Annotated in this window: 203 protein-coding genes, 1 tRNA gene, 1 other RNA gene and 2 pseudogenes (2 of these 207 cut by a window edge); 97 read left to right on the forward strand and 110 right to left on the reverse strand. The window is 70.1% G+C overall.

Annotated elements, in window-relative coordinates; genetic code table 11:
- The 7 genes from ACFO6Q_RS02890 to recQ all read right to left on the reverse strand — a co-directional run.
- On the reverse strand, window positions 1–19 hold the beginning of the coding sequence (locus tag ACFO6Q_RS02890) for a hypothetical protein (protein WP_380019006.1). The gene continues 644 nt to the left of window position 1, outside the view; 19 of the gene's 663 nt are visible here — the first part of the coding sequence; it begins with the start codon at window positions 17–19; its stop codon lies beyond the left edge, outside the window.
- Between the two features lie 59 nt (window positions 20–78).
- Complete coding sequence (locus ACFO6Q_RS02895) at window positions 79–1533, reverse strand: pectin acetylesterase-family hydrolase (RefSeq protein ID WP_380019007.1); 1455 nt, start codon at window positions 1531–1533, stop codon at window positions 79–81.
- A gap of 217 nt (window positions 1534–1750) precedes the next feature.
- Window positions 1751–2551 carry an efflux RND transporter periplasmic adaptor subunit gene (locus tag ACFO6Q_RS02900; protein WP_380019008.1) on the reverse strand — a complete coding sequence of 267 codons (801 nt, stop codon included), beginning with the start codon at window positions 2549–2551 and terminating at the stop codon, window positions 1751–1753.
- 197 nt (window positions 2552–2748) lie between these two features.
- Window positions 2749–3453: an ABC transporter ATP-binding protein gene (locus ACFO6Q_RS02905; protein ID WP_380019009.1), complete on the reverse strand. Its 705-nt coding sequence runs from the start codon at window positions 3451–3453 to the stop codon at window positions 2749–2751.
- 10 nt (window positions 3454–3463) lie between these two features.
- Window positions 3464–4591: an ABC transporter permease gene (locus ACFO6Q_RS02910; protein WP_380019010.1), complete on the reverse strand. Its 1128-nt coding sequence runs from the start codon at window positions 4589–4591 to the stop codon at window positions 3464–3466.
- Window positions 4591–6048, reverse strand: coding sequence for a TolC family protein (locus ACFO6Q_RS02915; protein WP_380019011.1), 1458 nt, complete (start codon window positions 6046–6048; stop codon window positions 4591–4593). Before ACFO6Q_RS02915 ends, ACFO6Q_RS02910 begins: the two co-directional genes overlap by 1 nt.
- An 89-nt stretch (window positions 6049–6137) precedes the next feature.
- The gene (gene recQ / locus ACFO6Q_RS02920) at window positions 6138–7958 is read right to left on the reverse strand and encodes a DNA helicase RecQ (protein ID WP_380019012.1); all 1821 of its coding nucleotides are present in this window, start codon (window positions 7956–7958) and stop codon (window positions 6138–6140) included.
- 146 nt (window positions 7959–8104) lie between these two features.
- On the opposite strand from recQ, the gene ACFO6Q_RS02925 reads away from it, so the two are divergent.
- Window positions 8105–8626 carry a GNAT family N-acetyltransferase gene (locus ACFO6Q_RS02925; protein ID WP_380019013.1) on the forward strand — a complete coding sequence of 174 codons (522 nt, stop codon included), beginning with the start codon at window positions 8105–8107 and terminating at the stop codon, window positions 8624–8626.
- Window positions 8627–8631: 5 nt separating this feature from the next.
- Here the strand turns inward: ACFO6Q_RS02925 and ACFO6Q_RS02930 are convergent, their stop codons facing one another.
- On the reverse strand, window positions 8632–8925 hold the full coding sequence (locus ACFO6Q_RS02930; protein WP_380019014.1) for a hypothetical protein: 294 nt from the start codon (window positions 8923–8925) through the stop codon (window positions 8632–8634).
- Between ACFO6Q_RS02930 and ACFO6Q_RS02935 the strand changes: the two genes are divergently transcribed.
- The 6 genes from ACFO6Q_RS02935 to ACFO6Q_RS02960 all read left to right on the forward strand — a co-directional run bounded on the left by ACFO6Q_RS02935 (window position 8903) and on the right by ACFO6Q_RS02960 (window position 15650).
- Window positions 8903–10126 (forward strand): alpha-hydroxy acid oxidase, encoded by a 1224-nt coding sequence (locus ACFO6Q_RS02935; protein WP_380019015.1) that lies wholly within the window; start codon window positions 8903–8905, stop codon window positions 10124–10126. The genes ACFO6Q_RS02930 and ACFO6Q_RS02935 overlap by 23 nt on opposite strands.
- A gap of 75 nt (window positions 10127–10201) precedes the next feature.
- Complete coding sequence (locus ACFO6Q_RS02940; protein ID WP_380019016.1) at window positions 10202–11101, forward strand: transporter; 900 nt, start codon at window positions 10202–10204, stop codon at window positions 11099–11101.
- 50 nt (window positions 11102–11151) lie between these two features.
- A complete protein-coding gene (gene aldA, locus ACFO6Q_RS02945) occupies window positions 11152–12591 on the forward strand; it encodes an aldehyde dehydrogenase (protein ID WP_380019017.1) in 1440 nt (479 codons plus the stop codon).
- Window positions 12592–12604: 13 nt separating this feature from the next.
- Entirely contained in the window at window positions 12605–13234 is a 630-nt protein-coding gene (locus ACFO6Q_RS02950; protein WP_380019019.1) for a QcrA and Rieske domain-containing protein, read from the forward strand.
- Window positions 13235–13290: 56 nt separating this feature from the next.
- A complete protein-coding gene (locus ACFO6Q_RS02955; RefSeq protein WP_380019020.1) occupies window positions 13291–15018 on the forward strand; it encodes a PQQ-dependent dehydrogenase, methanol/ethanol family in 1728 nt (575 codons plus the stop codon).
- A 128-nt stretch (window positions 15019–15146) separates the two neighbouring features.
- Window positions 15147–15650 carry a GlcG/HbpS family heme-binding protein gene (locus ACFO6Q_RS02960; RefSeq protein ID WP_380019021.1) on the forward strand — a complete coding sequence of 168 codons (504 nt, stop codon included), beginning with the start codon at window positions 15147–15149 and terminating at the stop codon, window positions 15648–15650.
- Here ACFO6Q_RS02960 and ACFO6Q_RS02965 read toward each other — a convergent pair.
- The 5 genes from ACFO6Q_RS02965 to ACFO6Q_RS02985 form a co-directional block, all read right to left on the reverse strand.
- On the reverse strand, window positions 15631–16596 hold the full coding sequence (locus ACFO6Q_RS02965; RefSeq protein ID WP_380019022.1) for a LysR substrate-binding domain-containing protein: 966 nt from the start codon (window positions 16594–16596) through the stop codon (window positions 15631–15633). The genes ACFO6Q_RS02960 and ACFO6Q_RS02965 overlap by 20 nt on opposite strands.
- Window positions 16597–16674: 78 nt before the next feature.
- Window positions 16675–17865 carry an OprO/OprP family phosphate-selective porin gene (locus ACFO6Q_RS02970; RefSeq protein WP_380019023.1) on the reverse strand — a complete coding sequence of 397 codons (1191 nt, stop codon included), beginning with the start codon at window positions 17863–17865 and terminating at the stop codon, window positions 16675–16677.
- A 127-nt stretch (window positions 17866–17992) separates the two neighbouring features.
- Complete coding sequence (locus tag ACFO6Q_RS02975) at window positions 17993–18346, reverse strand: winged helix-turn-helix domain-containing protein (protein ID WP_380019024.1); 354 nt, start codon at window positions 18344–18346, stop codon at window positions 17993–17995.
- 198 nt (window positions 18347–18544) lie between these two features.
- Window positions 18545–19060, reverse strand: coding sequence for a molybdopterin-dependent oxidoreductase (locus ACFO6Q_RS02980; RefSeq protein ID WP_380019025.1), 516 nt, complete (start codon window positions 19058–19060; stop codon window positions 18545–18547).
- A gap of 9 nt (window positions 19061–19069) precedes the next feature.
- Window positions 19070–21094 (reverse strand): TonB-dependent receptor plug domain-containing protein, encoded by a 2025-nt coding sequence (locus tag ACFO6Q_RS02985; RefSeq protein WP_380019026.1) that lies wholly within the window; start codon window positions 21092–21094, stop codon window positions 19070–19072.
- A gap of 142 nt (window positions 21095–21236) precedes the next feature.
- On the opposite strand from ACFO6Q_RS02985, the gene modA reads away from it, so the two are divergent.
- The 3 genes from modA to ACFO6Q_RS03000 are packed head-to-tail and all read left to right on the forward strand — an operon-like array spanning window position 21237 to window position 23445.
- A complete protein-coding gene (gene modA / locus ACFO6Q_RS02990) occupies window positions 21237–22031 on the forward strand; it encodes a molybdate ABC transporter substrate-binding protein (protein ID WP_380019027.1) in 795 nt (264 codons plus the stop codon).
- 36 nt (window positions 22032–22067) lie between these two features.
- Window positions 22068–22763 carry a molybdate ABC transporter permease subunit gene (gene modB / locus ACFO6Q_RS02995; protein ID WP_380019028.1) on the forward strand — a complete coding sequence of 232 codons (696 nt, stop codon included), beginning with the start codon at window positions 22068–22070 and terminating at the stop codon, window positions 22761–22763.
- A complete protein-coding gene (locus ACFO6Q_RS03000; RefSeq protein ID WP_380019029.1) occupies window positions 22756–23445 on the forward strand; it encodes an ATP-binding cassette domain-containing protein in 690 nt (229 codons plus the stop codon). The genes modB and ACFO6Q_RS03000 overlap by 8 nt, the downstream gene beginning before the upstream one ends.
- A gap of 12 nt (window positions 23446–23457) precedes the next feature.
- Here ACFO6Q_RS03000 and ACFO6Q_RS03005 read toward each other — a convergent pair whose 3' ends face one another.
- Window positions 23458–24000 (reverse strand): HdeD family acid-resistance protein, encoded by a 543-nt coding sequence (locus ACFO6Q_RS03005; RefSeq protein ID WP_380019030.1) that lies wholly within the window; start codon window positions 23998–24000, stop codon window positions 23458–23460.
- A 229-nt stretch (window positions 24001–24229) separates the two neighbouring features.
- On the opposite strand from ACFO6Q_RS03005, the gene ACFO6Q_RS03010 reads away from it, so the two are divergent.
- From ACFO6Q_RS03010 to dxs, 9 genes are all read left to right on the forward strand, one after another.
- On the forward strand, window positions 24230–24670 hold the full coding sequence (locus ACFO6Q_RS03010) for a hypothetical protein (protein WP_380019031.1): 441 nt from the start codon (window positions 24230–24232) through the stop codon (window positions 24668–24670).
- Between the two features lie 58 nt (window positions 24671–24728).
- Complete coding sequence (locus tag ACFO6Q_RS03015; RefSeq protein ID WP_380019032.1) at window positions 24729–26519, forward strand: acyl-CoA dehydrogenase C-terminal domain-containing protein; 1791 nt, start codon at window positions 24729–24731, stop codon at window positions 26517–26519.
- 170 nt (window positions 26520–26689) lie between these two features.
- Entirely contained in the window at window positions 26690–26983 is a 294-nt protein-coding gene (locus tag ACFO6Q_RS03020; protein ID WP_380019033.1) for a hypothetical protein, read from the forward strand.
- Window positions 26984–27041: 58 nt separating this feature from the next.
- Window positions 27042–27518 carry a GNAT family N-acetyltransferase gene (locus ACFO6Q_RS03025; RefSeq protein WP_380019034.1) on the forward strand — a complete coding sequence of 159 codons (477 nt, stop codon included), beginning with the start codon at window positions 27042–27044 and terminating at the stop codon, window positions 27516–27518.
- A gap of 205 nt (window positions 27519–27723) precedes the next feature.
- Window positions 27724–28317 carry an HNH endonuclease gene (locus ACFO6Q_RS03030; protein WP_380019035.1) on the forward strand — a complete coding sequence of 198 codons (594 nt, stop codon included), beginning with the start codon at window positions 27724–27726 and terminating at the stop codon, window positions 28315–28317.
- 15 nt (window positions 28318–28332) lie between these two features.
- Window positions 28333–29046 carry an ion channel gene (locus tag ACFO6Q_RS03035; protein ID WP_380019036.1) on the forward strand — a complete coding sequence of 238 codons (714 nt, stop codon included), beginning with the start codon at window positions 28333–28335 and terminating at the stop codon, window positions 29044–29046.
- Window positions 29047–29216: 170 nt separating this feature from the next.
- Entirely contained in the window at window positions 29217–30614 is a 1398-nt protein-coding gene (locus tag ACFO6Q_RS03040; protein WP_380019037.1) for a DNA/RNA non-specific endonuclease, read from the forward strand.
- A 13-nt stretch (window positions 30615–30627) separates the two neighbouring features.
- Window positions 30628–31059, forward strand: a complete 432-nt coding sequence (locus ACFO6Q_RS03045; RefSeq protein ID WP_380019038.1) for a hypothetical protein — start codon at window positions 30628–30630, stop codon at window positions 31057–31059.
- A gap of 80 nt (window positions 31060–31139) precedes the next feature.
- A complete protein-coding gene (gene dxs / locus ACFO6Q_RS03050; RefSeq protein WP_380019039.1) occupies window positions 31140–33047 on the forward strand; it encodes a 1-deoxy-D-xylulose-5-phosphate synthase in 1908 nt (635 codons plus the stop codon).
- Window positions 33048–33079: 32 nt separating this feature from the next.
- On the opposite strand, the gene prmC is transcribed toward dxs, so the two are convergent.
- Window positions 33080–33913 (reverse strand): peptide chain release factor N(5)-glutamine methyltransferase, encoded by an 834-nt coding sequence (gene prmC / locus ACFO6Q_RS03055; RefSeq protein WP_380019040.1) that lies wholly within the window; start codon window positions 33911–33913, stop codon window positions 33080–33082.
- Entirely contained in the window at window positions 33910–38058 is a 4149-nt protein-coding gene (locus ACFO6Q_RS03060; protein ID WP_380019041.1) for a hypothetical protein, read from the reverse strand. The genes prmC and ACFO6Q_RS03060 overlap by 4 nt, the downstream gene beginning before the upstream one ends.
- A gap of 469 nt (window positions 38059–38527) precedes the next feature.
- Here ACFO6Q_RS03060 and ahpC point away from each other — a divergent pair, with 469 nt between their 5' ends.
- The 6 genes from ahpC (at window position 38528) to ACFO6Q_RS03090 (ending at window position 46708) form a co-directional block, all read left to right on the forward strand.
- A complete protein-coding gene (gene ahpC, locus ACFO6Q_RS03065) occupies window positions 38528–39091 on the forward strand; it encodes an alkyl hydroperoxide reductase subunit C (RefSeq protein WP_380019042.1) in 564 nt (187 codons plus the stop codon).
- Window positions 39092–39301: 210 nt separating this feature from the next.
- On the forward strand, window positions 39302–40891 hold the full coding sequence (ahpF, locus tag ACFO6Q_RS03070) for an alkyl hydroperoxide reductase subunit F (RefSeq protein WP_380019043.1): 1590 nt from the start codon (window positions 39302–39304) through the stop codon (window positions 40889–40891).
- 136 nt (window positions 40892–41027) lie between these two features.
- On the forward strand, window positions 41028–41978 hold the full coding sequence (gene oxyR / locus ACFO6Q_RS03075; RefSeq protein ID WP_380019044.1) for a DNA-binding transcriptional regulator OxyR: 951 nt from the start codon (window positions 41028–41030) through the stop codon (window positions 41976–41978).
- 253 nt (window positions 41979–42231) lie between these two features.
- Entirely contained in the window at window positions 42232–42648 is a 417-nt protein-coding gene (gene rnk, locus ACFO6Q_RS03080; RefSeq protein ID WP_380019045.1) for a nucleoside diphosphate kinase regulator, read from the forward strand.
- An 86-nt stretch (window positions 42649–42734) separates the two neighbouring features.
- Complete coding sequence (locus ACFO6Q_RS03085) at window positions 42735–45143, forward strand: winged helix-turn-helix domain-containing protein (protein ID WP_380019046.1); 2409 nt, start codon at window positions 42735–42737, stop codon at window positions 45141–45143.
- Window positions 45144–45289: 146 nt separating this feature from the next.
- Window positions 45290–46708, forward strand: a complete 1419-nt coding sequence (locus ACFO6Q_RS03090; protein WP_380019047.1) for a hypothetical protein — start codon at window positions 45290–45292, stop codon at window positions 46706–46708.
- Window positions 46709–46902: 194 nt separating this feature from the next.
- On the opposite strand, the gene ACFO6Q_RS03095 is transcribed toward ACFO6Q_RS03090, so the two are convergent.
- Window positions 46903–49242 (reverse strand): hypothetical protein, encoded by a 2340-nt coding sequence (locus ACFO6Q_RS03095; protein WP_380019048.1) that lies wholly within the window; start codon window positions 49240–49242, stop codon window positions 46903–46905.
- Window positions 49243–49523: 281 nt separating this feature from the next.
- On the opposite strand from ACFO6Q_RS03095, the gene ACFO6Q_RS03100 reads away from it, so the two are divergent.
- On the forward strand, window positions 49524–50042 hold the full coding sequence (locus ACFO6Q_RS03100) for a hypothetical protein (protein WP_380019049.1): 519 nt from the start codon (window positions 49524–49526) through the stop codon (window positions 50040–50042).
- Window positions 50043–50078: 36 nt separating this feature from the next.
- Here the strand turns inward: ACFO6Q_RS03100 and ACFO6Q_RS03105 are convergent, their stop codons facing one another.
- Window positions 50079–52169 (reverse strand): tetratricopeptide repeat protein, encoded by a 2091-nt coding sequence (locus ACFO6Q_RS03105; protein ID WP_380019051.1) that lies wholly within the window; start codon window positions 52167–52169, stop codon window positions 50079–50081.
- Window positions 52170–52475: 306 nt separating this feature from the next.
- Here ACFO6Q_RS03105 and ACFO6Q_RS03110 point away from each other — a divergent pair, with 306 nt between their 5' ends.
- From ACFO6Q_RS03110 to hisIE, 9 genes and pseudogenes are all read left to right on the forward strand, one after another.
- Window positions 52476–52841: a YerC/YecD family TrpR-related protein gene (locus ACFO6Q_RS03110; protein WP_380019053.1), complete on the forward strand. Its 366-nt coding sequence runs from the start codon at window positions 52476–52478 to the stop codon at window positions 52839–52841.
- A complete protein-coding gene (hisG, locus tag ACFO6Q_RS03115; RefSeq protein ID WP_380019293.1) occupies window positions 52835–53731 on the forward strand; it encodes an ATP phosphoribosyltransferase in 897 nt (298 codons plus the stop codon). The genes ACFO6Q_RS03110 and hisG overlap by 7 nt, the downstream gene beginning before the upstream one ends.
- Window positions 53728–55053, forward strand: a pseudogene (gene hisD, locus ACFO6Q_RS03120) (histidinol dehydrogenase); the annotation flags it as partial. The gene hisG and the pseudogene hisD, both read left to right, overlap by 4 nt.
- A 117-nt stretch (window positions 55054–55170) precedes the next feature.
- A pseudogene (hisC, locus tag ACFO6Q_RS03125) lies at window positions 55171–56232 on the forward strand (histidinol-phosphate transaminase); the annotation flags it as partial.
- Window positions 56229–57299: a bifunctional histidinol-phosphatase/imidazoleglycerol-phosphate dehydratase HisB gene (hisB, locus tag ACFO6Q_RS03130; protein WP_380019054.1), complete on the forward strand. Its 1071-nt coding sequence runs from the start codon at window positions 56229–56231 to the stop codon at window positions 57297–57299. The pseudogene hisC and the gene hisB, both read left to right, overlap by 4 nt.
- The gene (gene hisH, locus ACFO6Q_RS03135) at window positions 57296–57919 is read left to right on the forward strand and encodes an imidazole glycerol phosphate synthase subunit HisH (RefSeq protein WP_380019055.1); all 624 of its coding nucleotides are present in this window, start codon (window positions 57296–57298) and stop codon (window positions 57917–57919) included. The genes hisB and hisH overlap by 4 nt, the downstream gene beginning before the upstream one ends.
- Window positions 57916–58653 (forward strand): 1-(5-phosphoribosyl)-5-[(5-phosphoribosylamino)methylideneamino]imidazole-4-carboxamide isomerase, encoded by a 738-nt coding sequence (locus tag ACFO6Q_RS03140; protein ID WP_380019056.1) that lies wholly within the window; start codon window positions 57916–57918, stop codon window positions 58651–58653. The genes hisH and ACFO6Q_RS03140 overlap by 4 nt, the downstream gene beginning before the upstream one ends.
- Window positions 58635–59411, forward strand: coding sequence for an imidazole glycerol phosphate synthase subunit HisF (gene hisF / locus ACFO6Q_RS03145; protein WP_380019057.1), 777 nt, complete (start codon window positions 58635–58637; stop codon window positions 59409–59411). The genes ACFO6Q_RS03140 and hisF overlap by 19 nt, the downstream gene beginning before the upstream one ends.
- On the forward strand, window positions 59408–60040 hold the full coding sequence (gene hisIE, locus ACFO6Q_RS03150; protein ID WP_380019058.1) for a bifunctional phosphoribosyl-AMP cyclohydrolase/phosphoribosyl-ATP diphosphatase HisIE: 633 nt from the start codon (window positions 59408–59410) through the stop codon (window positions 60038–60040). The genes hisF and hisIE overlap by 4 nt, the downstream gene beginning before the upstream one ends.
- 236 nt (window positions 60041–60276) lie before the next feature.
- On the opposite strand, the gene ACFO6Q_RS03155 is transcribed toward hisIE, so the two are convergent.
- Window positions 60277–62061 (reverse strand): CocE/NonD family hydrolase, encoded by a 1785-nt coding sequence (locus ACFO6Q_RS03155; RefSeq protein WP_380019059.1) that lies wholly within the window; start codon window positions 62059–62061, stop codon window positions 60277–60279.
- 74 nt (window positions 62062–62135) lie between these two features.
- The gene (locus tag ACFO6Q_RS03160) at window positions 62136–63059 is read right to left on the reverse strand and encodes a DMT family transporter (RefSeq protein ID WP_380019061.1); all 924 of its coding nucleotides are present in this window, start codon (window positions 63057–63059) and stop codon (window positions 62136–62138) included.
- A gap of 677 nt (window positions 63060–63736) precedes the next feature.
- Here ACFO6Q_RS03160 and ACFO6Q_RS03165 point away from each other — a divergent pair.
- Window positions 63737–68662, forward strand: coding sequence for a DUF5979 domain-containing protein (locus ACFO6Q_RS03165; RefSeq protein WP_380019062.1), 4926 nt, complete (start codon window positions 63737–63739; stop codon window positions 68660–68662).
- 69 nt (window positions 68663–68731) lie between these two features.
- On the opposite strand, the gene ACFO6Q_RS03170 is transcribed toward ACFO6Q_RS03165, so the two are convergent.
- Complete coding sequence (locus ACFO6Q_RS03170) at window positions 68732–69394, reverse strand: hypothetical protein (protein ID WP_380019063.1); 663 nt, start codon at window positions 69392–69394, stop codon at window positions 68732–68734.
- 61 nt (window positions 69395–69455) lie between these two features.
- Window positions 69456–69719 carry a putative signal transducing protein gene (locus ACFO6Q_RS03175; protein ID WP_380019064.1) on the reverse strand — a complete coding sequence of 88 codons (264 nt, stop codon included), beginning with the start codon at window positions 69717–69719 and terminating at the stop codon, window positions 69456–69458.
- A 266-nt stretch (window positions 69720–69985) separates the two neighbouring features.
- Here ACFO6Q_RS03175 and ACFO6Q_RS03180 point away from each other — a divergent pair, with 266 nt between their 5' ends.
- Both ACFO6Q_RS03180 and ACFO6Q_RS03185 read left to right on the forward strand, forming a co-directional pair.
- Window positions 69986–70294, forward strand: coding sequence for a DUF3253 domain-containing protein (locus ACFO6Q_RS03180; RefSeq protein ID WP_380019065.1), 309 nt, complete (start codon window positions 69986–69988; stop codon window positions 70292–70294).
- A gap of 106 nt (window positions 70295–70400) precedes the next feature.
- Entirely contained in the window at window positions 70401–72140 is a 1740-nt protein-coding gene (locus ACFO6Q_RS03185) for a glutamine--tRNA ligase/YqeY domain fusion protein (RefSeq protein WP_380019066.1), read from the forward strand.
- Window positions 72141–72359: 219 nt separating this feature from the next.
- On the opposite strand, the gene ACFO6Q_RS03190 is transcribed toward ACFO6Q_RS03185, so the two are convergent.
- Window positions 72360–73205 (reverse strand): SDR family oxidoreductase, encoded by an 846-nt coding sequence (locus ACFO6Q_RS03190; RefSeq protein ID WP_380019068.1) that lies wholly within the window; start codon window positions 73203–73205, stop codon window positions 72360–72362.
- Window positions 73206–73340: 135 nt separating this feature from the next.
- Here ACFO6Q_RS03190 and ACFO6Q_RS03195 point away from each other — a divergent pair, with 135 nt between their 5' ends.
- Complete coding sequence (locus ACFO6Q_RS03195) at window positions 73341–73997, forward strand: DsbA family oxidoreductase (RefSeq protein ID WP_380019069.1); 657 nt, start codon at window positions 73341–73343, stop codon at window positions 73995–73997.
- A 171-nt stretch (window positions 73998–74168) separates the two neighbouring features.
- Here ACFO6Q_RS03195 and ACFO6Q_RS03200 read toward each other — a convergent pair whose 3' ends face one another.
- Window positions 74169–75356 (reverse strand): acyltransferase family protein, encoded by a 1188-nt coding sequence (locus tag ACFO6Q_RS03200; RefSeq protein ID WP_380019070.1) that lies wholly within the window; start codon window positions 75354–75356, stop codon window positions 74169–74171.
- 145 nt (window positions 75357–75501) lie between these two features.
- On the opposite strand from ACFO6Q_RS03200, the gene ACFO6Q_RS03205 reads away from it, so the two are divergent.
- Window positions 75502–76062 carry a nucleoside deaminase gene (locus ACFO6Q_RS03205; protein WP_380019071.1) on the forward strand — a complete coding sequence of 187 codons (561 nt, stop codon included), beginning with the start codon at window positions 75502–75504 and terminating at the stop codon, window positions 76060–76062.
- Here the strand turns inward: ACFO6Q_RS03205 and ACFO6Q_RS03210 are convergent.
- Complete coding sequence (locus ACFO6Q_RS03210) at window positions 76056–77747, reverse strand: glycoside hydrolase family 44 protein (protein ID WP_380019072.1); 1692 nt, start codon at window positions 77745–77747, stop codon at window positions 76056–76058. The two genes, ACFO6Q_RS03205 and ACFO6Q_RS03210, sit on opposite strands and share 7 nt — an antisense overlap.
- Before the next feature lie 76 nt (window positions 77748–77823).
- On the opposite strand from ACFO6Q_RS03210, the gene rlmM reads away from it, so the two are divergent.
- From rlmM to ACFO6Q_RS03230, 4 genes are all read left to right on the forward strand, one after another.
- Window positions 77824–78894, forward strand: a complete 1071-nt coding sequence (gene rlmM, locus ACFO6Q_RS03215; protein WP_380019073.1) for a 23S rRNA (cytidine(2498)-2'-O)-methyltransferase RlmM — start codon at window positions 77824–77826, stop codon at window positions 78892–78894.
- 243 nt (window positions 78895–79137) lie between these two features.
- Window positions 79138–79830, forward strand: coding sequence for a TVP38/TMEM64 family protein (locus ACFO6Q_RS03220; RefSeq protein WP_380019074.1), 693 nt, complete (start codon window positions 79138–79140; stop codon window positions 79828–79830).
- 102 nt (window positions 79831–79932) lie between these two features.
- On the forward strand, window positions 79933–82536 hold the full coding sequence (locus tag ACFO6Q_RS03225) for a glycosyltransferase (RefSeq protein ID WP_380019075.1): 2604 nt from the start codon (window positions 79933–79935) through the stop codon (window positions 82534–82536).
- 166 nt (window positions 82537–82702) lie between these two features.
- A complete protein-coding gene (locus ACFO6Q_RS03230; RefSeq protein ID WP_380019076.1) occupies window positions 82703–83770 on the forward strand; it encodes a M35 family metalloendopeptidase in 1068 nt (355 codons plus the stop codon).
- Window positions 83771–83833: 63 nt separating this feature from the next.
- Here the strand turns inward: ACFO6Q_RS03230 and ACFO6Q_RS03235 are convergent, their stop codons facing one another.
- Window positions 83834–84352: a tetratricopeptide repeat protein gene (locus tag ACFO6Q_RS03235; protein ID WP_380019077.1), complete on the reverse strand. Its 519-nt coding sequence runs from the start codon at window positions 84350–84352 to the stop codon at window positions 83834–83836.
- Window positions 84353–84425: 73 nt separating this feature from the next.
- A complete protein-coding gene (locus tag ACFO6Q_RS03240) occupies window positions 84426–84947 on the reverse strand; it encodes an SET domain-containing protein (RefSeq protein ID WP_380019078.1) in 522 nt (173 codons plus the stop codon).
- Between the two features lie 150 nt (window positions 84948–85097).
- Here ACFO6Q_RS03240 and ACFO6Q_RS03245 point away from each other — a divergent pair, with 150 nt between their 5' ends.
- Genes ACFO6Q_RS03245 through ACFO6Q_RS03255 form a run of 3 tightly spaced genes read left to right on the forward strand, consistent with a single transcriptional unit; the run spans window position 85098 to window position 87896 of the window.
- Window positions 85098–85781: a ribonuclease T2 family protein gene (locus ACFO6Q_RS03245; protein WP_380019079.1), complete on the forward strand. Its 684-nt coding sequence runs from the start codon at window positions 85098–85100 to the stop codon at window positions 85779–85781.
- Window positions 85782–85794: 13 nt separating this feature from the next.
- Complete coding sequence (locus tag ACFO6Q_RS03250) at window positions 85795–87243, forward strand: sensor histidine kinase (protein WP_380019080.1); 1449 nt, start codon at window positions 85795–85797, stop codon at window positions 87241–87243.
- On the forward strand, window positions 87240–87896 hold the full coding sequence (locus tag ACFO6Q_RS03255; RefSeq protein ID WP_380019081.1) for a response regulator: 657 nt from the start codon (window positions 87240–87242) through the stop codon (window positions 87894–87896). The genes ACFO6Q_RS03250 and ACFO6Q_RS03255 overlap by 4 nt, the downstream gene beginning before the upstream one ends.
- A 3-nt stretch (window positions 87897–87899) precedes the next feature.
- On the opposite strand, the gene ACFO6Q_RS03260 is transcribed toward ACFO6Q_RS03255, so the two are convergent.
- From ACFO6Q_RS03260 to ACFO6Q_RS03275, 4 genes are all read right to left on the reverse strand, one after another.
- A complete protein-coding gene (locus ACFO6Q_RS03260; protein WP_380019082.1) occupies window positions 87900–89234 on the reverse strand; it encodes a hypothetical protein in 1335 nt (444 codons plus the stop codon).
- A gap of 75 nt (window positions 89235–89309) precedes the next feature.
- The gene (locus ACFO6Q_RS03265; protein ID WP_380019083.1) at window positions 89310–90626 is read right to left on the reverse strand and encodes a hypothetical protein; all 1317 of its coding nucleotides are present in this window, start codon (window positions 90624–90626) and stop codon (window positions 89310–89312) included.
- A 56-nt stretch (window positions 90627–90682) separates the two neighbouring features.
- The gene (locus ACFO6Q_RS03270; protein ID WP_380019084.1) at window positions 90683–91123 is read right to left on the reverse strand and encodes a GNAT family N-acetyltransferase; all 441 of its coding nucleotides are present in this window, start codon (window positions 91121–91123) and stop codon (window positions 90683–90685) included.
- 752 nt (window positions 91124–91875) lie between these two features.
- Window positions 91876–93357 carry a M20 family metallopeptidase gene (locus ACFO6Q_RS03275; protein ID WP_380019085.1) on the reverse strand — a complete coding sequence of 494 codons (1482 nt, stop codon included), beginning with the start codon at window positions 93355–93357 and terminating at the stop codon, window positions 91876–91878.
- Window positions 93358–93640: 283 nt separating this feature from the next.
- On the opposite strand from ACFO6Q_RS03275, the gene ACFO6Q_RS03280 reads away from it, so the two are divergent.
- From ACFO6Q_RS03280 to ACFO6Q_RS03305, 6 genes are all read left to right on the forward strand, one after another.
- On the forward strand, window positions 93641–93982 hold the full coding sequence (locus ACFO6Q_RS03280) for a ComEA family DNA-binding protein (RefSeq protein ID WP_380019086.1): 342 nt from the start codon (window positions 93641–93643) through the stop codon (window positions 93980–93982).
- A gap of 93 nt (window positions 93983–94075) precedes the next feature.
- Entirely contained in the window at window positions 94076–94534 is a 459-nt protein-coding gene (locus ACFO6Q_RS03285; RefSeq protein ID WP_380019087.1) for an SET domain-containing protein, read from the forward strand.
- An 8-nt stretch (window positions 94535–94542) separates the two neighbouring features.
- A complete protein-coding gene (locus tag ACFO6Q_RS03290) occupies window positions 94543–95067 on the forward strand; it encodes a GNAT family N-acetyltransferase (protein ID WP_380019089.1) in 525 nt (174 codons plus the stop codon).
- Entirely contained in the window at window positions 95067–95651 is a 585-nt protein-coding gene (locus ACFO6Q_RS03295; RefSeq protein ID WP_380019090.1) for a HutD/Ves family protein, read from the forward strand. Before ACFO6Q_RS03290 ends, ACFO6Q_RS03295 begins: the two co-directional genes overlap by 1 nt.
- Window positions 95652–95990: 339 nt before the next feature.
- Window positions 95991–98336 carry a catecholate siderophore receptor Fiu gene (locus tag ACFO6Q_RS03300; protein WP_380019091.1) on the forward strand — a complete coding sequence of 782 codons (2346 nt, stop codon included), beginning with the start codon at window positions 95991–95993 and terminating at the stop codon, window positions 98334–98336.
- A gap of 136 nt (window positions 98337–98472) precedes the next feature.
- On the forward strand, window positions 98473–99150 hold the full coding sequence (locus ACFO6Q_RS03305; RefSeq protein WP_380019092.1) for a Fe2+-dependent dioxygenase: 678 nt from the start codon (window positions 98473–98475) through the stop codon (window positions 99148–99150).
- 37 nt (window positions 99151–99187) lie between these two features.
- On the opposite strand, the gene ACFO6Q_RS03310 is transcribed toward ACFO6Q_RS03305, so the two are convergent.
- The 6 genes from ACFO6Q_RS03310 to ACFO6Q_RS03335 form a co-directional block, all read right to left on the reverse strand.
- The gene (locus ACFO6Q_RS03310) at window positions 99188–100819 is read right to left on the reverse strand and encodes a sulfite reductase subunit alpha (RefSeq protein WP_380019093.1); all 1632 of its coding nucleotides are present in this window, start codon (window positions 100817–100819) and stop codon (window positions 99188–99190) included.
- Window positions 100816–101796 (reverse strand): FAD:protein FMN transferase, encoded by a 981-nt coding sequence (locus tag ACFO6Q_RS03315; protein WP_380019094.1) that lies wholly within the window; start codon window positions 101794–101796, stop codon window positions 100816–100818. The genes ACFO6Q_RS03310 and ACFO6Q_RS03315 overlap by 4 nt, the downstream gene beginning before the upstream one ends.
- 208 nt (window positions 101797–102004) lie before the next feature.
- Window positions 102005–102808: a DUF4198 domain-containing protein gene (locus ACFO6Q_RS03320; protein WP_380019294.1), complete on the reverse strand. Its 804-nt coding sequence runs from the start codon at window positions 102806–102808 to the stop codon at window positions 102005–102007.
- A gap of 23 nt (window positions 102809–102831) precedes the next feature.
- Window positions 102832–103365: a DUF2271 domain-containing protein gene (locus tag ACFO6Q_RS03325; protein ID WP_380019095.1), complete on the reverse strand. Its 534-nt coding sequence runs from the start codon at window positions 103363–103365 to the stop codon at window positions 102832–102834.
- A gap of 11 nt (window positions 103366–103376) precedes the next feature.
- Window positions 103377–104036 (reverse strand): PepSY-associated TM helix domain-containing protein, encoded by a 660-nt coding sequence (locus ACFO6Q_RS03330; protein ID WP_380019097.1) that lies wholly within the window; start codon window positions 104034–104036, stop codon window positions 103377–103379.
- 142 nt (window positions 104037–104178) lie between these two features.
- On the reverse strand, window positions 104179–104571 hold the full coding sequence (locus tag ACFO6Q_RS03335) for a YciI family protein (RefSeq protein ID WP_380019098.1): 393 nt from the start codon (window positions 104569–104571) through the stop codon (window positions 104179–104181).
- A 97-nt stretch (window positions 104572–104668) separates the two neighbouring features.
- On the opposite strand from ACFO6Q_RS03335, the gene ACFO6Q_RS03340 reads away from it, so the two are divergent.
- Together ACFO6Q_RS03340 and ACFO6Q_RS03345 are read left to right on the forward strand one after the other, a co-directional pair.
- Window positions 104669–105343: a response regulator gene (locus ACFO6Q_RS03340; RefSeq protein WP_380019099.1), complete on the forward strand. Its 675-nt coding sequence runs from the start codon at window positions 104669–104671 to the stop codon at window positions 105341–105343.
- 26 nt (window positions 105344–105369) lie between these two features.
- Complete coding sequence (locus ACFO6Q_RS03345) at window positions 105370–106749, forward strand: sensor histidine kinase (RefSeq protein ID WP_380019100.1); 1380 nt, start codon at window positions 105370–105372, stop codon at window positions 106747–106749.
- A gap of 9 nt (window positions 106750–106758) precedes the next feature.
- Here the strand turns inward: ACFO6Q_RS03345 and ACFO6Q_RS03350 are convergent, their stop codons facing one another.
- The 11 genes from ACFO6Q_RS03350 to ACFO6Q_RS03400 all read right to left on the reverse strand — a co-directional run bounded on the left by ACFO6Q_RS03350 (window position 106759) and on the right by ACFO6Q_RS03400 (window position 115574).
- Window positions 106759–107238 carry a hypothetical protein gene (locus ACFO6Q_RS03350; RefSeq protein ID WP_380019101.1) on the reverse strand — a complete coding sequence of 160 codons (480 nt, stop codon included), beginning with the start codon at window positions 107236–107238 and terminating at the stop codon, window positions 106759–106761.
- A 186-nt stretch (window positions 107239–107424) separates the two neighbouring features.
- Window positions 107425–107745, reverse strand: coding sequence for a non-heme iron oxygenase ferredoxin subunit (locus tag ACFO6Q_RS03355; protein ID WP_380019102.1), 321 nt, complete (start codon window positions 107743–107745; stop codon window positions 107425–107427).
- The gene (locus tag ACFO6Q_RS03360) at window positions 107742–108293 is read right to left on the reverse strand and encodes a GNAT family N-acetyltransferase (protein ID WP_380019103.1); all 552 of its coding nucleotides are present in this window, start codon (window positions 108291–108293) and stop codon (window positions 107742–107744) included. Before ACFO6Q_RS03360 ends, ACFO6Q_RS03355 begins: the two co-directional genes overlap by 4 nt.
- Window positions 108290–108730, reverse strand: coding sequence for a Fe-S cluster assembly sulfur transfer protein SufU (gene sufU / locus ACFO6Q_RS03365; protein ID WP_380019104.1), 441 nt, complete (start codon window positions 108728–108730; stop codon window positions 108290–108292). Before sufU ends, ACFO6Q_RS03360 begins: the two co-directional genes overlap by 4 nt.
- A 62-nt stretch (window positions 108731–108792) precedes the next feature.
- Window positions 108793–110013 carry an aminotransferase class V-fold PLP-dependent enzyme gene (locus ACFO6Q_RS03370; protein ID WP_380019105.1) on the reverse strand — a complete coding sequence of 407 codons (1221 nt, stop codon included), beginning with the start codon at window positions 110011–110013 and terminating at the stop codon, window positions 108793–108795.
- Window positions 110014–110044: 31 nt separating this feature from the next.
- On the reverse strand, window positions 110045–111181 hold the full coding sequence (gene sufD / locus ACFO6Q_RS03375; protein ID WP_380019106.1) for a Fe-S cluster assembly protein SufD: 1137 nt from the start codon (window positions 111179–111181) through the stop codon (window positions 110045–110047).
- Window positions 111181–111957 carry a Fe-S cluster assembly ATPase SufC gene (sufC, locus tag ACFO6Q_RS03380; RefSeq protein WP_380019107.1) on the reverse strand — a complete coding sequence of 259 codons (777 nt, stop codon included), beginning with the start codon at window positions 111955–111957 and terminating at the stop codon, window positions 111181–111183. Before sufC ends, sufD begins: the two co-directional genes overlap by 1 nt.
- Before the next feature lie 60 nt (window positions 111958–112017).
- A complete protein-coding gene (locus ACFO6Q_RS03385; RefSeq protein ID WP_380019108.1) occupies window positions 112018–112512 on the reverse strand; it encodes a GNAT family N-acetyltransferase in 495 nt (164 codons plus the stop codon).
- A 2-nt stretch (window positions 112513–112514) separates the two neighbouring features.
- Window positions 112515–113984, reverse strand: a complete 1470-nt coding sequence (gene sufB / locus ACFO6Q_RS03390) for a Fe-S cluster assembly protein SufB (RefSeq protein ID WP_380019295.1) — start codon at window positions 113982–113984, stop codon at window positions 112515–112517.
- A 99-nt stretch (window positions 113985–114083) separates the two neighbouring features.
- Entirely contained in the window at window positions 114084–114530 is a 447-nt protein-coding gene (locus ACFO6Q_RS03395; protein ID WP_380019109.1) for an SUF system Fe-S cluster assembly regulator, read from the reverse strand.
- A 99-nt stretch (window positions 114531–114629) separates the two neighbouring features.
- Window positions 114630–115574 (reverse strand): transporter, encoded by a 945-nt coding sequence (locus ACFO6Q_RS03400; protein WP_380019110.1) that lies wholly within the window; start codon window positions 115572–115574, stop codon window positions 114630–114632.
- Window positions 115575–115763: 189 nt separating this feature from the next.
- On the opposite strand from ACFO6Q_RS03400, the gene ACFO6Q_RS03405 reads away from it, so the two are divergent.
- Window positions 115764–116843 carry an aminoglycoside phosphotransferase family protein gene (locus ACFO6Q_RS03405; protein WP_380019111.1) on the forward strand — a complete coding sequence of 360 codons (1080 nt, stop codon included), beginning with the start codon at window positions 115764–115766 and terminating at the stop codon, window positions 116841–116843.
- Between the two features lie 2 nt (window positions 116844–116845).
- Window positions 116846–117517 (forward strand): N-acetylmuramate alpha-1-phosphate uridylyltransferase MurU, encoded by a 672-nt coding sequence (gene murU, locus ACFO6Q_RS03410; RefSeq protein WP_380019296.1) that lies wholly within the window; start codon window positions 116846–116848, stop codon window positions 117515–117517.
- Window positions 117518–117541: 24 nt separating this feature from the next.
- Here murU and hda read toward each other — a convergent pair whose 3' ends face one another.
- Genes hda through ACFO6Q_RS03430 form a run of 4 tightly spaced genes read right to left on the reverse strand, consistent with a single transcriptional unit; the run spans window position 117542 to window position 120625 of the window.
- The gene (gene hda, locus ACFO6Q_RS03415; protein ID WP_380019112.1) at window positions 117542–118255 is read right to left on the reverse strand and encodes a DnaA regulatory inactivator Hda; all 714 of its coding nucleotides are present in this window, start codon (window positions 118253–118255) and stop codon (window positions 117542–117544) included.
- Window positions 118252–119427, reverse strand: coding sequence for an AI-2E family transporter (locus ACFO6Q_RS03420; protein ID WP_380019113.1), 1176 nt, complete (start codon window positions 119425–119427; stop codon window positions 118252–118254). The genes hda and ACFO6Q_RS03420 overlap by 4 nt, the downstream gene beginning before the upstream one ends.
- Window positions 119420–119986, reverse strand: coding sequence for a CDP-alcohol phosphatidyltransferase family protein (locus ACFO6Q_RS03425; protein WP_380019114.1), 567 nt, complete (start codon window positions 119984–119986; stop codon window positions 119420–119422). The genes ACFO6Q_RS03420 and ACFO6Q_RS03425 overlap by 8 nt, the downstream gene beginning before the upstream one ends.
- A 12-nt stretch (window positions 119987–119998) precedes the next feature.
- Window positions 119999–120625 carry a DUF2066 domain-containing protein gene (locus tag ACFO6Q_RS03430; protein ID WP_380019115.1) on the reverse strand — a complete coding sequence of 209 codons (627 nt, stop codon included), beginning with the start codon at window positions 120623–120625 and terminating at the stop codon, window positions 119999–120001.
- A gap of 153 nt (window positions 120626–120778) precedes the next feature.
- Between ACFO6Q_RS03430 and purM the strand changes: the two genes are divergently transcribed.
- From purM to ACFO6Q_RS03450, 4 genes are all read left to right on the forward strand, one after another.
- On the forward strand, window positions 120779–121816 hold the full coding sequence (gene purM / locus ACFO6Q_RS03435) for a phosphoribosylformylglycinamidine cyclo-ligase (protein WP_380019116.1): 1038 nt from the start codon (window positions 120779–120781) through the stop codon (window positions 121814–121816).
- 80 nt (window positions 121817–121896) lie between these two features.
- Window positions 121897–122607 (forward strand): phosphoribosylglycinamide formyltransferase, encoded by a 711-nt coding sequence (gene purN, locus ACFO6Q_RS03440; RefSeq protein ID WP_380019117.1) that lies wholly within the window; start codon window positions 121897–121899, stop codon window positions 122605–122607.
- Window positions 122608–122663: 56 nt separating this feature from the next.
- A complete protein-coding gene (locus ACFO6Q_RS03445) occupies window positions 122664–123380 on the forward strand; it encodes a DUF3108 domain-containing protein (protein ID WP_380019118.1) in 717 nt (238 codons plus the stop codon).
- Window positions 123377–123565 (forward strand): LuxR C-terminal-related transcriptional regulator, encoded by a 189-nt coding sequence (locus ACFO6Q_RS03450; protein WP_380019119.1) that lies wholly within the window; start codon window positions 123377–123379, stop codon window positions 123563–123565. The genes ACFO6Q_RS03445 and ACFO6Q_RS03450 overlap by 4 nt, the downstream gene beginning before the upstream one ends.
- A 50-nt stretch (window positions 123566–123615) precedes the next feature.
- Here the strand turns inward: ACFO6Q_RS03450 and murA are convergent, their stop codons facing one another.
- Both murA and ACFO6Q_RS03460 read right to left on the reverse strand, forming a co-directional pair.
- Window positions 123616–124875, reverse strand: a complete 1260-nt coding sequence (gene murA, locus ACFO6Q_RS03455) for a UDP-N-acetylglucosamine 1-carboxyvinyltransferase (protein WP_380019120.1) — start codon at window positions 124873–124875, stop codon at window positions 123616–123618.
- Window positions 124876–124969: 94 nt separating this feature from the next.
- The gene (locus ACFO6Q_RS03460) at window positions 124970–125215 is read right to left on the reverse strand and encodes a BolA family protein (RefSeq protein WP_380019121.1); all 246 of its coding nucleotides are present in this window, start codon (window positions 125213–125215) and stop codon (window positions 124970–124972) included.
- Window positions 125216–125482: 267 nt separating this feature from the next.
- Between ACFO6Q_RS03460 and ACFO6Q_RS03465 the strand changes: the two genes are divergently transcribed.
- The 14 genes from ACFO6Q_RS03465 to ACFO6Q_RS03530 all read left to right on the forward strand — a co-directional run bounded on the left by ACFO6Q_RS03465 (window position 125483) and on the right by ACFO6Q_RS03530 (window position 137611).
- Window positions 125483–126505, forward strand: coding sequence for a KpsF/GutQ family sugar-phosphate isomerase (locus ACFO6Q_RS03465; protein ID WP_380019122.1), 1023 nt, complete (start codon window positions 125483–125485; stop codon window positions 126503–126505).
- Between the two features lie 106 nt (window positions 126506–126611).
- Complete coding sequence (locus ACFO6Q_RS03470) at window positions 126612–127154, forward strand: KdsC family phosphatase (protein ID WP_380019123.1); 543 nt, start codon at window positions 126612–126614, stop codon at window positions 127152–127154.
- A gap of 10 nt (window positions 127155–127164) precedes the next feature.
- Window positions 127165–127740 carry an LPS export ABC transporter periplasmic protein LptC gene (lptC, locus tag ACFO6Q_RS03475; RefSeq protein WP_380019124.1) on the forward strand — a complete coding sequence of 192 codons (576 nt, stop codon included), beginning with the start codon at window positions 127165–127167 and terminating at the stop codon, window positions 127738–127740.
- Window positions 127700–128398 (forward strand): lipopolysaccharide transport periplasmic protein LptA, encoded by a 699-nt coding sequence (gene lptA / locus ACFO6Q_RS03480; RefSeq protein ID WP_380019125.1) that lies wholly within the window; start codon window positions 127700–127702, stop codon window positions 128396–128398. The genes lptC and lptA overlap by 41 nt, the downstream gene beginning before the upstream one ends.
- Window positions 128398–129117: an LPS export ABC transporter ATP-binding protein gene (gene lptB, locus ACFO6Q_RS03485; protein WP_380019126.1), complete on the forward strand. Its 720-nt coding sequence runs from the start codon at window positions 128398–128400 to the stop codon at window positions 129115–129117. The genes lptA and lptB overlap by 1 nt, the downstream gene beginning before the upstream one ends.
- 226 nt (window positions 129118–129343) lie before the next feature.
- Entirely contained in the window at window positions 129344–130765 is a 1422-nt protein-coding gene (locus tag ACFO6Q_RS03490; RefSeq protein WP_380019127.1) for an RNA polymerase factor sigma-54, read from the forward strand.
- Between the two features lie 167 nt (window positions 130766–130932).
- Complete coding sequence (gene hpf / locus ACFO6Q_RS03495; RefSeq protein ID WP_380019128.1) at window positions 130933–131253, forward strand: ribosome hibernation-promoting factor, HPF/YfiA family; 321 nt, start codon at window positions 130933–130935, stop codon at window positions 131251–131253.
- A 33-nt stretch (window positions 131254–131286) separates the two neighbouring features.
- Complete coding sequence (locus ACFO6Q_RS03500) at window positions 131287–131745, forward strand: PTS sugar transporter subunit IIA (protein WP_380019129.1); 459 nt, start codon at window positions 131287–131289, stop codon at window positions 131743–131745.
- A gap of 201 nt (window positions 131746–131946) precedes the next feature.
- The gene (gene hprK, locus ACFO6Q_RS03505; RefSeq protein ID WP_380019130.1) at window positions 131947–132897 is read left to right on the forward strand and encodes an HPr(Ser) kinase/phosphatase; all 951 of its coding nucleotides are present in this window, start codon (window positions 131947–131949) and stop codon (window positions 132895–132897) included.
- The gene (gene rapZ / locus ACFO6Q_RS03510; RefSeq protein ID WP_380019131.1) at window positions 132891–133778 is read left to right on the forward strand and encodes an RNase adapter RapZ; all 888 of its coding nucleotides are present in this window, start codon (window positions 132891–132893) and stop codon (window positions 133776–133778) included. The genes hprK and rapZ overlap by 7 nt, the downstream gene beginning before the upstream one ends.
- Window positions 133779–133917: 139 nt before the next feature.
- The gene (locus ACFO6Q_RS03515; protein ID WP_380019132.1) at window positions 133918–134310 is read left to right on the forward strand and encodes a PTS sugar transporter subunit IIA; all 393 of its coding nucleotides are present in this window, start codon (window positions 133918–133920) and stop codon (window positions 134308–134310) included.
- Window positions 134311–134594: 284 nt separating this feature from the next.
- Window positions 134595–134864 carry an HPr family phosphocarrier protein gene (locus tag ACFO6Q_RS03520; protein ID WP_380019133.1) on the forward strand — a complete coding sequence of 90 codons (270 nt, stop codon included), beginning with the start codon at window positions 134595–134597 and terminating at the stop codon, window positions 134862–134864.
- Window positions 134861–136594 carry a phosphoenolpyruvate--protein phosphotransferase gene (gene ptsP, locus ACFO6Q_RS03525; RefSeq protein WP_380019134.1) on the forward strand — a complete coding sequence of 578 codons (1734 nt, stop codon included), beginning with the start codon at window positions 134861–134863 and terminating at the stop codon, window positions 136592–136594. Before ACFO6Q_RS03520 ends, ptsP begins: the two co-directional genes overlap by 4 nt.
- Window positions 136595–136663: 69 nt before the next feature.
- Window positions 136664–137611, forward strand: a complete 948-nt coding sequence (locus tag ACFO6Q_RS03530) for a 2OG-Fe(II) oxygenase (RefSeq protein ID WP_380019135.1) — start codon at window positions 136664–136666, stop codon at window positions 137609–137611.
- A 10-nt stretch (window positions 137612–137621) separates the two neighbouring features.
- Here ACFO6Q_RS03530 and ACFO6Q_RS03535 read toward each other — a convergent pair whose 3' ends face one another.
- On the reverse strand, window positions 137622–139640 hold the full coding sequence (locus tag ACFO6Q_RS03535; RefSeq protein WP_380019136.1) for a hypothetical protein: 2019 nt from the start codon (window positions 139638–139640) through the stop codon (window positions 137622–137624).
- 287 nt (window positions 139641–139927) lie between these two features.
- Between ACFO6Q_RS03535 and ACFO6Q_RS03540 the strand changes: the two genes are divergently transcribed.
- Window positions 139928–141841: a DUF6311 domain-containing protein gene (locus ACFO6Q_RS03540; RefSeq protein ID WP_380019137.1), complete on the forward strand. Its 1914-nt coding sequence runs from the start codon at window positions 139928–139930 to the stop codon at window positions 141839–141841.
- Window positions 141842–141863: 22 nt separating this feature from the next.
- On the opposite strand, the gene tsaB is transcribed toward ACFO6Q_RS03540, so the two are convergent.
- Together tsaB and creD are read right to left on the reverse strand one after the other, a co-directional pair.
- Window positions 141864–142553, reverse strand: a complete 690-nt coding sequence (gene tsaB / locus ACFO6Q_RS03545) for a tRNA (adenosine(37)-N6)-threonylcarbamoyltransferase complex dimerization subunit type 1 TsaB (protein ID WP_380019139.1) — start codon at window positions 142551–142553, stop codon at window positions 141864–141866.
- Between the two features lie 26 nt (window positions 142554–142579).
- Window positions 142580–143899: a cell envelope integrity protein CreD gene (creD, locus tag ACFO6Q_RS03550; RefSeq protein ID WP_380019140.1), complete on the reverse strand. Its 1320-nt coding sequence runs from the start codon at window positions 143897–143899 to the stop codon at window positions 142580–142582.
- 191 nt (window positions 143900–144090) lie between these two features.
- Between creD and ACFO6Q_RS03555 the strand changes: the two genes are divergently transcribed.
- Both ACFO6Q_RS03555 and ACFO6Q_RS03560 read left to right on the forward strand, forming a co-directional pair.
- Window positions 144091–144594 carry a hypothetical protein gene (locus ACFO6Q_RS03555; protein ID WP_380019141.1) on the forward strand — a complete coding sequence of 168 codons (504 nt, stop codon included), beginning with the start codon at window positions 144091–144093 and terminating at the stop codon, window positions 144592–144594.
- Window positions 144595–145204: 610 nt separating this feature from the next.
- Entirely contained in the window at window positions 145205–147559 is a 2355-nt protein-coding gene (locus tag ACFO6Q_RS03560) for a hypothetical protein (protein WP_380019142.1), read from the forward strand.
- A 377-nt stretch (window positions 147560–147936) separates the two neighbouring features.
- On the opposite strand, the gene ACFO6Q_RS03565 is transcribed toward ACFO6Q_RS03560, so the two are convergent.
- From ACFO6Q_RS03565 to ACFO6Q_RS03650, 18 genes are all read right to left on the reverse strand, one after another.
- Window positions 147937–148011, reverse strand: a tRNA-Lys gene (locus tag ACFO6Q_RS03565).
- Window positions 148012–148069: 58 nt separating this feature from the next.
- The gene (queC, locus tag ACFO6Q_RS03570) at window positions 148070–148744 is read right to left on the reverse strand and encodes a 7-cyano-7-deazaguanine synthase QueC (protein WP_380019143.1); all 675 of its coding nucleotides are present in this window, start codon (window positions 148742–148744) and stop codon (window positions 148070–148072) included.
- A gap of 25 nt (window positions 148745–148769) precedes the next feature.
- Window positions 148770–149474 (reverse strand): 7-carboxy-7-deazaguanine synthase QueE, encoded by a 705-nt coding sequence (queE, locus tag ACFO6Q_RS03575; RefSeq protein WP_380019144.1) that lies wholly within the window; start codon window positions 149472–149474, stop codon window positions 148770–148772.
- Window positions 149475–149484: 10 nt separating this feature from the next.
- Window positions 149485–150366: a tol-pal system protein YbgF gene (ybgF, locus tag ACFO6Q_RS03580; RefSeq protein ID WP_380019145.1), complete on the reverse strand. Its 882-nt coding sequence runs from the start codon at window positions 150364–150366 to the stop codon at window positions 149485–149487.
- A gap of 60 nt (window positions 150367–150426) precedes the next feature.
- Entirely contained in the window at window positions 150427–150942 is a 516-nt protein-coding gene (pal, locus tag ACFO6Q_RS03585) for a peptidoglycan-associated lipoprotein Pal (protein WP_380019146.1), read from the reverse strand.
- Between the two features lie 111 nt (window positions 150943–151053).
- Window positions 151054–152379 carry a Tol-Pal system beta propeller repeat protein TolB gene (gene tolB / locus ACFO6Q_RS03590; RefSeq protein WP_380019148.1) on the reverse strand — a complete coding sequence of 442 codons (1326 nt, stop codon included), beginning with the start codon at window positions 152377–152379 and terminating at the stop codon, window positions 151054–151056.
- A gap of 5 nt (window positions 152380–152384) precedes the next feature.
- The gene (gene tolA / locus ACFO6Q_RS03595) at window positions 152385–153320 is read right to left on the reverse strand and encodes a cell envelope integrity protein TolA (RefSeq protein ID WP_380019149.1); all 936 of its coding nucleotides are present in this window, start codon (window positions 153318–153320) and stop codon (window positions 152385–152387) included.
- A gap of 4 nt (window positions 153321–153324) precedes the next feature.
- Window positions 153325–153768: a protein TolR gene (tolR, locus tag ACFO6Q_RS03600; RefSeq protein WP_380019150.1), complete on the reverse strand. Its 444-nt coding sequence runs from the start codon at window positions 153766–153768 to the stop codon at window positions 153325–153327.
- Between the two features lie 38 nt (window positions 153769–153806).
- The gene (gene tolQ, locus ACFO6Q_RS03605) at window positions 153807–154493 is read right to left on the reverse strand and encodes a protein TolQ (RefSeq protein WP_380019151.1); all 687 of its coding nucleotides are present in this window, start codon (window positions 154491–154493) and stop codon (window positions 153807–153809) included.
- Window positions 154490–154927, reverse strand: coding sequence for a tol-pal system-associated acyl-CoA thioesterase (gene ybgC, locus ACFO6Q_RS03610; RefSeq protein WP_380019152.1), 438 nt, complete (start codon window positions 154925–154927; stop codon window positions 154490–154492). The genes tolQ and ybgC overlap by 4 nt, the downstream gene beginning before the upstream one ends.
- A gap of 3 nt (window positions 154928–154930) precedes the next feature.
- Window positions 154931–155971 carry a Holliday junction branch migration DNA helicase RuvB gene (gene ruvB / locus ACFO6Q_RS03615; RefSeq protein ID WP_380019153.1) on the reverse strand — a complete coding sequence of 347 codons (1041 nt, stop codon included), beginning with the start codon at window positions 155969–155971 and terminating at the stop codon, window positions 154931–154933.
- A 152-nt stretch (window positions 155972–156123) separates the two neighbouring features.
- The gene (locus tag ACFO6Q_RS03620) at window positions 156124–158010 is read right to left on the reverse strand and encodes a potassium transporter Kup (RefSeq protein ID WP_380019154.1); all 1887 of its coding nucleotides are present in this window, start codon (window positions 158008–158010) and stop codon (window positions 156124–156126) included.
- Between the two features lie 22 nt (window positions 158011–158032).
- Window positions 158033–158623 (reverse strand): Holliday junction branch migration protein RuvA, encoded by a 591-nt coding sequence (gene ruvA, locus ACFO6Q_RS03625; RefSeq protein ID WP_380019155.1) that lies wholly within the window; start codon window positions 158621–158623, stop codon window positions 158033–158035.
- Window positions 158623–159198, reverse strand: a complete 576-nt coding sequence (ruvC, locus tag ACFO6Q_RS03630; protein ID WP_380019156.1) for a crossover junction endodeoxyribonuclease RuvC — start codon at window positions 159196–159198, stop codon at window positions 158623–158625. Before ruvC ends, ruvA begins: the two co-directional genes overlap by 1 nt.
- A complete protein-coding gene (locus ACFO6Q_RS03635; protein ID WP_380019157.1) occupies window positions 159195–159908 on the reverse strand; it encodes an esterase/lipase family protein in 714 nt (237 codons plus the stop codon). Before ACFO6Q_RS03635 ends, ruvC begins: the two co-directional genes overlap by 4 nt.
- Complete coding sequence (gene aspS, locus ACFO6Q_RS03640) at window positions 159905–161671, reverse strand: aspartate--tRNA ligase (RefSeq protein WP_380019158.1); 1767 nt, start codon at window positions 161669–161671, stop codon at window positions 159905–159907. Before aspS ends, ACFO6Q_RS03635 begins: the two co-directional genes overlap by 4 nt.
- 195 nt (window positions 161672–161866) lie before the next feature.
- Complete coding sequence (locus tag ACFO6Q_RS03645) at window positions 161867–162478, reverse strand: DUF3011 domain-containing protein (protein WP_380019159.1); 612 nt, start codon at window positions 162476–162478, stop codon at window positions 161867–161869.
- Between the two features lie 81 nt (window positions 162479–162559).
- Entirely contained in the window at window positions 162560–162877 is a 318-nt protein-coding gene (locus tag ACFO6Q_RS03650) for an FmdB family zinc ribbon protein (RefSeq protein WP_380019160.1), read from the reverse strand.
- 291 nt (window positions 162878–163168) lie between these two features.
- On the opposite strand from ACFO6Q_RS03650, the gene ACFO6Q_RS03655 reads away from it, so the two are divergent.
- Together ACFO6Q_RS03655 and ACFO6Q_RS03660 are read left to right on the forward strand one after the other, a co-directional pair.
- Window positions 163169–164680 (forward strand): DUF7453 family protein, encoded by a 1512-nt coding sequence (locus ACFO6Q_RS03655; RefSeq protein WP_380019161.1) that lies wholly within the window; start codon window positions 163169–163171, stop codon window positions 164678–164680.
- A 253-nt stretch (window positions 164681–164933) separates the two neighbouring features.
- Window positions 164934–167033: a choice-of-anchor Q domain-containing protein gene (locus ACFO6Q_RS03660; RefSeq protein WP_380019162.1), complete on the forward strand. Its 2100-nt coding sequence runs from the start codon at window positions 164934–164936 to the stop codon at window positions 167031–167033.
- Window positions 167034–167423: 390 nt separating this feature from the next.
- On the opposite strand, the gene clpB is transcribed toward ACFO6Q_RS03660, so the two are convergent.
- On the reverse strand, window positions 167424–170024 hold the full coding sequence (gene clpB / locus ACFO6Q_RS03665) for an ATP-dependent chaperone ClpB (protein ID WP_380019163.1): 2601 nt from the start codon (window positions 170022–170024) through the stop codon (window positions 167424–167426).
- Between the two features lie 298 nt (window positions 170025–170322).
- Here clpB and ACFO6Q_RS03670 point away from each other — a divergent pair, with 298 nt between their 5' ends.
- Complete coding sequence (locus tag ACFO6Q_RS03670; RefSeq protein WP_380019164.1) at window positions 170323–171396, forward strand: YidB family protein; 1074 nt, start codon at window positions 170323–170325, stop codon at window positions 171394–171396.
- Window positions 171397–171420: 24 nt separating this feature from the next.
- On the opposite strand, the gene pgeF is transcribed toward ACFO6Q_RS03670, so the two are convergent.
- Both pgeF and rluD read right to left on the reverse strand, forming a co-directional pair.
- Window positions 171421–172197: a peptidoglycan editing factor PgeF gene (pgeF, locus tag ACFO6Q_RS03675; RefSeq protein ID WP_380019165.1), complete on the reverse strand. Its 777-nt coding sequence runs from the start codon at window positions 172195–172197 to the stop codon at window positions 171421–171423.
- Window positions 172198–172211: 14 nt separating this feature from the next.
- Window positions 172212–173177, reverse strand: coding sequence for a 23S rRNA pseudouridine(1911/1915/1917) synthase RluD (gene rluD, locus ACFO6Q_RS03680; protein WP_380019166.1), 966 nt, complete (start codon window positions 173175–173177; stop codon window positions 172212–172214).
- Between the two features lie 181 nt (window positions 173178–173358).
- Here rluD and ACFO6Q_RS03685 point away from each other — a divergent pair, with 181 nt between their 5' ends.
- Window positions 173359–174201, forward strand: a complete 843-nt coding sequence (locus ACFO6Q_RS03685; RefSeq protein WP_380019167.1) for an outer membrane protein assembly factor BamD — start codon at window positions 173359–173361, stop codon at window positions 174199–174201.
- A gap of 162 nt (window positions 174202–174363) precedes the next feature.
- On the opposite strand, the gene ACFO6Q_RS03690 is transcribed toward ACFO6Q_RS03685, so the two are convergent.
- The 3 genes from ACFO6Q_RS03690 to sucC form a co-directional block, all read right to left on the reverse strand.
- Window positions 174364–175995 (reverse strand): NAD+ synthase, encoded by a 1632-nt coding sequence (locus tag ACFO6Q_RS03690; protein ID WP_380019169.1) that lies wholly within the window; start codon window positions 175993–175995, stop codon window positions 174364–174366.
- 140 nt (window positions 175996–176135) lie between these two features.
- On the reverse strand, window positions 176136–177008 hold the full coding sequence (gene sucD, locus ACFO6Q_RS03695) for a succinate--CoA ligase subunit alpha (protein WP_380019170.1): 873 nt from the start codon (window positions 177006–177008) through the stop codon (window positions 176136–176138).
- A gap of 121 nt (window positions 177009–177129) precedes the next feature.
- Window positions 177130–178299, reverse strand: coding sequence for an ADP-forming succinate--CoA ligase subunit beta (sucC, locus tag ACFO6Q_RS03700; protein WP_380019171.1), 1170 nt, complete (start codon window positions 178297–178299; stop codon window positions 177130–177132).
- 254 nt (window positions 178300–178553) lie between these two features.
- Between sucC and ACFO6Q_RS03705 the strand changes: the two genes are divergently transcribed.
- The 8 genes from ACFO6Q_RS03705 to coaE all read left to right on the forward strand — a co-directional run bounded on the left by ACFO6Q_RS03705 (window position 178554) and on the right by coaE (window position 188031).
- Window positions 178554–180146 carry a sensor histidine kinase gene (locus tag ACFO6Q_RS03705; RefSeq protein WP_380019172.1) on the forward strand — a complete coding sequence of 531 codons (1593 nt, stop codon included), beginning with the start codon at window positions 178554–178556 and terminating at the stop codon, window positions 180144–180146.
- A 98-nt stretch (window positions 180147–180244) separates the two neighbouring features.
- On the forward strand, window positions 180245–181690 hold the full coding sequence (locus ACFO6Q_RS03710; protein ID WP_380019173.1) for a sigma-54-dependent transcriptional regulator: 1446 nt from the start codon (window positions 180245–180247) through the stop codon (window positions 181688–181690).
- Window positions 181691–181808: 118 nt separating this feature from the next.
- Window positions 181809–182552, forward strand: coding sequence for a TfpX/TfpZ family type IV pilin accessory protein (gene tfpZ / locus ACFO6Q_RS03715; protein WP_380019174.1), 744 nt, complete (start codon window positions 181809–181811; stop codon window positions 182550–182552).
- A gap of 293 nt (window positions 182553–182845) precedes the next feature.
- Complete coding sequence (locus ACFO6Q_RS03720; protein WP_380019175.1) at window positions 182846–183331, forward strand: pilin; 486 nt, start codon at window positions 182846–182848, stop codon at window positions 183329–183331.
- A gap of 160 nt (window positions 183332–183491) precedes the next feature.
- Window positions 183492–185207, forward strand: coding sequence for a type IV-A pilus assembly ATPase PilB (gene pilB / locus ACFO6Q_RS03725; protein ID WP_417323379.1), 1716 nt, complete (start codon window positions 183492–183494; stop codon window positions 185205–185207).
- A 3-nt stretch (window positions 185208–185210) separates the two neighbouring features.
- On the forward strand, window positions 185211–186488 hold the full coding sequence (locus ACFO6Q_RS03730) for a type II secretion system F family protein (protein ID WP_380019177.1): 1278 nt from the start codon (window positions 185211–185213) through the stop codon (window positions 186486–186488).
- 9 nt (window positions 186489–186497) lie between these two features.
- Window positions 186498–187367, forward strand: a complete 870-nt coding sequence (locus ACFO6Q_RS03735; protein ID WP_380019178.1) for a prepilin peptidase — start codon at window positions 186498–186500, stop codon at window positions 187365–187367.
- 43 nt (window positions 187368–187410) lie between these two features.
- Window positions 187411–188031, forward strand: coding sequence for a dephospho-CoA kinase (coaE, locus tag ACFO6Q_RS03740; protein WP_380019179.1), 621 nt, complete (start codon window positions 187411–187413; stop codon window positions 188029–188031).
- Between the two features lie 10 nt (window positions 188032–188041).
- On the opposite strand, the gene ACFO6Q_RS03745 is transcribed toward coaE, so the two are convergent.
- The 6 genes from ACFO6Q_RS03745 to ACFO6Q_RS03770 all read right to left on the reverse strand — a co-directional run bounded on the left by ACFO6Q_RS03745 (window position 188042) and on the right by ACFO6Q_RS03770 (window position 195669).
- Window positions 188042–188959 (reverse strand): hypothetical protein, encoded by a 918-nt coding sequence (locus tag ACFO6Q_RS03745; protein WP_380019180.1) that lies wholly within the window; start codon window positions 188957–188959, stop codon window positions 188042–188044.
- Window positions 188929–189540, reverse strand: a complete 612-nt coding sequence (locus ACFO6Q_RS03750; RefSeq protein WP_380019181.1) for a class I SAM-dependent methyltransferase — start codon at window positions 189538–189540, stop codon at window positions 188929–188931. The genes ACFO6Q_RS03745 and ACFO6Q_RS03750 overlap by 31 nt, the downstream gene beginning before the upstream one ends.
- On the reverse strand, window positions 189537–190526 hold the full coding sequence (locus ACFO6Q_RS03755; protein WP_380019182.1) for a glycosyltransferase family 2 protein: 990 nt from the start codon (window positions 190524–190526) through the stop codon (window positions 189537–189539). The genes ACFO6Q_RS03750 and ACFO6Q_RS03755 overlap by 4 nt, the downstream gene beginning before the upstream one ends.
- Before the next feature lie 127 nt (window positions 190527–190653).
- Window positions 190654–191634 carry a Nudix family hydrolase gene (locus ACFO6Q_RS03760; RefSeq protein WP_380019183.1) on the reverse strand — a complete coding sequence of 327 codons (981 nt, stop codon included), beginning with the start codon at window positions 191632–191634 and terminating at the stop codon, window positions 190654–190656.
- Between the two features lie 30 nt (window positions 191635–191664).
- A complete protein-coding gene (secA, locus tag ACFO6Q_RS03765; RefSeq protein ID WP_380019184.1) occupies window positions 191665–194427 on the reverse strand; it encodes a preprotein translocase subunit SecA in 2763 nt (920 codons plus the stop codon).
- Window positions 194428–194727: 300 nt separating this feature from the next.
- Window positions 194728–195669, reverse strand: coding sequence for a M23 family metallopeptidase (locus ACFO6Q_RS03770; RefSeq protein WP_380019185.1), 942 nt, complete (start codon window positions 195667–195669; stop codon window positions 194728–194730).
- On the opposite strand from ACFO6Q_RS03770, the gene ACFO6Q_RS03775 reads away from it, so the two are divergent.
- Window positions 195640–196161: a DciA family protein gene (locus tag ACFO6Q_RS03775; protein ID WP_380019186.1), complete on the forward strand. Its 522-nt coding sequence runs from the start codon at window positions 195640–195642 to the stop codon at window positions 196159–196161. The two genes, ACFO6Q_RS03770 and ACFO6Q_RS03775, sit on opposite strands and share 30 nt — an antisense overlap.
- 186 nt (window positions 196162–196347) lie before the next feature.
- Here ACFO6Q_RS03775 and lpxC read toward each other — a convergent pair whose 3' ends face one another.
- The 18 genes from lpxC to rsmI all read right to left on the reverse strand — a co-directional run bounded on the left by lpxC (window position 196348) and on the right by rsmI (window position 215689).
- Window positions 196348–197259 (reverse strand): UDP-3-O-acyl-N-acetylglucosamine deacetylase, encoded by a 912-nt coding sequence (lpxC, locus tag ACFO6Q_RS03780; protein ID WP_380019187.1) that lies wholly within the window; start codon window positions 197257–197259, stop codon window positions 196348–196350.
- Between the two features lie 309 nt (window positions 197260–197568).
- The gene (gene ftsZ, locus ACFO6Q_RS03785; RefSeq protein ID WP_380019188.1) at window positions 197569–198756 is read right to left on the reverse strand and encodes a cell division protein FtsZ; all 1188 of its coding nucleotides are present in this window, start codon (window positions 198754–198756) and stop codon (window positions 197569–197571) included.
- 283 nt (window positions 198757–199039) lie between these two features.
- Entirely contained in the window at window positions 199040–200272 is a 1233-nt protein-coding gene (ftsA, locus tag ACFO6Q_RS03790; protein WP_380019189.1) for a cell division protein FtsA, read from the reverse strand.
- Window positions 200269–201168 (reverse strand): cell division protein FtsQ/DivIB, encoded by a 900-nt coding sequence (locus tag ACFO6Q_RS03795; RefSeq protein ID WP_380019190.1) that lies wholly within the window; start codon window positions 201166–201168, stop codon window positions 200269–200271. Before ACFO6Q_RS03795 ends, ftsA begins: the two co-directional genes overlap by 4 nt.
- Window positions 201165–202214 carry a D-alanine--D-alanine ligase gene (locus ACFO6Q_RS03800; protein WP_380019191.1) on the reverse strand — a complete coding sequence of 350 codons (1050 nt, stop codon included), beginning with the start codon at window positions 202212–202214 and terminating at the stop codon, window positions 201165–201167. Before ACFO6Q_RS03800 ends, ACFO6Q_RS03795 begins: the two co-directional genes overlap by 4 nt.
- A complete protein-coding gene (gene murC, locus ACFO6Q_RS03805; RefSeq protein ID WP_380019192.1) occupies window positions 202214–203653 on the reverse strand; it encodes a UDP-N-acetylmuramate--L-alanine ligase in 1440 nt (479 codons plus the stop codon). The genes ACFO6Q_RS03800 and murC overlap by 1 nt, the downstream gene beginning before the upstream one ends.
- Window positions 203650–204735, reverse strand: coding sequence for an undecaprenyldiphospho-muramoylpentapeptide beta-N-acetylglucosaminyltransferase (gene murG, locus ACFO6Q_RS03810; RefSeq protein WP_380019193.1), 1086 nt, complete (start codon window positions 204733–204735; stop codon window positions 203650–203652). The genes murC and murG overlap by 4 nt, the downstream gene beginning before the upstream one ends.
- A complete protein-coding gene (gene ftsW, locus ACFO6Q_RS03815) occupies window positions 204732–205958 on the reverse strand; it encodes a putative lipid II flippase FtsW (protein ID WP_380019195.1) in 1227 nt (408 codons plus the stop codon). Before ftsW ends, murG begins: the two co-directional genes overlap by 4 nt.
- Window positions 205958–207040 (reverse strand): phospho-N-acetylmuramoyl-pentapeptide-transferase, encoded by a 1083-nt coding sequence (gene mraY, locus ACFO6Q_RS03820; RefSeq protein ID WP_380019196.1) that lies wholly within the window; start codon window positions 207038–207040, stop codon window positions 205958–205960. The genes ftsW and mraY overlap by 1 nt, the downstream gene beginning before the upstream one ends.
- Window positions 207030–208406 carry a UDP-N-acetylmuramoyl-tripeptide--D-alanyl-D-alanine ligase gene (locus tag ACFO6Q_RS03825; RefSeq protein ID WP_380019197.1) on the reverse strand — a complete coding sequence of 459 codons (1377 nt, stop codon included), beginning with the start codon at window positions 208404–208406 and terminating at the stop codon, window positions 207030–207032. Before ACFO6Q_RS03825 ends, mraY begins: the two co-directional genes overlap by 11 nt.
- A complete protein-coding gene (locus ACFO6Q_RS03830; RefSeq protein WP_380019199.1) occupies window positions 208400–209896 on the reverse strand; it encodes a UDP-N-acetylmuramoyl-L-alanyl-D-glutamate--2,6-diaminopimelate ligase in 1497 nt (498 codons plus the stop codon). The genes ACFO6Q_RS03825 and ACFO6Q_RS03830 overlap by 7 nt, the downstream gene beginning before the upstream one ends.
- Window positions 209893–211650 (reverse strand): peptidoglycan D,D-transpeptidase FtsI family protein, encoded by a 1758-nt coding sequence (locus ACFO6Q_RS03835; RefSeq protein ID WP_465251705.1) that lies wholly within the window; start codon window positions 211648–211650, stop codon window positions 209893–209895. Before ACFO6Q_RS03835 ends, ACFO6Q_RS03830 begins: the two co-directional genes overlap by 4 nt.
- Before the next feature lie 17 nt (window positions 211651–211667).
- Entirely contained in the window at window positions 211668–211940 is a 273-nt protein-coding gene (gene ftsL, locus ACFO6Q_RS03840; protein WP_380019201.1) for a cell division protein FtsL, read from the reverse strand.
- Window positions 211937–212827 carry a 16S rRNA (cytosine(1402)-N(4))-methyltransferase RsmH gene (rsmH, locus tag ACFO6Q_RS03845; RefSeq protein ID WP_380019297.1) on the reverse strand — a complete coding sequence of 297 codons (891 nt, stop codon included), beginning with the start codon at window positions 212825–212827 and terminating at the stop codon, window positions 211937–211939. The genes ftsL and rsmH overlap by 4 nt, the downstream gene beginning before the upstream one ends.
- Before the next feature lie 44 nt (window positions 212828–212871).
- Window positions 212872–213318, reverse strand: a complete 447-nt coding sequence (gene mraZ / locus ACFO6Q_RS03850) for a division/cell wall cluster transcriptional repressor MraZ (RefSeq protein ID WP_380019202.1) — start codon at window positions 213316–213318, stop codon at window positions 212872–212874.
- A gap of 664 nt (window positions 213319–213982) precedes the next feature.
- Window positions 213983–214330: RNase P RNA component class A (rnpB, locus tag ACFO6Q_RS03855), an RNA gene on the reverse strand.
- Window positions 214331–214358: 28 nt separating this feature from the next.
- On the reverse strand, window positions 214359–214601 hold the full coding sequence (locus ACFO6Q_RS03860) for a hypothetical protein (RefSeq protein WP_380019203.1): 243 nt from the start codon (window positions 214599–214601) through the stop codon (window positions 214359–214361).
- Window positions 214602–214867: 266 nt separating this feature from the next.
- Window positions 214868–215689 (reverse strand): 16S rRNA (cytidine(1402)-2'-O)-methyltransferase, encoded by an 822-nt coding sequence (gene rsmI / locus ACFO6Q_RS03865; protein WP_380019204.1) that lies wholly within the window; start codon window positions 215687–215689, stop codon window positions 214868–214870.
- 82 nt (window positions 215690–215771) lie between these two features.
- Between rsmI and ACFO6Q_RS03870 the strand changes: the two genes are divergently transcribed.
- The 6 genes from ACFO6Q_RS03870 to ACFO6Q_RS03895 all read left to right on the forward strand — a co-directional run bounded on the left by ACFO6Q_RS03870 (window position 215772) and on the right by ACFO6Q_RS03895 (window position 223273).
- On the forward strand, window positions 215772–217562 hold the full coding sequence (locus ACFO6Q_RS03870) for a penicillin-binding protein activator (protein WP_380019205.1): 1791 nt from the start codon (window positions 215772–215774) through the stop codon (window positions 217560–217562).
- Window positions 217559–217954: a YraN family protein gene (locus ACFO6Q_RS03875; protein WP_380019206.1), complete on the forward strand. Its 396-nt coding sequence runs from the start codon at window positions 217559–217561 to the stop codon at window positions 217952–217954. The genes ACFO6Q_RS03870 and ACFO6Q_RS03875 overlap by 4 nt, the downstream gene beginning before the upstream one ends.
- Window positions 217955–218019: 65 nt before the next feature.
- Window positions 218020–218622, forward strand: coding sequence for a BON domain-containing protein (locus ACFO6Q_RS03880; protein ID WP_380019207.1), 603 nt, complete (start codon window positions 218020–218022; stop codon window positions 218620–218622).
- 34 nt (window positions 218623–218656) lie between these two features.
- Entirely contained in the window at window positions 218657–220027 is a 1371-nt protein-coding gene (locus ACFO6Q_RS03885; protein ID WP_380019208.1) for an FAD-binding oxidoreductase, read from the forward strand.
- Between the two features lie 160 nt (window positions 220028–220187).
- On the forward strand, window positions 220188–221666 hold the full coding sequence (locus tag ACFO6Q_RS03890) for a hypothetical protein (RefSeq protein WP_380019209.1): 1479 nt from the start codon (window positions 220188–220190) through the stop codon (window positions 221664–221666).
- Between the two features lie 140 nt (window positions 221667–221806).
- Window positions 221807–223273, forward strand: coding sequence for a hypothetical protein (locus ACFO6Q_RS03895; RefSeq protein WP_380019210.1), 1467 nt, complete (start codon window positions 221807–221809; stop codon window positions 223271–223273).
- A gap of 60 nt (window positions 223274–223333) precedes the next feature.
- On the opposite strand, the gene ACFO6Q_RS03900 is transcribed toward ACFO6Q_RS03895, so the two are convergent.
- The 5 genes from ACFO6Q_RS03900 to ribB form a co-directional block, all read right to left on the reverse strand.
- Window positions 223334–223825 (reverse strand): phosphatidylglycerophosphatase A family protein, encoded by a 492-nt coding sequence (locus ACFO6Q_RS03900; RefSeq protein WP_380019211.1) that lies wholly within the window; start codon window positions 223823–223825, stop codon window positions 223334–223336.
- The gene (gene thiL / locus ACFO6Q_RS03905) at window positions 223822–224796 is read right to left on the reverse strand and encodes a thiamine-phosphate kinase (RefSeq protein WP_380019212.1); all 975 of its coding nucleotides are present in this window, start codon (window positions 224794–224796) and stop codon (window positions 223822–223824) included. The genes ACFO6Q_RS03900 and thiL overlap by 4 nt, the downstream gene beginning before the upstream one ends.
- Before the next feature lie 22 nt (window positions 224797–224818).
- A complete protein-coding gene (gene nusB / locus ACFO6Q_RS03910) occupies window positions 224819–225280 on the reverse strand; it encodes a transcription antitermination factor NusB (protein WP_380019213.1) in 462 nt (153 codons plus the stop codon).
- Complete coding sequence (gene ribH, locus ACFO6Q_RS03915; RefSeq protein WP_380019214.1) at window positions 225277–225741, reverse strand: 6,7-dimethyl-8-ribityllumazine synthase; 465 nt, start codon at window positions 225739–225741, stop codon at window positions 225277–225279. The genes nusB and ribH overlap by 4 nt, the downstream gene beginning before the upstream one ends.
- Before the next feature lie 78 nt (window positions 225742–225819).
- On the reverse strand, window positions 225820–226313 hold the 3' end of the coding sequence (gene ribB, locus ACFO6Q_RS03920; RefSeq protein ID WP_380019215.1) for a 3,4-dihydroxy-2-butanone-4-phosphate synthase. The gene runs 613 nt beyond the window's last position; the window shows 494 of its 1107 coding nt (coding positions 614–1107); its start codon lies beyond the right edge, outside the window; the stop codon is at window positions 225820–225822.

The raw sequence follows: 226313 nt of genomic DNA on the forward strand, positions 1-226313 counted from the left end.
CAGGACGGTTCGTGGTCATCGTGTCGATGCGCCCGGGCGAGGCGGCGGAGACGGTGCCCGCCGCCTCGCCCCGCGCCCTCAGCCGCTGGTGCCGAGGACGAGATTGACGAGCTGGTACAGCAGATTCGGCGGCTTGGCGCGATCGGCCGCGTCGCTGCTTTCCGAGGCGTGCATCACCGGCCCCTGTCCGTCGAGCACGCTGTCGATGAAGTCCTTCAGTTCCAGCTCCTGCTCCTGGATGTCGGAATTCTTCAGGTCCACGATCAGGTTGCAGTGGCTCTCGTTGAGCGCGCGGTACTGCGGGAAATAGCCGCCGAAGTTCGGCAACCCGCTCAATGTCGCGCTCAGCCGCTGCGTGTCGATGCGCCAGCGCTCCAGGTTCAGCGCATCGCGCACCTCGCCGGTGGCGCCGGCGCTGTCGGCGTAGAAGCGGCCGTAGGAGTAGTCGGAGAAGTCGCGGTCGTGCCAGAAGTGCGAGGTGCCCATGCGGTCGCCGGGCAGCTTGTTCGCCAGCGCGGCGTAGGCCGAGCCGTAGTCGTCGGCGTCGAGACCGGGCACTTCCGCGGCGAGGTAGCCGAACAGGGCGTCGGTGTTCCAGGTCTGGCGGATCTGCTCGTGCAGCAGCACCGACGGATACTGCGCCGGGTCGGCGCCGGTCGGCGCGCTCATCAGCGGGCCGGAGTCCGACAGCAGGAAGCCCCGGTTCGGCGCCATGTCGCGCCGCAGCGGGTAGTAGTGGATCAGGCTGCCGACGCCGCCGGCGCTGCTGCCGGAAAGCACCAGCTGCGCCGGACGCTGCAGGTGGTTCTTGAGCCAGGCCGCTACCGCGCGCGTGTTGCGCACGCCGTTGTGGTGGACGACGGTCGGATTGCCGCCGTCCGCGTCGGTGTAGACCGCCACCTTGTCGCCGCCGCTGACGTCGCCGGTGCAGTACGGCACGTAGACCAGGGTCCAGGACTGCGTCTTGACGAAGTCGAGGAACGGCGGCACGCGCTCGACCAGCGGCGTGATCAGGTTGTGGGTCAGGCTGGTGACCAGCGCGTTGCCGAGCGCGGAGAGATCCACGTCCGAGTACGCCAGGCTCATGTAGTAGTCGGGAATGCCGTGCATGTTGATCGCGCTGCGCACGCCGTCGCCGCCGATCACGCACGAATCGTAGTCCCAGCACGCGCCGCCCGGCTCCATGTAGAGCAGCATGTTGCTGGTGTTCGGCGCGCGGTTGACGAAGAACTTGTACGGCGAACCGTCGGCGCAGGCCGCGCCGGTGCTCGGGTCGACCTGCACGGTCTGCCACACGCCGTAGGCGCCGGGCGAGAAGCCGTCGTCGAAGCCGGAAGGATGGTCGAGCAGCGGGTACTGCGCGGCATCGTGCTGCGCCGGCGTGACGGGATTGTCCGCCCGCGGCGGAAACAGCAGGTTGAGGCTCGTGCGCCAGGCGTCGTAATCGCCCTCCTCGGCGTGCGCGCCGGCGAACGGCACGGCGAGCCCCAGCACGGCGAACGCACAGAAACGCTTGCACCGGTCTTTCATCATGGCGGAATCCTCCAGGATGGACGATGGACGTGTTCGAACAAGATTGGATTACCTAATTTAATCTTCCGTTTGAAACCATCGTAGGCTGACGCAGCCCGGCCCCGCCTTCTGAGACGGAATTCAAGAATCCGGGCATGCGCGAGCGAAGCCGCGCGATGCGGCGGCGCGGGAAGCGTTGGGGATTCGAGGCGGCCGCGCCGCGAACGCGGCGGGCGGATCAGCGCTTGAAGCGCACCAGCACGCGCTGGCCGATGCGGAACTCGCCGCCGTCGAGCTGCAGCACGCATTCGACGTCGTGCGCGCCGGCGCGCTCGACCGGATCGTCGGCCAGCCGGCTCGGGCCGAACACCTCGCCCACGCGCAGCACGCGCGCGGGGATGGCCTCGCCCTGGTCGGAATCGCGCACGATCTCGGCCTGCATGCCCGGTTTGACCAGGTCGACGTAGGCTTCGTTGAGCTCCGCGCGCACGATGCGCGGGCGGTTCGGCAGCAGCTGGAACAGCTCGGTCGCCAGCTGCGTCGACACCGCGTCGCCGACGTGCGCCGAGCGGCGCACGATGCGTCCGGCCGCCGGCGCCTTGATGCTGCGCGCGTCGAGTTCGGTGTGCGCTTCCTCGACCTGCTGGTGGGCGAGCTTCACCGCCGCTTCGGCGACGGAGGTTTCGGCCTTCAGCACGGCCAGCGCGGTGGCCGCGTCGTCGGCCGACTGGCCGGTCGCGGCGCCGGCCCCGGCGGCTTCGCCGAGCCGCTGCGCCTGCTGCTGCGCCTGCGGCAGCTTCGCCTTCAGCACGCCGACCTGCGCCTCGGCCTGGGCCAGCCGCGCCTGCGCGGCGCCGAGCGCGATCTTCGCCTGGCGCGGATCGATCGTCGCCAGCACCTGTCCCGCCTCGACGGCATCGCCGTCCTCGACGCGGATGTCCTCCAGCCGTCCGTCGCGCGGAGCGACGATGCGGATCAGCCCGCCCTCGACGTCGACCTGGCCGCGCGCCATCGCCAGGTACGGTCCCGGCGCGGGCACCGCGGCTGACTTCTCGCGCCGGCCGTCCGAACACGCGGCGAGCGCCGACGCGAGCACGACCGCGGCGAAGCGGCGACCGTACGCGCCGAACCGATTCTTCCCGAATGCTTTCGCTGGAGCCGCCGACACAGGTTCCCTCCGCAAGCCAGACAGCATAGCAAACCCCGGTGTCACGCTTCGCAGCGTCGTTTCGGTCGTCATGCCGGCGCCTGCGCGGTGATGCGGCGGTCGGACAGGATGCGTCCGTCTTCCATCGCCAGCACGCGATCGGCGTGCGAGATCAGGCGCTGGTCGTGGCTCACGCACAGCACGGTCGCGCCGTGGGTGCGCGCGATGCGGTGCAGCGTGTCGATGACGATCTGGCCGTTGGCGGCGTCGAGCGCACTGGTCGGTTCGTCGGCGAACAGCAGCTGCGGCTCCTTCGCCAGCGCGCGCGCGATCGCCACGCGCTGCTTCTCGCCGCCGGACAGCTCGGCCGGCCGCAGCCGCATGCGGCTGGCCAGGCCCACTTCCTCCAGCGCGGCCGTCGCGCGCCGGCGCGCGGTGGCGTCGTCGAGGCCGAGATAGCCGAGCGGCAAGGCGACCTGCTCGATCGCGTCGAGCGCCGGAAAAAGATTGAAGCCCTGGAACACGAAGCCGGTGTGGCGCAGGCGGAAGCGCTCGCGTTCGCGCGGCGACAGGCGCGCCAGGTCCTGGCCGAGCGCGAACGCGCGTCCGCCGTCCGGGCGCAGCAGCGCACTGAGGATCGCCAGCAGCGTGCTCTTGCCGCAGCCCGACGGCCCGGAGACCAGGGTCAGCTCGCCGGCCTGCACCTCGACCGACAGCCCGCGCAGCACCTCGGTGCGCACCGCGCCGGTGACGAAGGACTTGCTGAGGTGGTCGGCGATCAGCGCGGCGCTCATGCGAAGCCCGTCAGCGCAGCAGCAGGGCCGGATCGGCGTGGCGCAGCGCGCGCACCGCCATCAGGCCGGAAACGAGGGCGATGCCCATCACGGCGATCGCGCAGACCGCGACGGTGAGCGCGTCGAGCTGCACCGGCACGTCGCGCCGGTTGGCGAGCCAGACGATCAGCGCGGTGACCAGTCCGCCGACGACCAGGCCGAACGCGCCGACCCAGGCCGACTGCTTCACGACCACGCCGCGCAGCGCCGAGAAGCCGACGCCGAGCGCGTGCAGGGTCGCGTATTCGCGGATGGAACCGGCCACCGCACCCATCAGGGTCTGGCTGGTGATCACCGCGCCGACCAGGAACACCACCGCGGCGAGGAAGATCACGCCGAGGCCGGCGCCGGTCTCGAACATCCAGTAGGTGACCGCGCGGTGCGCGAAGGCGCGCTGGGTCCAGATCTCGTAGCGGCGCGTGCCGCCGGGCTGCAGACGCTTGCGCACTTCCTCGGCGCGCTGCGGATCGCGCAGCTTGACCACATAGTAGGCGACGTCGCCGCTTTCGTTGTCGGCTTCGAGCCGGCGCGCGGTCGCCAGGGAGGTGACGATGTTGACGCCGCCGAGCGCGCGCAGGCCGTTGCCGACGCCGACGATGCGCACGCGCTTGCCGTTGACCACGGCCTGCGCTCCGACGTCGATGCCGAGCTTGGCCAGGTCCGCGCGATCGATGATGACGCTGTCCGGCTCGTCGAGCTGCGCGCGCAGTTCCGGCGCGAGCACGTCGGCGAACATCATCGCGTCGGGCCGCGTGTCGATGCCGGAGATGAACACCGACACGCCGCCCTTGTCGGCCGGTCCGCGCCAGTCGCCGTCGATCCAGCGGAACGGCTCGACGCGCTCGACTTCCGGATCCATCAGCAGCTTGATCTGCGCGTCGTGCGGAATCGGCCGACCCAGCTCGATGCTCTGCGTGCCGGGATAGCCGGCCCACAGGTCGCCGCCGGATTTCTTGATGTAGACCGCCGCGCTGTTGAAGATGCCGAGCACCAGCGCGGCCTGCACCAGCAGCAGCAGGCCGCAGAACGCGACCGCCAGCGCGGAGGGCAGGAAGCGGCGCCACTCGTGGACGAGGGTCTTGCGCGCGAGCGGCACCATCAGGACGCGCCCTTGCCCGTTTCGGCGGCCGGTTCCGGCGGCGGCAGCGGCGCGCCGCCGAGCGACTTGTACAGCGCGATGAAGGCGATGCTGCGCGCCTGTTCCGCCTGCGCGGCTTCCAGCCTCGCCTGCAGCAGGGCGTTGTCCGCGGCGGTGCGGTCCAGCCCGTCGGCAAGGCCGAGGCGGCCGAGCGTCACGGTGGCGGCGGCGCTGCTCGCCAGCCCGTCGATGCCGCGCGCCAGCGCGGCGGCGCGCTCGCTCTGCTGCTGCAGCGTGGCCAGCGCGGTCTCCGCCTCGGCGACGCCTTCCAGCACCGCCTGCCGGTAGGCCAGCACGCTGGCCGAGAGTGCCGCGTCGCGCGCGTCGACCACGGCCTGTCGCGCGCCCCAGTCGAGCAGCGGAATGTCGATCGCGGGGCCGATCGTGACGATGCCGTCGGCGTCGGACAGGCGCGTGTGGCCGATCACGCGCGCCGCGTAGGTCAGCGAACCGCCGATGCCCAGGCGCGGATACAGGTCGGCCTGCGCCAGGCCCAGCTCGCCGGCCGCCTTCAGCACCTCGTTCTCGGCGCGGCGGATCTCCGGACGCGTGCGCAGCAGGTCGGCCGGTGCGCTGGCGATGCGCAGGCTGCCCAGCCGCGGCGGCGCGCCGGCGGCGACGAGGTCGGTGCCGGCATGATCGAGCCCGAGCAGCACGGCAAGCTGCTGCCGGCAGCGCTCGATCTCCAGCCGCGGCTCGTACAGCGCGGCCTCGGCGGACGCCTGCCCGGCCTGTGTCTGCGCCAGCTCGTTCGCCGAGGCCAGGCGCAGGCGCTGCCGCGTGGCGGTCAGCTCGGCCTTGTCCTGCGCGAGCTTGCGCGCCTGTTCGAGCAGGCCCAGGCGCTGTTCGGCGCCGCGCAATTCGACGTAGGTGCGCGCGACCTCGGCGACCACGCTCACGCGCGCGGCCTGCGCCTCGCTGCGCGCGACGCCGAGTTCTCCCGCGGTCACGCGCGCGTGGCTCTGCGCCCGGCCGAACAGGCCGAACTCCCACTTCGCGTCGAAGCCCATCTGGAAATAGCTGGCGCTGTTGTCCGGCACCGGCTCGGCGAAGGTGCGGATGCCGGCCTCGGGCAGGTATTCGGCGTAGGTGCGGCTGTCCAGCGAGCGCGCCGCGCCGATGCGCAGCGCCGCCTGCTGGAGGGTCAGGTTGCCGGCCAGCGCGCGCTCGACCAGCCGGTCGAGTTCGGTGTCGTTGAACGCCTTCCACCAGCCGTGCAGGTCGGGCGCCGGGCCGAGCGCCGCGTCGTCGGCCGGCGCGTGCTGCCATCCGGGCGGCGTCTCGCGCGGCAGCTGCGGCAGATGCGGCGTCGCGCAGCCGGCGAGCGCGGCGCCGAGGACGAGCGGCAGCAGCCGCCGGAGCCGGCCCGGCCGATCGAGGCCGTGCGGCAGCTGCGGATGTGCGGGGCGTCGATCCATGCGCGGTGTCGAAAGCTGGAAAACTGCGCTGGACGCGCGGCGCAAGTCTAGCCGGTTCGCGTCCGCTTGCGCGTGAAAGCGCGGTTCTCTCAGGAGGTCAGCTCCGCCAGGAACGATTCGCCGTAGCGCTCCAGCTTGCGCTCGCCAACCCCGCTGATCGCGCCGAGCGCGGACAGCGTCTGCGGCCGTTCGCGCAGCATCGCCAGCAGGGTCGCGTCGTGGAAGATCACGTACGCCGGCACGCCCTGCTCCTTCGCCAGCCGCGCGCGCAGCTCGCGCAACGCGTCCCAGCGCGGGGCTTCGTGCGGCGCGATGTCGAGCACGGCGCGCGCGCGTTCGCCGCGCGCCGTCTGGCGCTTCGCGCGGCGGCCGGCGCGATCGGCCTGGCGGCGCAGGTGCACCGCCTGTTCGCCGCGCAGCACCGCGCGGCTGGCCTGCGTCAGGCGCAGCGTGCCGTAGCCCTCCTCGTCCGGCGTCAGCAGGCCGGTGGCGACGAGCTGGCGGAACACGCCGCGCCACTGCTGCTTGTCGAGGTCGGCGCCGATGCCGAACGTGCTCAGCTGGTGATGGCCGAGCGACTGGATGCGCTCGTCCGTCTCGCCGCGCAGCACCGCGGTCAGATGCGCCACGCCGTAGCGCTGGCCGGTGCGGTAGACGCACGACAGCGCCTTCTGCGCGGTCACGGTGGCGTCCCAGGTCTCCGGCGGATCGAGGCAGTTGTCGCAGTTGCCGCAGGGCTCGGCCAGCGTCTCGCCGAAATAGGCGAGCAGGCGCTGGCGCCGGCACGCGGTCGTTTCGGCATAACCGAGCAGTTCGTCGAGCTTGCGCCGCTCCACGCGCTTGCGCTCCTCGCCGGCCTCCGACTGCGCGATGAACTGCGCCAGCGTGACCACGTCGCCGAGGCCGTAGCAGAGCCAGGCGTCCGAAGGCAGGCCGTCGCGGCCGGCGCGGCCGGTCTCCTGGTAGTAGCCCTCCATGCTCTTGGGCAGGTCCAGGTGCGCGACGAAGCGCACGTCCGGCTTGTCGATGCCCATGCCGAAGGCGATCGTGGCGACCATCACCAGGCCGTCCTCGCGCAGGAAGCGCTGCTGGTTGCGCGCGCGCAGCACCGCTTCCATGCCGGCGTGGTACGGCAGCGCGTCGAAGCCCTCGCCGGCCAGCCACTCGGCCGTGTCCTCCACCTTGCGCCGCGACAGGCAGTAGACGATGCCGGACTCGCCGCGGTGCGCGGCGAGGAAATCCTTCAGCTGGCGCCGCGCGTCGTCCTTCTCGACCACGCGGTAGCGGATGTTGGGCCGATCGAAGCTGGCGACGAACTGGTGCGCCGATTCGAGCGCCAGCCGCTCGACGATCTCGCGCCGGGTCGGCGCGTCGGCGGTGGCGGTCAGCGCGATGCGCGGAATCTGCGGGAAGCGCTCGTGCAGCAGGGTCAGCTCGCGGTACTCGCGGCGGAAGTCGTGCCCCCACTGCGACACGCAGTGCGCCTCGTCGATGGCGAACAGGGCCACCGGCGTGCGTTCGATCAGGTCGAGGCAGCGCTCGGTCAGCAGGCGCTCGGGCGCGACGTAGAGCAGCTTCAGCTCGCCGCGCGCGAAGCGCTTCTCCACCTCGCGCTGCTCCAGCGCGTCGAGGCTGGAGTTCAGGAACGCCGCCTCCACGCCGAGCTGGCGCAGCGCGTCGACCTGGTCCTGCATCAGCGCGATCAGCGGCGATACCACCACCGCGCAACCGTCGCGCAGCAGCGCCGGAATCTGGTAGCACAGCGACTTGCCGCCGCCGGTCGGCATCAGCACCAGGGCGTCGCCGCCGCCGGCGACGTGTTCGACGATCGCCTGCTGCTCGCCGCGGAACGCGGGGTAGCCGAAGACGGAATGCAGGATCTGCTCGGCGCGGGAAGACGAAGAAGACATCCTGCGATGCTAGCAAAGCGCATCGGCTCGCCGTCGGATTCCGTGGCCGCCGCCGTAGAATCGCCGCCGCGACGGAACCCGTTGCGACCGTGGAATCCTCGACCTTGTCCACCGATGCCCGCGCGCGATCCGGCCGACCGCTCGATTTGCGTGTCGTCTCGAGCGAGGCGATCCGCGGCGCGCTGCGCGAAGAGCTGCTGTCGCTGTGCTCGCGCGCGTACGAGGAGGACTTCTCGCCGTTCCTCGACCTGCTGTCGCCGGCGACGCACGTGCTGGCGCGGCTCGACGGCGAGCTGGTCAGCCACGCGGCCTGGATCGGGCGCGAGCTGCGCGCGGCGAACCTCGCGCCGCTTCGGACTGCCTACGTCGAGGCCGTGGCGACCGCGCCGGAGCACCAGGGCCGCGGATACGCCAGCGCGGTCCTGTCGCGCCTTCCCGCTCTCCTCGGCGATTTCGCGCTGGCCGCCCTGTCGCCGTCGGACGACGGCTACTACCGGCGCCTGGACTGGGAGCTTTGGCGCGGCCCGCTGTCGTACCTCGATCCCGGCGGCGCCGAGATCGCGACGCCGGAGGAACAGGTGATGATCCTGCGGCTGCCGCTGACCCCGCCGGCGCTCGATCTGCACGCTCCGCTGTCGACCGACTGGCGCGCTGGAGAGGTGTGGTAGCCGGGCTATCCGACTCCGCCGGCGCCGTCCGCAAAAAATTCCTGCGCCTCGCCGCTCGCATCGAGCACCGCGATTGCCGCAATGCAATAGTCGGCACGCCGCGCATTGCAGCGCCGTCGTTCGCGCGAGCGCTGCCGCAATCGCGGCCTCGCGCATCGCACTGCAGCAAGCGACACCGGAATTTCCTTCGTGGCTGCGCAGAAATTTATTCGGACACGCGCCGAAAAAGCGTCTCTAGTATCCAGGCCCGTCGCAGCAAGGAACACCGACGCGGGCATGGGCGAGACGATCACCAACATCAGGGATTTGCGCGAACGCGCCGAACGCCGCGTGCCACGCGCGTTCTTCGACTACGACGACCGCGGCTCCTACGACGAGATCACGCTGCGCGACAACGTGCAGGCGCTGGAGGCGATCCGCCTGCGCCAGCGCGTGATGATCGACGTGGACCGGCGCTCGCTGGCGACGGACATCGTCGGCGAAGCAGCCGCGCTGCCGCTGGCGCTGGCGCCGACCGGCCTGACCGGCCTGACGCGCGGCAGCGGCGAGATCCTCGCCGCACGCGCCGCCGCCGCCGCCGGGATTCCTTTCTGCCTCAGCACGATGTCGATCTGCTCGATCGAGCAGGTGCGCGCGGCAGTGCAGACGCCGTTCTGGTTCCAGATCTACGTGATGCGCGACCGCGGCTTCACGCGCTCGCTGATCCAGCGCGCACGCGAGGCGCAGTGCAGCGCGCTGATGCTGACGGTGGACCTGCAGATCCAGGGCCAGCGTCATCGCGAGATCAAGAACGGCATGACCGTGCCGCCGCGCCTGCGCCTGGCCAACCTGTTCGACATCCTCGGCAAGCCGGCGTGGATCTGGCGCGTGCTGACCGCGCCGAGCCGCTCGTTCGGCAATCTCGACGGCCGCGTCGCCGGCGCCGACGGCCTGACCACGCTGGCGCAGTGGATCGCCAACCAGTTCGACCCGACGCTGACCTGGGACGACATCGGCTGGATCCGCGAGCTGTGGCCCGGGAAGCTGATCCTCAAGGGCGTGCTCGACGCCGACGACGCGCGCCAGGCGGCGCAGGCCGGCGTCGACGCGATCGTCGTGTCCAACCACGGCGGCCGCCAGCTCGACGGCGCGATCGCCTCGGTGACGGCGCTGCCGCGCATCGTCGACGCGGTCGGCGACCGCCTCGAGGTGCTGTTCGACGGCGGCATCCAGAGCGGCCAGAGCCTGCTCAAGGCGCTCGCGCTCGGCGCACGTGCGGGGCTGATCGGCAAGGCCTTCCTGTACGGCCTCGGCGCCGACGGCGAGGCCGGCGTGGCGCAGGCGATCGCGATCATCCGGCGCGAACTCGACGTCAGCCTCGCGCTGACCGGCCGCACCGACGTGCGCCGCGTCGACCGCTCGATCCTGCTGCACGCCGACGGCAGCCCTTACGCGCCGGCGCCCGCACCGGCCCCGCTCGCCTGCGCGAGCGAGACATCACCACGGATCGCGCACGGATAGCGCGCGATCCACACACCGCTTCGGGCAGCGCGACCGGACGAAGTCCCGCGCCCGGCCATTGGGGAGGAAACGAAGATGCGCAACGACCACCGGATCACCCGCTGCCGTACACCGCTGTTCGCTGCCACCGCCGCGCTCGCGCTGGCGGCCACCATCGCGCCGCGGACGGCGCCGGCGCAGGTCACGTTCGACGTGATCGGTCCGCACGAGTACGACCTGCCGGTCGGCTACGAGCCGTGGAACGTGTTCGTCCAGTACGTCACCGTGCAGGACAACGACAAGGCCTTCGACGGCTCGGGCGACCGCTTCAAGCTGGACCCCGGCTCGCGCGCGATCACCGGCCTGTCGAAGTGGGTGCACTTCTTCACCGTCGACTCGCTGCCGAACGTCGGCATGGGCTTCGAGGTGATCCAGCCCGAGGTCAACCTGCGCACGGACGCGACCTCCACGGTGCGCGCCAACACCAACAGCGGCTTCGGCGACACCATGATCGGCTACGCGATCTGGTACAAGCCCACGCCCGGCACGACCCTCGGCCTGCAGACCTTCCTGCAGATGCCGATCGGCTCGAACGAGGTCAGCGACACCAACTGGAAGAACCTGACCAGCGCGTTCTGGTACGTGCCGTTCGGCGACGGCCGCTGGGGCTGGACCGGCGACTTCGGCTTCGTCGTGCAGAGCCCGCGCGACGACGGCGTGCATCCGGGCGTGACGGTGCACACCAACAACCGCCTCGGCTTCAAGGCCACCGGCCTGCTCGAACCGTTCGTCGCGGTCGACTACGAGCGCACCGGCAAGGGCTCCGTGCGCGGCGGCGGCAAGACACCGTCCTCGCATGCGCTCGACCTCGGCGCCGGCCTGATGTTCCACCTGCATCCCAAGCATTCGCTCGCGCTGCGCTACTCGCGCAGCACCGAGGGCGAGAACCACAGTTCCAATGACTCGATGAACATCAAGTACGTGTACGTATTCTAGTCGCGGCAATGCGCGGCGCCGCCGCGCCCGATCCACCAGGAGTACTTCAGATGCAACCGACCTACCAGAACTACATCGCGGGCGCCTTCGTCGGCACGCCGGACGAGCCCACGATCGACGTCACCAACCCCGCCACGCAGGAGCTGATCGCGCGCGTACCGGACGCTTCGGCGGCGACGGTCGACGCCGCCGTGGCGGCGGCGCGCCGCGCGCAGCCGGCGTGGGAGAAGCTGCCGCCGATCCAGCGCGCCGGTCATCTGCGCGCGATCGCGGCCAAGCTGCGCGAGCACCGCACGGAGCTGGCGCGCGTGATCGTGCGCGAGCAGGGCAAGGTGCAGGGACTGGCCCAGGTCGAGGTCGATTTCACCGCCGACTACATCGACTACATGGCCGAGTGGGCGCGCCGCCTGGAAGGCGAGGTGCTGACCAGCGACCGCCCGAACGAGAGCATCTTCCTGCTGCGCAAGCCGGTCGGCGTGGTCGCCGGCATCCTGCCGTGGAACTTCCCGTTCTTCCTGATCGCGCGCAAGCTCGCGCCGGCGCTGGTCACCGGCAACACGATCGTGATCAAGCCGAGCGAGGAGACGCCGATCAACGCGTTCGAGTTCGCGCGTCTGGTCGCCGAGACGGACCTGCCCGCGGGCGTGTTCAACCTCGTCGGCGGCCGCGGTGCGACGGCCGGCGAGGCGCTGGTGTCGCATCCGGGCGTGGACCTGATCACCTTCACCGGCAGCGTCGCCACCGGCAGCCGCATCATGCAGACGGCCGGACGCAACCTCACGCGCGTGAACCTGGAACTGGGCGGCAAGGCGCCGGCGATCGTGCTCGCCGACGCCGACCTCGACCTCGCCGCGAAGGCGATCTACGACTCGCGCGTGATCAACACCGGGCAGGTGTGCAACTGCGCCGAGCGCGTCTACGTCGAGCGCGGCGTACACGACGCCCTGGTCGATCGCCTGGCGAAACTGTTCGCCGCCACCCGCTACGGCGATCCGTCGGTCGAGGCGGACCTGCACATGGGCCCGCTGGTCAACCAGGCCGGGCTGGACAAGGTCGCGGCGATGGTCGAGCAGGCGCGCAGCGACGGCGCGCGCATCGTCGTCGGTGGCAAGCGCGCCGACCTCGGCCGCGGCTTCCACTACGAACCGACGCTGATCACCGGCACGCGCGCCGACATGGACATCATGCGCAAGGAAATCTTCGGTCCGGTACTGCCGGTGCAGGCGGTGGACGACCTCGACGAGGCGATCGCGCTGGCCAACGACTCCGAATACGGCCTGACCTCGTCGATCTTCACGCGCAGCCTCGATTCGGCGATGCGCGCGGCGCGCGAGCTGCGCTTCGGCGAGACCTACATCAACCGCGAGCACTTCGAAGCGATGCAGGGCTTCCACGCCGGCCGCCGCAAGTCCGGCATCGGCGGCGCCGACGGCAAGCACGGTCTGTACGAGTTCACCGAGACCCACGTGGTCTACCTGCAGACGTCCTGAGGGAGCGGGCACGATGAGCAAGACTAACGCACACGACGGCTGCGGCTGCGCCTGCGCCTGCCGCGCGCCGGACAACGCGCGCCGCAGCCTGCTGACCGGCGCGCTGGCGCTGGTCGCGCTGGCGCCGGCGACGGCCACCCGTCTGGCCGTGGCGCAGGAGCAGCCCACGGCGGCGAAATCCACCCGCAAGCCGGAACCGGGCGACAAGCTCGCCTTCATGCTCGGCCCCAAGGAGGGCCAGCAGATCCAGCCGGGCGACATCGAGGCCGGCAAGGAGCCGACCCTGGCCTACCCGATGGATCCGCAGACCGGCAAGGCGCTGGTCGCCAAGGCCAACCTGCTCACCGTGGTGCGCCTGAAGCCGGAGGAACTGCAGCCGGCCAGCGCGAAGAACGCCGCCGACGGCATCGTCGCGTTCTCCTCGCTGTGCACGCACTACGGCTGTCCGATCACGACGCTGCATCCGAGCAAGACGCAGATCGTCTGCAACTGCCACGGCTCGATCTTCGACGCGGCCAACCGTGGCGCCGTTACCCAGGGGCCGGCCACGCGGCGGCTCGCGATGTTGCCGCTGGCCATTCAGGACGGCGCGCTGGTGGTGGCAGGCAAGTTCGACGGCCCGCTCGGGCCGCCGACCTCCTGACATCGCTCGGCTACGCCGCGCACTTCACCACTCGAACGCACTACCGGGAGGAACGCATGAAACTGCAGCTGATCACGGCCGCGCTCGTCGCGACCATCGCCTCGGCCCCGCTCGCCGCGGCCGACTACAAACCCGTCACCGACGCACGCCTGGCCAACCCCGAGCCGGAGAACTGGCTGCTGACCAAGGGCAACTACGCCGGCTGGAGCTACAGCCCGCTCGAGCAGATCACCACCGCCAACGTCGCCAAGCTGCGGCCGGTGTGGTCGGCCGCGACGGGCGTGCTGTCCGGCCACGAGGCGCCGGCGATCGTCAACGGCGAATACATGTTCGTCGCCACGCCGCACAACCACGTGTTCGCCTACAACGCCAGGACCGGCAAGCCGCTGTGGCACTTCCAGCGCGAAGTGCCCGAAGGCATCGGCGCCCTGCACCGCACCAACCGCGGCGTGTCGCTGTACGGCGACAAGGTCTACGTCGGCAGCGTCGACTGCATGCTCAGCGCACTCGACGCCAAGACCGGCAAGCTGCTGTGGGACGCGCAGGTATGCGACTGGGAGACCGAGAGCGCCTACATCACCTCCGCTCCGCTCGTCGTCAAGGGCAAGGTGATCATCGGCCCGTCCGGCGGCGAGTTCGGCGTGCGCGGCTTCCTCAAGGCCTTTGATGCCGAGACCGGCAAACTGGCATGGACGCGCTACAGCGTGCCCGCTCCCGGCGAGAAGGGTTCGGACACCTGGCCGCAGGACGGCAAGTGGAAGGACGCCTGGAAGCACGGCGGCGGCACCATGTGGATGCCGGGCAACTACGACGTGAAGAACGAAGTCATCTACTGGGGCGTGGGCAACGGCGGTCCGTGGATGGGCGACCAGCGTCCGGGCGACAACCTGTACCTGGCCTCGGTGCTCGCGCTCGATCCGGCTACCGGCGACATCATCAGCCACTTCCAGTACCACTGGAACGATTCCTGGGACTGGGCCGGCATGAACGCGCCGACGCTGGTGGAGTACACCAAGAACGGCAAGAAGGTCAGCGGCATGATCAGCGCGCAGCGCAACGGCCGGCTGTACTGGCTGGACCGCGACGCCAAGGGCAAGATCACCTACAACAAGTCCGAGCCGTACGTCACCAATACGGTCTTCACCAGCGTCGATCCGAAGACCGGCCGTCCGACCTACAACATGGACGCCAAGCCGCACACCGGCGAGACCCACACCTACTGCCCGAGCCTGTGGGGCGGCAAGGACTGGCCGTACGAGGCGTACAACCCGAAGACCGGGATGCTGTACGTCCCCTACAACGACAACCACTGCCTGACGCTGACCGGCATCATCCAGCCGATCATTCCCGGCCAGTGGTCGGCGGGCGCGGACATCAACAAGCTCGACCTGTCGGTGAAGGAAGGCTTCGACCACATCGGCGGCATCCAGGCCTGGGGCGTGGACAGCGGCAAGCTGGTCTGGCGCGAGAAGTACCCCAAGTCGTGGAACTTCGGCTCGATCCTGACCACCGCCGGCGGCGTGCTGTTCGCCGGCGGCACCAACGACCGCATGTTCCGCGCCTACGACGCGCAAACCGGCAAGCTGCTGTGGGAGTTCCCGACCCCGTCCGGCATCATCTCGCCGCCGTCGAGCTTCTCCATCGACGGCAAGCAGTACGTCGCGGTGGTGTCCGGCTGGGGCGTGGACGCGCAGTGGATCCAGGGCAAGATGCACACGCTCGCGGGCTGGGACGAGAAGGTTCCCGAAGGCGGCAGCGTGTGGGTGTTCGCGCTCGGCGACTGAGAGTCTCGTCGCCAGGAACGTCCGCGCCGGACCGGCGCGGACGTTGCGTTCCGCGGCGCACGCGCCGCCCTCCCCTTCACGATCGCGGCCGCCGCCCGCACGGCGACGGCGCGCCGCCGGAGAACCCGATGAAGATCCGCAACGATGCCGCCGGCGCGCTGCTCGCGCTCGGCCTGCTGTTCGCATTGCCGGTTCACGCGCTCGAACGCGTGCCGGTGCTCTCGCTCGACGTCGCGCAGAAGATCGCCGATGCGGTCAAGGCCAAGGCGGTCGAGAAAGGCTGGAAGATGAACGTCTCGATCGTCGACGGCGGCGCCAACACGGTGCTGTTCGAGCGCATGGACGGCGCCGCGCTCGGCTCGATCGAGCACGCGCAGCTGAAGGCCGAGCAGTCCGCGCGCATGGGCGCGGCGACGCGCCAGTTCGGCGAGCTGGCGTTCGGCAAGGACGCCAAGGGTGGACCGCTGCCCGGCGTGGCGCACCTGCCCGGTTTCGTGACCTTTCCCGGCGGCCTGCCGATCAAGGTCGGCGAGGTGACGATCGGCGCCGTGGGCGTCAGCGGCAGCATGCCCGACAACGACGAGATCTGCGCCCAGGCCGGGCTCGACGCGGTCAGGGAGCTGCTGAAGTAGGCGCCGCCGCGCGTGCGCAGATGGCCTTCAGCCAGTCGATGAAGTGGCCCTTCGCCTCGTCGATGCCGTGCTTGCGGTGCCAGCACACGAAGTAGGAGAACTTCGGCCGCGCCTGGATCGCGAACAGCTGCACGAGCTGGCCTTCCTTCAGTGCGCGCCGCGCCAGGCTGCGGCGCGCCAGCGCGATGCCCTGATGGGTGATGGCCGCCTCGAGCATCATGCCGAGGTCGACGATGCGATGGCCCGAGTCCGGGTCCGGCCAGTCGATGCCGGCCTGCGCCAGCCACGGCTGCCACGGCTCCAGCGGACAGCGCAGCAGGAATTCCTTGCGCAGGTCGCGCGGCGAGGCCAGCCCGCCCTGGCGCGCCAGGAATGCCGGGCTGCAGGCCGGGAACACCGGCTCGTCGACCAGGCGCTCGCACTCCAGCGCGTCGAACGGCCCCTCGCCGAAGCGGATTTCCAGATCGCAGCCGGGCGCGGAGATGTCCAGGTACGGAATCGACAGCATCAGCTCGAGTTCGATCTCCGGATGCGCGCCGGTGAATTCGGCCAGGTGCGGGATCAGCACCTCGCGCGCGAACGTCGGCGGCAGCGTCACGCGCAAGCGCTGCTGCGCGGCGGAGGCGCGGCGGTGGAACGTCGAACGCGTCAGCAGGCCGAGCGCCACGCTGACCTGGTCGAGGTATTCGCGCCCCGCCGGCGTCGGCTCGACGCCGCGGCCGACGCGGCACAGCAGCTTCACGCCGAGCAGCGATTCCAGCGCGGCCACGCGCTTGCCGACCGCGCTCGGCGTGACCGCGAGTTCGTCGCTGGCGCGCTCGAACGAACCGGAGCGCACGGCCGCCTCGAACGCGCGGATGTGCGCGACCGAAGGCAGCCGCACGTCCTGCAGCAGCTGTTGCGGTGGAGGCGGAGAAACCAGCGGATTGGCGTGCGGGTACGACATCCGCACATGCTAGCAGTCGCGCGCATGCGCGCCGTTGTGCGATGCCGCGACCGCCGTGCGCTGCCGTGCGCGACGCGATCAGAAATAGATCTGCGCGCGCAGCTCGACGATCCGCGGATCGAGCGAGAGGCCGGCGCGGTCGCTGCTCGCCTGGATGTAGTTCGCCTGGAACTTGAAGTGCTGGGTCAGGTACCAGTTGGCGCCGAGCGTCCAGTCGTGCTGCTTGCCGCCGCGGATCGTGCCGTCGTTGAGATCCAGCTCGCTGTAGCGCAGCAGCAGCTCCCACGCGCCCCACGCGCCCTTCGGCTTGAGATTGTTGGTGTTGCCGCCGCTGTACGGCCGCGATTCGCCGGTGAGCACCCAGCTGCCGAACACGTAGAAGCCGCCCGCCGAATAGTCGGGCTTGCCGGCCTCGCGCTCGACGTCGACGCCGAGCAGTTCGCCCTGCACCGACCACGGCCCGCCGATCCACAGCGCCTCCAGCCCGTAGCGGCGGATGTTGTCGACGTTCGACAGCGCGCCGCTGTCGACCAGGCGCACCGTGGTCAGGCCGGCCTCCGGCACCGAACGGATGCGCGCGCCCGGCAGGGTGCGCACGCCGCGCCCGTCGGTCGTCGCGTCGGGGCGTTCCTCGGACGCGGAAACGCCCAGGTGGATCACGTCGCCCTCGCCCTTGCGCGGCGTCCACGCGACGCGTCCGGCGACTGTCGTGCCATCGTTGTCGCCGTGCAGGTCCTGGCCCCAGTAGTAGCCGAGGTTGACGAGATACTGCGGCCGCTCGAACGCCCAGTCGATGCCGGTGCGGCGGCCTTCGTAGATCGCCTGCGCCGGCAGGGCCAGCTCGAGGAACGAGGTCGCCTTCGACGACGTCACGCCCTCGAACGCGACCGGCGTCTTCGAATAGCCGAAGCGGAACGCGCCGTAGTCCGCGCCGAAGAACGCCTTCGACTGCAGGCGCAGGTTGACGTCCTGCCAGCTCTTGGCCTGGTATTCGTAGGCGACGACCGCGTCGTAGACGCCCTTCTTCTTCAGCGTCAGGCCCAGTTCCTTGCGCCGGTTGGTGTGCGAATCCTCGAAGCGCGAGCTGCCGTTCGGCAGCGTGTCGTCGCTGAAGTCGTTGAGGTCGTAGCGGTAGACGCCGGTCAGGCCGATGTCGGTGCCGTCGTCGAAGGTGTAGTGCACCGGCCAGTCGTTCAGGTCGTAGGCCGACGCCGGCACGGCGAACGGCGCGAACGCCAGGGCGGCACTCAGGAGGGCAGCGCGTTTCATGCGGACGATTCCCCGGAAAGTCGGACGATGTTCCGACGCACCCGCCGCGCCGCGGAACTGACGCATCGTTGTAAGGACATGCCGGCGCACGCGGCGCCGATGCCGGCGAAGCGTGCGCGGAAGGCGGCTAGCCGACGTGTCGGCGCAGTGCCGCCATGTCCCTGGCGACCGCGGCGGTCGCCGCCTCGTGCATGCGCAAGTAGCGCGCGAGCACGTCCTCGCCGGTGCGCGTCAGGCGCGCACCGCCGCCGCCGGGACCGCCCTTGCTGGCCTCGACCAGCGGCTCGCGGAAACTCGCGTTCAGCTCCTCGACCAGCTGCCAGGCGCGCTTGTAGCTCATGCGCATCGCGCGGCCGGCAGCGGCGATCGAGCCGGTGTCGCGGATGCCGGCGAGCAGGTCGGCCTTGCCCGGCCCGAAGGCCACGCCGGGCGCGAGCGTCACGCGCAGGTGCAGCTTGGCGGCGGCTGGATTCTTCTTCATGGCGGAGCCTGCGGCGGCCGTTTCCTCGTCGTGGACGAAGAATAGCGCTGCCAGGTATCGAGAACGAACTCTCGCGCAGACGCGAAGACGCAGAGGAACAAGCGCAGGCAGATTCGACCTCTGCGTCTTCGCGCCTGCGCGGGAAATGCGCCTTCGGCATGCCGGCGAGAGGAGATCGCTCGCGAACAGCGCCGCGCGTCACTTCGCCGGTGCGCGCAACACGTCGATCGCGGTCACCTGGCGCACCCAGCGCGCCGGCCGCTTCTCGCCGGGCGCGACGATGCGGAAGGGACCTTCCTTCGTATCCAGCGGCTTGCCGTCGCGACGGTCGGCCAGGATCACCTCGCCATCGCGGAAGCCGGCATCGAGCTCGGCCAGCGCGTAGACGGCGCGATAGCCGTCGGCCGCATCGATGCGCACGTAGAGCGCGAGCGCCGGGCCGCGCAGCGTGTCACCGGTCGGCACGCCGGCCTCGCGCAGCAGGTCGATCAGGCGCACGCCTTCCCAGCGCCCCGGCTTGCCGTGGTCGTTCGCCTCGACGGCGACGCGCGCATGTTTCGCCAAGGCCTCGGCGTCGAGCCGCAGCGGCTTGGCCACTTCGCCGCCGATCGTCACCGCCGCGGCAGCGGCCGCGGGCGCCTTTTCCGCCTGTGCGACGCCGCAGGTGATGCAAGCGAGGAACGACAGCATCCAGCACGCGAGAATGCGCTTCATGATCTTCTCCTAGAAATGCTTGCCCAGCTCGACGAAGAACGTGCGCCCGGCTTCCGGAAAGCCTTCCTGGTAGGCGTAGCGGCGGTCGAACGCATTGCGCACGCCCACGCCCAGATCCAGGCCGGCGACCGGACCGCGCACGCTCGCATCGACCAGCGTGAAACCGCCGGCCACGCGCGCGCCGAAGCTGTCCGAGTAGCGCTTGCTCTCGGCGTCGGCCGACAGCGTCGCGCGCCAGCCGGCGGCGAAACGGTAGTCGAGCGCGGCGAACAGCTTCTGCCGCGGCGTGTCGGTCGGCTTCACCGTCGGCTGCGAAACGTTGCGGCGCTGCACGTAGCCGTAGTTGGCGCGCACCGACCACGCCTCGGACAGCTCCAGGCCCGCCGACAGCTCCACGCCGCGATGCCGCGCGCGGCCGACGTTGCGCAGCTGCGAGCACGGCGGCGAGGTGCAGGCGTCCGCAGCGAGCGTCACGCTCTGGATCGCCTCGCGCAGGCGGCTGTCGAACAGCGCGGCCTTGTAGTCGAACGCGCCGTGTGTGCCCTGCACGCCGATTTCGAGATTGTCGCTGTCCTCCGGCTTCAGGCCCGGATTGGGGATCGCCGAACCGAGCCGGTACGAATAGCGGTCCTTCAGCGTCGGGAAGCGCGTCTTGCGGCTTACGCCGGCGTACACCTGCACGCCCTCGCTGGCCTGCCAGGCGGCGACCAGCTGGCCGTTGAAGGCGACGTCGCTGCCGACCTCGAACGGCACGATCGCGCTGCCGCGCAGGTCGTCCGCGCGCTGCGACTGCAGCAGGTTCCACGACACGCCGGGGGTGATCGTCCACGCCGCGTCCGGCCGCCACTCGTGCTCCAGCGCGGCCGACCAGGTGCGGTCCTTGAAGCGCTCCCACGGCGCGCCGACCGAATCGTTCTCGCGATGGAAGTCCTGCTTGCCGTGCAGCGCCATGCGCGTGATCTGGCTCTCCGACCAGCGCTGCTCGAACGAAACGCTGAACCCGTAGGTGTGGTCGTCGTACAGGCTGGTGAACGCGTACGGGCGGCGCTGCGTCGTGTAGGTCGCGTCGTCGTAGGAGCGCAGCTCGTTCTGGAAGCTGTCGTAGTACAGGCGCACGCCGAGGTCGGCGGACTCGCCGATGCGCGTGCGCGACAGGAAATAGACGCCGTCCTTGTCCCACTTCGGCCAGCGCCAGTAGCGCGCGGAAACGCCGGCCGCATGTCCGGCGTACGGCGGCGTCTGCTTCTCGTCGTCGACGCGGTAGAAATTCAGCGCGTATTCGTCGGTCGCGTTCGGCGTCCAGCCGAGCTTGAGCGAAAGATCCAGGTCGCGCGCGCCGGAATTGGCGCGGCGGCCGTCCGGCTGGTTCGCCGAGCGCGGAAAGCCGGACGGCAGTTCGAAGTCGTCGGCGTCCTGCCACGAGGCGCTCGCCTGCGCGTACCACGAGCCCTGGTTCGTGCCGACGCGCCCGCCCAGACGGTACGCCGGCAGGTCGCCGGAGCGGTCGACGTCGAAGCCGCCGTAGACGCTGCCTTCGAACTCGCGCTGCGGCCGGCGGCTGACCAGGTTGATGCTGCCGCCGAGCGCGTTCGGGCCGTACAGCACCGAGGTCAGCCCCTTCGTCACGACGATGCGCGACAGGTCCTCGACGCCGAGGCGCGCCAGGTCGAGATTGCCGTCGTAGGGCACGTACACCGGCACGCCGTCGACGTACAGCGTGACCTGGCGGCTGTCGAAGCCGCGCACGTTGACCAGCGTGTCGCGGCGCTGGCCGAAGTTCTGCCGCGTCACGCCGGGAAGGAGATCGAGCGCCTCGGCGACGTTGCGACGCGACTGCGCGCGGATGTCCTCGATGTCGAGCACGTCGGCGCCGGGCGGCATCGCGTCGCCCGCGCTGCCGATCACCTCGACCACGCCGAGCGGCACCACCGGCGCCCCGTCGGCCGCGGGCTCCTCCGCCGCGGCTCCCGCGGTCGCGAATACGATCGCCGATACGATCGCGACCGTCAGCGCGGCCGCCTTCCCCTTGCTCATGATCCGGCTGTCCCCTTTCGCACCGATATAGTCGAATGACTATATAGCATGAGGCCGCCGCGACGCGCTTCCGGCGCCGTCGTTTCGCGCGAGGCGGAACTGCGATATGTTTGAACGACCCCATCGCCGAAGGCGTCCGCCGATGCACATCGCGAAATCTTTCCGCCGGTTCACCGGCGCCTTGCGCCTGGCTGCCCTCGCCCTCTGCCTGCTGCCGCTCGCCGCGCGCGCGGACGAGGTGCTGGTGTTCGCCGCGGCGAGCCTGAAACCCGCGCTCGACGAGATCGCGGCCTCGGCGGACGTCGCCTCGATCGGCGAGGTCAAGGTCAGCTACGCGGCCAGTTCGCAGCTGGCGCGGCAGATCGAGGCCGGCGCGCCGGCGGCGATCTTCGTTTCGGCCGACCAGGACTGGATGGACTACCTGGCCGAGCGCAAGCGCATCGTCGCCGACTCGCGCGGCGACCTGCTCGGCAATGCGCTGGTGCTGGTTGCGCCGAAGGATTCCACCGCCGCGCTCGAGATCGCCCCCGGCTTCGACCTCGCCGACGCCCTCGGCGCCGACGGCAGGCTGGCGCTGGGCGAGCCGAACAGCGTGCCGGCCGGCAAGTACGCCAAGGCCGCGCTGACCAAGCTGGGTGTCTGGGACGCCGTCTCGGCGCGCATCGTCGCCGCCGACAACGTGCGCGCGGCGCTCAACTTCGTCGCGCGCCGCGAGGCGCCGCTCGGCGTGGTCTACCGTTCGGATGCGACCTCGGAACCAGCGGTGCGCGTGGTCGCCACGTTCCCGGACGACACGCACGCGCCGATCGTCTATCCCGCCGCGCTGATCGCCGGGCACGACTCGGCGGCGGCGCGCAAGCTGCTCGAAGCATTGCGCGCGCCGCCGCAACAGGCGATCTTCCGCCGCCATGGATTCGACGCACCGCCCAAACGCTGACCGCTCCTGCCGCTCCGTCACGGCGCACGCGCCGGCATGAGCGCGCTCACGCCCGACGAATGGCAGGCGCTGGGGCTGAGCCTGCGCGTGGGCCTGCTCGCGGTGGTGGTGGCGCTGCCGTTCGCGCTCGCCCTCGCCTGGCTGCTGTCGCGCAAGCGCTTCCCCGGCCGCGCCCTGCTCGAATCGCTGCTGTTCCTGCCGCTGATCCTGCCGCCGGTGGTCACCGGCTACGCGCTGCTCGCGCTGTTCGGCGTGCACGGTCCGCTCGGTCAACTGCTCGGCGCGTTCGGCATCGTCGTCGCGTTCCGCTGGACCGGCGCGGTGATCGCCGCCGCCGTGATGGGCTTTCCGCTGCTGGTGCTGTCGATCCGCGCCGCCTTCGACGGTGTCGACCGGCGTCTGGAGGCGGCCGCGGAAACGCTAGGCGCCGGCGCCTGGCGGCGCTTCGCCACGATCACCCTGCCGCTGTCGATGCGCGGCATCGTCGCCGGCTGCGTGCTGGCGTTCGCGCGCGCGTTCGGCGAGTTCGGCGCGACGATCAGCTTCGTCTCCAACATCCCCGGCGAGACGCGCACCCTGCCGATCGCGATCTACGAGCTGCTCAACGCGCCCGGCGGCATGCCCGGCGTGCAGCGGCTTGCGCTGGTTTCGCTGCTGGTCGCGCTGGTCGCCAGCGCGAGCGCCGCGCTGGTCGCCGGCGGCGCGCCGTGGCGGAGGCGCGAGCATGATTGAGCTGCGCCTGCGGCATGCGTCCGGCGAACTCGACCTCGACCTGCAGTTCCGCTCCGAGGCGCGCACGCTGGCGCTGTTCGGCCACTCTGGCGCCGGCAAGACCAGCGTGCTGAATGCCGTCGCCGGCCTGCTCGAACCGCAGTCCGGGCGCATCGTGCTCGACGGCGAGGTGCTGCTCGACACCGACGCCGGCGTCCGCGTGCCGGTCGCGCGGCGGCGCCTGGGCTACGTGTTCCAGGACGGCCGCCTGTTCCCGCACCTGAGCGTGCGGCACAACCTGCTGTACGGCGCGCCGCCGCGCGACGGCGCGCACGGCGCCGAGTTCGCCACGGTGGTCGACCTGCTCGAACTCGGCCCGCTGCTGGAACGCCGGCCGCACAACCTTTCCGGCGGCGAGCGCCAGCGCGTCGCGGTCGGCCGCGCCCTGCTCTCCCAGCCGCGCGCGCTGCTGCTCGACGAGCCGCTGACCGGCCTGCACGCCGAAGCGCGCACGCAGGTGCTCGACTACCTGCGCCGCCTGAAGCAGGAACTGCGCGTGTTCACCGTGCTGGTCACGCACCACGCCGACGAGGTCGGCGCGCTCGCCGACGAAGTCGTCCGCCTCGCCGGCGGCCGCATCGTGCGGCAGGTGCCGATCGCCGAATTCGTCGCGCGGCGCGCCGCCTTCGCCAATGCGCCGTGAGCGCCGAACCGCTCAGGCCAGCTTGCGCAGGCGCAACGCCGCCATCACCTGCAGCACGCCGTAGAGCAGCGCGCCGACGCCGATCCACAGCGCCATCGTCAGCAGCCCCGCCGCCGGATACGCGGCGAACAGCACGCCGAGCAGCACCGCGACGGCGCCGCTGAGGATCAGCAGCCATTCGTTGGCGATGAACCGGCGCACGCGCACCGCGAAGACGATGCGGTAGAGACCGCTGACGATCAGCCACGCCGCCAGCAGAAGCAGCAGCGCACCCGCCACGGCGAGCGGCTGCGTGATCGCCAGCACGCCGAAGGCGATCGAGGCCAGCGCGTACAGCGCCAGCCAGCCGCGCGGGATGTTCACGTTGCGGTCGAACAGCGCGAACGCGCTGATCACGCCTTCGGCCAGGGCCATGACGCCGAACGCCCAGGTCAGCGCGACGACGCTGGCGCCGGGCCACACGATCGAATACAGGCCGAACGCGATGGCGACCACGCCGTAGACGAGGATCACCCACCAGTTGCGTGCCAGAGCTGCGACGAGCGGCGAATTCATGACGATCTCCCGAAGGGCTGAGGAATGCCGTTTGAATCGACTCGCGCCCCACCGCGGATGCGACCGGGCCGCGACGGCATTCTGGTCCGGATTGGCGGCGCATTTCCAGAAATGCCGGCGCGCGCGGAGCGAGGCGAGACGCCGCACGCCTTTGCGGCGGAATGCGAACTTGGCTAGGCTAGCCGTTCGATCCGAACGACCGTTTGAGTCAGACATCCAAGAGGCCGACATGAAGTTGCGCGTTCCGCTTGCCGCACTCGCCCTGACCTGCGCCCTGACCGCCTGCAGCAGCGGCCCGGCCAGGCGCGTACATCCGTCGACCGCGAGCATCCAGCAGCTGATCGTGCAGCCGGACGGCAGCTGGAAGCTCGACGTGCGCATCCAGAACTTCAGCACCCTGCCGATGCGCTACAGCGCGCTGACCGCGACCGTCACCGTCGCCGGCACCGACGTCGGCGAGATCTCGATCGCACCGAACGTCGACATCGTCGCCAACGGCGGCGACGTCGTCGAGGCGACGCTGAAGACTTCGGCGAAGCTGCCGGCCAGCGGCGACTTCGCCTACGTGCTGAAGGGCCGCATCGACACCAGCGAGCCGAAGGAAAGCTTCCCGTTCGAACGCTCGAGCCGGCTGTCGCCGGTACCGGGCGTGGCGAACACGTACCGCTGAACCGCTTGCACGCGTCCGGCCGCGGCCGGCGTCCCCCGAAAAATTCCGGAGTGTTTCCATGAGCCGCTACGCCGCCCCGCTCGCCGACCTGCGCTTCGCGCTTCACGACGTGCTCGACGTCGAATCGACCTACGCCCGCCTGCCCGGCTGCGCGACCGCCACGCGCGACGTCGTCGACGCGGTGCTCGAGGAAGGCGCGAAGTTCGCCGAGCAGGTGCTCGCGCCGCTGAACCAGAGTGGCGACGCGGAAGGCTGCAGCTACGACAAGGCCACGCAGAGCGTGCGCACGCCGAAGGGCTTCAAGGAGGCGTTCGCGCAGTACGTCGAGGCCGGCTGGATCGGCCTGGTCGCCGACGAACGCTTCGGCGGCCAGGGCCTGCCCGAGACGCTCGGCGCGGCGCTGAAGGAGATGATCGATTCGGCCAACCTGTCGTGGGGCAACTATCCGATGCTCTCGCACGGCGCCGGATCGGCGCTGGAGCACCACGGCGAGGACTGGCAGCGCGAGGTGTTCCTCAAACCGCTGGTGGCAGGCACCTGGACCGGCACCATGTGCCTGACCGAGCCGCACTGCGGCACCGATCTGGGCCTGCTCAAGACCAAGGCGGAACCGAACCCGGACGGCAGCTACCGCATCAGCGGCACCAAGATCTTCATCACCGCCGGCGAGCACGACTTCGTCGACAACATCCTGCACCTGGTGCTCGCGCGCCTGCCGGACGCGCCGGCCGGCGTGAAGGGCATCTCGCTGTTCCTGGTGCCCAAGTTCAAGGTCGGCAAGGACGGCACGGTCGGCGAACGCAACGCCGCCGTGTGCGGCTCGATCGAGCACAAGATGGGCATCCACGGCTCGGTCACCTGCGTGATGAATTTCGACGGCGCCGAGGGCTGGCTGGTCGGCCAGCCGAACAAGGGCCTGGCCGCGATGTTCACCATGATGAACACCGCGCGTCTCGCGGTCGGCCTGCAGGGTCTGGGCCTGACCGAGCGCGCGTACCAGAACTCGCTCGCCTACGCGCGCGAACGCCTGCAGATGCGCTCGCTGTCGGGCGCGAAGTTTCCGGACAAGCCGGCCGATCCGCTGATCGTGCACCCGGACGTGCGCCGCATGCTGCTCACGCAGAAGGCCTTCGCCGAAGGCGGCCGCCTGCTCGGCCTGTACGCCTACCTGCACGAAGACATCCGCAAGCACAGCCAGGATGCCGCCGAGCGCGAGCGCGCCGAGGCGCTGGTCTCGTTCCTGACGCCGATCGTCAAGGGCCTGCTGACCGAAGCCGGCATCGAATGCACCTACCACGCGCTGCAGGTGTTCGGCGGCCACGGCTTCATCGTCGAGAACGGCATGGAGCAGTTCGCGCGCGACGCGCGCATCACCACGCTGTACGAAGGCACCACGCAGATCCAGGCCAACGACCTGCTCGGCCGCAAGGTGATGCAGCTGCAGGGCGTCGGCCTCAAGCACTTCCTCGCCGAGATCGGCGCGTTCTGCGCCGCACACGCGAACGACGCGGCCCTCGCCGAATTCGCCGGGCCGCTCGGCAAGGCAGCGAAGGAATGGGGCGAACTCACCCTGGAGCTGGGCAAGCGCGCGGGCGCGAACGCGGAGGAAATCGGCGCCGCGGCCTACGACTACCTGTTCTACTCCGGCTACATCGCGCTGGCCTACCTGTGGGCGCGCAGCGTCGCCGCCGCCGATACGTCGAAGCAGTCGCAGGAGTTCCGCGACGCCAAGCGCCTGACCGCGCGCTTCTACTTCGCGCGCATCCTGCCGCGCATCCACACGCACGCCGCGGCCATGCGCAGCGGCGCGGCGAACCTGCTGGAGATGGCGGACGCGCAGTTCGGCTGACCGTCGCCCGCGCCGCGGGCGCGGCGCGCTCCGCATTGCAGCATGCCGCCGGAAACGGCGGTGCTAGGATGCCGCCGGGGATCGGCCGCCGTCGTTGCGCAGTAGCGGGAAAGTCTGTCGAGGGAGCGCGCCGAAGCTCCGATGTCCAACCGACTACAGAGGGGTCAGGCATGGAACAGTATCTTCCGTTGATCATCCAGATCATCGCCGGCGCGATCGGCGGCAATGCGGCGGGGGCCGCGTCGAAGAACGTCAGTCTCGGCGGAGCCGGCAACACGATCGCGGGTGCCATCGGCGGCGGCGTGCTCGGCCAGCTGCTGCAGATCGCCCTGCCGATGCTGCAGGGCGCGGGCGGCGGCCTCGACATCGGCGCGATCGCCGGCAACCTCGTCGGCGGCGGCGCCGCCGGCGCGATCGTCACGGCGATCATCGGTCTGATCAAGAACAAGGCCGCCGGCCGGTAACGCGGGAAACTTCCACGCACACGCGGCACAGGGACGTGCCGGTCTTCGCAATCCCGCCATGGATTCCTTCGTCAAGACGCATGTCCGTCTGGCCCGGGCCGACGACGACGATTTCATCCTCGGCCTGGTCGGCCGCTTCGTCGAATTCGAGCTGCCGCCGTGGCGCCGCCGCGGCGAGTGCGCAGCCGGCATTCGCGACGACCTCGCGCGCCACCTGCGCGAGCAGCCGCCCGGCTCGTACGTGTTCGTCGCCGAGAACGAGGACGGCGAACGCGCCGGCTTCCTGCACCTGCAGACGGTGACCGACCACTTCACCGCGGCGCAGAACTGCCACATCGCCGACCTCGCCGTCGCGCCCGCGCACGAGGGGCACGGCATCGGCAGTGCCCTGCTGCGCTTCGCCGAGGGCTGGGCCAGACAGCACCGCTGCCGGCATCTCACCCTGGCGGTGTTCCCCGGCAACGAGCGCGCGCGGGCGCTGTACGAGCGCCGCGGTTTCGGCACCGACCTGCTGCGCATGGCCAAGAGGGTCTAGCTTTTGCGATCGTTCGTGATCGTGGCTTCGAACGGCGGACGATTTCCCGGGATGGTCCATGCTGCCTGGAAGTCCGGAGCGACTGTCCCTGGTCGCACCTTCCGTAGAGCAGTTATCCAAGCGTCAACTATTTGTTCTATGCTCCGCGGCCAGGTACGTGTTCGATGGTGCGGCGGATCTGCCGCCGCCCCGCAACGGAGGCGCGATGCTTGCTGAAGTGCGTAGCCTGGGCGACATCCACAGCACCCGCGTGCTGTCGCTGGACTCGACCGGTCGCATCCTCGACTGGATGAGCTGGCAGGACGCCGTCTGCCTGTACGTGCGCGGCGCGGTCGCCTGGACGCTCGGCGACGCCTGCCTGACCATCCGCGGCGGCATGAACCGCCTGACCGGCGAGCAGAGCCGCATCGAACTGCACCCGATCGTCGCCAGCACCGGCCATGCGCGCCCGGCGGCGATCGATCCGGCACCGGCGCTGACCAACGTCGCGCTGTTCGCGCGCGACCGCATGCTGTGCCTGTACTGCGGCGAACACTTCCATCGCGGCGAGCTGACGCGCGACCACGTCGTTCCGGTCTCCAAGGGCGGCCGCGACATCTGGACCAACGTCGTCACCGCGTGCTGGTCGTGCAACGTCCGCAAGGGCAACCGCACGCCGCAGCAGGCCGGCATGCCGCTGCTGGCGGTGCCGTACCGCCCGAGCTGGGTCGAGCATCTGATCCTGTCCAACCGCAATATCCTGGCCGACCAGATGGAATTTCTGGTCAGCCACCTGCCGAAGAACCGGCACGCGAGCTAGTTCGCCGCCGCATCGATGACGCCTCCCGCAAGCGACGAAGCCGCGCCGGCCACGCCGAACTTCGCGCGCCTGCGCTGGCTCGTGCGGCTGAACCGGCATCCGTCGGCGATCCTGCTGCTGGTGCAGCTGACCGGATTGATGATCTATCCGCTGCTCGAGCAGACGCCGGGCGGCACCGCGATGCTGCGCGGCTTCGGCGTGATCGTGCTCGGGCTGGCGGTGTGGATGGTGCAGCGAAGCGCGGGCCGCGCGTGGATCAGTGCCGGCATCGCCGCACCGGTGCTGCTGATCGACCTGGCCGAAAGCGTGCTCGACCTGCCGGCCCTGCGCGTCTGGTCGGCCGCGCTCGAAGCATTGTTCTACTTCTATGCTGCCGGCTGCCTGATCCGCTACATGCTCGCCGACCGCCGCGCGACCAGCGACGAACTGTTCGCCGCCGGCGCCACCTTCACCCTGCTGGCCTGGGCCTTCACCTATCTGTTCGTGCTGTGCCAGCTGCTGCAGCCCGACGCGTTCGGCGGCGCCGTCAACCCGGGCGCGCCGCGCAGCTGGACCGAACTGCTGTTCATGAGCTTCGTCCTGCTGTCGAGCACCGGCATCGGCGACGTGATTCCGCTGAGCGGCTTCGCGCGCGCGCTGGCGAGCCTGGAGATCTTCACCGGCGTGATGTACCTCGCCCTGGTCGTCTCGCGGCTGATCGGACTGACCATCCTGCGCCGCGGCCAATAGCGGCGGCGCCTCCGGGCCGAAGCGGCCGGGTCGGAAATATTGCAGAAATATTGCGCACTTGCGTTGCTGATCTAGGGTTTGCCCGAATGGTCCGCGCGCGCCGCGGCGACCACACTCCGCCCATCCTTCCGTCGGCGCGACGCCGACTCGATCCCCGCGAGGACGACGACATGGGCATCGGCAGTGTGATCAGCGGCGCGGCATCCTGGGTCAAGAACACGGCCGAAGACGCGGTCGACGCCGGCGCGGACGCGCTCAAGGGCGCGCAGGACTTCGTCGGCGACCGTCTCGACGACATCGACCAAGCCAAGGACTGGGTCGGCGGCAAGATCGACGGCGCGGTCGAAGGCGCCGAGAAGGCCGTCGACGGCTTCCGCCAGGACCTGGTCGAGTTCGGCGAGGAACACGGCGGCATCGTCGGCAAGGCGCTGGCCGAGAACGTGTCCAACTCGATCGGCGTGGTCGAGGGCGCGGGCCTGGCCGTGTACGACATGGGCAAGGGCGTGGTGCAGCTGGCCGACGGCGCCAGCAAGCTGGTCAATCCGCTGGAGTGGGCCACCCACGGCGGCGAGAACCTGCAGCGGCTGGAGAACGTGGGCAAGGCGGCCGAGACCCTGGGCAACCTGGCCAGCCCGACGGCGTGGATCACCAACACGGACGGCAACCTGAACACGGCCAAGGCGCTGTGGAACGGGGTGACGGCCGGCTATCAGGATGCGGCGGCGCAGGGCGACTGGTCAAAGTTCGTCGGTCGCGGGGTGGTGGACATCGGCAGCCTGCTGATCGGCGCGGGCGAGGCGAACGCGGCGATCAAGGGCGCGCAGGGCGCCAACGCGGTGGCGCGGATCGGCGAAGGCGCCAATGCGCTGGACAAGGCGGCCGACGCGGCGCGCGTGCTGGACGCGGCCGGCGACGCCGGCAAGGCCGCGCGCGGGGCCGATGGCGCCGCCGACGCGGGCAAGGTCGCGCGCGGGGCCGACGAGGCCGCCGCGGCGCGTGCCACGGCCGGCAGCGACGACGTGGCGGAAATCGTCAGCCGCGCCGATACCGGCACCACGATCGGCGGCAAGAAGCTGCTCGACTTCGATTCGTTCGACGACTTCAACGCCGCGGCGAACGCGGCGCAGCCCAACAGCGTGTACCAGTTCGGCGACTTCCGCTGGACCACCGACGCGCAGGGCCGCGTGATCCGCGCCGAGGGCAAGGTCGAGCTGACCCCGGTCGGCCGCAACGATCCGAAGCTGCAGACCGCGATCGGCAACGAAGGCCGCGACACCGACGTCGGCTTCCACATCATCGCCGACCGCTTCGGCGGCCCGACCAACCGCCTGAACGTCGTGCCGGGCAACGGCAAGCCGATCGGCGACGGCCTGCCCAACCTCAACAACGGCGCCTACAAGCGCTTCGAGAACACGATCGCCGAGCTGCGCGAGCAGGGTCACGCCGTGGAGATACGCGTGAGCCCCGAGTACAATCCGGGCAACCTCAGCAGCCGCCCCGACAACTTCGTCGCGGAATACCGCACCGACGGCGGCCGCTGGATCGAGCACGAATTCCCCAACAAGTAAGCGGCGCGACCCGATGGACGACTTGAACCAGGCCTACGCCGAAACTGTGCAGGCCGTCGCCGGCAGCGTCACCGACGTCATGGACGGCGAGTGGGGCGAGCGCGACTGGCGCCGCCTCGTCGTCAACCACGAGTCGCTGCTGCACACCGCCGAGCCGGAGGCGAGCACGATCGCCTTCGCCGTCGCGACCAAGCCCGGCGGCGAGCCGGAGATCGTCGATTTCCGCATCTCGCGCGCCGCCAAGAACGGCTTCAAGCGCATCGCCGACATCATGCACGCGCAGAAGGGCCAGTACTGGACCGTCTGCGACCTGACCGTCGAGCGCGACGGCAGCTACCGCTTCGACTTCTCCTACGACCCGCCCTACCGGCTCGGCGGCCATCTGCACGACACCCGCTTCGACGACTACCTGCAGCGCTACCTCGCCGAGACCGGCGCTCGCTGAACGGCCCGCCGGGACGGCTTCCGCGCCCGCGTCACCGTCGTTTCCTTGCCCCGGCGGCCCGGCAGTCCGAAAATAGCCGGATGATCGACAGCCAACGCTATCCACGCCTCGCCCGCATCGACTCGCCGGCGGACCTGCGCCGCTTTCCGGAATCCGAACTGGGCGACATCGCGCGCGAACTGCGCGCCTATCTGATCGAGTCGGTCGCGACCTCGGGCGGCCATTTCGGCGCCAACCTCGGCGTGATCGAGCTGACCGTCGCCCTGCACTGGCTGTACGAGACGCCGCGCGACCGCCTGGTCTGGGACGTCGGCCACCAGTGCTACCCGCACAAGATCCTCACCGGCCGCCGCGACCGCATCACCACGGTCAAGAAGAAGGACGGCGTCGCGCCATTCCCGCGCCGCGAGGAAAGCGAGTACGACGCGTTCGGCGTCGGACACTCGTCGACGTCGATCTCGGCCGCGCTCGGCATGGCGCTGGCCTCGCAGCGCGACGAAGGCCAGGGCGGCGACGCGCGCAAGATCGTCGCCGTGATCGGCGACGGCGCGATGACCGCCGGCATGGCGTTCGAGGCGCTCAACCACGGCGGCGCGATCGATCCGGACATGCTGGTCATCCTCAACGACAACCAGATGTCGATCAGCGAGAACGTCGGCGCGCTGACGCAGATGCTGGCGCGCCTGATGGCCAGCCGCACGCTGAACCGCATCCGCGAAGGCGGCAAGAAGATGATGAAGCGCGGCGGCTTCTGGTGGCGCTTCGTCAAGCGCTGGGAAGAGCACGCCAAGGGCATGTTCGTGCCGTCGACGCTGTTCGAGGAACTCGGCTTCCACTACACCGGCCCGATCGATGGCCACGACCTGCCGCTGCTGGTTTCGACGCTGCGCACGTTGAAGGAGCTGAAGGGCCCGCAGCTGCTGCACGTGGTCACCACCAAGGGCAAGGGCTACGCGCCGGCCGAGCGCGAGCAGATCGAGTACCACGCGGTCGGTCCGTTCGACCCGGTCGCCGGCGTCGCCAAGAAGGCCGGCGCGTCGAAGCCGACCTACACCGAGATCTTCAGCGACTGGCTGTGCGACATGGCGGCGGCCGATCCGCGCCTGCAGGGCATCACCCCGGCGATGCGCGAAGGCTCGGGCCTGGTGCGCTTCTCCAAGGAATACCCGCAGCGCTACTTCGACGTCAGCATCGCCGAGCAGCACGCCGTCACGCTCGCCGCCGGCATGGCCTGCGAAGGCGCCAAGCCGGTGGTGGCGATCTATTCGACGTTCCTGCAGCGCGCCTACGACCAGCTGATCCACGACGTCGCCTTGCAGGACCTGGACGTGCTGTTCGCGATCGACCGCGCCGGCGTGGTCGGCCCGGACGGCGCGACCCACGCCGGCAGTTTCGACCTGAGCTACCTGCGCTGCATCCCGAACATGCTGGTGATGGCGCCGGCCGACGAGGACGAATGCCGCCGCATGCTGACGACCGGTTTCCTGCACGAGGGCCCGGCGGCGGTGCGCTATCCGCGCGGCACCGGCACGGGTGTGGCGGTTTCCAAGGAACTGGCGACCCTGCCCGTCGGCAAGGCCGAGGTGCGCCGTCGCGGCCACGGCATCGCCCTGCTCGCATTCGGCGCGATGGTCGCGCCGTGCACGAAGGTTGCCGAGGCGCTCGACGCCACGCTGGTCAACATGCGCTTCGTCAAGCCGCTCGACGAGGCCGCCATTCTCGAGCTGGCGCATTCGCACGCCGCACTGGTCACGATCGAGGACAACGCGGTCGCCGGCGGCGCCGGCAGCGGCGTGCTGGAACTGCTCGCGGCGCACGGCGTGCAGGTGCCGACGCTGCAGCTGGGCCTGTCCGACCGTTTTCTCGAACACGCCAGCCGCGAGGAGCTGCTGGCCGTCGACGGCCTGGACGCGGCCGGCATCGAAGCCGCCGTGCGCAACCGCTTCGGCCACCTGCTGCTCGCACCGGCGCTGCGCAGCGCGATCTGACGCGCGCGCGGCGCGGCCGCGACGACGCGGAGTCAGGTGCCGGACTGCCCCAGCGTGACGCGCTCGCGATCCTCGACATCGCGCTGCGTCGACACCGCGACGTAGCCGTGCGCGGACAGCAGGTCGCGCACGCGGCTGCCCTGGTCGTAACCGTGTTCGAGCAGCAGCCATCCGCCGCCGCGCAGGCGCTCGCGCGCGCCCGCGGCGATCGTGCGGATCGCATCGAGGCCGTCCGCCCCGGACGCCAGCGCGGCAGCCGGCTCGAAGCGCAGGTCGCCGCGCGCGAGATGCGGATCGGCGGCCTCGATGTACGGCGGATTGGAGACGATCACGTCGAAACGCCTTTCGCCGAGCGCGGCGCACCAGTCACCCTGCGCGAATTCGACGTCGATGCCCAGGCGCTGCGCGTTCGCGCGCGCCACGGCCAGCGCCTGCGCGCTGGCGTCGGTGGCGAGCACGCGCGCGCGCGGACGTTCGCGCGCCAGTGCCAGCGCGATCGCGCCGGAACCGGTACCCAGATCGGCCACGGCCGCGGCGTCCTCGGGCGCGATCTTCGCCAGCGCCAGCTCGACCAGCAACTCGGTTTCCGCACGCGGGATCAGCACGTCCGGCGACACCGCCAGATCGAGCGACCAGAACTCGCGCCGCCCGGTCAGGTACGCCACCGGCTGGCCTGCGCGGCGCGCCCCGACCAGCTGCGCGTATGCGGCGCACCGGTCTTCGTCCGGCTCGAACTCCGGCCAGGCGAACAGCCACGCACGCGTGCGGCCGAGTACCTGCGCGAGCAGCAGTTCGGCCTCGAAGCGCGCGTCCTCGCCGGCCAGCGCGGCGGCGCCGTCGGCGAGCAGTTGCCGGACCGTGCTCACGGCGACGGCGGCGTTTGCGCTGCCGCGTCGGCGGCCGGCTTCTTCGGCAGCGCGCGCCAGTAGCCGCCGCGGGTCCATGCGGCAAAACCGCGGCGCAGCCAGCCGATCAGCGCGCTGGCCAGCCACAACGCCCAGGCCAGCATCGCCAGCTGGTAGGCCCACAGCGGCAGGCTGATCGCGTGCGCCACCGGCAGCGCATCGGTGCTGCGGTCGGCGAACCAGCGCAAGCCCTGTGCGCTCGATCCATGGCCGACGACGTGCATGTCGGGATAGCCGAGCAGGCCGTGCCGGATCGAGTCGAACAGGCACAGCAGCGCGACCGCCGTCAGCACGGCCAGTCCGACCTGCAGCAGGTTGAAGCGGTGCGCCGACACCGGCGGTTCGCGCCGCGCGCGCCAGTCGAGCGCGTACAGCCACGCCACCACCAGCAGCAGGGCCGGCCACGAGTACGTGGAGAAACCCAGGCCGAGCAGCACCCACTGCCACGGCTTCAGCGGCGAGTGCCGCAGCCGCGACAGCGCGAACGCGACCAGCAGCATCGCCGCCAGCTCGCCCCAGTACAGCACGGCCGGTCCCGCCGGCGGCCCCCAGGTGGCGAGCAGCCAGCGATCCATCGGCAGCTGCAGATCCAGCGCGATGTTCGCCGCCGGCAGGCCCAGCGCGATCGACGGCGTCGACGCGCGCACGGCGAGCGGCGCGTCTTCGCGGAAGCGGATCTGGAACGTCTGCATGCCCGGCACCAGCGGCAGGCTCAGCCGTCCGTCGCGCAGGCGCAGGTTCAGCGTCTGCGTGTTGCGCGTCACGCCGAGCAGCTCGGCGCCGACCGGCAGCGCGATCGAGTGCTCGCCGCCCTGGCTGGCGCGCATCGTCAGCGACAGGGTGGACGTGGCCGCGCGCTGGCCGATCTCGTGGTCCAGGCTCACGCGGTCGATCGCGCGCGTGGCGCCCTGCGCGGCGGCCGGCCGCGTGATCTTCAGGCTCAGCGTCTCGCCCGGCAGCGGGTGGAACTCGAAGCCGTGGTAGTCGGCGGCGTCGCTGCCCTCGGCGGCGACGGCTTCGGCGATGCCGGAGAACTCGACGTGCCAGGTCGGGCTGACCACGACCTGCCAGACCTCGGCGCGGTCGCCGAGCGGCGGCGCCGTCAGGCTCAGGGTCTCGGCCTTGTCGAGCTTGGCGTGCCAGACCGTGCCCGACTGCCCGTCGGCGATCGCGGCGTCGATGCGGCCGCCTTCGACCTTCACGCCGGGGCTGTCGACGTGCTCGCCCGGCAGCACCGGCACGCGCACGGTGAACCCGCCCTGCTGCGGCGCCATGCGTTCGACCGTGGTCTGCGATTCCCAGTCCAGGCCGAGCGTCAGCGTGCGCCGCACGCGCACGAATGGCGCGAACTGCTGCGCGCCGACGGCCGCCGCCGTCTCGCCGCCGGCACGCGAACGCGCCAGGGTCAGCGTCTCGGTGAGCAGGCGGTCCTCGGCCAGGCCGCTCGATTCCCAGCCCTCGCCGGCGAACTGCACGCGCATCGGCTTCAGTGCGAACGCCAGCGCGATCTTGTCGAACGCCGTGCCGAACGCCAGCTCGACGCGATGCACGCCGCGCGGCAGCGCGATCCACAACGTCGCCCCGTCGCGCGCGATTGCGTCCTGCGCGACGCCGTCGACGCGCAGGCTGCGCAGGCTCAGCGCCTTCTCGTCGAACGGCAGCGGCACCGCGACCTTCTCCGCCGCATGCACTTCCAGCGCGACCTCGACCACATCGCCGCGCGCCGCGATCTCGGCCTTGGCCATGGCCGCGCAGGCCGGTGCGCAGCGCGGCGCCTCGACCAGGCGCGCACGCAGCTGGTCGAGCAGATCGTTCGGCGGGAAGCTCTGCGCGCGCGACGGCGCTGCGGCTCCGAACAGGCCGAAGGCCAGCGCGCCGATCAGCAGCGGCGCCGGCGCGGACACGCGCAGGCGCGGCCTGAGCAGACGCACGACGAGCCACGCCAGCAGCGCGACCAGCAGCAGCCGCAGCGGACGCACCAGCCACGGCGGCGCGATCAGCAGGCGCACGTCCTGGCTCGGCAGCACCGGCCCGCTCCAGGCGAGTTCGTAGCGATGCCCGAGCTGCCAGCTCGGCTCGCCGGCGCCGGTCTGCACGACCGTCGACTGGCTGTAGTGGTCGATGACGTCCTGCTTGCGGATGCGCGAGCCGGTGACGGTGACCGTTTCGAGCTTCTCCCGATCCGCGGAGCCGATCGAATCCTTGGCCGATCCGGCGATCGGAGAAGGCGGCGGCGGCGGGGCCGCGGGCGCCGGCGCCACCACCTCCGCCGCTTCGTCGGCCATTTCCTGCGCCTGCGGCTCGGGGCGGGCCGTGCGATGCCGCATGCGCGCGTCGCCGCCGCCGAAGCCGACGCCGAACCACACGTCGCCGCTGCTTTCCAGCTGCGGGTACACCGCGTAGCGCAGCTGGGTCGCGACGAACGGCAGCGCGGTCAGCACCAGCAGCAGCAAGGCCGCACGCCGCAGCCATTCGGCCGTGGTCGCCAGCCGGCCCTGCGGCAGCGCGCGCGCGACCAGCGCCAGCGCGAGCACCGCCAGCAGGCTCCACAGCGGCGCGCCGGCCTCCTGGTAGCCGAGCACGAGATAGGCGATCGCGGCGACGCCGCCCAGCGCGCCGAACAGGCGCCAGGCCAGCAGCGCGAGCACCGCCGCGACGAACACGTCGAGCAGGGTCCAGCGCGAGATCCAGCTGCCCTCGGCGCGGTCGGCGCCGGGCGCGCCGAGCAGCTTGTAGCCGTTGGGCAGGTGCAGGACGGTGTCGACGCGATCGAAGCTGTCCTGCCATCCGGTGATCGGCAGCGAAGCCTGCGCCGGCGCCACGCGCAGGCCGGCGGCGAGGTCGACGCTGGGCGTGCGCCATTCGACGCCGCTGAGCGATTCGCCGGCGCCGCTCGTGACCAGCAGCGATTCGTCACCGTCGCGGCCGACGCCGATCGCCTGCGCACGTTCGAGCAGGAACGGTGCGGCCGCGTCGAAGCGCCAGCCCTGCAGCATCTCGCCCTGCACGCGGTCGCGCGCGAACCAGCCGCCGCCGTCGAAATCCAGCCACATCTCGCGCCGCAGCGTGAGGCGGTTGCGTTCGTCCGGCGCGATGCCGCGCGAGCGCTCCTCGATCGTCAGCTTGGCGCCGTCACCGAGCGCGAACGCCGGCAGCTCGCGCCAGTCGGACGGCACCTGCGCCTGATGCGGATCGACCTGCAGCGCGCCGCTGGCCGCGGTCACGCGCTGGCGCGGCGCGGCGGCGTAGCTCCAGATCTCCTGCTGCGGCCACGGCGCGGCGCCGGTGCGTGCCGTCGCTTCGACCAGCGCCGCGGTCGCGCGCGCGTCCAGGGTCAGGGTGTCGCTGCCCGGCTGCACGCGCACGCGCAGGCGGCCGTCCGCCTCCAGCCGCGCCGGCCATTCGCCGTCCAGGGCCAGCGGTGCGAAACCCTCGGGCAGGGCCGGGCCGATGACTTCCTCGCGCGCCTGGCCGGACGCGTAGATCTCGATCACGGTGCGCAACTGGGCCGGAATTCCGTCGCCGAGGCGGCGGTAGACACGAAGCTCCAGGCTGTCGGCTTCCGGCGCCGCGGTGCCGGCGCGGCCGAGCGTCAGTTCGTCGCCGTCGCGCTGCACCGGCGTCACCGGCTTGCTGTCGACGCTGAGCGCGACCAGTCCCACCGTGGACGGTACGCGCAGGCCCTGCGGCCGCTCGCGCCAGGGAATGCGCGCGCGGACTTCGTGACTGCCGGCGGCCAGCCAGAGCATCGGCCCGTCGCGATCGACCACCACGGCGGACTGGCCGTCGACCGTGACGTTCTGCGGCCAGTGCTCGGTGTCGCCGGGCAGGGGAATCCAGGAATCCGCATCGACGCGCCAGTGCTGCGCGAGGTTCGCGCCGCCGGCGTCGGCGGCGACGTTCAGCACACCGGGCCACGCGCACAGGAAATCGGACGCATCCCCGCCGCCCTTGCCGGCGATCAGCGGACAGGCGCGGAATTCCTGCTGATTGAGCACCCAGGCGCGCCACGGTTCGAGCGCGGACGGTACCTCGGGTTCGGCCTGCGCGGCCGCGGCGATCGACAACAGCGCAAGACGCGCGAGGCAAAGCAGGAACGAACGCATGGACTCTCCTTGTGCGGGCGGTGGGCCGTTGCAACGGAGCGCTGCAGGCCGCGGGGTTGGCGTTCGCGAAAGCGGACGCCGACACCGGGTGCCGACGCCCTTCCCCTCGCCGACACGGCCGGCGCATCTTAGAGCCTGTCCGCGCCATTCCTGTACCCGGCATGGTCCCGGCGGAAGGCCGGCGCCGTGCGCGAAGCGGGTGCTTTCGTCGCCAGCGTCACGGGGCGGCTTGATTGGCCGGCAACACGACCGCATCCCGACAGGACGGCGGAGCGCGGCGCCCGTGCCCGGGCGCATCGGGATGGATCCGCTCGCGGCCGTCGGCAACCGGGCCTCCGGCCGGAACCAATAAATAGGCAATACCTATCAATTCATGTGAATAAATTGATTGTACAAATCGAAATCCCGGCACTAAAGTAGCCGGCGTCTTCTCTCCCCACCCCACCCACCACTACAGAGGAAGCAAGCCATGTCCCTGATCAACACCCAGATCAAACCCTTCAAGGCGACCGCGTACCACAACGGCAAGTTCGTCGAGGTCAGCGACGCCACGCTGAAGGGCAAGTGGTCGGTCGTCGTGTTCTACCCGGCCGACTTCACCTTCGTCTGCCCGACGGAACTGGAAGACCTCGCCGACCACTACGCCGAATTCCAGAAGCTGGGCGTGGAGGTCTACGGCGTGTCGACCGACACGCACTTCGCGCACAAGGCGTGGCACGACACCTCCGAGGCGATCAAGAAGGTGCAGTACCCGCTGGTCGGCGATCCGACCACGACGCTGGCGCGCAACTTCGACGTGCTGATCGAGGAAGAAGGCCTCGCCCTGCGCGGCACCTTCGTGATCAACCCGGAAGGCCAGATCAAGGTGCTGGAGATCCACGACAACGGCATCGGCCGCGACGCCAGCGAGCTGCTGCGCAAGGTCAAGGCCGCGCAGTACGTCGCCTCGCATCCGGGTGAAGTGTGCCCGGCGAAGTGGCAGGAAGGCGCCAAGACGCTCAAGCCCTCGCTCGACCTCGTCGGCAAGATCTGATCCACCTTTCCTCTCCCGTCCGCGGGAGAGGGCCGGCGCACGGACGCGCCGGTGACGTACCGGCAGGGATCGCCGGCAGGACCCCGGCGGGGTGAGACGCCTCACTCCGCCTTCTTCGGGCGCCGCCGCGCCACCTTTCCGCAGACGCGGAAAGGGAAGGTTCGATTCGCGGGCGCGCAGCGCGCCCGCCGCATTCCACGGAGCCACGCCATGTTGGACGACAGCATCAAGACCCAGTTGCAAGAGCACTTCGCCAGGATCGAACGCCCGGTCGACATCGTCGCCGCGCTCGACGGCGGCGAGAAATCGCAGGAGCTGCGCGAGCTGCTGACCGACATCGCCGGGCTGTCGCCGCAGTTCCGCCTCGTCGAGCGTGCCGAGCCGGGCATCCGCATGCCCTCGTTCGCGCTGAGCACGCCGGGCCAGGACATCCACCTGCGCTTCTCCGGCATTCCGATGGGCCACGAGTTCACCTCGCTGATCCTCGCCCTGCTGCAGGTCGGCGGGCATCCGCCCAAGCTCGCGCCGGAGACGATCGAGCAGATCCGCGCGCTCGACGGCGAGTACAAGTTCGAGACCTACGTCTCGCTGAGCTGCCAGAGCTGCCCGGACGTGGTCCAGGCGCTCAATCTCATGGCCACGCTCAATCCGCGCATCGGCGTGGAGATGATCGAAGGCGCCACGTTCGAGCAGGAAGTCACCGAGAAGCAGATCCTGTCGGTGCCGGCGATCTTCCTCAACGGCCAGGAATTCGGCCAGGGCCGCATGGGCGTGGAAGAGATTCTCGCCAAGCTCGACAGCGGCGCCGACGCGCGCGAGGCGGAAAAGCTCGACGCGCGCGCGCCCTACGACGTGCTCGTCGTCGGCGGCGGCCCCGCCGGCGCGGCCGCGGCGATCTACGCCGCGCGCAAGGGCATCCGCACCGGCGTCGTCGCCGAGCGTTTCGGCGGCCAGGTGCTCGACACGATGGAGATCGCCAACTACATCTCCGTCACGCACACCGAAGGCTCGCAGTTCGCCGCCGCGCTCGAGGCGCACGTGAAGGACTACGACGTCGACATCGTGAACCGCCAGCGCGCCGACAAGCTCGTCGCCGACGGCGACCTCGTGCGCGTCGAACTGGCCAGCGGCGCCGCGCTGAAATCCAGGACCGTCGTCCTCGCCACCGGCGCGCGCTGGCGCAACATGAACGTGCCCGGCGAAAGCGAGTACCGCACCAAGGGCGTGACCTACTGCCCGCACTGCGACGGCCCGCTGTTCAAGGGCAAGCGCGTCGCGGTGATCGGCGGCGGCAACTCGGGCATCGAGGCGGCGATCGATCTCGCCGGCGTGGTCGCTCACGTGACCGTGCTGGAATTCGATTCGAAGCTGCGCGCCGACGAGGTGCTGCAGCGCAAGCTGCGCAGCCTGCCGAACGTCGACGTCATCCTCGGTGCGCAGACCACCGAAGTCGTCGGCGACGGCAGCAAGGTCACCGGCCTGAAGTACACCGACCGCGCCAGCGGCCAGTCGCACGATCTGGAACTGTCCGGCGTGTTCGTGCAGATCGGCCTGCTGCCCAACACCGACTGGCTCAAGGGCGCGCTGGCGCTGTCGCCGCGCGGCGAGATCGAAGTGGACGCGCACGGGCGCACGTCGATGGCCGGCGTGTTCGCGGCAGGCGACGCGACGACGACGCCGTTCAAGCAGATCGTCATCGCCGCGGGCGAAGGCGCGAAGGCGGCACTGGCCGCGTTCGACCACCTCATCCGCGCGCCGATCGACGGTGTCGCGGCCGACGCCGAGAAGAAGGCGGCCTGACCCCGCCGTCCTCGGGATCGCGCGCCGGGAGCAATCCCGGCGCGCGATCGTCTTTCGCCGGCGGCGCGTTCCGGTCCCGCTTGTGAGACACGGCCCACGATCGCATCATCCCCGCTCACGCCATCATGCCGTCCTCATGAACCTGCGCGATCTCCAGTACCTGGTCGCCCTCGCCGAGCACAAGCATTTCGGCCGCGCCGCCGAGGCCAGCTTCGTCAGCCAGCCGACGCTGTCGACGCAGATCAAGAAGCTCGAGGACGAACTCGGCGTCGCCCTGGTCGAGCGCACGCCGCGCAAGGTGCTGCTGACCGAGACCGGCCGCGAGATCGCGCAGCGCGCGCGCCAGGTGCTCAACGAGATCGAGCAGATCCGCTCGATCGCGCGCCGCACCGCCGATCCGGAATCCGGCTCGGTGCGCCTGGGCATCTTCCCGACCCTCGGCCCGTACCTGCTGCCGCACGTGATCCCGGCGATCCGCGCGCGCTTCCCGCGCCTGGAACTGCTGCTCACCGAGGAGAAGACCGAGGTCGTGCTGCGCCAGCTGCGCGAAGGAAAGCTCGACGCCGGCATCCTGGCGCTGCCGATCCACGACGAGCAGCTGCACCAGGAGTTCCTGTTCGAGGAAGACTTCGTGCTGGCGGTGCCGGAAGGCCACCGGCTGGCGACGCACGAGACGCTCAGGCTCGGCGATCTGGCCGAGCAGAACCTGCTGCTGCTCGAGGAGGGCCACTGCCTGCGCGACCAGGCGCTGGAGGTCTGCCATCTCGCCGGCGCCGGCGAACGCAGCGGATTCCGCGCGACCAGCCTGGAAACACTGCGCCAGATGGTCGCCGCCGGCGCCGGCATCACCCTGCTGCCGGCGCTGGCCGTGAGGCCGCCGGTGGCGCCCTCCGCCGACATCCGCCTGGTCGAGTTCCGCGGCCGCGCGCCGCACCGGCGCATCGCCATGGTGTGGCGCCGCAGCTCGGCGATCGCCCGCCTGCTGCAGCAGCTGGCCGAGGTGATCAAGACGCTGCCGCGGGACCTTCTCGTCGCGCACGAGGCCACCCATCCCACACGCAAGCCGCGTTCGCGCGCGCGCGCCTGACGCCGCCACGCGCCGCTCCGCCGGAAGTCTCCAAGCACCCGGAAGCGTCATCCCCGCGAAAGCGCGTATCGGCGTCGATCTTTCCTCGGCCTGACGCAAACGGACGACTCCGCAGCGGCCGTCGAAAGGCGATCCACGAGGACGACGCGCCCGCCGGGGATCCCGGCGGCGCCGGTTTGAGAAAGCCGCCGCGATCGGCTACGGTCCCCGGATCGTCGAATCATTCGCAGCGATCCACTCGCACGGAGCACCCATGAACACCGCAACACCCCCGATCGTCATGTCCAGCCTCGACCTCGAACGCATCGAAGCCCTGCTCGACGCGCCGGCGCATCGCCATTTCCCGGGCCTGGAAGCGCTGCGCGCGGAGATCGCGCGCGCCTCGGTCGTCGAACCGGAGCAGATGCCGGCCGACGTCGTCACGATGAACTCGACCGCCCAGGTCGTCGACGAGAACAACCACGAGGAATACGAGCTGACCCTGGTCTATCCGCGCGAGGCGGACGGCGATCCGGGCAAGGTCTCGGTGCTGGCGCCGGTCGGCAGCGCGATCCTCGGCCTGCGCGTGGGCGATTCGATCCGCTGGCCGATGCCGGGCGGACGCGAGGCCGCGCTGCGCATCGCGGCGATCCGCTACCAGCCGGAAGCGGCCGGCCACCTGCACCGCTGAAGAAGATCCGCGCGGCGGCGGGAACGCGCGCGGCGCGAGCACCCGTCCACGTTCCGCCGCCGCGCGAATGACGCGATACTGGCGTGATGGCTCGCATCCACCGCTTCGGGGAATTCCAGCTCGACCCGGCCACGCGCGAACTTCGGCGCGGCGGCGTGCCGGTGCCGGTGCCGCCGCGCGCGTTCGACTGCATCGTCTACCTGGTCGAGCACCGCGACCGCGCGGTCGGCCGCGACGAGCTGATCGCCGCGGTCTGGGGCAAGGCCGACATCACCGACGGCATGCTCGGCCAGACCGTGCTGTCCGCGCGCCGCGTGCTCGACGACACCGGCAAGGAGCAGCAGTACATCCGCACGGTGTTCCGCTTCGGCTACCACTGGGTCGCGCCGACCGAGGTCGCCGACGAGATGCAGGAGCGCCCGCCCGAACCGGCGGCGGCGCCCGAGCCGGTTCCGGCAGCACCGACGCAGACGGACGCGCCGGCGGCGACCGTGCCGGAAATCCGATCGCCGGACTCGCGGCGTGCGGCCCGGCGAATCGCGCTGGCCGCGGCGGCGCTGATCGTACTGGCCGCCGCGTTCTGGATCGCCTGGCAGCGCATGCACGGGACCGCCTTGCCGCCGGCGCCATCGGCAACCGAAGCCGGCAGCCGCGTCGCGCTGGTCCTGCCGGTGGCGACCAGCGCCGGCGCCGGCTACGACTGGGTGCGGCTGGGCGTGATGGATCTGATCGCGGCCCGGCTGCGCGCAGCCGGCGTGCCGGTGGTGCCGAGCGACAACGTGGTCGCGCTGACCGGCTCGCATGCGGACGCCGCGCGCCGCGGCGACTTCGCCGCGCTCGCCCGCACCGCCGGCGCCGGCATCGTCATCGACGCGCGCGCGGAGGAGAGCGGCGGCCGCTGGCGCGTTTCCCTGCGCATCGTGCACGGCGAGCATGCGTCGGCGAGCGCGACCGGCGAAGCCACCGACGTGCTCGCCGCCGCACGCATCGCGGCGGACCGGCTGGCGCAGCAGCTCGGCTACGCGCCGGCCGTCGACCGCGGCAGCGGCGCCGACACGCAGGCGCTGGCGAACCTTCTGCCGCAGGTCGACGCGGCGATCCTCGGCGAACGTCTGGACGCGGCGCGCGCGCTGCTCGAAGGCGCCGGGGCGGCGCAGCGCGAGAATCCCGAGGTGCGCATGCGCCTGGCGCAGATCGACCACCAGGCCGGCAACCTCGACGCCGCCGAAGCCGGCTACAAGGCGATCGCCGCCGCGGTTTCGGCCGAACGCGATCCGGTCCTGCACGCGCGCGCACTCAGCAACCTCGGCGTGATCGCCGCACAGCGCGACGACAACGAGCTGGCCGAGCAACGCTTCGACCAGGCGATCGCGCTGCTGCGCCGCGAACAGGCGCCGGACGCGCTGGGCAAGGCGCTGAACGGGCGCGCCGCGCACTACGGCGCGATCCAGCGCACCGACGCCGCGCTCGCCGACCTGTCCGAGGCGCGCGTGGCCTTCGAGAGCGCCGGCAACCTGCTTGCGCTGGCCGTGCTCGACTCCAACCTCGGCGCGCTGGACATGCTGCGCGGCCGCTACGCCGAAGCGCAGGCCGCGTTCACGCGCTCGGCCGACCGCTTCGCCACGTTTGGCGCGCAGGCGATGGAGCTCAACGCGCTGACCGCGGTGGCCGAACTCAAGCTGGCCCAGCTGGAGCCGGACCAGGCGCTGGCGCTGGACGCACGCCTGCGCCAGCTCGTCGGCCAGGTGTCCGATCCGGCGCGGCAGCGCAACGGCGAGCTGACGCGGCTGCAGGTGCTGGCCGCGAACGGACGCCTGCGCACGCTCGACGACGACCTCGCGCGCGTGCTGGAGGCGGCCCGGCGCGACGACGACCGCGTCGCCCTGGCGCGCGGCGCGACGCTCGCCGCCGAACGGGCGCTGGCGCGCGGCGACGCGCGCACGGCCGCCGACGATGCCGATCTCGCCGAGCAGCGTTTCACCTCGGTGGCCGACGATCCGCACGAGCGCGCCCGCGTCGGCCTGCTGCGGGTGCGCGCACACCTGGCCGCCGGTCACGCGGCCGCCGCCGCGGATGCGCTCGCCGCGCTGAGCGCCTTCGCCGAACGCAACGGCTCGGCCACCGCCCGCTTCCACGCGACCCTGGCGCGCGCCGAAGTCGCCGCCGCGAATGGCGACGACGCAAGCGCCGGCAAGACCTATGCACAGGCGCTCGGCGAGGCCGACGCCACGCGCATCCCGCTGGACCTGCGCGAGGCGGCGCGCGCCTACGCCGGCTGGCTGGTGCGCAGGAACGAGCTGGCCCAGGCCGGCGCGGTGGCCGAGCGCGTGTCGATCTGGGCCGCGCGCGACTACGAATCCGCCGTCCTGCAGCTGCGCGTCTACCACGCGCTGGGCGAGCCGAACCTGTGGCGCATCGCCCTGACCCGCGCCCGCGCGCTGGCCGGCGATCGCGAGATTCCGGCCGACCTGCTGATCGCGCCCGCGCCGCGCTGAGCGCAGGCTTCCGCGGCACCGCCGAACGCAATCAGGCACTTGCAGGCCCATTGATGCGAATCGAATGCGGCCTTGACGAGTCTTTCATGCATCCGTTGCGACCCGCGGGCAGCCTCGCCGCGGCGTTTCCACTCGGAGAATTCTCGATGTCGTTGCGAAATACCCTGCTCGGCGCGGCCGCTTCCTTCGGCCTGCTGGCGAGCCTGCCCGGTTCCGCCGCCGATGGCGTGATCGACCCCGGCTTCGGCGCCGATGGCGTCGCCATCCTGGCGCTGGACGACATCGAGGGACGCGAGCTGCGCACGCGCGCCGCGCTCGTGCAGCCCGACGGCAAGCTGCTGTTCGGTGGCTCGCGCAACAAGTTCGTGCCGACCGCGCCGTTCGATCCGCACGTGCGCGCCACCCTGATGCGCCTGAACGCCGACGGCAGTCCCGACGCGGACTTCGTCGACGCCGCCGGCATTGCGGGGCTGATCGTGCTGCCCGACCTCGTGCCGGGCGACCAGATGCAGACCATCGAGGACATCCGCCTGCTCGCCGACGGCTCGATCCTCGCCGCCGGCAGCGCGGAGGCGTTCGGACCGCTCGGCGGCTTCGTCGTCAAGCTCGACGCGAACGGCGCGCTCGACCCGGTCTTCGGCAGCGACGGCCTGGTGGTGCTGCCATCCACGTATCTGCACGCGCTGGCGGTCGACGGTCAGGGCCGCATCGTCGCCGCCGGCGAACGCGTGACCTCGGGCCAGTACAGCAGCCTGGTGGTGCGCCTGAACGCGGACGGCAGTCCCGATTCCAGCTTCGGCCCGGCCGCCGACGGCAGCGCCGTGATCGAATGGGACGGCGTCGAAGGCCAGGCCGGCTATCTGACCTCGCTGGCGCTGACGCCGGACGATCGCGTCCTCGTCGCCGGCCAGTACGAAGCCTACGGCCAGGGCATGGGCGGCGACTTCGCGATCGCGCGCCTGGACGCCGACGGACTGCCCGATGCGGGGTTCGCCGGCACCGGCTGGCGCGTATTCCACATCCCAGACCATGCCTCGACCTTGAACGGCGTCAACAAGCTGCTGCTGCAGCCCGAAGGCAGCGCCGTGTTCGCCGGCTACTACGACGCGGGCGAATCCAGCCTGCACCTCGTGCTCGGCCGCATCGGCGCCGACGGCGCTTCCGACCCGGCGTTCGGCGCCGCGACCACGCCCGGCTTCCAGACCATCCCGCTGGTGCCCGACGCCTGGAACCGCTACGCGACCGGGCTCGTGCGTCAGGGCGACGGCAAGCTGCTGGTCGGCGTCAGCTACGCCACGCCGGTCGGCCGCGAGAACTATCTCGCCCTGCGCGTCTCGCCGACGGGCCAGCTCGATGCGGACTTCGCCGACGGCGGCGTGTTCGAGGCCGACCTTGCACCGGACGGCGTCTACAGCGACGTCGGCGCCCTCACCCTGCTGCCGGACGGACGCCCGATCCTGGCCGGCGCGGTGATGCGCGACACCAACTCGCCGCTGGTCGACCTCGCCGTGCTGCGCCTGAGCAACGACAGCGTCGACCGCCTCTTCGCCGACGGCTTCGAATAGACGGCGCCGATCCGGCCCCGGCCGGTGCGAGCCGGGGTCGGAGACGGGGAAATCGTGACGTCGAAAAAGATTCGGCCGCGCCGTGCGGTTGCACGACGCGGCCGACGAGTCCCGCGTTCCTTCGCGGATTCCTTCTCGATCCCGCCAGTGGCCATCCCCTCGGCGGGACGGCGGCCGGCTGCCGCTCCTGCGTTCTATTGACGGCGATATTCCACGCCGTACATGAAAGTGTTCGGCTTTCCGGTGGTCGCACCGAGCGTGCCGAAGCCTGCGCCCGTGGGCCACCACGGCCACACGCCACTGCCGTCCCAGTCCGGCTGGCCGAGCGAATAGACGCTCGCGCTGACGAGGCCGAGCGCGTTCAGCGCGTTCAGCTCGTCCGGCGCCGCGCCGTAGTAGGTCACGAAGGTGCGCTTCTCGTTGGCCTTGAGCGTACCGAGCTGCAGGTCGAAGAACGCGCCGAGATCGCCCGGGCCACGGTCGACGAAATCACCCGGGAAGCCGCTGTGCGCGGCGAGCGGGTTCGGCGAATTGAAGCCGTTGTCGTACGAGGCGATCACGAACGGTGCGGCGGAGCCGGCGATCGTGATGTATTCGGAGAACCCGTTCGGCGCCACGTCGTAGTCGACGCCGCGCGAGTAGCGCAGGTCGAGCACCGGCACGCTGCCGATGTTCTCGATCGTCACGGCCACGCGATACAGGAACGGCGTGATCGGCGTCGGGTCGTACTGGTGCGTCACGCGGAAGGTGTTGCCGATCGTCACCGTCGATACCGCCGATGACAGCGTGTAGGAGAAGCTGCCGACGGCCATGTTGACGGTGCCGCTGCAGCGCGAGGTGTAGCCGGTGACGCCGAGGTCCGCGCTGGCCACGCCCCAGCCTTCGCAGGGCGAGCCCGGCGCCGAGGCGTCGGCATTGGTTTCCATCAGGCGCAGGCCGACCAGGGTGGTGCCGTAGCGGCCGCTGGAGGGATTTGGCGGATCGCATTCGACGTTGAGGTAGCCGGTGCTGGACACGCCCAGCTGCACGGTGCCGTTGTCGATGACGCCGGGACAGCGCTCCGGCGGCGGATCGCGTTCGCAGCAGATGCCCTCGCCGTCGGCGTCGAGTTCGCGCACTTCCACGCGCGTGTATTCGGGCAGGCGCAGCACCTTCGGCGAGAAGCGCTTGGCCGGCAGGTCGATCACCGGCGTGCGCGGTTCCCACACCTTCGAGCACATCGTGTTGAACGCGGGATCGGTCTGCACGAAGTAGAAGTCCTGCGGATCGCCGACGCCGTCCCAGTCCTCGTAGGTGCTGCCGGCCAGCACGAAGCGGTCGGACTTCACGTCCATCGCGTACAGGTTCTCCGGCGCCTCGCGCTGCGTGCCGAACAGGCGCGCACCCGGCGGCGAGTTCAGGCCGAGGTCCGCCAGCCTCGCCGACAGCAGGAAGCCGAAGGTCGCATGGCCGCTCAGCGTGCCGGTGACGGCGACGCTGCCGGGGCCGCCGTCGGCGTCGCGCACTTCGGCCACATCGTAGGCGACCACGTTGCCGGCTTCCGGATCCATCCATTCCGATTGCGCCTTGACCGAGCAGCTCGCCGCCGAGAAGCGCGCCGCATAGCCGTCGGCGAGGGCGTCGACGCGTCCGGTCGAGCCGACCAGCACGGTCTCGCCGCGGTAGTTGCCGAGGCTGAGCGGCGTGACGCCCTGGAAATCGGTGTTCTCGCCCTTCTGGCCGAGGATCGCGTTGCACACCGGCGTGCCGCCTCCGTCGACGCGGAACATCAGCGCGCGGCGATCGCTGTTCCAGGTGCCGGCGTCGGCCGCCGATCCGCCGACCACGAGGTCGGTCGGCGCGCCGCTGGCGGCCAGGTTCTCGGTGACCGCGCGGAAGCGCAGACCGAACGCGATGTCGCTGCGGCTGTAGGCCTGGCTCCAGGTCACCGCACCGGCGGCCGTCAGGCGCGCGATGCGGCCGAAGCTCGAACCGCTGCGCGGATCGGTCACCTCGTCGCCGACCACGATCAGGTCGCCGAAGGGTGCCGGCGCGCCGCGGTCGACCGACTGGATGATGTCGTAGCCGGCGGCGCGATAGTCTTCCTTCTGGTTCTGCAGCAGCGTCGCCCAGGCGACCTTGCCCTCGCAGTCGATGCGCATGACGTAGATGAAGACGCCCGGATCGCGCAGGACCGAGCCGGTCAGCGCGAAGCCGGTGCCGTCGTTCAGCTCGACCACCGCGTTCGCGCTGGTCTGCTTGCTGCCGTTGACGCTGTAGCCGCGCTGCCAGAGCGTGGTGCCGTCGTCGCGGATGCGCGTGGCCAGCGCCTGGGTGGTGCCGTCCGGCAGCGCACGCGTGCCGACGAGGATCGAACCGCCGTCCGGGCAGAACTTGGCGGCCTTGACGTCCTGGCCGTCGTCGCGCATCTCCGCCTGACCGTAGTAGCTTTCGAAATTGACCGCCTGCGCGGCCGGCGCCACCGTGGCCAGCAGCAGCACGCTCAGACGGAGCCAGCGCCGCTCGCGCGAGAAACTGGGGATCGTGAAGTTCATCGGGAGAACCTCGTCGGGATGCCGCGTGGAGGAGCACGAAACGGTCCGCCCATCAGGCCAGCAACGCGCCGGCGATCCAAGGAAGATACGGGGACGAAACCGGGACGCGGCAGGAACGGATGGGCAGGCGCGTGGATGCGATCGCGCGGCGGCGCGCGACATGACTCCTTCCGCGACAAGGCCTTAGCCGCGATCGATTCCCTTTTTCAGCCCGCGAATCCACTGGACGCCCGAAGCGACGCCTTCCTAAGATGGACGGACATCACACTTCGGAGACTCGCATGCGCAGGGGCTTGTGCAGCATCGCCTGGATCGGCGCGTTCGTCGCAACGACGGCCGGCGCACACGGAATGGCCACCACCAGCGTCTGCGGCGAAGCCCGCCAGCGCCAGGTCGCGCAGTTCCATTTCACCCAGGCGCAATTGACCGACTACGAGCATTGCATCAAGCAGCAGCAGTCCTCGTGCGCGAACGTGCCGCTGGACGGGCCCGGCCAGGCCACCGGCGGGCTGACCGAGTGCCGGCCGCAGTACTGCACCGAGGTCGCGCTGAATCTGCCGACGCATTCGTTGAACGGCCCGGTCTACACGACGATGAGCTGCGGTGTCGTCGACGACGCCTGGGGCCGCGCTGCGCACATGGCGGCGGACTACTGCGCCGCCCAGTCGCCGACCGGCAGCGCGACGTCGCAGGTGCTGTCGCCCGCCACCTTCCTCGACCCGAGCTATCACCACTCGCTGTACTCGGCCGACCAGGGACTGAGCGGTATCTGCGTGCAGTGCGTGGAGCCCACGCAGTAGCGGCCGGATCCGACAGCCGCCCGCCAAGCGGGCGCCTCACACCAGCGCGCGCAGCCGCGTGTACGCCAGCACTGCATCGACGCGTCGCTGCAGATCCGCGCGCTGCGGCTCGTCGAGCTCGCATTCGGCGAGCACGAAGTAGCCCGAGCGCAGCACGTCGCGCCAGCGCGGCAGGCTCGGCAGCCGGGCGAGGCTGAGGTAGCGATCCATCGCTCGCGCGCGCAGGCGGCCGTCATCGACGGTGACGCGCCAGATGCGGCTCTTCTCGGCCAGCTCGAGCCGGCCCAGTCCCGTACTGCGCTCCCAGGCTTCGACCACCGCCAGCATCAGCTCGACCAGCGCACGCCGGAACCCGCCCTGCGCATCGGCCTCGCCGGTGCCGGGGGCGACGTCCAGCGTCGGCGGCGCCGCGCTCTCCACGACGGCATCGGCCTGGCGCAGGCCGACGATGACCAGATCCGGGTCCTGCTCGGCCGGCGCGAGGTGCAGGGCGAGCCGGTCCGGCGCGCCGGCGACACTCGCCTCCAATCGCTCGGCCGCCTGCGACTCTTCGAGCCGCTCGAACGCGGCGGCGAACGCGGCAGCGGCATCGGGCGCGAGCGCCTCGGCGAACGGCCGGCCGACCACGGCGGCGTGGCTGCGCCCGAGCAGACGGCAGGCGTCGCCGCTGGCGGCGACGATCATTCCGGCCGCATCGAGCACCAGCACCGCATCGTGACGGCTGTCCAGCGCTGCCTGCAGCAGGCGGCGGTCGAATACGAGATCGGCCGCAGCCCGGCGATGCTGTTCGACCGCTTCCGCCAGCCGCGCCGCATGGGCGACCTCGGCCAGGCGCGCGCGCTGGCGGCGGCGATAGAGCAGCAAGGTCAGCGCCAGCAGGCCGGTGGCGGACGCCGCCGCCGTCAGCCACAGCACGGTGGTGCGCTGGCGGATCGTCAGCGCACGCAGATCGTTTTCCGCCGCGAGCGCGGCGATGGTGCGATCGCGTTCGGCCGTCTCGAAACGCGTGCGCAGCCAGCGCAGCTCGCTGTCGTAGGCGGCCTTGCGCCGGGCGAGATCGGCCTGCTGGAACTCGCGCAAGCTCGACAGCGCGGCGGGCAGATCGCCGGCCGCCTCCTCGCTGCGCGCCAGTTCGTCGAGCAAAGCCGGTCGCTCGGCGTCATCGGTGGCCAGCTGCGCCAGCGCCTGGCGCAACTGCGTCGCCGCTTCGGCCGGCTTGCCGCGCAGGCGTTCCGCCGCCGCGGCCTGCAGCACCAGCGGCGCAGGCGGCTGCACGCCCAGCTCGGCGGCGAGCGCAAGGCCACGCTCGCTCCACTGCGCCGCCGCGACCGCATCGCGGCGTGCGGCCGCGGCGCGCGCGAGACCGGCGTAGACGCGCAGCCGATGCGGCTGCGCGCCGCCGTTCGTGTAGAGAGTCATGGCTTCCTGCAGCAGCGCTTCGGCGCGTTCCGCCTCGCCGTCGTCGAGCGCGAGCACGCTCAGGCTCTCCAGCGTATGCGCCTCCTCCAGCGCATCGCCCTGGCGGCGGTACGCGGCGAGCGCCTCGTCGTAGTACTTGCGCGCCTGCGCCGGTTCCTGCAGATCGCGGTAGACGTCGGCGATGTTGTTGAGCACCGGCCCGATCGTGTCGATGCCGGCGCGGCGGTAGATGTCCAGGCTCTTGAGCAGGGCCTCGAGCGCGCGCCGGAAATCGCCCAGGCGGCGCAGCGCGCTGCCGACGTTCTTCCAGCTCTTGGCCTCGGCCAGCGCGTCGCCGTGATTGGAAGCGATGCCGAGCGCGCGCTCGAACAGCTTCAGCGATTCGACGATCTGCTCCTGGTAGTACGCGAGCACGCCGCGGCGACGCGTCAGCTCGTAGTCGATGCGCCAGTCCGTCGAGCCGGCGGAAAGCACTTCCACGCAGGCGAAGGCCGCCGCCGCCGCGGCGAAATGGCCGGACTTGATCTCGCCCTCGCTGCGCTCGAACAGGGTGGTGATCGCGGCCTTGCGCGCCGTCTCGTCGAGCGACCGTGCGTAGGCGGGCGGGCAGCTGGCGGCGAGCGCGGCCTGCGTGGCGTCCTGCTCGGTAACGGCGTCGGCGGCGACCGCCCGCAGCACGAACATGCTCAGGAAACCGGCGACGAACACGGCGATCCAGCGCCTCCGCCCCTTGCGGCAGGCCGTCGAGCCTGCGCGAACCTCGCCTCCACACCGCCGACCGGGACGCCCCTCGCGCCACGGAGACGGCGGCCGGCCGCAACCGTACGGCATTCGCACTTGCACCTGGATGTCCCCCATCGCCCGAAGATAACACCGCCGTTCGTGCGCGGGCAGCTTCGCGACACTCAGCCGCGCCCGGCAGCGGCCTCCCGCCATGCCCGCCCCGGCTCCCGCTTGACCGCGGGCAGTCGGCCGGCTACAGTCAATCTACTAACGCATTAGTACATCAACGCAATGAAACGACGCCATCTCCAGCCCGAAGTCGATTCCGAACGCGCCGAACGCTCGCTGTGCGAGGCGCTGCTGGCGCTGCGCAGCGTCGAGGAAGTGCGCGCCTTCCTCGCCGATCTGTGCACGCCGGCCGAGCGCGAGGCGATGCGCGACCGCTGGAGCGTGGTGCCGCACCTGATCGCCGGCGAGCCGTACTGGCAGATCCACGAAGCGACCGCCGTCAGCATCACCACGATCGGCCGCGTCGCGCGCAGCCTGGAACAGGGCGCCGGCGGCTACGCGCTGGTCGCCGCGCGCCTGCAGGCCAAGCCGCGCGGCGCACGCGCGCCGGCAAGGCGCAGCGCCGTCGCGCGCAGGGCCGCATCGTGAGCGCCGCGCCCGACCGCCTGCGCATCGCGGTGCAGAAGTCCGGCCGCCTCGCCGAGGCCTCGCTCGGCCTGCTGCGCCGTGCCGGGCTGGCCTTCCGCGCCAGCCGCGACCACCTCTTCCTGTACGGCGAGAACCTGCCGATCGACGTGCTGCTCGTGCGCGACGACGACATTCCCGGCCTGCTCGTCGAAGGCAGCTGTGAACTGGGCATCGTCGGCCGCAACGTGCTGGTCGAGCAGCGCCTCGCCGGAGCCGGCGCGCCGGCTCCGCAGGAACTGCTGCCGCTCGGTTTCGGCGGCTGCCGCCTGTCGATCGCGATCCCGCAGTCCGGTGCGATCGCGCAGACCTCCGATCTCGACGGCCTGCGCATCGCGACCTCGTATCCGGCCCTGCTCGCCGACTGGCTCGCGCGCAGCGGCCTGAAGGCCGAAGTCGTCGTGCTGAACGGCTCGGTCGAGATCGCCCCGCGTCTGGGCAAGGCCGAGGCGATCTGCGATCTCGTCTCCAGCGGCGCGACCCTCGCCGCGAACCAGCTGCGCGAACTGGTGACCGTGTTCGACAGCCAGGCCGTGCTCGCCTCGAGCCCGCGCGAACCGACCGCGGCGAAAGCGGTGCAGATCGAGCGCCTGCGCGCGCGCATCGCCGGCGCGCTGTCGGGCGACGGCGCGCGGCTGGTGCTGCTGCAGGCACCGCGCGCGGCACTGCCGGACATCACGCGCCTGCTGCCCTCGCGCGACCTGCCGAGCGTGCTCAGCCTCGACGGCCGCCCCGACGACATCGCCGTGCAGGCGCTGTGCAGCGCCGCGCTCGACTGGCAGCATCTGGAGGAACTCAAGCGCCTCGGCGCACGCAGCCTGATGGTGCTCAACGTGGAGCGCATGCTGGCATGAACGCGCGCGCGGACGTGACGCCGGCCTGGCGCCGGCTCGACTGGGCGTCGCTGGACGAAGCGCAGCGCCGCGACGCGCTGGCGCGCCCGCGCCCGGTGCGCGACGCGGCGCAGGTCGACGCCGTGCGCGCGATCCTCGCCGACGTGCGCGAGCGCGGCGACGCCGCCCTGCGCGACTTCACGCGGCGCTTCGACCGCTGCGAGCTTTCGTCGTTCGAGGTCGGTGCGGACGAATTCGACGCGGCCGAGGCGGAAGTCGAGGCCGAGGTGCGCGACGCGATGCGCCGCGCGATCGCCCGCGTCGAGGCGTTCCACGCCGCCCAGCTGCCGCACGACCTGCGCGTGGACACCGCGCCCGGCGTGCGCTGCGAGCAGGTCGTGCGCGCGATCGGCCGCGTCGGCCTGTACGCGCCGGCCGGCAGCGCGCCGCTGCCCTCGACCGTGTGGATGCTGGCGGTTCCGGCACGCCTAGCCGGCTGCGCAGACATCGTGCTGGCGACGCCGCCGCGCGCCGACGGCCGCGCCGATCCGGCGATCCTGGTCGCCGCGAAACTGTGCGGCGTGACGCGCGTGCTCAAGCTCGGCGGCGCGCAGGCGATCGCCGCGCTTGCCTACGGCAGCGAATCGGTGCCCCGCTGCGACAAGCTGTTCGGCCCCGGCAACGCCTGGGTCACGCTGGCCAAGCTCGAAGTCGCGGCCGATCCGGACGGTGCGGCGATCGACATGCCGGCCGGGCCGTCCGAAGTATTGATCGTCGCCGACGACAGCGCCGACCCCGCCTTCGTCGCCGCCGACCTGCTCGCGCAGGCCGAGCACGGCGCCGATTCGCAGGTGCTGCTGGTCAGTCCCGGCGCCGAGCTGATCGCCGCGGTCGAGGTCGCCGTGGCGAAGCAACTGGAAACCCTGCCGCGACGCGACACCGCCGCGGCCGCGCTCGCGCACGCGCGCCTGATCGGCGTGCGCGACCTGTCCGAGGCGATCGAAGTGTCCGAGCGCTACGCGCCCGAGCACCTGATCGTGGCCACGCGCGAGGCGCGCGCGCTGCTGCCGCGCCTCGGCCGCGCCGGCAGCATCTTCCTCGGCCACTACACGCCGGAAACCCTCGGCGACTACTGCGCCGGTCCGAACCACGTGCTGCCCACGCTCGGCTTCGCGCGCGCGATCGGCGGCGTCGGCGTCGACAGCTTCCTGCGCCGCGTCAACGTGATCGAGGCCGACACGGCCGGCATCGCCGCGATCGGTCCGGAAGCCGCGGTGCTCGCGCGCGCCGAGCGGCTCGAAGCGCATGCGCGTGCAATCGACCTGCGCCTGTCCGCGCGCGCCGGTCTCCCTCTCCCGCCTGCGGGAGAGGGCCGGGATGAGGGCAATCGGAACGATGCGCTTTACTCCGACGAGCCCCCTTCCGCGCTCCGGGCCCCTTCCCCCGCAAGCCGGGCAAACGAAAGCGCGCTCGCGCGCGTCCGCCCGGACCTCGCCGCGTTCGCGCCGTACGCTTCGGCGCGGCGCGGCGGTTTCGAGGCGCGCATCCGCCTCGACGCCAACGAATGCCCGTGGAGCGGCGACGCCGACGCCGTCGGCCTCAATCGCTATCCGTCGCCGCAGCCGGCGGAGCTGCGCGCGCGGCTCGCCGCGCTGTACGGCGTCGCGCCCGAACGGCTGTGGCTGGGCCGCGGCAGCGACGAGGCGATCGACCTGCTGCTGCGCGCGTTCTGCCGCGCCGGCCGCGACAACGTCGTCGCGCTCGCGCCGACCTTCGGCATGTACCGCATCGGCGCGCAGCTGCAGGGCGCCCAGTACCGCACGCTCGCGCTGGACGCCGAAGACGGCTTCGCGCTCGATGCCGAGGCGCTGCTCGCCCTGACCGACGCCGACACCAAGCTGGTGATCGTCTGCTCGCCGAACAATCCGACCGGAACGCTCTACCACGGCGAAGCGCTCGGCGAGCTGGCCGGCCGCCTTGCCGGCCGCGCGCTGCTGCTGGTCGACGAGGCGTACATCGAGTTTTCCGGCGCCGCCAGCGCCAGCGCGCTGGTTGACCGCCACCCGAACCTCGCCGTGCTGCGCACCCTGTCCAAAGTGCATGCACTGGCCGGCGCGCGCATCGGCGCGCTGATCGCCGCCGCGGAGATCGTCGAGCTGGTCGGCCGCATCGCCGCGCCGTATCCGCTGCCGACGCCGAGCGTGCGCGCGGCGCTGGCCGCGCTCGACGACGACGCGGTGGCGCGTACCGACCGCCGCGTCGACGTGCTGCTGGCCGAACGCGCCCGCGTCGCGCGCGCACTGGCGCAGACGCCGGGCGTGCGCGTGTGGCCCTCGTCCGGCAATTTCCTGCTGGCGCGCTTCGACGACGCCGCGGCCGCGTTCGCGCGGGCGCTCGCCGCGGGCATCCTCGTGCGCGACGTGTCGGGGCAGCCGGGCCTGCAGGGCTGCCTGCGCATCACGATCGGCGCGCCGGACGAGAACGACGCGCTGCTCGCCGCGCTCGCCGGAGAGCCGGCATGAGCGCGGGCGCGAAGATCCTGTTCGTCGATCGCGACGGCACCCTCATCGAGGAACCGGCCGACCAGCAGATCGACGCCTACGAGAAGTTCCGCCTCGTGCCGGGCGCGATCGCGGCGCTGCGCCGCTGCGTCGAGGCCGGCTACGAGCTGGTGATGGTGAGCAACCAGGACGGCCTGGGCACGCCGAGCTTCCCGGAGGAAACCTTCAGCGGACCGCAGCAGCTGCTGCTGGACATCCTGGCCGGCGAAGGCGTGCGTTTCCGCGAGATCCTGATCGACCGCAGCCTGCCGGCTGAGAATGCGCCGACGCGCAAGCCGGGTACCGGGCTGGTGCGCCACTGGCTCGCCTCCGACGCGCTCGACCGTGCGCGCAGCGCGGTGATCGGCGATCGCGAGACCGACCTCGAATTCGCCCGCAACCTCGGCCTGCGCGGCTTCCGCCTCGGCGCGCAGTGCACCTGGCCGGACATCGCGCACGCGCTGCTCGCCGCGCCGCGCCGTGCGCAGATCGCGCGCGCCACGCGCGAGACGCGCATCGAGGTCGAGGTCGATCTCGACCGCGCGACGCGGCCGGCGGTGGCGACCGGCCTCGGCTTTCTCGACCACATGATCGAGCAGCTCGGCGTGCACGGCGGCTTCGCGCTGGCGCTGCGCTGCAGCGGCGACCTGCACATCGACGAGCACCACACGGTCGAGGACAGCGCGCTCGCGCTCGGCCAGGCGCTGCGCGAGGCGCTCGGCGACCGCCGCGGCATCGGCCGCTACGGCTTCCTGCTGCCGATGGACGAGAGCCTGGCGCAGGTCGCGCTCGACCTGTCCGGGCGCGCGCACTTCACGTTCGACGGCCGCTTCCCGCGCGAGCAGGTCGGCGCGCTGCCGACCGAACTGGTGCCGCATTTCTTCCGCAGCCTGGCCGACGCGCTCGGCGCGACCTTGCATCTGTCCGTGCGCGGCGACAATGCGCACCACATGGTCGAGGCCTGCTTCAAGGCGGTCGGCCGCAGCCTGCGCGACGCGCTGCGCCGCGACGGCGACACCGTGCCGAGCAGCAAGGGCACGCTCGCATGAAAACGCCGGCGAACGCGCGCGCGGTCATCGTGCCGTCCGGCGGCGCCAACTACGGCTCGCTGATCGAAGCCTGCCGGCGCATCGGCGTGGACGCGGCGGTCAGCGCGAATCCTGCGCAGATCCTTGCCGCCACGCACGTGATCCTGCCCGGCGTCGGCGCCGCCGGCCACGCCATGCGGGCGCTGCACGAGCAGGGACTGGATCGCGTGCTGCCGCGGCTGCGCCAGCCCCTGCTCGGCATCTGCCTGGGCATGCAGCTGCTGTTCGAGGATTCGGAGGAAGCCGACGGCCTGCGCGCGGCGCAGACCCGCTGCCTGGGCCTTCTCGCCGGGCACGTGCGGCGCCTGCCGCCGGCGCCGAGCTGGCCGCACATGGGCTGGAACACGCTGCGCAACCGCGTCGAGCATCCGCTGCTGGACGGCATCGGCGACGCCGACTGGTTCTACTTCGTGCACGGCTACGCGGCGCCGGCCGGCGACGACACGCTCGCCGCCAGCGACCACGGCGAGCCGTTCGCCGCGGTGGTCGCGCGCGGCAACGTGTTCGGCGCGCAGTTCCATCCGGAAAAATCCGCCGCCGCCGGCCGGCGCCTGCTGTCCAATTTCTTCGCGCTCGCATGAAGATCATTCCCGCCATCGATCTCGCCGGCGGCCGCGTCGTGCGCCTGAAGCAGGGCGACTTCGCCGCGCAGCGCGCGTTCGACCACGACGCCGCGGCGCTGGCACGACGCTACGTCGAGGCCGGCGCGCCGTGGCTGCATCTGGTCGACCTCGACGGCGCGCGCGCCGGCGCACCGGCGCAGGTCGACCTGATCGCGCGCATCGCCGCCGGCGGCGGTCGCGTGCAGGCCGGCGGCGGCGTGCGCCGGCGCGACGACATCGAACGCCTGCTCGACGCCGGCGTCGCGCGCGTGGTCGTCGGCAGCGTCGCGGTGCGCGAGCCGCGGACCTTCGCCGACTGGCTGGCCGCGTTCGGCCCCGGGCGACTGTGCCTGGCGCTCGACCTGCGCCGCGATCGCGCCGGCCACTGGCGGCCGGCCGTCGACGCCTGGCGCGGCGACAGCGACGCCGACTTCGCCGCCCTGCTCGACGACGGCGCCGCCGCCGGGCTGCGTCACGTACTGACCACCGACATCGGCCGCGACGGCATGGCCGACGGTCCCAACCTCGCGCTCTACCGCGAACTCGCCGCGCGCTGGCCGGCGCTGGCGTGGATCGCGTCCGGCGGCGTGCGCGACCGCGGCGACGTGGCGGCGCTGGCCGCGACCGGCGTCGCCGCCTGCGTCGCCGGCACCGCCCTGCTCGACGGCACGCTCGCGCTGGAGGACATCGCCGCATGCTCGCGCGCCGCCTGATCCCCTGCCTCGACGTCGCCGACGGCGCGGTCGTCAAGGGCGTGCGCTTCCGCGACCATCGCGTCGTCGGCGGCATCGTCGAACTGGCGCGCCGCTACGCCGAGGAAGGCGCCGACGAACTGGTGTTCTACGACATCACGGCCAGTCCCGAGGGGCGCCGCATCGATCCGGCCTGGGTCGGGCGCGTCGCGCGCGAACTGGACATCCCGTTCTGCGTCGCCGGCGGCATCCGTTCGGTGGCCGACGCCGAGCAGGTGCTCGCGGCGGGCGCGGACAAGGTGTCGATCAACAGCCCCGCGCTGGCGCGCCCCGGCCTCGTCGACGAACTCGCCGTGCGCTTCGGCAGCCAGTGCGTCGTCGTCGGCATCGACGCCGACGGCCGCACCGACGCGAACGACCGCTGGCGCGTGATCGCCAACGCCGGCAAGCCCGATGCGGCCGGCGACAGCGGCCGCGACCTGCTCGACTGGGTGCGCGAGGTCGCCGACCGCGGCGCCGGCGAGATCGTGCTGAATTCGATCCGCGCCGACGGCGTGCGCAGCGGCTACGCGCAGGCCCAGCTCGCCGCCGTGCGCGCCGCCACCAGCCTGCCGCTGGTCGCCTCCGGCGGCGCCGGCCGGCGCGAGCACTTCGCCGAGGTGTTCGAGCGCAGCGGCGTCGACGCCGCGCTCGCCGCCAGCGTGTTCCATTCCGGCGAGATCCGCATCGGCGAACTGAAGGACTACCTGGCCGGACGCGGCATCGTGGTGCGGCGATGAGCACGGACCTGCTCGACGCGCTCGACTTCGCCAAGGGCGACGGCCTGCTGCCGCTGATCGTGCAGCACGCGCACGACGGCCGCGTGCTGATGCTCGGCTACGCGAACCGCGAGGCGCTGGAGGCGACGCTGCGCACGCGCGAGATCCATTTCTGGTCGCGCTCCCGGCAGCGCCTGTGGCGCAAGGGCGAAACCTCCGGCCATGTGCTGGAACTGGTCTCGATCGCGCCCGACTGCGACGGCGACACGTTGCTGTGCCAGGCGCTGCCGGCCGGGCCGACCTGCCATCTCGGCACGCCGACCTGCTTCGACGCGGCCACACCGGCGCACCCGTGGCTCAACGAGCTGGAAGCGCTGATCGCCGCGCGTGCGAATGCCGATCCGGCGTCGAGCTACGTCGCCCGCCTGCTCGCCGCGCCACTCGCGCGGCGCGCGCAGAAGGTCGGCGAGGAAGGTGTCGAGACCGCGCTGGCCGCGGTCGGCGGCGACGCGGCGAAGCTGCGCGAGGAGGCTGCCGACCTGCTCTTTCACCTGCTCGTGCTGTTGCGCGGCAGCGACCTGTCGCTGGCCGACGTCGTCGGCGAACTGGCGCGGCGCCGTGCGCCGAAGGCGCCCGATCGCGTGGCGTAGCGCAACCCGTTTCCTCTCTCCCGCTCGCGGGGCGGCACGCACCCCTCACCCGGCGCGCTGCGCACGCCGACCTCTCCCGCGAGCGGGAGAGGTGAAGCTGCAATCCATCGCCACACAGGCGCAGTCGAATTTCTCCCTCTCCCGCTTGCGGGAGAGGGGCGGGGTGAGGCAAATCGGAGCGCAGCGCCACACGCGCCGACCCGGCCTGTCCCGCGGCCGCAGGAAAAACCGCTTCGTCAGGACTTCGGCGGCGGTACGACCAGCGGCAGCTCGATCGCGCTGGGATGTTCGCGGTCGTGGTAGATGCGCACGTGCGCGGTGCGCGCATCGGCGGCGGTCTCGTCGGATACGTCGCCGCCGCTGTGGTAGTTCTTCTGGAACTGCAGGCTGTTGACCGCGCGCACCACCAGGCGCAGGCGGCTGCCCTGGGCGAGCCTGCGCGAGACGAAGTTGAAGCGGTCGAAGTCGTAGCGCAGCACCTCGCCGGGCGGAATGCGCGCGGCCTTGGCGAGCGACTCGCGGTAGCGCGCGCGCAGCATCATCGAAGACAGCGCGACGGCGCTGCCGTCCGGCCGGATCTCGTGCAGGGTGGCCTGGAAATCCACGTCCGGCACGTCCAGCGAGATCCACAGCGTCGCCTTCGGCGTGCCGCTGAGTTCGACCGCTTCGGGCAGCGCCTGGCCGTGGTAGACGACACCGGCGCCGCGCAGGTTCATCGCGTCGGTCTGGTCGACCAGCATCGTCGCGTCGACGTCGCCGCGCTCGAGTTCGAGGCGGCCGGGGCGCACGTCGAGCGGGTCGTCGACGTAGACGTCGGGCGGCTGGTCGTCCGGCGGCGAAGCCACCAGCGCACCGGAGGCGAACACCTCGCCCGCCTTGCCGCCGTCCGAGGACAGGTAGTAGCTGCGCGGGCCGGCGATGTCCTCGAGCCGGCCGGCGTACTTCCACGCCTCCTCGCCGGTCACGTAGTAGGCCACGCGCTGCTTGAGGAAGTCCGGCTTCTTGCCGTCCTTGAGGATCCAGTCGTACCACTGCACGTGCAGCTGCTTGACGTCGAGCAGGCTGGCGTCGCCGAACTTCAGCCCGCCCAGCTCCTTCTGCGGCCGGCGCGTGCCGCTGTGGTCCCACGGGCCGATCACCAGGTAGTGCTGCGCACGCGCCGCGTCGCTGCCGTGGCGCATGTGCTCGCGGTAGTAGCTCATCGCGCCGAGCTGGTCGTCGTCCCAGTGGCCGGTGATGGTCAGGATCGGCAGGTCGATGGCGGCGTACTGGGCGGCGTTCGGCGCCAGTGCCTGCCAGTGCTCGTCGTAGGACGGATGGCGCAGGTAGTCCTGGAAGATCTCCGAAGGATTGCCGACGATGCGGTCGAGCGTGCGGAACGCGGCGTGGCCGAAATAGCGCTCGGCGAACTTGCCGCGCCAGAACGCCGCGTCGCCGAACAGCGCGCCGTTGGAGGCGACGCCGCTGACGAAGGTCAGCCACTGCACGTCGTAGCTGTAGAAGATGCCGCCGGTGAGCGGGAAATCGATGCCGGGCCGCACGGATGCGGTCGGCACGATCGTGCGCAGGTGCGGCGGCGCCTCCTTCAACGTGGTCCACTGCGTGAAGCCGAGGTAGGAGCCGCCCCACATGCCGACCTTGCCGTTCGACCACGGCTGCCGCGCCAGCCATTCGACCGCGTCGTAGCCGTCGCGCGCCTCGTGCGTCCACGAGCGGAACACGCCGCCCGATCCGTTGCGGCCGCGCGAATCGATCGCGACGAACACGTAGCCGTGCTCGGCGAAGTAGCTGCCGATCGGATGGATGAGATCGGCCGTGTACGGGTTGAGGCAGAACAGCACCGGCAGCTTGCCGGCCTGCGCGTGCGGGCGGTACAGGTTCGCGTTCAGGCGCACGCCGTCGCGCATCGGAATCTGCAGGCGCAGCTGGACGTCGATCTTCGACGCGTCCGGCACCTTCTCCGCGGCCGTCGCGACGCAGGCCGCGCACAGCAGGAGTGACGACAGCAACCAGCGGATCATCGGCCCACTCCGCGACGTCGGGACGGCCATTGTGGTGCACGCACCGCGCCGCTCCAAGCGGCGTGGCGCCAGGCTCAGCCGTTCGGCGGCGGCGGGTTGGCCGGCGTCGCCGCCTTGCGATAGGAGCCGACGAAGATGCCGACCAGCGACAGGCCGACGCCGATCCAGTCGGTCGCGCGCGTCGGCCGCGCGAACAGCAGCACGTCGAAGACGAACGACAGCGCCGGCTGCAGCAGCAGCAACAGGCCGATCAGCGAGGCCGGCAGATGCGGCATCGCGCGCGTCAGCAGCACCCAGCCGAACACCTGACCGAAGAACGCGAGTCCGAGCAGGGACGCGCCGCTGCGCACGTCCGGCAGCGCGAAGCTCTCGCCCTCGACGACGACGGCGACGCCGAGCACGGCCGCGCACAGCAGCGAGACCACGCACAGCAGCTGCGCCGGCGCCAGCCGCACGTGGCCGCTGCGCTGCGCGTGCCGCGTCGACAGCATGTACACCGCGTAGGCGATGCCGGTGACGATGCCGAGCACGACGCCGAGCTGGTACTGCGCGCCGACCGCACTCCAGTCCAGGCCGACCAGCAGGTACAGGCCGACGAAGCCGAGCGCCACGCCGGCGAGGAAATGCCAGCCCAGGCGCTCGCGGTACAGCACGAAACCGGCCAGCGCCATCAGGAACACCTGGAAGTTGCCGAGCAGGGTCGCAAGGCCGGGGCCGATGTACAAGATGCTGCGATGCCAGAGCATCAGGTCGACCGCGAACGCCAGCGCCGGCACCGCCAGCCAGGCCAGATCCGCCAGCCGCACGGGCTGCCAGCGCCGCAGCGCGACGAGGCCGAACAGCAGCATCGCGCCGCCCAGGCCCATGCGGTAGAACGCCGACACGGTCGGTCCGACGTGGGCGAGCTTGACGAACAGGCTGGTGGTCGAGATCGCGGCGGCGCCGACGATCATCTCCAGCAGCGCGCCGCGCGGCAGTTCCGCTTCGGGTGCGCGCATCAGGACGTCCCGTCCGCCGCCGGCGGGCCTGCGTGCGTGCGATGGGAGTGCGTCCTGTGCCCGGCGGGCGGATGGGTGTGCGCGCGCAAGAATCCTGTCCTCAGTTTCCCGCGGCCGCCGTGCGTCTTGCGCCGGGGCGTGGCGGGAGTGTCCGTATCGGCGGGGAGTGCTTTGTGAACTATTCAAAAAAACCCGAATAGCGTCACATACGCCGCTCTATCATAGCCGGGCGCGTCGATCCGGGGCGGTGTCGGCCATCCGGCGACATCGCATCGCGCGCACGGGGCAAGGGGAAGGTGATTGGCGGGACGAACGCTGCATGGGCTGGTGCGCGCCTCGCGTGCCCGGCCGGGGAAGCGGTGGGGATCGGTCACGGCGTCTTCCGCCGCGACGCCACGCAACCGGCGAACCGCGCCGCGAATGCACACGACCGCGGCACCAGCCGCTGTCCGGTCACCGGACCGTTTGTCGATGCTGTCGTTTGCCGGGCAAACGTGCCGCGCCCGGGCGAGCGCGTTCGCGCGCCTGCGCCGTCGCACGATGAAAGGGTGAGTCGTCGGCGACGCCGGCCTTGCGGCGTCGCCTTCCTGTTGGAACTTCGGGGGGAACACATGTCGGGATCGAAGAGTGCACGGCAGGGCGCGCGTTTGGCGCGTGCGGCACGCCGTGGCTGGGCCTTGTTCGCGCTGCTTCCGGCGCTCGCCTTCGGGCAGAGCGCAGACCTGCAGATCACCAAGAGCGGGCCGGTTTCGGCGAGCGGCGGCGACGCGTTCGCCTACACGCTGGTGATGGGCAACAACGGCCCGGGTGGCGCGGACCTGGCGACGTTCCAGGACACGCTTCCGCCCGGCGTCACCGACGTGGCCGCCAGCTGCACCTCGGCCACCAACGGCGCGGCGTGTCCCGCCACGCTGTCGGTCAGCAACGCGTCGGTTTCCGGCACGATCCCGACGTTTCCGAATCTGGGCGAAGTGGCGATCCAGGTCACCGGCACCTTCGCCGTCAGTGGCCCGGCCTCGCTGACCAACGTGGCCACCATCGCCGCGCCGGCCGGCGTGACCGATCCGATGCCCGCGTCCAACACCAGCACCGTCAGCACGGCGATGAGCTACGTCGCCGACCTGGTGGTCACCAAGAACCAGACTCCGGCGGACTTCGTCTCCGGCTCGCCCGTCACCTACACCGTCACCGTCGCCAACCACGGCCCGTCCTCTGCCGACGGCGCGCGTCTGTACGACTTCTTCCGCACCGGCGGCACCGGCTCCTATCTCAACGTCGTGACGAACTTCCTCGGCTGCAGCGCGGCCGGCGGCGCGGTCTGTCCGGCGAACGCCGGCTTCGGCAACATCAGCGGTACCATCGGCGGCGCCGACCGGCCGCTGTTCAACGTGGTCGTGCCGACGCTGCCCTCCGGCGGCAGCCTGACCATCGTCTACACGATGACGCCGACCCTCGGCGCCGCGCCGTGCAGCACGTCGGCGGGATACATCCAGAACTTCATCCACCCCACCGCGCCGAACGGCGTCGTCGACCCGGTCGATCCGGAGGCGTCGGCGTTCATGACCACGCCGGCGGCGGCGGCCTGCCCGCAGGCCGACATCGTCGTCTCCAAGAGCCAGAGTCCGAGCGAGTTCGTCTCCGGCTCGCCCGTCACCTACACCATCACGGTCGCCAACAACGGCCCGTCCGCGGCCGACGGCGCGAACCTGCTCGACTTCTTCCGCTCGGGCGGCACCGGCTCCTACCTCAACGTCGTGACGAACTTCCTCGGCTGCACCGCGGCCGGCGGCGCGGTCTGTCCCGCCGCCGGCAGCTTCGGCAACCTCAGCGGGCCGATCGGCAGCGCGGACCGCACGCTGTTCAGCGTGGTGGTGCCGACCTTCCCCGTCGGCGGCAGCCTGACCATCGTCTACACGATGACGCCGACCCTCGGCGCGGCGCCGTGCGACACGCCGGCGGGCTATCTGCAGAACTTCATCCGCTCCACGCCGCCGCCGGGCGTCGTCGATCCCACCGTCCAGGAAGCGTCGGCGTTCATGACCACGCCGGCCGCGGCGGCCTGCCCGCAGGCCGACCTGGTGGTCACCAAGACCCAGACTCCGACGCATTTCGTCTCCGGCGCTCCGGTCACCTACACGATGACGGTCGCCAACAACGGCCCGTCCGCGGCCGACGGCGCGCGCCTGCTCGACTTCTTCCGTTCGGGCGGCACCGGTTCGCAGCTCGACGTGCAGACGGGCTTCGTCGGCTGCACCGCGGCAGGCGGCGCCGTCTGCCCCGCCGCCGCGAGCTTCGGCAACATCAGCGGCGTCCTCGGGCCGAGCGATCGCACGCTCTTCAGCGTGCTGGTCCCGACCCTGCCCGTCGGCGGCAGCCTGACCATCGTCTACACGATGACGCCCACGCTCGGCGGCTCGCCGTGCACGCCGTCGGGATACCTGCAGAACTTCCTGCGCTCCACGCCGCCTGCCGGCACCACCGATCCGGTGGACCAGGAGGCCTCGGCCTTCATGGGCTTCTCCTGCGCCGACGTCTCGGTGAACAAGTCGGTGACCCCGGTGGCGACGACGAGCGGGAACCTCGTCACCTACACCGTGGACGTGGCCAACTCGGGCCCGGCGGACACCACCGACATCGCGTTCTCCGATCCGCTGCCGGGCGGATTCGTCTACGCGAGCGCCGACTGCACGGTGCTCACCGCGCCGGCCGCGTGCGGCGCGGTCGGCTACGACGGCGGCACGCACACCGTCAGCAGCACGATTGCGTCGCTGGGCAACGGCGGCGCCGTGCGCCTGCGCATCACCGGCACCGCCGGCAGCATTCCGGGCACCTATCCGAACATCGCCCAGGCCACGGTCAACGCCGACACGATCGATCCGGCGACCTCGTCGAACAGCAGCCAGGTCAACCTGCAGATCTCCAACACCAGCTCGCCGCTGACCGTCGTCAAGACCATCGCGGGCGCGCCCGCCGGCGGCCTGCCGGCGGCGCTGACCTTCACCGGCACCGTCACCTGCGGCACGCAGCCGCCGCAGAACTGGTCGGCGACCGTCGCCGCCGGCGCCGTCAGCGGCAGCAGCGGTGCCCTGACCTTCTTCGACGGCGACACCTGCCACGTGACCGAGGACGCGCCGCCGGCCGCACCGGTCGACTACGCCTGGTCCGGCGCGCCGGTCGTCGATCCCGATCCGACACCAGCGCTCGGCCCGGCGACGCCGATGACGGTGAACGTGCGCAACACGCTGGTCGGCGATCCCGGAACGCTGACCATCACGAAGAACGTCAGCGGCGGCCCGGCGGGCGGCGCGTCCGGCAGCTTCACCTTCGCCGTCAGCTGCACGCCGAGCAACACCGCGATTGCGAACCAGACCGTCACCCTGGGCGGCGCCAGCAGCGGCAGCGTCACCGTCGCCGGCATCCCGGCGGGCGACACCTGCACGGTGGCCGAGCAGGCGCCGCTGCCCGCGCCGCCCGCCGGTTACAGCTACGGCCCGCTGCCGGCGCCCGCGACGACGGCGGCGATGACGCCGGCCGGAGCGATCGCCGCGGTCGTCACCAACACGCTGACTGCGGATCCGGGCACGATCCGCATCGGCAAGGTGCTGAGCCTGCCCGCCGGCGTCACCGGTCCGTTCGATTTCCAGTTCGTCGCGACCTGCGACCGGCCCGTCGCCGGCAGCCATTTCAGCGCCACGCTGGGCAACTTCCCGGGCAACGCCAGCGTCGACATCGCCGGCATCCCTGCCGGCGCCACCTGCACGGTGGCCGAGACCCTGCCCGCGCCGCCGGCCGGCTACGGCTGGGCCGAACCCGTCGTGAGCCCGTTGAACCCGGCCGGTCCGATGCCGGCCGGCGGCGTGCAGAACGCGACGGCGACCAACGGCCTGCGCAGCGGCTCGCTGACGCTGAGCAAGACCGTGACCGGCGAAACCGCCGGCTACGTCGCCGGCTCGACCTTCGCGCTGACCGTGGACTGCCGCATCGGCAACTTCTCCGAACCGGGCTTTCCGGACACGCGCCTTCTGACAGACGGCGGGAGCTTCAGCTATCCCAACGTCGCCCCCGGCGCCACGTGCAGCGTCACCGAGGGCGTCCTGCCGGCGACCGGCGGGCCGCAGTTCGCGTACCAGTCGCCGCTGCTGCCGGCCGCCGTCGTCATCGCCGACGGCACGCCGGCGAGCCTGGACGTGCGCAACCCGATCGCGCTGGTGACCGGCGCGCTGACGGTCAACAAGATCGTGGTCGGGCAGATCGACGGCTACGTGCCCGGCAGCACCTTCCCGATCACCACCGACTGCCGCATCGGCGGCGTCTCGCAGGCGGGCTTCCCCGATACGCGCAACCTCGCCGACGGCCAGAGCCACACCTACGCCGGCGTGCCCGCCGGCGCCGCCTGCAGCGCGACGGAAGACAGCGTGCCGGCCACCAGCGGCGTGCAGTACGCCTACGATGCGGCGGTGATCAACGGCCCGGTCGAGATCGTCGCCAACGCCAGCAGCAGCCTGACCGTGCAGAATCCGATCCGCCTGCTGACCGGCAGCGTGACGCTGAGCAAGACCGTCAGCGGCGCCACCGTCGGCTATCTGGCCGGCAGCACCTTCCCGATCCGGCTGGCCTGCACCGACCCGAGCGGCACGCCCATCACGCCGGCCGCCGCCAACCTCGTCGACGGCGGCAGCCGGACCTTCGCCGGCCTGCCGAACGGAAGCCGGTGCAGCGCCAGCGAAGGCGGCCTGCCCGGAACGAGCGGCGGCCAGTACGTCTACGCGACGCCGCTGATCGGCCCGGACGTGAGCGTGGCGACCGATGCCGACCGCGGCATCGCGGTGACCAATCCGATCGAACTGCTCACCGGCCGCCTGACCGTCACCAAGACCGTGACGGGCGGCCCGGCCGGCTACGCCGGCCGCTTCCCGATCCGCGTAGCATGCACGATCGACGGCGCCGTGGTGGGCGGCATCCTGCCGGCCGATACGCAGAACGTCGACGCCGGCCAGGATGCCCCGGGCAGCGCGACGTTCGACAACATCCCGCGCGGGGCGACATGCACGGTCGCCGAAGGTGCGCTGCCTGCGCCGCCGGCGAACCACGTGTGGGCGACGCCGCAGATCGCCCAGCCGGCAACCATCGGCGCCGTGACCGCCGGCGCGAGCGTGGCCAACCGGCTGACCCGTATCGACGCGCCGTTCTTCCTGCGCAAGACCGTCGCCGGCGGTCCGGCCGCCGGCGTCAGCGGCCGCTTCTCGTTCGACGTCGACTGCGGCGAGGCCGGCCGTTTCGTCCATACCGTCGCGCTGAACGGCGCGGCGAGCGGCAGCGTGCGGATCGACGATCTGCCCGCCGGCGCCGTCTGCACCTTCCGCGAAGCGGCCGGCCTGCCCGCCGCCCCGCCCGGCTTCGCCTGGACCGCGCCGCCGCCGGCGCAGACGGTGACGATCGACGGACGCGACGTCGGCTTCATCAATACGCTGGAAGCGTCCGGCGAAGGAGCGCCCGAGGTCAGGCCGGTACCACTGGATCCGCGCACGATGCTGCTCGGCATCGCGCTCGGCGTGCTTGGCCTCACCTGGGTGCACCGGCGCAGGAGCGCGGCGCGGCGCTAGGCGCGGCGCGCCCGGCACGCCTCGATCGGGCGACGCAGGCCGCGCCCGATCGAGGCCGCGGTGCCGGGGTCAGTCGTCGACGTAGGGAAGGATGCGCAGCGGCCGGCGCGAGAATTTCAGCACCGGCCGCTCCGACTCGACGACCATGTCGCGCGTGACGAGGACGCGGCCGTCGGCATCGCTCTGCAGCAGCCGCTCGCTCCGCCCGGCCAGCGTGACCGACGCGGTGTCGCCGGGCGCGAAACGGATCTCCACGCCGCGCGGCTTGGCGTCCTGCGCGCTGCCGCCCGGCGTCCTGGCGAACAGTTCCTCGGCCTGGCGCAGGCCGGCATCGACCTCGCTCCACGGCATCTCCAGCGCATCGGGCACGCGCAGCGCGGCGTGCACGGTCAGCATCAGCGAGCCCTTCGGCTGGTTGGTCTCGACCGGCGGGTTCTCGGCCTGCAGCGCCTCGTCGGCCGGGAAATCCACCGCGCCGTCGGCCGCCACCGGCACGGCGATCGCGCCGCGCCTGGCGCGGATCGTGATGTGGATGTCCTGCGCGCGCACGTCCGGCGACTTGCTCTGCACGCGCTCGACGGCGATCAGCCGGTCATAGGCGCGGATCGAACGCGCCGGCGCCAGCACCTGGTAGAGCGCCAGGTACGGCGTCGCGCTGACGGCCGCACCGTCGGCCGCGGCCGCGGCTGCCAGCGGCGTCAGCAGGGCGAGCAGCGCGAGCGACTTGGACATGACCGGGATCCGGCTTCCTGGCGGGATGCGCGAGCCTAGCAGATCGGCCCGGCGCGCCGGGTCAGGCCGGCACCACGCCGTCGCCGAACTCCTGCGCGTCGGCGCGGCGCTGGCGCAGGTCGGCGTCGATCGCCTGCGCCACCGGCGCGGCGCGCTCGACGTCGACGTCGGCGACCATCACCGAGACGAGATCGCGCGCCGGCAGCTCGCCGATCGCGCCGATCAGGAACTCGCCGCTGACGAAGGCGACGATGCCCTCGCCGGCCAGCGCCGCCTTGACCAGATTGGCGTCGACGATGTTCTCGGCCCGATAGACGATCTTCATGCCTGCGGATTCTCCTCGCCGCGGACGGCGGAAATCTTGGCGCGCCCTTCACGCCGGAATTGCCAAGCTCGACGCGCCGGACCGCCGTGGATTCCACCACCGGAAAAGCAAATGGAAAATGAGCACAATGTGAGCTTGTGTATCGTCGCCGCGCGGCGCACCGTGCCGCGCGACGGCGCCGCTATGATGCGCCGCCCGCGAAACGCGTGCATGCTTTCCGCTGCCGCGTGTCCGCGCACACGAACTCCCGCCGCTCCCGACTCCGCATGATCTCGCACCTGACCGACGACCCGCTGGCCGAACGCATCCGCGAATGCGTGCTGGAGCTGCTGCGCGAGCGCGGCCCCGGCCACAGCATCTGCCCGAGCGAGGCGGCGCGCGCGCTGGCCGTGCGCGTGGGCGGCCGCTGGCAGGACCTGATGCGCCCGGTGCGCGCGGTGGCGGTCTCGCTGGCCCAGGCCGGCATCATCGAGGCGATCCAGAACGAGATCGCGGTCGACCTGCGCGACGTGCGCGGCCCGGTCCGCCTGCGCCTGCGCCACCTGCCCGGACGCCGCACGCACTACGCTGCCTGAGCGCGCGGCCCGGCGGCCGCGCCCGGTTCGTTCGCTTTCGCGCCGCGCACGGCTACACTTGGCGACTTTCCCTCGCCTCCGGATGCCGCCAACGCGGCGCTTGCGCATGACCGAAACCGCCGACCCGAATCCGCCCGTCGCGAACCACTTCATCCGCCAGATCATCCTCACCGACCGCGCCGCCGGCAAGCACGGCGGACGCGTCGCGACGCGCTTTCCGCCGGAACCGAACGGCTACCTGCACCTGGGCCACGCCAAGGCGATCTGCCTGGACTTCGGTCTGGCGCGCGAATTCGGCGGCACCACCGCGCTGCGCTTCGACGACACCAATCCGGCCAAGGAAGACCTCGAATACGTCGAGGCGATCAAGAACGACGTGCAGTGGCTCGGCTTCGAGTGGGACGCGCTGCGCCACACCTCCGACTACTTCCAGGTGCTGTACCTGTGCGCGGAGAAGCTGATCCGCGACGGCAAGGCGTTCGTGTGCGACCTGTCCGCCGAGGAAGTGCGCGCCTACCGCGGCACGCTGACCGAGCCCGGCCGCAACTCGCCGTACCGCGAGCGCAGTGTCGAGGAGAACCTCGACCTGTTCCGCCGCATGCGCGCCGGCGAGTTCGCCGACGGTGAACGCACGCTGCGCGCCAGGATCGACATGGCGTCGGGCAACATCAACATGCGCGACCCGGCGATCTACCGCATCCGCAAGCTCACCCACCAGAACACCGGCGACGCCTGGCCGATCTACCCGATGTACGACTACGCGCACTGCGTGTCCGACGCGGTGGAAGGCATCACGCACTCGTTCTGCACGCTCGAGTTCGAAGACCACCGTCCGCTGTACGACTGGTTCCTCGACCAGCTCGACCTGCCCGGCGACGCGAGCCTGACCGAACCGCTGCGCCGCGACGGCCTGTGGCTGCCGCCGAGCAAGCCGCAGCAGATCGAGTTCGCGCGCGGCAATCTCGACTACACCGTGATGAGCAAGCGCAAGCTGATGGCGCTGGTGGAAGGCGGCCTCGTCGACGGCTGGGACGATCCGCGCATGCCGACCTTGGCCGGCGCGCGCCGGCGCGGCTTCACGCCGGCCGCGATCCGCACGTTCTGGGAGCGCGCCGGCGTGACCAAGCAGAACTCGGTGATCGGCTTCGGCGTGCTCGAAGGCTGCGTGCGCGAGGACCTCGACGCACGCGCGCCGCGCCGCATGGCCGTGCTCGATCCGCTCAAGCTGGTGCTGAGCAACCTCGATCCGGCGCACGAGGAGACGCTGGAGTTCGCCAACCATCCCAAGAACGCCGAGTTCGGCACGCGCGAGCTGCCGTTCTCCCGCGACGTGTGGATCGAGCGCGAGGACTTCGCCGAAGTGCCGCCGAAGGGCTTCCACCGCCTCGTTCCGGGCGGCGAAGTGCGCCTGCGCGGCGTCGGCATCGTGCGCTGCGAGGACGTCGTCAAGAACAACGCCGGCGACGTCGTCGAACTGCGCGGCACGCTCGATGCGGACACCCGCCCGGGCCGCCCGGGCGCCGACCGCAAGGTCAAGGGCACGATCCACTGGGTCAGCGCCCGCCACGCAGTCGCGGCCGAAGTGCGGCTGTACGACCGCCTGTTCTCGGTCGCCGATCCCGACGACGACAGCGACGGCAAGACCTACGCCGACCACCTCAATCCCGACTCCAAGCGCGTCGTGCGCGCCTGGATCGAGCCGGCCGCGGCGGCCACCGAGCCGGAGCGCCACGTGCAGTTCGAGCGCATCGGCTACTTCGTCGCCGACCGCCACGACCACGCGCGCTCGGCGCCCGTGTTCAACCGCACGGCGACCCTGCGCGACTCGTGGGCGGCCGGGAAGTGATGGCGTAGCGCGGGCTTGCCTCACCCGCGCCTGCGGTTGACTCTACCCGCGAGCGGGAGAGTCAACCGCGCGGCTTCCGCTGCCTTGCGCCGGCAGGAAATTCGTCGCTTCCGCACCCGAGTCTCGTTGCTTCCGCAACCCAGTCTCGTTGCTTCCGCACCCGAATGACGTCGTCATCCCCGCGAACGCGGGGATCCATCCTGATTTCCGACAGGCCCATCAAGAGCGCCGGTAGCTCGCGGCGACCTCGTCGGGAATGAAGAAGTCCAGCGCCGGCTTCGCTCCGGAAACCGGCGCGTAGATCGAAAAATCCGTGACGCCTTCGGCGCGCAGCACTTCCTCGTCGATGAAGAAGCGGCCAGTGACCTCGCGCGCCGGCCTGGTGACGATCGCATACGCCGCATCGGCCATGATCGCCGGGCTGCGGCTGGCGTCGGCCAGCTGCGGAATCTTGTTGCGCACCGCCGCGGTGTCGATCGTGGTCAGCGGCCACAGCGAGTTGACCGCGACGCCGCGGCCGCGGAACTCCTCGGCGTGGCCGAGCGTGCACAGGCTCATGCCGAACTTGGCGATGGTGTAGGCGACGTGCGGGGCGAACCATTTCGCCTGCAGGTCGAGCGGCGGCGACAGGGTCAGCACGTGCGGATTAGCCGCGCGCTCCAGATGCGGCAGCGCCGCGCGCGTGCACAGGAAGGTGCCGCGCGCGTTGATCGACTGCATCAGGTCGTAGCGCTTCATCTCGGTCGAAGGCGTGTCGGTCAGCGAGATCGCGCTGGCGTTGTTGACCAGCACGTCGATGCCGCCGAAGCGCTCGACGGTGCGCGCGACGGCGTCCTCGACCGCGGCCTCGTCGCGCACGTCGACGACCAGCGGCAGCGCCTTTCCGCCGGCCTGCTCGATCGCCGCCGCCGCGGTGTGGATGGTGCCCTCCAGCTTGGGATGCGGCTCGGCCGTCTTCGCCGCGATGGCGACGTTGGCGCCGTCGCGCGCCGCGCGCAGCGCGATGGCCAGGCCAATGCCGCGGCTGGCGCCGGTGATGAAAAGCGTCTTGCCTTGCAGGGTCATGGGAGGGTTCCGGGCCGCGTGGAAGACGCCAGTCTACCCTCGCCAGCCGCTCCGTCGCCGGCTTGAAGCCGCCGCCCGCGGCCGCATCTTCCCCGCTCCGGCGCGGTCCTGCGCCGTACAGGAAAGCCCCGCGCCATGTCCGCCACGCCGATCCGCATCGATTTCGTTTCCGACGTCGTCTGCCCGTGGTGCGCGATCGGATTGAGCGCGCTGGAACAGGCCATCGCGCGCGTCGGCGACGACGCGCAGGTCGAACTGCACTTCCAGCCGTTCGAGCTGAATCCGCAGATGGCGGCCGAAGGCGAGGACACCGAAGAGCACCTCGCGCGCAAGTACGGCATCGGCGCGGAGCAGATCGCGCAGAACCGCGAGGCGATCCGCGCGCGCGGCGCCGCGCTCGGCTTCACCTTCAACGCGCGCCAGCGCATCCACAACACCTTCGACGCGCACCGCCTGCTGCACTGGGCCGCGCTCGAAGGCGACGGGCGCGAGAGCGCGCTCAAGCACGCGCTGCTGCGCGCCTACTTCACCGACGGCGAGGACGTCTCCTCGCACGAAGTCCTGGCACGGCTGGCGGCGCAGGCCGGGCTCGACGCGGAACGCGCGCGGCGCGTGCTCGACTCCGGCGAATACGCCGACGAGGTGCGCGCGCAGGAACGCTACTTCCTCGAACGCGGCATCCACAGCGTGCCGTCGATCATCTTCGACCAGCGCCACCTGATCTCCGGCGGCCAGCCGGTCGAGGTGTTCGAACAGGCCCTGCGCCAGCTCGCCGCGGCGAAGAAGGCGTGAGCTTGGTGCCCGTCGACGCGGGCATCCGTTCGCGAAGCGCAGGTATTCCGATAGCGGCGGCCTCACGGACGCGACACGAATCCCTCGATCGCGACGTCTGACGCTTCGACGACGTCATGCCCGCGGACGCGGGCATCCATTGCAGCTTCCCCGAAAGTCGGGCCGCGAAGACTAGGCCGCCTCGGCCGCCAGCGCCGGAGCACGGCCGAACCGCTGCTTCAACGCGCGCTCGCACGGCAGCGACCAGAAGCGCGCGACCAGCCAGCCGAGACCCCAGCACAGCGCGACCGCCGGCAGGTACCACAGCCAGCCGGAGCGGACGTCGGCGCCGGCCGCCTTGTACGCGGTGACCACGGCGAACACGACGAACATGTGGCTGAGATAGATCTCGTAGCTGAGCCGCCCCATCGAGCGCAGCCATCCCATTCCCGGCAGCCCCGGCAGCGGCCGCGGCGCGGCCGGCGAATCGCGCCGATCCGCCCGCCAGTGCATCGCGACGACGAGGCAGGCCGCCGACAGCGTCAGCAGCAGCATCACGCCGTCCTTCAGCCACTTCCACAGCCACGGCATCGCCAGCATCGTCGAGGCGAGGCCGGCAGCGCCGATCGCGCCCACGCTCCACACGATCGCGGCGCGCGGCCGCCAGCGGTCGGCGGCGAGCGCGGCGAGCACGCCGGCGGCGATCGCCGCCATACCGGGCAGGTAGGCCTTCTCCTTCCAGATCTCGTTGTCCACGATCGCCGCCAGCCAGAACGGCAGCGACAGCGCCAGCCCGAGCAGCAGCAGCGCCAGCACGCGACGGTCGCGCACCAGCAGGCAGACCAGCGGAAAGCCGAGGTAGAACACCTCCTCGATCGACAGCGACCACAGCACGTCCCACGATCCCGGCAGGTAGCCGGTGACGCCTTCGTACCAGTTCAGGTGCAGGCCGAACGCCGCCAGTGCCGCGCCGCCCAGCGACTGGCCCTCGCGCTGGATCACGTAGTTCTCCACGCCGGCCAGGTGCAGCATGGCGAGTACGCCGACCAGCAGCGCCAGGCACGGCAGGATGCGTGCGCCGCGGCGCAGATAGAACGCGCGCAGGTCGATGCTCGCGAGACTCCCCCAGCGCGCCAGCGCGTTGCTGGTGATCAGAAAACCGGAAATGACGAAGAACACGAACACGGCCTCGTAGCCGTTGTAGTTCAGCGCGACCAGCAGGCGCCTGGGCAGGACGTCGGCCAGCGCGCCGGTCTTCAGCGGAATGCGCAGGCCGAGGTGATGCAGCACCACCAGCAGGATCGACAGGCCGCGCAGCAGGTCTATGCCCGGATTGCGCGCCTCGCGGACGGCGCCCGCGGCAAGGTTCGGCGGCGACATGGAAGGGTTCGGAATCGCAGCGGAAGCCGCGCCGCGATGTTCGCCCGATTGCGTCCCCGCAGGCAATGCGCAGCGCGCCACGGCGCCGCACGTCGCGTCGCGGCGTTCTGCTAGGCTCGGCGGCGCCCCCACGGAAGCCGACGCCATGCCCGCGACCGAACTCACGCTGTCCCTGCCCGCCTGGCTCGAGGCCGAGATCGGCCCGCCACGCGCCTATGCAGACGCGCAAGCGCGCATCGCACTGGCGATCCGCCTCGCGCGGCGCAACATCGAGGAAGGCACCGGCGGACCGTTCGGCGCGGCCGTGTTCGACGCCGACGGCGGTCTCGTCGCGGCCGGCGTGAACCTCGTGCTGCCGCAGCGCTGTTCCGCCGCGCATGCGGAAGTGGTGGCGTTCATGTCCGCGCAGGCGCGCCTGGGTCGCGCGCGGCTCAACGACGACGGCGCACGCTACACGCTGGCGACCAGCGCGCAGCCGTGCGCGATGTGCTACGGCGCGAGTTTCTGGGCCGGCATCGACGCGCTGGAGATCGGCGCGCGCAGCCAGGACGTGATGGAGCTGAGCGAGTTCGACGAGGGACCGCTGCCGGCGGACTGGATCGGCGAACTCGAACGGCGCGGCATCGCCGTGCAGCGCGACGTGCTGCGCGAGCAGGCGCGCGAGGTGTTCCATCGCTACGCCGAACTGGGCGGCACCAGCTACTGAGCCGCCTCGAAGGCGTCGGCGAAGATGCCGTCGCCGGACTCGATCACCAGCAGGTTCGCCGAGGTCGGCGGCAGGTCGTCCAGCACCAGCGAATCGCCGCCGAGCGTGCCCGAGGCGAGCGCGTGCACCGGCTGCGCCGCGTCGAAGCCGTACAGCGTCCACGCCGCGGCGAGCGGCCGCGCGAATCTCACCTGGGCGCCCTGCGCGGAGGTGCCGCGGTTGGTCAGCAGCACGAAGCTGCGCGACGCCGACACGAACGCGTAGGCGCCGATCGCATCGGCGTCCGCGCTGGCCGCGCGCACGCTGCTGCCGTTCACGCGTGAACCGGCGCCGTCGTAGTCCAGGAACAGCGTGAACGCGCGCTCGACGCGCGACTGCGCCACCGGCGCGATCCAGCGCGTGGCCAGATCCACGCCCTCGCGCGCGAACACGCCGAACAGTTCCGCCTGCGCCACCGCGCCGCCGGCCGAACCGTCGCCGCTCCAGCGGTATTCGCTGAGCGCGAGCCGCGTGCCGGGGCAGTACTGGTCGATCCATGCACGCACGCGCCGGATCAGGCGCGGCCTGGCGTAGTCGCCGCCCAGATCGGCGATCCACGACTGCGAGACCCAGTCCGGGTCGTACAGCTCCTTCAGCGCGGCGAAGCGCCGCGTCGCGAGCGCCGCGCCGTCGTCGTCGCTGCTCGAGTCGAACCCCTGCGGGTAGTAGTGCAGGTCGAGGTAGTCGACCGCGCGCGCGCCGCCGGGCAGCGGCTGGGTGCACGCCTGCTGCAGGTACCAGGCGACGAACGGCATGCCGCCGTGCGCCTGGCGGTCCGGACCGTCCACGCAGGTGTCGGCGGCCGAGCCGAACAGGTCGCAGTAGCCCCAGGTCACCGGGCCGAGCACGGCGGCGTGCGGGTCCTGCTGCTTGATCGCCGCGCCGTAGGCGGCCGCCCTGGCCCAGATCTCGTCATATGTGGCCGGCGCCGGATGCACGTCGCGGTGCGTGGAGTTCCACAGCATCGGCTCGTTGTCGAGCGCGTAGAAGCGCACGCCGCCGGCCGCGGCGGTGCCGAAGGCCGACTGCAGATGCGCGATCCAGTCGCGCTGGAACGCCGGACCCGCCGTCGCGGAGGTGTCGGCCGGATCGTTGCCGGTGATCGGCGTGCCGTTCGCGAGCACGCCGTTGCCGGCGTCGGGATCCCACGGATCGGTCTGCTGCTGCGCGCCGTACTTCGCCACCGAGAAACCGGCGAAGTACGGATGCGCCTGCGGGCTGTCCGCGCGCGGCGTCCAGCCGATCGTCGGGATCGTCAGCAGCACCTGCGTGCCGGCCGCCAGGGTTTCGCCGACGAAGGCATCGGCGGCGTTGCCCAGCGGCGGCACCTGGCTGCGGTCGGCGGCGCCGGGGATGTTCTCGAAGAACCAGTCCGAGCCCGCGTTGTGCACGTCCACGCGCCAGTTGTAGCGCGTGGTGGAATTGCCGCCCCAGCGCCGCAACGGATAGCCGACGACGGCATTGCGCGCGGCATCGCCGTAGGCGACGCCGAAGATCAGCGGGCTGAATGCGCGCACGTCGGCGCCGGTGTCGACGTCGACCGCGACGCGTTCGCCGCGCGGCGCGGCGAGCGCCGTGCCGAGGCCGAGACACACCGTGCAGGCCGCGCCGAGCGCGTGCCGGTGACGCCAGCGGGCTTGGCTCATGTTCCCCCCGTCCGATGCCGCACGCTCGTCATCGACGGAGCGCGCAGGCATCATGCAGCGCCGTCCCGGATCACCGATGTCCGCATCCTACTCTTCCAGTCTGCTGGCGTACTGCCGCCCCGGCTTCGAGGGCGAATGCGCGCAGGAACTCGCCGCCGCCGACGCGCAGGGGGGTGGTGGCGGCTACGCGCGCGCCGAGCGCGGCAGCGGCCTGGTCGAATTCGTGGCGGCCGACGCCGAGGCGCGGCGCCGTCTCGCCGTCGGCGCGCGCTGGCGCGAGCTGGTGTTCGCACGCCAGCTGCTGCAGGTGCTCGGCGGCGCGCGCGACCTGCCGCCGCGCGACCGTCTCGGCGCGCTGCTGCCGATCGTCGAGAACGATCCGCGCCGCTGGTGCGACGCGTGGGTGGAAGCGCCCGACAGCGACGCCGCGCGCGAACTGGCCGCGCTGTGCCGCGGCCTCAACGCCGCCCTGATCGCGGCGCTGAAGCAGCGCCGGCTGATCGACCGCGGCTCGCGCTGGCGCCTGCACCTGTGCCTGACCGCCGGCGACGCCGCCTTCGTCGCCGCCGCCGACGTCGCCGAAGCGGCGCCGTGGCCGGGCGGCATCCCGCGCCTGAAGTTTCCGCGCGCGGCGCCGAGCCGCTCGACGCTGAAGCTCGAGGAAGCGCTGCTGGTGCTGCTCGACGAGGGCGAGCGCGAGCGCTGGCTGAAGGCCGGCATGCGCGCGGTCGACCTCGGCGCCTCGCCCGGCGGCTGGACCTGGCAGCTGGTGAACCGCTCGCTGCACGTGACCGCCGTCGACAACGGGCCGATGGACGCGGCGCTGCTCGCCTCCGGCCTGGTCGACCACCTGCGCGCCGACGGCTTCCGCTACCGGCCCGCGCGCCCGGTCGACTGGATGGTCTGCGACATGGTCGAGCAGCCGGGCCGCGTCGCGGCGCGCATGGCGCAATGGCTCGCGCAGGGCTGGTGCCGCTACGCGATCTTCAACCTCAAGCTGCCGATGAAGAAGCGCTACGACGAGGTGCAGGCCTGTTTCGCGACGGTCCGCACCGCGCTGCACGAGGCCGGCAAGCGCGTCGAGCTGCGCGCCAAGCAGCTGTATCACGATCGCGAGGAGATCACGGTGTTCGCGCGCGTGGTCTGAGGCGGCGCGCGGCTTTCGACGCCTGCGCGCAGCGGCTATGCTGGCGCATTCTCCCTGGATCGCTCGGAAGACCGGCTGTTCGGCTTTCTGTCTCACCTCTCCCGCGAGCGGGAGAGGTCGCGCCGAAGGCGCGGGTGAGGGGAACCGGAGCGCCGCGCTCCGTTTCCCTCACCCCAACCCTCTCCCGCAAGCGGGAGGGGGGGAACAGCAGCGTGCGGCACTCCGCCAACAGATTCCGACCCGATGAATCGCCTGCGCCCCTTCGTTCCGCTGCTGGTCCTCGTCGCGATGGGCGTGGCCGTGTTCGCCTCCGGCCTGCTCGACCGTTTCGACCCGCACCGCATCGCGCAGGAGGAAGCGGCGCTGCGCGGCGGCATCGGCGCGCATCCGTGGCTCGCGGCGCTGGCGCAGGTCGGCGCGATGACCTTGGCAATCGCCACCGGCCTGCCCGGCGCGATCGTGATCGTGTTCGCCGGCGGCATGCTGTTCGGCACGCTCGCCGGCACCGCGCTGTCGACCGCCGGCGCGATGTTCGGCGCGACGATCCTGTTCTTCGCCAGCCGCGCCGCGTTCGCCCAGGGCGGCGGCGCCGAACCGGCGCTGGTCGCGCGCCTGCGCGCCGGCTACCAGGCGCACCCGTTCAGCTACACGGTGTTCCTGCGCCTGGTGCCGCTGTTTCCGTTCGGCGCGGTCACCATCGCGCTGGCCTGGCTGCGTTGCCCGCTGTGGCTGTTCCTGGTCGCCAGCGCCTTCGGCGGCGCGGTGATGATCGCCTTCGAGAGCGCGCTCGGCGCCGGCCTGCTCGAGACGATCGAGCGCGAGGGGGCGGTGTCGTCGAGCCTGTTCGCGCACCCGCAGATCCTGTGGCCGGCGCTGGGCATGGCCGCGCTGGCGCTGGTGCCGATCGCGCTGGGCTGGCTGCGCCGCCGCGGCTGACCGCCGTCCGCCCGGATTCGCGTCCCGCGGCGCCGCGATTGAGCGCCGCCGACGCGTTCCGTTATCCTGCCGCGTTGCCTGCCGCCGCCGCTCGAGGTGCCGTTGAGTCCCGTTTCGCCGCCCGTGGTCCGCAAGTCGTTCTGGCGTGCGCTCGCGCTGACCCTGCTGGTCGCGGCGGCGAACGTCGGCCTGTGGGCGTTCCTCAACCGGCCGGTGCAGATCGCCGACTGGCGCGGCGACATCCACGGGCTCGCCTTCAACCCCTCGCAGCGCTACCAGGACCCGACCAAGCAGCTGTTCCCGAGCGAAAGCGAGCTGGACGGCGACATCCGCCTGCTCTCGCAGTACTCCAAGCGCCTGCGCACGTATTCCTCGCTGGAGAACCCGACCATCCCGCGCCTGGCCAACTTCTACGGCGTGCGCGTGATGGCCGGCGCCTGGATCGAGGGACGCTCCGAGCGCAACGAGCGCGAGCTGGCCGCGCTGATCGCGCTGGCGCGCAAGAACGCCAACATCGACCGCGCCATCGTCGGCAACGAGGTGATCCTGCGCGGCGACCTGCCGGTGCGCGACCTGATCGGCTACATCGACCGCGCGCGCGCGCAGCTGAAGATCCCGGTCTCGACCGCCGAGCCGCTGGACACCTGGCAGCGCAATCCCGAGCTGATCCGCCACGTCGACTTCGTCGCGGTGCACATCCTGCCGTACTGGGAGCGCGTCCCGCGCAAGGACGCGGTCGGCTTCGTGCTCGGCCAGCTCGCCTCGCTGCGCCAGATCGTCGACCAGGTGTCGCCGGGCAAGCCGATCGTCGTCGGCGAGATCGGCTGGCCGTCCAACGGCGACCGCAAGGAGTACGCCCAGCCCTCGCTCGCCGACGAGGCGCACTTCCTGCGCGACTGGTTCAACGTCGCCGCGCGCGAGAAGATCGAGTACTACGTGATGGAGGCGATCGACCAGCCCTGGAAGGAGCAGCTGGGCGGCCGCGCCGAGGCGTACTGGGGCATGTTCAACGCCAACCGGCAGCCGAAGTTCTCGCTCACGGGCACCGTCATCGAGGATCCGAACTGGCCGTGGAAGGCCGGCTTCGCCTCGCTGCTGGCGCTGTTGCCGATGTTCTGGTTCGCGCGCCACTTCATCCGCTTCCGCGCGACGGGGCTGGCCTTCTTCCTGGTGCTGGTGCAGCTGTCGGCCTCGATCCTGGTCTGGATGGCGACGCTGCCCTACGACTTCTATCTCAGCCCGTTCGACTGGGCGATGCTGCTGCTGCTGTTCCCGGCGCAGTTCGCGATCATCCTGATCCTGCTGATCAACGGCTTCGAGTTCACCGAGGTGCTGTGGCGGCCGCGCTGGCTGCGCGAGTTCAAGCCGCTGACGCCCAAGCCGGGCGACGCGCAGCCGTTCGTCTCGATCCACCTGGCCTGCTACAACGAGCCGCCGGAGATGGTGATCCTGACGCTCGACTCGCTGGCCGCGCTCGACTACGAGAACTACGAAGTCATCGTCCTCGACAACAACACCAAGAATCCGGAGATCTGGAAGCCGGTCGAGGCGCACTGCGAAAGGCTCGGGTCCAAGTTCCGCTTCTACCACCTGGAACCGTGGCCGGGCTTCAAGGCCGGCGCGCTGAACTACGGCCTGCAGGTGACCGACCCGCGCGCGGAGGTGGTCGCCGTGGTCGACGCCGACTACGAGGTGCGGCGCGACTGGCTGTCCGCGCTGACCGGCTACTTCGCCGATCCGAAGGTCGCCGTGGTGCAGTGCCCGCAGGCGCATCGCGAGTGGGAGCACAACGAATTCCGCCGCATGACCAACTGGGAGTACGACGGCTTCTTCCGCATCGGCATGCACCACCGCAACGAGCGCAACGCGATCATCCAGCACGGCACCATGACGATGGTGCGCAAGAACTTGCTCGCCGACACCGGCGCCTGGTCGGAATGGACGATCTGCGAGGATGCCGAACTCGGCCTGCGCCTGATGAAGGCCGGCTACGACCTCGTCTACGTCGACGAGCTGATGGGCAAGGGCCTGACCCCGGCCGACTTCAAGGCGTACAAGTCGCAGCGCTACCGCTGGGCCTTCGGCGCGATGCAGATCATGAAGGCGCGCCTGGGCTGGATGGTGTCCAAGACCTCGACGCTGACGCGCGGCCAGCGCTTCCACTTCCTGACCGGCTGGTTCTCCTGGTTCGGCGACGCGCTGCACCTGGCCTTCACGCTGATGGCGATGCTGTGGACGCTGGGCATGGTGCTGGCGCCCAAGTACTTCACCCTGCCGATGTACCTGTTCCTGGTGCCGCTGATCGGCTTCTTCCTGTTCAAGGCGGCGTTCGGCATCATCCTCTACCGCGTGCGCGTGCCGTGCTCGTGGAAGGACACGATCGCCGCCTCGGTCGCCAGCATGGGACTCAGCCATGCGATCGCGCGCGGCATCTACGAGGGCCTGTGGCGCAAGAAGGGCGAGTTCATCCGCACCGCCAAGAGCCGCCGCATCGGCAAGAAGCCGAACCCGTTCACCTCGGTCAGCGAGGAACTGCTGCTGTTCCTGGCCATCGTCGCCTGCGTGATCGGCATGGTGAACTCGATCGGCATCAACTACGCCGAAGGCAAGCTGTGGATCGCGATCCTCGCCGCGCAGGCGATCCCGTACGCCTCGGCGCTGATCGGCGCCTGGATCGCGCACAAGTCCGGCGACGCCGTCGGCTAGCGGCGGCGAAGCGATCCGCCGCGGCCGCTTCGCGATTCTTCAAAGTCCATCACATTCCGACCTGAACCGCCGGCTGTTCGCGTTCGCCGGGCAGGCATAGCATCGGCCGGCGGCGCCTTCGCGCCGCTCGTCTCGGGGGAGGCGATTCCTGAATGAGGAGGATGGCATGAACAGGCAACTGCTTTCGTTCGCTCTGCTCGCAACAGGATGGCTCGGCATCGCGACCGCGTCGGCGGCCGGCATCGAGGTTTCTCTCGACGCCGCGGCCAAGGACGCCGGCAGCGGCCGGATCGACTACCGGCTCGTCAACGACACCGCCACGACGATCCACGTGCTGCGCTGGCAGACGCCGGTCGACGGCCTCACCGCCGACCTCTTCCGCGTCACGCGCGACGGCGAGGAAATCGCCTACACCGGCCCGATGTACAAGCGCGTCGAGCCGCGCGACCAGGACTACATCGAGCTGAAGCCGGGCCAGGCCATCGAGGTCGAGGTCGACCTCAGCGCCTGGTACGACATGCGCAGCGGCGGACAGTTCGAGGTCGGCTACGCGCGCGACGCCAGCGAGGTGGTGCGCGAAGCCTCGTCCGCGGCCAAGGGCGGCGTCGCCGCCGGCGTGGCCGCGTTCGACCTGTCGCGCGGCACCGTGCAGGTCTACGTCGACGCCGGACCGGACCCGCTGGACATGTCGCTCGAGGCGATCGGCGCCTCGCCGCTGGCCGCGACCAACAGCTTCGTCAGCTGCAACAACACGCGCCAGTCGCAGCTGGCCACCGCGCGCAACTCGTCGGTGACCTACGCCAACAACGCCAAGTCCTACCTCAACGCCGGCACCACCGGCTCGCGCTACACGTGGTGGTTCGGCAGCTACACCAGCTCGCGCTACTCCACGGTGCGCTCGCACTTCACCAACATCGCCAGCGCGTTGTCCTCGCAGCCGTACACGTTCAACTGCTCGTGCTCGGACAGCGGCACCTACGCCTACGTCTACCCGACGCAGCCGTACAAGGTGTGGCTGTGCGGAGCGTTCTGGTCGGCGCCCAACACCGGCACCGATTCGCGCGCCGGCACGCTGATCCACGAGACCAGCCACTTCAACGTCGTGGCCGGCACCGACGACTGGGCCTACGGGCAGACCGCCGCGCACAACCTCGCGGTGAGCAACCCGACGCGGGCCGTCGACAACGCCGACAACCACGAGTACTTCGCCGAGAACACGCCGGCGCGCAACTGAGGGACGTACGTCCTGCCGGAGGCCGCACCACGGCCTCCGGCGTTCTCCCGGCCGGCTGTCGCCCTACTCCTGCGGCGCGACGCCGAGATAGGCTCCGGCCGCGGCCACCGTCGCCCACAGTTCCGAATCGTCCTTGAACGAGCGCGCGAACAGATCCTCGGCCGTCGCGCGATCACCGTTCAGCAGGTGATACGCGCCGATCGCGGCGATCTCCTTTTCGTCCTTCGGATTCTCGCGCACGTAGCGCTCGAACAGCGGCCGCGCCTTGTTCCACTCGCCCGCCTCGCAGTACACGCGGCCGATGCGGTACTCGTCGCTGGCCTCGTGCTTCTTCGACAGGATGTCGTCGAACACCGCCTGCCCTTCCGCCCTGGCGCCGCCCAGGTACTGGATGCGGCCGATCGCGATGCGCTCCCAGCTGCCGTCGCCGGCCTGCACGCGCGCGGCTTCGATCAGCGCCCGCGCCGCCTCCGGCTTCGACTTGCCCTGGTACAGCGAAGGACCGACCTTCTGCGCGGCGTAACCAACCGCGATGCCGGCCACGAACAACGATGCGGATACGACCGCGATGCGGATTCTCATGCCCATCCCCTGCCGTGAAAGCGGGCGAGCTTATCCGCGCACGGCCGCCGCCGCCACGCCGCGGCGTGAAGCGTCAGGCCTTGCGCGCGGACTTCGGCTTCGCCGGCTTGCGCCTGGCCTCGGCCGGCTTGCGCTTGGGCCTGAGCATCGTGCCGACGCACTTGCGCGCGCCGCAGCGGCAGGCCCAGATCGCCTTCAGGCGCGGCGTGAGGCGCTCCTCGAGCACGATGCCGTAGTCGTAGGTGAGCTCCTCGCCCGGACGCAGCGCGCGCAGCGATTCGATCAGCACGCGGTCCTTGCGCGGATCGCCGCCCTCGTCCTCTTCCAGCAGCGCGCGGCAGTTCGGCTTGCAGCTGTGGTTGATCCAGCGCGCGATGTTGCCCTCGCTGTTCGCGTCGATGACGTACTTGTCGTTCAGCGTGAACAGGAAGGTATGGCCGGTGTCGCTGGTGTTGGCGTAGAGGCGGTCGGCCTGCGCATGCGTGAGCCGCTTGCCGCGGTACTCGATCAGTTCGGTTCCGGCGGGAATGTCGGTGAGGGCGAAGACGCCGTTGCCGTGGATCGGCGAGCGGCGCGCGGCGATGCGTCTGGGCATACGAAGCGGGGACGTATTGGGAATCGGATCGGCCATCATAGCGAGCGCCCGCGACGGCCGCACGCGCCGGATGCGCTCGTTCACGCCGGCAGCGCCGATCTGCTAGCGTTCGCCGGCGGAAATCGCCGCCTGCCTCCCGCCGGATGGGTCATGTCCTCCAAGCGTCTCCTGCTCGCCTGCCTCGCCGTGTTCGTCCTGTGCCTTGCCGACGGCGCCGCCGCGCGCAAGCCCGCGCGCGACTCCGGCGACCCGCGCCCCGACACCGTCGGCACCTACGACTACTACGTGATGGCGCTGTCGTGGTCGCCGACGTTCTGCCAGACGCGCGGCGAGGACGAGGACGACCAGTGCGGCGAGAAGGGCTACGGCTTCATCCTGCACGGCCTGTGGCCGCAGTACGAGAAGGGTGGCGGCCCCGAGCGCTGCGAAACGCGCGACAGCGGCCCCGACCGCGGCACCGTCGCGCAGACGCTGGCCTTCATGCCGAGCCGGCGCCTGATCAACCACGAGTGGCGCAAGCACGGTGCCTGCACGGGCCTGGGTGCCGAAAAGTACTTCCAGACCGCCGACCGCGCGTTCGCCGCGCTGCACGTGCCGCCGGAGCTGAAGGCGCCGCGGCAGGACCTGCAGATGAACGGCGACGAGCTGCGCACCGCGCTCAAGCGCGCCAATCCGCAGCTGGGCGACGACATGATGAGCCTGCACTGCAGCAAGGGGCAGCTGGTCGAGGTGCGCGTCTGCCTGGACAAGGACACCCGCCTGCGCAGCTGCGGCAAGCGCATGCGCAACGCCTGTCCGGCGAGCCGGCCGTTCGAGATTCCCGCGGTGCGCTGACGCGCCGCCGGCGATGGACACCAACCGGCGCCAGCGCTACGGCCTGGTCTTCAAGCTGGCCCTGTTCTACCTGCTGCTGTCGCTGCCGACGCTGATCGTGGTCGAGTCGGCGATCCTGATCACCGAGTTCCACAACTTCATGAGCGGGGTCGCCGCCGGCAGCCTGCGCACGGCCAACGAGCGCGGCGCGGCGGAACTCGCCACGCGCTGGCCGGGACTCGCCGGCGCGAATGCCGAGCCGCTGGAAGTGTGGACGCAGGACTGGACCCTGCGCCTGCAGCAGCCGCGCGGCGGGCTGACGCCGGACGAGTCCTACGTGCTGCTGGAACTCTCCGACCGCCCGCTCGCCGCCGCGCTGCTGTCGCCGGATGGCCGCGTGATCGCGCGCTCGATCGACGATCCGCACTGGAGACCCGACCTGCCGACCGCCGAGGAGATCGCCGCCGCCGCGCGCAGCGAGCGCGCCGCGGTCGAGCTGCCCGGCAGCGAGGAGCCGTTCCGCATCCGCCGCTCGCTGGCGCCGGTGCGCGACGGCGCCGGCGCCCTGCTCGGCCTGCTGTTCGTCGAACTGCGCCTGCCGCTGCCGTGGCGGCACGTGCTGCTGGACAGCAGCTACGAGTCGCCGACGGTGTTCACGTTCCTGATCGTGTTCGGCGCGCTGTCGTCGATCTTCCTCGCCGCCTGGGTCACGCGGCGGCTGAACCGCATCGCCGGCGCGGCGTCGGCGTGGAGCCGCGGCGATTTCTCCGAGCGCATCGACGACCGTTCGCGCGACGAGATCGGCCGCGTCTCCGCCCTGCTCGACCGCATGGCACTGGACCTGCGGCGCCTGCTGCGCTCGCGCGCGCAGCTCGCCACGCTGGCCGAGCGCCAGCGCCTGGCGCGCGACCTGCACGACACGGTCAAGCAGAAGGCCTTCGCGCTGAACCTGCAGCTCGCCACCGCCCGGCGCCTGCTCGTCGACGTCCCCGGCGCGGAGCGCCTGGAGCAGGCACAGCGGCTGACCCAGCAGATCCAGCAGGAGCTGGGACAGATCCTCGACGAGCTGCGCAGCGACGTCGCCGACCTGCCGTTCGCCGAGCGCCTGCGCGCGCGCGCCATCGAGTGGTCGCACACCAGCGCGATCGTGCCGGCGCTGGACCTGGAGGACCTGCCGGCGCTGCCGGCGCGGCACGAGGCCTCGCTGCTGCGCATCGCCGACGAGGCGCTCGCCAACGTGCTGCGCCACGCCGAGGCGACGCGCGTGGACATCTCGCTGCGGCGCGACGGCGAGCGCTGGCGGCTCGCCGTCGCCGACGACGGCCGCGGCACCGCCGACGAGCGCGCCCCCGGCATGGGCCTGGGCAACATGCGCGAACGTGCCGAGGCGCTGCCGCAGGGCCGCTTCCAGCTCGACGCCGGACCCGGCCGCGGCACGCGCATTGCCGTGGCCTTCGTCGTGGCGGACAATCCCGGGCCATGAACGCCCAACCGATCCGCGTCGTCATCGCCGACGACCACATCCTGGTGCGCCAGGGCATTCGCGCCTTTCTCGAGACCTACCCCGATCTGGCCCTGGTCGGCGAGGCGGACGACGCCGCCACGGCGGCCACGCTGTGCGCCGAGCAGCGCCCGGACGTCGCGCTGGTCGACCTGGTCATGCCCGGCGGCGGCATCGAGGCGACGCGCACGATCCGCGCGGCCAGCCCGCAGACCCAGATCGTGCTGCTGACCTCGTTCGACGACGCGCAGCAGATCGTCGCCGCGGTGCAGGCCGGCGCGCTGTCCTGCCTGCTCAAGGACGTCGACGCCGAGGCGCTCGCCGACACGCTGCGCAAGGCCGCGCGCGGCGAGGCCGTGCTGCATCCGCGCGTCGCGGCGAAGCTGATGGACGCGCTGCGGCGCGGCTCCGAGCCCGGCAGCGAAGTGCTCGAATCGCTCAGCCAGCGCGAGCGCGAGGTGCTGACCCTGATGGCCGAGGGCCTGAGCAACCAGCACATCGCCGACCGCCTGGGCATCGGCGAGAAGACCGTGAAGACGCACGTCAGCAACGTGCTCGGCAAGCTCGACGTCAGCGACCGCACGCAGGCGGCGGTGTACGCCTGGAAGAGCGGGCTGAAGCAGCGCGCCTCGTAGCACTCAGCGCGCGGCGCCGTCGAAGCCGTCGGCGAAGATGCGGTCCACGCCGTCGCACGCACCCGTCGCGTCGTAGCGCTGCGCGACGACGCCGTCCGCGCCGGCCGCCGCCACGCTCCAGCCCTGTCCGCTGCCGGCCGCCGCCCCGAACGAGAACAGCGTTTCGTCGTCGCGCGAGCGGCACGCCCGGCCGTCGGCATCGAATTCGAGCTGGCGCGCGAACGTCGCGTGCTCGGTCTTGACGAAACCGGCGAGCAGAATGCGGCCGTTCGGTGCCTCGGCCAGTGCATGCGGCGGGAACTGGCCGAAGCCGACCGAGAACGAGAACACGCGATCCCACAGGACGCGTCCGTCGGTGCCGGCGATGCGCACCAGATGCAGTCGTTCCGCGGCGGAACCGCCGCCGTCCGTCACCAGCAGGGCGTCCCCGTTCGCGGCGAGGCGGAAGCGGTACAGATCGCGGCCGAGCGGGTACTGCGCGTCGACGCCGAGCACGCGCTTCCACGAGCGCTCGCCGTTCGCAGTCAGCTTCCACACGGTCGCTTCGGGAACGCCCATCTGGCCGTCCTCCGGCGTTCCGGCGAGAACGATGCCGCCGCCGGCATCGACCGCCACGTATGCCGGCCCGAGCGGCGAACCGTGGTCGCCGGGCTCCAGGTCGTCGAAGCGCGCGCTGCCGTCGGCTTCGAAGCGCACCGTCGCATAGCCTCCGCCGAGCCCGGTGCCGATGCCGGTGACGACCGCGCCGCCGTCGGCGAGCGCGGCGATGTCGGTGGCGCGCACGTGCGCGCCGGCGTAGCGACGCCAGGCCGGGCGTTCGCTCCCGTCGGCTGCGTAGCGCGCCACCACATAGTCGCCGCTGGCCTGATCCGACAGGCGCAGCAGCACGCCGCCGTCGGCGGCTTCGGCCAGCGGATGCAGGTCCTGGCCCAGCACGTTCAACCGGCCCAGCGACGACACGCGCGTCCACACCGGCTCGCCGTCGTCGCCGTACACGCTCGCGAAGGCGTTCCCCTTCGACCAAGGCACGCCGAAAACCGCCACGCGACCGGATCCGAGCCGCTCGATGCCGGCCGTTTCGCTGACCGCACCCGCGTCGCGCATCCAGGCGAGACGGCCGTCGTTCTCGAAACGCAGCAGCGCGGCGTGCCCCTGATTGACGCGCGTGAACTGCGCGCCGACGAACACGGCACCGTCCGCCGCGACCTGCACGTCGAGCGGCCGCGCGCGCTCGACGTCGGGCGGTTGCGGGCGGCTCCATTGCGGCAGCCACGGCGCCGCCGCGCACTCGGCGGCGAACACGAATCCGGCGAACAGCATCTTGCGAACGATCGGCACGACACGCTCCCGTCCTTCCTGCGGGATTCAACGCAGAAAGGACGCGCGAGCGCACGGCGGACACCGCGGCGGCGTTCAGCCGGCGTCGAACCCGTCCGCGAAGATCGCGTCGACGGCCTCGCAGGCGCCGTCGGCGTCGTAGCGCAAGGCATGCGCGTCGTTGCTGGTTTCCTCGAACAGCGTCCCGCCCGCTCCGGTCCAGCCGTGCGCGCCGCCGTCGAAAACGGTGGAGAAGTACTGCGTGCCGAGATCGAGCCAGCGGCACGGACGCAGGTCCGCGTCGAATTCGGCCAGGCGCGCGCCGACGTGGCCCTGGAAATCGATGGCGTACGTGCCGCCGACCAGCACGCGGCCGTTCGGCGCGCGGGCAATGCCGCGCGTCTGCCCGCCGAGGGGAGCCGCCGAATCGTGTACGAGGACTCCGCTGGCCGAATCCAGGCGCAGCAGCCGGAAGCGCTCGTCGAGCCCCGCCTGCTGGGCCAGGACGGCATCGCCGTCGGCTTCGAGCAGCAGGCCGACGGCTTCGGTGGTGAAGCGCTCGTCGAGCGGATCGACGAGCGTGCGCGTCCATGACCGCGTGCCGTCGGCGGCGATCTTCCAGACCTGCGCCTGCATGTCGCCGCGCGTGTTCTGCAGCGCGCCCTGCGCCAGCACCGCGCCGGCGCCGTCCACCGCGAGGAACAGCCGGCGGTTGAACGTGCCGCCGTCGAGGCTGCCCCGTTCGCGATCGTGGAAAAGGACCTGCCCGTCGGCGTCGAAACGCACGACGAGAAAGCCTCCGGTGAACATGTCGCCGGCCACGCCGACCGCGGCGCCGCCGTCCGCCGTGGCGACGATGTCCTCTGCCTGCAGGTCCTCCGCGCCCGGCGACCAGCGCCAGTCCGGCAGCCGCTCGCCGTCCGCCGCGTAGCGCACCACGACGACGTCGTCGCCATCGATCGCCGGCACCAGCAGCGCGCCGGCGTCGCCGAGCGCGAGCGCGAGCTGGCGCGAGCCTGCCGAGATCCGGCCGGCCTGGGACTGGTCTTCCCACACGACGGTGCCGTCGTCGCCGTCGTACACGCGCACGCGCACCACCGGTCCGAACGCATCGACCACCGCGACGTCGCCGCCCGGCAGCAGCTGCAGGCCGCGCCCGTCGATGCCGGGGCGCTCGCGCAGCCACACGAAAGCGCCGCCCTCGTCGAAACGCGCGAGCGCGGTGTGCGACATGCCGTCGTGCGCCAGTTCGAACAGCGCGAACACGCGCCCGTCGGCGCCGACGCGCACATCCATCGGCGTGGCGCCGCGCGGGTCCGCCTCGTACTGCCAGATGCCGGTCCAGGCGGGTTCCCAGGCGGCGGTGGCGGCGAGTGCGCCGGCAAGCGTGAAAGCGGTTGCGATCGGCGGCATGCGCGGCTCCTGCGGAAGGGGACTGCTTCCTGCAACGCGAAACCGCGCGCGAAACCTCAAGCCGTCCCGAGCGGCTTGGCGAACACGTGCTGGGTCTTGCTGCGGCGATAGCCGGCGCGCTCGTAGAAGCCGTGCGCGCGCTCGCGCTCCATGCGGCTGCGCACGCGCACCTGTGTGGCGCCGCGCTCGCGCGCCCAGGTTTCCGCCGCGCACAGCAATCCGGCACCGACGCCACCGCCGCGCACCGGCTCGGCGACGACCAGACCGAGGATCTCGGCGACCTCGTCGTCGACCAGATGCGCCTGCTGCGCGACGTGCAGCCAGCCGACGACGCGCCCTTCGGCGTCCTCGGCGACGAGCACGCGGCCGGCGGGGTCGGCCTCGATCGCGGCGAGCCGCGCGACGATCTGCTGGCGCGTGGCCGGATAGCCGAGCTGGCCGCACAGCTCGGCCAGCGCCGGCGCGTCGTAGTTGCGCGCGTTGCGGATCGTCGTCATCGCCTGCCCTCCGTGATCGCGGGGCAGGCTAGCGCGGCAATCGGTACGAGGCGAGGCGCGGAAGTGGCGATGAAGCGGCGCCGAGCAGGACGTCATCGCTCCCGCATGCGGGAGAGGTCGCCGCGCCGTGCGCCGCAGGTGAGGATGCTCGTGAAGAGTCTCGCCAGCCCTCCCTCACCCCAACCCTCTCCCGCAGGCGGGAGAGGGAGAAAGGCTTGCCTGCACGGGACGGTGTGGCGTCATCCGTGAAACGGCAGCGTGCAGGCTGTCACCTCTCCCGCGTGCGGGAGAGGTCGCCGCACCGTGCGCGGCGGGTGAGGGACGCTCGTGAAAAGTCTCGCCAGCCTTCCCTCACCCCAACCCTCCCCCGCAGGCGGGAGAGGGAGAAAGGCTTGCCTGCACGGGACGGTGTGGCGTCATCCGTGAAACGGCAGCGTGCAGGCTGTCACCTCTCCCGCTCGCGGGAGAGGTCGCCGCGCTGTGCGCGGCGGGTGAGGGACGCTCGTGAAAAGTCTCGCCAGCCTTCCCTCACCCCAACCCTCTCCCGCAGGCGGGAGAGGGAGAAAAGCCTGCCTGCATGGGACGGGCGCCGCGCCATCCGTGAAACGGCAGCGTGCAGGCTGCCACCTCTCCCGCTCGCGGGAGAGGTCGCCGCGCCGTGCGCGGCGGGTGAGGGCGCTCGTGAAAAGTCCCGCCAGCCTTCCCTCATTCCACCCCTCTCCCACAAGCGGGAGAGGGAGAACATCCAGCGATCAGTCGCAGCAGCCGTCGCCGCCCTTGACGGTATGCGCATGCGATGCCGCCACGCCGCTGGTCAGTCCCTGGCCGCTGGCAACGTAGTGGTCGGCGACGACCTGCGCGACGCACATCGACATGCGCTTGCCGGTGGGGATGTGCAGGAACTCGTTCGGGCCGTGTGCGTTGGAGTGCGGACCGAGTACACCGGTGATCAGGAACTGCGCACCGGGGAACTTCTCACCGAGCATGCCCATGAACGGGATCGAGCCACCCTCGCCGTTGTAGGCGACCGGCGCGCCGAAGAAGCGCTGCGACGCGGCGTCGACCGACTGCTCCAGCCACGGCGCCAGTGCCGGCGCCTCCCAGCCGCTGCCGGCCTTCTCCAGATCGAACTTGACCTTGGCGCCGTACGGCGGCTCGCTCTCCAGCAGACGCTTGAGGAACTCGCCGGCCTTGCCCGCGTTGAGCGTCGGCGGCACGCGCAGGGAAAGCTTCACCGCGGTGTAGGGGCGCAGCACGTTGCCGGCCGAGTCGAGCGAGGGCAGACCGCCGACGCCGGTGATCGACAGCGCCGGCCGCCAGGTGCGGTTGAGCACCAGTTCGGCCAGGTCGGCGTCCATCGGCTGCAGGCCGTCGACCAGCGGGAACTTCGAGTACACCGCATCGCCGAGGATCTCGGCCGTGCGCCTGGCCTGCGCGACGCGCTGCGCGGGGATCTCCACGTGCAGCTCCTGCGGCAGGATCTTGCCGCTGACCTCGTCCTCGAGCCGCGACAGGATGCGGCGCAGGATGCGGAAGCTCGATGCGACCACGCCGGACGCGTCGCCCGAGTGCACGCCCTCCTCCAGCACCTGCACGCTTAAGTTTCCGCCGGTCAGGCCGCGCAGGCTGGTCGTCAGCCAGAGCTGGTCGTAGTTGCCGCAACCCGAGTCGAGGCACACGATCAGCGACGGCTTGCCGATGCGCGCGGCGAGATGGTCGACGTAGTACGGCAGGTCGTAGCTGCCCGATTCCTCGCAGGCTTCGATCATGACCACGCAGCGCGCGTGCGGGATGCCCTGCGCCTGCAGCGCGAGGATCGCGGCGAGCGAGCCGAAGATCGCGTAGCCGTCGTCGGCGCCGCCGCGGCCGTACAGCTTGTCGCCCTCGAGCACCGGCTTCCACGGGCCCAGGTGCGCCGACCAGCCGGTCATCTCCGGCTGCTTGTCGAGGTGGCCGTAGAGCAGCACGGTGTCCTCGCCCTGGCCGGGGATTTCGATAAAGATGAGAGGCGTGCGACCGGGCAGGCGCACCACCTCGACCTGCATGCCCGCAATCGGCTGCGCCTTCGCCCACGCCTCCATCAGCGCGACCGCCTGGTCCATGTAGCCGTGCCTGGCCCAGTCGGCGTCGAACATCGGCGACTTGTTCGGAATCTTGATGTATTCGGTCAACTGCGGAACGATCTGGCCGTCCCACAGGCCGCCGACGAAACTGCTGAGCGCGTTGGAATCCATAGCTTCACCTTTCGACATGAAGGCCCTGTCCGCCGGACGAGGCCACGCAAGCCGCGCATCGTAGCGGATCGAGCCATCCGCCGCGCCGGCGGACCGCGATGCGGGGCCGCGCCGGCGGTGTCGCCCGGCGCGTTCGCAGGCGGCCGGGGCCACCGCGTGTAGGAAATTTCCTACACGCCGGCGAGCGTCTTTCCTACACCGGTTCGCGACACACGCCTCTGCCGGGGCCGCGGCGGCGATCCTAGACTGCCGGCCATTCGCGCCAGCCCGCGCCCGATCCGAAATGCGCCGCACGTCCATGCCGAAAAAGCTGCTGCTGTTCCTGCTCCTGCTCGCCCTGCCCGCGCTGGCCTGGGCGCAGGTCGATCTCAACCGCGCCGACGCCAAGATGCTGGCCGAAGCCATGACCGGCGTCGGCCTGACCAAGGCCGAGGCGATCGTCGCCTACCGCGACGCGCACGGCCCGTTCCGCAGCATCGACGAGCTGGCCAAGGTCAAGGGCATCGGCGCCAAGACGATCGCCGCCAATCGCGACGCCATCGTCGTCATCGATCCGGACGACGGCGGCGAACCGCCGGCCGATGGCGGCGGCAGTGCCGGGGTGCGGCCGGCCGCGTCGCAGTAGCGCGCTTTCCCGCCCTGCGGCATGCCGCCGCAGGGGCAGGCGCCGCGGGCGCCCGTGCTAGACTCGCCGCCCGCCGAACGGCGGTCCGCGCGCATGATTCTTCCCCGCTACCACATCGGCCCGTCGTTGATCGCGGGCGCAGGGAAAGGCTTGTTTCTCGACGAGCCGGTCGCGCGTGGCCGCGTGATCACCGCGCCGGACGCGATTCCGGACGTGCACGCCTTCGACGACATCCTCGCCCGCCCCGACGCCGCGCAGCTGCTGCCCGCCACCGTGCGCTGGTTCGAGGACCGCTACACGGTCACGCCGGAATGGCCGGACGAGTGCTACATCAACCACGCGTTCGCGCCGACCGCGCTGTGGCATCTGGGCTTCGTGTTCGCCGCGGCCGACCTCGCGCCCGGCACCGAGATCACCGTCGACTACCGCCATCTGCTGGCGCCGGGCCAGGAAGAGGATTTCCGCGACGCGCTCAGCGGCGAGCGCATCGTCGGCTACACCTGGGCCGAAAGCCTGCGCGCCTCCACGCACGCGCTCGCCGCGCTGCTCTGATTTCCGCCATGATCGAAATTCCCACGCTCGAAACCGACCGCCTGCGCCTGACCGCGTTCGGCAACCGCCATTTCGAGGCCTACGCCTCGATGCTCGGCGATCCCGCCAGCACGCGCTTCGTCGGCGACGGCCATCCGCTCGACCGCATGAACGCGTGGCGCTCGATGGCGATGCTGCTCGGTCACTGGGCGCTGCGCGGCTACGGCATGTGGGCGGTGGAGCTGAAGGACAGCGGCGAGTTCGTCGGCCGCGTCGGCCTGCACCACCCGGAAGGCTGGCCCGATCTGGAACTGGGCTGGATGCTGATGCCGGACCACCAGCACCGCGGCTACGCCACCGAAGCCGCGCGCGCCGCGCTCGACTTCGCCTTCGCGCAGGTCAAGGCGCTGCGCGTGGTCAGCCTGATCCGCATCGAGAACACCGCCTCGGAACGCGTCGCGCGCCGCCTCGGCGGGCGCCAGGCGACGACCATCGACTTCCTCGGCAGCGCCACCCTCGTCTACATCTACCATCCGCCCGAAACGGACGGCTGATGCGCCTGATCGACGCCAGCGAAAGCCGCCGCGTGCGCTGGAAGAACGACGGCGGCTGGACCACCGAACTGGCGCGCGATCCCGCCGGCGCGGACGATTTCCGCTGGCGCGCGAGCATCGCCGAGATCGAGAGCGACGGCCCCTTCTCGGTGTTTCCCGGCGTCGAGCGCGACCTGATCCTGCTCGACGGCGAGGGCATCGAGCTGGACGTCGACGGCGCCGCACCGAAGCGCCTGACGCAGCGTTTCGAACGCGTGCGCTTCGCCGGCGAGGCGCGCGTGGACTGCCGCCTGATCGCTGGCCCGACGCGCGACTTCAACGTGATGGCGCGCCGCGGCGCGGTGCGCGCCGAAGTCGTCGCGCGGCCGCTCGCCGGCTCGATGCTGGTCTTCGCTGAACCCGGCGAGGAATGGCTGATCCACGTGCTCGCCGGCCACCTCGACGCACGCGACGGCGATGAAGAACTGCACGCCGAAGCCGGCGCCTGCCTGTACCTGGACTTCCGCGACGCGCCCGACGCCGGCCGCATCGCGCTCGACGGCGCCGGCGAGCTGGTGCTGGCGCGCTTCTCGCCGGCCGACTGATCCGCGCGCCGCGCGCGGTCGCGCCGCAGGCAACACGCGCCGACACCTTCTTGCACGCTTCCCGACCCCATCGGCGGACCCGTCTCGGAATTGCGAATAATTCGCATTTGTGTTAAGTTATCGAGAATTGAAGGGGTCATTCCGCAGCATCCGGGCGCCGTGCCGCGCCGCGCCACCTGCGGATTTCTCCCGCCGCGCCACCGAAGCCAGGAACGCACCAGCCAGCTTTCGCCAAGGCCGCACGCATCGAACGTACGCGAGCGCTCCGCAGCCGTGTCCGGCCGCAGCGTCCGTCGAGGAATTTCGTTTCGCATTTCGTACTTGGAGATCCAACGTCCCATGTCGTACATCAAGAGTCGCAAGCACCTGGTACAGCCCGGTTCCCGTCACCGCGCGTCGGTCGCGGCGCTGGCCACGAGCCTGGCCCTGGCCCTCCCGGCGATCGCCGGCAACGCACTCGCCGAATCCGCCGCCGCGCCGGACGCCGGGCCGGATCCGGACGCCACGCAGAACCTGCCCACCGTCGAGGTGAAGGGCCAGCAGGCGATCGGCTACAAGGTCGACACGACCGCCGGCGCGAAATTCGTCAAGCCGCTGATCGACACCACGCAATCGGTGCAGATCATCCCGTCCGACCTGATCCAGGACCAGGCCGCGACCACGCTGACCGAAGCGCTGCGCAACAGCGCCGGCGTGGGCACCTTCTACGTCGGTGAGAACGGCAACACCTCCACCGGCGACTCGATCAACATGCGCGGCTTCGACAGCTCCAGCAGCATCTTCGTCGACGGCGTGCGCGACCTGGGCAGCGTCTCGCGCGACACGTTCAACATCGACCAGATCGAGGTCGTGAAGGGGCCGTCGGGCTCGGACTACGGCCGCACCTCGCCGACCGGCTCGGTCAACCTCGTCAGCAAGCGCGCGATGCTCGACGACCTGCTCGCCGGCTCGCTGTCCTACGGCAGCTCCGACCGCAAGCGCCTCACGGCGGACTGGAACCAGCGCCTGGGCAACCTCGACGGCGCCGCGCTGCGCGTCAACGTGATGGCGCAGGACAGCGGCGTGCCCGGCCGCGACGAGATCGAGAACGACCGCTGGGGCATCGCCACCTCGCTCGCCTTCGGCCTCGGCTCGCCCACGCGCGTGTTCTTCAACCTGCTGCACGTGAAGCAGAGCAACGTGCCCGACGGCGGCGTACCGACGATCGGCCTGCCCGGCTACACCACGCCCGATCCGACGCGGCCCGAACTCGGCTACGCGCGACGGGTCGACTCGAGCAACTTCTACGGCACCAGCAGCGATCACGACGACAACAAGACCGACATGGCCACGCTGGTCGTCGAGCACGACTTCAGCGACGACATCAAGCTGCAGAACACCACGCGCTGGGGCCGCACGCACCAGGACTACATGCTCACCGCGTTCATGGGCTCGGCGGCGAACTGGATCACGCCCGACCTGACCGACCCGTCGACCTGGACGATCGCGCGCAGCCTGCCGACGTTCAAGGACCAGACCAACCGCATCGCCACGAACCAGACCAACCTGCGCGTGCACTCCGACTTCGGCGGCGTCGGCAACGACCTCAGCGCGGGCCTGGAATTCATCCGCGAGGAAGCCTCCACGGTCGGCATCGGCGCGCTGAACGGCAGCACCTGGCCGGCGGCGAACCTATATCGCCCCGACTACCGCGTGAGCGGCCTGATCCGCGGCCGCACCGGCGCCAAGAGCGACGGCCAGACCGACACGCAGGCGGCCTACCTGTTCGACACGATCACCTTCAACGAACAGTGGCAGCTCAACGCCGGCGTGCGCTTGGACCACTACGAGACCGACTTCAGCAGCCTGGTCGCCTGCGGCGGCCGCGGCGGCCCGGCCTGCGGATCGCTGCCGGCCGGCACGATCGTCCCCGGCGTCAATGCGAGCAAGTCGGACACGCTGTTCAACTGGAAGGTCGGCCTGCTGTACAAGCCGGCCAGCAACGGCAGCATCTACCTGAACTACGCGGTGTCGCAGCAGCCTCCGGGCGGCAACGCCCTCGCGCTGAGCAGCTCGGCCAACAGCCTGGACAACCCGATCTTCGATCCGCAGAAGGCCAAGACGATCGAGCTGGGCACGAAGTGGGAGCTGCTCGACTCGCGCCTGTTCCTGACCGCCGCGCTGTATCGCACCGACGTGACCAACGAGGTCGTGCAGGATCCGGTCGACCAGCTCTACTACCAGATCGGCAAGAAGCGCGTCGAAGGCATCGAACTCGGCCTGGTCGGCAAGCTGACCGACGCCTGGTCGGTGAGCGCCGGCTTCACGACGATGGACGCGACCGTCGAGAAGGGTGCGAACGTTTCGCAGGACGGCTCCGATGACCTGGCCTACACGCCGGACAAGGCGTTCACCGCCTGGACCACGTACGTCACGCCGTTCAAGCTGACCATTGGCGGCGGCGCGCGCTACTCCGGCGAGATGAAGCGCGGCACCGACGGCGCGGTCGGCACGCCGCCCTTCACCAAGTCCTACTGGGTGGTCGACGCGATGGCCAGCTACCCGGTCACGCCGAACTTCAACGTCCAGCTCAACGTCTACAACCTGTTCGACAAGGACTACGTGGCCGCGATCAACAAGAGCGGCTTCCGCTACACGCCGGGTGCGCCGGTGTCGGCGATGCTGAGCGCCAACCTGCGCTTCTGATCCACGCCTGCCCCGCGACGCCGGCCCACGGAAGGGCCGGCGCCGCTCTGCCGGAGCGCTGTTTCCACGCCCTTCCCGGTTCCCCGGCGTCGACGCCGCAATGCGAGAATGAGCGCATTCCGGACGGACCGCATCCATGCTCCTGCACATTCCCGGCGTTCTCGACGCCGCGCAGATCCAGACCTTCCGCGACGCGCTCGACGGTGCCCAATGGACCGACGGCAAGGAAACCGTCGGCGCGCAGGGCGCCCGCGTCAAGCGCAACCTGCAGCTTCCCGAAACCTCGCCGGTGCGCCGCGAACTCGGCGCGCTGGTGCTCGAGGCGCTCGCGCGCAACCCGCTCTACCACGCCGCCGTGCTGCCGCTGCGCACGCTGCCGCCGCGCTTCAACCGCTACGAAGGCGGCGGCCACTACGGCTTCCACGTCGACGGCTCGGTGATGGCGCTCGGAACCGGAGCGCAGATGCGCAGCGACGTGTCGTGCACGCTGTTCCTGTGCGAGCCGGACGAATACGACGGCGGCGAACTCGTCGTCAGCGACACCTACGGCGAGCACGAGGTCAAGCTGCCGGCCGGCGACCTGATCGTCTATCCGTCGAGCAGCCTGCACCAGGTCCGCCCGGTCACGCGCGGCGCGCGCCTGGCCGCGTTCTTCTGGGTGCAGAGCCTGATCCGCGACGATCGCCGGCGGCGCCTGCTGCTGGAACTGGACACTTCGATCCAGACCCTGACGCAGGGCGGCGCCGATGCCGCCGCCGTGCTGCAGCTGACCGGCGTTTACCACAACCTGCTGCGCGAATGGGCCGAGACCTGACGCGAGCCGTCGATTCGCGCCGACCCGCGCGGGCGCTTCAGTACACGTCGCGGCGGTAGCGTCCCTCCACGCGCAGGCGCTCGACCGTGTCCTCGCCGAGCGCCTCGACGAGCACCGCGTGCACGTCGGGCGCCATGCCTTCCAGGCTGCCGCAGACGTAGATCGCCGCGCCGCCTTCGACCCACTCGCGCAGCGTTGCCGCAGCTGCGGCGAGGCGGTGTTGTACGTAGATGCGCTCGGCCTGGTCGCGCGAGAAGGCGGTATCCAGCCGTTCGATCCAGCCGCCTTCGCGCCAGGCCTCGATCTCCGCGCGGTAGTGGAAATCGCAGGCGGCGCTGCGCTCGCCGAACAGCAGCCAGTTGCGGCGCGCGCCGGCGGCGATGCGCTCCTTCAGCAAGGCGCGCAGACCGGCGATGCCGGTGCCGTTGCCGATCAGGATCAAACCGCGCGCGTCGGCGGGGGCGTGGAAATTCGCGTTCGCGCGGATGCGCAGCGCGATCGTCCCGCCGACGCGCGCATGCTCGGTCAGCCAGCCCGCGCCGAGACCGAGGCGGCCGTCGGCGCGGCGGAACTGGCGCACCAGCAGGTGGATCGCGCCGTCGGCGGGCAGCGAGGCGATCGAATACTCGCGGTGCGGCAGCGGCACCAGCTGCGCGGCGAGCGCCTGCGCGTCGCGTCCGGCGACTTCCGCGCGGTCCGGCAGGCGGCTGCGCGCGAGCGCGTCGCGCAGCGCTTCGCGTCCGTGCGTGGTGTCGACCGTCGCCGCGCCGTCGAGTCCCGCCTCGCGCAACCACGCGGCGACCTCGTCCGGCGCATGGCAGGGCCCGATTTCGGCGACGTCGCCGGCGCGCCAGCCGGCCTGCGTTTTGCGCGGCGGGTGCAGCACAAGATGGAAGCAGCCGCCGCCGGCGCTGCCGGGATTGAGCAGGCGCCGGTCGACCAGGCGCCACGGCTCGTAGCGCGGCTCCTGCCAGTCCGGCAGGTCCGTGCGGCCGGCGACGACGCCGATTTCGCGCTGCCAGTGGCGCAGCGCGCCGTCGTCGCCGTCGTCGACCTCGACCGCGTCGAACAGCGGCTGCGCGCCGCTGCCGCGCAGCCAGGCGTCCAGGCGCCGGCCGAACGCGCAGAAGTTGTGGTACTCGCGATCGCCCAGCGCGAGCAGGCCGTAGCGCAGCCCGGCCAGTGCGGCCGGGCGGTCGAGCACGTCGCGCACGAACGCGGCGGCGCCGTCGGGCGGATCGCCTTCGCCGGTGGTGCTGACGACGAACAGCGCCAGCCTCGCCTGCGCCAGCGCGGCCGCGTCCAGCGTGGCCAGCGAGGTCAGGTGCACCGCCACGCCGCCCGCACGCAGGGATTGCGCGGTGCGCCGCGCGAGCTGCTCGGCATAGCCGGTCTGGCTGGCGTAGGCGAGCAGCAGCGCGCTCGCGCAATCGTCGTTCGGCGTCGCGGCCAGCCTGCGCTCGCGCACCACGCGCACGCGCCACAGCGCGAGGCAGAAACCGGCATAGGCGAGCAGCGCGAACGCCGCCGCACCCAGACGCAGCGGCCCGGGATCGCTCCACGCCGGCCAGCCGCCGTGCAGGCGCAGCAGACCGAGCGCGATCACGCCGACGACGGCGAGCGGGACCACGGCGCCGCGCCACGGCGTGGCGGAGGATTCGCGCGTCATTCGCGCGGCAGCGGCAGCGCCGCCTCGACGAGCAGCGCGACGAAGGCCGGCGTCGTACGCTCGACGAAACCGTCGCCGTCGTGCAGCAGGATCAGCACGGCCGCGCCGCGGCGTTCGGCGAAGGCCAGCCCGGCCTCGGCACCGAGCACCATGATCGTGGTGCCCATCGCGTCGGCGTCCATGCAGTCGCCGGCGACGGTGGTCACCGAGGCGATGCGATGCTCCACCGGCCGGCCGGTGCGCGGATCGATGTGGTGCGAATAGCTGCGCCCGGCGTCCTCGAAGAAGTGGCGGTAGTCACCCGACGTCGCGATCGAACGGTCCTTCAGCGCGAGCACGCGCCAGACCTGGTCGCCGCGCTCGACCGCACCGGAAGCGGCGCCGGGCTTCTCTATCGCTACCTGCCACGGTGCCCCGCCCGGCCGCGTGCCGTGCGCGCGCAGTTCGCCGCTGATGTCCACGAGGTAGTCCTGCACGCCGTCGCGCTCGAGATAGCGCGCGACCTGATCGGTGCCGAAACCCTTGGCGATGGCGGAAAGATCGACGTAGACGCCGCCCGGCTGCAGCGCGCGGCGACGCTCGCGGTCCAGGCGGATGCGGTCCCAGCCCAGGCGCGCGCGCGCGGCCTGGATGTCGGCGTCGGCCGGAACCTTGTGTTCGCGCGCGCCGGGGCCGAAACCCCACAGGTTCACCAGCGGGCCGACGGTCGGGTCGTAGGCGCCGCCGCTGTCGTGCGCCAGCGCCAGCGCGTGGTCGAGCACGTCGAAGAACTCCGGCGGCAGTTCCTGCCAGGTTCCGGCCGGCGCGCGGTTGAAGCGGCTGAGGTCGGAATCCGCCTCGTACGTGCTCATCTGTGCGACGACGCGGTCGACCTCGGCCTGGATGCCGCGCTGCAGGCGCGCCACGTCGGCGTCGCGCGGCGCGACCAGCTTGACCGTCCAGGTCGTGCCCATGGTCGGCCCGCTCAGCGTGGTCACGCGCGGCGCGGCGCAGCCGACGAGGCCGAGAAGGATCGACGCGCACAGCAGCCAGCGATGGGCGGCGGTGAAGAAGAAAGCGTTTCCCGCAGGGGCGCACAGACGCAGAGGGAAAAGCTTTTGCTCCTCTGTGCGTCTGTGCGTCTGTGCGAGCAATGGCTTTCTTGAAATCCCCGAGCGCCGGAACGCAAGAATCATCGAGCGAGGTTTACTGCGGCAGCACTTCCAAGGTCGCCGTGTAGCCCAGGCGACGGTCCTTGGCCTTGGCCACGGTCGGCTTCTGGCCTTCGAGCGAGGTGTTGAGCCAGTACAGTCCCGGCGCCGGCCAGGTCACCGAGAACTCGCCGTTGGCGTCGGTGGTGGCGACGATCTCGTCCTGCTTGTTGCGGTAGCGCGTGCCGCCGGCGAGCAGGGTCACCTTGAGATCCTTCGCCGGCTTGCCGTCGAGCAGGAAGCGGAACTTCGCCGCTTCGCCGGCGTAGAGGTCGTTCGGATGCGAGAGCGGCACCAGCTCCAGCCCCTGCCCGGCCGGCTTGAGCACGCCGTCGCTGGGCTTGCCCAGCGTGACGAACGTGGCGACGGCGGAGTCGTACTGCGCGATCTCCAGGTCCTTCGCGTCGGCCGGAATCTCGCCGAGCTTGTCGACGCTGCCGCGCCAGCGCTTCTTCTCGCCCTTGGCGTCGAGATAGCTGGCGGTCACGCCGCTGTTGGCCAGCGCGACCCGGTACGTGCCGGGCTTGGTCAGGTGCACGTCGAACGAGCTGCGCACCTCGCCCTTGGCGACGTGCTCGGCCTCGACCCTGGCGCCGTCCGGGCCGGTCACGACGAGGTTGTCCAGCGGCAGCGGCCGGTGGTTGAAGTTGAACAGGTCGTTGGAGGCGGCCGCGTCGACCGTGATCCACGCATCGTCGCCGTCGGAGAGCACCGTCGTCGACGGCACCAGGAACGCCTTGTGCGCCGAGGCGGCCACGGGCAGGCAGGCGGCGAGCGCGAGCGCGCTCCACTTCGTCATCGCTTTCATGGAATGGCTCCTGATCAGGGATTGAGATCGAAACGCAGCGCGCCGAGCTCGTGCTCGCCTTGTGCGGAAAGGTGTTGCGGCGCCTGCGGCGGCCAGTCGAACGGGATGCTGACGATCTCGTGGCCGCCGACCTCGCGCGCGGCCTCGACGACGAGCTTGTACTTGCCCGCGGCGAGCCCGGCCAGCGGCGGCTTGTCGCCGGAAAAGCTCAGCTGGTGCTGCCCCGCCGGGCGCGTCGCGCCGCTGACGCCGTCGATCGGCAGGGTCTGCTCGCGACCGCTGCGGCGCCACCATTGGCGCAGGTCGGCCAGCCATTTCGTGCCCGGCTCGGACTTGCCGGACTTGGCGTCCTTGCCGTCCTTGTTCTGGTACCAGACGGCGAGGTTCGCCGCGACGCTGCGGTCCTCGCGCTCGATCCAGACGGCGACGTAGGGACGGTGGTACTCGGACACGTCCATTCGCGGAATCTCGACCGTGACCTGGGCCGTGGCCGCGAACGCCGACGGCGCGGCGAGCGCGAGAGCGGCGATGAGGATGGATGCACGCATGAACGACCTCGTCAATGGATGAAAAGCAGTGCGATCAGCAGCGGCAGCAGCAGGCCCAGCGCGACGATCGGCCACGTCATCGGGCGCTGCCTTCCGTGCAGCCAGAGCAGGAACAGGCCGGTCAGCGCGAACACCAGGCTGGCCAGCGCGAACAGGTCGATGAACCAGCTCCACAGCGTCCCTGCGTTGCGTCCCTTGTGCAGGTCGTTGAAGTACGAGATCCAGCCGCGGTCGGTCTTCTCGTACTGCACCTTGCCGCTGTCCAGGTCGACGCTGAGCCAGGCGTCGCCGCCCGGCCGCGGCATCGACACGTAGGCTTCGCCGTCCGACCATTCCGCCGCGCGTACGCCGACCTCGACGCCGAGTTCGCGCGCGATCCACTCGCGCAGCGGCGGCGGCAGCGGTGCGTCCTTGCGGTCGGCGCCGTCCGCCATGCGCGCGAGCAGGTCGGCCGGCAGCTGTCCTTCGCGCGCGCTGACCGTCGGCTTGCCTTCGATCTGCCGCGCGTGGTTGAGCGTGAACCCGGTGACGCTGAACAGCACCAGCGCGACCAGGCACATGGCCGAGCTGATCCAGTGCCACTGGTGCAGCGTCTTCAGCCAGTAGGCGCGCCGTCTTGGATCGAGCACTTTCGGATCGGGCTTCCGCTCGAATCGCGCCGCTTCCGTCATGCCTTCCTCTTCGACGATGCCGACCGCAGCGCCTGGTTTCGCGATGCGGGGGCGAGACCGCTGCCGGCCTTCGCCTCAATCGCCCGGATTACATCACAAATGAGAATCACTCTCAATAAAAACGGCAAGCACGCAACCCGGCTCATCCGCCCGAATCGGGCGTTTCGTTGCCCGGCCGGTACGCGCTGGCGCGTTCGGTCTCGATCGGACGCACGTCGAAGCTCAGCCCGCAGGCCATGCACGGATTCCGCGCGGCGAGATCCGCCGCCTCGTCGAGGCTGGCGGCGAGGAAGAACCAGTAGCCGCCGATGATTTCCCTGGCCTCGGTGAACGGGCCGTCGACGATGCCGGCGCGCGACACGCGCCGTCCCTCGCGCGCGAGCCGCTGTCCCGTACGCATGCGGCCGGCCGCGACCAGCTCGTCGTGCCAGTCGTAGAACGCGTCGATCGCGCGCTGGATCTCCTGCGGCGACTTGTCCGCGTCCCACTGGCCGCGCGACAGCACCAGGTATTCGGAAAGGTTGGCATCGGTCATGGTCGGCTCCGGGGGGCGATGCCCCATGGTCCGCCGCGGCCGCGGCCGGCCGCAAGCTGCGGCGCGCGACGGCGCGCCGTGCGATTAGAATGCGGCCGTGCGCGTACTGGTCATCGAAGACGAAGCCGCGATCGCCGACGCGATCGGAGCGGCGCTGACGAACGCCGGCCATGCGGTCGACCGTCTCGCCAGCGGCCGCCTCGCCGATGCCGCGCTGCGCGACCATCCCTACGACCTGATCGTGCTCGACCTCGGCCTGCCCGACGTCGACGGCATCGAGCTGCTGCGCCGCCTGCGCCTGCGCGCGGACGCCGTGCCGGTGCTGGTGGCGACCGCGCGCGAGGCGCTGGAGGAGCGCGTGCACGCGCTCGACCTCGGCGCCGACGACTATCTCGTCAAGCCGTTCGCGCTGCGCGAGTTCGAGGCGCGCGTGCGTGCGCTGCTGCGCCGCCGGACCACGCAGGGCGTGCCGGAGCTGCAGATCGGCCGCCTGCGCATCGACCTGCCGCGCCGCCGCGCCCACGTCGGCGACGAGCCGCTGGAACTGACGCCGCGCGAGTTCGGCCTGCTCGAGGCGCTCGCCGCGCGGCTCGACCGCGTGATGAGCCGCGAACAGCTGATCGACGCGCTGTGCACCTGGGACACCACGCTGACCGACAACGGCCTGGACATCGCCGTCTACCGCCTGCGCCGCAAGCTCGAAGGCAGCGACGTGCGCATCCGCACCGTGCGCGGCCTGGGCTATCTGCTGGAAGCCGACGATGACGCCTAGACACCGCACCGCGCGCGCTACGGACGATGCGCGCTAGCCGTCCGGTCAGCCTGCGCCGGCGCCTGCTGACGATCCTGGCGGTGCCGATGGTGCTGGCCTGGCTCGGCAGCGGCGCGCTGATCTACGGGCTGGCGCTGTACTACGCGAACGTGAACTACGACCGCTCGCTGATCGAAGGCGCGCAGATGCTCGAGCGCATGACGCGCAGCGGCGCCGGGCGCGAGGAACTGAGCCCGCAGGTGCGCGTGCTGATCGAGTACGACACCGACAATCCGACGTACTACTCGGTGCGCAGCCTGCACCACGGCGTGCTCGCCTCCAACCTCGACCTGCCGCTGCCGGCGGCGCTGCCCGCAGCCGGCGCGGCGCCGCAGCTCGACTCGATCGTGCACGACGGGCGCGAGCTGCGCATGGCGTCGCTGGCGATCGCGCAGCACGACCCGGCCGACACCATCGTCATGTCGATCGCCGAATCGCTCGACCAGCGGCGCGAACTGGCGCGCGAGATCCTGATCGGCACCTCGCCGGTGGTGCTGCTGCTGATCCTGATCGTGCTGGTGCTGGTCTGGTTCGGCGTCAGCCGCGGCCTGCGCCTGCTCGATCCGCTGACGCAGCAGATCGCGCAGCGCCGCGCGCGTGACCTGTCGGCGCTGGACCAGAGCCAGGTGCCGGTCGAGATCCGCCCGCTGACGCGCACCATCGACGCGCTGTTCGTGCGCCTGCGCGAACTGCTCGACCTGCAGGAACGCTTCATCGCCGACGCCGCGCACCAGCTGCGCACGCCGCTGGCCGGGCTGCGGCTGCAGGCCGAGCGCGCGCTGGCCGATCCGCGCCCGGACAGCGTGCGCGACGCGCTCGCCCACGTCGAACGCCTGTCCGCCGGCGCCGGCCGCGCGGCCGGACAGCTGCTCGCGCTGGCACGCGCGCAGACTTCCAACGAGGACGACGCCGCCACCTGCGCCGTCGATCTCGCACGCCTGGCGCGCAGCTACGCCGGCGAACGCGTGCCGGACGCGCTCGCCGCGCGCGTCGATCTCGGCTACGAGGGCCCCTCGGAAGGACTGCTGGTCGGCGGCGACGCGGTGATGCTGCGCGAAGCGCTGGTCAACCTCGTCGACAACGCCCTGACCTACGCTGGCGCGAACGGCACCGCCACGATCTCGCTGCAGCGCGAGTCCTCCACGATCGTGCTCGCGGTCGACGATTCGGGCCCGGGCGTGGCCGAGGAATGGTGGCCGCGCCTGGGCGAACGCTTCTTCCGCCCGCCCGACAGCCGGCGCGAAGGCTCCGGACTGGGCCTGGCGATCGTCCGGCGCATCGCCGAACGGCATCACGCCAGCGTCGCCTTCGACCGTGGCCGCGACGGTCGCGGCCTGCGCGTGACGCTGCGCTTTCCGGCCGCCTGACGACGGCGCTCAGGAAGCGTCGAAGCCGTCGGCGAAGATCGGCTCCTGCGCCGTGAGGTCGTAGCTCAGGGTGAACACGCCGCAGGAACCGGACGGCGCATCCGAAGCGGCGCCGACGATCAGCCGGTACGCACCGACGGCAAGACCGTCGACCGGCAGCGGCGTGCCGATCCCGCCCGACGCCACGCAGGCAGCGATGTCGCAGGGCTCGGCGCTGCTGGACAGGTACATCACCGGAACGAATCCGATCGTGTGCGACGCCAGCTGGAACTCGCCGTGGTAGGGGACGCTCAGGAAAAACGAAAACACGGTGTTGGGCCCGGGATTGTCGAATGCGCCGGCGCACAGCGTGTCCGCCTCGCGGATGCCCACGCACGTGTCAGCCGAGGTCGACCCGCCCTGCGGCAACGGCTGCGGCGCGGCGCAGCTCTGCGCGTCGGCCGTGCCGACGGTGGCGCAAGCCACGCAGGCGGCGAGGAAGACTCGCACGCCTTCCGCGAGAGGCCGGCGGCCACGAAGAACATTGGGCGATGCCATCGCACGTTCCCTCCGCGGATCCGCGTCCGCCCTGTGATTTCACGAGGGAATACGCCGAACGGAGCCGGATCCCGCCAGACGGAGCCGCGCTCGGCGAAGGATCGGAGCGGTCCTGCCGTCCGCCCGAAAGGACGAGGTTCAGTCCCAGCGATCGTCGCGCGTGTAGACGACGCCGTCCTCGAGCTTCACCGGAAATTTCGCCACCGGCTCGTACGCCGGCGGACACAGCACGGCGCCGGTCGTGATGTCGAAGCGCGCGCCGTGGCGCGGGCATTCGATTTCGCGGCCATCGACGAGGCCGCCGGTCAGCTCGCCGCCGTCATGCGTGCAGACGTCTTCCAGCGCGTACAGCTCGCCGTCGACGTTGAACACCGCGATCGGCGTGTCGCCGGCGTAGACGTTGCGGTATTCGCCGGGCAGCAGTTCCGAGCGCTCGCACACGCGCACCCAGCCGCTCACAGCGCCTTCTCCAGCACCTCGAAGCGCAGATCGTCGCGCTTGGGAACGCCGAACCGCTCGTCGCCGTACGGGAACGGCTTGTAGCGGCCGGTGCGGCGGTAGCCGCGCCGCTCGTACCAGGCGATCAGCTCGTCGCGGATCGTGATCACGGTCATCTGCATCGTCGCGCAGCCCCACTGCTCGCGCGCGATGCGCTCGGCCTCGGCCAGCATCGCGCGGCCGATGCCGCCGCCCTGCAGGTTCGGCCGCACCGAGAACATGCCGAAATAACCGGTGCTGGTGCCGTCCTCGCCGGCGATCGCCTCGACCTGCGCGCAGGCCAGCAACCCGTCCGCGGATTCGCCGAGCAGGATCGTGCAGCCGCTCCGGCCGATCAGGTCGGCGACGCCCTGCGGATCGGTGCGCTGGCCGTCGAGCATGTCGGCTTCGGTGGTCCAGCCCTGCTTGCTGGCGTCGCCGCGGTAGGCCGATTCGACCAGGGCGACGATCGCCGCGACGTCACCGGCGGCGGCCGGGCGGAAAGCGATCGTGGGGGCAGCTGCGTTCATGCGGACTCCGGCTCGGTACTGGTTCTGGCGCGGCCGGCCAGCGCCGCCTGCAGCGTCGCCCACGGCAGCAGGGCGCACTTGCGCCGCGCCGGATGATCGCGCAGGGCGCGCATCGCGTTCAGCGGGCCGAGCGCCGGATCGTCGTCGGCGTACTCGACCAGCCGCGCGAAGCGTTGCGCCAGCGCGTCCACTTCCGCAGGGGTCAGTCCCGGCAGCAGCTCGCCGAGCATCGACGCGGTCGCCGTCGTGATCGCGCAGGCCTCGCCGGAAAAGGCGAACCCGGCCACGCGCCCGTCGAGGCAGCGCAGCTCGATGCGCAGCGAATCGCCGCACAGCGGATTGACGCCGTCGGCGGCGTGCGTGCAGCCGGCGAGCGCACCGCGCCCGCGCGGGCTGCGGTAGTGCTCGAGCACCAGCGGCGCGTACAGGGGATTCATCGGCGGGCGCGGCCGCGGACGGCGGCCATCCGGTTTCCGGCGTCGGGGAGGATCGGCACGGATTATCCCAGCAGTTTGCGCACCCGCGCGATGGCGGCGACGAAGAAGTCGATTTCCTCGCGCGTGTTGTAGAACGCGAGCGAGGCGCGGGCGGTGGCCGGCACGCCATAGAACTGCATCAGCGGATGCGCGCAGTGGTGGCCGGAACGCACGGCGACGCCCTCGTGGTCGAGCAGGGTCGCAAGATCGTGCGCGTGCACGCCGTCGATCAGGAACGAGAACACCGCGGCCTTTTCCTTTGCCTCGCCGAACAGGCGCAGGCCGGGCACCGACTTCAACGCATCGGTCATGTAGGCGCCCAACTCGCGCTCCATCGCGCCGATCGTGTCGAGGCCGACGCGGTTCACGTAGTCCACCGCCGCACCGAGGCCGACGAAGCCGGCGATGTTCGGCGTGCCGGCCTCGAAGCGGTGCGGCGGATCGGCGAACGTGGTGCCGTCGAAGCTGACCGTGCGGATCATCTCGCCGCCGCCGAAGAACGGTGGCATCGCCGCGAGCAGCTCGCGGCGCGCCCACAGCAGGCCGGTGCCGGTCGGGCCGAACAGCTTGTGCCCGGTCAGCGCATAGAAGTCGCAGCCCAGCGCCTGCACGTCGACCGGCAGGTGCGGCGCCGCCTGCGAGCCGTCGACCAGCAGCGGGATGCCGCGCGCGCGGCAGGCCTTGGCCAGCTCGCGCACCGGGTTGATCGTGCCGAGCACGTTCGACACGTGGGTCACGCCGGCCAGCTTCACGCGCGGATTCAGGCGCGCGACGAACTCCTCGACGATCAGCTCGCCGGAGGGCGTGATCGGCGCCGGGATCACCTTCGCGCCGGCGCGCGCCGCGACCAGCTGCCAGGGCACGATGTTGGCGTGGTGCTCCATCGTGGTGACGAGGATCTCGTCGCCGGGCTGCAGCCGCGGCAGCGCGTAGCTGTAGGCGACCGTGTTGATGGCCTGGGTGGTGCCGCCGGTGAAGATCACTTCATCGCGCGTGTTCGCGTTGATGAAGCGCGCGAGCTTGTCGCGCGCGCCCTCGTAGGCCGAGGTGGCGGCTTCGCCGAGCGAGTGCACGGCGCGCGCGACGTTTGCGTTGGTCTCACGATAGAAGCGGTCGACCGCCTCGATCACCGCGGTCGGCTTCTGCGCCGTGTTCGCGTTGTCGAAGTACACCAGCGGCTTGTCGTGGACGCGGCGCGCCAGGATCGGGAAATCCTTCCGATAGGGATTGGAATCGGGGCTCATGTGCGGTTCGCTTCGCTCCTCGTCGCCGCGGTCAGGACGCCGTCGGCAGCATCGCCTGCACCGGCTGCGCGAGACGCTCGCGCAGGTCCGCATCCTCCACGCCGTCGAGCACTTCGCGGCAGAACGCCGCGACCATCATGCGGCGTGCCTCGGCCAGCGCAATGCCGCGCGAGCGCAGGTAGAACAGCGCGCGTTCGTCGATCTGGCCGACGGTCGCGCCGTGCGCGGCCTTCACCTCGTCGGCGTAGATCTCCAGCACGGGTTGCGTGTCGATTTCCGCGTGCGGCGAAAGCAGCAGGTTCTTGTTCGACAGCTTCGCGTCGCTGCCGTCCGCGCCGGCGGCGACGGTGATCGCACCGCGGAACACCGCGCGTGCGCGCTGGTCGGCGACGCCGCGCCAGACGACGTCGCAGACGGTGTCGCGCGCGACGTGGCGCACGTCGAGCTGGGTGTCGGCGTGCGCACGGCCGCGCAGCGCGAACACGCCGCGCGACTCCAGCCGCGCCTGTTCGCCGGCCAGCCGGACCTGCATGTCCAGGCGTTGCAGGCGCCCGCCGAGCAGCACGTGCGTCGTGCGCAGCGCCGCTTTCGCTCCCAGGTTCGCCTCGACGAAGCGGTACAGCGCGGCCGACTCGGGCAGGTCGCACAGGCTGACCAGGTCCAGGCGCGTGCGCTCGGCCAGATCGAAGCGCCGGCGCAGCGAACCGAGCACGGTCGCGCCCTCTACGCCCAGGTGCTGCTCCACCACGCAGGCGTGGCCGCCGACGATCGACACCTCGACGCTGGCCTGCCAGCGGCTCGGCTGCGCGCTCGGCACGCCGACGTAGACCACGTGCATCGGCGCGTCGATGCCGCCGTCGATGCGGATCGAGTAGGCGTTGCCGGCCGACACGCCGACGGTCACCCACGCGCCGACGTCGGCCAGGTCGGAATACCGCTCCGACACCTCGCCGTTGACGACCACCACGCGCCGTCCGCGGGTCGGCGCCCAGTCGAACCGCTCCAGCAGCGCCTCGGGCAGTTCGGCCTGCGCGTCGGCGGCGACGAATTCCTGCTGCGACAGCGCGCGCAGCGCCGCCTTGCTGTAGCGCCAGGATTCCTCGCGCTCGCGCGCGTCGCCGTGGCCGAAGTCGTCGAGCAGGTCGTGCCTTGGCGAAGCGGCTTCCATCACGCCGCTCCGGCGCCGGCCTTGGCCGGCACGTGGCGTTCGGCGATCCAGGCGTAGCCATGCTCCTCGAGCTTGTGCGCCAGACCGGCGTCGCCCGATTCGACGATGCTCCCATCGGCCAGCACGTGCACGACGTCGGGAACGATGTAGTCGAGCAGGCGCTGGTAGTGCGTGACGACCAGGAACGCGCGCTCCGGCGAGCGCATCGCGTTGACGCCGTCGGCGACCATCTTCAACGCGTCGATGTCCAGGCCGGAGTCGGTCTCGTCGAGGATCGCGAGCGCAGGCTCGAGCAGCGCCATCTGGAAGATCTCGTTGCGCTTCTTCTCGCCGCCGGAGAAGCCCTCGTTGACCGCGCGGTGCAGCAGCTCGTCCTTCAGGTGCAGCACGGCGAGCTTCTCGCGCACGCGCTTCAAGAACTGCATCGAGTCGAGTTCCGCCTCGCCGCGATGCTTGCGCTGCGCGTTCAGCGCGGCGCGCAGGAAGTAGGTGTTGTTGACGCCGGGAATCTCCACCGGGTACTGGAAAGCGAGGAACACGCCCTCGGCCGCGCGTTCCTCCGGCTCGAGCTCGAGCAGGTTGCGTCCGCGATAGACGACCGAGCCGCGCGTGACCTCGTAGCCTTCGCGGCCGGCCAGCACGTTGCCGAGCGTGGACTTGCCCGCGCCGTTCGGTCCCATGATCGCGTGCACCTCGCCCGCCTTCACTTCGAGCGAGAGGCCCTTGAGGATTTCCTTGCCCGCGACGCGGACGTGGAGGTCTTCGATGTTCAGCATGTCTTTTCGTCCGTCATCCTTTGTCCGTCGTTCCGGCGAAGGCCGATGCGACGGCGTGCGTCAATTCTTCGCCAGCGTCGCCAGCGCCTCGCCCTCGATCCGGCAGCCCAGCCATTCCGGCGTCGGCTTCGCGCCGAGCGACTCGTAGAACGCGATCGACGGCGTGTTCCAGTCGAGCACCTGCCACTGGAAGCGCGGCAAGCCCTCGGTCACGCAGCGCCTGGCCAGGCTGGCGAGCAGCGCCTTGCCGATGCCGCGGCCGCGGAACGCCGGGCGCACGTACAGGTCCTCGAGATAGACGCCGTGGCGGCCGCGGAAGGTCGAGTAGTTGTAGAACCACAGCGAGAAGCCGGCGACCTCGTCCTGCCACTGTGCGATCTCGGCGAACACGCGCGGATTCGCGCCGAACAGCGCAGCGGCGGTGTCGGCCACCGTCGCGTCGACCTCGTGGCGCAGCTTCTCGTAGTCGGCCAGCTCGCAGACCAGCGCGTGGATCGTCGCCGCGTCGTCGGGCCGCGCCGCGCGGATCGCGAGGCAGGCTCGGGCACCGTCCATCGTCAGCCCACCGCGCCTTCGAGCGACACCTCGAGCAGCTTCTTCGCCTCGACGGCGAATTCCATCGGCAGCTCCTTGAACACCTGCTTGCAGAAGCCGTCGACGATCATCGAAACCGCGTCTTCCTCGCCGATGCCTCGCGCGCGGCAGTAGAACAGCTGGTCGTCGGAGATCTTCGAGGTGGTCGCCTCGTGTTCGACGATCGCGCCGGGGTTCTTCACCTCGATGTACGGGAACGTGTGTGCGCCGCATTTCTTGCCGATCAGCAGGGAGTCGCACTGCGTGTAGTTGCGCGCGCCCTCGGCGCCCTTTTCCACCTTGACCAGACCGCGGTAGGTGTTCTGCCCGCGCCCGGCGCTGATGCCCTTGGAGACGATCTTCGACTTGGTGTTGCGGCCGATGTGGATCATCTTGGTGCCGGTGTCGGCCTGCTGGCGATGATGCGTCAGCGCGACCGAGTTGAACTCGCCGACCGAGTCGTCGCCGCGCAGCACGCAGCTGGGGTACTTCCAGGTGATCGCCGAGCCGGTTTCCACCTGCGTCCACGAGATCTTCGAGCGCGCGCCGCGGCAGTCGCCGCGCTTGGTGACGAAGTTGTAGATGCCGCCGACGCCGTTCTCGTCGCCCGGATACCAGTTCTGTACCGTGGAGTACTTGATGTTGGCGTCGTCGAGCGCGACCAGCTCGACCACCGCCGCGTGCAGCTGGTTCTCGTCGCGCATCGGCGCGGTGCAGCCTTCCAGATACGACACGCTGGCGCGTTCCTCGGCGATCAGCAGCGTGCGCTCGAACTGGCCGGTGTCGCGCGCGTTGATGCGGAAGTACGTCGACAGCTCCATCGGACAGCGCACGCCCTTGGGCACGAACACGAAGCTGCCGTCGGAGAACACCGCCGAATTCAGCGCGGCGAAGTAGTTGTCGCCCGGCGGCACCACGCTGCCCAGGTACTTGCGCACCAGCTCGGGGTGCTCGCGCACCGCTTCGCTGATCGAGCAGAAGATCACGCCGGCATCCATCAGTTCCTTGCGGAAGGTGGTGCCGACCGATACCGAGTCGAACACCGCATCGACCGCCACGCCGGCCAGGCGCGCGCGCTCGTGCAGCGGCACGCCGAGCTTGTCGTAGGTTTCCAGCAGTTTCGGATCGACTTCGTCGAGCGACTTGGGCCGGTTCTTCGGCTGCGAGTAGTAGCTGATCGCCTGGAAGTCGATCGGCTCGATGTCGAGCTTGGCCCAGTGCGGCGGCGTCATCGTCAGCCAGTGGCGATACGCCTTCAGCCGCCACTCGGTCAGCCATTCCGGCTCGTTCTTGCGCGCCGAGATCGCGCGCACGACGTCCTCGTTCAGCCCCGGCGGCAGGCTCTCGCTCTCGATGTCGGTGACGAAGCCGGCGCTGTAGCGGCGATTGAGGGCTTCGACGACGGCTTCGTTGCCGGCCGGCGGTTCGGCGCGTTCGCGCAATTGCTTTTCCATCTGGATTCGTTCGGTGGCCATGTCACGAAGGCTGCCTAGAAGTTGTCTGTGCCCGTCCCTGGAGCGGTGTCGAGGAGCGGTCGTCCACGTCCGCTTCGCTCAAGCGACCGCGACCTGCAACGGGATCGCGGCGCCGCGGCGTGGCGGCGGCTTCACCATGTCGGCAAGGCTCACCTCGGCCAGCGCCGTCGCGATCGCATGGTTGATGCGCTGCCAGTTCACGCGCACGCCACAATGCGATTCGTGGTCGCAGGCGCCGGAATGCGCGCTGCATTCGGTCATGCCGATCGGCCCTTCCATCGCGGTGACGATGTCAGCGATCGATATGTCCTGCGGCGCACGCGCCAGTCGATAGCCGCCGTTGATGCCTCGCGTGGACACGACCAGCTCCGCCTGCGCCAGCTGCTTGAGCAGCTTGCTGACCGTCGGTGCTTCCAGGTGCGCGCGCTCGGCCAGCGTCTGCGCGCTGAGCACGCCGTCGCCGGCCGCCGCGAGGCAGGTCATGACGACGGTGGCGTAGTCGGTCAGTTTGCTGATGCGGAGCATGGAAAGCCGAAGAGCTAAAAGCGTACCGAAATGGTACTGTTTTGGCGGCTTCGGGTCAATCCAAAGGCCGGGAAAGGCCGGCGCGGCGAAGCGAGCGCTTCAGAACACCATGTTGAGCGCGACGGCCGGGGTCACGCTCGCCGGCGCGGAGCGCGTGCGCGGGATCACGCGCAGGCCGAGCAGCAGGCCCAGGCTCGCGCTCCAGTTGTATTCGACGGCCGGCGCGAACGCGAAGGACGCTCCGCCGCCGTCGGACCGCTCGACGTCCGCGGTGGCGGACGTCGAGGAGCGGCCGACGACGTGCGTACGGCCGGCCTGCCGATGGACCAGATCGAGCGCAAGCGCCCAGTTGCGCGTGAGGCTGTATTCGAAGGCGAGGTTGGCGGTCGACACGCTGCCCGGCTTGGCACGCCCGCGGAAGCCTTGCGCCGTGCCGTAGACGCTGACGTCTTCGATGCCGACGCTGCGCGAGTAGGCATGCGAGAAATTGAAGCGCGTGCGCAGGAGGCGCCCGTTCGGCATCCAGAAGTAGCTCTGCACGTACCAGCCGAGCGTGGTGGTGCGCGCGCCGCTGCCGAACCCGTTGCCCGGACGCCGGCCGAGGCGATCGAACCTGCCGGCGGGAAACGATTGCTGCACGTTGATCGACATCGTCGGCAGGCCGCTGTCCGCATCGAATTGGGTCAGCCGCCACTGCGCCTGCACGCTGACGTCGCCGACGCCCACATGCGAGCTGCCGGCGCCGCCGCCGATGCGGTTGTAGCCGAAGGTGGGGATCAGGCCGACGGTGAGGCGGTCGGTCAGGCCGTAGTTGACGTAGGTCAGCGAGCCGAAGCCGTCGCTGTGCGGCGACACGACGTCGTAGAGATACGGCTCGACGAGCATGTGGCCGCGCGGCAACGTCCCTGCCGAGGGGGCAAGCATCGGCCCGGTGAACCAGGCCTCGTCGACCGGCTGGCGCTCGACCGGCTCGGCAGCGGACACCACGCCGGTCGCGAGCAGGCAGGACAGGACAACACGGAAAGTCGTTTCGGCGGGCGTCACGACGTGAATTCCCCGGCGACGGAGCCGTCACCCTAGGCGCGATCCCGCGACGGCGACAGTATCAACGCGCGCCGCGCGGCCGGAGCCAATTGCCGACCAGCCTCGACCGGCCGCCCTCGGAACGCTCTGGCACTGGAACCGCGTCTGCGCGGACAATGCCGCCATCATCAAACTCGTGAAGGGATGCGCGTGACCGATTCCTCCGACCGCCACGCGGCCTTGTCGCACTTCGTGGCCGAAGCGCTCGCCGATCCGGTCGCCTCGATCGCGCCCGCCTCGGCCGACGCCAGCTTCCGCAGCTACTGGCGCGTGACGCTGGCGGACGGCAGCACGCGCATCGTGATGGACGCGCCGCCGGACAAGGAAAACCTGGAACCGTGGCTCGGCATCGGCGCGCGCCTGCACGCGGCCGGCCTGCACGTGCCCGAAGTGTTCGCGACCGATCGCACGCAGGGCTTCATCCTGATGGAAGACCTCGGCGCGCGCGCGTACCTGCCGGAGTTGAACACGGCGACCGCAAACGCTCTGTACGCCGACGCGCTCGAGGCGTTGCTGCGCATGCAGACGCGCGTCGATCCGGCCGGCCTGCCGCCGTTCGACGAAGCGTTCCTGCGCATGGAACTGGGCCTGATGCCGGAATGGTTCCTGCAGCGCCATCTCGGCGTCGAGCCATCGCCGGCGCAGCGCGCAACGATCGATGCCGCCTTCGACACGCTGGTCGCCGCCGTGCGCGAGCAGCCGCAGGGCTTCATGCATCGCGACTACCACAGCCGCAACCTGATGGTGGTGGAGAGCCGGGATTCGGAATTGGCGACCGGGGATGGGCAACCGCAGAAAGCCGAAGCGCTCCTGGGCAATCCGGGCATCATCGATTTCCAGGGGGCGGTGATCGGCCCGATCACCTACGACCTCGCCTCGCTGCTGCGCGACTGCTACATCGCCTGGGAGCCCGAGCGCGTCGAGGGCTGGCTGGAGAGCTATCGGCAGCGCCTCGTGCACGCGCACCTGCTCGACACACACGTCGACGCGGCCCGGTTCCGGCGCTGGTTCGACCTGACCGGCCTGCAGCGCCACATCAAGGTGCTCGGCCTGTTCTGTCGCCTGTGCTACCGCGATGGCAAGGCGCAGTACCTCGACGACCTGCCGCTGGTCTGGCGCTACGTGATCTCGGTGGCGTGCACGCACGCGGAACTCGCGCCGCTGGCGGACCTGCTCGAAGACGCACTCGGCTCGCGCGACATCGCCCGCTCGCGCGGGATCGCCGCATGACGATCCGCAGCGCACTGATCTTCGCCGCCGGCCGCGGCGAGCGCCTGCGCCCACTGACCGACACCACGCCGAAACCGCTGCTGCAGGCCGGCGGCAAGCGGCTGATCGAGCATCACCTGGAAAAGCTCGCCGCGGCCGGCGTGGAGCGCGTGGTGATCAACACCTCGCATCTGGCCGAGCAGTTCCCGCCCGCGCTCGGCGACGGCGCGCGCTGGGGCCTGTCGATCCGCTATAGCTACGAGGGTCCGTCGCCGCTGGAAACCGGCGGCGGCATGCGCCGCGCCCTGCCGCTGCTCGGCGACGCACCGTTCGTCGCGGTCAGCGCGGACATCGTCAGCGACTACGACTACGCGACCCTGCCGGCCGAACCCGATGACCTCGCGCATCTGGTCATGGTGCCCAATCCGGACTTCCATCCGGACGGCGACTTCTGGCTCGACGCGGACCGCCTCAACGAGGACGGCGCCGGCGTGCGCCTGACCTTCGGCAACATCGGCGTGTACCGCCCCGAACTGGTCGCGGGCGAAGCGGACGGCCGCTTCAAGCTGCTGCCGATGTACCGGCGCGCGATGCGCCAGCGGCGCCTGGGCGGCGAACGCTACGACGGCTTCTGGCGCAACATCGGCACGGCGCAGCAGCTGCGCGAACTCGATGCGCGAACGGCCGGCGCCTGAATCCAGCGCGAAACCGCCCTTCCCTCACTCCTGCCGGTCCGCGTCGGAAGCGCCGAGCAGGCCGCGCAGGAACGGCACCGTCACGCGCCGCCGCGAGGCCAGCGAGGCGCGGTCGATGCGGTCGAGCGCGGCGAACAGCGAGCCGAGGTCGCGCCGGCCGCGCGCGAACAGCCAGTCCAGCGCCGCTTCGTCCAGCTCGATGCCGCGCTCACGCGCACGATCGCGCAGCAGCGCGCGGCGCGCCGCTTCGTCGAGCGGCTTCAGCGCGACCTGCGTGCACGCCGACAGGCGCGAGACGAGATCGGGCAGGCCGATGCCCAGCTGCGCCGGCGGCGCGCCGGCGGCGAACACCAGGCTGGCGCGCTCGGCGCGGCAGCGGTTGTAGAGGTCGAACGCGGCGTGCTCGGCCTCGCGCTCGCCGGCGATCGCGTCGAGGTCGTCGATGGCGAGCAGGTCGCTGCCGCCGAAGCCGCGGATCGCCTCGGCGCGGCGCGTGCGCAACGCCGACAGCGACAGGTACTGCGCGCTGCGGCCGGCCGCATTGGCGGCGGCGCAGGCGGCCACCAGCAGATGCGTGCAACCACTGCCGGTCGCGCCGGCCAGGTACGGCCAGGATTCGTCGGCGCCGCGCGCGACGGCGCCGAGCAGGTCGACCGCGGCGGCGTTGGGTCCCGCGACGAAGCTGTCGAAACGCTGGTGCGCCGGCCAGCGCAGCGCGAGCGGAAGCTGATCGGTCATGCCGCGGAGGGAGGCTCGGGATTCTTCGGCGCGGCGGTTTCGACGACGACCACCGCCGGCCCGGCCGCCTCCTCCGAACCCGGCACGATGATTCCCGACTGCGCGCGCGTGGTGTACAGCTCGCTCTGCGTGTAGCGCTCGTACAGGTAGCGCAGCACGACCATCACCACCGAGGCGACCGGCAGCGCGAGCAGCACGCCGAGGAAGCCGAACAGCTCGCCGCCGGCGAGCACGGCGAAGATCACCGCGACCGGATGCAGGCCGATCTTGTCGCCGACCAGCTTGGGCACGAGCACGTAGCCTTCCAGCGTCTGGCCGACCACGAACACGCCCAGCACGAGCGCGACGTGGGCCCAGTCCTGGTACTGCACCAATGCGGCGATCACTCCCATCAGCACGCCGGTGATCGCGCCGAGGTAGGGCACGAAACTGATCAGCCCCGCGATCATGCCGATCAGGGGCCCGACGTTGATGCCGATCAGCCACAGCCCGGCGCCGTAGAACACGCCCAGGGCGACCATCACGCTGAGCTGGCCGCGCAGGAAGGCGCCGAGCACCTCGTCCGATTCGCCCGCCAGGCGCGAGACCACCGGCTCGATCGAGCGCGGAATCAGCGCGTGGATGCGCGCGACCAGCACGTCCCAGTCGCGCAGCAGGTAGAACGCGACGACCGGGATCATGACCAGGTTCAGGACCCAGCCGACCAGCGCCATGCCGGACTTGGACACCTTCGCCACCACCGTGGCGGCGAAGCCGCCGGCTTCCTTCCAGTTCGCCTGCAGCGTCTCGAAGATCTTCTGCGTGTCGAGCACGCCCGGCGAGATGCCGAATCGCGCCTCCAGCCACGGCGTCGCGCGGGTCTGGAACCAGTTCACCCACACCGGCAGCTGGGTCAGGAAATTGCTGATCTGCCGCTCGATGAACGGCACCAGCACCAGCACGAACGCGACGACGAGAATCGTCGCGACGAGAAAGACCAGACTGACGGCGATGCTCCTGCCCATGCGCGGCTCGAGGCGATCGACGACCGGATCGAGCAGGTAGGCGAACAGCGCCGCGACCACGAACGGCATCAGCACCGGCGACAGCAGGTAGATCACGCTGCCGATCACCAGCAGCAGGATCAGCGCCTGCCAGCGCAGGTCGAGCCGTGCTCCGCCGTTCTCAGCCATGTCCGCTCTCCGTCCGTTTCGCGCGGCGCGCGCGTGCGCCCCAGACCACCACATAGTGCAGCCCGCTGGCCAGCGTGACGAGCGCCGTCGCCACCGCCAGCAGCCCGCGCAGCGCGTCGGGCACCGGCAGCCAGCGCGACAGGTGCAGCAGCTCCACCAGCACGAACACGATCTGCAAGGTGGTGGTCAGCTTCGACAAACGGCTCGGTGCCGCGTCGAAGCGCCCGATCAGCCAGTGGTAGGCGGCGGCGCCGGCGACGATGACCAGATCGCGCGCGACGATCAGGCCGACCAGCCACAGCGGCAGCTCGCCGACCAGCCACAGCGAGACGAAGGCGGTGGTCAGCAGCAGCTTGTCGGCGATCGGGTCGAGCATGCCGCCGATCCAGCTCTGCCAGCCGCAATGCTTGGCGAGGAAGCCGTCCAGCGCGTCGCTGGCGCCGGCGATCGCGGCGACCAGCAGGGCGCCGTCGTAGCGGCCGTGCAGGATCAGCCAGCACAGCGGCAGCGCCAGCAGGATGCGCAGGCCGGTGATCAGATTGGGCAGATGGCGCAACATCCGCGCCGGACGCTAGGGCGTCAACGCGAGCGTCGCGTCGACACCTTCGACCTTCGCTCCCGCGACCACGCCGAGCGTGCGCTCCATGGCGACCACCTCGAGGAAGCGCGTCAGGCCGGACACCAGCGACAGGCGCACCAGCACGCCGTCGCCGCGCGCCTCCATCGGCTGCGCGTTGCGCACGAAATTGTTGCGCGCGAGGTAGCCGACCAGGCGCGCGTAGTCGTTGGCGTTGTTGATGCCGCCGATCCAGACGGTCGCTTCGCTCGGCGCCTCCGTGGCGACCTCGGTCTGCGCACCGGCCGGCCCGAGGCCGAGCCGCTGCAGCATCTGGTTGACCGCCGTGCTGTCGAACTGCGCGACGAGCAGGTATTTCGCGCCGGAATCGTCGCCGCGGCGGTACTGGTATTGCAGCACGTAACGCTCGGCCTGCTCGACCGCCTTGGCGACGTCGGGACGGGCCAGCAGGCCGCTGTCGCCGGTCTGCGCGGCGACCACGTTGGCCAGTGCGGTCTTCAGCGCGCCGGAACGCTCCTCGTCCGACTGCGAATTGACCGGCGCCTCGCCGGTGTACGAGGAAGGCGCGGCAAGAGCCGCCGCCGACGCGAGCAGCGCCAGCAGGAAAACGATTGCGCGCAACGGAAAGAACGCTCGCATCTGGGGAGGCCGACTGCCTTCGGAAGTGGCGCAAGTCTGCCCAAAGGCCGCGGACACGTCCATTCCGGGGCTCCGCGCGGCCTCGGCCGGCACAGCGCCGGTGTATCATGCGCGCCCCGCAATCGCCCCGCCGCCATGTCCACCGACCAGGAAAGCCTGAGCTACCGCGCCGCCGGCGTCGACATCGACGCGGGCAACGAAGTCGTCGAGCGCATCAAGCCGCTGGTCAAGCGCACGTTCCGTCCCGAGGTGATGGCCGGCCTCGGCGGCTTCGGCGCGCTGTTCGAGCTGGCCGGGCGCTACCAGGAACCGGTGCTGGTGTCCGGCACCGACGGCGTCGGCACCAAGCTCAAGCTGGCCCAGCAGCTCGGCCGCCACGACACGATCGGCATCGACCTGGTCGGCATGTGCGTCAACGACGTGCTGGTGCAGGGCGCTGAGCCGCTGTTCTTTCTCGACTACTTCGCCACCGGCAAGCTCGACGTCGACACCACCGTCAGCGTGGTCGGCGGCATCGCCCGCGGCTGCGAACTGGCCGGTTGCGCGCTGATCGGCGGCGAGACCGCCGAGATGCCGGACATGTACCCGCCCGGCGAATACGATCTCGCCGGCTTCACGGTCGGCGCGGTGGAGAAGTCGGCGCTGATCGACGGCGCGCGCATCCAGGCCGGCGACGCCATCGTCGGCATCGATTCCAGCGGCCCGCATTCCAACGGCTATTCGCTGATCCGCAAGATCCTCGCGCGCGCCGGAAATCCGCTCGACCTCGATCTCGGCGGCGTCACGCTGGCCGACGCACTGATGGCGCCGACCACGATCTACGTCAAGCCGATCCTGGAAGTGATGAAGCGCCAGCCCGTGCACGGCATGGCGCACATCACCGGCGGCGGGCTGAAGGAAAACATCATCCGCGTCGTGCCCGAGGGCCTGGGCATCGCGCTCGACAGCGGCGCCTGGACGCTGCCGCCGGTGTTCGACTGGCTGCAGCGCGAAGGCCGCGTCGCGCGCGAGGAAATGTGGCGCACGTTCAACTGCGGCATCGGCTACGTGCTGATCGTCGCCGCCGCCGAGCGCGCGGCCACGATCGCGGCATTGAAGTCGCTCGGCCTGGAAGCGCGCGCGATCGGCGAAGTCGTCGCCGAAAGCGGCGGCGAGCGCGTGCGCATTTCCTGAGCCAGACTCGGGGCCGAGGGCTGAGGCTGCGGGCCGAACGGCCTGATCCGTCGCGGCGCTCGGCTCGAACGGGAGCGACGATGCACGACGTCCTCGAAACACAAGACGGAACAGCAGCCCTCAGCTCTCAGCCCTCGGCCCTGCGCCTCGCTGTCCTCTCTTCCGGCCGCGGCTCCAACCTGCAGGCCCTGATCGACGCGCAACGCGCTGGACGGTTGCCGGTCGAGATCGCGCTGGTCGGCAGCGACAAGGCGCAGGCGCCGGCGCTGCGCCGCGCGGAAGAATCCGGCATCGCCACGCTCGCGCTCGATCCGAAGAGCTACGCCAACCGCGCCGCGTTCGACGCCGATCTGTTCGCGCGCATCGCCGGGCACCGGCCCGCGCTGATCGTGCTGGCCGGCTTCATGCGCATCCTCGATCCCGCCGTGCTGGCGCCGTGGGCGGGACGCATCGTCAACATCCATCCGTCCCTGCTGCCCAAGTACCGCGGCCTGCACACGCATCGGCGCGCGCTCGAAGCCGGCGACGCCGAGCACGGTTCGAGCGTCCACTTCGTCACCGCCGAACTGGACGGCGGCCCGCTGATCGCCCAGGCGCGGATTCCGATCCTGCCGGGCGACACGGCTGACGCGCTGGCCGAACGCCTGCTCGTCGAGGAGCATCGGCTGCTGGTCGCCAGCGTCGCATCGATTGCCGCCGGCAGGATCGCGCTCGCCGGCTCGCAGGTGCTGCACGACGGTTCACCGCTGGCCGCACCGCTGCGCCTGCAGGGCGACGGGGCCTTGGCGTGAGCGCGCGTTCAGCCTGATCCCGCGACACTCCCCGCCTCGTCCGCCGGAACGCCCGCATGAAAGCCCTGCTCGCCACGCTGCTCCTGAACCTGCTCGCGACCGTGGCCGCCGTCGCCGCGCCGCCGGCGATGCGACCGTTCCGTGCCGAATACGCGACCCTGCAGAACGGCAGCGAACTGGGCCGCACGACGCTCGAACTGCGCGACAACGGCGACGGCAGCTGGACCCTGCGCAGCGAAACCAGCGGCACCGCCGGCCTGGCCAAGATCGCCGGCATCCACATCGTGGAGACCTCGCGCTTCCGCTGGCAGGACGGCCGCCCGATCGCGCTCGCCTACGACTACCGGCAGGACGGCGCCTTCAAGCAGCGCACGCGCCAGGCCACGTTCGACTGGAAGGCGAACGAGGTGCGCGTGAAGGAAGGCGGCGAGTACCGCTACGCCACCGTACCGGGACTGATCGACCGCCAGAGCGTCACCCTGGCGCTGGCCGCCGACCTGATGCACGGCGCGGCGAATTTCCAGTATCCCGTCGCGGTGAAGGATCGCGTCGAGGAAATGCGCTACGTGCGCGGCGCGAAGGAAACCCTCAACGTGCCGGCCGGTACCTACCAGACCGTCGTCATGCAGCGCGAGGGTGACTCCGACGACGACCGCCGCCGCGTCGCGCGCAGCTGGTTCGCCGAGTCGCTGGGCTGGCTGCCGGCACAGATCGAACAGGCCGACCGCAAGGGCGACACGGTGACGCTGAAGCTGGTGTCCGTGAAGCATTGACCGGCAGCCGCCGGGTCGCGGGCGGCCGGCGCAACGGCGAGATCGCCGCGCTGCCCGGCATCCGCGCCGGCACGGTCAAGCGCCATCTGGAGAACGTGTACCGGAAACTGGGCGTGAGCCGCCGCCGCGCCGCGGCGATGCTGCTCGCACCGCTGATGCCGCGCGGGGACCGGCGCGATCACTGATCGCCGCCGGCCTTCGGCCCGCACGGCCCGCGGGCGGAACGGATCTGCGGTTACGACGGCAGGCGCCGGATGTGCGCGCCGAGACCGCCGAGCTTCTCCTCGATGTTCTCGTAGCCGCGATCGATGTGGTAGATGCGGTCGACGACGGTGTCGCCCTGCGCGACCAGGCCGGCCAGCACCAGCGAGGCGGACGCGCGCAGGTCGGTGGCCATCATCGGCGCGCCGGACATCTTGTCCACGCCCTTGATGATCGCGCTGTTGCCTTCGATCTGGATGTCGGCGCCCAGGCGCTGCAGCTCGAGCGCATGCATGAAGCGGTTCTCGAACACGGTCTCGGTGATGATGCCGACGCCTTCGGCGATGCAGTTGAGCGCGGTGAACTGCGCCTGCATGTCGGTCGGGAAGGCCGGGTACGGCGCGGTCGTCACGTTGACCGCCTTCGGCCGCCGCCCCTGCATGTCCAGTTCGATCCAGTCCTCGCCGGTGTTGATGTGCGCGCCGGCGTCCTCCAGCTTGCTCAGCACCGCGTCGAGCGTCTTCGGGCGCGCGCGCTTGGCGGTGACCTTGCCGCCGGTGATCGCGCCGGCGACCAGGAAGGTGCCGGTCTCGATGCGGTCCGGCAGCACCTCGTAGGTGGTGCCGGACAGGCGCTCGACGCCCTCGATGACCAGCGTCGCGGTGCCGGCGCCTTCGATCTTCGCGCCCATCGCGTTGAGGCAGTTGGCCAGGTCGACGACCTCGGGCTCCTGCGCGGCGTTCTCGATGACGGTGGTGCCGGAAGCCAGCGCGGCGGCCATCATCAGGTTCTCGGTGCCGGTCACGGTGACCAGGTCGAGATTGATGCGCGCGCCCTTCAGGCGCCTGGCGCGCGCCTTGATGTAGCCGTTCTCGACCGTGACGTCGGCACCGAGCGCCTGCAGGCCCTTCAGGTGCAGGTCGACCGGACGCGAGCCGATCGCGCAGCCGCCGGGCAGAGATACGACCGCCTCGCCGAAGCGCGCGACCAGCGGGCCGAGCACGAGGATCGACGCGCGCATCGTCTTGACCAGGTCGTACGGGGCGAAATAGTGCTTGGCCGGGCGCGGGTCGACGTGGATCTTCATGCGCTCGTCGATGACCAGCTCCACGCCCATCTGGCCGAGCAGCTCCATCGTGGTGGTGACGTCGTGCAGGTGCGGCACGTTGCCGATGGTGACCGGGCCGTCGGCGAGCAGGGTCGCGGCGAGGATCGGCAGCACGGCGTTCTTCGCGCCGGAAACCCAGACGTCGCCGCTGAGGGGCTGTCCGCCGTTGATTACGATTTTGGCCATGGGGAGTTTAGGGCTGGGGGCTGAGGGCTGAGGGCTGGTATCTCGAGCGGGATTTCGGGAACCGTGGGTTGCGGGTCCGGCGCAGCGCCGGCCCTCAGCCCTCGGCCCCCGGCCCTGCCTCTTCGGGTGTCAGGGTGCGCAACGACAAGGCGTGGATCTCGCCGCCCATCCGTTCGCCGAGCGTGGCGTAGACCATGCGGTGGCGGGCCAGGGGCAGCTTGCCGGCGAAGGCCGGGCTGATCACCAGGGCCTCGAAGTGCACGCCGTCCGGGCCGTGCACCTCCACCTTCGCCTCCGGCATGCCGCGCTGGATCAGACTTTGCACGGTGGAACTGTCCATCTTGAGCTTTTCTCCGGCCGATGAGGGGGCGCTTGCGAGGCCTGCGCGGGGGCGGCATCCCCGCATCCGGGGCGCCGGCGGCAGGCCCGGCCGCGACGACTGGCCCGCGCTGTCCGTCTGGGGATCGGGCGGCCGGAATCAATCGGGCCGGCGAAGCGGCTACAATAGAGGCGGCGCATGGTACTCAAAATCCAGCAACAGCGCAGAAATTCCGATGTCTCCCATCCATCCAGGACGTTCGCCAGGACGCTAGCGCGCCTCACCACGATGAATGCCCAGATCCTCGCCGCCGTGCGCCCCCTGAACAATCCGCTGCTCGACGCCACCGCCCTCGTGCGCAGCGCGCAGGCGGTGATCACGATCGAGGCGGAGGCGATCACCGCGCTGCACGACCGCATCGACGCGAACTTCCTGCGCGCCTGCCAGCTGATGTTCGAATGCCCCGGCCGCGTGGTGGTCTCCGGCATGGGCAAGTCCGGCCACATCGCGCGCAAGATCGCCGCGACCCTGGCCTCGACCGGCACGCCGTCGTTCTTCGTGCACCCGGCCGAGGCCAGCCACGGCGACCTCGGCATGATCACGCAGAAGGACGTCGTGCTGGCGCTGTCGAACTCCGGCGAGACCGACGAGCTGCTCGCGATCCTGCCGCTGATCAAGCGCCAGGGCATTCCGCTGATCGCGATGAGCGGCAATCCCGGCTCCTCGCTGGCACGCCTGGCCGACGTGCACCTCAACACCAGCGTACCGGCCGAAGCCTGCCCGCTCGGCCTCGCGCCGACGTCGAGCACGACCGCCGCGCTGGTCATGGGCGACGCCCTCGCCATCGCCCTGCTCGAGGCGCGCGGCTTCACCGACGAGGATTTCGCGCGCTCGCACCCGGCCGGCAGTCTCGGCCGCCAGCTGCTGCTGAAGATCGGCGACATCATGCACACCGGGGCGCAGATCCCCACGGTCGGCCCGGAGGTCACCCTGACCGAGGCGCTGGTGGAGATGACGCGCAAGGGCCTGGGCATGACCGCGATCATCGACGCCGAGCAGCACCTGCTGGGCGTCTTCACCGACGGCGACCTGCGCCGTGCGGTCGACGACGACGACATCGACCTGCGCACGACCCAGGTCACGCGCCTGATGACGGTGCAGCCCAAGACGATCACCGCCGACAAGCTCGCGGTCGAAGCCGCCCAGCTGATGGAAGCGCACAAGATTCATGCGCTGTTGGTGGTCGATGCGGACAATCGCGTGGTCGGTGCGCTCAACATCCACGATCTGCTGCGCGCGCGAGTGGTCTAGACGCCGGGATTGGAGATTCGGGATTCGGGATCGAAGACCGCATCGCAATCCGTCGTTGCATGCCGCTCCGATCGATCCGAATCCCCCACTCCCAATCTCCAATCCCGTGCTCCCAAACGATTTCCCCGCCGACATCCGAGAACGCGCCGCCGGCGTGAAACTGGCCGTCTTCGACGTCGACGGCGTGCTGACCGACGGCAAGCTCTGGTACACCGCCGACGGGCACGAGCTGAAGGCGTTCAACGTCCTCGACGGACTGGGCCTCAAGCGCCTGCTCGCCAACGGCGTCGAAGTGGCGGTGATCACCGCGCGGCTGAGCCACGTCGTCACCGAACGCATGGCCGAGCTCGGCGTGGCGCACGTCTACCAGGACCAGAAGGACAAGCGCGCCTGCCTGAACCAGCTGCTGCACGCGTTGCGGCTCGACGCCGCGCACGTCGCCTACACCGGCGACGACCTGCCCGACCTCGCCGCGATGCAGCTCGCCGGGCTGTCGATCGCCGTCGCCAACGCGCACCCGTGGGTGCGCGAGCGCGCGCACTGGCGCACGCGCCTGTCCGGCGGCAGCGGCGCGGCGCGCGAGGTCTGCGACCTGATCCTCGCCAGCCAGGGCAAGGCCGAGAGCGAACTCGCCGCCTTCCTGCGCTGAGCGCGTCGCCATGAGCCGCAACTACTGGCTGACCGTCGCCGTGCTCGTCGCGCTCGTGCTCGGCACCGAATATCTGGTCTGGCTCAATCGCGACCGCACCGACGAACAGACCTTCGCCGGCCCGCCGCGCTCGGACTACACGCTGAGCGACTTCACGCTCAATGCGCTGAACGCCGAAGGCAAGCGCACGTTCCAGATCAGCGGTCCGTTCCTGGCACGGCGCGGCGACGACGCCTCGATCTTCGTGACGACGCCCGACTACCTGCTCGTCGACGGCGGCGGCAATCCGTGGCAGGGCAAGTCCGACTCGGCCTGGGTCAACAACGACGGCACGGTGATGAAGCTGCTCGGCCACGTCGAGATGCATCGACAGCCGGTCGGCAACACCAAGCCGGTCGACCTCGTCACCACCGACCTGACCACCTGGCCGAAGGACAAGAAGATGGAGACCGCGGCGCCGGCCACGATCACGCAGCCGGGCTCTATACTCCGCGGCATCGGCCTGCGCGGCGATCTCAACGACAAGACCCTGGAGCTGCTGTCCGATGTCCAATCGACGATCGAACCGAAGAAACGCCGGAAATAGGCTCGCCGGCGCCCTCTGCACCGCGCTGTGTCTGCTCGCGCCCGCCGTCGCGGCGGCCCTGAGCACCGACCGCCAGCAGCCGATGGACATCAAGGCGGACTATTCCAAGATCGTGCAGGGCAGCGACAAGACGCCGGGTACGACGTTCCTGCGCGGCAACGTGCAGGTACTGCAGGGCTCGATGAAGGCGCACGGCGCCGAGGCGACCATCTACCAGCACCCGAGCAATGCCCGCGACGCGAAAGGCAACGACATCTCCGGCGAGGTCCAGCGCATCGTGCTGGTCGGCAAGCAGGCGCACATCGAACAGCAGCAGGACAACGGCACCGGCCTGATGACCGCCGACGCCGACAAGATCGACTACAACAACGACACCAGCATCGCCGTGCTGACCGGCAACGTCACCGTCGTGCAGCAGGGCCGCGGCACATTCCACGGCGCGCAGATGACCTACAACACCAACACCGGCGAGATGGAGAGCGGCGACAGCGCGCCGGGCAACCGCGTGCACATGGTCATCCAGCCGAAGGCCAAGCCGGCCGCCAAGCCCGATGCGCCGGCAGCGGACAAGCCCGCTGCGAAACCCGTCGATGCACCGGCTGCGGACAAGCCGGCCGACGCGCAGCCGAAGAAGGCCGACACGGACGGCCAGCCCTGATGCTGAGCGCTTCCGGCCTGCGCAAGAGTTTCCGCGGCCGCGCCGTCGTGCGCGATTTCGAATTCTCGCTCGACCAGGGCGAGATCGTCGGACTGCTCGGCCCGAACGGCGCCGGCAAGACGACCTGCTTCTACATGGTCGTCGGCCTGATCGCCGCCGACGCCGGCTCGATCCGCATCGACGAACAGGACGTGACCACGCTGCCGATGCACGCGCGCGCGCGCCTGGGCGTGGGCTACCTGCCGCAGGAGGCGTCGGTGTTCCGCCGCCTGAGCGTGACCGACAACATCCTGGCGATCCTGGAGCTGCGCGACGACCTCGACGCCGACGCGCGAGCGAGCGAGCTGGAAGCGCTGCTCGACGACCTGCAGATCGGCCACATCGCCAACCAGAAGGGCGTCAGCCTGTCCGGCGGCGAGCGCCGGCGCGTCGAGATCGCGCGCGCGCTGGCGGCCAAGCCGCGCTTCATGCTGCTGGACGAACCGTTCGCCGGCATCGACCCGATCTCGGTGGTCGACATCCAGCGCATCGTGCGCCAGCTCAAGGCGCGCGGCATCGGCATCCTGATCACCGACCACAACGTGCGCGAGACACTGGGCATCTGCGAGCGCGCGTACATCATGAGCGAGGGGGCCGTGCTCGCGCAGGGTGCGCCCGCCGACATCCTCGCCAACGAGCAGGTGCGCGAGGTCTACCTCGGACGTGAATTCCGCATGTGAGCGGCGCCGGACGGGCCGGCCGGCCCGTTCGAACGGCACGAATGCCATTGCGAGAAAACGGCGCGGCCGCCGGCGCCGATCGCGACGCAACGCTCGGCGCACACCGAAAGCGCGAACTGCCGCGCCTTTCCTGCATTCCCAATCCCGAATCCCGGCCATAGTCAATCTGCCCGGGCCCTTCGTTTGGCGCTAGGATGGGGGCAGCCAGGCTCCGCCACGTTTTCGGATGAAACCAGCGCTCCAATTCCGCCTCAGCCAGTCGCTGGCGCTGACGCCTCAGCTGCAACAGGCGATCCGCCTGCTGCAGCTGTCGCGCATGGAGCTGGAGCTGGAACTGAATGCGGCGCTGGAATCCAATCCGCTGCTGGACATGGAGACCGGCGACGCCGTCGAGGCCGAGGAAGCCGACGGCGCCGATGCAGCCGAAGCGGCGGACGCGGCGAGCGAAAACGCGGCCGAAGCGCCGGAGACCGACGACCAGCCGCTCGACCTCGAATTCGAACGCAACGAGCATCGCGGCACCGCCCTCGACGAGGACGGCATGGAGCCGCAGGACGCCGAGATCGAGGACCTGCGCGACCATCTGCTCTGGCAGCTCAACCTCACGCCGATGTCCGCGCGCGACCGCGCGATCGCGGCGGCGATCATAGAGGCCGTCGACGACGACGGCTACCTCAGCGAAGACGACGAATCGATCCGCGACGCGCTGGCTTCGCTGCACGTGGTGACACCGGACGAAATCGAAGCCGTGCGCCACCGCGTGCAGCTGTTCGATCCGGTCGGCGTCGCCAGCCGTTCGCTGAAGGAATGCCTCGCCGTGCAGCTGGAGGTGCTCGATCCCGACACGCCGGGACTCACCCTCGCCCGCGCGCTGGTCGGCGAACATCTCGAGGCGCTGGCGCGCCAGGATCGCGCCCGCCTGTGCCAGCGCCTGCACGTCGACGAAGCCTCCTTCGAGACCGCGCTGGCGCTGATCCGCGGCCTGACGCCCAAGCCGGGCGGCAATTTCGCCAGCACCAGCGCCGAGTACGTCGCGCCGGACGCGTACGCGCGCAAGGTCGGCGGCCGCTGGCAGGTCACGCTCGCGCCCGGCTGCCAACCGCGCCTGGGCATCAACGAGCACTACGCCAGCCTGATCGCCAAGGCGCGCCGCGAGGACGCGAACTACCTCAAGGGCCAGCTGCAGGAAGCGCGCTGGCTGATCAAGTCGCTCAAGACGCGTGCGGAAACCATGCTCAAGGTCGCCACCTCGATCGTGCGCGCGCAGGAGGCCTTCCTCGAATTCGGCGCCGAGGCGATGCGGCCGCTGGTGCTCAAGGACGTCGCCGAGGAAGTGGGCATGCACGAGTCGACCATCAGCCGCGTGACCACGCGCAAGTACCTGCACACGCCGCGCGGCACGTTCGAGTTCAAGTATTTCTTTTCCAGCGGCGTGACCACCGTCGACGGCGGCGCGGCGTCCGCGACCGCGATCCAGGCGATGATCAAGAAGCTGATCGGCGAGGAGCAGCCGGCGCGGCCGCTCTCGGACCAGGTCCTGGCGACCGAATTGAATCGACGCGGAATTAACGTGGCGCGGCGTACCGTGGCCAAGTACAGGGAAGCGCTGAACATTCCATCCTCGAACGATCGCAGTCGGCTCGGCTGAACCACGCCATGACAGCACCCCATCCGTTTTTCCAACCTGCAGGAGGGAACGTCGCCGACAGGCGCTTGTCGGAGTTCATGCAGGCCACCCGAACGCCGGGTTTGCGGCACGGGCAGCGGCCTTTCGCCCGGGTCGGCGCGAGCCGCCCACCTCACGAGGAGTTCATCATGCAGATACTAGTCAAAGGTCATCAGGTCGAAGTCACTCCTGCCCTGCGCGACTACGCCGTCAGCAAGTTCGAGCGCATCTCGCGCCACTTCGACCACCTGCATGAATTCACCATCGTCCTCGGCCTCGAGAAGCTGCTGCACAAGGCCGAGGCGACGATCCTGGTTTCCGGCAAGACCCTGCACGCCGACGCGACCGCGGTCGACATGTACGCGGCCCTCGACGCGCTGGTCGACAAGGTCGACACGCAGGTGCGCAAGCACAAGGAAAAGCTCACCGACCACCACGCCGACGCGGTGCGTTCGGCGCGCTACAGCTAAGCCTTCGTCCATCGCGAGATCCCGCACCCGCCCATGCCTTTCCTCGATTTGCTGTCCCCCGAGCGGGTGCGGAGCGGCCTTGTCGCACGCGACAAGGCCGAATTGCTCGCCGAAGTGTCCAACCTTCTCGCCGGCGGCGACGACGACGTCGCCGTCGTGCGCGATGCGCTGGTCGCGCGCGAACGTCTCGGCAGCACCGGGCTCGGCCACGGCGTGGCGATTCCGCACGGCCGCAGCGCCTCCGTGGCGCAGGCCCGCGCCGCCTTCGTGCACCTGTCCGCCCCGATCGACTTCGGCGCCGCCGACCGCCAGCCGGTCGACCTGGTCGCCGCGCTGATCGTGCCGGCCCATTTCACCGACCAGCACCTGAAGCTGCTGGCGGAACTGGCCGAGCTGTTTTCCAGCGGCTCGATCACCGCCGATCTGCGCGCGGCGCCGGATGCGCAGGCGCTGCACGAGGCGTTGAAGAAAGGGCTGAGAGCCGAGGGCTGAAATCGGCGACGCCGCCGGGCGACCGCGGGATGGGCACGGATGCCGGCCGGAAAGCGCCGCATCGACGCCGTCGGCCGGACGCACCTGCGACGTACATCCCTCCCATGTGACGCCATGAGCGCGCGCCCGTACACTGGGCGGAACGATGCCGCCGTCGCGAAGCTTCATGGCCCTCCGCCCTCCGCCCTCAGCCCTGCCCCCATGGACCGCCTGACCGCCCGCCAGCTGTTCGACTCCGTCGGCGAGCGCATGGCGCTGCGCTGGATCGCCGGCCTGCGCGGCGAGAACCGCGCGATCGAGACCGGCGGCAACCTCGCGCGGCGCCCCTCGCTGGTCGGCTATCTCAACATCATCTATCCGAACAAGGTGCAGATCATCGGCACCGAGGAGCTGAACTACCTCGACAGCCTCGATTCGCGCCAGCGCTGGGAGACGGTCGAGAAGATCGTCGCCTACGAACCGACCGCGCTGCTCGTCACCAAGGACCAGCCGGTGCCGGCCGACCTGCGCAAGGCGGCCGAGGAAACCAACACGCCGCTGTGGCACAGCCCCAAGCGCGGCCATGAGCTGCTGACGTATCTTCAATACCAGCTCGCGCGCACGCTGGCACGGCAGATCACCTTGCACGGGGTGCTGATGGAGGTGTACTCGATCGGCGTGCTGATCACCGGCGAGAGCGGCACCGGCAAGAGCGAGCTCGCGCTCGAGCTGATCACGCGCGGCCATCGCCTGGTCGCCGACGACGCGCCGGAGTTCACCCTGATCGCGCCCGACGTGATCGACGGCAACTGCCCCGAGATGCTGCGCGACCTGCTCGAGGTGCGCGGCCTGGGCGTGCTCAACGTGCGCGAGATGTTCGGTCAGACCGCGGTCAAACCCTCGAAATATCTGCGCCTGATCGTTCACTTGAAGCCGCAGAAGCTCGACGCGCCCGGCGACGCGATGACGCGATTGACGGGCGACGTCGGCTACCGCGAGATCCTCGACGTGCAGGTGCCGCAGATCGTCATTCCGGTCGCGCCGGGCCGCAACATCGCGGTGCTCGCGGAAGCGGCGGTGCGCAGCCACATGCTCAAGAGCAAGGGCTTCGACCCCGCGCAGACCTTCATCGACCGACAGGCGCACCAGATGCGCCGATTGCCGCCATGGTAGACACGCCCGCCGACACCGCCAGCCCCACCGATCAGCTGATCATCGTCAGCGGCCTGTCCGGCTCGGGCAAGACCGTCGCGCTGCGCACGCTCGAGGACCTGGGCTACTACTGCGTCGACAACCTGCCGGCCGCGCTGATGCCTTCGTTCGTCCAGGCGCTGTCGCAAAACGCCGCCGGGCTGCGCCACAAGCTGGCCGTCGGCGTGGACGTGCGCAACCGCGCGGAGAACCTCAACCGCCTGCCGCAGATCCTGGCCGAGCTGGCGCAGGCGGACATCGGCTACCGGCTGGTCTTCCTCGACACCCGCGACGAGGTACTGATCAAGCGCTACTCGGAAACGCGGCGCCGCCATCCGCTGTCCGACGGGCTGGGCCTGGCCGACGCGATCGCCGAGGAGCGCCGCCTGCTGCGGCCGATGCTCGCCATCGCCGACCGCACGATCGACACCAGCGATCTCAACGTGCACCAGCTGCGCCGCCTGATCATCACCGAGATGGGCCTGGCCGCCGGCGCGATGACCCTGCTGTTCGAGTCGTTCGCCTACCGCCGCGGCGTCCCCACCGATGCCGATTTCGTGTTCGACGCGCGCTGCCTGCCCAATCCGCACTGGGATGCTAAGCTGAGGCCGCTTTCCGGCAAGGATTCGCCGGTGCGCGAATGGCTCGAAGGCAAGGCCGAGGTCGGCGAGTTCCGCGACGACCTGACGCGCTTCCTGGAGAGCTGGCTGCCGCGCTTCGAGCACGACGGTCGCAGCTACGTGACCATCTGCATCGGCTGCACCGGCGGCCGCCACCGGTCGGTGTACCTGTGCGAACGCCTGGCCGAGCATTTCCGGCAGCGCTACGCGCAGGTGCTGACCTATCATCGGGAGCTGGAGTGATGAAGGCCGGGAATCGAGAATCGGGAATGGAGAATCGGGAATGCGCGCTGCGCTCGCTTGACGGCGCTCGGGAAATGACGGGCCGCTGCTGCCGATTCCCGATTCCCGATTCCCGATTCCCGCGAACCGGGGGCGCGCCATGACCGTCGGCGTGCTCCTGATGACCCACGAATCGATGGGCGCCGCGCTCGTCGGCGCGGCGCGCCACGTGCTCGGGCGCCTGCCGCTGCCGGTCGAAGTGCAGGAAGTCGCTCCGGACGACGATCCGGACACGATGCTGCGCGCCGCCGCGGCGAATGCGCGCGATCTCGACCACGGCGACGGCGTGCTGGTGCTGTCGGACCTGTACGGCGCGACCCCGTGCAACATCGCGCGGCGCCTGCCCGACCTCGGCGTGCGCATGCACTGCGTGTCGGGACTGAACCTGCCGATGCTGCTGCGGGTCCTCAACTATCCGGAGCAGTCGCTCGACGAGCTGGCGCAGACCGCCGCGAACGGCGGGCGCGGAGGCATCGTCGTCGACAACGCGTAGGTGTTGAGAAACGGGCATTGCCGCCCATTTCTCGACATCACGGTCGCGACACGCGGCGCGCGCGAGCGCGCCCGGACGGCGAAGCTGGCCCGAGAGGGCGAGCGTCAGGGATGACGACGCGCGAACAGGTTCGCGCCCTGTGCCTCGCGGAGCGGCGACCGCGCGTCGCCGGCCTGCACACGGTTCTTCCGGCGTTTGCGATCGCCGGAACGGCCCGAAGACGGGCAGGCGCGGGCGGCGCGGCGCGCACGCGGCACCCCTTCCACAGCCACGAAAGGAACGTCATGCTCGAAAGGGAAATCACGATCAGCAACAAGCTCGGCCTGCACGCGCGCGCGTCGGCGAAGCTGGTCCAGCTGCTGCACGGCTTCCAGTCCGGCGCCTTCATCGCCTGCCGCGGCAAGGAGGTCAACGCCAAGAGCATCATGGGCGTGATGATGCTCGCGGCCGGACTCGGCACGCCGATCACGCTGCGCACCGACGGCCCCGACGAGGAAGCCGCGATGGCGGCGATGGTCGACCTGTTCGAGCGCAAGTTCGACGAGGGTCAATGAGGCTCGTCCTGACCGGGACCGGCGCGGCGCGCGGCATGGCGCTGGGCCGCGCACGACTGGAGCACCCGAGCCGCTACCTGGTCGACGAAAGTCCGCTCGCCGAAGGCGACGTCGAACACGAACTGGAGCGCCTGCGCCGCGCGATCGCGCTCGCGCGCGACGAACTGCAGGCGCTGCGCGAGAAGCTGCACGGCACGCTCGCCCGCGAAGTCGCCGAATTCATCGATGCGCACAGCCTGATGCTGGCCGACCGCGAGCTGACCAGCGGCCTGTTCGACCTGATCCGCGTCGGCCGCTACCGCGCCAGCGCCGCGCTGAAGATGCAGCGCGACCGCCTCGTCGCGATGTTCGAGGAGATGGACGATCCCTACCTGCGCAGCCGCAAGGAAGACGTCGAACACGTGATCGGCCGCGTACAGGCCGGCCTCGCGCGCGAGTCCAGCGCGGAGGAGCGCCGCCTCGCCGCGCGCGTCGGCGAGATCCTGGTCAGCGACACGGTGGCGCCGTCCGAGCTGGTGCCGCTGGCCGAGCGCGGCGTGCTCGGCGTGGTGCTTTCCTCCGGCAGCCAGGTCTCGCACAGCGCGATCCTCGCCCGCTCCCTGCACCTGCCGATGATCGTCGCGGCGCACGACGCGCTGTCGCACATCCAGGACGACGACCTCGTGCTGATCGACGGCGAGCGCGGCGAAATCGTCGTACACCCGGCGGCGCAGGACCTGGCGCGGTTCCGCGCCTGGCAGCGCGAGATCGCGCAGAAGGGCAAGCGCCTGGCCCTGCTGCGCGACGCCGACACGCGCACGCGCGACGGCACGACGATCGCCCTGTATGCGAACGCGGAGTCGCCCGCCGACGTGGCGCAGGCGCGTGCGCTCGGCGCCGCCGGCGTCGGCCTCTACCGCACCGAGTTCCTGTTCCTGCAGCGCAAGGAAATCCCGAGCGAGGACGAGCAGTTCCTCGCCTACCGCGACCTCGTGCTCGGCATGGGCGGGCTGCCGGTGACGATCCGCACGCTCGATCTCGGCGCCGACAAGGCCGATGCCAGTGGGCTGGTGCTCGACGACGAGGAAAACCCCGCGCTCGGCGTGCGCGGCGTGCGGCTGTCGCTGCGCCATCCGCAGCTGCTCGCCGTGCAGCTGCGCGCGATCCTGCGCGCCTCCGGCTACGGACCGGTGCGCATCCTCGTGCCGATGGTCTCGGCCGCCGAGGAGATGGTCAGCGTGCGCCGCCTGCTGAAGGAGTGCGCGCGCGACCTGCGCTCGGCCGGCCACGAGATCGCCGAACACGTCGACCTCGGCGCGATGATCGAGGTGCCAGCCGCCGCGATCGCCCTGCCCGGCATGATCAAGACGCTGGACTTCATCGCGATCGGCACCAACGACCTGATCCAGTACACGCTCGCGGTCGACCGCAACAACGATCACCTGGCGAACCTGTACGACCCGCTGCATCCGGCGGTGCTCAAGCTGATCGCACAGACCATCGCGACCGCCGAACGCGCCAAGCGCCGCGTGACCCTGTGCGGAGAGATGGCCGGCGACCGCCGCTACACCGCCCTGCTGCTGGCCCTCGGCCTGACCGACTTCAGCATGCATCCCGGCGTGCTGCTGGAAGTGCGCGAGGCGGTCAACGCGCTCGACCGTGCGCAGCTCCGCGCGCAGGCGCCGAGCCTGCTGCGCGCACCCACGCGCGCGCGCATCGAACGCGCCCTGGCGTCGCTGGGCAGCGGCTGAGCGCAGGATTGCAGCGGCAAGCGGATCGGCAGCTCCCCGCTGCACGCGCGCATGGCATCATGCGCGCCCATGAAGACCCCCGACCTCGCGAGTTTCGTGGCCCCCAGCGTCCTCGCCGACCTCGATCGCCACGCGGCCGCATTCGCGCGCCGCGAACCGTTCCGCCACGTCGTCATCGACGACTTCCTCGACGCCGGCTACGCCGCGCGCCTGCTCGCCGACTTCCCGCCGTTCGAGCGCGGCAACGCACGCAACGAGGCCGGCGAACTCGGCGGCAAGTCAACCGTCGAACGCATCCGCGACCTGGGCGCGCCGTACGCGGCGCTCGACGACCTGATCCAGTCGCCCGCCTTCCTCGGCCTGGTCTCGCGCCTCACCGGCATCCCCGAGCTGCTCTACGACCCGTTCTACTTCGGCGGCGGCACGCACGAGAACCGCGAGGGACAGGACCTCGATCCCCACGTCGACTTCAACCGCCATCCGGTCGAACACTGGCACCGGCGGCTGAACCTGATCGTCTACCTCAACCGCGAGTGGCAGGACGACTGGGGCGGCTCGCTGGAGCTGCATTCCGATCCGCGCTCGCCGGACGACCGCATCACGCTGGTGACGCCGCTGTACAACCGCTGCGTGATCTTCGAGACGACCGAGTGGAGCTGGCACGGCTTCGGCCGCATCGCCCTGCCGGCGGCGCGCCGCGACCTCACGCGCAGGTCGATCGCGCTGTACTTCTATACCCGCGAGCGTCCGCCGGAGGAATCGGCCGACACGCATTCGACCATCTATGTCGACCGCCCCCTGCCGGAACACCTGCGCGCGGGCACGACGCTGACCGAGGCCGACGTCGAGGCGCTGCGCACCCTGCTCGCCCGTCGCGACCAGCACAACCAGCGCCTGTACCGCGACATCACCCGCCTCACGCGCCAGCTCGAACAATCGCAGGCCGCGCTGCAGGGCGGCCGCCTCGGGCGGCTGCGCTACATTGCCTCGCGCGTGCTGGCGCGGCTGAACCGATAGACCCGCGGCGCTACGGAGCGCCGCCGGCGAAGCCGACTCCGCGCAGCACGTAGCTCATCGGCCGGTCGTCGGCGGAGTCGAGCAGGTTGTCGGCGACCAGCCGCACGTGGACGAACGGCCGCTCCGGCTGCGGGCACGTGCTCATTGGCAGAGTCGGCTGCGTGCGTTCGCCGGCGGCGGGATGCAGCACGCCCAGTTCGCAGTCGCCGACCAGCACGCGGATGCCGGGCGGCGTGCCGAGCTGGTACGAACTCGCCTGCGGCAGGAACACGTCCAGCTTGAATTCCGCCTCGCCGGCGTAGCGCAGCAGCACTTCGGTGTCCGGACGCGCCCAGGTCCAGCCGTCGCCCTCGCGGCCGTGGAAGCCGAAAGCGTACGCATAGCCTTCGCTCTGCACGTCGAAGTAGCCGCGCACGGTGGCCGGATCGACCGGCGTGAGGTCGAACGGGTCGCGCACGCGGTCGGTGGTCAGCTCGAACACGCGCAGGTCGAGGCTTTCGGCGACCAGCTTCCAAGGGAAGCGCCGCAGCCAGTAGCGTTCCGCGCCGGAAGTCCACATCGGCGGATCGGCGAGCAGGTAGACGCGCGACTGCGCGGCGAGGTCCGCAGGCAATTTCGCGTTGAGGTCGTCGATGTGCCGCCCCGAGTACAAGGCGACGGCCGGCAGCGAATACCAGCCCGCGCCGTACAGCGCCGCCTCGGCCGGCAGGCTGCCGATCGCCGCCAGATCCCGGTCGAGCAGCTCGCGCGACGCCGACGACGCCCAGTTGCCGGAATCGCCGAGGCTGGACCACGCCAGACCGGCCTGCAGCGCGATCGCCGTCGCCGTCGCCGCGACGAGCGGAGCGCGGTACCGCGCCCGGGTACGCTCCCTCCACAGCAGCGCAACGGTGAACGTGGCCAGCATCTGCAGCACGAGCACGCCGTTGAAGACGCGCCGGTACCAGGCCTTCTGCGTCGGCGTCACGCCGAGCCACCAGCAGAAATAGATCAATGCGAACACGGCCAGCGTCAGCACCAGCGGGCGCGCGCCGCAGCTCGCCAGCCGTCGGCGCAGGCCGGCCAGCAGCAGCGCGGGCAGCACCAGCCACGCGGCCAGCAGCCAAGGCGCGAGGCCGACGCCGGCCGCCAGCACCTGGAAATGCGCGGCGATCTTGCCGGCAAAGGCACCCGTGTCGTCGAAGCCCGTGCGCACGCCGGCCTGCTGCTGCACCGACTGCCATTCGTCTTCGAGCCAGGCCTTCCACAGCGCCCAATCGCCGATCGCGAAACCGCGCCACACCTCGTGCAGCAGCAGCGGCGCCAGCGCGCCGGCCGCGAACGCGGCGAGCAGGGCCGGGACCGGTCCGAGGCGACGCTGCCGCCGCCAGATTTCCGCCACCAGCACGGGCAGCAGGGCGACGAGGCCGATCGCCAGCACGGTCTTGGTGACCACGGCCAGACCCGCCAGCAGTCCCGCCGCGAAGCAGCGGCCCGCTCCGATCGGAGCCGAGCCGTCGCGCGGATACAGGACCAGCAGCGAAAGCAGCCACCAGGTCAGCGCCGGCACTTCGCCGTATCCGTTCATGCCCCAGTCTTCGATGCCTGGCGTCGCCAGGCAGGTGGCGGCGGCCAGCAATCCCCAGCGCCACGACGTCGCTCGCGCGACCAGCACGAACGCTGCCGCGGCGAACGCGAACAGGTACAGCAGGTTGGTCAGCTGCGCCTGCCAGAGGCCGACGCCGAACGCACCGAACACCGCGGCGGCGGGCAGGATGTACGGCGCGCGCGTCTGGATCTCGTGCGGAAATGCGTCGCGGTCGCCGTACATGCGACGGTAACCTTGGCCCTCTACCATCGAGCGCGCTGCTTCGAGATTCATCGCGCCGTCGAACGCGACCTGCTGGTTCCCCGTCCACAGAACCAGACGCGCGATCGCGACCACGGCCACCAGCGCAACGGCGGCGATCGCCAGTGTGCGGGCGATGCGTTCGGGGGTCCTTCGTTCCTCTGCGCCGGTCTCCGCGGCGAGCGATCTGACGAAGCTCAACGGTCCGTCGCCGCGATCGATGGCCGGCAAGGCGGCGGCACGCGCCCGGCAAGGTCGCAGGCCGCGACGCGACCAAGCGCGCGGGCGTGGCACAAGCGGCGCGGCCGGAACGGCGACCGTCGCCGGATGCCGAAGCGGATCGTCGGCATGGCTTTCTTCTCCCCCAGCAGAGAAGTGACCGATTATAGGCACTCGTGCGCGACGATGCGGCGCACATCCGCGTCGATAGCCGCGAAGCACTGCAGCACGCAGTGCGCACGACTGCCAATCGAGCCGCCGGGACCGCGATGGAACGCACGACCTCTTCCGATCTCCGACGCGGAGATCGCGGCCCGGCGCCCGTCCGCACGACGCAGGCCTGGTGGATCGAAGCCGTGGTGTACGCCTCGGTCTGCGCCCTGCTGCTGTTCGACGCGCTGCATCTGCTCGATCGCGTGGCCGCAGCGGGCGCGGCGGTTCCGGGTCTTGCGCCGGACCGCGCGCTGATTCTCGTCGCCGTGCTGGCCCTGCTCGGTTTCGGCACGGTCTCGGCGCGCCGCCAGGAGGTCGACCGCCCGCTCGCCTTCGGCATCGGCGCCGCCTGTGGCCTGATCTTCTTCGCGCGCACGCTGGGCACGGCGCTGGCCGACCCGACGGCGATCGGCTGGCTGCTCGGCGCCGATCTGGCCCAGCACTACAGCGGCTGGGCGATGTTCCGCGACGCGCCGTGGCACTGGCCGCCCGGCCTGATGCCCGAGCTGTGGTATCCGGTCGGCACCTCGATCGCGTACACGGACTCGCTGCCCTTGCTGGCGCTGCTGCTCAAACCGCTGTCGCCGTGGCTGCCGCAGCCGTTCCAGTACATCGGCCTGTGGCTGATGGGCAACTGCGTGCTGCAGGGCGGCGTGGCCGCGCTGCTGCTGACACGGACCACGCGGCGTCCTGCGGCCATCCTCGCCGGCGCCATGCTGTTCGTGTCGGCGCCGCTGCTGATCAGCCGGCTCGGCCACGACACCCTCACCACGCAGTGGCTGCTGCTGCTCTCGCTGTGGTTCTACTTCCGCACCGATCCGCCGGTGCGGCTGGCGGCGGAGATGCGCCCGTGGCTGCTGATTGCCGGCGCGGCGATCCTGGTGCATCCGTATCTCGCCTCGATGGCGGTGGCGATCCAGGTCGCTTACTGGATCCGCCGCGTAAGCATCGATCGCGCGCGCACGCCGCGCGACGCGGCGATCGCTCTCGGCGTCACCCTGGCCGTGCTCGTCGCGCTGCTGTGGTTCAGCGGCGCGATGGTCATCCGTTCGGCCGACAGCGCCGGCGGTGTCGCGTACGGGCGTTATTCGTTCAACCTGCTCGGCTTCTTCAACCCGATGGGGCATTCGCGGCTGCTGCCGACCCTGCCGTCGCTGCCCGAGCAGTACGAAGGCTTCGCGTTTCCGGGTCTGGGCGTGCTCGCGCTCGGACTGTGGCTGCTCGTCGACGCCGTGCTGCGTCGGCGTCCGCCGCGCCTGGAACCGTCCTGGCGGCCGCTGGCGCTGGTCGCTTTCGCGCTGTGCCTGTTCGCCGCGAGCAGCGTAACGGCGATCGGCTCGCTGGTGCTGCTGGACCGGCCGATCGACAGTCCGCTGTTCGGCCCGTTCCGCGCCTCGGGGCGTTTCGTCTGGATCGCCTACTACGCGCTGATCCTGCTCGTGGTGTCCAGTGCGATCCGCCGCTACCGGCCGGCGGCGGCCGCGTCACTGCTCGCACTGGCGCTGACCGCGCAGCTCGCCGATCTTTCGCCGACACACCTGCACTACGCGAAGACGCGGCTGCGCGCGAACGCGGAAGTCCCCGGAACCCGGCTCGGCGATGCGCGCTGGGCCGCGCTCGCCGAAGGACGCCGCCACCTGACCCTGCTGCCACCGGCCGCCTGCGGCGAAGCCGCCGGACCGTACCTGCCGTTCCAGCTGTTCGCCGCGCAACACCGCCTCACGCTCAACACCGGCTATCTCGCGCGCTGGAACGACCGCGCGACGCAGGACTACTGCGGCGATCTCGCCAGCCGGTCCGACGCCGGCCTCTGGAGCCCGGACGACATCTACGTCATCGGCCCGGACAGGCGCTGGAAGGAACGCTTCGAGCGCACGCCGCCGCCGTTCTCGTGCGAGAAGCTCGACGGCTACGACGCGTGCGTGGTCGACGAGGCGAAGACGCTCGCATCATCGCCGCCCGCCGGCTGACGCGGCACCGCGTTCCGCGCGCTCAGCGGCGGCGCTGCTCGTCGAGGGTCAGCGCGACCTTGTCGCGCAGGTAGACCGGCAGCGCCTGCTCGGCGGCCACGCCGCGGCCCTCGCGCGCCAGCGGCTCGGCCAGGCGCGCCACATCGGCCGCCTGCGGGTAGCGTTCGCCGTCGGCCCAGGCCGGCGGCGCCGGCAGGCGCGCCGCGAGCGCCGTCGCATAGCCGGCCCAGCCGCTGCCGATCACGTTCCACGCCGGCGACGCTGGCAGGGACAGGGCCTCGGCGGCGCCGACGGACTCCGGTCCGATCGCCTCGACCAGCCCGTCGTCGCCGCGCCGGAACGTGCCGGCGTAGACCTCGCCCATGCGCGCGTCGATCACCGCGAGTACGTCGGCGCCGTTCGGCGGTGCCTGCATCGCCAGTGCCGCCAGCGACGACACCGGCACCACCGGCAGGTCGAGCGCGAGCGCGATGCCCTGCGCCGCCGAGACCGCCAGGCGCACGCCGGTGAACGCTCCCGGCCCGCAGCCGACCGCGAGCACGTCGAGATCGGCGCGGCGCAGGCCGGCCTCCGCCAGCAGCGCCTCGCACATCGGCAGCAGCAGCTCGGCGTGACGGCGCGGCGCCAGTTCGCTGCGTTCGAGCAGCCGTCCGCCGACCAGCAGGGCGGCGGAGCAGGATTCGGTGGCGGTTTCGATCGCGAGCAGGTTCATCCGTGCGAGTGTAGCGGCGCCGACGCCTACGCGCCTCGTGCGGTCGGGCCCATCGCGTACCAGTCCACGCGTCGGGTGAGGTACATCAGGGCGGTCACGGTGGCCAGCAGGGCCAGCGCGCCCATCAGCAGCGCGTAGTCCTCGCTGGCGACCAGACCGTAGAGCAGCGCGTAGACCAGCGCGAGCAGGCCGCCGAGGACGAAGCCCGAACGCCGCTGCGCCAGCACCGCCGCCGCGTAGCCACCGACCAGGCACACCGTCGCGGCTGCCGCGGCGAGATAGGCGAGCGCGAACCCGATCTGCTCGGACAGCGCGAGCAGCACGACGTAGAACGTGCACAGCGCGACGCCGACCAGCAGGTACTGCACCGCGTGCACGCGCAGCCCGCGCAGCACCTCGAACAGGAAGAAGGCGACGAAGGTCAGCGCGATGAACAGCACGCCGTATTTCCCCGCGCGCACGTTCTGCTGGTACGGGCCGGCCGGACGCACCAGGCTGACGCCGAACGCGCTGTCGCCGAGCGCGATGCCGGCCGCTTCGCTCTCGCTCCAGCGCTGCGCGATGCGGCGGTTCAGGTCGAGCACCTGCCAGTTCGCCTCGAAACCCTTCGCGTCGATGCGATGTCCGGCCGGCAGGAAGGCACCGTCGAAGCCGGGATCGGGCCACGCGCCGGCCGCGCGCAGTTCGGTCTGGCGCGCCAGCGGCAGAACCGCGAGCCGCTCGCTGCCGGCCAGGGTCAGCTCGAACGCGAACGGAAGCTGCGGCGCCAGCGACGACGGGTCGACAACGAGCGGAGCGGCGATCGCGGCCACACCGGCGACGCCGCCGGCATCGGGACCGAAGCCGAGTTCGCGATCGGCGAAGCGCAGCGGCGAGACGCGGCGAATGCCGCGCACGTCGGCGACCGGCACGCGCAGTTCGGCGCGCTGCCACTGCACCTCGCGGCCGGGGCCTTCCAGCGCCGCCAGGTCGGCCGCCGCGAAGCGCCCCTCCACGTTCAGCTCGGCGACGTAGACCACGGTTTCGTACAGGCCGTAGCGGCGCACTTCCGGCGCAAGGTTCGCGCGCAGGCCGAGCCGGTCCGGCAGCAGGTACTCGCGCGTCTCCACCGTCACCGTCGCCTCACCCTGGCGCTGCCGCGTCTGCACCGGCACCACCAGCACCGGACCGCCGACCAGCTGCTGGCCGCCCCAGCGCGCGGCGATCTGCGCCGTCGCCTCGTGCGCCCGCCCCTCGCGCTCGCGGATCAGGTCATTCACCTGCGCCAGCGGAATCAGCATCAGCAGGGCCAGCAGGCCGATGCCGAGCACCTTGAAAGTCACGCTGTGGACCAGCCGCGTCGTCATCGTCGAACTCCGTCATCGAGGTGACGGGATTGCAGCCGGCCGCGGCGGCCGCACGCGGACCGATTCGGGCGGCGCGCGGGCGACGCGGCGACCAAACGAAGGCTCTGCGCCCTTGCGAAAACTTGACCACCCGGCGCCTGCGCCGGTGGTAGGCTGCCGGCGCCGGGGGATGCCATTGGCGAGGAGGAATGATGGATCCGATCAGCGAGCGCGTGCTGTGGTTCGTCCTGGGTCTGTTGGCCGGCTGGCTCTCGGCATGGCTGTTCGCCGCGCGACGCCGCGGCGACACGCCTCCGTCGCCGCGCCCCGAGTTGCACTCGCCGCTGCCCGAACCCGCGCCACGGCCGGCCGAGCCGCCGCCGGATCTGGACTATCCGCACGCACCGGGCATCGCCCGCCTCATCGACGTCGGCGCCGCGCGCGCGGCCGGCTTCAACATGAAGCACGCCGAAGACCTGACCATCATCGAAGGCATCGGCCCGAAGATCGACGACCTGCTGCGCGCGAACGGCGTCGCCGGCTTCGTCGAGCTCGCGCAGATCGACGAGGCGGACCTGCTCGAGATCCTCGATCGTGGCGGACCGTACTTCCGCTACGCCAACCCCTCCAGCTGGGCCCGGCAGGCCGTGCTAGTGGTCGAGAATCGCTGGAGCGAGCTGAAACAGCTGCAGCACGAGCTGAGCGGGCTGCCGTAGCGTCATCGCGGCCGCGCCGGCCGCTCAGCCCACGCTTGCGCCGCCGGGCGCCCTTCCTGCGCGTCGGTCCATCGAGTCGCCGCTCGATGCGCAGCGGATTTCGTCGAAGCCCGCACGGAGCTTTTCGCCGGCCGGAAAACGGCAGTGGCCCCGTCGGCAAACGGCAGCGGCGACCTCTCGGCAGGTCGCCGCGTCCGCGCCTCGGGGGCCGCCGCGAGCTTCACAGACGAAGATGGCCTTGTCACCGAACCCGCCGCACAAGACAGGCGCCAGCGATCAGCACTCTGGCGCCCCGCAACGAATTTGTTCAATGGCGCCGCGCAATGCCGTCCACGTAGGGTGGACGCGGACGTCCGGTCGCACCTCGAAGCGTGGCTCCGACGCCGGTTCGGCCGACGGGAATCCCCAAGCTCGCCGGCCGCGTTCGAAGCGGCATCGACGTCCATCCGGAAGGCCTCGCGAGAGGCCTTTCGTTTTTTTGCGGGGGTAGCCGGCGACGCGCTCGCAAGAGATTTTCCGCGCCCGCCTGCGGCCTGCTCCGGTCGCAATCTTCGCGACGCGAACGGCTTATACCGTCACACACCTCCCGCGCGTGCGGGAGGACGATTCAGTGCTGGAGACCATCGCGTCCTACCGGCTCCGACGATCCACACCAGAAGGGGAACAACCAATGATATTGCCGAAATGGGCTACCTTCTTCGCTTGTGCTGCCCTGACCGCACTCCGGGCTTCCGACGCAAGCGGCACTTCTCCCACCACGCCCTTCCAGTACTGGCAGGACCCATGCGGGTACGGCATTCCGACTCCCTATGTCGGCGACATATCGAGAATGACGGAAGCCGTTGCAATGCTGGTTCCCAAAGCTTATCTCAAGAAGCGACCGGATGATCCTAATTACTACTATTTCACGGAGACTTCTCCAAACGTAAATTATCCAGGATCAGATGATCCGGGCGATCCGGCGTCAGGTGTTCCACTCGCAGGAGACTCCCCTTTCTTGAACGAAACCCGATACGCGCCAAGAGGAAGATCGGCCTTTCTCATTTCACCCAACGTCGTGGTGACTGCAGCGCACAGCCCCAACCCGCCAGGCGCGGAGGGGAATTTTGACCCCAGGAATTTCTGGGTCGTTTTTGACATGAGAGAGAAGCCGACCGCACCAGGAGTATGTACTCCGCCAAACGGGGAATACATTCCGGCGGAAAACGTGTACGAGGCAAAACCCTTCAACCAGATGCCCGTCGGAGACGCATTGATCGCCGACACGATGCTCTACTACCGCCAACCTGAGGCAGGCGGCGGCACCTTACCTCTATTTATTGACTATGCCGCCTTCTACCTGAACAGGGCTGCGCCCTCCAGCCGTCGCTACTTGAGAATTCGCGATCACGGTCATCTGGCCGCTTATGACAACTTCGCGATTCTTGGCCATCCCTATCGATTGCCGGCAAAGCTTCTCTTCGGCATGACCTACACCAAGGACGAGTCAATATACCAATACCCATCCTACACGTCGCCGAATTTCGCCGACTTCTATCTGATGGACGGAATGTCCGGGGCCCCCGTATACAACGTCGATCGCGACTACGTCGAGGTCGCAGCATCCGGCTACTCTGGCAAAGGATGTACGAATTTTGTCGAACCAAACTCCACATTCAATCCCACAAACACCTGGCTCATGCGCGACGGTTGTGACCAGACCGTACTTCCTGGAGAAAGAGTGCAGACGGGAGTGAACCCGGGATCGATCGCATATCTGACCAGCCTGGTATCCACGCCGTATCTCCGAGTGGAGCCACTCGACGACGTCACATACGTCCTCCCGGTCAATGGAAGCCCAACGCCCACGCAGACGACCTACACCGCCACGGCATCGTCCTCCGCAGCGGCCAATACCATCGTGTCTGCATACCTCTCCGCCCCACCCAGCGGGCAGCCCGCCTTCCTGCAACTGGGGGGTTACAACACGCCGCTGACACCGGGCAGCTCGACCAACATCACGGTCACTGCCAGCGTGCCCAGCAGTACTGCATGCGGCATCTACGATCGCTACGTGACCGTCGGAGACCTGACCCACAGTTTCAGCGACACCATGCGTCATCGGTTCGAGATCGGCATGACCGACTTCACCGTCACTCCGGATGACACACCCGACGTCTACGCCGTAACGGCCCCGTCGTTTCCCGAGAGCCTGACTTACACTTTGACGAATACGCGGCCTACCGCGGTGACGGTCGAGGTGTTCTCGAGCCAATCCTGGCTTTCCATCACGCCTTCCAGCACCATCGTACTTGCACCTGCCGGACAATCCGGCTCGGCCAAGAGCGTCGTCGTCAAGCCGAGCACGGCCGCCTATTCCCTTCCTGTCGGCGACTACCCGTTCACCGTGACCTTCGACGGGCAGGGAACGTGCCAACTGAATGTCCCGGTGCAGCGAGCGGGCGTTCTTCATAGAGGTGTCATTCGGTATGGAAAGTCCTTCAGTATTCCCGTACCCAGTCCGACTCCTGCAAATGCCCCTGTCACCGATGCCTTCACTATTGCGGCGACGTTCTGCACTTCGGACGTAAAGGTTCGATTCCGTTCGAAATATGCAGGAGAGGACCATACGACCGGATGGGGGCTTCCTTGGAGCATTCTGGCACCCAGCATGCGCATCTTCATCGACAAAACCGGAAATCAGGGCGTTACCAGCCAAGTGTGGAATCTCAACCCTCTTCCGTGGACCGTCCCCTACGAAGAGGGACCGGAAGAATCCACGATCGAAACATTGCAATTGGACCGCACGCAGAACACCCCCCCGACCGGAGCCGGCAGCCTTTCAATCTTCAACAACAAGGATGCCGCCGGACAATGGTCGTTCCGTTTCTATGACGACGGAATCCAGACCGTAAATACCGGCGTACTCGAGGGCTGGGAGATCGAGGTATACGGCTCTCCCTTCTGCAGTTCGGAAGGCGGCTGAGAACTTGGAAAGGGGGCGCTGGCGCGCCCCCTTTTCCTGGGGCTTGCCTGCAATCTTTCACGTTTCGCCGGCTGTTGCTTCGCTCGACCTAACGCTGCGGCTTTTTCTCGATCGGCGCACGACGTCGCTCCTATGACGCCGGGCATTTGCCGTGGCCGTGCAGCCGCCCCGCTTACGGTCGGCGTCACCTGCATCGTTTCGCGCGGCGTGCTAACCGGCCTCGTCGTCAACTCGGCATGGATGCCAGCAACGCCGCCCTTCTCGACGGGCATCACTTCGCACATCGAAGACCGGGTAGATTGAGTCCAGAATCTCCGACGGCGACAAACCTCGGAAGAGCCGAGCGCATGCGAATTCGGGCGACGTGAAGGGATGAATGGTGGGCCGTGATGGGATCGAACCATCGACCAACGGATTAAAAGTCCGCTGCTCTACCGCTGAGCTAACGGCCCACAGATCGGTGCGCTCCGCGGTGCCGCGGGGGTCGCGCAGTTTACCTGCTCGACCCGTTCAGCGGTAGCGCGTGGGGTCGGCGACGCCGGCGGCGGCGAAGCCTTGCGCGCGCAGGCGGCAGGCGTCGCAATGCGCGCAGGCAAGGCCGTCGTCGTCGGCCTGGTAGCACGACACCGTCTGCGCGAAATCGACGCCCAGGCGCAGTCCTTCGCGCACGATGTCGGCCTTGCCGAGCGCCATCAGCGGGGCATGCACGCGCAAGGCGTGCCCTTCGACGCCGGCCTTGGTGGCGAGATTGGCGAGCCGCTCGAACGCGGCGACGAATTCGGGCCGGCAGTCGGGGTAGCCGGAGTAGTCGACGGCGTTGACGCCGCAATGGATGTCCTGCGCGCCGAGCACCTCGGCCCAGCCGAGGGCGATCGAGAGCATGATGGTGTTGCGCGCCGGAACGTAGGTGACCGGGATGCCGTCACCGCCGTCGGCCGGCACGTCGATGTCGTCGGTCAGCGCCGAGCCGCCGATGCTGCGCAGGTCGACGTGCACGGTCTTGTGCGTGCGTGCGCCGAGCATCGCGGCGACGCGACGCGCGGCGTCCAGTTCGGAGGAATGACGCTGGCCGTAGGCGACGCTGAGCGCGTAGCACTCAAAACCCTGTTCGCGCGCGAGCGCGAGCACGACGGCGGAGTCCATGCCGCCGGAAACCAGCACGACGGCGCGTTTCGTTTCCTGCATCGGTTCTTCTCCTTGGCGGGCCGGCTCAGCGACCCGGCTCGCTGCCCCACAGCAGCTTGTGCAGCTGCAGCTGCATGCGCACCGGAAGGCGATCGGCGAGGATCCACTCGGCGAGTTCACGCGGCGCGACGCGTCCGTGCACGGGCGAGAACAGCACCTGGCAACGCTCGGACAGGCGATGCCCGGCGACGCATTCGCGCGCCCACTCGTAGTCGGTGCGATCGGCGATCACGATCTTGAGCTGGTCGTGCGGCCGCAGCGCGTCGAGGTTCGACCACAGGTTGCGCGCGACCTCGCCCGAACCGGGCGCCTTCAGGTCGACCACCTTGCGCACGCGCGCGTCGACCTCGGCCACGTCGAGCGCGCCGGACGTCTCCAGCGACACTTCGTAGCCGTCGTCGCACAGCTGCGTGAGCAGCGCCAGGCAGCGCTTCTGCGACAGAGGCTCGCCGCCGGTCACGCAGACGTGGCGCGCACCATGGCTGGCGACCTCGGCGAGCACGTCGGCGAACGTCCGCCACGTGCCGCCGTGGAACGAGTATTCGGTGTCGCACCAGACGCAGCGCAGCGGGCAGCCGGTGAGGCGCACGAACACGGTCGGCCAGCCGACCGCATCGGCTTCGCCCTGCAGCGAATGGAAGATCTCGGTGACGCGCAGGCGCGGCTCGGCCGGCGCGGAAGCGGGCGTGGCGGCGTCTGCCGCGTCGAGATGAGCGGCGACGCCTTTCATCACGCCGCGCTCAGGGGCGCGCTTCCATCTTCAGCGCGCGCAACCGTCCCTGCGCCAGGCGCGCGACGGTCGTGTCGGGATAGCTCTGCACGACCTTGTTCAAGGTCGCCTCGGCCGAGTCCCACTGCTTCTGCTCGTACTGCGAATAGCCGATCTTGAGCAGCGCGTCGGGCGCCTTCTGGCTGTTCGGATAGCGCTGCAACAGGGTCTCGAACGACTCCTGCGCGATCGGGTAGTTCTGCGTGACGTAGTAGGACTCGCCCAGCCAGTAGTAGGCGTTGCCGGTCAGCTCGCCGCTCGGATACTGGTCGATGAAGGTCTTGAAGCGGCGCGCCGATTCGGCGTAGCGGCCGTCCTTCAGCGCCGCGAACGCGTCGTTGTAGGCGGCAGTCTCGGCGGCCGGATCGGCTGGCGCTGCGGCCGGTGCGGACTCGCCCGGTGCGATGGCGGCGCGATCCTCGGCGGAAAGCTCGCCCACGCCGGAACTCGGCGCAAAGCGCGCGTCGCGCGGCGGCGGCGTGGTCGGATTGCTCCGGCTGGCCGGACCGCCCAGTTCGACGTCCGGCGGATTGTCGTTGCGCGGCGCCGGCGCGTTCGAGGCCGCGGCCGGCGGCGGGGCATGGCCGCCGCCTTCGAGGCGGCCGATGCGCGAATCCAGATCGACGTACTGATCCTTGCTGCGCTGCTTGGCCTGGTCGAGCGCGTGCTTGAGCTCCTCGACCTGGCCCTGCAGCGACTGCACCTGCGACTGCAGCGCCTGGATCTGGTTGACCAGATCGACCGCGTTGCCGCCGCTCTGGCCGCCCGCCTGCTGTTCGAGGCGATCGACGCGCTCGGCCAGCGACAGGCGCTGTGCTTCCGCGCGGGGAGCGAACAGCACAACGGCGGCCATCAGGGCCGCCGCTGCACTCACTGTGGACTTCAGTGACGTCATCGGATCACTTCGCGGACATTACTTGGCGGTGTAGACGATCTCGACGCGACGGTTCTTCGACCAGCACGACTCGTCGTGCTGACGGCAGACCGGGCGCTCTTCGCCGTAGCTGACCACGTTGAGCTGCGAGGACGAGGCGCCGGCGGCGCTGAGCGCGCCCTGCACCGCGTTGCCGCGGCGCTCGCCGAGGCCGAGGTTGTACTCGCGCGAACCGCGCTCGTCGGCGTTGCCTTCCAGCGACACGCGAGCCTGCGGGAACTGGCGCAGGAACTCGGCGTGGCAGCGCATCTGCTCCTGGAATTCCGGCTTGATCTCGGTGCGGTCGAGGTCGAAGTAGACCACGCGCTGGCGCAGGCAGGAATCGGTGTCCAGATCGCTGAGCTTGTAGCGACCATTCTGGTCGACCGGAGCGGTTTCGGTCGGCGCGGTGGTAGTGTCGACCGGAGTGGCTTCCGGCTTCACGACCTTCTTCTTGCAGGCCGCAACGCCGGCAACGAGAAGGACGGCAAATGCGATGCGCACGGTATTGTTCATGGTGTTCCCCTCAACTGGGCAGGAGTGACAGGACAGGACAGTAGGATCATTTTCTTCGAATCGCTCGCAGCCGGTTCGTCACCGGCCACGATTCTTCACGCATTGCAAGAGTCAGCGCTGGCGGAACGGACCCCAGGACGGCTCGCGCACGTCACCTTCGGCAAGCCCGAGGCGCTGACGCACGCGCCCGTCGGCCGACACCGCATACAGCACGCCGCGTGAACCTTCGCTGGCGGCATACAGCAGCATGCTTCCGTTGGGAGCGAAACTCGGGGCTTCATCTTGGCTGCCCGGCGACACCAGGTTGTACTGGTTGGTCGTCCGGTCGAGGACCGCAATACGATACACGTTTCCGCTGCCCTGCACCATTGCGAGCTTGAGGCCCTTGGCCTCCACGACGGTCGGGCTGGCGTTGTACTGGCCTTCGAACGTGACCCGGGCCGGCTCCCCGCCGCCGGGCGAAACCTGGTAGATCTGCGGCTTGCCGGAGCGGTCCGAGGTGAAGTACAGGGTCTGCCCGTCCGGCGCCCAGGTCGGCTCGGTGTCGATCGCGAAATGGCGGGTGACCTGCGTGGTCTGGCGGCTGCCCAGGTCCATCACGTAGATGTCCGGATTGCCCCCCTTCGACAGCGACAGCGCCAGGCGCGAACCGTCCGGCGAGAACGCCGGCGCGCTGTTGATGCCCTTGCTGTTGGAAACGACCTGGCGCGAGCCGGTGCCCAGGTCCTGCACGTAGACGCTGGAATTGCCGCTCTCGAACGAGACGTAGGCGATCTTGCGGCCGTCCGGCGACCAGGTCGGCGACAGCAGCGATTCGCGCGAGCGCACCACCACCTGCGGGTTGTAGCCGTCCGAATCGGCGACCATCAGCGCGTACTGGTAGTTCGGCGCCGAGCCGGTCGCGGTGATGTAGGCGATGCGCGTCCAGAATGCGCCGCGCACGCCGAGGATCTTCTCGTAGATGGCGTCGGCGACCTGGTGCGCGATGTCACGCAGGCCGGTGCGCTGGCCGCTGATCGCGCCTTCGGCGAGCTTCTGCTGCTTGGCCACGTCCAGCAGCTCCCACTCCACGCGCAGGCCGCCGTCGCCGCCGTCGGTCATGCGCCCGATCACCAGGTAGTCCTGCTTGAGCAGGCGCCAGGTGGCGAACTTGACCTCGGCCTGGCGCGTCGGGAACTCGACGATGTCGTTCTTCGGCAAGGTGCGGAACTGGCCCGAGCGGGCGAGGTCGGCGCGCACGATCTCGCCGGGATTGGACTCCGGCGGCACGCTGGCGCCCTCGAAGCCGAACGGAACGACGGCGACCGGCAGGGCCGAGGCGTTGCCGTTCGTGATGTCGACCGTCAGGCCGCCGCTCTGCGCGTAAACGCTCGTGCCGAGCGCCACACCGGCCAGCAGCAAGACGATTCGAGCCAACCACCCATTCCGCTTTGTCATCGGGATCATCCGTCGTATCTGAAGTTGAACTGGACCGCGCGCTGGAACACTTTCTCGTAGCCCTGGTACGGCAGCGGCGCTGCCTTCATGACCGCCTGCTCGATCGAATTGCGCGTCGGCTGGTCGGCATTGCAGGGCGAGCCGACCGTCACAGAAATCACGTCGCCTCCGGGAATCTGCACGATGTTGAGCGTGCAGCGCAGACCCGCCGAGGCGCTGTCGGGGCGGTTCCAGCTCTGCGTGACCGCCGCCTGGATCGCCGCCGCGTAGCGCGCCGCCAGATCGTTGTCCTGGCCGCCGGCTCCGGTCTGCGCCTGCGGCGCCTCGTGCTCGGCCTCCGGCTGCGCCGGAAGGTTTTCCGCCGCGGCACGATTGCTGTTCTCCAGCTTCGCCAATTTGGTCCGCTCCTGCTTCAGCGCCTTCTCGGCCGCCTCGCGCTGCTTTTTCAGATCGGCGAGCTGCTTGAGCTTTTCTTCCCTGAGCTTCTTTTCTTTCTCTTCCTGCTCGAGCTCGATCTGCCGTTGACGCTGCTTTTCCTCTTGTTCCTTCTTCTGCTCCTCGGCCTTCTGCTCGGCCAAGGCGGCGATCTTCTGCTGGTCCACCAGGTCCTGCTTCTGCACCGGGGCCGGCGTTTCCTTCTGCGGCTTGGGCGCAGGCGGTTCGGGCCTGGGCGGCTCCGGCTGCGCCGCCGCCGGCTCCGGCTTGGGCGGTTCCGGCACCGGTTTGGGCGGCGTCGGCCGGCGCGCGCCGGACTTCGGCGCCGCGGTCGGTCCGACCAGGGTCGCCTCGATCACCGGCCCGGGCATCACGACCGGCTTGCTCGTGTGCGTCCACCACAGCCCGATCAGCAGGCCGAGCACCACGAGCAGGTGCAGACCGATCGCAAATCCGAACGCCCGCGCCTTGTCGCCGAAGCTTTCGATCTGGTGCGCGCTCTCCATCCGGTCAGCGCGCTCCTTCCGCCTGCACCGGCTGGCTCATCAAGCCGACCTTCGGCACGTGGGCCGACTGCAACAACACCATCGCCTGGTAGATCTTTCCGTAATCCGCGCGCTGGTCGCCGGCGACCATCACGGGGACCTGCGGATTCTCACGAACGAAAGCTGAAATTTTGTTGACCAGCGCATCGGCCTCGATCGGCTCGCGCTGCTCCTTGCCCAGGGTCAGGAACAGCTTGCCTTCCTGGTCGACGCTGACGACGACCGGTTCCTTGTCGTTCTGGATCGACTTCGCCGCCGACTGCGGCAGCTGGATGTCGACGCCGAGGTTCAGCAGCGGCGCGGTGACCATGAAGATGATCAGCAGCACGAGCATCACGTCGATGTAGGGCACGACGTTGATCTCGGCCTTCAGCTTGCGGCGCTTGCGGTTTCTTCCGTAGCTCTGCATGGCGGATTACTCCAACGCGATCCGGTCCGGCGCGGGGTTCACGGCGCGTCTTCGAGGTGCGCCTGGCGGGCCAGGATCGAGGAGAACTCCTCGACGAAGGTGTCGTAGCGCAGGTTCACGCGCTCGAGCTTGGTCGAATAGCGGTTGTAGGCCCACACCGCGGGAATCGCCGCGAACAGACCCATCGCGGTCGCGATCAGCGCCTCGGAGATGCCCGGCGCGACCATCGCGATGGTCGCCTCCTTCACGTTGGCCAGGCCCTGGAACGCGATCATGATGCCCCAGACGGTGCCGAACAGGCCGACGTAGGGGCTGATCGAGCCGACGTTGGCGAGGAATTCGAGGCTTTGCTCGAGGCGATCGATTTCGCGCGTGGAGGAGACGCGCATCGCGCGCTGCGCGCCTTCCAGCAGCGCGCGCGAATCGACCGCGCGGCGCTGGCGCAGGCGCGCGAATTCGCGGAAGCCGGCCTCGAAGATCGCCGCGCTGCCGGTGACGCGCTCGCTGCCGCTGGTGATCTCCTTGAACAGCCCGGCCAGGTCGGCGCCGGACCAGAAGCGTTCCTCGAACTCGTCCGCGCTGGCGTTGGCGCGGTCGATCATCGCCTTCTTGCGGAAGATGATGAACCACGAGGCGATCGAGAACGCGATCAGGATGCCGAGCACCAGCTTGACCGGCAGGCTGGCGCCGAGGACCAGGGCGAGCACGTTGAGTTCTGTATTCATCGTTTGGCGATCTCTTGAAGCAGATGGTCCGGAATCGGGCGCGGCCGGAAACGCTCCGCATCGACGCAGGCGATGCGCACACGCGCTTCGACCAACGGTTTCGGTTCGGGTTCGCGGCGCAGGGCCTGGCGCACGACGAAGCTGGCGCTGCGCCGCTCCACCGGCTCGACCGTGGCGATCAGCAGATCGTCCAGCCGCGCCGGCGCGTTGAAGTCCAGCTCCATGCGATGCACGACGAAGACGACGCCGAACTCCTCGCGCAGCTGCTGCTGGCCGAAGCCGCCGGCCCGCAGCCACTCGGTGCGCGCCCGCTCGAGGAAATGCAGATAGCGCGCATGATAGACGACGCCGCCGGCGTCGGTGTCTTCCCAGTAGATTCTGACGGGAATGGAAAACGGGGACTCGGCAGCCGGAGGCACGCAGGGGTCGCTCATTGGCTAGCTTCCCGGCCCGGCGTCGAACAGGTCGTCGGCCGTCGTGCGCCGGGGCGGCACCAGCCCGAAATGCCGCCAGCACTTGCCGGTGACCATGCGTCCGCGCGCGGTGCGCACGAGGAAGCCCTGCTGGATCAGGAACGGTTCGAGCACGTCCTCGATCGTGCCGCGCTCCTCGCTGATCGCCGCGGCCAGGGACTCGACGCCGACCGGCCCGCCGTCGAAGTTCTCGATGATGGTGGTCAGCAGGCGCCGGTCCAGCGCGTCGAAGCCTTCGGCGTCGACCTTGAGCATCTCCAGCGCGTCGCCGGCGGCGGCCGCGGTGATCGTGCCGCCGGCGCGGACCTCGGCGAAGTCGCGCACGCGGCGCAGCAGGCGGTTGGCGATGCGCGGCGTGCCGCGCGCGCGCCGGGCGATCTCGACGGCGCCGTCGGCGTCGCAGGCGATGCCGAGGATCTTCGCCGCCCTGCGCACGATCGCCGTGAGTTCGAGCGCGCTGTAGAACTCCAGCCGCTGCACGATGCCGAAGCGGTCGCGCAGCGGCGCGGTCAGCAGGCCGGCGCGCGTGGTCGCGCCGATCAGGGTGAACGGCGGCAGGTCGAGCTTGATCGAGCGCGCGGCCGGGCCTTCGCCGATCATGATGTCGATCTGGAAGTCCTCCAGCGCCGGATACAGCACTTCCTCGACGATCGGCGAGAGGCGGTGGATCTCGTCGACGAACAGCACGTCGCGCGGCTGCAGATTGGTCAGCAGCGCGGCGAGGTCGCCGGGCCGCTCGAGCACCGGTCCCGACGTCGAACGCAAGTTCACGCCAAGCTCGTTGGCGATCACGTGCGACAGCGTGGTCTTGCCCAGGCCCGGCGGACCGAAGATCAGCACGTGGTCGAGCGCCTCGCCGCGGCGCTTCGCCGCCTCGATGTAGATGCCCAGCTGCTCGCGCACGGTCGGCTGCCCGAGGTATTCGGTCAGCCGCTGCGGACGGATCGTCGCCTCGACGAGGTCGTCCTCGCGGTTCGCATTGGCCGAGGTCAGGCGGTCGGTCATTGATTCGAGGGCTGAGGGCTGAGAGCTGAGAGCTGAGAGCTGCGCAATTATGCGGGTTTTGATGCGAACGGATGCGGGCGAAGCCGTACGGCGAATGAACGGTCACGCTCCTTGCCTTCCAGCCCTCGGCCCTGTGCCCTCAGCCCTCTTCGTCAAATCTCCACCTGCGTCCCCAACTCGATCAGCCGGTTGCCGGGAATCTGGAAGAACGCGGTCGCCGGCATCGCATTGCGCTGCATGAACATGAAGAGGCGGTCGCGCCACAGGGCCATGCCCGGACGGTCGGTGGCGACGATGCTCTCGCGACTGAGGAAGAACGTCGTGTCCATCAGGTCGAACGGCAGGCCGCATTCGCGCACGGCGAGCAGCGTCTGCGGCACGTCGGGGTCTTCGGCGAAGCCGAAGCGCAGGGTCAGCTTGAAGAAGCTGTCCTCGAGTGCCTCGACCTCGATGCGCTCGTCCGCCTCGGCCACCGGGGTGTCGACCGTCTCCACGGTCAGGATCACGTTGCGCTCGTGCAGCACCTTGTTGTGCTTGAGATTGTGCAGCATCGCGTTCGGCACGCCGCCCGGGTTCGAGGTCAGGAACACCGCCGTGCCCGGCACGCGCAGCGGCGGATGCGCGACGATCGAGGCGATGAAAGGCTCCAGCGCCAGCCCGCTCTGCCGGACCTCGCGCACGACCAGCTCCTTGCCGCGCCGCCAGGTCGCCATCATCGTGAAGATCGCCGCGCCCAGCACCAGCGGGAACCAGCCGCCGTGCTCGACCTTGTCCGCGTTGGCGGCGAGGAAGGCCAGGTCGACGGCGAGGAAGCCCAGGCCGATCGCCAGCACCTTGGCTCGGCTCCAGTTCCACAGCCGGCGGAACACGATCATGACCAGGATCGAATCGATGGTCATCGTGCCGACCACGGCGATGCCGTAAGCCGCGCCGAGGTTGTCCGACGAACGGAAGCCGAGCACCACCGCCAGGGTCAGCACCAGCAACATGCGGTTGATCCAGGGCAGGTAGATCTGGCCCATCTGCTCGCGCGAGGTGTGGCGCACGCGCATGCGCGGCAGGAAGCCGAGCTGGATCGCTTCGCGCGTGACCGAGAACGCGCCGGAGATGACCGCCTGCGAGGCGATCACCGCAGCCGCGGTCGCCAGCACCAGCATCGGCACCAGCAGCATCTGCGGCACCATCAGGTAGAGCGGATTCTCGGCCGCCTTGGGGTCGGCGATCAGCAGGGCGCCCTGGCCGAAATAGTTCAGCACCAGCGCCGGCAGCACGAAGCCGAACCACGAGTAGCGGATCGGCTTCTTGCCGAAGTGGCCCATGTCCGCGTACAGCGCCTCGGCGCCGGTGATGGCGAGGATGACCGAGCCGAGCGTGAAGAACGCCACCCACTTCTCGTGCACGAAGAACGCGATCGCGTAGTGCGGCGACAGCGCGCGCAGCACCGCCGGGTTCTCGGAAATGTGCCAGATGCCGAGCACCGCCAGGGTCAGGAACCACACGATCATGATCGGCGCGAACACCGCGCCGACCTTGCCGGTGCCGCGGTTCTGGAACGCGAACAGCAGCACGATGATGACCGCCGAGATCGGTACGATGAAGCGGTGCAGGCCCGGCGCCATCACCTCCAGGCCCTCGACCGCGCCGAGCACCGAGATCGCCGGCGTGATCACGCCGTCGCCGAAGAACAACGCCGCGCCGAACAGGCCGAGCATGACGATCCACCAGCGTCCGCGCTGGCTCGAACGCACGCTGCGCTGGGCCAGCGCGGTCAGCGCCATGATGCCGCCCTCGCCCTTGTTGTCGGCGCGCATGATGAAGCCGGCGTACTTCACCGACACCACCAGGATCAGCGACCAGAACACCAGCGACAGCACGCCGAGCACGTTCGGCTCGGTCGGCGTCGCGCCGTGCACGCCGAAGGTCTGCTTGATGGTGTACAGAGGGCTGGTGCCGATGTCGCCATAGACGACGCCGATCGCACCGAGCACGAGCGCCTTGATGCGCGCCTGCGTACCGCCCGGGTTCTCGTCCTGATTCATCGCCTGGATCCTCGACTGGCGTTCAGCGCAGCGCCGCCTTGAGCGCCTTGCGGATGATGTCCTCGGCACGGTCGCCGGGCGCTGCGGCGTCACGCACCAGGCGCGTGACCTCGGCCGGCTTGTAGCCGAGCGCCTGCAGCGCGACGCCGGCCTCGGCGACCGGATCGTGCGCCACGGCCCCCGCGCTCGACGCTGGCAGGCCGCCGTCCAGACCATCGACGCGATCACGCAGCTCGACGACCATGCGCTCCGCGGTCTTCTTGCCGATGCCGGGAATGCGCGTCAGCGCGGCGACGTCGGAGGTCTGCACCAGCCGTGCGAACTCCTCCACGCTGGCTCCCGACAGCACCGCCAGCGAGATCTTCGCGCCGACGCCGCTGACCTTCTGCAGGTTGCGGAACAGCGCGCGCTCGGACTCGCGCAGGAAACCGTACAGCGCCACCGTGTCCTCCTTCACCGCGTAGTGCGTGCAGAGGTTCACCACGGCGCCCAGTTCGGGCAAGTCAAAAAACGTGGACATCGGCGCTTCCAGCTCGTAGCCGACGCCGCCGACGTCGACCACGATCCACGGCGGCTGCTTGGCGACCAGGACGCCCTTGAGACGGCCGATCATCAGCGCCGCCTCCACGTCGTGCGCCGGCCCTGGCCGAAGTCGAAACCGATGCGCTGCACGCTGGCGCGCGTGTGCGCGTGCGCCAGCGCGATCGCGAGCGCGTCGGCGGCATCGGCCTGCAGGCGTTCCTTCAGGCTCAGGAGGATTCCGACCATATGCTGCACCTGGGTCTTGTCGCCGGCGCCGGTGCCGACCACGGCCTGCTTGACCTCGCGCGCGGCGTACTCGCTCACGCCCAGGCCGCCGTGCACGATCGCGCAGATCGCCGCACCGCGCGCCTGGCCGAGCTTGAGCGCCGAATCGGGGTTGCGCGCGAGGAACACGCGCTCGATCGCCGCTTCCTGCGGCTGGTACTCGGCGATGATGGCGCCGAGTTCGTCGAAGATCTGCTTCAGCCGCTGCGCGAAATGCTCGTGGCCGAGCAGGTTCAGCGCAGTGTGGAAAACGTGGCTGGACTTGCCGGTGGCGTCGACGTCGATGATGCCCACGCCGGTGCGCTGGCTGCCGGGATCGACGCCGAGGATGCGGATCGGGGGCTGAGGGCTGAGGGCTGAGGGCTGAGGCACGCGGCTCATCGCTCGAAGCGGCCGTGGCGCAGGAATTCGACGACCAGGTCGGCGACCTCGTGCGAAAGCAGCATGCCGGTGTGCGAAGCCGACACCGTGCAGTGGTCGGAGATGCCGGGCAGCTGCGTTTCGGCCACCGCCACGGTGCCGTCGTGCGGCGCGCTCAGGGTGCCGAACGCGAAGCCGAGGCCGAATGGCAGCCGGCCGGCGATCACGCCGACCTTGCGCGAGCCGCGCCAGTCGTCCAGTCCCGCCAACAGCGGCTCGACGCTGTGGCCCATCAGCCAGCGCCCGCCGGGCACGGCGGCCAGGCCGCGCGCGACCGCACTGCCGCGCAATGGCGAGCCGAGGCCGACGACGCGGCCACGCGGCAGGCCGCGCACGCCGCGCGTCGCCTCCAGCGCGACCAGTCCGCCGAGGCTGTGCCCGACCAGGTGCACGGCCGGTGCCTCGACGGCGCGCAGCCGCGCGCGCAGCTGTTCGACCGCCGGCTCGAAGCCGGTGAACACGCTGGCGTAGTCCATCGTCTCGACCGAGTAGCCGGCCCGGCGCAGCTGGCGCGACAGGTAGGTCAGGGTCAGGCCGCGCATCCAGATGCCGTGCAGCAGGATCACGTGTTCGCGCGGCGGCGCGGACGCGGCGGTCGGATCGCGTCGCACGCGCTCCGACGGCGCCGAGCGCAGCGCCGCGGACGTCGCGCTGCGGCCGCCGGATTTCATTTCGGTTCCGGCTCCAGCACGCGCACGTGCAGCTCGGCCAGCTGTGCGGCCGGGATCGCCGACGGCGCGGCGGTCATCAGGTCCTGCGCGCTGGTCGTCTTCGGGAACGCGATCACGTCGCGGATCGAGTCGGTGCCGGCCATCAGCGCGGCGATGCGGTCGATGCCGAAGGCGATGCCGCCGTGCGGCGGCGCGCCGAACTTCAGCGCCTCGAGCAGGAAGCCGAACTTCGCCTGCGCCTCCTCCGCGCCGATGCCCAGCAGATCGAACACCGCGCTCTGCATCTCCGGACGATGGATGCGGATCGAGCCGCCGCCGATCTCGTTGCCGTTGAGCACCATGTCGTAGCCGCGCGAAACGGCGGTCTTCGCGTTCGCCTTGAGGTCGGCGACGTCGTCGACCTTCGGTGCGGTGAACGGATGATGCAGGGCGACGTAGCGCTGCGCGTCGGCGTCGTATTCGAACATCGGGAAGTCGACCACCCACAGCGGCTTCCACGCGTTCTCGACCAGGCCGCGGTCGCGGCCGACCTTCAGGCGCAGCGCGCCCATGAAGTCGGACACGGTCTTGTAGGCGCCCGCGCCGAACAGCACGAGGTCGCCGCTGCCGGCGCCGACGGCGTCGAGCACGGCGTCGAGCGTGGTGTCGTCGAAGAACTTGGCGATCGGCGAATTGAGGCCCTCGCGCCCCTTGGCGCGGTCGTCGACGCGGATCCAGGCCAGTCCCTTGGCGCCGTACTTGGCCGCGTGCGCGCCCAGTTCGTCGATCTGCTTGCGCGTGAGTTCGGCGCCGCCCGGCACGCGCAGCGCGGCGACGCGCCCGTCCGGATCATTGGCGGCCTCGGCGAACACCTTGAATTCCGTACCGCGCACCGCGGCGGCGACGTCGACCAGCTCGAGCGCGATGCGCAGGTCCGGCTTGTCCGAGCCGTAGCGACGCATGGCCTCCTCGTAGGTCATGCGCGGGAATTCCGCTGCCAGCTCCACGCCGACGACGTCGTGGAAGATCGAGCGGATCATCGCCTCGACCTCGTCCTGCACGTCGCGTTCCTCGACGAAGGCGAACTCCATGTCGAGCTGGGTGAATTCGGGCTGGCGGTCGGCGCGAAGATCCTCGTCGCGGAAGCAGCGCGCGATCTGGTAGTAGCGGTCGAAGCCGGCCATCATCAGCAGCTGCTTGAACAGCTGCGGCGACTGCGGCAGCGCGTAGAACTCGCCCGCATGCACGCGGCTCGGCACGAGGTAGTCGCGCGCGCCTTCCGGCGTGGCCTTGGTCAGGATCGGCGTCTCGATGTCCTGGAAGCCGCGTGCGTCGAGGTGGCGGCGCAGCGCGGCGACCAGCTTCGTGCGCAGGCGCATCGCGCGCTGCATGTGCGGGCGGCGCAGGTCCAGATAGCGGTACTTCAGCGCGAGATCCTCGTTGGTGGTCTCGTGCAGGACGAACGGCAGGTCGCGCGCGGCGTTGAGCACCTCGATGCGCGCGGCGAGCACCTCGACGCGGCCGGTGCGCACGCGCTCGTTGACGCTGACGCGGCGGCGCACCTTGCCGGAAACGCGCAGGCAGTACTCGTAGCCGACCTCGCTCGCGGTGCGGAACGCTTCCGCGTCGTCCGGATCGGCGACGATCTGCACCACGCCCTCGTGATCGCGCAGATCGATGAAGACGACGCCGCCGTGGTCGCGACGGGTGTCGACCCAGCCGCACAGAACGACATCCTGGTCGAGCAAGGCCTCGTCGACGAGACCGCAATAGTGTGTACGCATGCCAATCCGCTGGGCGCCGTCGGGCGCGAAGGAAGCGCGGAATGCTACGGAGGAAGTTGTTGCGCTGCAATGTCGGCGCGCGGGGGCGCCGCTCGGCGAGCGCGGCCATGGACACCCCACGGCCGCGTCGCTCCACCGCCGCCGCGAACCTATGCGTTCGCGGTGGCGGCGATTACCGGCGATCGCGCCGGGATCTCATCTCCAACGGCGATTGACGGTGAACTCGGCGGCACAACCGCCGTCGACCCACACGCCGGCGCGGTTCCAGCCCCAGTTGCGGCCTTCGACGCAGCGCGTCTTGGAGATCTGGCGGCGCACGCGCACGTCGCTGCCGTTGCCGGTGTCCACGCGGCACATGCGGTACTTGTAGTCCGGACTCTCGCAGCGCAGGGAGATCGCCTGGTCCCAACCCGGACCCGGGCGCCAGCCGCCGCTGTTGCCGCCGTCGTCACCGCTCCAGCGGCGCTGCACGCGGAACACCGCCTCGCAGCCGCCGTCGACCCAGATGCCGGCGCGATTCCAGCCCCAGTTGCGGCCTTCCTCGCAGAAGGTCTTGGAAATGCCCTTCGCGACGACGACGCGGCTGCCGCGGCCGGTGTCCACCTGGCAGAAGTTGTAGCGGAACTCGTTGCTTCCGCAACGCACTTCGATGTCGCGATCCCAGCCCGGCCCCGGACGCCAGTCGCCGTACTGGGCGGCGCCGGCCGCGCCGACGACGGCGGCGACGTGCGAGGCGTCCTGCGCGACGACCGAACCGGCCGCGAGCGTGAGCGCCGCGCCGAAAATTCCGCAGAGCAGTTTGCGCATTGCGATTCTCCCCTTTTCGATGTTGGAAAGCGCCGCAAGTCTAGAGCATCCGTATGAACGGATGGCATCTGGACGGCGCGCTCACGCGTCGCCGGAGCCGCCCGGCTTGGCCGCATCCTTCGCGGCTGGCTTGTCGGCCTTCGGCGTCCCGGCCGGCTCGCTCTTGGCCGGAGCCGGCACGTCGTCCTTCGCGGCGAGGTTGCGCTTGGCGTCGCCTTCCTTCTTGAAATCGGTCTCGTACCAGCCGCTGCCGGCGAGGCGGAAGGCCGGCGCGGTCAGGCGGCGACGGACACGCGGCTGGCCGCATTCGGGGCACTCGACCGGGTCGGGGTCGGAAATCTTCTGCAGGCGATCGAACACCGCTGCGCAGGCCTGGCACTCGAATTCGTAGATCGGCATACGTGCTTCCATCGGATCTGGGCGGCGCCCCGGACGGCGCCGCGACGGGCGTGCAGGATGCTGCCGCCGCGGAGAATTGCAAGTCCCGGCCCGCCCGGCGGCGAGGCGGACCGCCGCGTTTGCAGCCCCGCAAACGCGCCCCGAGCACGAAGGAAACACGGCGGAAAGGCAACGGCAATGCCGCGCAAACGCGCCGCGCGGCGGTCGCGTGGAATAGTCGGCGGGCCACGCGGATCGCGGGCTTTCGCGGCGCGGGGCGATCTTCACTTTCTGCAACAGGACACGTCATCCATGATCACGCACGTTCCCAAGCTTTCCCTGTTCCTGCTCGCCGCCCTCGCCGCGGGCAGCCTCCACGCGCAGGCGATCCGCTCCCATGGCGAGGGCGGCGCCGTCGTCACCGATCGCACGATCGACGGCCGGCGGGTGACGAGAACCCAGGCCGTGCCGGCATGGCAATCCACCGCGTGGACGGCGCCCGCCCCGGCCGACGCCGACGTCTGCGGTGCGACCGCCGTCGCCTGGCACGGCCAGACATTGCCGGACGGCGAGGCCGGCACGCTGAACCCGATCGCCTTCATGCGCCCGGCGACGATCAACGCCGGCGGCCACATCGCGTTCACCGCCAAGGTCGATGACGCGGACCGCAACCAGGGCACCTTCACCGCCGATGCGCAGGGCCTGCACATCGTCGCGCTCGGCTGCGGCGCGGACGGCGGCTATGGCTCGACCGGGACCTGCGGCGATCCGACCCCGATCGGCGGAACGTTCGGCGGCTTCTTCCGCGACACCTTCGCCGCGCCGGACATCAACGACGGCGGCGACGTGCTGTTCCTCGCCGACGTGGTCGGCGGCAGCGCGCCGCGCGGCCTGTTCCTGTATCGCGCCGCCGAGGCCTCGATCGTCAAGGTCGCCGCGGTCGGCGACCCCTCGCCGCTCGGCGGCTCGATCAGCATGCTCGGCCCGGGCAGCCTCAACAACGCCGGCACGGTCGCGTTCCTCGCGGTTACTCACGGCAGCGACTTCGCCGACATCCTGCTGTGGCGGAACGGCAAGGTGACCAAGTACGTCGCCGCCGGCGACCCGGCGCCGGACGGCGGCACCTTCACCGCGATCGCCACCGAACTGTGGGGCTACCAGGACGGCACCTCGATCGCCGGCGGTCCGGCGCCGAGCCTGAACCAGAAAGGCCAGATCGCGTTCCGCGGCTACGTCGACGGCGGCGTCTCCGCCGGCGGCCTGTTCCTCAGCACCGAAGGCCAGCACGAATGGCTGGTGAAGGCCGGCGACGATGCGCCGGGCGGCGGCACCTACGCCGATTTCCAGGCGCCGATCCTCAACAACGCCGGCGAGATCGCGTTCTTCGCCAATACCAGCGGCGGGCCGGAAGCGATCTGGGTGGCCGGCAAGCCGGCTTCGTGGCGACGCGCCCTCGCGCCCGGCGACGAGATCGACGGCGGCACCGCGCAGGTGCTGGCCTACTCGCGCAATCCGATGCGCGCGCTGGCCGACAACGGCGACCTGGTGCTGTGGACCAGCCGCGTCATGCAGGACGGCAACGAACGCGGCACCGCCTTCATCCGCCACGCCGACGCCAGCGCGCAGGTGCTCGCCGTGCAGGGCACCGAAGCTCCGTTCGGCGGCTTCTGGGGCGGCTCGATGGATGCGTGGCCGGCGATGAACAACGCCAACCAGGTGCACATCGGTTCGGCCACCCCGGGCTTCGCGCTGTCCTCGGACGTGATCGTGACGCCCTGTCCGAGCGTGACCGACCGCCTGTTCGAGGACGGCTTCGACGGCTGACGGGTTTCCCCAACCGCCGGCGATGCGCAGCGCGCAGGCGCGCGCGTCGCCGGCGGCTTTTCGCGTTCTCATGGAACGCAGGCGACTCGCGTCGATCGCGAGCGCCTCACGCGGTCGCTTCGGAGCTTGCCTTCGACGAGCCGGCCCGAGCGACCCTCGCGACGCCTGCCGAGCTGTACGTCCGCCCCTTCGGGTTTTCGTCCCGTTCTTGCGTATCGGCCTGCACCAGGCATCGATCACGAGAGGAACGACCATGCACGCGCCCCGCTCCGGTTCCGCACGCACCACGCGCCGCAGCGCGCTCGCCGCCGCGATTCTCGCGACGTTCGGCGCCACCGCCGTCGCGTACGCGGACGCGCCGCGCGCGCCGAAGCTGCCCGACGCGCACGCGATCCTCGGCCTCGCGGCCGCGCGCCCGGTCCCGGCGCAGCCGCGGAACGCCTCCACGCGCCCGGCCAGCACCATCACCGTCGCCAACTGCGACGACGACGGCACCGGCAGCCTGCGCTGGGCGCTGAGCCTCGCCACCGACGGCGACGGCATCGACCTTTCCCAGCTCACCTGCAGCACGATCACGCTGACCAGCGGCATGCTCGTCAACAGCCATGCGATCAGCCTGAGCGGCCCCGGCGCCGACCGGCTCGCCATCGACGGCAATGCAGCCGACCGCGTGCTCTACAGCGCCGCCGCGATCGAAATCAGCGATCTCGCCCTGGTCAACGGCCGCAGCGGCGACGCCGGCGGATGCCTGGCCGTCGCCAATGCCGACACCACCCTGACCCGCGTCACCGTCAGCGGCTGCATCGCCGGCGACGGCAACGACAACGCCGTCGGCGGCGGCATCCTGGCAACCGGGGGCGGCGCAGTCACGCTCGTCTCCAGCCGCGTCAGCGGCAACACCGCGCATGGCCTGCGCAACGCCTACGGCGCCGGCATCGCGATGCTCAACGACGGCGGCGAACTCACCCTCGTCGACAGCCGCGTGGACGGCAACCACGCCTACGCCGACAACGGCATCGCCATCGGCGCCGGCTTCGTCGTCGCCGGAGCAGCGACGACGACGCTGCTCCAGAACAGCGTCATGGAAGACAACCGGGCGATCTCGACCACCGACACGGGTATCGCCGGCGGCGGCGTCGTGCTCGGCTCGTCGAGCAGCAACCTCGGACAGCTCGCCGTGCACGGCGGCCGCATCTCGGGCAACCTCGCCGAAGGCGCGACCGCGGAAGGCGGCGGCCTCGTCGCCGGCAACGCGCAGATCCTCGTCGACGACGGCTGCGTCGTCTCCGCCAACATCGCGCGCTCGACCGTCGCACAGCCAACCGGCGAATTCACCGCCGGCGGCGGCGGACTCTTCGCCGCACCCGGTTCGACGCTTGCGCTCACCGATGCCCTGGTCTCCGGCAACCAGGCCATCGCGGCCAACGGCAACGCCGGCGGCGGCGGCGTGCACACGCTCATTGCCGTGGTCGCGACCCGCAGCACGGTGCGCGACAACCTCGCGCAATCGGTCGCCGGCAAGAGCTACGGCGGCGGCATCGCGGGCGGTGTCGCCAGCCTCAGCGTCACCGTGCCGATCGAACTCCACGCCAGCACGATCGCCGGCAACACGGCACGCTCGAACGGCGTCGACGCCGGCAGCCGCGGCGGCGGCGTGGATGCCTTCGGTCCGATCCAGGCGGCCTACAGCACGGTCAGCGCCAACACCGCCGTCGTCACCGGCAACGGCAGCACGGTGCGCGGCGGCGGCCTGGCGACGATCTGCCAGGGCTCCGTCACGAACTGCGACATCACCCTCAGCGCCAGCACCGTGTCCGGCAACACGGCCGGCGGCGGCGATGGCGACGGTGGCGGCGTGGCCGCGGCGACCGGCAGCGTCGTCGCCTACAACTCGACCATCGCGTTCAACCGCGCGCCGGGCCGCGGCGGCGGCCTGATCGCCGCGGTCGGCGCGCAGTCCAAGGCGGTCAGCACGATCGTCGCCGACAACGACGCCCCGGCTGGTGCCGACGTCAGCCTTCCGCTCGGCGCCAGCGGCACATTGACCGTCATCGGCGAACACAACCTGATCGTCGACGCGTCCGGCAGCGTCACATTGCCCAACGACACCCTGATCGCCGATCCGCTGCTGCTGCCGCTCGCCAACAACGGCGGCACCACGGCGACGCACGCGCTGGCCGCATGCAGCCCGGCGGTCGATGCCGGCAGCAACCTGTCGGGGCTCGATTCCGATCAGCGCCTGGCGCCGTATGCGCGGGTTTCCGGCAGCGCCGCCGACGTCGGCGCGTTCGAGCGCCAGCCGGATGCGGACCGGATTTTCGAGAATGGGTTCGAGGCGTCGCCTTGCCCGTGAAGAAAGGAGCGCCGGCACGCGCGGCGCTCCAGCAAGGTTCCGACGCCATGCCCGCGAAAGCGGCGGTACCTACCGACAGCGGAAGGCTGGTCATCCGCATGGCTTCCGGCACCGCCAAGCACGATGGATGCCCGCTTTCGTGGGCATGACGTCATTTTGGCGCGCCGCGATCACGCACGTCGCGGACGCCGCGTCTTCCTCAACAGCGTGCGAATACCCAAGGGGCGCCGGCCCGCGTGGCGCTCCGGCGAGGTTCCGACGCCATGCCCGCGAACGCGGGAATCCATGTTGATTCCAGCACGGCCAGGCACGACGGATGTCCGCTTTCGCGGGCGTGACGCCGTTGTTCAGCGCATCGCGATCACGCGCCTGGCCGGTGCTGAGCCGGCCTCAACGGCGCGCGAACACCAGATGCCCGCCTTCGGCATCCACGCGCACCGCATCGCCCGGCTGGAACCGGCCTTCGAGGATCTGCTTCGCCAGCGGATTCTCCAGCTGCTGCTGGATCGCGCGCTTGAGCGGCCGCGCGCCGTAGACCGGATCGAAGCCGATGTTGCCCAGCAGGTCGAGCGCCTTGTCCGACAGCTCCAGCTTCAGCTGCCGCTCGGCCAGGCGCCTGGCCAGGTACTCGGTCTGGATGCGCGCGATCGCGCGGATCTGCTTCTTGTCGAGCGCGCGGAACACGACGATCTCGTCGAGGCGGTTGATGAATTCCGGCCGGAAGTGCGCCTGCACGACGCCCATCACGGCGGCCTTCATCTTCGTGTAGTCCTCCTCGTCGTCGCCGTCGGCGCGGCCTTGATCAACCATGTCCTGCACGTACTGCGAGCCGAGGTTTGAGGTCATCACGATGACCGTGTTGCGGAAATCGACCGTGCGGCCCTGGCCGTCGGTCAGGCGGCCGTCGTCGAGCACCTGCAGCAGGATGTTGAACACGTCGTGATGCGCCTTCTCGACCTCGTCGAGCAGGATCACGCTGTACGGACGCCGCCGCACCGCCTCAGTCAGGTAGCCGCCCTCCTCGTAGCCGACGTAGCCCGGCGGCGCGCCGATCAGGCGGCTGACCGAGTGCTTTTCCATGAACTCGCTCATGTCGATGCGCACCATCGCATCGGCCGAGTCGAACAGGAATTCGGCCAGCGCCTTGCACAGCTCGGTCTTGCCGACGCCGGTGGGACCTAAGAACAGGAACGAGCCGTTCGGCCGGTTCGGGTCGGACAGGCCCGCGCGCGAGCGGCGGATCGCGTCGCTGACCGCGCGCACGGCCTCGTTCTGGCCGACCACGCGCTTGTGCAGCACCTCTTCCATGCGCAGCAGTTTCTCGCGCTCGCCTTCGAGCATCTTGCTGACCGGAATGCCGGTCCAGCGCGCGACGACTTCGGCGATCTCCTCGGCGGTGACCTTGTCCTGCAACAGGGTGAAGCCCTTGGTCTCGGCTTCCTGCGCGGCCTTGAGCTGCTTTTCCAGTTCGGGAATCGTGCCGTACTGGATCTCGCTCATCTTGGCGTAGTCCTGCCGGCGCTGCGCGGCCTCCAGGTCCAGCCGCGCGGCCTCGATCTGCTCCTTGATCCGGGTCGCGCCCTGCAGGGTGGCCTTCTCGGACTTCCACACTTCCTCGAGATCGGAATACTCGCGCTCGAGCGTGCCGATCTCCGTCTCCAGATCGGCCAGGCGCTGCTTGGATTCGGCGTCCTTCTCCTTCTTCAACGCCTCGCGCTGGATCTTCAGCTGGATCAGGCGGCGCTCCTTGCGGTCGAGCTCCTCCGGCTTGGAGTCGATCTCCATGCGGATGCGCGAGGCGGCCTCGTCCATCAGGTCGATGGCCTTGTCCGGCAGCTGGCGGTCGGGGATGTAGCGGTTGGACAGGGTCGCCGCGGCGACGATCGCCGGATCGGTGATCTCCACGCCGTGATGCACGGCGTACTTCTCCTTCAGGCCGCGCAGGATCGCGATGGTGTCCTCCACGCTCGGCTCGCCGACGAACACCTTCTGGAAGCGGCGCTCGAGCGCGGCGTCCTTCTCGATGTACTTGCGGTACTCGTCGAGCGTGGTTGCGCCGATGCAGTGCAGCTCGCCGCGCGCGAGCGCGGGCTTGAGCATGTTGCCGGCGTCCATCGCGCCCTCGGCCTTGCCGGCGCCGACCATCGTGTGCAGCTCGTCGATGAACAGGATGATCTGGCCTTCCTGCTTGGCCAGGTCGTTGAGCACGCCCTTCAGGCGCTCTTCGAACTCGCCGCGGAACTTCGCGCCGGCGATCAGCGCGCCCATGTCGAGCGAAAGCACGCGCTTGTCGCGCAGGCCCTCGGGCACCTCGCCGTTGACGATGCGCTGCGCGAGGCCCTCGACGATCGCGGTCTTGCCGACGCCGGGCTCGCCGATCAGCACCGGATTGTTCTTGGTGCGCCGCTGCAGCACCTGGATCACGCGGCGAATCTCTTCATCGCGGCCGATGACCGGATCGAGCTTGCCCTTCTCCGAGCGTGCGGTCAGGTCGATGGTGTACTTCTCCAGCGCCTGGCGCTGGTCTTCGGCGTTTTCCGACTGCACCTTCTCGCCTCCGCGCATCTTCTCGATCGCCGCCTCGATGGCCGCCTTCTTCGCGCCGGCCGCCTTCAGCGCCTCGCCGACCTCGCCCTTGTCGTCGAGCGCGGCGAGCACGAACAGCTCCGACGCGATGAACGCGTCGCCGCGCTGCTGCGCCAGCTTGTCGGTGAGGTTGAGCAGGCGGTTGAGGTCGTTGGACACGTTCACGTGCCCTTCCTGCCCGGCGACCTTCGGCAGGCGGTCGAGCTGCTGCCCCACGCGCGTGCGCAGCGCGGGCACGTTGACGCCGGCCTGCGCCAGCAGCGGCACGGTCGAGCCGCCCTGCTGGTCGAGCAGCGCGGCGAGCAGGTGCACCGGTTCCATCATGTTGTGGTCGCGCCCCACCGCCAGGCTCTGCGCATCGGCGAGCGCCTGCTGGAAACGCGAAGTCAGTTTGTCCGTTCGCATCGGATGATCCTCGTCGAATGCTTGCAAGACCGGGCCGTTGCGGTTCGCGGCGATGCTTGCGACGCGCCGGTCCGGCACGTCGCCCAATCGCCTGGAACCCCCGCTCCGACCCCGGCTGGAATGGATCCAAGGTAGGTCGCGCGGGGCGCCGCTTCAAGGTTGCCAATGTTTTCCAATCGCGACGCAAACGTTCGCAATGTGCCGCGTGCGGAGCCCTAGACTGCGCCCGCATCGCGGTGTTTCGCCGCCGGCCGGCACGGCCTGCGACCGTCTGCCGCGACGCCTGAAGGAGGTTCGCATGTTCGACGCATTGATCCGCGACGCCGCCGAGCGCTTCGGACTCGGCGAGCGGGCGCGTGGGCTGCTCGGGGCCCTGCTGTCCATCGTCTTCGACGAGCGCAACGGCGGCATCGCCGGACTGCTTGCGAAGTTCCGCCGCCACGGCGCGGGCGACCTGTTCGCGTCCTGGATCGGCAACGCCCAGCCGAAGCCGATCGAGCCGCGCCAGCTGGAGAGCGTGCTCGGTCCCGAAGCGATTTCCGAACTGGCCAGCCGGCTCGGTGCCGCGCGCGGACCGACCCTGGATGCCGCAGTGACGATGCTGCCGAAGCTGATCGGCACGCTGACCCAGAACGGCCAGCTGCCCACGCGCGCGCCGAAAGCGGTCGGCCAATACATGAACGACTTCAACCGCGTCGGCGAATGGAGGCTGGCCACGCAGCGGGCCGCCGGCACGCAGGCGCACGTCAGCCTCGCCCCCGGCCTGGGCTGGGTGAAATGGGCGCTGCTGCTCGCGGTGCTGCTGGCGCTCGGGCACTGCGTGCTGTACCGGGCTCCGGACGCCCTGGCCCCGCCGGTACCGGGCCGCGTCGCGTCCGTGCAGGGCGTTCCGGCGCCGACGGCCGAACCGATGCTGTCGCTGTCCAGCGACGGCGGCCGGATCCGCTATTCCGGGCGGCTCGGTTCGGCCGGGGACCGCAACCGCCTGGCCGACGCGCTGGGCGATGCCGCCGGTGCCGGCCGCGTCAGCGGCAGCGTGACGATCGACGCGAACACCAAGCCGGCCCCCTGGCTCGACTCGCTGATCGCGCTGCTGCCCGAACTGCTCAAGGCCTCGGGCGCGAAACTCGAGATCGAAGGCAACGTGATCACGCTCGACGGCCCGCTCGCGCAGGAGCAGCGCCGGGTTCTCGACGGATTGCTGCGCAACCTGTTCGACAGCCATTTCGTGGTCGTGCCCAGGCAGGCCGCCGAAGGCGCACCGCCGGATGCCAGCGGATCGCTCGCCCCCTCGGCCAGCGGATACGTCACCAAGGACTTCGACGACGAAAGCCGCGCGCGCCGCCGCGCCGTCTTCTCCGACGCCGGCTGACGGGCCGCGGCAGGCCGCGGCCGCTCAGGCGCGCCAGATCAGGGTCGCGAAACGACCGGTCTGGCGATCGCGCCGGTAGGAGTAGAAGCGCGCGTCCGCATACGTGTCGAAGCCGCCGCCGTACACCTTCCCGACACCCGCCGCGGCGAGCCGGCGGCGCGCCAGCGCGTAGAGATCGCAGTGCCAGTGGCCCGGCCGGGTCGCGGCGAAGGCTTCCGCCGCGCCGGCGTCGGCGTCGACGAAGGCAGCGTGCACTTCCTCGCCGACCTCGTACGAGCGCGCACCGATGGCCGGTCCCAGCCAGACCAGCAATTCCGCCGGCGGCACGCCCAGACGCGCGATCGTCGCCTCGACGACGCCGGCGGCGAGGCCGCGCCAGCCCGCGTGGGCCGCGGCGAACGCGGCGCCGTCGGCGCTGCAGAACAGGATCGGCAGGCAGTCGGCGGTCAGGATCGCCAGCACCGACCGGCCGCTGCGCGATACCGCCGCGTCGGCGGCGCCTTCCTCGCCCGGCCCGCCGAGGTCGGCGTCAAACACGTCCACGCCGTGGACCTGGCGCAGCCAGCACGGCCGCGAAGGCAGCTGCAGCGCTTCGACCAGGGCCACCCGGTTTGCCGCGACGGCGGCCGGATCGTCGCCGCAGCGCGCGCCGAGGTTGAAGGCGTCGAACGGCGGCGCCGAACTCCCGGGCATGCGCCGCGTGGTGGCGACCGCGCGGATGGCCGGCGGCGCCGGCCAGTCCGGAACGACCCGGTCGGCCTCGCTGAGGATCGCCGGCGCCTCGCGTTCGATTTCGCTCATCCCCAGGCCGGCCGTCAGCGCGCGTGCTCGCGCGTGTCCGCGCGCAGCGCCGCGAGCAGCGCCTCCATGTCGGCCGGCCGCTCGGCTTCCACCGCGATCGACTTGCCGCTCCTGGGATGCAGGAATTCCAGCTTCTCCGCGTGCAGCGCCTGGCGGCGGAAGGCGCGCAGCGCCTCGACGAGCTGCGGCGTGGCGCCCTTGGGCAGCTTGAGCAGGCCGCCGTACTGCGGATCGCCGATCAGCGGATGCTTCACGTGCGCCATGTGCACGCGGATCTGGTGCGTGCGCCCGGTTTCGAGCCGGCACTCGACCAGGGTCATCGCGCGGAACCGCTCGCGCACGCGGTAGTGGGTGACCGCCTCGCGGCCGTCCTCGCGCACCGCCTGCTTGAGGCGGTCGTGCGGATGGCGGCCGATCGGGGCGTCGACGCGGCCGCCGGCGATCATCGCGCCGTAGACGATCGCGGCGTACTGCCGGTGCACGTCACGCGCGGACAGCTGCTCGACCAGCGAGGTGTGCGCGCGCATGGTGCGCGCCACCACCATCAGGCCCGAGGTGTCCTTGTCGAGCCGGTGCACGATGCCGGCGCGCGGGATCCCGGCCAGCTTCGGATCGTGGTGCAGCAGCGCGTTCTGCAGGGTTCCGGCCGGATTGCCCGCACCCGGGTGCACGACCAGGCCGGGCGGCTTGTTGACCACCAGCACGTCGGCGTCCTCGTGGCGAATGTCGAGCGCGATCGCCTCCGGCTCGGCGCCGACCTCGCGCTCGGTGCGCACGCGCAGCGCGACCGCCTCGCCGCCGCGCACGAGATGGCGCGGCGCCACGGTGGCGCCGTCGAGCCGGGCGTCGCCGGACTTGATCCAGGTGGTCAGGCGCGAGCGCGAGTAGTCCGGAAACAGTTCCGCCAGGACCTGGTCGAAGCGGCGGCCGGCCATTTCGACCGGCACCGCGGCGTTCAGGTGGGATTCGGGGTCATTCATCGGAAAATCCTGCCGCTGGCGCGTTTCCAGCGCGAACGGCGTTCGGGTTATGATCGTCGTTTGAAGCCGGCGCCGACCCGCCCGGCGGTTCGGTGGAACGCGTTGCCAGCGGCCTCGACTCCGCGCCACGCGGCGCGACCGTTCCATTTCATTCCCCATCATCGCAGAGCCTGCCGCCCGCATGCGAGTTTCCCGAAATCTCCGCTTCGTCCTGCGCCTCGCGCTGATCGTGCTGCTCGCGGCCCTCGCCGGCTGCTCGCTGTTCAACCGCGGCAAGAAGAAAGGCGACGCCGCCGACACGCTGCCGGTGGAGCAGGTCTACCAGCGCGGCACCGAGCTGCTCGAAGGCGGCAACTACGACGGCGCCGAGCGCGTCTACCAGCGCCTGATCTCGCGCTTCCCGTTCGGCCCCTACACCGAGCAGGCGCAGCTCAACCTCGGCTACGTCCAGTACAAGGCGGACAAGCCCGAGGAGGCGTACTCGTCGGTCAACCGCTTCATCAAGACGTATCCGACCAACAAGCACATCGACTACGCCTACTACCTGCGCGGCCTGATCAACTTCAACCGCTCGGCCGGCTTCCTCGAGCGCCACATCGGCCAGGACATGACCCGGCGCGACCAGGCCTTCCAGCGCCAGTCCTTCGACGACTTCAGCTCGCTGATCAGCCGCTACCCGCAGAGCCGCTACGCCGCCGACAGCCGCCAGCGCATGATCTACCTGCGCAACGAGATGGCGCAGGCCGACCTGCACATCGCGTTCTTCTACCTCAAGCGCAACGCCTACGTCGCCGCGGCCAACCGCGCCAAGTCGATCATCGAGACCTATCCGCAGACGCCGCAGGCGGGCGACGCGCTGGCGATCATGGTCGAAAGCTATCGCAAGCTCGGCCAGGACAAGCTCGCCGACGACGCCGAGGGCGTGCTCAAGCTGAACTATCCGGACCACCCGTTCCTGCGCGGCGACTGGCCGAACTACCGCTCGAACTGGTGGAAGATGATTCCGCTGATGAACCGCAGCTAGAAGCGCTTCGGACTTTTCCCGCGCCGCGCGGCTGCTGCGCGCCCGGCGCGACGGCCTTCGACGTTCCGACGGAACTCCTTGGCGTGATGCCCGCGGACGCGGGCATCCATCGAAAAGCCCTGGATCCGGCGCCTGCGGGAACGGTGCCGGCAGCGCCGTTCCCTATCGCCAGCCCGACGTGATCGGATAGCGCCGCTCGCGCCCGAACGCGCGGTGCGAGATCTTCGGACCCGGCGCGGCCTGATGCCGCTTCCACTCGCTGATGCGGACCAGGCGCAGCACCCGATCGACGGTATGCGCGTCGAAGCCGGCGCGGACGATGTCGTCGCGCGACTGCTCCTGATCGACGTAGCGGTAGAGGATCGCGTCGAGCGTGTCGTAGGGCGGCAGCGAGTCCTGGTCGGTCTGGTTCTCGCGCAGCTCCGCCGAGGGCGCCCGCTCGATGACCTCGACCGGGATCACCGGCGCGCCGCCGACCGTGTTGCGCCACGCCGCCAGGGCGTAGACCTCGGTCTTGTACAGGTCCTTGATCGGCGCGTAGCCGCCGCACATGTCGCCGTAGATCGTCGCGTAGCCGACCGCGTACTCGCTCTTGTTGCCGGTGGTCAGCAGCAGGCCGCCGTACTTGTTCGACAGCGCCATCAGGATCGCGCCGCGGCATCGCGACTGCAGGTTCTCCTCGGTCGCGTCGACCTCGCGCCCGGCGAACGCGGGCGCCAGCGCCTCGACGAAGCCGCGGAACGGCGCCTCGATCGGAATCGTCAGGATCTCCACTCCGGCTGCACGCGCCTGCCGTTCGGCAAGGTCGTTGCTCAGGCCCGAGGTGTAGCGCGACGGCAGGCGCACGCCGGTGACGTTCTGCGCGCCGAGCGCGTCGACGGCGATCGCCAGCACCAGGGCCGAATCGATGCCGCCGGAGAGGCCGATCCAGACCTTCGAGAAGCCGTTCTTCTCGCAATAGTCGCGCGTGCCGCGCACCACCGCGCGCCACGCCAGCGCCTCGCGGCTCTCGTCGCCATCGGCGGGCCAGCTCACCGGCGCGAACTTGCGCGTCGAGCGGTCGTAGTCGGCGACCAGCCAATGATCCTCGAAGGCGCGCGCGGCGGGATGGATGTGTCCGTCGCCGTCGGCCAGCACCGAAGCGCCGTCGAAGACCAGCGCGTCCTGGCCGCCGACGACGTTGAGATAGGCCAGCGCGGCGCCGGTTTCCTTCACGCGCATGGCGAGCAGGGCGTCGCGCTGCGCGTGCTTGTCGCGCTCGAACGGCGAGGCATTGGGCACCAGCACCAGCTCGGCGCCGGCGCGCGCGGTGTCGGCCAGGGGTTCGGCGAACCACAGGTCCTCGCAGATCACCAGCCCGACCGCCACGCCGTCGACGTCGAACACGCAGGCGCCGCCGTCGGGATCGATCTCGAAATAGCGGCGCTCGTCGAACACCGCGTAGTTGGGCAGCTCGCGCTTGCGATAGGTGGCCGCCACGGCGCCGTCGCGCAGCACGCTCGCCGCGTTGTAGACGACCGCACCGGCCGCCTGCGGCCAGCCGACCACGGCGACGATGCCGTGCACGCCCTGCGCCAGCCGCCGCAGCGCTTCCTCGCATTCGGCCAGAAAGCTCGGGCGCAGCAGCAGGTCTTCCGGCGGATAGCCGCTGATCGCCAGCTCCGGAAACAGCACGAGGTCGGCGCCGTGCACGTCGCGCGCCTGCGCGATCAATGCGGCGATGCGCTCGGCGTTTTGCGCGACGGCGCCGACCGGAAAATCGAACTGGGCGAGAGCGATGCGGAGCGGAGCCATGTGGCGCGAGACGGCAGCGGGAATCCCCAATGATAGTCCTTCGCCGGCCCGCCCGTGCCCGGAGCGCACGAACAGCGCCGCAAAAAAAAAGCCGCGGATCGCTCCGCGGCTTTCCCTGCGAAGACCGATCGCCGATCGGCCTACTTCATCTTCGCGGCCAGCGTCTTGCCCAGGTCCGCCGGCGACTTCACCGTCGTCACGCCGGCCTTCTCCAGCGCGGCGAACTTCGCCGCCGCCGTGCCCTTGCCGCCGGAGATGATCGCGCCGGCGTGGCCCATGCGCTTGCCCGCGGGCGCGCTGGCGCCGGCGATGAAGGCCACCACGGGCTTCTTGACGTATTCCTCGATGAACTCGGCCGCTTCCTCCTCGGCGCTGCCGCCGATCTCGCCGACCATGATGATGCCTTCGGTCTGCGGGTCGTCCTGGAACAGCTTCAGGCAGTCGATGAAGTTGAGGCCGTTGATCGGGTCGCCGCCGATGCCGATGCAGGTCGACTGGCCGAGGCCGACGTTGGTGGTCTGGAACACGGCTTCGTACGTCAGCGTGCCGGAGCGCGAGACGATGCCGACCTTGCCCGGCTTGTGGATGTGGCCGGGCATGATGCCGATCTTGCACTCGCCCGGCGTGATGATGCCGGGGCAGTTCGGACCGATCAGCACGGTGTCCGGATAGCTCTTCAGCACGTTCTTCACGCGCAGCATGTCCAGCACCGGAATGCCTTCGGTGATCGCCACGATGACCTTCACGCCGGCGTCGGCGGCCTCGAGGATCGCGTCGGCCGCGAACGGCGGCGGCACGAAGATCATCGACGCGTCGGCGCCGGTGTCGTTCACCGCGTCGAGCACGGTGTTGTAGACCGGCAGGCCGACGTGCTCGGTGCCGCCCTTGCCCGGTGTCACGCCGCCGACCAGCTTGGTGCCGTATTCGAGCGCCTGCTCGGAGTGGAATGTGCCCTGCTGGCCGGTGAAGCCCTGGGTGATGACCTTGGTGTTCTTGTTGACCAAAACGCTCATGGATTAGTCCTTCGAATTTGCCTTGCCGTCATTCCCGCGCGGGCGGGAATCCAGCTTCGTTCTCGTCAATGGATGCCCGCTTGCGCGGGCATGACGTCGGACGGATGGGTTGCGCCTCGGGTCACGCGGCCGCTTTCACGGACGCGACCGCCTTCTGCGCCGCGTCGTTCAAGTCGTCGGCGGGCGTGATCGCCAGCCCGGAGTTCGCGAGCAGCTCGCGGCCCTTCTCCACGTTGGTGCCCTGCAGGCGCACGATGACCGGAATGGTCAGGCCGACTTCCTTCACCGCGGCGATGATGCCCTCGGCGATCAGGTCGCAGCGCACGATGCCGCCGAAGATGTTGACCAGGATCGCGCGCACCTTGTCCGACGAAAGAATCAGCTTGAACGCTTCCGTCACGCGCTCCTTGGTGGCGCCGCCGCCGACGTCGAGGAAGTTGGCCGGCTCGCCGCCGGCCAGCTTGATCACGTCCATCGTCGCCATGGCGAGGCCGGCGCCGTTGACCATGCAGCCGATGTTGCCGTCCATCGTGACGTAGTTGAGGTTGTTCTTGATCGCGGCGGCTTCGGCCGGATCTTCCTGCGACTCGTCGCGCATCGCGGCGAGCTTGGGATGACGGAACTCGGCGTTGTCGTCGGAATTGACCTTGCCGTCCAGCGCCATCAGGTCGCCGCTGCCGACGATCGCCAGCGGATTGAGCTCGACCAGGGCCAGGTCCTGCTCGTTGAACAGCTTGTACAGGCCGAGCATGATCTTGGTCAGCTGGTTCGCCTGCTTGGCGTTCAGGCCCATGTCGAAGGCGAGCTTGCGGCACTGGTACGGCTGCAGGCCCTCGACGAAGTTGATCTCCAGCGTGTGGATGTCTTCCGGGGTGTCGCGCGCGACCTGCTCGATGTCGACGCCGCCCTGCGCCGAGGCGATGAACGAGACGGCCTTGGTGCCGCGGTCGACCAGGATCGACAGGTACAGCTCCTTGACGATGTCGCTGGCGTCGGTGACCAGCACCAGGTTGACCGGCAGAGCGCGGCCGCCGGACTGGTAGGTTTCCATGTTCTTGCCGAGCATGCCGGCCGCGGCCGCCTTGACGTCGTCGAGCGACTTGCAGAACTTGACGCCGCCGGCCTTGCCGCGGCCGCCGGCGTGGATCTGCGCCTTCACCATCCACTGCTCGCCACCGAGCGAGCGGGCCGCTTCGACGGCCTCGTCGGGCGTGGCCGCGACCTTGCCCGGAGGCACCGCGATGCCGTAACTGGCGAACAATTCCTTGGCTTGGTATTCGTGGAAATTCATGAGGCACCTTGAGAAGGGGACGCGCAAGGGCGGCGCAGACAGCGCGCCGCGGAAGCGCAATCCGGAGAGCGGCCGGCACGTCGCCGGCCGCGAAACGGACGCCTATTCTCGGGGAAGGCCCGTTTGAAATCAAAAGACGGGAATGTTTCGCCGCAGGCGTGCCGCGCACCCGCTTCGCCCCGGGCGCACTCGTTATACTCCCGCCGCATGGGGACGCCGTGACCGCAGACCGCAGAGCACGCAGCAGCGCCGACATGCCGGGCGACATCACCCGGCGCGAGCTGTATTTCTTCAATCTGTACCGCTGCCTCGAGGCGGTGGTCTACGTCGCGCTGACGTACAGTCCCTACGCGATCGAGTGGATCAAGCTGGCCCACCCGCTGCTCGGCCAGGTGGCCTCCGGCGCCTATCTGGCGGTCTCGCTGGCGCTGCTGGTCGGAACCGACCGCCTGCGCGCGCGACTGGCCGACGGCATCAGCCTGGCGCTGCTGATCGACATCCTCGCCTCCTCGCTGATGCTGGCCTCGATCACCGGCTACGAGGCCATCTCGCTGATGGTGCTGGTCAACGTCGGCATCGCCTCCCTGCTGCTGCCGCGGCGCGCGTTCCTGTTCTCGACGATCGCCGCGCTCGGTCTCATCGCTCCTTATTTCTACGGCCACTTCTTCGACACCGCGTTCTCGCAGCCGCCGCTGGAGACCGCGGCGATCGTGATCGCCTACTTCGTCGTCGCCCTGCTGCTGCGCCACGTCGGCCTGCACATGCGCGCGACCGAAGCGCTGGCGGAAAAGCGCGGCGTCGACCTGCTCAACCTCGAGCAGGTCAACGAACTGATCATCCAGCGCATGAAGACCGGCGTGCTGCTGGTCGACGCCAGCAACGCGATCCTGCGCATCAACGAGTCGGCCTGGCACCTGATCGGCAACCCGCCGCCGAACCAGCGCGAGCTTGGCAGTGCCGCGCCGGAGCTGTCGCGCCGCCTGTATCACTGGCGCCACTCGGGCAAGACCGAGCAGACCGCGGTGGCGCTGGCGCCGGACATGCCCGAGGTGATCCCGCGCTTCACGCGCCTGGCGCCGAATGACGACACCAACGTGCTGATCTTCCTCGACGACACCTCGCTGCTGTCGCGCCGCGCGGAGGAACTCACGCTCAGTTCGCTCGGACGGCTGTCGGCCTCGATCGCGCACGAGATCCGCAATCCGCTCGCCGCGATCCGCTACTCGGCGCAGCTGCTGGCGGAATCGCCGAAGCTGACCGCCGAGGACACGCGCCTCGTCGAGATCATCAACAACCACTGCACGCGCGCGAACGACGTCGTGGAGAACATCCTGCAGCTGTCGCGGCGCGAGCGCTCGCGCCCGGAAAGCATCGACCTCAACGCCTGGGTGCTGGCCTTCGTCGAGGACTACAAGCAGTCCAACGACCTCGGCGGCGATCACCTGCGCGCGGTCACTCAGAACCGCCGGCTGGAGGCCATGGTCGACCCGCAGCACCTGCAGCAGGTCGCCTGGAACCTGGTGCAGAACGCGTTGCGCTACGGCCGGCAGCCGAACCAGCCGGCGCGGGTGACGGTGGTCACGCGCGTGGCCGCGGACAAAGGGCCGCCGCTGATCGAGATCGTGGACCGCGGCCCCGGCATCCCGCCGAAGGTGGCCGCGCGCATCTTCGAGCCGTTCTACACGACGCACGAGTACGGAACCGGCCTGGGCCTGTACCTCGCCAAGCAGATGGCCGAGGCCAGCCAGGCCTCGCTGGAATACGTGCCGGTGGCCGGCGGCGGCGCCTGCTTCCGCATCACGCTGGCCCCCGCCGGATCGCTGCTGACCGCACGGATCGCCGGCTGAGCCGGTCCCGCTCGCCCCACCCGCGAGCCCGCGCCGCTTTGCCTTGACGCGCGTCACGCTCTACGCTTGTGCGCACCCTGAGCCCCGAACCACCCGGCATGAGCAAGCACTACGCCCTCGTCATCGACGACGAACGCGATATCCGCGAACTGCTGACGCTGACCCTGGGCCGCATGGATCTGATCGTCGACACGGCCGCGACGGTCTCCGAAGCGCGCCAGCGCCTGGGGGAACGCCGCTACGCCCTGTGCTTCACCGACATGCGCCTGCCCGACGGCACCGGCCAGGAGATCATCGCGCTGATCGCCGCGCAGTATCCGGAAACGCCGGTGGCCATGATCACCGCCTACGGCAACGTCGACGCCGCCGTCGACGCGCTAAAGGCCGGGGCCTTCGACTTCGTGTCCAAGCCGGTCGACATCAACGTGCTGCGCCGGCTGGTGCAGACCGCCCTCAAGCTGTCGGAGGAGAAGCGCAGCGAGCAGACCGCGAGCAGCTCCAAGCTGATCGGCGATTCCGCACCGATGAACCAGCTGCGCGCGACGATCGGGAAAGTCGCGCGCAGCCAGGCCCCGGTCTACGTGGCAGGCGAGTCGGGCACCGGCAAGGAACTCGTCGCGCGGCTGATCCACGAACTGGGGCCGCGTGCGAGCGCTCCGTTCGTGCCGGTGAACTGCGGCGCGATTCCGTCGGAACTGATGGAAAGCGAGTTCTTCGGCCACCGGAAGGGCAGCTTCACCGGCGCGCACGCGGACAAGGACGGCCTGTTCCACGCCGCCCAGGGGGGCACCCTGTTCCTCGACGAAGTCGCCGAACTGCCGATGCACATGCAGGTGAAGCTGCTGCGCGTGATCCAGGAAAAGGCCGTACGCCCGATCGGCGCGCGCGCCGAGATCGGCGTCGACGTGCGCATCCTGTCGGCCACGCACAAGAATCTCGCGCGGCTGGTCGAACTCGGCGCGTTCCGGCAGGACCTCTTCTACCGCATCAACGTGATCGAGCTGCGCGTGCCGCCGCTGCGCGAGCGCCGCGAGGACATCCCGCAACTCGCCGGACGCATGCTCGAGCGCCTCGCGCACGACGGCGGCGGCGACCCGGCACGGCTCGCGCCCGAAGCCCTGCAGGTCCTGCTCGGCTACGACTTCCCCGGCAACGTGCGCGAGCTGGAGAACATCCTCGAGCGCGCGGTCGCGCTGTGCGAGAACAATCGCATCGGCGTCGAGGACCTGCGCCTGCAGCCGCGCGAGCAGGGCGCCGCCGAAGCGGCCGAGACCTGGGCGAACACCCCCACGCCGCAGGCGCCTTCCTCGATCCCCTCTCCTCCTGCCGAATCCCGCGCTGCCCCGCCGGTCGCTGCCCTGGGCGACGATGCTCCTCTGCGCGGCCTGCCGAACGATCTCGCCGCGGCCGTCGCCGAAACCGAGCGTGCCGCGATCATGAAAGCGCTCGAAGCCACGCGCTGGAACCGCACCGCCGCCGCGCGCCAGCTGGGCCTCACGCTGAGGCAGCTGCGCTACCGGCTGGAGAAGCTCGGCATCGAGTAGAGGCCGCGGCGGCGATCGCCCGCCGGCGCCCGGCTTCGCGCAGATTGAAGAAGCGCCGGGTTTGCGACCGTACGTTTCCCGTATATTCCGCGCGTCTTGCATTGCGCCAGGGGCCTGCATGTCACGCTGGAAAGCCTCCGCCATCCATCTTTCGATCAGCGCCGCAATCGGCCTGGTCGCTGCCGCGCTGATCTTCGGAGTCTGGTATCCGTCGCCGTACGGCAAGGCCGCGGGGGCCACGGAACTGGTATTGCTGCTGCTCGGCGTCGACGTCGTGCTCGGCCCGCTGCTCACCTTGATCGTGTTCAAGACCGGCAAGAAGTCGCTGCGCTTCGACCTCAGCGTGATCGCGGTGCTGCAGGCCTGCGCCTTCCTCTACGGCATGTCGGTCGTCACCCGTGCCCGGCCGGCCTTCATCGTCGCCGCCGTCGATCGGTTCGTATTGGTGTCGGCCAACGATCTCGACCCGGCGGACCTTGCCCAGGGGAGCGCGCCGGAGTTCCGGTCGTTATCGTGGACGGGGCCGAAGGTGGTCGGCGCCGTTCTACCCACGAGCGGACAGGAAAGGAATGACCTGCTTTTCAGCGGAATGGCCGGCAAGGATGTCGAGAAGTTTCCGAAGCACTACGTCCCGTATGCCGATATCGCTTCTGCAATGCTCAAGGCCGCCCATCCGCTGGCCACGCTGCACGCGAAACACCCGGAAGCGGGCCCTCCCCTGGAGGCCTGGCTGCGGCAAACAGGGCGCGAAGCCGACCGTGTCGTCTGGCTGCCGCTGACCAGCCGTCGTGCCGACCTCACGGTACTGCTCGATCCTGCCGATGGGACGGTGCTGGATGCTCTTCCGATCGATCCTTGGTGACCTTCGCACCGCCCAAAAACTCTAACCAGACCTGTCACTTGTGCGCACGACAATGTCAGACCCTGACAATCCTCGCCGCGTCTTCACGCGAGCTGCGATGCAGGTCTCATCACATCGCATTCACATTCGAGAACCGCGTCACGCACACGCGGGAGGCCTCTTGGCACGGAAGCTGCTGTAGGACTCATGCGAGCCGCCGATCCAGTACCGGGCGATCGCGGACAGCGGGCCCGCCTTGCAAGGTCGGCGGCTCCAAGGGGCAAACCGGTTTTCAACACTCGAGAGGAAACACCATGAACGTCAAGAAGACTCAGGGCTTCACGCTGATCGAACTGATGATCGTCATCGCGATCATTGCGATCTTGGCTGCTATCGCACTTCCCGCCTACCAGAACTACACCGTTCGCTCGCGAGCGTCTGAAGGACTGGTCCTCGCCGACGGCCTCAAGGTCGTTGTCGCCGACAATGCCGCGAGTGGTACGGATGCGGCATCTGGCGGTTTTGCGAAGGGTTTCGATCCTGCCACCGATTTCGCCGCGACGCCGAACGTCACCGCTGCCGCCATCGACGCGGCTACGGGAGAAATCTCCATCACGACCAGCACCATCGCGGGCAACGGCACTGTCCTGTTCACGCCCGGCTACGGCGCCGGCGCGGGCACGGCTGCTGGCGGCACTGCGCTGGCCGTTGGAACGATCCCCACGTCCCAGCTCGCGTGGTACTGCCATAGCAACGATATCCCGCAGAAGTACCTCCCGAGCTCCTGCACGGGCGTCTAATCTGCAACTGCAGGAAACGATCCGAAGTAGCTTTAGAGAAGGGGGGCGTATGCCCCCCTTCTTCATTGGAGCCATTGGATTCCTACCCTCGGCAGCCCTTGAGCTCCGAGGAAGTGGCCGATGCATGGCATCATACGCGAGTCTTACTGGACCCGTTTCTATGAACGCAGTTCCCCTGCCAGGTCTTTCCGGTATTACTCGGCGGCTCGTAGCCGAGGGAGTGTTGAGCGAGAACGATGCCCGGACAGCATCGGAAGCGGCAATCCAACAGAAGATACCTCTTGGCGCATGGCTCGCTGAAAGCGGGCTTGTTTCAAGTAGCCAGATTGCGCTTGCTTCGTCAGCCGAGTTCGGCGTGCCACTACTCGACATTGGGGCACTCGATCTCAGCCAAGCGCCTATACAAGTTGTTCGTGAGGAACTCGTCACCCGGCACAAGGTCCTTCCTCTTTTCAAGCGCGGCAATCGCCTGTTCGTCGGTGTGTCCGATCCGACGAACTTGCGCGCATTGGACGAGATTAAATTCCAGTCGAATCATCTGATCGAACCCATTCTCGTTGATGCCGAACAACTCGAGCGCGCCATCGAGCAGGCCCTCAATGCTGCAGGCCCCGCAATTTCAGGACTTGATGACGCGGAAGGTCTTGAAAATCTTGATCTTGGAATGGTCAATGATGACGGAGACGCCGGCGGTGTCGACGCTAGCGCTGCAGACGATGCGCCCGTCGTCAAGTTCGTCAACAAAGTACTAGTGGATGCCATCAAGCGCGGCGCTTCTGACATACATTTCGAACCCTATGAAACTGCGTTCCGCGTACGTTTCCGCATGGATGGCATGCTACGCGCAGTAGCCGCTCCACCGGTCAAACTGAACGCCCGCATCGCTTCGCGTCTGAAGGTCATGAGCGGGCTCGACATCGCAGAACGTCGTGTTCCGCAGGATGGGCGCATCAAGCTCAACCTCTCGAAGACCAAGTCGGTCGATTTCCGAGTCAGCACTTGTCCGACCCTGTTCGGCGAGAAGATCGTACTGCGCATTCTCGACGGCTCCGCCGCGAAGATGGGCATCGAGAAGCTCGGCTACGAGGAAGATCAGAAGGCATTGTTCCTCGATGCGATCGAGAAGCCGTACGGCATGGTGCTGGTGACCGGACCGACAGGTTCGGGCAAGACGGTATCTCTGTATACCGCGCTGAACATCCTCAATACCGAAGGCCGCAACATTTCGACGGTCGAGGATCCGGTCGAAATCCGTCTTCCCGGCGTGAACCAGGTACAGCAGAACACCAAGCGCGGCATGACCTTCGCCGCCGCGTTGCGTTCGTTCCTGCGCCAGGATCCGGACGTGATCATGGTTGGCGAAATCCGCGACCTGGAAACTGCGGAGATCGCGATCAAGGCTGCGCAGACCGGCCACATGGTTCTCTCGACCCTGCACACCAACGATGCCTCGCAGACTATCGCGCGCCTGATGAACATGGGCATCGCTCCCTACAACATCACTTCGTCGGTGACCCTGGTCATCGCCCAACGCTTGGCTCGCCGCCTGCACGAATGCAAGAAGCCGCTACCGCTTCCGGCAGCAGCTTTGCTCGCCGAAGGCTTCAGTCAGGCCGAAATCGACGCCGGCTTACAGATCTTCGACGCAGTCGGTTGTTCCGGCTGCAATGAAGGGTATAAAGGGCGGACAGGGCTCTATCAGGTGATGCCGATGAGCGAGGAGATCCAGAAAATCGTCCTCGCGGGCGGCAGCGCGTTGAAGATCGCCGAACAGGCGAAGCTGGACGGCATCCGCGACCTGCGCACCTCGGCCTTGTGGAAGGTCAAGCAGGGTGTCGTCAGCCTCACCGAAATCAATCGCGTCACCAAGGACTAAGTCATGGCCACCGCCACCGCCCTGAAGACGAAAGCCGCTACCACTCAGCGCGGCAAGCAGCGTGCGCAAGTGAGCGAACTGCAGACCTTCACCTGGGTCGGTATCGACAGGCGCGGCACCAAGATCAAGGGCGAGCAGCTGAGCAAGAACGCCAATTTGGTAAAAGCCGACCTGCGCAAGAACGGCATCAATCCGCAGGTGGTCAAGCCGAAGGCGAAGCCGTTGTTCGGCAAGGCGGGCAGCACGATCAAAGGGCGCGACATCGCGATTTTCAGTCGCCAGCTGGCGACGATGATGGCCGCTGGCGTGCCGATGGTGCAGGGTTTCGAGATCGTTGCCGGCGGCCAGGCCAATCCGCGCATGAAGGACATGCTGACGGACATCAAGACCGAGATCGAAGGCGGCTCTGCCTTGAACGAGGCGCTCGGCAAGTATCCGGTACAGTTCGACGAGCTGTATCGAAACCTCGTCCGCGCTGGTGAGTCGGCTGGCGTGCTGGATACCGTGCTCGACACGATCGCGACCTACAAGGAAAACATTGAGAACATCAAGGGCAAGATCAAGAAGGCGATGTTCTATCCGGCCGCTGTGCTAGCTGTGGCGCTGATCGTCGCCTCCATTCTGCTGATATTCGTGATTCCACAATTCGAAACGGTGTTTAGAAACTTCGGCGCCGACCTGCCGGCCTTTACGCAATTGCTGGTCAGCATGTCTCGATTCATGGTGTCGTATTGGTGGATGGTGCTGCTGATTGTCGTCGGTACGATCTTCGGTCTGGTCATGCTCTACAAACGCTCCGACAAGTTCGCACATTTCATCGGACGCGCTCTTCTGAAAATCCCCGTCGTCGGCCAGATTCTGCGCCAGTCCGCGATCGCCCGTTTCTCTCGCACTCTGGGCGTGACCTTCCGCGCCGGCGTACCGCTGGTCGAGGCGCTGGACTCGGTCGCCAATGCCACCGGCAGCGTCGTCTATAACGACGCGGTCAAGCGCGTCCGTGAGGATGTCGCGGTCGGTCACCAGCTGCAGCTGGCGATGCGCCAAACCAGCCTGTTTCCGAACATGGTCGTGCAGATGGTCGCGATCGGCGAGGAGGCCGGTGCGCTCGACACGATGCTGTTCAAGATCGCCGAGTTCTTCGAGACCGAGGTCAACAACGCCGTCGACGCCCTGTCGAGCCTGCTCGAACCGATGATCATGGTCATCATCGGCCTGATCGTGGGCAGCATGGTCGTCGGCATGTACCTGCCGATCTTCAAGCTCGGTTCGGTCGTGGGCTGATCCGCGCGAATGATCGATCTGGACTGGCTGCACGAAGCGGCGCTTCTGATTCCGCTGACCGGCCTGCTCGGCCTGCTGGTCGGCAGCTTTTTGAACGTCGTCATCCTGCGCCTGCCACGCCGGCTGGAACACGAATGGCAGCAGCAGGCGCGCGAACTGCTCGGCACGGAAGGCGAGGTCGCGCAGCCGCCGCCCGATCTCGTCTTCACCGGCTCGCACTGCCCGCAGTGCAAGCACAAGCTGTCGGCGCTCGACAACATTCCGCTGCTCAGCTGGCTCGCGCTACGCGGCCGCTGCCGCTACTGCAAAGCGCCGATTTCCTGGCAGTACCCCTTGGTGGAACTGCTCACCGCGCTCGCTTCGGCCGCGATCGCCTGGAAGTTCGGCTTCGGCTGGCCGCTGGCGGCCGGACTGGTCTTCAGCTGGATCCTGATTGCAGCGTCCGGCATCGATGCGCGCACGCAATTGCTGCCCGACCAGCTGACCCTGCCCCTGCTCTGGCTCGGCCTGCTGCTCTCGCTCGTGCCTGTGTTCGTGACGCCCTCGGCCGCGATCGTGGGAGCCGCGATCGGCTATCTGAGCCTCTGGTCCGTGTTCTGGCTGTTCAAGCTCGCGACCGGCAAGGAAGGCATGGGCTACGGCGACTTCAAGCTGCTCGGCGCGCTCGGTGCATGGATGGGCGCCACAGCCCTGCTGCCGATCATCCTGCTCTCCGCCCTGGTCGGCGCCGTCGTCGGCGGACTGCTGCTCGCGCTGCGCGGCCAGGATCGCAGCACGCCGATCCCCTTCGGTCCCTTCATCGCCGCGGCCGGCTGGGCCTGGTTCGTGTTCGGCGACCGGCTCGGCGGCTTCTACGCGAACCTGTTCGGGATGCAATGAAAACGGCCGGCTGCACCGCGCGACGCAGCCGTATACTCGCGCGATGCACGCCCCTCCTTACGTCGTCGCGCTGACCGGCGGCATCGCCAGCGGCAAGTCGGCTGTGGCCGAACGTTTCGAGAAGCTCGGCGTCGAAGTGATCGACGCCGACCGGGTCGCGCGCGAACTCGTCGCGCCGGGCCAGCCGTCCCTGGACGAGATCGCTACCGCATTCGGCGCCGACGTGCTCGACGCGAGCGGCGCGCTCGATCGCCGCAAGATGCGCGAGCGAGTGTTCGCCGACCCGACCGCACGCCGCCGGCTGGAGGCGATCCTGCATCCGCGCGTCCGCTCCACCTTGCGCGAGCGCGCACAGCGAAGCACCGGCCCCTACGTCCTGCTGGCGATTCCCCTGCTCACCGAGAGCGACGGCTACGACTGGATCGACCGCGTGCTCGTCGTCGACGTGCCGCGCGAAACGCAACGCGAGCGATTGATCGCGAGGGACGGCATCACGCCGCAACTCGCCGACGCGATGCTCGACGCGCAGGCAAGCCGCGAACGGCGGCTCGCGATCGCCGATGACGTCGTCGACAACGACGGTGCCCTGTCCGACCTGGATGCGCAGGTCGCCGACCTGCATCGGCGTTATCTGGCCGAGGCGCGGAAGCTCGCGTCTCGCTAGGCGACGATCTTCACGCGGAGGTTTCCGCGCGGTCGCGCAGACCGAAACCGATCCCCGCCAGCAAGGCATCCGCACCGATCGTAACCAGACGATAGGCGAACGCGATGGCGAGCGCCTCCGCTTCGCCGAGCACCGGCCCCAGGCCCAGAACCAGCACCGCCTCGCGCAGGCCGAGCCCTCCCGGTGCTCCCGGCGTCACGTAGCCCGCGATCCACGCCAGCGCGAGCCAGCCGCACCAGGCCGCGAACGGCAGCAGATCGGGTTGCGCGCAGAGCAGGCGCAGCGCGGAAGCGGCGAGCAGGAAAAAACCCACGTCGATCGTGAATACCATCGCGAATGCCGACAGGGTTCGTGACACGCGCGCATCGGCCGAACCGAACCGGCGCATCGCGAAGGCGCCGGCAAGAGCGACGGCAATCGCCACCAGAGGCGCCGCGCGTACTACCCAGCGCAGCCACGGCGTCACCGACTCCAGTCGCGGATCGGCGGCGACCCCGGAAGCGAGCGTCGCCGCCGCGGCGACGAGCAGAATCGATTCGAATGCCAGCGCGCCGCCGAGCGCGCGATGGCCGAGTCCTTCGCGGCGTGCGGCGACGTGCCGGTACGCGAAGTGGAAGACGTTCCCCGGCAGGTACTTCGCCAGCTGCGAACGCAGGTGCGCGACGAACAGCGGTCTTGCGTGCACCGGCGACGCAGCCGCCGCTCGTGCGAGCAGGACCCAGGCGAAACCGAGCGCGGCGGCACCGATGCCGTAGAGGACGAGCGCGGCGCCGAAGGCGGGGACGGAGATCTTCGTCAGGCGCTCGACCAGCACGTCGCCGAGCTGGAAACCGCGCCGGAGCAGCAAGGCCGCCGCGATCACGCACAGTACCGCGCCGGCGAGACCGGCCGCGCGCTTCAGCGCCGGCGACACAACGCCATGGTCCACGGCAGCGGCGTGCGCACTTCGACGACGTCGAAGCGCCCTGCGAGCAGTTCGAGAAAGCCCCGCCGGCTCCAATGGTTGAGATGTCCGGGCGTGTTGCCCAGCGCACCGAGATACTTGCCGCGCGCCATGTTCAGCACGCGCCACAAGGGCTCGCGCGGAACGCTCGTCAACAGATAGGGCTGCGCGAGCCGGGCGAGAATGTCGACGCCGAGCTGCGGATCGTCCAGATGCTCCAGCACCTCGCAGCAGACCACGAAGGGAGCGGCTTCGTGCGCCACGTCGATGGTCTCGATCGGCTGCGTCCAGAACGTCGCCTCCGCGCCGGCCTGCGCCGCGCGCGAGCGCGCCTCGTCGACGATCTCGGCGGAGATGTCGCAGCCGCGCACGCGGAAACCGCGCCGCACGAGCCGGATCGACAGCTCTCCTTCACCGCAGCCGATTTCCAGCGCATTGGACACCGGCACGCGCGCGGCAAGGCCGTCGAAAGCGTCGAGGAAGCCCTGCATCAGCCGCCGCGCGATCGGATTGGCCGTGCGGTATTTGTCGTAGTAGTTGCCGGCCGGCTGGGCATGATCGTTCATTGCAGTCGCTCCGCCGTGCCCGATCCCGCCTCGGGCGGCGCGGAGTGCAGCACGTCCTCGAGCTGCCGCACGCGCCAGTCGATGCCTTCGAGCAGGCGGCGGTTGACGCCGAGCAGGTCGGCGACGAAGCCGAGCATCAGCGCGATCAGCCCGATCGTGATCGAGGCCGCCGCGAGCAGGGCCGATTGCACGTGGCCGGCGCCGTCGCCGGCGAACTTGTGCGCCAGATACCAGCCGCCGAAACCGAAGCCGAGCAACAGGAAGAACGAGGCGATCAGCGAAAAGAACACCAGCGGCCGGTAGGTGGCGAAGATGCGCACGATGGTCGTGGCCGAACGCCAGACGTAGCGGCCGATGCTCTTGACCAGGCGCGACGGACGCAGATCCGGATTCGTGCGGATCGGCACCGACAGCACGCGGATGTTGCTGTGCCCGGCCTGGATGATCGTCTCCAGCGTGTAGGTGTAGGCGCTGAACACGTTGAGCCGCTGCGCGGCCTCGCGCGTGAATGCACGGAAGCCGCTCGGCGCGTCGACGACCTCGGTGTTGCTGGCCAAGCGCACGACCCAGCTGCCCACTTCCTGCAGGCGCTTCTTCAACCACGAGAAGTGTTCGGTCTCGGCGATCGGGCGCGCGCCGATCACCATTTCCGCGCGGCCCTCGATGATCGGCCGCACCAGCGTCTCGATGTCGCGCGCGTCGTACTGGTTGTCGGCGTCGGTGTTGACGATGATGTCCGCGCCGCCGGCGACCGCGGCGTCCAGCCCGGTCATGAACGCGGCGGCCAGGCCACGATTCACCGGATGGCGCACGACCCGGTCGGCGCCGAGGGAGCGCGCGACCGCGGCCGTGTCGTCACTGGAGCCGTCGTCGACGATCAGCCATTCGACGACGTCGCAGCCGGCGACTTCGCGCGGCAGCTGCGGCATCGCGTGCGGCAGCGACTCCGCTTCGTTGTAGCACGGGATTTGGATGACGAGCTTCATGGAAGGCGGCGCACTCCCCGGGGGCGACTTTGCATGATAACCAAGCGACGCCGGCTTGCACCCCCCGGCCGCCGGCAGGACCGCTCCGCTACCGCGGCGCGCACGCCCCGCTCCGCACGCGCGCTGCCTAGGCGTCCCACAAGGCGCGGATCGCGGCGACTCCCTGCGCCCCGCTGACCTGGGCGGCATCGACGTCGTCGATCTCCATGCCGCCCAGCGCGTAGATCGGCAGGGCGGTGGTGGCGGCGAGATCGGCGAATCCTTCCCAGCCCAGCGTCGCAGCGCCCTCGTGGCTGGCGGTCGGGAACACCGGCCCCAGCGTGACGAAATCCGCGCCGATGCGCGCCGCCTGCGCCAGCTCCGCGGCATCGTGGCAGGACACGCCGACCCAGCGATCGGCCGGCAGCGGACGCTGCGTCAACGTCGCCGCGATCGCCGCCGGCAGGTGCACACCGTCGAGCCCGAGCACGGCGGAGAGCTTCCAGTCCGCATTCAGCAGCAGCTGCGCGCCGTAGTCGCGGCACAGGTTGCGCGCGCTGCGCGCAACGCGCGCGAGGCGGTCGCTGGGCCAGCCGGGCAGGCGCAGCTGAATCAGGCGCACGCCCTTGCGGCAGGCGCGCTCGATGCCGCGCACGACCGTATCGGTTTCGTCCGGCGGCAGCGGCGGCGTGATGAGATAGCGATCGGGGAGACGCAGCGCGGTGATGACCGGCCGGTCGGCCGCCGGCATCGGCAGGCGCGCCAGATCGTCGATCTCGGCCCAGGCCAGCGGCTGGCTTTCGCGCGCGAGCACGATGCCCGAGTGGGCGGAAACCTGCCAGACGTCGAGCAGGATGCGCTGCTCGGGGTAATCGTGCGGCACCGCGATCAGCGGCCGCGCGGATTCGACCACCACGCCCAGTTCCTCGCGCAATTCGCGCGCGAGTGCGTCGATCGGAAGCTCGCCGTCCTCGCACTTGCCGCCAGGAAACTCCCACATCCCGGCCAGGTGCTTGCCGGCGGGCCGCTGCGCGATCAGCACGCGGCCGTGCGTGTCGCGCAGCACGCCGGCGACGACGTGAAGTCGCGCGGACGTCGACTCAGCGGAAATCCACGCCTCCGCTTGCATCCGGTCTTCCCCGAGAGGACGCGAGCCGGATCAGGCCAGCTTGCCGTGGCACTGCTTGTACTTCTTGCCCGAACCGCACGGACAAGGATCGTTGCGGCCGACCTTCGGCGCGTCGCGATGCACCGGCGACTGCCCCTGGATCGGCTGCGCGAAGCCTTCGGCCCCGGCATCCGGTGCCGGTTCGCCGGCCCCGAAGCCGGCCGCTTCCGCGTGCTGGAACTGCATTGAGCGCGCCTGCGCCTCGGCCTGGCGGCGCTGCTGTTCCTCGAGCGCCTCGACCTCGTCCTCGCTGCGGATCCGCACGCGCGCGAGCAGCTGCACGATCTCGTGCTTGATGCGGCCGAGCATGCCTTCGAACAGCTCGAACGCCTCGCGCTTGAATTCCTGCTTCGGCTGCTTCTGCGCGTAGCCGCGCAGATAGATGCCCTGGCGCAGGTAGTCCATGCTGGCGAGGTGTTCCTTCCAGCCGTTGTCGAGCACCGACAGCATCACGTGCTTTTCGAGGCCGCGCATGACTTCCGAACCGAGCATCGCCTCCTTCTCGCGGAACAGGCGATCGGCCGCCGACAGCACGTGCTCGAGCACGCCGCCGGCGTCGAGCTCGTGCTGTTCCTCGACCCACGGCTTGAGGTTCAGCTGCAGGCCGAATTCGGAATTCAGCTCCGCCTCCAGACCGGCGAGGTTCCACTGCTCGTCGACCGAGTCGGCCGGCACGTAGCGGCGCACGAGGTCGGTGATCACGTCCTGGCGCACGTTGGTGATGGTTTCGCCGACGTCGTCGCTGTCGAGCAGCTCGTTGCGCTGCTGGTAGATGACCTTGCGCTGGTCGTTGGCGGTGTCGTCGAATTCGAGCAGGTGCTTGCGGATGTCGAAGTTGTGCGCCTCGACCTTGCGCTGCGCCTTCTCGATCTGGCGGCTGACCATGCGATCCTGGATCGCATCGTCTTCCTTCATGCCGAACATGCGCATCAGGCGCGCGACGCCCTCGCCCATGAAGATGCGGATCAGGTTGTCTTCCAGCGACAGGTAGAAGCGGCTCGATCCCGGATCGCCCTGGCGACCGGAGCGGCCGCGCAGCTGGTTGTCGATGCGGCGCGACTCGTGCCGTTCGGTGCCGATGATGCGCAGGCCGCCGAGCGCCAGCACTTCGTCGTGGCGCTTCTGCCACTCGGCCTTGACGCGCTCGCGCTCCTGCTCGGACGCGTCCTCGCCGAGTGCCTGCAGCTCGGCCTCGAGACTGCCGCCGAGCACGATGTCAGTGCCGCGGCCGGCCATGTTGGTGGCGATCGTGATCGCCTTCGGCCGACCGGCCTGGGCGACGATGTGCGCTTCGCGCTCGTGCTGCTTGGCGTTCAGCACCTCGTGCGGCACGCCCTGCTTCTTCAGCAGGCCGTCGAGCAGCTCGGACATCTCGATCGAGGCCGTGCCGACCAGCACCGGCTGGCCGCGCTCGTAGCACTCCTTGATGTCCTCGACGATCGCGTCGTACTTCGGCTGCTGCTTGAGGAAGACGACGTCGGCCTCGTCCTTGCGCACCATCGGACGGTGCGTGGGAATGACCACGACCTCGAGCCCGTAGATCGACTGGAACTCGTAGGCTTCGGTGTCGGCCGTACCGGTCATGCCGGCCAGCTTCTTGTACATGCGGAACAGGTTCTGGAACGTGATCGAGGCCAGCGTCTGATTCTCGCGCTGGATCGGCACGCCCTCCTTCGCCTCGACCGCCTGATGCAGGCCGTCGGACCAGCGCCGGCCGGCCAGCGTGCGGCCGGTGAACTCGTCGACGATGATGACCTCGCCGTCGCGCACGATGTAGTCCACGTCACGCTGGTAGATCGCGTGCGCGCGCAGCGCGGCGTTCAGGTGATGCACCACCGCGATGTGCTGCGAGTCGTACAGGCCTTCTTCCTCGCCGATGATGCCGGCCTCGCGCAGCAGGTCTTCGGCGTGCTGCATGCCCTCTTCGGACAGGTGCACCTGCTTCTGCTTCTCGTCGACGTAGTAGTCGCCCGGCACCGGCGGTTCGCCGGCCTTGGGCTCGCTCGCCTGCCGCGTCAGCCGCGGCACGATGCGGTTGACCTTGACGTACAGCTGCGGCGATTCGTCGGACGGACCGGAAATGATCAGCGGCGTGCGCGCCTCGTCGATGAGGATCGAGTCCACCTCGTCGACGATCGCGTAGTTCAGGCCGCGCTGGTAGCGCTGCTCCTTCGACAGGGCCATGTTGTCGCGCAGGTAGTCGAAGCCGAACTCGTTGTTGGTGCCGTAGGTGATGTCGGCGGCGTACGCGCCGCGCTTGTCGCCGTGGTCCATGTTCGGGTAGACCACGCCGACCGACATGCCGAGGAAGTTGTACAGCCGGCCCATCCAGGCCGAGTCGCGCTTGGCCAGGTAGTCGTTGACCGTGACCACGTGGACGCCCTTGCCTTCCAGCGCGTTCAGGTACACCGGCAGCGTGCCGACCAGGGTCTTGCCTTCGCCGGTGCGCATCTCGGCGATCTTGCCCGAGTGCAGCACCATGCCGCCGATCATCTGCACGTCGTAGTGGCGCAGGCCGAGCACGCGGCGCGAAGCCTCGCGCACGGTCGCGAACGCTTCCGGCAGCAGGCTGTCGAGCGCCGCACCGGCGGCCAGGCGCTGGCGGAACTCGTCGGTCTTGCCGCGCAGTTCGTCGTCCGACAGCGCCTGCATGGTCGGTTCGAGCGCATTGATCTGCGCGACGGTCTTGCCGAGCTGGCGCAGCACGCGTTCGTTGCGGCTGCCGAAGATGCGCGTCAGGAAACTGTTCAGCATGGATGGTCTTCGACTGAGAGTGCGGAAAGCGCGCCGGAAGCGGCGCGGTTGGTGAATCCGGCCAACCCGGTCTTGCGGCAAGCGGATCGCGATCAGCGGCGAACTCGCAATGATACGGCGTGGCCGGCGCAATACAAAGCCAGCTTTGTGCGGCCGGCGGCGCTTTCAAGGCGTCCGGGCGATGGGAATCCGGCGCCGCGCCCGGAAGCAGGCGGCCCGGGCGGCCCTTGCCGAGCCACAGCACTCTCAAGCGGTTCCAGCTAGGCGCAGGTCTCGGCGATCCGGGACGGATCGCGCCGGTTACACCCGCGTGGCGCGCTTGGACTTGACGTAGATCAGCGGATTGACCGCACGACCGTTCAGCCAGACCTCGAAATGGCAGTGCGGACCGGTCGAGCGCCCGGTCGAGCCGACCTTGGCGATGGTCTGGCCGGCGTGCACGCGCGTGCCGACTTCGGCGACGTTGACGGAATTGTGCGCGTAGCGCGTCATGTAGCCGTTGCCGTGGTCAATTTCGACGACGTTGCCATAACCGCTGCGTACCCCGGACCAGGTGACGACGCCGTCGGCGACCGCGTTCACGTTGGAACCGAGCGGAGCGTCGAAATCGAGCCCCAGGTGCGTGGCCGCATGGCCGTCGAGCGGATCGGTGCGCGCGCCGAAACCCGAGGAGATGTAGCCCTGCGCGACCGGCATGCCGCTCGGCAGCAGCGCGTTGTCGATCTTGCGGTCACGCAGCAGGTTCTCCAGCACCCCGAGCTGCGCCTCCTGGCGGTCGAACTCGGCGCGCAGGCTGTCGACGCCGTTCTGGATCGGCAGCGAGGTCGCGACCAGGCCGGCCGATTCCTCCGGACCGCCCAGGGCCGGCGCGGAAGCGAAATCGAATTCGCCGTCGTCGAGCTTGCCGACCTGGGTCAGGCGGTCGCCGAGCGCGTTCAGGCGCGTCGCCTGCGCCTGCAGGCGGCCCAGCTGCACGGCCAGGGCGTCCAGGCTGCGATGCGAGTCGTTGTCGAGATTGGCCAGCTGCTCGCGCTGGTGGCTCAGGGTCTCGCGCAGATCGGCCAGTTCGTGCGCGGCCGGCCCGATGGAGCCGCCGAACAGCACCGCCGTGCCGAAACCCAGGGCTAACAGCCCGACGATGCAGGCGCTGCCCGCGACCAGTGCCAGCAGGCGGATGCGCCGGCTGCCCAGATCGATGCGACGTGGTGCCGAGTGCGCATTGCCGACGATAATGATGTTCATGCTGCAGATGCCGAGTTCGTATTCGTCATGTCGCCACGCCGCAATCCGCTCCTCGCCTCCGCCACCGGCCCGAAGCCTGCGGCGGACTGCATCGCACTCGACGCGCTCGCGGATCGCGCGCGCGCGCTGGATGCGCTGGACCAGAGATTGCGATCCCTGTTGCCCGCCGCAGTCGCTCGCGAGACGCGTCTCGCGGACGTCCGTGACGGACGGATTGTCTTTCTGGCGTCCGATCCGACCTGGGCGAGCCGCATCAGGTTGCATCAGGCAACCCTGCTGGCCGAAGCCCGCACCGCACTGGGCGGTACCGTCGAACGTTTCGCCGTGAAAGTGGCGCCCTTGCCGGCCGTTCCACCGGAACCGGCAAAGCCGAAACCGCTTTCTGCCGCCACCGCCCGCCATTTGCGAGCAGCGGCGAAAGCCCTTCCCGACCCGGAACTCCAGGCCCTTTATCTCCAACTGGCGTCCATCGCCACCGATGATTCCGACTAGGAGCCGGGGCGGCTCCCATTCCCCGCAACGGACTTCCTGGCGGAAGCCGATTCTTTTTCTTCTAGGGCCGGGCGTCGTGCCAGGGCCGTTCGGCGGACGCTTTGCGTTCCGGCCGCCACGGACGTCGCCGTCCGCGGGAACCCGGCGCCTCTCCTGCGCCGGGGAAACCTGCAATGTCGCCGCGACTCAGATCGCCTGCGCCGGATGGGCGTAGGAAATCGGAGCCTCGCGTTCGTCCTCGAAACTGACTTCTTCCCAGGCCGCCTTGTCCGCCAGCAGCGTACGCAGCAGCTTGTTGTTCAATTCGTGGCCCGACTTGTAGCCGTAGAACGCGCCGATCAGGCTGTGTCCGAGCAGGTACAGGTCGCCGATCGCGTCGAGGATCTTGTGCTTGACGAACTCGTCCTCGTAACGGAGGCCGTCCTCGTTCAGCACCCGATAGTCGTCGAGCACGATCGCGTTGTCCATCGAGCCGCCCAGCGCGAGATTCTTCTCGCGCAGCATCTCGATGTCGCGCATGAAGCCGAACGTGCGCGCGCGCGAGACTTCCTTGACGAACGAGGTCGTCGAGAAGTCGATCTCGCTGGTCGAGGAGCGCTTGGTGAACATCGGATGGTTGAAGTCGATCGAGAAGCCGACCTTGAAGCCGTCGAACGGCTCGAAGCGGGCCCACTTGTCGCCGTCGCGGACGGTGACCGACTTCTTGATGCGGATGAAGCGCTTGGCCTTGGCCTGCTCCTCGATCCCCGCCGACTGCAGCAGGAAGACGAAGGGGCCGGAACTGCCGTCCATGATCGGCACTTCGGGCGCCGACAGGTCGACGTAGGCATTGTCGATGCCCAGGCCGGCCATCGCGGAAAGCAGGTGTTCGATCGTGGCGATGCGGACGTCGCCCTTGACCAGGGTGGTCGAGAGGCGGGTGTCGCCGACGTTCTCGCAACTGGAGCGGATTTCGACGGGGTCCGGAAGGTCGACGCGGCGGAACACGATACCCGTATCCACCGCCGCGGGACGCAAGGTCATGTAGACCTTCTCGCCCGTGTGAAGACCTACGCCCGTCGCTCTGATGATGTTTTTGAGCGTGCGCTGTCTGATCATTTTTATGCGTTAACCCCTGGGGCAGGGCTGACAAAACGCGGACGAGACTAGCACAGTGAAGATGTGTAGAAAAGTTAAGCGATGTATGGAACCGACAGAATGTCGCATTTTCGCAACATTCTGCCGGTCCATTTCGCGTCAAATCCTCGCCCCCTCGACGTCGACGAAACACGCCGTCGCGACGCCACGCGACAGCGCAATCGAGCCGCGACGACGCGCCAAAGCGCGCCGCGGCTCGCGTCGGCGTCCCCACGAAAGACGGGCGACGCGGACTACCGGATGGGAATGTCTAGCGCAGCGATTGGCCCATCAATCCGCCTGGCGGCGCAGGAACGCCGGGATGTCGAGATAGTCGCTCGGCGCTTCGGCCGCCGCGGCGACCGGTGCCGCATGATCGAGCGCGGTCGCGCGCATCGGCTGCCCCGGAATGCCGAGGTAGTCGACTTCGCCGGTGGTGGCGTTGCGCACCACGCGCATGCGCTCGCGCGGCGAGGCGATCACTTCGCGTTCGCGCGGCTCGCGCAGCGGCTGGCGTGCGACGGCACGGTTCAGGCCGGTGGCGACCACGGTCACGCGCACCTCGTCCTTCAGCTCCGGATCGAGCGCGGTGCCGACCACCACGGTGGCGTCCTCGCTGGCGAACTCGTGGATGACCTGGCCGATGTCGTCGAACTCGCGCATCGTCAGGTTCGGTCCGGCCGTCACGTTGACCAGGATGCCGCAGGCACCGGCCAGGTTGACGTCGTCGAGCAGCGGGTTGTTGATCGCCGCCTCGGCCGCCGCCACGGCGCGGTCGTCGCCCTTGGCGATGCCCGAGCCCATCATCGCCATGCCCATCTCGGACATGACCGTACGCACGTCGGCGAAGTCGACGTTGATCAGGCCCGGACGGGTGATCAGGTCGGCGATGCCCTGCACGGCGCCCAGCAGCACGTCGTTGGCCTGCTTGAACGCGCTGAGCAGGGTCACGTCGCGGCCGAGCACGGTCAGCAGCTTCTCGTTCGGCACGGTGATCAGCGAGTCGCAGTACTGGCCCAGATCCTCGATGCCCTTCAGCGCGACCTGCATGCGCCGGCGGCCCTCGAACGGGAACGGCTTGGTCACGACCGCCACCGTGAGGATGCCCATTTCCTTGGCCAGCTGCGCCACCACCGGCGCCGCGCCGGTGCCGGTGCCGCCGCCCATGCCGCAGGTGATGAACGCCATGTCGGCGCCCTGCAGCAGTTCGACGATGCGCTCGCGGTCTTCCAGCGCGGCCTGGCGGCCGACTTCCGGATTCGCGCCCGCGCCCAGGCCCTTGGTCACGTTCGCGCCGAGCTGCAGCGTGAACTTGGCGCCGCTGGACTTCAGCGCCTGCGCGTCGGTGTTGGCGCAGACGAAGTCGACGCCTTCGACGCCGGCGCCGACCATGTGGCTGACCGCGTTGCCGCCGCCGCCGCCGACTCCGACCACCTTGATGACCGCATTGGGTGCCATTTTTTCTACGAGTTCGAACATTTTCCCATCCTCCGCAAGTGGATTGCTGCCACAGTCTTTATCGTTCCCGGATCCGTGACCGTCCCGGTCCGTCCCGTCCGACGCCCGGCTGGCGTGCCGGTGTCCGCAGCCGTTTCGGCCGCCTCGCTGCGCTCCCTGCGCAGCCGTACTGCTCCGTACCGTCCTTCTCCCGCGAGCGGGAGAAGGTGGCCCGAAGGGCCGGATGAGGGAGAGCCGGAGTGAAGCGCCTCACTCCGAAATCCCTCACCCCAACCCTCTCCCGCGAGCGGGAGAGGGAGAACGCTCAAAACTCTCCCTTGAACCAGGTCGACACCCGGTTCCACAGACCGCCGACCGTCGACACGCCGGCCGGCGCCATGCGCGGACCGTCGCGGCGGCTGCCATAAATAAGGAGTCCGACACCGGTGGACTGCATCGGGCTGGCGACGACGTCGGCCAGGCCCGTCACGTGCTGCGGCGTGCCCAGGCGCACCGGCATGTGGAACAGCTCCTCGGCGAGATCGAGCGCACCTTCCATGCGCGCGGCGCCGCCGGTCAGCACGATGCCGGCGCGCACCAGCTCCTCGCGTCCGCTGCGGCGCAGGTCGGCCTGCACCATCTCGAAGATTTCCTCGTAGCGCGGCTGCACCGCCTCGGCCAGGTTCTGCCGGGCCAGGCGCCGCGGCGGGCGATCGCCGACGCTGGGCACCTGGATCGTCTCCTCCGCATGGGCCAGCTGCGCCAGGGCGCAGGCGTAGCGCACCTTCAGCTCCTCCGCATGGGCCGTCGGCGTGCGCATCAGGTGGGCGATGTCGGAAGTCACCTGGTCGCCGCCGATCGCCAGCGAGGTCGTGTGGCGCAGCGCGCCGCCGGTGTAGATGGCGATGTCGGTGGTGCCGGCGCCGATGTCGACCATGCACACGCCCAGCTCGCGCTCGTCCTCGGTCAGCACCGCGCGCGCCGAGGCGACCGCCGCCGGCAGCAGCTCGTCGACCTGCAGGCCGCAGCGGTTGATGCACTTGGTGATGTTCTGGATCGCGCTGGCGGCGCCGGTGACCAGGTGCACGTTCGCCTCCAGCCGCACGCCGGACATACCGACCGGGTGGCGGATGCCCTCCTGGCCGTCGATCAGGTATTCCTGCGATTCGCGGTAGAGCACGCTGCGGTCGGCCGGAATGGCGATCGCGCAGGCCGAGTTGAGCACCGCGTCCAGGTCGCCCGCGCTGACCTCGCGGTCGCGGATCGGCGCGGTGCCGTGCGAGTTCTCGTCCTTGATGTGGCTGCCGGCGATCGAGGCGTAGACCGAGCGGATCTGGCAGCCGGCCATCAGCTCGGCCTCCTCGATCGCGCGCTGGATCGAGTGCACGGTCGAGTCGATGTCGACGACCACGCCGCGCTTGAGCCCGTGCGCCGGATGCGAGCCGATGCCGATGATCTCGACCGACTCGCCCGGCGCGTGCTCGCCGACGATCGCGACGATCTTCGAGGTGCCGACGTCGAGTCCGACGATGAGGTTCTTTTCGCTCTTGGGCTTCATGGTGCAGCCGGGATTGGAGATTGGGGATTGGAGATTCGGGAGGCGAAGAGCCGGGATCGGGGATTGCGGGTCGAGGCTCCGGAGAAGCGAGCGACGAGGCCGTCGAGGGAGGGCGCCTGCCGGAAATCCGCAAGCGGCTGCCTCTGCCCGACCCCCGCTCCCGAATCTCCAGTCCCGGCCGGCGGCGGGACCGCCGGCTCCGGCCAGCGCACGACGAAGCCGTTTTCGTAGCGCAGGTCGACGTAGGCCGGAGGCACCGGCTTGGCGCCGGCCAGGCGCGGCCAGACGTCGAGGAAGCGCGCCAGCCGCCGCTGCGCATCGTCGCGGCCGAGCTGGATCACCGCGCCGGAGGCCAGTTCCAGCTTCCAGCCGCCGCGCGGCGACAGCGACACCGCCGCGATCGCCAGGCCGCTGCCGGAGAACTCGCGCAGGCACTCGGCATAGAAGGTCAGTACGTCGGCGACGCGGTCGTCCGGACCGCCCAGGCGCGGCAGGCCCTGCACGTCGGCGGCGCCGGCGGCGGTGAAGATCTCGCCGCGCCGGTTGATCAGGCGCTCCTCGCCCCAGCGCGCGTACGGCTGCTGCTCGTAGACGACGAGGTCGACCGCGTCCGGCCAGCGCTTGCGCGCCTCGACGCGCTCGACCCACGGCAGCTTGGCGACCGCGGCGCGGATCTGGTCGAGGTCGATCGCGAAGAAGCCCTGCCCGAGCAGCGGCTGCGCGGCGGCGCGGATCTGCTCGGCGCTGACGTGGTTGAACTCCGCACGCACGGCCAGCTGGTCGACCGGCCAGCGGTCGCTGGCGAACCAGCCGTTCAGCACGCCGACGATCGGCAGCGCGACCAGGGTCAGCGCGATGCCCCAGGCGAGCAGCTTGGCGATCATTCCGCCTTTCACGAGGCGCCTCCCGGCCGCGTGCGGGAATCGGAAGCGCCCGCCTCCGCTCTTTCCGACTCTGCATTGCCGATGCCCGATTCCCGGGTGAAGCTCGTTTCCAGCACGCGCCAGCACGCCGTCTCGAAATCGATGCCGAGCGCACGCGCCGCCTTGGGCACCAGCGAATGGCTGGTCATGCCCGGCGCGGTATTGACCTCCAGCAGGTAGTTGCAGCCCTCGCGGTCACGCATGACGTCCACGCGCCCCCAGCCCGAGCAGGCCAGCGCGTCGAATGCGGCCAGCGCGAGGTCGCGCATCTCCTGCTCCGCCGCGCCGTCCAGGCCCGGGCAGACGTATTCGGTGTCCTCGGCGACGTACTTGGCGTTGTAGTCGTAGTACTCGCCCTTCGGCACGATGCGGATCGTCGGCAGCACCTGGCGGTCGAGGATGCCGACCGTGTACTCGCCGCCCTCGATCAGCGTCTCCATCAGCAGGTCGCCCGGATAGCGCCGCGCCAGCGCGACCGCGGCGTCGAGATCCTTCGCCTCGAACACGCGCGTGACGCCGACGCTGGAACCCTCCCAGGCCGGCTTCACGATCAGCGGAAAACCGATCTCGCGCGCGGCGGCCTGCACGTCGGCGCCGCGCGGCAGCGCCTTGAAGCGCGGCGTCGGCAGGCCGAGCGCCTGCCACACCAGCTTGGCGCGGATCTTGTCCAGCGACAGCGCCGAGCCGAGCACGCCCGAGCCGGTGAACGGCACGCGCAGCGCCTGCAGCGCGCCCTGCAGCTCGCCGTTCTCGCCGCCGCCGCCGTGCAGGATGTTGAACACGCGCGCGTAGTGGCCGGCGCGCAGCGCGTCGAGCAGGGCCGGAATGCCGTCGACCGCATGCGCGTCCACGCCCTTCGCGCGCAGCGCGGCGAGTACGTTGCGGCCGGAATCGAGCGACACCTCGCGCTCGGCCGACTGCCCGCCCATCACGACGGCGACGCGGCCGAACGCCTTCGCGTCTTCGACGCGGCGGCCGCGAATCGGGAATCGGGAATCGGGAATCGTCGAAGCGGACATCAGGCGGCCTTGGATTTGAGTTGGCCCGACTGGGCCAGTTCGTTCGCCGTCGCGCCGATGTCGCCGGCGCCGAGCAGCAGCAGCAGGTCGCCGTCGGCGAGCAGCGGCGGCAGCGCCGCGGCGAGGTCGCGCGGATGCTCGACCAGCACCGGATCGACCTTGCCGCGCGCGCGCACCGCGCGCGCCAGCGCGCGGCCGTCGGCGTTGGCGATCGGCGCCTCGCCGGCGGGATAGATTTCGGTCAGCACCAGCACGTCGACCTCGGCCAGCACGTTGGCGAAGTCGTCGAGCAGGTCGCGCGTACGCGAGTAGCGATGCGGCTGGAACGCGACCACCAGGCGCCGCTCCGGCCAGCCCTCGCGCGCGGCCGCGAACACCGCGGCGAGTTCGCGCGGGTGATGGCCGTAGTCGTCGACCAGCAGGGCCTTGCCGGCATCGAGCACCAGTTCGCCGCGCAGCTGGAAACGCCGGCCGACGCCCTGGAACTTGGCCAGCGCCGACTGCATCGCTTCCGGCGCGACGCCGAGCTGCCAGCCGACCGCGCAGGCGGCGAGCGCGTTGAGTACGTTGTGCCGGCCCGGCAGGTTCAGCGTGACCGGCACGACCGGACCGCCGTCGGGAAGGTGCAGCGTGAATTGCGTGGCGCGGCCGCTCTGGCGCAGATCCGTCGCGCGCAGGTCGGCGGCGGCGTCGATGCCGTAGGTCAGCACGCGGCGCGGCGTCTCGCGCGCGAGCGCGGCCACCTCGGCGTCGTCGGCGCACAGCACCGCGACGCCGTAGAACGGCAGCCGATGCAGGAAATCGGCGAAGGCCTTCTTGACGCGCTCGAAGTCGCCGCCGTAGTTCTCCAGGTGGTCGGCGTCGATGTTGGTGACGATCGCGACCACCGGCGACAGCAGCAGGAACGAGCCGTCCGATTCGTCGGCTTCGGCCACCAGGTACTCGCCGGTGCCCAGGCGCGCGTTGGCGCCGGCGGCGATCAGCTGGCCGCCGATCACGAAGGTCGGGTCGAGGCCGGCCTCGGCCAGCACGCTGGCGGTCAGGCTGGTGGTGGTCGTCTTGCCGTGCGTGCCGGCCACCGCGATGCCGCGGCGGAAGCGCATCAGCTCGCCGAGCATCTCGGCGCGCGGCACGATCGGAATGCGCCGCTCGCGCGCGGCGAGCAGCTCGGGATTGTCCGGCCGGATTGCGCTGGACACGACCAGCACGTCGGCGTCGGCCACGTTCGCGGCGGCGTGCTCGCGGTCGATGCGCACGCCGAGGTCGGCCAGCCGCCGGGTGGTCGCGTTGTCGGCCTTGTCCGAGCCCGACACCGAGTAGCCGAGATTGCTCAGCACCTCGGCGATGCCGCTCATGCCGACGCCGCCGATGCCGACGAAATGCACGCGGCGGAAGTCCTGCATGATGTCGCCGTAGCGGGCCACGCGCGCCGGGGTCATGCCGCCACCTCCAGGCACACGTCGGCGATGCGGCGCGCCGCCTCGGGACGGGCCAGCGTGCGCGCGGCGTTCGCCATCGCGAGCAGCCGCTCGCGCGCGGCGATCTCGTCGAACGCGGCGCCCAGGCGCTTGACGAAGTCGTCGCCCTCGCCGATCAGCTGCGCCGCGCCCGCCGCGACCATCGCCTGCGCGTTGCTGGTCTGGTGATCGTCGACGGCGTGCGGATACGGCACCAGCAGGGCGGGCACGCCGGCGGCGGCGAGTTCGGCGATGGTCAGCGCGCCGGCGCGGCAGATCGCCAGGTCCGCCGCGGCGTAGGCCGCGGCCATGTCGTCGACGAAGGACAACACCTCCGCCTCCACGCCGGCCGCCGCATACGCGGCGCGCGTCTTCTCGACGTGCTTCTCGCCGCACTGGTGCGTCACCTGCAGCGTGAGGCGCGCGCCGCGACGGCGCAGCATTTCGGGCACCTGCGCATTCAGGCTCGCCGCGCCCTGGCTGCCGCCGAGCACCAGCACGCGCAGAGGTCCCGTGCGATCGGCGCAGCGCTGCGCCGGCGCCGGCAGCGCGGCGATCGAGGCCCGCACCGGATTGCCGACCCACTCGGCGCCGGCGAAGGCGTCGGCGAAGCCGGCCAGCACGCGCTGCGCGAAGCGCGCGAGCAGGCGGTTGGTCAGGCCGGGAATGCGGTTCTGCTCGTGCACCACCAGCGGGATGCGCGCGAGCCGCGCGGCGATGCCGCCGGGCGCGGCGACGTAGCCGCCCATCGACAGCACGCTGCGCGGCGCATGGCGCTTCAACACCGCGCGCGCGGCGCGAACGGCCGCGAACAGCCGCAGCGGCGTGCGCAGCGCCGTCGCCAGTCCCTTGCCGCGCAGGCCGCCGATCGAGAGCGTCTCCAGCGCGACGCCGTGCTGCGGCACCAGCCGCGTCTCGAGGCCGCCGTGGGCGCCGAGCCAGACCACCGGCACGCGGCGCTCGGCCAGTTCGGCCGCGACCGCCAGGCCCGGAAAGATGTGGCCGCCGGTACCGCCGGCCATGATCAGCACCGGGCCTTCCGCATGGGCGGGCGCGGCCGTCATCGACGCTCCCCGGCGAACGCGCGCACGTCGACCAGCTGGCGCTCGGCGATCACCTGCATCATCGCGTTCTCGGCGCGGCTGACTTCGTAGCTGACGCGGATCAGCAGGCCGATCATCGCGCAGGTCATGATCACGCTCGATCCGCCGGAGCTGATCAGCGGCAGGGTCAGGCCCTTGGTCGGCAGCACGCCGAGATTCACGCCGATCGACACCAGCGCCTGCAGCGCGATCATCAGCGACAGGCCGAACGCGACGTAGCCGGCGAAGCGCATGTTGCGTTCCACCGCGCGCAGGCCGAGCACGAAGCCGCGTCCGACCAGCCAGCCGAACAGGCCGAGCACGAGCACGATGCCGGTCAGGCCGAGCTCCTCGGCGATCACCGCGAGGATGAAGTCGGTGTGCGCTTCGGGCAGGTAGAACAGCTTCTGCACCGAGGCGCCGAGCCCGACGCCGAACCACTCGCCGCGGCCGATCGCGATCAGCGCCTGGGTCAGCTGGAAGCCGTCCTTGAACGGATCGGCCCAGGGATCGAGGAACGAGGTCAGGCGCTTGACGCGGTAGTCCTGGCTCATCGCCACCCAGGCCAGCACCGGCACCGCGGCCGAGCCGAGCAGCACGAGGTTGCGCACCTTCGCACCGCCGAGCCAGACCATACCGAGCGTGACCGCCATCAGCAGCGCGGCCGAGCCGAAGTCCGGCTGCGCCAGCAGCAGCACGACCAGCAGCGCGGCGATGCCCAGCGGCTTGATCACGCCGAGCAGGCTGGCCTGCAGGTTGTCGCGATGGCGCACCAGATAGCTGGCCATGTACAGCACCAGCAGGATCTTCACGGCCTCCACCGACTGGAAACCCATGATGCCGAGCCGGATCCAGCGCCGCGCGCCGTTCACGCGCACGCCGATGATCGGCACGAACACCAGCAGCAGCAGCACGATGCCGCCGAGCATCAGCAGGCCCGCGTGGCGCTCGAGCCAACCCAGCTCGGTGCGCGCGGCGACCACGCAGGCGATCAGCCCGAGGCCGAGGAACACCATGTGGCGCATCACGTAGTAGAACGGCCCGAAGTGCTGGCCGTCGGCGATCGCGATCGAGCTGGAGCCGACCATGACGACGCCGACGCTGGCCAGCGCGAGCGCGGCCAGGATCAGGCCGAGGTCGTACTGGCCCTTGACCTCGCTGCGGCGCGTGGCCTGCGTTTCGGCGTTGTAGTTGAAGAGAAGCATCAGCGCACCTTCAACGTCGCCAGACCGATCAGCACCAGCACGACGCTGATGATCCAGAAGCGCACGATCACCCGCGATTCGGGCCAGCCCTTCAGTTCAAAATGGTGATGGATCGGCGCCATGCGGAAGATGCGTTTGCCGGTCAGCTTGAAGCTGGCCACCTGCAGCATCACCGACACCGTCTCCATGACGAACACGCCGCCCATGATCAGCAGCACGATTTCCTGCCGCACGATCACCGCCAGGGTGCCGAGCGCGGCGCCGATCGCCAGCGCGCCGACGTCGCCCATGAACACCTGCGCCGGGTAGGCGTTGAACCAGAGGAAGCCCAGGCCGGCCCCGGCCAGCGCGCCGCAGTAGATCGCCAGCTCGCCCGCGCCCGGAATCGACGGGATGCCGAGGTATTCGGAGAACTTCGCGTTGCCGGCGAGATAGGCGAACGCGCCGAGCGCAGTCACCACCAGCACGCTCGGCATGATGGCCAGGCCGTCCAGTCCGTCGGTCAGGTTCACCGCATTGGAGAAGCCGGTGATCATGAAGTACGCCAGCGGCACGAACAGCAAGCCGAGCGGAATCGCCACCTGCTTGAACAGCGGCAGGAACAGCGCGGTTTCGGCCGGCGTCTGCGCGGTCTTGTACAGCGCGATCGCGACGATCAGCGCGAACAGGGACTGCCAGAAATACTTCCAGCGCGCGGCCAGGCCGCGGCTGTCCTTCAGCACGATCTTCTTGTAGTCGTCGTAGAAGCCGATCGCGCCGAACGCGAACGTCACGCCGAGCACCAGCCAGACGTAGCGGCTGGACAGGTCCATCCACAGCAAGGTCGCGATGCCGACCGCGATCAGGATCAGCGCGCCGCCCATCGTCGGCGTGCCGGCCTTGGACAGGTGCGACTGCGGACCGTCGTTGCGCACGACCTGGCCGGCCTTCAGCGCCGCCAGCTTGCGGATCACCGCAGGCCCGACCAGCAGCGAGAACGCCAGCGCGGTCAGCGTCGACATGATCGTGCGGAAGGTCAGGTACTGGAACAGATGGAAACCGCTGACGTAGCCCTTCAGCAGGTCGGCGAGTTCAAGCAGCATGACGCGTCCCTCCGTCGCCGTTCGCGCCGTCGACGAGCGCGTGCACCACGCGATCCATCGCCGACGAGCGGGAGCCCTTGACCAGGGCGGTGACGCCCGCGCGCAGCTCGCCGCGCAGGCCGTCGATGAGTGCGGACTGGTCGTCGTAGTGCGTCGCGCCTGCGCCGAAGGCCTCGACCGCGGCGCGGCTGAGGCGGCCCACGGCGAGCAGGCGCTGGATGCCGGCGCGGCGCGCCAGCGTGCCGGTCTCGGCGTGCAGCCGCTCGGCGTCGGTGCCGAGCTCGGCCATGTCGCCCATCACCAGCAGGCGCTGCCCCGGTTCGCCGGCGAGCGTGGCGATCGCCGCGGCGAACGAACCCGGATTGGCGTTGTAGCTGTCGTCGATGATCGCCGCGCCCGAAGCGTGCGCGCGGCGCAGCAGACGCCCGGCGACGTTCGGCGCGGATTCCAGCCCGGCCTTGATCGTCGCCGGCGGCACGCCCAGCGCCAGCGCCGCGGCGCCGGCGGCGAGCGCGTTCATCACGTTGTGGCGGCCCGGCAGCGGCAGCGCGACGTCGAGGTTGCCGCCTGGCGTCAGCAGGCGGAAACGGCCGTCGAACGGCGCGCCCGCCTCGAAGCCGGCGCTGACCTCGGCGCGGCGCAGCAGGCCGTAGCGGATCACGCGGCGCGGCGCGGCCAGCACGGTGAAGTATTCGGCGAACGCGTCGTCGGCATTGATCACGGCGACGCCGTCGGCCGGCAGCGCGCGGTAGATCGCGCCCTTGGTCTCCGCCACACCCTGCAGCGAGCCCATGCGTTCGAGGTGGGCGGCGGCGACGTTGTTGACCAGGGCCACGTCCGGCTGCGCGATGCGCGCGAGATAGGCGATGTCGCCGGGCTTGCCGGCGCCCATCTCGAGCACGGCGTATTCGCTGTCGGCCGGCATCGCCAGCAGGGTCAGCGGCAGGCCGATCTCGTTGTTGAAGTTGCCGGCGTTGACGTGCGTGCGGCCGTGCCCGGCGAGGATCGACGCGAGCAGCGTCTTCACCGTGGTCTTGCCGTTCGAGCCGGTGATGCCGGCCACGCGCGCGCGGCTTTGCGCACGCACCGCGGCGGCGAGATCGCCGAGCGCGGCGAGGCTGTCGGTGACGATCACCTGCGGCAGGTCGACGTCCAGCTCGCGCATCGCCAGCAGCGCGGCGGCGCCGCGCTCGCGCGCCACCGCGGCGAACTCGTGCGCGTCGTAGCGCTCGCCCTTCAGCGCGACGAACAGCGCGCCGGCATCGAGCGAGCGGGTGTCGGTGGAGACGCTCGACACGCTCGCGTCGGCGCCGTGCAGACGGCCGCCGGTCCAGCGCGCGACGTCGGAGAGGCGCAGGCTCAGCATGTGCCCTGCCCCAGCGCGGCGCGCGCGACCTGCAGGTCGTCGAAGGGCCGCTTGACGCCGGCGACCTCCTGGTACGGCTCGTGGCCCTTGCCGGCGATCAGCACGACGTCGCCGGGGCGCGCATCGGCGATCGCGGCGGCGATCGCGGCGGCGCGGTCACGCTCCACCACGGCGGCGGCCGGGCGCGCCAGGCCGGCGAGGATCTGCGCGACGATCGCGTCGCCGTCCTCGCCGCGCGGATTGTCGTCGGTGACGACGATGCGGTCGGCCAGCGCCTCGGCGATCGCGCCCATCTGCGGACGCTTGCCGGCGTCGCGCTCGCCGCCGCAGCCGAACACGCAGACTAGGCGCCCGGCACAGTGCGCACGCAGCGAGGTGAGCGCCTGCTCGAGCGCGTCCGGCGTGTGCGCATAGTCGATCACGACCAGCGCCTGCGCGCCGCCGCCGAGCCGGTTCATGCGGCCGGCGACCGGATCGAGCCCGGCCAGCGCCGCGCGGATGCGCTCGAACGTGAAGCCGAGCTGGCCCAGGCACGCCGCCACCGCGAGCAGGTTGGACACGTTGAAGCGGCCGAGCAGGCGCGTGGTGACGTCGCCTTCGCCCCACGGCGTGACGAGCCGGAAGGCGAGGCCGTCGGCGCCGGTCTGGATCGCGCGCGCGACGACTTCCGCCTCGTCGCGCTCGATGCCGTAGCGCAGCAGCTTGGTGCCGGCGCCGACGGTCGAGGTCAGGGCGCGTCCGAACGCGTCGTCGACGTTGATGATCGCGGCGCCCAGGCCCGGCCAGGCGAACAGGCGCTGCTTGGCCGCGCCGTAGGCGTCCATCGTGCCGTGGTAGTCCAGGTGGTCGCGCGTGAGATTGGTGAACACCGCGAGCTCGAACGCGACCGCGTTGACGCGGCCCTGCTCCAGCGCGTGCGAGGAGACTTCCATCGCCACGTGGCTGACGTCGGCGTCGCGGAAGTCGGCGAGCAGCCCGTGCACGGCGATCGCGTCGGGCGTGGTGCGCTCGCCCTCGCGGATCGCGCCGTACGCGCCGGCGCCGAGCGTGCCGATGGTGGCCACGCGCAGGCCGCCTTCGTGCAGCGCCTGCGCCAGCAGCTGCACGGTCGAGGTCTTGCCGTTGGTGCCGGTCACGCCGATCACGCGCAGCGCCTGCGAGGGCTCGCCGAACCAGTGCGAGGCGATCGCACCCAGCCCGGTGCGCAGATCCTCGATCCACACGACCGGCGTCTCGTCCGCTTTTCCGGTTCGCGATTCCCGATTCCCGGTTCCCGAATCTTCGGCCAGCACCGCCACGGCGCCGCGCTCGGCCGCGGCCGGCGCGAACGCGATGCCGTGCGTGGCCGTGCCCTGCAGGGCGACGAAGGCGTCGCCGGGCTGCACGCGGCGCGAATCGAGCGTCAGGCCGCGCACGACGATGCCGCCGGCGGCGCCGGCGTCGGCGCGGTCCTGCAGCAGTTCGCGCAATGTCATCGCCGGGCGGCTCATTCGATGGGCACTCCGTCGTCCGTGCCGGACATCTCGTCGGCGCCGTCGGGCGCCTGCCGGGGTGCTTGGATCCTGCGCGCCGATTCGGGCGATCCGGCGTACCAGTTCTGGACGTCGTCGGGCGGCACGTCGAGCAGGCGCACCGCGCCGTCCATGACCCGGCCGAACACCGGCGCGGCCACCAGCGATCCGTAGAACGCGCCCTGCGGCTCGCGGATCACGACCACGCCGACCAGGCGCGGGTGGCTGGCCGGGATCATGCCGGCGAACAGCGAGGTGTATTTCTTCTGGTAGCCGCCGCCGACCGCTGTGCGCGCGGTGCCGGTCTTGCCGGCGACGCGGTAGTTGGTCACGCGCGCCTTGATCGCGCCGCCGCCGGTCGGCGAGACGATCACGGTTTCCAGCATCGCGCGCAGGTTCGCCGCGATCTGCGGATCGACCACCGCGCGCTCGGGGTTCTGCGCACCCTTGACGAAGGTCGGCGAATGCAGACGGCCGTCGTTGGCCAGCGTGGCGTAGCCCTGCGCGACCTGCAGCGGCGTCGCGTTGAGGCCGTAGCCGTAGGCCAGGGTCGCCTGCTCCACCGGTCCCCAGGCCTTGGCGACGGGCAGGTAGCCCGGCGATTCGCCCGGAAAACCGCTGCCGGTGACCTCGCCGAAGCCGAAGCGATGGAACACGTCGTACATGTGGTCGCGCGTCATCGTCGCGGCGATCTTGGCGGCGCCGACGTTGCTGGAATAGGTGATCACGCCGGTGACGTCGATCAGCCCCTTGTTGTGCACGTCGCTGATCGTGTGGCCGTACAGGGTGTACGTGCCCGGGCGCGTGTCGACCGGCGTGTGGATCTTCCACTTGCCGGTTTCCAGCGCCGCCGAGATCGTGAACGCCTTCATCGTCGAGCCGGGCTCGACCACGTCGGTCACCGCGCGGTTGCGGCGATAGGAAGGATCGACGTTGGTGCGCGCGTTCGGATTGAACGACGGCTGGTTGACCATCGCCAGGATCTCGCCGGACGGCACGTCGAGGATCACCATCGAGCCGGACGTCGCGTGGTGCTCGGCCAGCGCGGCCTTCAGCTCGCGATAGGCCAGGTACTGGATGCGGCGGTCGATCGACAGGGTCAGGTCGCGCCCCGCCTGCGCCTCGCGCACGAGTTCGACGTTCTCGACCTCGTGCCCCTTGCGGTCGCGGATCACGCGCTTCACGCCCGGCTTGCCGGCCAGCCAGTCGTCGAACGCCAGCTCCAGGCCTTCCTGGCCGCGGTCGTCGATGTTGGTGTAGCCCAGGACGTGGCCGAACACCTCGCCGCTCGGGTAGTAGCGCTTGAACTCGCGCTGGCTGGCGACGCCGGGAATGTCCAGCTTGAGAATCGCCTGCGCGTCGTCGGGGTTGAGATGACGCTTGAGGTAGATGAATTCCTTGTCCGAGCGCTCGACCAGCTTCTGCTTCAGCGCTTCCTCGTCCAGGCCGGCCGCCTTGGCCAGCTCCGGGATGCGGTCGGCGTGCTCGAGCACCTCGGGCGGGTTCGCCCAGATCGAATCGACCGGCGTCGACACCGCCAGCGGCTCGCCGTTGCGGTCGAAGATCGTGCCGCGCGAGACCGGAATGGAGAGGTCGCGCAGATAGCGCGCGTCGCCCTGCTCCTGGTAGAAGTCCTTGCGCACGACCTGCAGGTCGACGGCACGCACGACCAGCGCGCTCGACGCCAGCCCGAGCATGCCCAGCACCACGTACAGGCGCGAACGGGTGGCCACGGGTCTGCTGCGCATGCTCATCGCTTGATCACCACCGTTTCCGCCGGGCCCGGCGAGACCATGCCCAGCTTGCCGCGCGCGATCTGCTCGACGCGGCTGTTCTCGGCCCAGGTCGCCTGCTCCAGCTGCAGGCGGCCGAATTCGAAGTTCAGGTCGTCGCGCTCGCTGCCCAGCCGGCTCAGCTCGACGAACAGCGAGCGGCTCTGCTGGCGCGCCTGCACGACCGCGAGCGCGCTCGCCAGCGTGACCAGCAGCAGGATCACCAGCACGATGGCGCCGGCGATCTTCATGCGCGCTTCTCCGCCACGCGCAGCACGGCGCTGCGCGCGCGCGGGTTGGCCTGCAGCTCGGCCTCGTCGGCGAACTGCGCCTTGCCCACCGCCACCAGCGCCGTCGGCGCCGCCTCCGGCAGCGGCAGCCCGCGCCGCACCGGCCGCACGACTTCGCCGCGGATGAACTGCTTGACCGCGCGGTCCTCGAGCGAATGGAAGCTGATCACGGCTAGGCGACCGCCCGGCTTCAGCGCATCGCGCGCGGCGGCGAGGCCGCGCTCGAGCGCGCCGAGTTCGTCGTTGACGTGGATGCGCAGCGCCTGGAACGTGCGCGTGGCGGGATGCTTGTGGCGTTCGCGGTGGCCGATGGTCCTGGCGACGAGGTCGGCGAGTTCGCGCGTCGTCGTCAAGGCGCGACTGCGTCCGGTTTCCACGATTGCCCGCGCGATGCGTCGGCTCATCCTCTCCTCGCCGTAGCGCCACAAGACATCGGCGATGTCCCGCTCGTCCGCCTCTGCCAACCACTCCGCCGCGCTCGGTCCGCGCGTCGGGTCCATGCGCATGTCCAGCGGACCGTCGCCCTGGAAACTGAAACCGCGGGCCGGATCGTCGAGCTGCGGCGAAGACACGCCCAGGTCGAGCAACACACCATCCAGCCCTGCCGCGGTTTCCTCCCATTGCGCCAGCTCCGCGAAGCTCGCGTGGCGAATCCGCACCCGCGCGTCGGCGCCGAAATCGCGCTGCGCGCTCGCGATCGCCTCCGGATCGCGATCCATCAACAGCAGGCGGCCCCCCGAACCCAGTCTGTCCAGCACCTCGCGCGCATGCCCGCCGCGTCCGAAAGTGCCGTCGAGATAGGTTCCCTCCGCCCTCACCCGCAGGCCTTCCAGGACCTGCGTCAACATCACCGGCACGTGCCGGCGCTGCGCGGCGCTCGTCTGCGCGTCCGTCACAGCTTCAGCTCGGCCATGTCCTCCGTGATCTGGTCTTCTCCGATCGTTTCGCGGATCTTGGCCAGATGTGCCTGCTCGCCCCACAGCTCGAACCGGTCGCCCATGCCGAGCAGCACGGCGCGCTTCTCGATGCCGGTCGCCGCACGCTGGCTCGCCGGCAGCAGGATGCGGCCATTGCCGTCCGGCTCCACGTGCGTCGCGGCGCCGACCAGCTTCATCTGCAGGATGCGATGCGCCGACTTCGTCTTCGGCAGCGCATTGACCTGGTCGCGCAGCTGCTCCCAGGCGCCTTGCGGCGTGATCCAGAGGCAGCCGTGCTCGAAGGGGTTGTAGGTGACGACGAGGCGATTCGCGCTGGCCTTCGCGACGAGCTCGCGATAGGCGGCCGGAATCGCGATCCGGCCCTTGTCATCCAGCGTGATGGCGGTCTCGCCTTGGAACATAACCCACGAATCACCACAGAAAACCACTAAAGCCCACATTAGGACCCAAGCTATGGTCTGTCAAGGAAAATTCGGGGCAAATTTCTGACTGCAGGCAAGCATTTGTGACGCGTTGGCAGCGCCTGAAAAGCAACACTCCTGAGAAGCTCCTGAGGAGTGATTCGCAACGTCTTGAAAGGCGGGAAAACCTTCGAAATCCACTAGCGGATTTCTATACAAATTCCGCGCTGGCGGCCGACGGACGAAGCGATCTTCCAGGGCCTTTCTCCAGACCGTGCGTTCGGCTGGGAACGGATTGCGGACCGACAGGCCGCGAACGGACCGAAAAACGTATCGGGCGGCACCGGAAAACGCCGCTTGCGTCGAAGTACCGCGCCAGGAAACGCCGGAACCCCAGCCAGGAAAGCGGCCTGCCCAGAAAATCGCAGCGCGACAACCTCCGGCAAGACCGGCCTCACTTGAGAAGTGCGGCCATGGATGGCCGCGGGTAGACCCGCCCCAAGCCACACGACTTCAGCGGGCGCACCCCATCCAGACCACAGCGATCACGGACGATCGCAAGGATCATTCCATGGATGGCCGCGGGTAGACCCGCCGAAGCCACACGACCTCAGCGGGCGCACCCCATCCAGATCGCAGCGATCACGGACGATCGCAAAAATAAAGCGGGAGCCGGCCGATAAGCCGGGTTCTGTCGTGAGCAGCCATTCCTCTGGGCCATGCGTCGCCGCATGGCTCGAGCGACCAACCCGGGGACGACGCGGGCCGCGTCATGGTCCCCCTATTCGGTCTTGCTCCAGGTGGGGTTTGCCGTGCCGGTCTGTTGCCAGACTCGCGGTGCGCTCTTACCGCACCGTTTCACCCTTGCCTGATCCCCTTGCGGGGCCATCGGCGGTTTGCTCTCTGTTGCACTGTCCGTCGGCTCGCGCCGCCCAGGCGTTACCTGGCACCCTGCCCTGTGGAGCCCGGACTTTCCTCGACGCTTGCGCGCCGCGGCTGCTTGGCCGGCTCCCGCGGCGAAGTCTAGCAGGCGCACACGCCTACTTGCGCCGGATCAGCCACCACGCCTGCGCCGCCGCGGCCACCGCGACCGTGCCGGCGACGAACCAGCCGATCATCGACCAGACCGCGGCCTGCTCCGGCGCCGGATAGCGCCCGGAAACGACTTTCTCGGCGAGCAGGTGGACGATCGCGAACACGACCACCAGCGTGATCGCGCTGCCGGCGAACGCGAGCGCGACGCTACGCGGAGCGGTGTTCCTGGGGGATTGGGATCTCGTCATTGCAGCGATTCTGCGCGGTCGCTCCCCGGATGCAAAGTACGGCTCCGAAGTTCCCTCGTTCGGCGAACCACGCCACCTTCTCCCGGAGAGAAAAGAAAATGCATTGCGATGTTCCCCTCTCCCGCTCGCGGGAGAGGTCGCGCCACTGGCGCGGGTGAGGGAAACGTGCAAGGCCGCTCCAAGGCGCCCTCATCCGGCGCTTCGCGCCACCTTCTCCCCGAGGGAGAAGGGAAAGCACCATGGGCCCCAGCCTTGCCGACGCGCCGCTAGCCCTCGTACAACCGCTTGCGCGGCGCGCCGGTGATCGCGGCGGCGAGCTTGGCCGCGCGTGCCGGCGGCAATTCCTCACGCAGCAGGGCGAACACGCGGCGGCCTTCGGCGAGCTGCGCGTCGGCGTCCTCCCCGCTGGCGCCGGCGACCAGCACGACGAACTCGCCGCGCTGCTGGTTCGCGTCGGCCTCGACGCGCGCGGCAAGTTCCCCCAGCGGCGCGGCGATGACCGTCTCGAACAGCTTGGTCAGCTCGCGCGCCAGCACCGCCTCGCGCGCGTCGCCGAACGCGCCGCGCAGGTCCGCCAGCGATTCGACGATGCGATGACTGGATTCGTAGAAGATCAGGGTGCGCGTCTCCGCGGCGAGCGCCTGCAGCCGTTCGCGGCGCGCCGCAGCCTTGGCCGGCAGGAATCCTTCGAACACGAAACGGTCGCTCGGCAGGCCGGCCACCGACAGCGCGGCGATCGCGGCGCACGGACCCGGCACCGGCGACACCTCGCAGCCGGCCGCACGCGCGGCGCGCACCAGGCGATAGCCCGGATCGCTGACCAGCGGCGTGCCCGCATCGGAAATCAGCGCCGCGTCGCCGCCGCCGCGCAGATGCTCGACGATGCGCGCGGCTTGCTCGTGCTCGTTGTGCTCGTGCAGGGCGAGCACGCGCGGCTGCGTGCCGGCCTGCGCCAGCAGCGGTGCGCTGTGCCGCGTATCTTCGGCGGCGATCAGACCGACCTCGCGCAGGGTCTGGCGGGCACGCGGCGACAGGTCGTCGAGGTTGCCGATCGGCGTGGCGACGATCCAGAGGCGGCCGTTCGTCACATCATTCTCCAAGCGCACCGCCGGGAACGCGGTCTCGATCGGCTATCATCGCAGCGTTGCCCATTTCGCGCTCGGAGCGCCCATGACGCCACGCCAGCCGGGAATCTCGACGTTCGCGCGCGGCGCGGCCCCTGCTCTGCTCGCACTGCTGCTGTCGGCCTGCGCGACGATGTCCGAGCCCGGCCCGTCGCCGGTGGCGGCGTCGCCGGACGCCGACCGCGCCGAGGAGTTCTACGAGCAGGGCGATTTCGATCGCGCCGCGAGCGCCTTCCTCGATCTGGCGCGCACGCGCCGTGGCGACGAAGCGGCGCACTATCAATTGCGCGCCGCCGAGGCGATGCGCGAGCGCGGCGATTTCAACGGCGCGGCACGCGCGCTGGACGACATCAAGCGCCGCCGCCTGCACGGCGAGGAACCGCTGCGGCTGGATCTGCTCGAGGCCGAAATCGCGCTCCAGCAAGGCGATCCCGCGCGTGCGCGCGCCTTGCTGATGATCGACGAAGGCATACCGGCGAACCTGCGCCTGCGCGCGCTGGAACTGCGCGCGCGCGCCGACGTTGCCGCCGGCGATCCGTTCTCGTCCGCGCAGACCCGCGCCCGGCTCGACCGCCTGCTGGCCGGCGCCGATCGCGAGCAGAACCGTCAGCTGCTGCTCGACACGCTGTCCAAGCTCGACGCCGACACGCTGAAATCACGCTTCGACACCTTGCAGCCGGACGATCCGCTGCGGCCGTGGGTGGAGCAGGCGCTGCGCAAGCAGGGCCGTGCGCTCGCACGCGAGCTGCCGCGGCCGAGCCTGCCGGTCGGCACGATGCGGCCCGGCCAGGACGGTGCCCTCGAAGCCGAGGGCTACCAGCCGTCCCGGCGCGTCGCCCTGCTGCTGCCGCTGAACGCGCAGCTGGCGGGCGTGGCGAACGCGATCCGCGACGGCTTCCTGTCCGCCTATTTCGCCGACAGCCCCGAGCGCCGGCCGGAACTGCGCATCTACGACGCCGGCAAGACGCCGGCCGACGCGATCGCGGCCTACCAGAAAGCCGTGGCCGACGGTGCCGATCGCGTGGTCGGACCGCTGCAGCGCGAATCGGTCGGGCAGCTGTTCCACCAGCCGCTCACGACCCGCGTGCTGGCCCTGAACCATCCCGACACCGGCGAAGTGCCGCCGGCCGGCAGCGCCGAGTACGGCCTGCTGCCGGAAACCGAGGGCGCGCAGGTCGCCGAGCGCCTGCGCGAGCGCGGTATCGCCAACGCGTCCGTGATCGTGGCCGAGGCCGACTGGGCCGAACGCGCCGCGCGCGCGTTCCGCGCGCAGTTCGAGGCGGCCGGCGGCATCGTCGTCGGCGAGACGCGGCTGCGCGAGAAGGAAGTCAATTTCTCCACCGCGATCACGCAGGCCACCGCAGGCCTCGGCGGCGACGGCGCGGTATTCGTCAGCATGCGCCCGCAGCAGGCGCGGCTGCTGCTGCCGCAGCTGAAGATCGCCAACGTCACCGCACCGGTGTTCGCCACCTCGCACATCTATTCCGGCGACAGCAACGCCACGCTCGACCGCGATCTGGACGGCGTCGAGTTCTGCGACGCGCCGTGGCTGTTCGGCCCGCTGCCGGGCAAGCCCGAGCGCAGCCAGATGTCCGGACAGATCGCCAGCGCGAACGGCGTCGGCGCGCGCCTGTTCGCGTTCGGCATGGACGCGTACGCGCTGCTGCCGTACGTCGACTGGCTGATCGCGCACCCGGAGTCCTACCTCGGCGGCGCCACCGGCGAACTCACCGCGGACAACTTCGGCCGCGTGCACCGGCTGGTCAGCTGGGCGCGTTTCGTCAACGGCATGCCGCAGCCGGCCGAAGGCGCGCTCAATACGATACCGATGCAATGACCGGACTGCGCGACGGCAGCGCGACGCAGGTCGCCGGCGCGCACTACGAGGACGTCGCGCTGGCGCATCTGCAGCGCGCCGGGCTCGGACTGGTCGAACGCAACTTCTCCTGCCGCTACGGCGAGATCGACCTGGTCATGCGCGAAGGCGAGGTCGTCGTATTCGTCGAAGTGCGCTACCGTCGCGGTGGCGCAGTGCGCGGCGGCTACGGCGGTGGCGTCGATTCGGTCGGCGCGGCGAAGCGCGCGAAACTCGTGCGCGCGGCCGGGGTCTACCTGGCGCAGCGGCCGCCGTTGGCGAACCGCACCTGCCGCTTCGACGTGCTGGCGATCGCCGACGGCGCCGATGCGCCGCAGATCGACTGGCGCCGCAACGCCTTCGAGGCCTGTTGAAACAACGCGACCGGGACGGCCGCTTTCGATCGCCGCGATCCACGGACGGACGCCGAGGAAAAATCATGCGCACACGTACGCTCGCCTGGATGTTGCTGCTTTGTTCCCTGCCGCTGCTCGGCGGCTGCTTCCTGGCCATGGCCGGCGGCGCCGCCGTCGGCGCCAGCGCCGCGCACGACCGCCGCGGCGTCGGTACCTGGGCCGACGACAAGCGCATCTACCTGAGCGCCTACGACTCGCTCAACAAGGACAAGGAACTGGCGCTGAAGAACAGCGTGATCATCGTCGTCTACAACGGCACGATGCTGCTGGTCGGCGAGGTGCGCACGCCGGAACTGAAGGCGCGCGCCGAGCGGCTCGTCGGCGGCTTCGAGGGCACGCGCCGCATCGTCAACGAAATCGAGGTGCGCGAGCCGGAGGGCTTCTGGTCGCGCCGCCGCGACAACACCATCACCGCCCACGTGAAGACCGCCCTGCTCGACCTGACCAGCCTGCGCAGCTTCGATCCGACCCGCGTCAACGTGACGACCGCGCATCGCGTCGTCTATCTGATGGGCAAGGTCACGCACGAGGAATCCGACGCGGTGGTCGGCGTCGCCCGCGACGTCGCCGGCGTCGAACGCGTGGTCAAGGTGTTCGAGTACGTGGAAGGCGACGCGGCCGAGTAGCGCGCCGCACGCTCGTCTTTGGAGATCGCCGACCATGGCCCTGTCGTCCGCCGCCCTCGCCGACCTGCAGCGCCTGTTCGCCGCCGACGCGCTGCGCACCGACGCCGCCGAATGCCTGGTCTACGGCTACGACAACTCGCGCCGGCAGGCGATGCCGGACGCGGTGGTGTTCCCGGCCACGCACGAACAGGTCGTCGCCCTGGTGCGCCTGTGCCGCACACACCGCCTGCCGCTGGTCGCGCGCGGGCGCGGCACCAACACCACCGGCGCCAGCGTGCCGATCGCCGGCGGCGTGGTGGCGAGCTTCGAGCGCATGAACCGCCTGCTGCGGATCGATCCGGACAATCGTCTCGCCGTGGTCGAGCCCGGCCTGCTCAACGGCGACCTGCAGGCCGCGCTCGCGCCGCACCGCCTGTTCTGGCCGCCGGATCCGACTTCGGCGCCGTTCTGCAGCATCGCCGGCAACATCGCCTGCAACGCCGGCGGCCCGCGCGCGGTGAAGTACGGCGCGACGCGCGACAACGTGCTCGCGCTGCGCGCGGTCGCCGGCAGCGGCGAAGACTTCCGCTGCGGCACTCCGACCACCAAGGGCGCGACCGGCTACGACCTGACGCGCCTGCTGATCGGTTCGGAAGGCACGCTCGCCGTGGTCACCGAGGCCACCTTGAAGCTGGTGCCGCTGCCGTCGGCGAAGCGCACCCTGCGCGCGACCTACGCCGACGTCGCCGCGGCGGCGCGCGCGGTCGCGCGCATCATGGCGCAGCCGGTCGCTCCGTGCGCCCTGGAATTCCTCGACGACGAATGCCTGCGCCTGGCACGCGCACACGGCGGCGAGGTGGTACCGCTGGCCGGCGCGATGCTGATCGTCGAGGTCGACGGCGAAGCGGACGCCCTGGCGCCTGCGGTGGAAGCGGTGGCCGCCGCCGCGCGCGGCGAGGGACTGATCGAGCTGTCGATCGCCGGCAACGACGCCGAAGTCGCCGCGCTGTGGGCCGCGCGCAAGGCGCTGTCGCCGGCGCTGCGCACGCTGTCGCCGAACAAGATCAACGAGGACGTCGTCGTGCCGGTCAGCCGCGTGCCGGAGCTGGTCGCCGCCACGCGCGCGATCGCGGCCGCGCATGCGCTGCCGATCGTCTGCTTCGGCCACGCCGGCAACGGCAACCTGCACGTGAACCTGCTGCCGCGCGACGAGGCCGAACTCGCACGTGCCGACGCCGCGCTCGCCGAGGTGTTCGACGCGGTGATCCGCCTCGACGGCACGCTCTCGGGCGAACACGGCATCGGCCTGGCCAAGCGCGAGTTCATGCCGCGCGCACTCGACGCCACCGCGCTCGCGCTGATGCGCGCGATCAAGCGCGAGTTCGACCCCGACGGCATCCTCAATCCGGGCAAGCTGCTGCCCTGAATGCCGCCGCAGCGCGGCATACGAGCCGGGTCGTATACTGCGGCTCCGTCGAACCGCGGCACGCGCCGGGAGGCGCGGCGACATGCGCTTCCCGCGCCTGCCCGAAGCGCTTGGACGACCGGACGAAGCGAGACCGAACGCAGCCTCAGGGAGACGTGCGATGAAGAAGCAGGTATTGGCAACGGCGGCCGGCCTCGTCCTGGCCGGCGCATGCGCGAACGCCGGAGCGGTCACGCTCAATCCGAAGGGCCTCGGCCAGGTGCTGCTCTTTCCCTACTACACGGTCAACAAGGGCCAGGACACCCTGCTGTCGGTCGTCAACGTGTCCGATGTCGGCAAGGCCGTCCACGTGCGCTTCCACGAAGGCTACAACGGGCGCGTGGTGATGGATTTCCTCGTGTTCCTGTCGCCGCACGACGTCTGGACTGCCGGGGTTACCACCGCGAGCGACTCCGCCACCGGCGGCGCGCTGCTGGTGAGCAGTGACCGCAGCTGCACGCTGCCGCAGATTCCTGCCGGAGGAATCGCTTTCTCCAGCGTCACCTACTCGGGCGCGAGTGCATCCGATGGCGGCCCGCAGACGATCGAACGCACGCGCGAAGGCCATGTGCAGATCATCACCGACGGCGACATCCGTCCGGACAGCCCGACGGCGCGGATCGTCGAGCACGTTCAGACGGGTGCTCCCGGCGCCGGAGCGCCGGCGGACTGCAGCCAGCTGGATTCGGCGAGCGTCGTCGCCGACCTCGTCGCGCCGGCGAACACGCTGGCCGGTTCGGCCGGCATCGTCAACGTCGACGAAGGCACGTACTTTCCCTACAACGCCGAGGCGATCAGCGACTTCACGCACGTCCCGCTGCTGACCAGTCTTTCCGTCGTCGATGCCGACGACCTGCGCAGCGCGAATTCGGACAGCGCCGACGGCGGCGTGCCGGCCACCGTCTTCGTCGACGGCAAGCCGCTGACGTTCACGTACGCGCGCGGCATCGACGCGGTCAGCGCGCTGTTCATGGCCGACTCGATCTACAACGAAGTACTGTTGACCCAATCGCTGAACGCGGCGACCGACTGGATCCTGACCTTCCCGACGAAGCGCTTCTACGTCGATCCCGGCCTCGAGCCCGAAGCGCCGGCATTGCCGTTCGGCGAGGCATTCCAGGCGCCGGGCGAAGCGGCGGCGCGCGGCATGCACTATCTCTACGACGCCGAGGAGCTGTACGTCTCCGATCCCTGCGGTCAGGTCTGCGGCACGCCCATCATGCTGCCGCCCCTGAACATGCCCTACGAGGTCACCAGCGTCGCCTTCCACCGCGGCGAGGAGGCCGCGCCGACGGTCTCGCCCGTTTTCGGTTCGCGGCTGCTGCGCACGCTGGCACCGACCTACCCAGGCTGGCAGACGGGTTGGGCGCGTCTGGATTTCGCGTACGACGAACAGCAGTCCCTGCCCGGCGGAACGGCGAACGGCGGGAGCCGGACCTTGTTCGGCCTGCCGGTGACCGGTTTCATGGCCTACAACATCGTCAACACGCAGGCACAACCCGGCCGGCTGGCGAACTACAGCGGCCTGTTCCGGCATCGGTCGACCGCTTCCTGCCTGCCGTCCGGGGTCGCCCCGGCCCCGGACGGGTCCTGTTTCTGACCGCCTCGCCATGGGCGAGGCGCCGGCCACGGCACGGCAATGCGCATGACGCTACGCTCGCGCGGAGCACCGCCATGCGCATCGCGGACGATGCACCTTTCAGCGAAACCGGAAATCCCGCGACACCAGGAGGAACGCAGATGAATAGACGAGTATTGGCGACGATCGCCGGCCTCACCCTGGCCGGCGCCTGTGTCGACGCCACAGCGGTCGCGCTGAACCCGAAGGGCCTCGGCCAGGTGCTGCTCTTCCCCTACTACACCGTCAACAAGGGGCAGGACACGCTCATTTCCCTCGTCAACGTCGGCGACGTCGGCAAATACCTGCGCGTCGACTTCTACGAGGGCTACAACGGCCGGCCGGTGCTGGGCGAATTGCACCTGTTCCTCTCGCCGCACGACGTGTGGACCGCCGGCATCAGCGCGGACGGCGACGGCGCCAAGCTGACCACCAGCGACCGCAGTTGCGTGTACCCCGCTTCCCTGCCCGGCGGCGAGGACATCCGCACCACCGGCCTGCGCTTCCGCACGGCGGGGTTCGACGGCGACTACGCCATTTTCCAGCTCGACGGTGGTCCGACCGACATGAGCCGCGTGCGCGAGGGGACGATCCACGTGCTCACCATCGGCGACATCGTGCCCGGCAGCGAGACCGACGAACGCATCCGGCACGTGCAGAACGGAACGCCCGGTGAGGGAACTCCAGCGGATTGCGAGCAAGTGCACAGCGCCGGAATAGCGGAACTGACCGCGCCCACGGACACGCTGGCCGGCTCGGCCGCCATCGTCGACGTGACGCAGGGGACCTTCTATCCGTACAACGCCGATGCGCTGAGCGATTTCAGCGACATGGTGATCTTCACCAGTTCGGCGATTCACCCGTCCCTGCTGGGAGCAGCCAACAGCGACGAGTCGACGGTGTTCGGTGCCGTCGCGCACGTTTTCGCGGACCGCGGCACGCCACTCCAGCTCGACTACCACGAAGGCATCGACGCGGTCAGCGCCGTGCTGATGGCCGACCATCTCTACAACGAGTATCTCGTCTCGGACAATCTCGGCTCCAATACCGACTGGGTCGTCACCTTCCCGACCAAGCGTTTCTACGTCGACACCTACTACACGGGAGGCGCTGGCGCGATGCCGCCGTTCGTCGAGGAGTTCGATGGTGAGTCGAACATCTTATTCCGCGGCATCATCTACGACCGCGAAGAGGGCGAAACGACGTGGCCGCCGGAAAACAACGGCCCGCCTCCATTGAGTGGACTGAAGGGCACCCTGCCGTTCGAGGTCAACGTGATCAGCTGGCTGAACGACACGGCTCCTGACGACCCTTCCGGCGTGTTCGGCTCGAAGCTGCGCCCGAACATCGCTCCGTACGCCGACGCGGGCTGGGCGGCTTTCGATCTCGATCCGGAGGTGCAACCCCACGCGCTGCCCCCGGACGCCTCGGGCAAGATCCTGCGCGGCCTGCCGGTCAGCGGCTTCATGGCCTACAACATCGTCAACAGGCAGGCGCAGCCGGGCCGGCTGGCGAACTACAGCGGCGTGTTCGCGCACCGCACCTCGGTGTCGTGCACGACCGCCGATCCGCAGGCGACCTGCCAGTAAGCCGCAGGACCCGTCCCGCCGAGGCTCGCGCCTCGGACGGGACGGGTCGATTCCGCTCGGTCAGAAGGTGTGCAACGCGAGTGCGAGCACGAGCGCCGCGTAGATGCCCGCCAGCACGTCGTCGAGCATGACGCCGAAGCCGCCCCCGACACTGCGATCGGCCCAGGAAACCGGCCACGGCTTGCAGACGTCGAACACGCGGAACAGCACGAACGCGGCGACGATCCACGGCCAGCCGGCGGGCCACGCCAGCAGCGGCGCCAGCGCGATCCACTGGCCGACGAACTCGTCCCAGACGATCACGCCGGGGTCTTCGATGCGCAGTTTCGCCACGACGCGGTTCGAGGCCCACACGCCGAGCGCGAAGGCCAGCGCGAGCGCCAGCGCGTAGGCCGGCAGCGGCAGCTCGCGCAGCGCCAGCCACGGCACCAGTGCCGCGAGCGAGCCGGCCGTGCCCGGCGCGTACGGACTCAGGCCCGAGCCGAAACCGCTGGCGATCCAGCCGGCCGGCCCGGACAGGATCGCGCGGCGCTGCGCGGCGTCGAGCCTCACGCGAAATGGTTCCAGCCGCCGCGCGCCAGCACGATCTCGCCGCCGCCGGCATCGAGCAGGCGCACGCCGCGTCCGGCGACCACGCTGCCGATGCGCGTCGCGCCGCAGCCCACGCGCGCCAGGTCGCGCTCGATCGAGGTCGCGCGGTCGAGCGGCGCGGTGAAGGCCAGTTCGTAGTCGTCGCCGCCGCCGGCCTGCAGCACGAGCCGCTCGCTTTCCTCGAAGGTCGCCAGCAGGGCGGACGAGGTCGGCAGCTTCCAGGCGTCCAGCTCGATGCCGACGCCGCTGCGTTCGGCGATGTGGCCGAGGTCGGCGAGCAGGCCGTCGGACACGTCGATGCAGGCGGTGGCTCCGTCGCGCAGCGCGATGCCGGCGGCGATGCGCGGCGTCGGGCGCTCGAGCCGCTCGATCAGCGCGGCGCGCGCGTCCGCCGACGCTTCCAGCAGGTACGGGCTGCGCCGCTCCAGGCAGGCCAGGCCGCCGGCGGCGTCGCCGATCACGCCGGTGACGAAGACCTGGTCGCCGACGCGCGCGCCGTCGCGGCGCAGGGCGCGCTCGGGCGGCACGAAGCCGTGCACGACGACGGTCACGCCGAGCGGGCCGCTGGTGGTGTCGCCGCCGACGAGGGCGACGCGATGCTGCGCGGCCAGCTCGGCGAAGCCGTCGGCGAAATCGGCGACGAAGGCGCGGTCGGCCTGCGGCAGGGTCAATGCGAGCAGGGCCCAGGCCGGCGTCGCGCCCATCGCGGCGAGGTCGGAAAGATTCACCGCCAGCGCCTTCCAGCCGAGGTCGCGCGCGCCGGTGGAGGCCGGAAAATGGACGCCTTCGATCAGCGTGTCGGTCGTGACGACGAGTTCGTGGCCGGGCGGCGGCGCCAGGATCGCCGCGTCGTCGCCGATTCCCAGGCGGACGTCGGCGCGATCGATCGGGCAGCGCGCGCGGATCAGGTCGATCAGGTCGAACTCGGACATGGACGCGCCTCCTTGCGCGAAATCAGCTGCGCGAGGCGTACTCGGCGCCGCGCAGCACGCCGGCGAGCTTGTCGAGCACGCCGTTGACGTAGGTGTGGCCGTGCTCGGAACCGAAGCGCTTGGTCGTCTCGACCGCCTCGTTGATGACGACGCGGTACGGCACGTCGACGCGGTAGCGCAGCTCGTAGGCGGCGATGCGCAGCGCGGCGCGCTCGATCGGGTCGACGCGGTCGACTTCGCGGTCGAGGAACGGCGTCATCGCCGCGTCGAGTTCGGCGTGTTCACGCGCCACGCCGCGCACCAGATCCTCGAAGTACTCCAGATCGGCGATCTGCATGTCCTGCTCGTGGCGGAACTGCGCGACCACGCCGTCGATGCGCGTGCCGCTGAGCTGCCAGGCGTAGACCGCCTGCAGGGCGCGGCGGCGGGCGCGCGAGCGCGCGGCCAGATCGACGCCGGAAGGATGCTGCGAAGCGGCCGTCACAGGCGCCTCCACAGGTCGACCATTTCCAGTGCCGCGAGCGCGACTTCCTCGCCCTTGTTGCCGTGCGCGCCGCCGGCGCGCGCCTCGGCGTCGGCATGGCGCTCGACGGCGAGCACGCCGTTCAGCACCGGGATGCGGTAGTCCAGCGCCACGCGCATCAGGCCTTGCGCGCAGCCGTCGGCGACGTGTTCGTAGTGGCGCGTGTCGCCGCGCACGACGCAGCCGAGCGCGAGGATCGCGGCGCGCTCGCCGCCCGCGGCCAGTTTCGCTGCGGTCGGCGGGATCTCCCACGCGCCGGGCACGCGAACCAGGTCGATCGCGTCGTCGGCGACGCCGTGCTCGCGCAGGGCGTGCACCGCGCCGTCGACGAGGACGTCGACGATTCGTGGGTTCCAGCGGCTGGCGACGATCGCGTAGCGGGCGTCGGCGGGCGCGCGCAATTCTCCGGAAAACGTAGGCATTGCTCGGGGATCTGGACGGTTCGTGGCGCGCAGTTTAACCGACGCGGCGCGGCGGCAGGCCGCGGCGGGCGACGCGCCCTAGGCGGACGCGCGAGCGCCGGCTTCCTCGTAGCCGACCACTTCCAGGCCGAAGCCGGCCAGGCCGACGAGCTTGCGCGGCGTGCCGAGCACGCGCAGCCGGCAGGCGCCCAGATCGGCGAGGATCTGCGCGCCGAGGCCGAGCCGCCGCCACTGCGTACCGGCCTGCTCCTCCGGCGCCGCGCCGCCGCGCAGGCGCTCGAGCAGCGCGTCGACGCCGTCGTCGCCGGCGAGCACCACCACCACGCCGCGCCCCTCCTCGGCGATGCGCCGCAGCGCCGCGGTGACGGTCAGGCCGAGATCCTCGCGCTCCAGGTGCAGCACGTCGGACAGGGTGTTGCGCACGTGCACGCGCGTCAGCACCGGCGCGCCGTCGTCGACGCGGCCGCGCACCAGCGCGAAATGCGCCTCGCGTGCGAGCAGGTCGCGGTAGGCGACGAGGCGGAAGCGGCCGAACTCGGTGTCCACCTCGCCTTCGTACGTGCGCTCGACGG

Origin of the sequence: Dokdonella ginsengisoli (assembly GCF_042652785.1) — a bacterium.
In the GTDB taxonomy this organism is placed as follows: Bacteria; Pseudomonadota; Gammaproteobacteria; order Xanthomonadales; family Rhodanobacteraceae; genus Dokdonella_A; species Dokdonella_A ginsengisoli.

Coding starts and splice junctions, on each gene's coding strand:
- ACFO6Q_RS02895 (WP_380019007.1), bottom strand. CDS start 1,533: ATGATGAAAGACCGGTGCAAGCGTTTCTGTGCGTTCGCCGTGCTGGGG.
- ACFO6Q_RS02905 (WP_380019009.1), bottom strand. CDS start 3,453: ATGAGCGCCGCGCTGATCGCCGACCACCTCAGCAAGTCCTTCGTCACC.
- ACFO6Q_RS02910 (WP_380019010.1), bottom strand. CDS start 4,591: ATGGTGCCGCTCGCGCGCAAGACCCTCGTCCACGAGTGGCGCCGCTTC.
- ACFO6Q_RS02915 (WP_380019011.1), bottom strand. CDS start 6,048: ATGGATCGACGCCCCGCACATCCGCAGCTGCCGCACGGCCTCGATCGG.
- recQ (WP_380019012.1), bottom strand. CDS start 7,958: ATGTCTTCTTCGTCTTCCCGCGCCGAGCAGATCCTGCATTCCGTCTTC.
- ACFO6Q_RS02935 (WP_380019015.1), top strand. CDS start 8,903: ATGGGCGAGACGATCACCAACATCAGGGATTTGCGCGAACGCGCCGAA.
- ACFO6Q_RS02930 (WP_380019014.1), bottom strand. CDS start 8,925: ATGTTGGTGATCGTCTCGCCCATGCCCGCGTCGGTGTTCCTTGCTGCG.
- ACFO6Q_RS02940 (WP_380019016.1), top strand. CDS start 10,202: ATGCGCAACGACCACCGGATCACCCGCTGCCGTACACCGCTGTTCGCT.
- aldA (WP_380019017.1), top strand. CDS start 11,152: ATGCAACCGACCTACCAGAACTACATCGCGGGCGCCTTCGTCGGCACG.
- ACFO6Q_RS02950 (WP_380019019.1), top strand. CDS start 12,605: ATGAGCAAGACTAACGCACACGACGGCTGCGGCTGCGCCTGCGCCTGC.
- ACFO6Q_RS02955 (WP_380019020.1), top strand. CDS start 13,291: ATGAAACTGCAGCTGATCACGGCCGCGCTCGTCGCGACCATCGCCTCG.
- ACFO6Q_RS02960 (WP_380019021.1), top strand. CDS start 15,147: ATGAAGATCCGCAACGATGCCGCCGGCGCGCTGCTCGCGCTCGGCCTG.
- ACFO6Q_RS02965 (WP_380019022.1), bottom strand. CDS start 16,596: ATGTCGTACCCGCACGCCAATCCGCTGGTTTCTCCGCCTCCACCGCAA.
- ACFO6Q_RS02970 (WP_380019023.1), bottom strand. CDS start 17,865: ATGAAACGCGCTGCCCTCCTGAGTGCCGCCCTGGCGTTCGCGCCGTTC.
- ACFO6Q_RS02975 (WP_380019024.1), bottom strand. CDS start 18,346: ATGAAGAAGAATCCAGCCGCCGCCAAGCTGCACCTGCGCGTGACGCTC.
- ACFO6Q_RS02980 (WP_380019025.1), bottom strand. CDS start 19,060: ATGAAGCGCATTCTCGCGTGCTGGATGCTGTCGTTCCTCGCTTGCATC.
- ACFO6Q_RS02985 (WP_380019026.1), bottom strand. CDS start 21,094: ATGAGCAAGGGGAAGGCGGCCGCGCTGACGGTCGCGATCGTATCGGCG.
- modA (WP_380019027.1), top strand. CDS start 21,237: ATGCACATCGCGAAATCTTTCCGCCGGTTCACCGGCGCCTTGCGCCTG.
- modB (WP_380019028.1), top strand. CDS start 22,068: ATGAGCGCGCTCACGCCCGACGAATGGCAGGCGCTGGGGCTGAGCCTG.
- ACFO6Q_RS03000 (WP_380019029.1), top strand. CDS start 22,756: ATGATTGAGCTGCGCCTGCGGCATGCGTCCGGCGAACTCGACCTCGAC.
- ACFO6Q_RS03005 (WP_380019030.1), bottom strand. CDS start 24,000: ATGAATTCGCCGCTCGTCGCAGCTCTGGCACGCAACTGGTGGGTGATC.
- ACFO6Q_RS03010 (WP_380019031.1), top strand. CDS start 24,230: ATGAAGTTGCGCGTTCCGCTTGCCGCACTCGCCCTGACCTGCGCCCTG.
- ACFO6Q_RS03015 (WP_380019032.1), top strand. CDS start 24,729: ATGAGCCGCTACGCCGCCCCGCTCGCCGACCTGCGCTTCGCGCTTCAC.
- ACFO6Q_RS03020 (WP_380019033.1), top strand. CDS start 26,690: ATGGAACAGTATCTTCCGTTGATCATCCAGATCATCGCCGGCGCGATC.
- ACFO6Q_RS03025 (WP_380019034.1), top strand. CDS start 27,042: ATGGATTCCTTCGTCAAGACGCATGTCCGTCTGGCCCGGGCCGACGAC.
- ACFO6Q_RS03030 (WP_380019035.1), top strand. CDS start 27,724: ATGCTTGCTGAAGTGCGTAGCCTGGGCGACATCCACAGCACCCGCGTG.
- ACFO6Q_RS03035 (WP_380019036.1), top strand. CDS start 28,333: ATGACGCCTCCCGCAAGCGACGAAGCCGCGCCGGCCACGCCGAACTTC.
- ACFO6Q_RS03040 (WP_380019037.1), top strand. CDS start 29,217: ATGGGCATCGGCAGTGTGATCAGCGGCGCGGCATCCTGGGTCAAGAAC.
- ACFO6Q_RS03045 (WP_380019038.1), top strand. CDS start 30,628: ATGGACGACTTGAACCAGGCCTACGCCGAAACTGTGCAGGCCGTCGCC.
- dxs (WP_380019039.1), top strand. CDS start 31,140: ATGATCGACAGCCAACGCTATCCACGCCTCGCCCGCATCGACTCGCCG.
- ACFO6Q_RS03060 (WP_380019041.1), bottom strand. CDS start 38,058: ATGCGTTCGTTCCTGCTTTGCCTCGCGCGTCTTGCGCTGTTGTCGATC.
- ahpC (WP_380019042.1), top strand. CDS start 38,528: ATGTCCCTGATCAACACCCAGATCAAACCCTTCAAGGCGACCGCGTAC.
- ahpF (WP_380019043.1), top strand. CDS start 39,302: ATGTTGGACGACAGCATCAAGACCCAGTTGCAAGAGCACTTCGCCAGG.
- oxyR (WP_380019044.1), top strand. CDS start 41,028: ATGAACCTGCGCGATCTCCAGTACCTGGTCGCCCTCGCCGAGCACAAG.
- rnk (WP_380019045.1), top strand. CDS start 42,232: ATGAACACCGCAACACCCCCGATCGTCATGTCCAGCCTCGACCTCGAA.
- ACFO6Q_RS03085 (WP_380019046.1), top strand. CDS start 42,735: ATGGCTCGCATCCACCGCTTCGGGGAATTCCAGCTCGACCCGGCCACG.
- ACFO6Q_RS03090 (WP_380019047.1), top strand. CDS start 45,290: ATGTCGTTGCGAAATACCCTGCTCGGCGCGGCCGCTTCCTTCGGCCTG.
- ACFO6Q_RS03095 (WP_380019048.1), bottom strand. CDS start 49,242: ATGAACTTCACGATCCCCAGTTTCTCGCGCGAGCGGCGCTGGCTCCGT.
- ACFO6Q_RS03100 (WP_380019049.1), top strand. CDS start 49,524: ATGCGCAGGGGCTTGTGCAGCATCGCCTGGATCGGCGCGTTCGTCGCA.
- ACFO6Q_RS03110 (WP_380019053.1), top strand. CDS start 52,476: ATGAAACGACGCCATCTCCAGCCCGAAGTCGATTCCGAACGCGCCGAA.
- hisB (WP_380019054.1), top strand. CDS start 56,229: ATGAGCGCGGGCGCGAAGATCCTGTTCGTCGATCGCGACGGCACCCTC.
- hisH (WP_380019055.1), top strand. CDS start 57,296: ATGAAAACGCCGGCGAACGCGCGCGCGGTCATCGTGCCGTCCGGCGGC.
- ACFO6Q_RS03140 (WP_380019056.1), top strand. CDS start 57,916: ATGAAGATCATTCCCGCCATCGATCTCGCCGGCGGCCGCGTCGTGCGC.
- hisF (WP_380019057.1), top strand. CDS start 58,635: ATGCTCGCGCGCCGCCTGATCCCCTGCCTCGACGTCGCCGACGGCGCG.
- hisIE (WP_380019058.1), top strand. CDS start 59,408: ATGAGCACGGACCTGCTCGACGCGCTCGACTTCGCCAAGGGCGACGGC.
- ACFO6Q_RS03155 (WP_380019059.1), bottom strand. CDS start 62,061: ATGATCCGCTGGTTGCTGTCGTCACTCCTGCTGTGCGCGGCCTGCGTC.
- ACFO6Q_RS03160 (WP_380019061.1), bottom strand. CDS start 63,059: ATGCGCGCACCCGAAGCGGAACTGCCGCGCGGCGCGCTGCTGGAGATG.
- ACFO6Q_RS03170 (WP_380019063.1), bottom strand. CDS start 69,394: ATGTCCAAGTCGCTCGCGCTGCTCGCCCTGCTGACGCCGCTGGCAGCC.
- ACFO6Q_RS03175 (WP_380019064.1), bottom strand. CDS start 69,719: ATGAAGATCGTCTATCGGGCCGAGAACATCGTCGACGCCAATCTGGTC.
- ACFO6Q_RS03180 (WP_380019065.1), top strand. CDS start 69,986: ATGATCTCGCACCTGACCGACGACCCGCTGGCCGAACGCATCCGCGAA.
- ACFO6Q_RS03185 (WP_380019066.1), top strand. CDS start 70,401: ATGACCGAAACCGCCGACCCGAATCCGCCCGTCGCGAACCACTTCATC.
- ACFO6Q_RS03190 (WP_380019068.1), bottom strand. CDS start 73,205: ATGACCCTGCAAGGCAAGACGCTTTTCATCACCGGCGCCAGCCGCGGC.
- ACFO6Q_RS03195 (WP_380019069.1), top strand. CDS start 73,341: ATGTCCGCCACGCCGATCCGCATCGATTTCGTTTCCGACGTCGTCTGC.
- ACFO6Q_RS03200 (WP_380019070.1), bottom strand. CDS start 75,356: ATGTCGCCGCCGAACCTTGCCGCGGGCGCCGTCCGCGAGGCGCGCAAT.
- ACFO6Q_RS03205 (WP_380019071.1), top strand. CDS start 75,502: ATGCCCGCGACCGAACTCACGCTGTCCCTGCCCGCCTGGCTCGAGGCC.
- ACFO6Q_RS03210 (WP_380019072.1), bottom strand. CDS start 77,747: ATGAGCCAAGCCCGCTGGCGTCACCGGCACGCGCTCGGCGCGGCCTGC.
- rlmM (WP_380019073.1), top strand. CDS start 77,824: ATGTCCGCATCCTACTCTTCCAGTCTGCTGGCGTACTGCCGCCCCGGC.
- ACFO6Q_RS03220 (WP_380019074.1), top strand. CDS start 79,138: ATGAATCGCCTGCGCCCCTTCGTTCCGCTGCTGGTCCTCGTCGCGATG.
- ACFO6Q_RS03230 (WP_380019076.1), top strand. CDS start 82,703: ATGAACAGGCAACTGCTTTCGTTCGCTCTGCTCGCAACAGGATGGCTC.
- ACFO6Q_RS03235 (WP_380019077.1), bottom strand. CDS start 84,352: ATGAGAATCCGCATCGCGGTCGTATCCGCATCGTTGTTCGTGGCCGGC.
- ACFO6Q_RS03240 (WP_380019078.1), bottom strand. CDS start 84,947: ATGCCCAGACGCATCGCCGCGCGCCGCTCGCCGATCCACGGCAACGGC.
- ACFO6Q_RS03245 (WP_380019079.1), top strand. CDS start 85,098: ATGTCCTCCAAGCGTCTCCTGCTCGCCTGCCTCGCCGTGTTCGTCCTG.
- ACFO6Q_RS03250 (WP_380019080.1), top strand. CDS start 85,795: ATGGACACCAACCGGCGCCAGCGCTACGGCCTGGTCTTCAAGCTGGCC.
- ACFO6Q_RS03255 (WP_380019081.1), top strand. CDS start 87,240: ATGAACGCCCAACCGATCCGCGTCGTCATCGCCGACGACCACATCCTG.
- ACFO6Q_RS03265 (WP_380019083.1), bottom strand. CDS start 90,626: ATGCCGCCGATCGCAACCGCTTTCACGCTTGCCGGCGCACTCGCCGCC.
- ACFO6Q_RS03270 (WP_380019084.1), bottom strand. CDS start 91,123: ATGACGACGATCCGCAACGCGCGCAACTACGACGCGCCGGCGCTGGCC.
- ACFO6Q_RS03275 (WP_380019085.1), bottom strand. CDS start 93,357: ATGGATTCCAACGCGCTCAGCAGTTTCGTCGGCGGCCTGTGGGACGGC.
- ACFO6Q_RS03280 (WP_380019086.1), top strand. CDS start 93,641: ATGCGCCGCACGTCCATGCCGAAAAAGCTGCTGCTGTTCCTGCTCCTG.
- ACFO6Q_RS03285 (WP_380019087.1), top strand. CDS start 94,076: ATGATTCTTCCCCGCTACCACATCGGCCCGTCGTTGATCGCGGGCGCA.
- ACFO6Q_RS03290 (WP_380019089.1), top strand. CDS start 94,543: ATGATCGAAATTCCCACGCTCGAAACCGACCGCCTGCGCCTGACCGCG.
- ACFO6Q_RS03295 (WP_380019090.1), top strand. CDS start 95,067: ATGCGCCTGATCGACGCCAGCGAAAGCCGCCGCGTGCGCTGGAAGAAC.
- ACFO6Q_RS03300 (WP_380019091.1), top strand. CDS start 95,991: ATGTCGTACATCAAGAGTCGCAAGCACCTGGTACAGCCCGGTTCCCGT.
- ACFO6Q_RS03305 (WP_380019092.1), top strand. CDS start 98,473: ATGCTCCTGCACATTCCCGGCGTTCTCGACGCCGCGCAGATCCAGACC.
- ACFO6Q_RS03310 (WP_380019093.1), bottom strand. CDS start 100,819: ATGACGCGCGAATCCTCCGCCACGCCGTGGCGCGGCGCCGTGGTCCCG.
- ACFO6Q_RS03320 (WP_380019294.1), bottom strand. CDS start 102,808: ATGACGAAGTGGAGCGCGCTCGCGCTCGCCGCCTGCCTGCCCGTGGCC.
- ACFO6Q_RS03325 (WP_380019095.1), bottom strand. CDS start 103,365: ATGCGTGCATCCATCCTCATCGCCGCTCTCGCGCTCGCCGCGCCGTCG.
- ACFO6Q_RS03330 (WP_380019097.1), bottom strand. CDS start 104,036: ATGACGGAAGCGGCGCGATTCGAGCGGAAGCCCGATCCGAAAGTGCTC.
- ACFO6Q_RS03335 (WP_380019098.1), bottom strand. CDS start 104,571: ATGACCGATGCCAACCTTTCCGAATACCTGGTGCTGTCGCGCGGCCAG.
- ACFO6Q_RS03345 (WP_380019100.1), top strand. CDS start 105,370: ATGCGCGCTAGCCGTCCGGTCAGCCTGCGCCGGCGCCTGCTGACGATC.
- ACFO6Q_RS03360 (WP_380019103.1), bottom strand. CDS start 108,293: ATGAACGCAGCTGCCCCCACGATCGCTTTCCGCCCGGCCGCCGCCGGT.
- sufU (WP_380019104.1), bottom strand. CDS start 108,730: ATGAATCCCCTGTACGCGCCGCTGGTGCTCGAGCACTACCGCAGCCCG.
- ACFO6Q_RS03370 (WP_380019105.1), bottom strand. CDS start 110,013: ATGAGCCCCGATTCCAATCCCTATCGGAAGGATTTCCCGATCCTGGCG.
- sufD (WP_380019106.1), bottom strand. CDS start 111,181: ATGGAAGCCGCTTCGCCAAGGCACGACCTGCTCGACGACTTCGGCCAC.
- sufC (WP_380019107.1), bottom strand. CDS start 111,957: ATGCTGAACATCGAAGACCTCCACGTCCGCGTCGCGGGCAAGGAAATC.
- ACFO6Q_RS03385 (WP_380019108.1), bottom strand. CDS start 112,512: ATGGACGGTGCCCGAGCCTGCCTCGCGATCCGCGCGGCGCGGCCCGAC.
- sufB (WP_380019295.1), bottom strand. CDS start 113,984: ATGGAAAAGCAATTGCGCGAACGCGCCGAACCGCCGGCCGGCAACGAA.
- ACFO6Q_RS03395 (WP_380019109.1), bottom strand. CDS start 114,530: ATGCTCCGCATCAGCAAACTGACCGACTACGCCACCGTCGTCATGACC.
- hda (WP_380019112.1), bottom strand. CDS start 118,255: ATGACCGATCAGCTTCCGCTCGCGCTGCGCTGGCCGGCGCACCAGCGT.
- ACFO6Q_RS03420 (WP_380019113.1), bottom strand. CDS start 119,427: ATGGCTGAGAACGGCGGAGCACGGCTCGACCTGCGCTGGCAGGCGCTG.
- ACFO6Q_RS03425 (WP_380019114.1), bottom strand. CDS start 119,986: ATGTTGCGCCATCTGCCCAATCTGATCACCGGCCTGCGCATCCTGCTG.
- purM (WP_380019116.1), top strand. CDS start 120,779: ATGTCCACCGACCAGGAAAGCCTGAGCTACCGCGCCGCCGGCGTCGAC.
- purN (WP_380019117.1), top strand. CDS start 121,897: ATGCACGACGTCCTCGAAACACAAGACGGAACAGCAGCCCTCAGCTCT.
- ACFO6Q_RS03445 (WP_380019118.1), top strand. CDS start 122,664: ATGAAAGCCCTGCTCGCCACGCTGCTCCTGAACCTGCTCGCGACCGTG.
- murA (WP_380019120.1), bottom strand. CDS start 124,875: ATGGCCAAAATCGTAATCAACGGCGGACAGCCCCTCAGCGGCGACGTC.
- ACFO6Q_RS03460 (WP_380019121.1), bottom strand. CDS start 125,215: ATGGACAGTTCCACCGTGCAAAGTCTGATCCAGCGCGGCATGCCGGAG.
- ACFO6Q_RS03465 (WP_380019122.1), top strand. CDS start 125,483: ATGAATGCCCAGATCCTCGCCGCCGTGCGCCCCCTGAACAATCCGCTG.
- lptC (WP_380019124.1), top strand. CDS start 127,165: ATGAGCCGCAACTACTGGCTGACCGTCGCCGTGCTCGTCGCGCTCGTG.
- lptA (WP_380019125.1), top strand. CDS start 127,700: ATGTCCAATCGACGATCGAACCGAAGAAACGCCGGAAATAGGCTCGCC.
- lptB (WP_380019126.1), top strand. CDS start 128,398: ATGCTGAGCGCTTCCGGCCTGCGCAAGAGTTTCCGCGGCCGCGCCGTC.
- ACFO6Q_RS03490 (WP_380019127.1), top strand. CDS start 129,344: ATGAAACCAGCGCTCCAATTCCGCCTCAGCCAGTCGCTGGCGCTGACG.
- hpf (WP_380019128.1), top strand. CDS start 130,933: ATGCAGATACTAGTCAAAGGTCATCAGGTCGAAGTCACTCCTGCCCTG.
- ACFO6Q_RS03500 (WP_380019129.1), top strand. CDS start 131,287: ATGCCTTTCCTCGATTTGCTGTCCCCCGAGCGGGTGCGGAGCGGCCTT.
- hprK (WP_380019130.1), top strand. CDS start 131,947: ATGGACCGCCTGACCGCCCGCCAGCTGTTCGACTCCGTCGGCGAGCGC.
- rapZ (WP_380019131.1), top strand. CDS start 132,891: ATGGTAGACACGCCCGCCGACACCGCCAGCCCCACCGATCAGCTGATC.
- ACFO6Q_RS03515 (WP_380019132.1), top strand. CDS start 133,918: ATGACCGTCGGCGTGCTCCTGATGACCCACGAATCGATGGGCGCCGCG.
- ACFO6Q_RS03520 (WP_380019133.1), top strand. CDS start 134,595: ATGCTCGAAAGGGAAATCACGATCAGCAACAAGCTCGGCCTGCACGCG.
- ptsP (WP_380019134.1), top strand. CDS start 134,861: ATGAGGCTCGTCCTGACCGGGACCGGCGCGGCGCGCGGCATGGCGCTG.
- ACFO6Q_RS03530 (WP_380019135.1), top strand. CDS start 136,664: ATGAAGACCCCCGACCTCGCGAGTTTCGTGGCCCCCAGCGTCCTCGCC.
- ACFO6Q_RS03540 (WP_380019137.1), top strand. CDS start 139,928: ATGGAACGCACGACCTCTTCCGATCTCCGACGCGGAGATCGCGGCCCG.
- tsaB (WP_380019139.1), bottom strand. CDS start 142,553: ATGAACCTGCTCGCGATCGAAACCGCCACCGAATCCTGCTCCGCCGCC.
- creD (WP_380019140.1), bottom strand. CDS start 143,899: ATGACGACGCGGCTGGTCCACAGCGTGACTTTCAAGGTGCTCGGCATC.
- ACFO6Q_RS03555 (WP_380019141.1), top strand. CDS start 144,091: ATGGATCCGATCAGCGAGCGCGTGCTGTGGTTCGTCCTGGGTCTGTTG.
- queC (WP_380019143.1), bottom strand. CDS start 148,744: ATGCAGGAAACGAAACGCGCCGTCGTGCTGGTTTCCGGCGGCATGGAC.
- queE (WP_380019144.1), bottom strand. CDS start 149,474: ATGAAAGGCGTCGCCGCTCATCTCGACGCGGCAGACGCCGCCACGCCC.
- ybgF (WP_380019145.1), bottom strand. CDS start 150,366: ATGGCCGCCGTTGTGCTGTTCGCTCCCCGCGCGGAAGCACAGCGCCTG.
- pal (WP_380019146.1), bottom strand. CDS start 150,942: ATGAACAATACCGTGCGCATCGCATTTGCCGTCCTTCTCGTTGCCGGC.
- tolB (WP_380019148.1), bottom strand. CDS start 152,379: ATGACAAAGCGGAATGGGTGGTTGGCTCGAATCGTCTTGCTGCTGGCC.
- tolA (WP_380019149.1), bottom strand. CDS start 153,320: ATGGAGAGCGCGCACCAGATCGAAAGCTTCGGCGACAAGGCGCGGGCG.
- tolR (WP_380019150.1), bottom strand. CDS start 153,768: ATGCAGAGCTACGGAAGAAACCGCAAGCGCCGCAAGCTGAAGGCCGAG.
- tolQ (WP_380019151.1), bottom strand. CDS start 154,493: ATGAATACAGAACTCAACGTGCTCGCCCTGGTCCTCGGCGCCAGCCTG.
- ybgC (WP_380019152.1), bottom strand. CDS start 154,927: ATGAGCGACCCCTGCGTGCCTCCGGCTGCCGAGTCCCCGTTTTCCATT.
- ruvB (WP_380019153.1), bottom strand. CDS start 155,971: ATGACCGACCGCCTGACCTCGGCCAATGCGAACCGCGAGGACGACCTC.
- ACFO6Q_RS03620 (WP_380019154.1), bottom strand. CDS start 158,010: ATGAATCAGGACGAGAACCCGGGCGGTACGCAGGCGCGCATCAAGGCG.
- ruvA (WP_380019155.1), bottom strand. CDS start 158,623: ATGATCGGCCGTCTCAAGGGCGTCCTGGTCGCCAAGCAGCCGCCGTGG.
- ruvC (WP_380019156.1), bottom strand. CDS start 159,198: ATGAGCCGCGTGCCTCAGCCCTCAGCCCTCAGCCCTCAGCCCCCGATC.
- ACFO6Q_RS03635 (WP_380019157.1), bottom strand. CDS start 159,908: ATGAAATCCGGCGGCCGCAGCGCGACGTCCGCGGCGCTGCGCTCGGCG.
- aspS (WP_380019158.1), bottom strand. CDS start 161,671: ATGCGTACACACTATTGCGGTCTCGTCGACGAGGCCTTGCTCGACCAG.
- ACFO6Q_RS03645 (WP_380019159.1), bottom strand. CDS start 162,478: ATGCGCAAACTGCTCTGCGGAATTTTCGGCGCGGCGCTCACGCTCGCG.
- ACFO6Q_RS03650 (WP_380019160.1), bottom strand. CDS start 162,877: ATGCCGATCTACGAATTCGAGTGCCAGGCCTGCGCAGCGGTGTTCGAT.
- ACFO6Q_RS03655 (WP_380019161.1), top strand. CDS start 163,169: ATGATCACGCACGTTCCCAAGCTTTCCCTGTTCCTGCTCGCCGCCCTC.
- ACFO6Q_RS03660 (WP_380019162.1), top strand. CDS start 164,934: ATGCACGCGCCCCGCTCCGGTTCCGCACGCACCACGCGCCGCAGCGCG.
- clpB (WP_380019163.1), bottom strand. CDS start 170,024: ATGCGAACGGACAAACTGACTTCGCGTTTCCAGCAGGCGCTCGCCGAT.
- ACFO6Q_RS03670 (WP_380019164.1), top strand. CDS start 170,323: ATGTTCGACGCATTGATCCGCGACGCCGCCGAGCGCTTCGGACTCGGC.
- pgeF (WP_380019165.1), bottom strand. CDS start 172,197: ATGAGCGAAATCGAACGCGAGGCGCCGGCGATCCTCAGCGAGGCCGAC.
- rluD (WP_380019166.1), bottom strand. CDS start 173,177: ATGAATGACCCCGAATCCCACCTGAACGCCGCGGTGCCGGTCGAAATG.
- ACFO6Q_RS03685 (WP_380019167.1), top strand. CDS start 173,359: ATGCGAGTTTCCCGAAATCTCCGCTTCGTCCTGCGCCTCGCGCTGATC.
- ACFO6Q_RS03690 (WP_380019169.1), bottom strand. CDS start 175,995: ATGGCTCCGCTCCGCATCGCTCTCGCCCAGTTCGATTTTCCGGTCGGC.
- sucD (WP_380019170.1), bottom strand. CDS start 177,008: ATGAGCGTTTTGGTCAACAAGAACACCAAGGTCATCACCCAGGGCTTC.
- sucC (WP_380019171.1), bottom strand. CDS start 178,299: ATGAATTTCCACGAATACCAAGCCAAGGAATTGTTCGCCAGTTACGGC.
- ACFO6Q_RS03705 (WP_380019172.1), top strand. CDS start 178,554: ATGCCGGGCGACATCACCCGGCGCGAGCTGTATTTCTTCAATCTGTAC.
- ACFO6Q_RS03710 (WP_380019173.1), top strand. CDS start 180,245: ATGAGCAAGCACTACGCCCTCGTCATCGACGACGAACGCGATATCCGC.
- tfpZ (WP_380019174.1), top strand. CDS start 181,809: ATGTCACGCTGGAAAGCCTCCGCCATCCATCTTTCGATCAGCGCCGCA.
- ACFO6Q_RS03720 (WP_380019175.1), top strand. CDS start 182,846: ATGAACGTCAAGAAGACTCAGGGCTTCACGCTGATCGAACTGATGATC.
- pilB (WP_417323379.1), top strand. CDS start 183,492: ATGAACGCAGTTCCCCTGCCAGGTCTTTCCGGTATTACTCGGCGGCTC.
- ACFO6Q_RS03730 (WP_380019177.1), top strand. CDS start 185,211: ATGGCCACCGCCACCGCCCTGAAGACGAAAGCCGCTACCACTCAGCGC.
- ACFO6Q_RS03735 (WP_380019178.1), top strand. CDS start 186,498: ATGATCGATCTGGACTGGCTGCACGAAGCGGCGCTTCTGATTCCGCTG.
- coaE (WP_380019179.1), top strand. CDS start 187,411: ATGCACGCCCCTCCTTACGTCGTCGCGCTGACCGGCGGCATCGCCAGC.
- ACFO6Q_RS03750 (WP_380019181.1), bottom strand. CDS start 189,540: ATGAACGATCATGCCCAGCCGGCCGGCAACTACTACGACAAATACCGC.
- ACFO6Q_RS03755 (WP_380019182.1), bottom strand. CDS start 190,526: ATGAAGCTCGTCATCCAAATCCCGTGCTACAACGAAGCGGAGTCGCTG.
- ACFO6Q_RS03760 (WP_380019183.1), bottom strand. CDS start 191,634: ATGCAAGCGGAGGCGTGGATTTCCGCTGAGTCGACGTCCGCGCGACTT.
- secA (WP_380019184.1), bottom strand. CDS start 194,427: ATGCTGAACAGTTTCCTGACGCGCATCTTCGGCAGCCGCAACGAACGC.
- ACFO6Q_RS03770 (WP_380019185.1), bottom strand. CDS start 195,669: ATGAACATCATTATCGTCGGCAATGCGCACTCGGCACCACGTCGCATC.
- lpxC (WP_380019187.1), bottom strand. CDS start 197,259: ATGATCAGACAGCGCACGCTCAAAAACATCATCAGAGCGACGGGCGTA.
- ftsZ (WP_380019188.1), bottom strand. CDS start 198,756: ATGTTCGAACTCGTAGAAAAAATGGCACCCAATGCGGTCATCAAGGTG.
- ftsA (WP_380019189.1), bottom strand. CDS start 200,272: ATGAAGCCCAAGAGCGAAAAGAACCTCATCGTCGGACTCGACGTCGGC.
- ACFO6Q_RS03800 (WP_380019191.1), bottom strand. CDS start 202,214: ATGTCCGCTTCGACGATTCCCGATTCCCGATTCCCGATTCGCGGCCGC.
- murC (WP_380019192.1), bottom strand. CDS start 203,653: ATGACCCCGGCGCGCGTGGCCCGCTACGGCGACATCATGCAGGACTTC.
- murG (WP_380019193.1), bottom strand. CDS start 204,735: ATGACGGCCGCGCCCGCCCATGCGGAAGGCCCGGTGCTGATCATGGCC.
- ftsW (WP_380019195.1), bottom strand. CDS start 205,958: ATGCTTCTCTTCAACTACAACGCCGAAACGCAGGCCACGCGCCGCAGC.
- mraY (WP_380019196.1), bottom strand. CDS start 207,040: ATGCTGCTTGAACTCGCCGACCTGCTGAAGGGCTACGTCAGCGGTTTC.
- ACFO6Q_RS03825 (WP_380019197.1), bottom strand. CDS start 208,406: ATGCTGAGCCTGCGCCTCTCCGACGTCGCGCGCTGGACCGGCGGCCGT.
- ACFO6Q_RS03830 (WP_380019199.1), bottom strand. CDS start 209,896: ATGAGCCGCCCGGCGATGACATTGCGCGAACTGCTGCAGGACCGCGCC.
- ftsL (WP_380019201.1), bottom strand. CDS start 211,940: ATGAAGATCGCCGGCGCCATCGTGCTGGTGATCCTGCTGCTGGTCACG.
- rsmH (WP_380019297.1), bottom strand. CDS start 212,827: ATGTTGACGCAGGTCCTGGAAGGCCTGCGGGTGAGGGCGGAGGGAACC.
- mraZ (WP_380019202.1), bottom strand. CDS start 213,318: ATGTTCCAAGGCGAGACCGCCATCACGCTGGATGACAAGGGCCGGATC.
- ACFO6Q_RS03860 (WP_380019203.1), bottom strand. CDS start 214,601: ATGACGAGATCCCAATCCCCCAGGAACACCGCTCCGCGTAGCGTCGCG.
- ACFO6Q_RS03870 (WP_380019205.1), top strand. CDS start 215,772: ATGACGCCACGCCAGCCGGGAATCTCGACGTTCGCGCGCGGCGCGGCC.
- ACFO6Q_RS03875 (WP_380019206.1), top strand. CDS start 217,559: ATGACCGGACTGCGCGACGGCAGCGCGACGCAGGTCGCCGGCGCGCAC.
- ACFO6Q_RS03880 (WP_380019207.1), top strand. CDS start 218,020: ATGCGCACACGTACGCTCGCCTGGATGTTGCTGCTTTGTTCCCTGCCG.
- ACFO6Q_RS03885 (WP_380019208.1), top strand. CDS start 218,657: ATGGCCCTGTCGTCCGCCGCCCTCGCCGACCTGCAGCGCCTGTTCGCC.
- ACFO6Q_RS03890 (WP_380019209.1), top strand. CDS start 220,188: ATGAAGAAGCAGGTATTGGCAACGGCGGCCGGCCTCGTCCTGGCCGGC.
- ACFO6Q_RS03895 (WP_380019210.1), top strand. CDS start 221,807: ATGAATAGACGAGTATTGGCGACGATCGCCGGCCTCACCCTGGCCGGC.
- thiL (WP_380019212.1), bottom strand. CDS start 224,796: ATGTCCGAGTTCGACCTGATCGACCTGATCCGCGCGCGCTGCCCGATC.
- ribH (WP_380019214.1), bottom strand. CDS start 225,741: ATGCCTACGTTTTCCGGAGAATTGCGCGCGCCCGCCGACGCCCGCTAC.